This window comes from Clostridium budayi (genome assembly GCF_055396605.1).
On the sequence record NZ_AP042456.1, the window covers coordinates 57,672 to 235,000 of the forward strand.

152 protein-coding genes, 21 tRNA genes, 3 rRNA genes, 1 pseudogene and 1 other annotated feature (2 of these 178 cut by a window edge) are annotated in these 177,329 nt (G+C 29.3%); of the genes and pseudogenes, 86 read left to right on the forward strand and 91 right to left on the reverse strand.

What is annotated here, in order from left to right; translation table 11 throughout:
- The 7 genes from ACZ5TJ_RS00265 to murI all read right to left on the reverse strand — a co-directional run.
- Positions 1-449: the 5' portion of a helix-turn-helix domain-containing protein gene (locus ACZ5TJ_RS00265; RefSeq protein ID WP_464200616.1), read on the reverse strand. 229 nt of this gene lie to the left of the window's left edge; 449 of the gene's 678 nt are visible here — the first part of the coding sequence; it begins with the start codon at positions 447-449; its stop codon lies beyond the left edge, outside the window.
- 2 nt (positions 450-451) lie between these two features.
- Positions 452-820: a DUF3783 domain-containing protein gene (locus tag ACZ5TJ_RS00270; protein ID WP_039312462.1), complete on the reverse strand. Its 369-nt coding sequence runs from the start codon at positions 818-820 to the stop codon at positions 452-454.
- 23 nt (positions 821-843) lie between these two features.
- Positions 844-1,368, reverse strand: coding sequence for a peptidylprolyl isomerase (locus ACZ5TJ_RS00275; protein ID WP_464200617.1), 525 nt, complete (start codon positions 1,366-1,368; stop codon positions 844-846).
- Between the two features lie 141 nt (positions 1,369-1,509).
- Complete coding sequence (locus ACZ5TJ_RS00280) at positions 1,510-2,178, reverse strand: DedA family protein (RefSeq protein ID WP_464200619.1); 669 nt, start codon at positions 2,176-2,178, stop codon at positions 1,510-1,512.
- Positions 2,179-2,191: 13 nt separating this feature from the next.
- The gene (locus ACZ5TJ_RS00285) at positions 2,192-2,734 is read right to left on the reverse strand and encodes an undecaprenyl-diphosphatase (RefSeq protein WP_464200620.1); all 543 of its coding nucleotides are present in this window, start codon (positions 2,732-2,734) and stop codon (positions 2,192-2,194) included.
- A gap of 238 nt (positions 2,735-2,972) precedes the next feature.
- Positions 2,973-3,245 (reverse strand): STAS-like domain-containing protein, encoded by a 273-nt coding sequence (locus ACZ5TJ_RS00290; protein WP_464200621.1) that lies wholly within the window; start codon positions 3,243-3,245, stop codon positions 2,973-2,975.
- A 233-nt stretch (positions 3,246-3,478) separates the two neighbouring features.
- On the reverse strand, positions 3,479-4,258 hold the full coding sequence (gene murI, locus ACZ5TJ_RS00295) for a glutamate racemase (RefSeq protein ID WP_464200622.1): 780 nt from the start codon (positions 4,256-4,258) through the stop codon (positions 3,479-3,481).
- Positions 4,259-4,519: 261 nt separating this feature from the next.
- Between murI and ACZ5TJ_RS00300 the strand changes: the two genes are divergently transcribed.
- The gene (locus ACZ5TJ_RS00300; RefSeq protein ID WP_464200623.1) at positions 4,520-6,421 is read left to right on the forward strand and encodes a type I glutamate--ammonia ligase; all 1,902 of its coding nucleotides are present in this window, start codon (positions 4,520-4,522) and stop codon (positions 6,419-6,421) included.
- Positions 6,422-6,475: 54 nt separating this feature from the next.
- Here ACZ5TJ_RS00300 and wsfD (ACZ5TJ_RS00305) read toward each other — a convergent pair whose 3' ends face one another.
- Complete coding sequence (wsfD, locus tag ACZ5TJ_RS00305) at positions 6,476-7,645, reverse strand: glycan biosynthesis hexose transferase WsfD (protein ID WP_464202234.1); 1,170 nt, start codon at positions 7,643-7,645, stop codon at positions 6,476-6,478.
- Positions 7,646-8,021: 376 nt separating this feature from the next.
- Between wsfD (ACZ5TJ_RS00305) and ACZ5TJ_RS00310 the strand changes: the two genes are divergently transcribed.
- Positions 8,022-8,876: an HD-GYP domain-containing protein gene (locus tag ACZ5TJ_RS00310; protein WP_464200624.1), complete on the forward strand. Its 855-nt coding sequence runs from the start codon at positions 8,022-8,024 to the stop codon at positions 8,874-8,876.
- A gap of 58 nt (positions 8,877-8,934) precedes the next feature.
- Here ACZ5TJ_RS00310 and ACZ5TJ_RS00315 read toward each other — a convergent pair whose 3' ends face one another.
- The 3 genes from ACZ5TJ_RS00315 to carA form a co-directional block, all read right to left on the reverse strand.
- Complete coding sequence (locus ACZ5TJ_RS00315) at positions 8,935-9,183, reverse strand: hypothetical protein (protein WP_464200625.1); 249 nt, start codon at positions 9,181-9,183, stop codon at positions 8,935-8,937.
- Positions 9,184-9,465: 282 nt separating this feature from the next.
- A complete protein-coding gene (carB, locus tag ACZ5TJ_RS00320; RefSeq protein ID WP_464200626.1) occupies positions 9,466-12,681 on the reverse strand; it encodes a carbamoyl-phosphate synthase large subunit in 3,216 nt (1,071 codons plus the stop codon).
- Between the two features lie 20 nt (positions 12,682-12,701).
- Entirely contained in the window at positions 12,702-13,751 is a 1,050-nt protein-coding gene (gene carA, locus ACZ5TJ_RS00325) for a glutamine-hydrolyzing carbamoyl-phosphate synthase small subunit (protein ID WP_464200628.1), read from the reverse strand.
- Positions 13,752-14,250: 499 nt separating this feature from the next.
- Between carA and ACZ5TJ_RS00330 the strand changes: the two genes are divergently transcribed.
- From ACZ5TJ_RS00330 to ACZ5TJ_RS00345, 4 genes are all read left to right on the forward strand, one after another.
- A complete protein-coding gene (locus ACZ5TJ_RS00330) occupies positions 14,251-14,982 on the forward strand; it encodes an ABC transporter ATP-binding protein (protein WP_464200629.1) in 732 nt (243 codons plus the stop codon).
- Positions 14,975-16,153 carry an ABC transporter permease gene (locus ACZ5TJ_RS00335; protein WP_338586852.1) on the forward strand — a complete coding sequence of 393 codons (1,179 nt, stop codon included), beginning with the start codon at positions 14,975-14,977 and terminating at the stop codon, positions 16,151-16,153. The genes ACZ5TJ_RS00330 and ACZ5TJ_RS00335 overlap by 8 nt, the downstream gene beginning before the upstream one ends.
- Positions 16,154-16,368: 215 nt before the next feature.
- Positions 16,369-17,505 (forward strand): ABC transporter ATP-binding protein, encoded by a 1,137-nt coding sequence (locus tag ACZ5TJ_RS00340; protein ID WP_045725082.1) that lies wholly within the window; start codon positions 16,369-16,371, stop codon positions 17,503-17,505.
- Positions 17,498-19,045 (forward strand): ABC transporter permease/substrate-binding protein, encoded by a 1,548-nt coding sequence (locus tag ACZ5TJ_RS00345; RefSeq protein WP_054200593.1) that lies wholly within the window; start codon positions 17,498-17,500, stop codon positions 19,043-19,045. Before ACZ5TJ_RS00340 ends, ACZ5TJ_RS00345 begins: the two co-directional genes overlap by 8 nt.
- A gap of 32 nt (positions 19,046-19,077) precedes the next feature.
- On the opposite strand, the gene ACZ5TJ_RS00350 is transcribed toward ACZ5TJ_RS00345, so the two are convergent.
- The 7 genes from ACZ5TJ_RS00350 to ACZ5TJ_RS00380 all read right to left on the reverse strand — a co-directional run bounded on the left by ACZ5TJ_RS00350 (position 19,078) and on the right by ACZ5TJ_RS00380 (position 25,057).
- On the reverse strand, positions 19,078-19,884 hold the full coding sequence (locus ACZ5TJ_RS00350) for an HAD family hydrolase (protein WP_464200630.1): 807 nt from the start codon (positions 19,882-19,884) through the stop codon (positions 19,078-19,080).
- 13 nt (positions 19,885-19,897) lie between these two features.
- Complete coding sequence (locus tag ACZ5TJ_RS00355; protein ID WP_464200631.1) at positions 19,898-20,674, reverse strand: SDR family NAD(P)-dependent oxidoreductase; 777 nt, start codon at positions 20,672-20,674, stop codon at positions 19,898-19,900.
- Positions 20,675-20,836: 162 nt separating this feature from the next.
- Positions 20,837-21,757 carry a TraB/GumN family protein gene (locus ACZ5TJ_RS00360; RefSeq protein ID WP_464200632.1) on the reverse strand — a complete coding sequence of 307 codons (921 nt, stop codon included), beginning with the start codon at positions 21,755-21,757 and terminating at the stop codon, positions 20,837-20,839.
- A gap of 236 nt (positions 21,758-21,993) precedes the next feature.
- A complete protein-coding gene (locus ACZ5TJ_RS00365) occupies positions 21,994-22,446 on the reverse strand; it encodes a GNAT family N-acetyltransferase (protein WP_464200633.1) in 453 nt (150 codons plus the stop codon).
- A 43-nt stretch (positions 22,447-22,489) separates the two neighbouring features.
- Entirely contained in the window at positions 22,490-23,737 is a 1,248-nt protein-coding gene (locus ACZ5TJ_RS00370; protein ID WP_464200634.1) for a glutamate-5-semialdehyde dehydrogenase, read from the reverse strand.
- A 1-nt stretch (position 23,738) separates the two neighbouring features.
- Positions 23,739-24,557 (reverse strand): glutamate 5-kinase, encoded by an 819-nt coding sequence (gene proB / locus ACZ5TJ_RS00375; RefSeq protein WP_464200635.1) that lies wholly within the window; start codon positions 24,555-24,557, stop codon positions 23,739-23,741.
- 308 nt (positions 24,558-24,865) lie between these two features.
- The gene (locus ACZ5TJ_RS00380) at positions 24,866-25,057 is read right to left on the reverse strand and encodes a hypothetical protein (protein ID WP_039312424.1); all 192 of its coding nucleotides are present in this window, start codon (positions 25,055-25,057) and stop codon (positions 24,866-24,868) included.
- Between the two features lie 211 nt (positions 25,058-25,268).
- Between ACZ5TJ_RS00380 and ACZ5TJ_RS00385 the strand changes: the two genes are divergently transcribed.
- Positions 25,269-26,624, forward strand: a complete 1,356-nt coding sequence (locus tag ACZ5TJ_RS00385; protein ID WP_464200637.1) for a YjiH family protein — start codon at positions 25,269-25,271, stop codon at positions 26,622-26,624.
- A 68-nt stretch (positions 26,625-26,692) separates the two neighbouring features.
- Here the strand turns inward: ACZ5TJ_RS00385 and ACZ5TJ_RS00390 are convergent, their stop codons facing one another.
- The 5 genes from ACZ5TJ_RS00390 to ACZ5TJ_RS00410 form a co-directional block, all read right to left on the reverse strand.
- Entirely contained in the window at positions 26,693-27,715 is a 1,023-nt protein-coding gene (locus tag ACZ5TJ_RS00390) for a TDT family transporter (protein ID WP_464200638.1), read from the reverse strand.
- A 152-nt stretch (positions 27,716-27,867) separates the two neighbouring features.
- Positions 27,868-29,871 (reverse strand): molybdopterin-dependent oxidoreductase, encoded by a 2,004-nt coding sequence (locus ACZ5TJ_RS00395; RefSeq protein ID WP_464200639.1) that lies wholly within the window; start codon positions 29,869-29,871, stop codon positions 27,868-27,870.
- 25 nt (positions 29,872-29,896) lie between these two features.
- A complete protein-coding gene (locus tag ACZ5TJ_RS00400) occupies positions 29,897-30,850 on the reverse strand; it encodes an alpha/beta hydrolase (RefSeq protein WP_464200640.1) in 954 nt (317 codons plus the stop codon).
- Positions 30,851-30,887: 37 nt separating this feature from the next.
- The gene (locus tag ACZ5TJ_RS00405; RefSeq protein WP_464200641.1) at positions 30,888-32,591 is read right to left on the reverse strand and encodes an ABC-ATPase domain-containing protein; all 1,704 of its coding nucleotides are present in this window, start codon (positions 32,589-32,591) and stop codon (positions 30,888-30,890) included.
- A 4-nt stretch (positions 32,592-32,595) separates the two neighbouring features.
- The gene (locus ACZ5TJ_RS00410) at positions 32,596-33,183 is read right to left on the reverse strand and encodes a DUF1836 domain-containing protein (protein ID WP_464200643.1); all 588 of its coding nucleotides are present in this window, start codon (positions 33,181-33,183) and stop codon (positions 32,596-32,598) included.
- Between the two features lie 219 nt (positions 33,184-33,402).
- Between ACZ5TJ_RS00410 and trhA the strand changes: the two genes are divergently transcribed.
- A complete protein-coding gene (trhA, locus tag ACZ5TJ_RS00415; protein WP_464200644.1) occupies positions 33,403-34,053 on the forward strand; it encodes a PAQR family membrane homeostasis protein TrhA in 651 nt (216 codons plus the stop codon).
- A gap of 41 nt (positions 34,054-34,094) precedes the next feature.
- On the opposite strand, the gene ACZ5TJ_RS00420 is transcribed toward trhA, so the two are convergent.
- Together ACZ5TJ_RS00420 and ybaK are read right to left on the reverse strand one after the other, a co-directional pair.
- Positions 34,095-35,144, reverse strand: a complete 1,050-nt coding sequence (locus ACZ5TJ_RS00420) for an AI-2E family transporter (protein ID WP_464200645.1) — start codon at positions 35,142-35,144, stop codon at positions 34,095-34,097.
- A gap of 65 nt (positions 35,145-35,209) precedes the next feature.
- Entirely contained in the window at positions 35,210-35,683 is a 474-nt protein-coding gene (gene ybaK / locus ACZ5TJ_RS00425) for a Cys-tRNA(Pro) deacylase (RefSeq protein ID WP_464200646.1), read from the reverse strand.
- A gap of 145 nt (positions 35,684-35,828) precedes the next feature.
- Here ybaK and ACZ5TJ_RS00430 point away from each other — a divergent pair, with 145 nt between their 5' ends.
- The gene (locus ACZ5TJ_RS00430; RefSeq protein ID WP_464200647.1) at positions 35,829-36,359 is read left to right on the forward strand and encodes a hypothetical protein; all 531 of its coding nucleotides are present in this window, start codon (positions 35,829-35,831) and stop codon (positions 36,357-36,359) included.
- Positions 36,360-36,394: 35 nt separating this feature from the next.
- On the opposite strand, the gene ACZ5TJ_RS00435 is transcribed toward ACZ5TJ_RS00430, so the two are convergent.
- From ACZ5TJ_RS00435 to ACZ5TJ_RS00445, 3 genes are read right to left on the reverse strand one after another with little or no spacing between them, the layout of a single operon-like run.
- The gene (locus ACZ5TJ_RS00435; RefSeq protein ID WP_464200648.1) at positions 36,395-37,300 is read right to left on the reverse strand and encodes a CPBP family intramembrane glutamic endopeptidase; all 906 of its coding nucleotides are present in this window, start codon (positions 37,298-37,300) and stop codon (positions 36,395-36,397) included.
- 10 nt (positions 37,301-37,310) lie between these two features.
- A complete protein-coding gene (locus ACZ5TJ_RS00440; protein ID WP_464200650.1) occupies positions 37,311-37,625 on the reverse strand; it encodes a YbjQ family protein in 315 nt (104 codons plus the stop codon).
- A gap of 55 nt (positions 37,626-37,680) precedes the next feature.
- The gene (locus ACZ5TJ_RS00445) at positions 37,681-38,991 is read right to left on the reverse strand and encodes a sodium-dependent transporter (RefSeq protein ID WP_464200651.1); all 1,311 of its coding nucleotides are present in this window, start codon (positions 38,989-38,991) and stop codon (positions 37,681-37,683) included.
- Between the two features lie 503 nt (positions 38,992-39,494).
- Here ACZ5TJ_RS00445 and ACZ5TJ_RS00450 point away from each other — a divergent pair.
- Positions 39,495-41,084 carry an ABC-F family ATP-binding cassette domain-containing protein gene (locus ACZ5TJ_RS00450; RefSeq protein ID WP_464200653.1) on the forward strand — a complete coding sequence of 530 codons (1,590 nt, stop codon included), beginning with the start codon at positions 39,495-39,497 and terminating at the stop codon, positions 41,082-41,084.
- Between the two features lie 161 nt (positions 41,085-41,245).
- On the opposite strand, the pseudogene tnpA (ACZ5TJ_RS00455) reads toward ACZ5TJ_RS00450, so the two are convergent.
- The 7 genes and pseudogenes from tnpA (ACZ5TJ_RS00455) to ACZ5TJ_RS00485 form a co-directional block, all read right to left on the reverse strand.
- Positions 41,246-41,701: pseudogene (tnpA, locus tag ACZ5TJ_RS00455) on the reverse strand (IS200/IS605 family transposase).
- A gap of 189 nt (positions 41,702-41,890) precedes the next feature.
- Positions 41,891-44,098, reverse strand: coding sequence for a cellulose biosynthesis cyclic di-GMP-binding regulatory protein BcsB (locus ACZ5TJ_RS00460; protein WP_464200655.1), 2,208 nt, complete (start codon positions 44,096-44,098; stop codon positions 41,891-41,893).
- Positions 44,099-44,114: 16 nt separating this feature from the next.
- Positions 44,115-45,365 carry a glycosyltransferase family 2 protein gene (locus tag ACZ5TJ_RS00465; protein ID WP_464200656.1) on the reverse strand — a complete coding sequence of 417 codons (1,251 nt, stop codon included), beginning with the start codon at positions 45,363-45,365 and terminating at the stop codon, positions 44,115-44,117.
- Between the two features lie 11 nt (positions 45,366-45,376).
- Positions 45,377-46,735: a DUF2334 domain-containing protein gene (locus ACZ5TJ_RS00470; RefSeq protein WP_464200658.1), complete on the reverse strand. Its 1,359-nt coding sequence runs from the start codon at positions 46,733-46,735 to the stop codon at positions 45,377-45,379.
- Positions 46,725-47,576 (reverse strand): GGDEF domain-containing protein, encoded by an 852-nt coding sequence (locus tag ACZ5TJ_RS00475; RefSeq protein WP_464200660.1) that lies wholly within the window; start codon positions 47,574-47,576, stop codon positions 46,725-46,727. Before ACZ5TJ_RS00475 ends, ACZ5TJ_RS00470 begins: the two co-directional genes overlap by 11 nt.
- Complete coding sequence (gene wsfD, locus ACZ5TJ_RS00480; protein WP_464200661.1) at positions 47,564-49,066, reverse strand: glycan biosynthesis hexose transferase WsfD; 1,503 nt, start codon at positions 49,064-49,066, stop codon at positions 47,564-47,566. Before wsfD (ACZ5TJ_RS00480) ends, ACZ5TJ_RS00475 begins: the two co-directional genes overlap by 13 nt.
- A 155-nt stretch (positions 49,067-49,221) precedes the next feature.
- Positions 49,222-50,961, reverse strand: coding sequence for a ferredoxin hydrogenase (locus ACZ5TJ_RS00485; protein WP_464200662.1), 1,740 nt, complete (start codon positions 50,959-50,961; stop codon positions 49,222-49,224).
- Positions 50,962-51,204: 243 nt separating this feature from the next.
- Between ACZ5TJ_RS00485 and ACZ5TJ_RS00490 the strand changes: the two genes are divergently transcribed.
- Positions 51,205-52,113 carry a phosphatidylserine decarboxylase gene (locus ACZ5TJ_RS00490; protein WP_464200664.1) on the forward strand — a complete coding sequence of 303 codons (909 nt, stop codon included), beginning with the start codon at positions 51,205-51,207 and terminating at the stop codon, positions 52,111-52,113.
- A 38-nt stretch (positions 52,114-52,151) separates the two neighbouring features.
- Here ACZ5TJ_RS00490 and ACZ5TJ_RS00495 read toward each other — a convergent pair whose 3' ends face one another.
- The 12 genes from ACZ5TJ_RS00495 to ACZ5TJ_RS00550 all read right to left on the reverse strand — a co-directional run bounded on the left by ACZ5TJ_RS00495 (position 52,152) and on the right by ACZ5TJ_RS00550 (position 63,979).
- Positions 52,152-53,267 (reverse strand): Card1-like endonuclease domain-containing protein, encoded by a 1,116-nt coding sequence (locus ACZ5TJ_RS00495; RefSeq protein WP_464200666.1) that lies wholly within the window; start codon positions 53,265-53,267, stop codon positions 52,152-52,154.
- A gap of 108 nt (positions 53,268-53,375) precedes the next feature.
- The gene (gene pssE, locus ACZ5TJ_RS00500; protein ID WP_464200668.1) at positions 53,376-53,843 is read right to left on the reverse strand and encodes a PssE/Cps14G family polysaccharide biosynthesis glycosyltransferase; all 468 of its coding nucleotides are present in this window, start codon (positions 53,841-53,843) and stop codon (positions 53,376-53,378) included.
- Positions 53,843-54,313: a PssD/Cps14F family polysaccharide biosynthesis glycosyltransferase gene (pssD, locus tag ACZ5TJ_RS00505; protein WP_464200670.1), complete on the reverse strand. Its 471-nt coding sequence runs from the start codon at positions 54,311-54,313 to the stop codon at positions 53,843-53,845. The genes pssE and pssD overlap by 1 nt, the downstream gene beginning before the upstream one ends.
- Positions 54,314-54,322: 9 nt before the next feature.
- Complete coding sequence (locus tag ACZ5TJ_RS00510) at positions 54,323-55,474, reverse strand: CDP-glycerol glycerophosphotransferase family protein (protein WP_464200671.1); 1,152 nt, start codon at positions 55,472-55,474, stop codon at positions 54,323-54,325.
- A gap of 65 nt (positions 55,475-55,539) precedes the next feature.
- Positions 55,540-56,559 carry a zinc-binding dehydrogenase gene (locus tag ACZ5TJ_RS00515; protein WP_464200672.1) on the reverse strand — a complete coding sequence of 340 codons (1,020 nt, stop codon included), beginning with the start codon at positions 56,557-56,559 and terminating at the stop codon, positions 55,540-55,542.
- Entirely contained in the window at positions 56,549-57,271 is a 723-nt protein-coding gene (locus ACZ5TJ_RS00520; RefSeq protein WP_464200673.1) for an IspD/TarI family cytidylyltransferase, read from the reverse strand. Before ACZ5TJ_RS00520 ends, ACZ5TJ_RS00515 begins: the two co-directional genes overlap by 11 nt.
- 162 nt (positions 57,272-57,433) lie before the next feature.
- The gene (locus ACZ5TJ_RS00525) at positions 57,434-58,579 is read right to left on the reverse strand and encodes an ABC transporter ATP-binding protein (protein ID WP_464200674.1); all 1,146 of its coding nucleotides are present in this window, start codon (positions 58,577-58,579) and stop codon (positions 57,434-57,436) included.
- An 11-nt stretch (positions 58,580-58,590) separates the two neighbouring features.
- Positions 58,591-59,385, reverse strand: a complete 795-nt coding sequence (locus ACZ5TJ_RS00530) for an ABC transporter permease (protein ID WP_464200675.1) — start codon at positions 59,383-59,385, stop codon at positions 58,591-58,593.
- 8 nt (positions 59,386-59,393) lie between these two features.
- Positions 59,394-61,670, reverse strand: a complete 2,277-nt coding sequence (locus ACZ5TJ_RS00535) for a bifunctional glycosyltransferase/CDP-glycerol:glycerophosphate glycerophosphotransferase (protein WP_464200676.1) — start codon at positions 61,668-61,670, stop codon at positions 59,394-59,396.
- A gap of 28 nt (positions 61,671-61,698) precedes the next feature.
- Positions 61,699-62,775 (reverse strand): glycosyltransferase family 2 protein, encoded by a 1,077-nt coding sequence (locus ACZ5TJ_RS00540; RefSeq protein ID WP_464200678.1) that lies wholly within the window; start codon positions 62,773-62,775, stop codon positions 61,699-61,701.
- 160 nt (positions 62,776-62,935) lie between these two features.
- Positions 62,936-63,010 (reverse strand) — tRNA-Arg (locus ACZ5TJ_RS00545).
- A gap of 117 nt (positions 63,011-63,127) precedes the next feature.
- Positions 63,128-63,979 carry a sensor histidine kinase gene (locus ACZ5TJ_RS00550; protein WP_464200679.1) on the reverse strand — a complete coding sequence of 284 codons (852 nt, stop codon included), beginning with the start codon at positions 63,977-63,979 and terminating at the stop codon, positions 63,128-63,130.
- A 224-nt stretch (positions 63,980-64,203) separates the two neighbouring features.
- Between ACZ5TJ_RS00550 and ACZ5TJ_RS00555 the strand changes: the two genes are divergently transcribed.
- Both ACZ5TJ_RS00555 and rbr read left to right on the forward strand, forming a co-directional pair.
- Positions 64,204-65,076, forward strand: a complete 873-nt coding sequence (locus tag ACZ5TJ_RS00555) for a DegV family protein (protein WP_464202236.1) — start codon at positions 64,204-64,206, stop codon at positions 65,074-65,076.
- Positions 65,077-65,147: 71 nt separating this feature from the next.
- Positions 65,148-65,762, forward strand: coding sequence for a rubrerythrin (gene rbr / locus ACZ5TJ_RS00560; RefSeq protein ID WP_464200680.1), 615 nt, complete (start codon positions 65,148-65,150; stop codon positions 65,760-65,762).
- Between the two features lie 30 nt (positions 65,763-65,792).
- On the opposite strand, the gene ACZ5TJ_RS00565 is transcribed toward rbr, so the two are convergent.
- From ACZ5TJ_RS00565 to ACZ5TJ_RS00575, 3 genes are all read right to left on the reverse strand, one after another.
- Positions 65,793-68,915, reverse strand: coding sequence for an AAA family ATPase (locus ACZ5TJ_RS00565; RefSeq protein WP_464200681.1), 3,123 nt, complete (start codon positions 68,913-68,915; stop codon positions 65,793-65,795).
- A gap of 3 nt (positions 68,916-68,918) precedes the next feature.
- Positions 68,919-70,118, reverse strand: coding sequence for an exonuclease SbcCD subunit D (locus tag ACZ5TJ_RS00570; RefSeq protein WP_464200682.1), 1,200 nt, complete (start codon positions 70,116-70,118; stop codon positions 68,919-68,921).
- 84 nt (positions 70,119-70,202) lie between these two features.
- A complete protein-coding gene (locus ACZ5TJ_RS00575; protein WP_464200683.1) occupies positions 70,203-70,994 on the reverse strand; it encodes a DUF1189 family protein in 792 nt (263 codons plus the stop codon).
- 157 nt (positions 70,995-71,151) lie between these two features.
- Here ACZ5TJ_RS00575 and ACZ5TJ_RS00580 point away from each other — a divergent pair, with 157 nt between their 5' ends.
- Both ACZ5TJ_RS00580 and ACZ5TJ_RS00585 read left to right on the forward strand, forming a co-directional pair.
- Positions 71,152-72,381, forward strand: a complete 1,230-nt coding sequence (locus ACZ5TJ_RS00580) for a L,D-transpeptidase (RefSeq protein WP_464200684.1) — start codon at positions 71,152-71,154, stop codon at positions 72,379-72,381.
- Between the two features lie 75 nt (positions 72,382-72,456).
- Positions 72,457-73,797 carry a CCA tRNA nucleotidyltransferase gene (locus tag ACZ5TJ_RS00585; protein ID WP_464200685.1) on the forward strand — a complete coding sequence of 447 codons (1,341 nt, stop codon included), beginning with the start codon at positions 72,457-72,459 and terminating at the stop codon, positions 73,795-73,797.
- 30 nt (positions 73,798-73,827) lie between these two features.
- Here the strand turns inward: ACZ5TJ_RS00585 and ACZ5TJ_RS00590 are convergent, their stop codons facing one another.
- The 9 genes from ACZ5TJ_RS00590 to ACZ5TJ_RS00630 form a co-directional block, all read right to left on the reverse strand.
- A complete protein-coding gene (locus tag ACZ5TJ_RS00590) occupies positions 73,828-74,247 on the reverse strand; it encodes a GtrA family protein (protein ID WP_464200686.1) in 420 nt (139 codons plus the stop codon).
- Between the two features lie 125 nt (positions 74,248-74,372).
- Positions 74,373-78,086, reverse strand: a complete 3,714-nt coding sequence (addA, locus tag ACZ5TJ_RS00595) for a helicase-exonuclease AddAB subunit AddA (protein WP_464200688.1) — start codon at positions 78,084-78,086, stop codon at positions 74,373-74,375.
- The gene (addB, locus tag ACZ5TJ_RS00600) at positions 78,086-81,535 is read right to left on the reverse strand and encodes a helicase-exonuclease AddAB subunit AddB (protein WP_464200689.1); all 3,450 of its coding nucleotides are present in this window, start codon (positions 81,533-81,535) and stop codon (positions 78,086-78,088) included. The genes addA and addB overlap by 1 nt, the downstream gene beginning before the upstream one ends.
- A 171-nt stretch (positions 81,536-81,706) precedes the next feature.
- Positions 81,707-81,797: transfer RNA gene (locus ACZ5TJ_RS00605), tRNA-Ser, on the reverse strand.
- Positions 81,798-81,824: 27 nt separating this feature from the next.
- A tRNA-Ser gene (locus ACZ5TJ_RS00610) sits at positions 81,825-81,915 on the reverse strand.
- A gap of 121 nt (positions 81,916-82,036) precedes the next feature.
- The gene (locus ACZ5TJ_RS00615) at positions 82,037-84,592 is read right to left on the reverse strand and encodes a YfhO family protein (RefSeq protein WP_464200690.1); all 2,556 of its coding nucleotides are present in this window, start codon (positions 84,590-84,592) and stop codon (positions 82,037-82,039) included.
- A gap of 113 nt (positions 84,593-84,705) precedes the next feature.
- Positions 84,706-84,796: transfer RNA gene (locus tag ACZ5TJ_RS00620), tRNA-Ser, on the reverse strand.
- Between the two features lie 174 nt (positions 84,797-84,970).
- The gene (gene tnpA, locus ACZ5TJ_RS00625; RefSeq protein ID WP_464200147.1) at positions 84,971-85,426 is read right to left on the reverse strand and encodes an IS200/IS605 family transposase; all 456 of its coding nucleotides are present in this window, start codon (positions 85,424-85,426) and stop codon (positions 84,971-84,973) included.
- 216 nt (positions 85,427-85,642) lie between these two features.
- On the reverse strand, positions 85,643-88,213 hold the full coding sequence (locus ACZ5TJ_RS00630) for a YfhO family protein (protein WP_464200691.1): 2,571 nt from the start codon (positions 88,211-88,213) through the stop codon (positions 85,643-85,645).
- 149 nt (positions 88,214-88,362) lie between these two features.
- Between ACZ5TJ_RS00630 and ACZ5TJ_RS00635 the strand changes: the two genes are divergently transcribed.
- Entirely contained in the window at positions 88,363-89,187 is an 825-nt protein-coding gene (locus ACZ5TJ_RS00635) for an HAD family hydrolase (protein WP_464200692.1), read from the forward strand.
- A 28-nt stretch (positions 89,188-89,215) separates the two neighbouring features.
- On the opposite strand, the gene ACZ5TJ_RS00640 is transcribed toward ACZ5TJ_RS00635, so the two are convergent.
- The 18 genes from ACZ5TJ_RS00640 to dnaA all read right to left on the reverse strand — a co-directional run bounded on the left by ACZ5TJ_RS00640 (position 89,216) and on the right by dnaA (position 109,160).
- The gene (locus ACZ5TJ_RS00640; RefSeq protein ID WP_464200694.1) at positions 89,216-89,923 is read right to left on the reverse strand and encodes an MIP/aquaporin family protein; all 708 of its coding nucleotides are present in this window, start codon (positions 89,921-89,923) and stop codon (positions 89,216-89,218) included.
- Positions 89,924-90,147: 224 nt separating this feature from the next.
- The gene (serS, locus tag ACZ5TJ_RS00645) at positions 90,148-91,422 is read right to left on the reverse strand and encodes a serine--tRNA ligase (protein WP_464200695.1); all 1,275 of its coding nucleotides are present in this window, start codon (positions 91,420-91,422) and stop codon (positions 90,148-90,150) included.
- Between the two features lie 63 nt (positions 91,423-91,485).
- Positions 91,486-91,698, reverse strand: a binding site (T-box leader).
- 69 nt (positions 91,699-91,767) lie between these two features.
- Positions 91,768-92,001, reverse strand: a complete 234-nt coding sequence (locus ACZ5TJ_RS00650; protein WP_039312342.1) for a DUF1667 domain-containing protein — start codon at positions 91,999-92,001, stop codon at positions 91,768-91,770.
- Positions 92,002-92,013: 12 nt separating this feature from the next.
- Positions 92,014-93,432 carry an FAD-dependent oxidoreductase gene (locus ACZ5TJ_RS00655; protein WP_464200696.1) on the reverse strand — a complete coding sequence of 473 codons (1,419 nt, stop codon included), beginning with the start codon at positions 93,430-93,432 and terminating at the stop codon, positions 92,014-92,016.
- Between the two features lie 34 nt (positions 93,433-93,466).
- Positions 93,467-93,976: a 3H domain-containing protein gene (locus ACZ5TJ_RS00660; protein ID WP_464200697.1), complete on the reverse strand. Its 510-nt coding sequence runs from the start codon at positions 93,974-93,976 to the stop codon at positions 93,467-93,469.
- 22 nt (positions 93,977-93,998) lie between these two features.
- The gene (locus tag ACZ5TJ_RS00665) at positions 93,999-94,502 is read right to left on the reverse strand and encodes an HD domain-containing protein (RefSeq protein WP_464200698.1); all 504 of its coding nucleotides are present in this window, start codon (positions 94,500-94,502) and stop codon (positions 93,999-94,001) included.
- 120 nt (positions 94,503-94,622) lie between these two features.
- Positions 94,623-94,698: transfer RNA gene (locus ACZ5TJ_RS00670), tRNA-Ala, on the reverse strand.
- Between the two features lie 5 nt (positions 94,699-94,703).
- Positions 94,704-94,780, reverse strand: a tRNA-Ile gene (locus ACZ5TJ_RS00675).
- Positions 94,781-94,787: 7 nt separating this feature from the next.
- Positions 94,788-94,904 (reverse strand): 5S ribosomal RNA (rrf, locus tag ACZ5TJ_RS00680).
- A gap of 55 nt (positions 94,905-94,959) precedes the next feature.
- A 23S ribosomal RNA gene (locus ACZ5TJ_RS00685) occupies positions 94,960-97,868 on the reverse strand.
- A gap of 254 nt (positions 97,869-98,122) precedes the next feature.
- Positions 98,123-99,639 (reverse strand): 16S ribosomal RNA (locus tag ACZ5TJ_RS00690).
- Together the 16S, 23S and 5S rRNA genes with 2 tRNA genes alongside form the textbook arrangement of a ribosomal RNA operon.
- Positions 99,640-100,158: 519 nt before the next feature.
- Positions 100,159-102,708 carry a DNA gyrase subunit A gene (gene gyrA / locus ACZ5TJ_RS00695; protein WP_464200700.1) on the reverse strand — a complete coding sequence of 850 codons (2,550 nt, stop codon included), beginning with the start codon at positions 102,706-102,708 and terminating at the stop codon, positions 100,159-100,161.
- A 22-nt stretch (positions 102,709-102,730) separates the two neighbouring features.
- Complete coding sequence (gene gyrB, locus ACZ5TJ_RS00700; protein WP_196296496.1) at positions 102,731-104,641, reverse strand: DNA topoisomerase (ATP-hydrolyzing) subunit B; 1,911 nt, start codon at positions 104,639-104,641, stop codon at positions 102,731-102,733.
- A gap of 54 nt (positions 104,642-104,695) precedes the next feature.
- Positions 104,696-104,956, reverse strand: coding sequence for an extracellular matrix regulator RemB (remB, locus tag ACZ5TJ_RS00705; RefSeq protein WP_039312332.1), 261 nt, complete (start codon positions 104,954-104,956; stop codon positions 104,696-104,698).
- A gap of 15 nt (positions 104,957-104,971) precedes the next feature.
- Positions 104,972-106,057: a DNA replication/repair protein RecF gene (gene recF / locus ACZ5TJ_RS00710; RefSeq protein ID WP_464200703.1), complete on the reverse strand. Its 1,086-nt coding sequence runs from the start codon at positions 106,055-106,057 to the stop codon at positions 104,972-104,974.
- An 84-nt stretch (positions 106,058-106,141) separates the two neighbouring features.
- Positions 106,142-106,348: a S4 domain-containing protein YaaA gene (yaaA, locus tag ACZ5TJ_RS00715; RefSeq protein ID WP_045725273.1), complete on the reverse strand. Its 207-nt coding sequence runs from the start codon at positions 106,346-106,348 to the stop codon at positions 106,142-106,144.
- A gap of 64 nt (positions 106,349-106,412) precedes the next feature.
- Entirely contained in the window at positions 106,413-107,513 is a 1,101-nt protein-coding gene (dnaN, locus tag ACZ5TJ_RS00720; RefSeq protein ID WP_464200706.1) for a DNA polymerase III subunit beta, read from the reverse strand.
- Between the two features lie 282 nt (positions 107,514-107,795).
- On the reverse strand, positions 107,796-109,160 hold the full coding sequence (gene dnaA, locus ACZ5TJ_RS00725) for a chromosomal replication initiator protein DnaA (RefSeq protein ID WP_464200707.1): 1,365 nt from the start codon (positions 109,158-109,160) through the stop codon (positions 107,796-107,798).
- A gap of 556 nt (positions 109,161-109,716) precedes the next feature.
- Here dnaA and rpmH point away from each other — a divergent pair.
- The 12 genes from rpmH (at position 109,717) to ACZ5TJ_RS00785 (ending at position 119,463) form a co-directional block, all read left to right on the forward strand.
- Positions 109,717-109,851: a 50S ribosomal protein L34 gene (gene rpmH / locus ACZ5TJ_RS00730; protein WP_024614019.1), complete on the forward strand. Its 135-nt coding sequence runs from the start codon at positions 109,717-109,719 to the stop codon at positions 109,849-109,851.
- A gap of 60 nt (positions 109,852-109,911) precedes the next feature.
- The gene (gene rnpA / locus ACZ5TJ_RS00735; RefSeq protein WP_464200708.1) at positions 109,912-110,289 is read left to right on the forward strand and encodes a ribonuclease P protein component; all 378 of its coding nucleotides are present in this window, start codon (positions 109,912-109,914) and stop codon (positions 110,287-110,289) included.
- Positions 110,261-110,470 carry a membrane protein insertion efficiency factor YidD gene (gene yidD / locus ACZ5TJ_RS00740; protein WP_039312319.1) on the forward strand — a complete coding sequence of 70 codons (210 nt, stop codon included), beginning with the start codon at positions 110,261-110,263 and terminating at the stop codon, positions 110,468-110,470. Before rnpA ends, yidD begins: the two co-directional genes overlap by 29 nt.
- A gap of 30 nt (positions 110,471-110,500) precedes the next feature.
- Entirely contained in the window at positions 110,501-111,268 is a 768-nt protein-coding gene (gene yidC, locus ACZ5TJ_RS00745) for a membrane protein insertase YidC (protein ID WP_464202237.1), read from the forward strand.
- Positions 111,269-111,310: 42 nt separating this feature from the next.
- Positions 111,311-111,934 carry an RNA-binding cell elongation regulator Jag/EloR gene (jag, locus tag ACZ5TJ_RS00750; protein WP_464200710.1) on the forward strand — a complete coding sequence of 208 codons (624 nt, stop codon included), beginning with the start codon at positions 111,311-111,313 and terminating at the stop codon, positions 111,932-111,934.
- 159 nt (positions 111,935-112,093) lie between these two features.
- Positions 112,094-113,473, forward strand: a complete 1,380-nt coding sequence (mnmE, locus tag ACZ5TJ_RS00755) for a tRNA uridine-5-carboxymethylaminomethyl(34) synthesis GTPase MnmE (RefSeq protein WP_464200711.1) — start codon at positions 112,094-112,096, stop codon at positions 113,471-113,473.
- Positions 113,474-113,483: 10 nt separating this feature from the next.
- The gene (gene mnmG, locus ACZ5TJ_RS00760; protein ID WP_079285986.1) at positions 113,484-115,376 is read left to right on the forward strand and encodes a tRNA uridine-5-carboxymethylaminomethyl(34) synthesis enzyme MnmG; all 1,893 of its coding nucleotides are present in this window, start codon (positions 113,484-113,486) and stop codon (positions 115,374-115,376) included.
- Between the two features lie 19 nt (positions 115,377-115,395).
- Positions 115,396-116,115 (forward strand): 16S rRNA (guanine(527)-N(7))-methyltransferase RsmG, encoded by a 720-nt coding sequence (rsmG, locus tag ACZ5TJ_RS00765; RefSeq protein ID WP_464200714.1) that lies wholly within the window; start codon positions 115,396-115,398, stop codon positions 116,113-116,115.
- 149 nt (positions 116,116-116,264) lie between these two features.
- Positions 116,265-117,047: a nucleoid occlusion protein gene (noc, locus tag ACZ5TJ_RS00770; protein ID WP_464200716.1), complete on the forward strand. Its 783-nt coding sequence runs from the start codon at positions 116,265-116,267 to the stop codon at positions 117,045-117,047.
- A 206-nt stretch (positions 117,048-117,253) separates the two neighbouring features.
- Entirely contained in the window at positions 117,254-118,036 is a 783-nt protein-coding gene (locus ACZ5TJ_RS00775; protein ID WP_464200717.1) for a ParA family protein, read from the forward strand.
- Positions 118,033-118,917: a ParB/RepB/Spo0J family partition protein gene (locus ACZ5TJ_RS00780; RefSeq protein WP_464200719.1), complete on the forward strand. Its 885-nt coding sequence runs from the start codon at positions 118,033-118,035 to the stop codon at positions 118,915-118,917. Before ACZ5TJ_RS00775 ends, ACZ5TJ_RS00780 begins: the two co-directional genes overlap by 4 nt.
- A 45-nt stretch (positions 118,918-118,962) precedes the next feature.
- Positions 118,963-119,463, forward strand: coding sequence for a DUF4446 family protein (locus ACZ5TJ_RS00785; protein WP_464200720.1), 501 nt, complete (start codon positions 118,963-118,965; stop codon positions 119,461-119,463).
- 111 nt (positions 119,464-119,574) lie between these two features.
- Here ACZ5TJ_RS00785 and yyaC read toward each other — a convergent pair whose 3' ends face one another.
- Genes yyaC through ACZ5TJ_RS00800 form a run of 3 tightly spaced genes read right to left on the reverse strand, consistent with a single transcriptional unit; the run spans position 119,575 to position 122,006 of the window.
- On the reverse strand, positions 119,575-120,156 hold the full coding sequence (gene yyaC, locus ACZ5TJ_RS00790) for a spore protease YyaC (RefSeq protein ID WP_464200721.1): 582 nt from the start codon (positions 120,154-120,156) through the stop codon (positions 119,575-119,577).
- A 56-nt stretch (positions 120,157-120,212) separates the two neighbouring features.
- Positions 120,213-121,367 carry an aminotransferase class V-fold PLP-dependent enzyme gene (locus ACZ5TJ_RS00795; protein ID WP_464200722.1) on the reverse strand — a complete coding sequence of 385 codons (1,155 nt, stop codon included), beginning with the start codon at positions 121,365-121,367 and terminating at the stop codon, positions 120,213-120,215.
- A 12-nt stretch (positions 121,368-121,379) separates the two neighbouring features.
- Positions 121,380-122,006, reverse strand: coding sequence for a LysE family translocator (locus ACZ5TJ_RS00800; RefSeq protein WP_464200723.1), 627 nt, complete (start codon positions 122,004-122,006; stop codon positions 121,380-121,382).
- 163 nt (positions 122,007-122,169) lie between these two features.
- On the opposite strand from ACZ5TJ_RS00800, the gene ACZ5TJ_RS00805 reads away from it, so the two are divergent.
- From ACZ5TJ_RS00805 to ACZ5TJ_RS00880, 16 genes are all read left to right on the forward strand, one after another.
- Complete coding sequence (locus ACZ5TJ_RS00805) at positions 122,170-122,406, forward strand: putative Se/S carrier protein (protein ID WP_464200724.1); 237 nt, start codon at positions 122,170-122,172, stop codon at positions 122,404-122,406.
- A gap of 22 nt (positions 122,407-122,428) precedes the next feature.
- Positions 122,429-123,316, forward strand: a complete 888-nt coding sequence (locus tag ACZ5TJ_RS00810) for a mechanosensitive ion channel family protein (protein WP_464200725.1) — start codon at positions 122,429-122,431, stop codon at positions 123,314-123,316.
- Positions 123,317-123,329: 13 nt separating this feature from the next.
- Positions 123,330-123,524 (forward strand): DUF951 domain-containing protein, encoded by a 195-nt coding sequence (locus tag ACZ5TJ_RS00815; RefSeq protein WP_045725258.1) that lies wholly within the window; start codon positions 123,330-123,332, stop codon positions 123,522-123,524.
- Positions 123,525-123,625: 101 nt separating this feature from the next.
- A complete protein-coding gene (gene rpsF / locus ACZ5TJ_RS00820) occupies positions 123,626-123,913 on the forward strand; it encodes a 30S ribosomal protein S6 (RefSeq protein WP_039312291.1) in 288 nt (95 codons plus the stop codon).
- Between the two features lie 16 nt (positions 123,914-123,929).
- Complete coding sequence (locus tag ACZ5TJ_RS00825; RefSeq protein ID WP_039312289.1) at positions 123,930-124,364, forward strand: single-stranded DNA-binding protein; 435 nt, start codon at positions 123,930-123,932, stop codon at positions 124,362-124,364.
- A 25-nt stretch (positions 124,365-124,389) separates the two neighbouring features.
- Positions 124,390-124,641 carry a 30S ribosomal protein S18 gene (gene rpsR / locus ACZ5TJ_RS00830; RefSeq protein ID WP_039312287.1) on the forward strand — a complete coding sequence of 84 codons (252 nt, stop codon included), beginning with the start codon at positions 124,390-124,392 and terminating at the stop codon, positions 124,639-124,641.
- Between the two features lie 136 nt (positions 124,642-124,777).
- Positions 124,778-125,098 (forward strand): MazG-like family protein, encoded by a 321-nt coding sequence (locus ACZ5TJ_RS00835; protein ID WP_464200728.1) that lies wholly within the window; start codon positions 124,778-124,780, stop codon positions 125,096-125,098.
- Between the two features lie 21 nt (positions 125,099-125,119).
- A complete protein-coding gene (locus ACZ5TJ_RS00840; protein ID WP_464200729.1) occupies positions 125,120-127,060 on the forward strand; it encodes a DHH family phosphoesterase in 1,941 nt (646 codons plus the stop codon).
- Position 127,061: 1 nt separating this feature from the next.
- Positions 127,062-127,508 carry a 50S ribosomal protein L9 gene (gene rplI / locus ACZ5TJ_RS00845; RefSeq protein WP_039312282.1) on the forward strand — a complete coding sequence of 149 codons (447 nt, stop codon included), beginning with the start codon at positions 127,062-127,064 and terminating at the stop codon, positions 127,506-127,508.
- A gap of 12 nt (positions 127,509-127,520) precedes the next feature.
- Positions 127,521-129,413, forward strand: coding sequence for a Lon family ATP-dependent protease (gene lonC / locus ACZ5TJ_RS00850; protein ID WP_464200730.1), 1,893 nt, complete (start codon positions 127,521-127,523; stop codon positions 129,411-129,413).
- A 127-nt stretch (positions 129,414-129,540) separates the two neighbouring features.
- Positions 129,541-130,878: a replicative DNA helicase gene (locus tag ACZ5TJ_RS00855; protein ID WP_039312278.1), complete on the forward strand. Its 1,338-nt coding sequence runs from the start codon at positions 129,541-129,543 to the stop codon at positions 130,876-130,878.
- An 84-nt stretch (positions 130,879-130,962) separates the two neighbouring features.
- Entirely contained in the window at positions 130,963-131,763 is an 801-nt protein-coding gene (proC, locus tag ACZ5TJ_RS00860; protein ID WP_464200731.1) for a pyrroline-5-carboxylate reductase, read from the forward strand.
- A gap of 531 nt (positions 131,764-132,294) precedes the next feature.
- On the forward strand, positions 132,295-133,581 hold the full coding sequence (locus tag ACZ5TJ_RS00865) for an adenylosuccinate synthase (protein WP_077229988.1): 1,287 nt from the start codon (positions 132,295-132,297) through the stop codon (positions 133,579-133,581).
- A gap of 96 nt (positions 133,582-133,677) precedes the next feature.
- Positions 133,678-133,869 carry a DUF1858 domain-containing protein gene (locus tag ACZ5TJ_RS00870; protein WP_039312271.1) on the forward strand — a complete coding sequence of 64 codons (192 nt, stop codon included), beginning with the start codon at positions 133,678-133,680 and terminating at the stop codon, positions 133,867-133,869.
- A gap of 142 nt (positions 133,870-134,011) precedes the next feature.
- Positions 134,012-134,536, forward strand: a complete 525-nt coding sequence (locus ACZ5TJ_RS00875) for a hypothetical protein (RefSeq protein WP_464200732.1) — start codon at positions 134,012-134,014, stop codon at positions 134,534-134,536.
- A 97-nt stretch (positions 134,537-134,633) separates the two neighbouring features.
- Complete coding sequence (locus ACZ5TJ_RS00880) at positions 134,634-135,389, forward strand: acyl-[acyl-carrier-protein] thioesterase (RefSeq protein WP_464200733.1); 756 nt, start codon at positions 134,634-134,636, stop codon at positions 135,387-135,389.
- Between the two features lie 30 nt (positions 135,390-135,419).
- Here ACZ5TJ_RS00880 and ACZ5TJ_RS00885 read toward each other — a convergent pair whose 3' ends face one another.
- Positions 135,420-136,661: a BaiN/RdsA family NAD(P)/FAD-dependent oxidoreductase gene (locus ACZ5TJ_RS00885; RefSeq protein WP_464200734.1), complete on the reverse strand. Its 1,242-nt coding sequence runs from the start codon at positions 136,659-136,661 to the stop codon at positions 135,420-135,422.
- Between the two features lie 546 nt (positions 136,662-137,207).
- On the opposite strand from ACZ5TJ_RS00885, the gene ACZ5TJ_RS00890 reads away from it, so the two are divergent.
- The 17 genes from ACZ5TJ_RS00890 (at position 137,208) to feoB (ending at position 141,253) form a co-directional block, all read left to right on the forward strand.
- A tRNA-Glu gene (locus ACZ5TJ_RS00890) sits at positions 137,208-137,282 on the forward strand.
- A 9-nt stretch (positions 137,283-137,291) separates the two neighbouring features.
- Positions 137,292-137,367 (forward strand) — tRNA-Val (locus ACZ5TJ_RS00895).
- A 22-nt stretch (positions 137,368-137,389) separates the two neighbouring features.
- Positions 137,390-137,466 (forward strand) — tRNA-Asp (locus ACZ5TJ_RS00900).
- Between the two features lie 30 nt (positions 137,467-137,496).
- Positions 137,497-137,572 (forward strand) — tRNA-Thr (locus ACZ5TJ_RS00905).
- Positions 137,573-137,594: 22 nt separating this feature from the next.
- Positions 137,595-137,669: transfer RNA gene (locus tag ACZ5TJ_RS00910), tRNA-Glu, on the forward strand.
- Positions 137,670-137,678: 9 nt separating this feature from the next.
- A tRNA-Val gene (locus ACZ5TJ_RS00915) sits at positions 137,679-137,754 on the forward strand.
- 21 nt (positions 137,755-137,775) lie between these two features.
- Positions 137,776-137,852 (forward strand) — tRNA-Asp (locus ACZ5TJ_RS00920).
- Between the two features lie 29 nt (positions 137,853-137,881).
- Positions 137,882-137,957 (forward strand) — tRNA-Thr (locus tag ACZ5TJ_RS00925).
- 21 nt (positions 137,958-137,978) lie between these two features.
- Positions 137,979-138,053: transfer RNA gene (locus ACZ5TJ_RS00930), tRNA-Glu, on the forward strand.
- A 21-nt stretch (positions 138,054-138,074) separates the two neighbouring features.
- A tRNA-Val gene (locus tag ACZ5TJ_RS00935) sits at positions 138,075-138,150 on the forward strand.
- Positions 138,151-138,170: 20 nt separating this feature from the next.
- Positions 138,171-138,247: transfer RNA gene (locus tag ACZ5TJ_RS00940), tRNA-Asp, on the forward strand.
- A 30-nt stretch (positions 138,248-138,277) separates the two neighbouring features.
- A tRNA-Thr gene (locus ACZ5TJ_RS00945) sits at positions 138,278-138,353 on the forward strand.
- Positions 138,354-138,375: 22 nt separating this feature from the next.
- Positions 138,376-138,450, forward strand: a tRNA-Glu gene (locus ACZ5TJ_RS00950).
- An 8-nt stretch (positions 138,451-138,458) separates the two neighbouring features.
- A tRNA-Val gene (locus ACZ5TJ_RS00955) sits at positions 138,459-138,534 on the forward strand.
- Between the two features lie 21 nt (positions 138,535-138,555).
- A tRNA-Asp gene (locus ACZ5TJ_RS00960) sits at positions 138,556-138,632 on the forward strand.
- A gap of 262 nt (positions 138,633-138,894) precedes the next feature.
- Positions 138,895-139,119, forward strand: a complete 225-nt coding sequence (locus ACZ5TJ_RS00965; protein ID WP_464200735.1) for a FeoA family protein — start codon at positions 138,895-138,897, stop codon at positions 139,117-139,119.
- Positions 139,120-139,129: 10 nt separating this feature from the next.
- On the forward strand, positions 139,130-141,253 hold the full coding sequence (gene feoB, locus ACZ5TJ_RS00970) for a ferrous iron transport protein B (protein ID WP_464200736.1): 2,124 nt from the start codon (positions 139,130-139,132) through the stop codon (positions 141,251-141,253).
- A 47-nt stretch (positions 141,254-141,300) separates the two neighbouring features.
- Here feoB and ACZ5TJ_RS00975 read toward each other — a convergent pair whose 3' ends face one another.
- Positions 141,301-142,281 (reverse strand): ATP-binding protein, encoded by a 981-nt coding sequence (locus ACZ5TJ_RS00975; RefSeq protein WP_464200737.1) that lies wholly within the window; start codon positions 142,279-142,281, stop codon positions 141,301-141,303.
- Positions 142,274-143,275, reverse strand: coding sequence for a DnaD domain protein (locus tag ACZ5TJ_RS00980; RefSeq protein WP_464200738.1), 1,002 nt, complete (start codon positions 143,273-143,275; stop codon positions 142,274-142,276). Before ACZ5TJ_RS00980 ends, ACZ5TJ_RS00975 begins: the two co-directional genes overlap by 8 nt.
- A gap of 183 nt (positions 143,276-143,458) precedes the next feature.
- Here ACZ5TJ_RS00980 and ACZ5TJ_RS00985 point away from each other — a divergent pair, with 183 nt between their 5' ends.
- A complete protein-coding gene (locus ACZ5TJ_RS00985) occupies positions 143,459-144,649 on the forward strand; it encodes a peptidoglycan DD-metalloendopeptidase family protein (protein WP_464200739.1) in 1,191 nt (396 codons plus the stop codon).
- Here ACZ5TJ_RS00985 and ACZ5TJ_RS00990 read toward each other — a convergent pair whose 3' ends face one another.
- From ACZ5TJ_RS00990 to ACZ5TJ_RS01010, 5 genes are all read right to left on the reverse strand, one after another.
- Positions 144,650-145,846, reverse strand: a complete 1,197-nt coding sequence (locus ACZ5TJ_RS00990) for a S8 family serine peptidase (RefSeq protein WP_464200741.1) — start codon at positions 145,844-145,846, stop codon at positions 144,650-144,652.
- 67 nt (positions 145,847-145,913) lie between these two features.
- Positions 145,914-146,738, reverse strand: coding sequence for an MBL fold metallo-hydrolase (locus ACZ5TJ_RS00995; protein WP_464200742.1), 825 nt, complete (start codon positions 146,736-146,738; stop codon positions 145,914-145,916).
- A gap of 23 nt (positions 146,739-146,761) precedes the next feature.
- Entirely contained in the window at positions 146,762-147,193 is a 432-nt protein-coding gene (locus tag ACZ5TJ_RS01000; RefSeq protein WP_055208894.1) for a DMT family transporter, read from the reverse strand.
- Between the two features lie 84 nt (positions 147,194-147,277).
- Positions 147,278-147,739, reverse strand: coding sequence for a dUTP diphosphatase (locus tag ACZ5TJ_RS01005; protein ID WP_464200743.1), 462 nt, complete (start codon positions 147,737-147,739; stop codon positions 147,278-147,280).
- A 180-nt stretch (positions 147,740-147,919) separates the two neighbouring features.
- Entirely contained in the window at positions 147,920-148,459 is a 540-nt protein-coding gene (locus ACZ5TJ_RS01010; protein ID WP_464200745.1) for a hypothetical protein, read from the reverse strand.
- A 150-nt stretch (positions 148,460-148,609) separates the two neighbouring features.
- On the opposite strand from ACZ5TJ_RS01010, the gene ACZ5TJ_RS01015 reads away from it, so the two are divergent.
- The 9 genes from ACZ5TJ_RS01015 (at position 148,610) to ACZ5TJ_RS01055 (ending at position 158,174) form a co-directional block, all read left to right on the forward strand.
- On the forward strand, positions 148,610-148,771 hold the full coding sequence (locus ACZ5TJ_RS01015; RefSeq protein WP_077230002.1) for a DUF1540 domain-containing protein: 162 nt from the start codon (positions 148,610-148,612) through the stop codon (positions 148,769-148,771).
- 245 nt (positions 148,772-149,016) lie between these two features.
- The gene (locus tag ACZ5TJ_RS01020) at positions 149,017-150,276 is read left to right on the forward strand and encodes a UDP-N-acetylglucosamine 1-carboxyvinyltransferase (RefSeq protein ID WP_045725242.1); all 1,260 of its coding nucleotides are present in this window, start codon (positions 149,017-149,019) and stop codon (positions 150,274-150,276) included.
- Positions 150,277-150,300: 24 nt separating this feature from the next.
- Positions 150,301-151,092 (forward strand): MBL fold metallo-hydrolase, encoded by a 792-nt coding sequence (locus ACZ5TJ_RS01025; RefSeq protein WP_430831809.1) that lies wholly within the window; start codon positions 150,301-150,303, stop codon positions 151,090-151,092.
- Positions 151,093-151,120: 28 nt separating this feature from the next.
- Positions 151,121-151,618 (forward strand): SEC-C metal-binding domain-containing protein, encoded by a 498-nt coding sequence (locus ACZ5TJ_RS01030; protein WP_464200748.1) that lies wholly within the window; start codon positions 151,121-151,123, stop codon positions 151,616-151,618.
- A gap of 82 nt (positions 151,619-151,700) precedes the next feature.
- A complete protein-coding gene (locus tag ACZ5TJ_RS01035) occupies positions 151,701-152,342 on the forward strand; it encodes a lactate utilization protein (RefSeq protein WP_464200749.1) in 642 nt (213 codons plus the stop codon).
- A 212-nt stretch (positions 152,343-152,554) separates the two neighbouring features.
- Positions 152,555-153,034, forward strand: a complete 480-nt coding sequence (rlmH, locus tag ACZ5TJ_RS01040) for a 23S rRNA (pseudouridine(1915)-N(3))-methyltransferase RlmH (RefSeq protein WP_464200750.1) — start codon at positions 152,555-152,557, stop codon at positions 153,032-153,034.
- 912 nt (positions 153,035-153,946) lie between these two features.
- Positions 153,947-154,741 carry a BglG family transcription antiterminator LicT gene (licT, locus tag ACZ5TJ_RS01045; RefSeq protein WP_464202240.1) on the forward strand — a complete coding sequence of 265 codons (795 nt, stop codon included), beginning with the start codon at positions 153,947-153,949 and terminating at the stop codon, positions 154,739-154,741.
- Positions 154,742-154,879: 138 nt separating this feature from the next.
- Entirely contained in the window at positions 154,880-156,724 is a 1,845-nt protein-coding gene (locus ACZ5TJ_RS01050; protein WP_464200751.1) for a beta-glucoside-specific PTS transporter subunit IIABC, read from the forward strand.
- Between the two features lie 22 nt (positions 156,725-156,746).
- A complete protein-coding gene (locus ACZ5TJ_RS01055; protein ID WP_464200752.1) occupies positions 156,747-158,174 on the forward strand; it encodes a 6-phospho-beta-glucosidase in 1,428 nt (475 codons plus the stop codon).
- Between the two features lie 604 nt (positions 158,175-158,778).
- Here ACZ5TJ_RS01055 and ACZ5TJ_RS01060 read toward each other — a convergent pair.
- Positions 158,779-159,891 carry a metallophosphoesterase gene (locus ACZ5TJ_RS01060; RefSeq protein WP_464200753.1) on the reverse strand — a complete coding sequence of 371 codons (1,113 nt, stop codon included), beginning with the start codon at positions 159,889-159,891 and terminating at the stop codon, positions 158,779-158,781.
- Between the two features lie 364 nt (positions 159,892-160,255).
- On the opposite strand from ACZ5TJ_RS01060, the gene ACZ5TJ_RS01065 reads away from it, so the two are divergent.
- The 5 genes from ACZ5TJ_RS01065 (at position 160,256) to ACZ5TJ_RS01085 (ending at position 164,346) form a co-directional block, all read left to right on the forward strand.
- Positions 160,256-160,408, forward strand: a complete 153-nt coding sequence (locus tag ACZ5TJ_RS01065; RefSeq protein ID WP_039312227.1) for a zinc-ribbon domain-containing protein — start codon at positions 160,256-160,258, stop codon at positions 160,406-160,408.
- A gap of 628 nt (positions 160,409-161,036) precedes the next feature.
- Complete coding sequence (locus tag ACZ5TJ_RS01070; protein WP_464200755.1) at positions 161,037-162,014, forward strand: mannose/fructose/sorbose PTS transporter subunit IIA; 978 nt, start codon at positions 161,037-161,039, stop codon at positions 162,012-162,014.
- A 37-nt stretch (positions 162,015-162,051) separates the two neighbouring features.
- Positions 162,052-162,855, forward strand: coding sequence for a PTS mannose/fructose/sorbose transporter subunit IIC (locus ACZ5TJ_RS01075; protein WP_464200756.1), 804 nt, complete (start codon positions 162,052-162,054; stop codon positions 162,853-162,855).
- Positions 162,856-162,873: 18 nt separating this feature from the next.
- On the forward strand, positions 162,874-163,785 hold the full coding sequence (locus ACZ5TJ_RS01080; RefSeq protein ID WP_464200757.1) for a PTS system mannose/fructose/sorbose family transporter subunit IID: 912 nt from the start codon (positions 162,874-162,876) through the stop codon (positions 163,783-163,785).
- Positions 163,786-163,971: 186 nt separating this feature from the next.
- A complete protein-coding gene (locus tag ACZ5TJ_RS01085; protein ID WP_464200758.1) occupies positions 163,972-164,346 on the forward strand; it encodes a DUF956 family protein in 375 nt (124 codons plus the stop codon).
- A 390-nt stretch (positions 164,347-164,736) separates the two neighbouring features.
- On the opposite strand, the gene ACZ5TJ_RS01090 is transcribed toward ACZ5TJ_RS01085, so the two are convergent.
- Positions 164,737-165,396: a FusB/FusC family EF-G-binding protein gene (locus ACZ5TJ_RS01090; RefSeq protein WP_464200759.1), complete on the reverse strand. Its 660-nt coding sequence runs from the start codon at positions 165,394-165,396 to the stop codon at positions 164,737-164,739.
- Between the two features lie 285 nt (positions 165,397-165,681).
- Positions 165,682-165,960: a CD3324 family protein gene (locus ACZ5TJ_RS01095; RefSeq protein WP_464200760.1), complete on the reverse strand. Its 279-nt coding sequence runs from the start codon at positions 165,958-165,960 to the stop codon at positions 165,682-165,684.
- 621 nt (positions 165,961-166,581) lie between these two features.
- Between ACZ5TJ_RS01095 and ACZ5TJ_RS01100 the strand changes: the two genes are divergently transcribed.
- The 10 genes from ACZ5TJ_RS01100 to ACZ5TJ_RS01145 all read left to right on the forward strand — a co-directional run.
- The gene (locus ACZ5TJ_RS01100) at positions 166,582-167,244 is read left to right on the forward strand and encodes a hypothetical protein (RefSeq protein WP_464200761.1); all 663 of its coding nucleotides are present in this window, start codon (positions 166,582-166,584) and stop codon (positions 167,242-167,244) included.
- A gap of 13 nt (positions 167,245-167,257) precedes the next feature.
- On the forward strand, positions 167,258-167,560 hold the full coding sequence (locus ACZ5TJ_RS01105) for a hypothetical protein (protein ID WP_464200762.1): 303 nt from the start codon (positions 167,258-167,260) through the stop codon (positions 167,558-167,560).
- A 15-nt stretch (positions 167,561-167,575) separates the two neighbouring features.
- On the forward strand, positions 167,576-167,791 hold the full coding sequence (locus ACZ5TJ_RS01110) for a hypothetical protein (RefSeq protein ID WP_464200763.1): 216 nt from the start codon (positions 167,576-167,578) through the stop codon (positions 167,789-167,791).
- 28 nt (positions 167,792-167,819) lie between these two features.
- Entirely contained in the window at positions 167,820-169,865 is a 2,046-nt protein-coding gene (locus ACZ5TJ_RS01115) for a hypothetical protein (protein ID WP_464200764.1), read from the forward strand.
- A gap of 157 nt (positions 169,866-170,022) precedes the next feature.
- Complete coding sequence (locus ACZ5TJ_RS01120) at positions 170,023-170,478, forward strand: DUF2798 domain-containing protein (protein WP_464200765.1); 456 nt, start codon at positions 170,023-170,025, stop codon at positions 170,476-170,478.
- A gap of 92 nt (positions 170,479-170,570) precedes the next feature.
- A complete protein-coding gene (locus ACZ5TJ_RS01125; protein ID WP_252120225.1) occupies positions 170,571-170,696 on the forward strand; it encodes a CPC_1213 family protein in 126 nt (41 codons plus the stop codon).
- A 126-nt stretch (positions 170,697-170,822) separates the two neighbouring features.
- Complete coding sequence (locus ACZ5TJ_RS01130) at positions 170,823-173,576, forward strand: YfhO family protein (protein ID WP_464200766.1); 2,754 nt, start codon at positions 170,823-170,825, stop codon at positions 173,574-173,576.
- Between the two features lie 109 nt (positions 173,577-173,685).
- The gene (locus ACZ5TJ_RS01135) at positions 173,686-175,419 is read left to right on the forward strand and encodes an oleate hydratase (RefSeq protein WP_464200767.1); all 1,734 of its coding nucleotides are present in this window, start codon (positions 173,686-173,688) and stop codon (positions 175,417-175,419) included.
- 141 nt (positions 175,420-175,560) lie between these two features.
- The gene (locus tag ACZ5TJ_RS01140) at positions 175,561-176,094 is read left to right on the forward strand and encodes a 2'-5' RNA ligase family protein (protein ID WP_464200768.1); all 534 of its coding nucleotides are present in this window, start codon (positions 175,561-175,563) and stop codon (positions 176,092-176,094) included.
- A gap of 320 nt (positions 176,095-176,414) precedes the next feature.
- Positions 176,415-177,329 carry the 5' portion of a sodium-dependent transporter gene (locus ACZ5TJ_RS01145; RefSeq protein ID WP_464200770.1) on the forward strand. 633 nt of this gene lie beyond the right edge of the window, so the window shows 915 of its 1,548 coding nt (coding positions 1-915); it begins with the start codon at positions 176,415-176,417; the stop codon falls past the right edge of the window.

Genomic DNA, 177,329 nt, shown 5'->3' on the forward strand with positions numbered 1-177,329 from the left:
AATCCGCTCATTTCATCATCTGAAACCTCAATATATAATACTTTATCTTGAGGGTGTCCAAGAACCTTATTAGAATGAATAGGAAGTTCTTTATGTCCTTTTATATTTTTTAAATTATAATCATATATTGGAACATTTTTAAGTACAGAAGAGAATGCATTTTCCCAAACTTCATTTGCTTTATTATCCTTTTTAAAGTTTTTAGCTGATTCTCTTTGTGCCTTTTTTTCTTCCATTAAATCTTCATCAGTTACTACCATACTTATATCATTTAAATCAGTATTTAATATTTTTGAAGCTTTATTTATAAAAGATTCTTGCGCTATCTTTCTTCCAAGTTCAACTTCATTTATATACTTTTCTGAAACACCAAGCTTTTTAGCTAATACTTTTTGAGGGATATTAGCTTTAAGTCTTGCTTCTTTTATTCTTTCTCCAACTCTACTCAAGGTTACTTACTCTCCTTTTGGTTTTTAGCATACCATTCTCTTTCTTCAAGTAAATGTCCTAATAAATATCTAAATGACCAGTTACGTGAAATTGGTGTTACAACCGCAAGTACACCGCCTTTAACAGCGCTTCTTATCTTCTTGATTGATGCACTAACTTCTTTGTCTGAGAAGCCATTAAATAATATAGCTTTCTCATTCATTCCGTCAACTATTTCAATAACCTCTTCATTTAATTTCCCACTTGCTATTTCGTGAACTTTTAAATCCACCATTTCTGGTTTTATTTCTATAACCTTAGATATTAATCTTAATGAATTTATCTCATCTTTTGATAATCCATATACTAATAATGCTTTATTATTGTTCACTCAGCTCACCTCTTATTTCTATACTAATCTTCTTTTATATTTGGCTCTTTTGCAGAGTAATCTCCTAGATCAACAGATACTTTCTTAATTTTTTGATCTTCATATGGTCTATCATTGTAATCTCTCTTTTGGTTTACTATTTCATCACAAACATCTAAACCTTCAATAACTTTACCAAATGAAGCATATTGACCATCTAAGTGTGGTGCATCTGATGTCATTATGAAGAATTGGCTTCCAGCTGAATCTGGGTGCATAGCTCTAGCCATTGATAATACTCCTCTTGTATGTTTTAAATCATTTTTGAATCCATTTCTTGAGAATTCTCCTTTTATTGAGTATCCAGGACCGCCCATTCCTGTTCCTTCTGGACATCCACCTTGAATCATGAATCCAGGTATTACCCTATGGAATATTAAACCATCATAGAATCCCATGTTTATTAAATGTATAAAATTATTAACTGTATTTTCTGCTACTTCTGGGTATAATTCGGCTTTTATAACGCCTCCGTTTTCCATTTCAATTGTTACTATTGGATTTTTCATAACAAATTCTCCTTTCAAAGTTAAACCTAGTATTTATTATTGTCAAAAAAATCATATAAATTCATACATTTCTTTAACTATAATATTAATACATATACTGAAATTATATATTATTTGGGTTTATTAAACAATTATTATTAGCTACTCATTTTCTTCAAGCTGCACATTTTTATTGTTAGATAATTTAGCTTTTAATATACTAATCACACCAGGTAAAATAGATATAAATATGATTGCTATTATAACTACTGAGAAGTTTTTTGCTACAAACGGTATGTTACCAAAGAAAAAGCCTAAAGCTGCTACTATACATACCCAAAGTGCTCCCCCTATTGCATTAAATGTTATGAAATGCTTATAATTCATTTTTCCTATTCCTGCAACGAAAGGTGCAAATGTACGAACTATTGGTATAAACCTAGCTATAACTATTGTTTTACCACCATATTTATCATAATATGCATTCGTTTTTTCAATATACTCCTTTTTTATAAACCTAGAATTTTCTCTATTTATAAGTTTCTGTCCAATATGTCTTCCAATTTCATAATTACTAGTATCACCAAGTATTGCGGCTACCGCTAGTACAACTAAAAGTATTCCTATATTTAATGCTCCAGTTGCTGCAAAGGCTGCTGCTGCAAATATTAGTGAATCTCCTGGTAAAATTGGAGTTACTACAAGACCTGTCTCTAAAAATATTATTAAGAATAATATTAGATACGTTGCTAAACCATAGTTACTTATAAGAACGCCTAAATACTTGTCTAGGTGAAGTACTATATCAATGAATTGATTTATAAAACTCATTTTTTACACTTCCTTATTTAATTATATTAATTACTTTTCTTTCAACGCATTCATATATATTTGATACTATATTTTTTAAAAATCTATTATATATTAAGCTTGTAATAATAACTAATATGTATGCTCCAATTACATCTGTTGGGTAGTGATGTCCAACATAAATTCTTGAAAAACCAACTAAAACTGATAAGATTGCATATACCCATCCCATAGCCTTACTAAACATTCCAAAACCTAATGCTATACTCATTGTTGCAGTTGCATGATCACTTGGAAATGATGTATCTGCTGCATGATAATAAAGCACGTTAGCTCTATGACTTACAAATGGTCTTGGTGAATATACTAACTTACCTATAATAAAACTTAAAATTAAGTTTATTATTGTAAATACTACTGTGCTTACTGCCATCTTTCTATATTTTATCTCTCCCTTAATCATTCCAATTATAAATGTAACGACTATAGTAAGTGCAAATATATAAGGTAAATACTTAGAACAAAAAATCATTATATGATCTAAAGTAGCATTTTTATTTGCTAAATCGTTAATCATATGGAATACTCCCATGTTTAAACTCATATCATTATCCTTTCTTTATTTAATTTATTTCTATGGATATTATATACTTTTTTTATTAAATATAAATTAATTAAAAATTAATTAAAAATAATAACTTAAAAATTGGTTATTTTGGTTATTTTGCAAAATAAAAAAAGCCACCTCCTTAATCTTTAAGGATGGTGGCTTTTTAAATTGCTTTAAAAATTCACTCATATTTTACCTCATATTATTAATTTAAGAATGTTGTTCCCATTACAACTCTTGCAAAATCATTGTAGTTTGTTAAGTTCTTAACATTTATAGCATTAAAAATTTCATCTCTACCTTTTTCATTTATTAATTGATTGAAAAGACAAGTTAAGAATGTACTTGGTACTCTATTTAAACCTTCAAAGTCTAAAGTTACTTCTTTTCCTAAGTTGTTCTTTATTTGATCTCTTAGTATTATAGCGTCCTCAACAGCAAAGTTTTCTCCTAAAAATTCTTTTACATTTATCATCATAATAATCACCTCTAGTTATTTATTCATTCTCAGTTGCGTTTCTTTTTATAATTTTCTGAAAATTCTTTCTACACTTATAATATACCAAGTACCTATTTCTTTGTCAAGTATTTAACAAAGTTTTTTATAAAATTTCTTTTCATTTTTATTTCAGAGTAAATATCTTAGTTTGTTATATAAATAAAGATGTATTTTACAAAAATACATCTTTATTTATATATATTCTTTTATATTTATACTCTAATTAAATTTTTACTTAGATCTATAACTTCATCTTTGCCGCAAGAATTATAAAATTCTACTTTTCCTTTTTCATCCCTATCATTTATAAGATCTGCTTCTTTAAGTCTTCTTCTAAGTTCCCTTACAGTACCTTCTCCACCATCTATTATAGGAATATCTTTTCCTACAACTTCTCCTAACGTATCCTTTATAAAAGGATAATGAGTACATCCAAGTACTATTGCAGCTATATTCTTATCGTCGCTTTCATATTTCTTAAACTTATCTCTTAAATAATTTTTCACTCTATCACTATTTAGTTCTCCACTTTCGATAAACTCTACTAGTCCATCGCAAGGCATTTTTTCTATAGTTGCAACTTCACTATATTTATCCATAAGTCTTTCGAATTTATCATGTGATAATGTAAAAGGAGTTGCCATTATAACAATATCTCCTTCTCTATTTAATTCTACTGCTGGTTTAACTGCTGGTTCTATTCCCACTATAGGAATATCTTTATATACTCTTCTAAGTTCAGCCACAGCAGCACTAGTTGCAGTATTACAAGCAACTACAATAGCCTTAGCCCCTTTATCTAATAAAAATTTAACTGCATCAAAAGTTAAATCCCTAACCTCACTCATTTCCCTTGTACCGTATGGAGCATTTTTGGAATCTCCAAAATATATGTAATTTTCATTTGGCATAAGTTTTAGTGCTTCTCTCATTACACTTAATCCGCCTACTCCTGAATCAAAAAAACCTATTGGCAATTGTTTTCTATTCAAAGCATTCACTCCACTCTTTTTTATTTACTTCATATTTTATAACTTTATAAAAAATAAATCCATATTTACTTATTATTTTGTACATTTTAAAAACGTAATATTTTATTAAGTTTATTGACTGTACTGTAATATTGTAGTAAAATTTTTCTAAGATTTTATTTAACGAATATTTTCTAAATAGTTAATAATTTCATTCGACTTTATATTAGAAAGGATGTGAATTTATTCTAGATGTACAAGCCATATGTCTAGGGTGATTTTATGATTAATGATTTAATTTACACAATACCAAGCAACAATCACAACAAAAAGGATATAGTAGATATACTATCAGAAAATACTCAGATCAAATTTGTATCTTTAGTCGGAATAGACTTATCAGGAAATGACACTGATGAAAAAATCCCTACTAAACTATTTTTAGAAGATTTAGACTCATTTTTAGGCGGTGTTGCCGTTCAGACAGATGGTTCTTCTGTTGTACTACCAGGAATTGCAACTTTAAATAACGCTAAAGTAGATATGGTTGCAGACTTAGATTGTAACTGGTTCGTAGACTATAATTACGATAATATAGATGAAGAAACAAACAGACCTATAGGTACACTTAGAATACCTTGCTTCCTTTACCATGATGGTGTCGCAGTTGATTCAAGATTTTTATTAAAATCTTCAGTTCAAACCTTTAAAGATTCCCTATGGGATATCCTAGATAAAAACCCTAAATTATTAGAAGTTTTCAATATTAAAAAAGATGATATAGAAGATATAATTCTTACATCAGCTACTGAATTAGAATTTTGGGTTAAGACACCAAATGATACTGCTGAAATTGAAGAATTATCAACTTCTCAAGTATTACATGAACATTATTGGACTAGAACTAAAGGTAATGTTAGAACTGCCTTAGAACAAACTCTAGTACTTATGGACAAATATGGTTTTGAACCTGAAATGGGACACAAAGAAGTAGGTGGAATCAAAGCTAAACTTGAAAGCACAGGTAAGTTCAATCACATAACAGAGCAACTTGAAGTTGACTGGAAATTCTCTTCTGCACTACAAGCTGCTGATAATGAACTTTTCGTTAGAATACTTATACAAGAAGTATTTAGAAGAAATGGACTTGAAGTTACTTTCATGGCAAAACCAATTGATGGTGTTGCAGGATCAGGAATGCATATACACTTAGGTGTTAGCGTTAAATTAAAGAACGGAAAAAGAGTTAACCTATTCCACGTTCCTAAAGAACACTTCTTAAGTGAACTAGGGTATGGAGCTATTATGGGAATGCTTAATAATTATGAAGTTATGAATCCATTTATATCTTCAACAAATAATGCTCTTAAAAGATTAAAACCAGGATTTGAAGCACCAGTTTGTACTGTAACTTCATTAGGTTTAACTCCTGATAATCCTTCAAGAAATAGAACAGTTCTTATTGGATTAATAAGAGATTTTGAAAGCCCTATGGCAACTAGATTCGAACTTAGATCACCAAATCCACATACAAATACTTATATAGCAATCTCTGTATCATACTTAGCTATGTTAGACGGTATCTTATATGCTGGAAACTCAAAAAAATCAATGGATGATTTATTAAAAGAATTATCTAAGAAACCTGGTGAACATGCTGAATATCTTGAAGATAGTAGAGCTTATAGAAGTGAAGAAGATGTATTTGAGCACTTCACTGAAGAAGAAAGAAATGAATACTTCGGAAAAGCACCAGCTACTGTTTATGAAAATTTATCACAACTTGAAACTTTCAAGGATAAACTTTCAATACTACAAAGAAATCCATCATTTACAGATCAAATAATAGAAAGCTTTAAAATTGCTGCTATGGAAAGATGGGCAACAGAAATAGAACATAGAGTAATGAATAACTACTCTAACCAAATAAGAGGTTATAGAGTTCTTCACGCTCTTGATAAAGCACAAGATTTAGATATATCAAATTGGAACGAAATAAATAAATTAAGATATTATTTAATGAAAGATACATTTAATAGTAAGTGCTTATTTACTAGAACAAAAAATGCATTTAAAGATGGAGATTATAAGCTAGCTTCTAAACTTTATTTAGAAATTGAAGAAAAAATGACTATATTAAGAGAATTATATTCAACATACGAAAAAAACCTTTTAGACTTATAATATTTTCTTACTAAAAAAGCTGACTAGTATCATAGGATACTGGTCAGCTTATTTTTATTTTTTATATTTAAATGCTTGTGATATTTTACATCCTATAAATGCTATGGCTGTACCTATAAGTACATCATAATATAAGTTTAATCCAAATAAATGTTTACCAAAATCAGCTTCTCCTGAACCTATTACAGGTAATACAAGTTGTGAAGCTCCTGATGCTAAAATATATAATAAAAATACTGTTAAGAGCTTTGTTTCTCTTTTCTTGCTCTTAAAGAAGTAATATCCAAGAGTTATTAAATATATTAAAGAGAACATAAAGAATATATAAAAATTCTTATGAACTTCTGGATATTTAGAAATTAAATCTGTTCTAAGTGAATTGATTTTCTTCCCTTCCCATTTACAACCTTTTACGAAATCTGATTGTGAAACATCGTAAAATCTATAAGCATTTTCTGCTGATACTTTAAATTTCTCATAAGCTCTATCATAATGTTTTAAGTAAAACTTTAATACTTTAACAAATGATACATTAGGATAAAATTCATTAAGCATTTCATCACCTAATGGTTCATATTTTAAATCTGGATCATAAAAAGCAGATCCCGCATTAGCTGCAAACTTAGGATTTATTCCAAGTTCAATTAAATCTTCTTCTGGATTAGGTGAATCTTTAGTCACTCCAGTAAAGACAGCTTGATATATATTATTTTTATTTGTATGATCTCCTATTGAAAAATACTGTATCACTCCAATAGCAACTATACAAACACTTAAAGTTATGACTAACTTTCTGAACCCTTTATAATATACGTATAAAGCTATATAAACTAGTATAAGGAATAATAATAAAGGTAACATTTGAGTTTTTGATGTTATTAATCCAAATGATGATATAAGGAATATAATAAAATCTCTCTTTCTAGGAACTTCTTTCTCTATTAATCGTAAAAATGATCCTATTGTTAGGAAAGTAAATGAAATCATTGTTCCTTCCCCAAAGAATGAATTAAAGTATCCTATATAACACTGGTCTGTGAAAAATAATAGTACAAATATACCTATTAAAACACGTGTAAAACTATTGAATTTATTATAAGTCATAATCCAATAGAACCCTAATATAAATATTGCAATATATAATATCGAAACGAACCTTACATCAAATAATATATTTTTAGAAAAACCAGTTAGTACATATACTGAAACTATACTACTTAACATTACGTATAGTATGTATACTAAAGATTTTTTCTTAAACTTTTTCTTTATAAATTTTAAACCTAAAATAAAAAGCACTACTAATATAATAGCTTTTATACAATATACTACGCTATAATTAGCAGGATTTAAAAATAAATTTAATATATAAGAGATTTTTTATAATCCCTTTTTTCTAAACCATTAAAATAGTTTTTTATTTTTGTTTGCATACTTTTCCCCCTTTAAGTCAGATTATATTATACCATATTTATCCAACATCTCCCACTTTAATGTATATATTTCTAATTAGTAAAAATTTTAACATTAATTGTAGAATTATACATATAGATGTAGTATAATCTTATTAAATGATTAATTATTATTTGAGGTGTGGGTAATGGGGGTTATTCCAATAGATGTAACATTTTCTATAGTTCCGTATATACGAAATAGGCTTAATATAGTATTAAACGATATATTTGAAGATTATAAAATAATATCTATTCTTTCAGAAAATATATTGGACGAGTTAATAGATAATGATTTAATTTTATTTGCTCTATTAGAATTAAAGAATAAGGATGAATATACATATAAACATTCCGTAAGCGTTGCTACTTTTTCGTTAGCTCTTGGAATATCATTAAATTTAAATATTAAAGATTTAAAGGAATTATTTGTAGGTGCACTACTTCACGATATTGGTAAACTATTTGTTCCATCTTCTATTTTATCAAAGAATGGTCCATTAACTACAGAAGAATTTGAAATAATGAAAGGGCATACTCAGAAGGGTTATAATTATTTAATACTGAAAAATCTAGGAATTTCTAACAAGGCTTTAAGAATATGTCTTGAGCACCATGAACGTATAAATGGTACAGGATATCCTAATAGTTTAAAAAACAATGAAATCGGTATCCTCTCTAAAATAGTATCAATTGCAGATGTTTATGATGCCTTAACATCTAACAGGTCTTATAGGACTCCTTTAAGTGACGATGAGGCATTAAATTATATAAATTTGAATATCAATTCAACTTTTGATGAAGTTTTATCTAAAACATTCTCTAAAATGATTAGTTCAAATCTTAAAGATAAATCTTTGATTCCAATAAACCCAGACATTTTAAAAACTAATCCTAAAATTCATAATACCTCATTATTAAGACCTACTATAAAATTAATCAATAATTCTAACTATAAGTTTAAGTATGCAGCTAAATTTATAAAGAAATTTAATGTAAATTAATTTGTTTGTTATAAGGATACATTAATAAATTATTGTATCCTTTTTTGTTGCAAACGGCTTAATTAGTGTAAACACTAGCTGAATATCCTTTGTTATGTATAAAAGGATTATTATTTACTATATCTTGAGCTTCTTCAAAATTCTTTGCTCTAAATACTATAGTCCATCCATTTTTATCATACTTTCCTGCACACATTAAATATTTATCTGAATGTCTAAAATCTCCTGGTCTATCTATTATTAAACTTTTACTTTCACTAATACTCTTATAATTTAATTTAACAAAAACATTTGATTTTGATTGCATAAATAACACTCCTTTTATACGAACATCCGTTTGTCTAAACTCATTTTATCGAACATAGGTTCGTATGTCAACATATTTTTTTCTTATGTTAACAATATATGTCATGTGATTTTTTATATGCATCTTTTTTAAAATTATTTTTAATTCATCTTTATAAATACAAAATATAAATGTAATTTTTAACTTTTATTCATATTAATTACTAATGAGATTTTTACGAAATTTAATATGAATATTTAAAGTTAAATAAAAAATAGGTGCCTATAAGCACCTATTTTTTTATTAAATTTCTGCTATATTAAATATCTCTAAATCTTCGTTATTTTCAAAGTGTTCTTTCTTTACATCTATTATAGCCTTTAAAGTATCAAGTGCTGTTATAACACCTATATTTCTCTCTACAGCGGCTCTTCTTATTAAGAATCCATCTCTTTTTGAATCATTTCCCTTTGTTGGAGTATTAATTACAAGGTCAACCTCTTTATTTTTAACAACATCTAATATGTTTGGTTCTTCTTCATTTAATTTTCTTACTTCTTCAGCATCTACTCCATTTTCTCTTAAAAGCTTGCATGTACCTTCAGTTGATACAAACTTATATCCAAGTTTTGAAAGCTCTATTGCCATTGGTAAGAATTCTTTCTTGTCATGCTTTTTAACTGTAGCAAGTATTTTCCCCTTTTCCATTCCAGGGAACATACTAGCTGCTAAGAAACCTTTATATAAAGCTTCATGAACATTTCTTCCAACTCCTAAAACTTCTCCTGTTGATCTCATTTCTGGTCCTAAAGAAACTTCTACATTTGGAAGCTTTTGAGTTGAGAATACTGGTACTTTTACTGATACTAATTCTGGTTCTTTGTATACATCTACGCCGTATCCTAAATCTCTTAACTTATATCCAAGCATTGTCTTTGTAGCAATGTCTACTATTGGAACTCCTGATACTTTACTTATATATGGCACAGTTCTTGATGCTCTTGGATTAACTTCTATTACATAAAGCTTACCTTCAAACTCTATAAATTGTATGTTAATCATACCTTTTATTCCTATAGCTAATGCTAACTTCTTAGTATAATCTAATACTTTCTCTTTAATATTTTGTGAAATATTTTGACTTGGGTACATAGTTACACTATCTCCAGAGTGAACCCCTGCTCTTTCTAAGTGTTCCATTATACCTGGTATTAATATATCTTCTCCATCAGATATCGCATCAACTTCTATTTCTCTTCCCATTAAATACTTATCTATAAGTATTGGATTTTTTGTATCTTTTAAGAAAGCATTCTTTAAGTAGTATGTTAATTCCTCTTCATCATGAGTTATTTCCATACCTTGTCCTCCAAGTACATATGAAGGTCTAACTAGTACTGGGAATCCAAGTCTTCTAGCCTCTTCTAATCCTTCTTCAAGTGACCATACACCTTTTCCCTTAGGTCTTGAAACTCCAAGTCTTTCAAGTAGTTCATCAAACTTTTCTCTATCTTCAGCCATATCAATTTGATCTGCTGTTGTTCCTAAAGTATTTATTCCTTTTTCCTTTAAGAAGTTAGCAAGTTTGATTGCTGTTTGACCACCAAATTGAAGTATAACTCCATCTGGATTTTCTTTTTCAATTATATTTAGTACATCTTCTTCAGTTAATGGTTCAAAGTATAATTTATCTGATATATCAAAGTCTGTACTTACTGTCTCTGGGTTATTATTTATTATAATTGTTTCTATATCCATACCCTTTAATGCTTTTACACAATGAACTGAAGCATAGTCAAACTCAATTCCTTGTCCTATTCTAATTGGACCTGATCCTATAACTATAATCTTCTTTCTATCCTTAGTTATATTAACTTCATCATACTCATCATATGTTGAATAATAATATGGTGATAATGCTTCAAATTCACCTGCACATGTATCAACCATTTTATATACCGGCTTGATATTCCATATATCTCTTAATCTATTTACATCCTCAGGGCTTATATTTAAGAAGTCTGCTATAGCCTTATCTGAGAATCCTTTTTTCTTTAAATTTAGAAGCCATTCTTTATCTAAGTCTTCGACTTTGCTTAATTTTAGTCTTTGTTCTTCTTCAACAATCCACTTGATTTTCTCAACAAAGAATTCATCTATTCCAGTTATTTTTGATACTTTATCAACTCTATAATCTCTTCTAAGCATTTCTGCTAGAGCAAATATTCTTTCATCATCAGGAGTTACAACTCTTTCTTTTAGTTCTCTTATGCTTAAATCTCTAAATTTCTTAAAGTCTAATGAGTATCTTCCTATTTCTAAACTTCTTATTCCTTTTAGGAATGCTTGTTCAAAGTTAGAACCAATCGCCATAACTTCCCCTGTTGCCATCATCTTTGTTCCAAGTGCTCTATCTGCACCAAAGAATTTATCAAATGGCCACTTTGGAATTTTGCATACTACATAGTCTAAGCTAGGTTCAAAGCATGCATAAGTTTTTTGAGTTACTGCATTCTTTATTTCATCTAAGCCATATCCTAAAGATATTTTTGCTGCAAGTTTTGCTATTGGATATCCAGTTGCCTTTGATGCTAATGCAGATGATCTTGAAACTCTTGGGTTTATTTCTATTACTGCATATTCGAAACTTTCTGGATTAAGGGCAAACTGTACGTTACATCCTCCTTCAATTCCTACTGCATTTATGATATTTATTGATGCAGTTCTAAGCATTTGATATTCTTTATCTGATAATGTTTGAGATGGTGCAACAACTATACTGTCACCTGTATGTATTCCAACTGGATCTATGTTTTCCATATTACATACTGTTATACAGTTTCCATATGAATCTCTCATAACTTCATATTCTACTTCTTTCCATCCTTTAACTGATTTCTCAAGAAGCACTTGACCTATTGAGCTTAATTGAAGACCTGATTTTAAGATTTCGCTAAGTTCTTCTTTGTTCTCAGCTATTCCTCCACCAGTTCCCCCTAAAGTGTATGCTGGTCTAACTATAACAGGATAACCTATTTTCTCTGCGAACTTCATTCCAGCTTCAAAATCAGTTACAATTTCACTTTGTATAACTGGTTCATTTATTCTGTTCATCATGTCTCTAAATAATTCTCTATCTTCACCTTCTTTTATAGATTCGATAGATGTTCCTATTACTTTTACATTATATTTATCTAAAATTCCACTTTCGTATAGTTCTACTGCAAGATTTAATCCTGTTTGACCTCCCATTCCTGCAAGTAAACTATCTGGTCTTTCTTTTGCTATTACTTTTTCTACAAATTCTAATGTTAATGGTTCTAAGTAAACTTTATCTGCAACTTCCTTATCAGTCATTATTGTTGCTGGATTTGAATTTATTAATACAACTTCAAGCCCTTCTTCTTTTAGTGCTTCACAAGCTTGAGTTCCTGAATAATCGAATTCAGCTGCTTGTCCTATAACTATTGGTCCTGATCCTATAACTAAAACTTTTTTTATATCCTTATTTAATGGCATATATAAACCCTCCTAAAATCCTATAGTGCATAACTTAAAAATCTATCAAAAATGTATTCAGAATCCTTTGGCCCTGCTGACGCCTCTGGGTGGAATTGAACTGAGTATACTGGCATTGTCTTATGCTTTAACCCTTCAACTGTTCCATCATTTATATTTATATGAGTTATTTCAACATCTTCTGGAACTTCGTTTACTACATATCCATGATTTTGTGATGTTATATGAACTCTTCCTGTTTCTAAGTCTTTTACTGGATGATTACATCCTCTATGTCCGAATTTTAATTTAGTTGTGCTTCCACCTAAGCTTAATGCTAAAAGTTGATGTCCTAAACAAATTCCTACTATAGGTTTCTTTCCTATTATCTTTTTAATGTTTTCTATTTCTGTTTCTAAATCCTCTGGATCTCCTGGTCCATTTGATAAGAATACTAAGTCTGGATTTATATTAAGCACTTCTTCTGCTGTAACATTTGATGGGAATACAGTAATCTTGCAGCCTCTCTTTTTAAAGCAATTTAATATATTACTTTTTATTCCATAATCTATTATTGCCACATGTTTTCCTTCGCCATCTATTTCATATATTTTGTCTGTAGTTACATTGCTTACTGCATCTTTATTTGAAAATGCTTCTATCTCTTTTTTTACTTCTGAAAGCTCTGAATGATCTAATGTTATTATTCCTTTCATTGTTCCATTGTTTCTTAATATTTTTGTTAATGCTCTTGTATCTATGCCTTCTATTCCAACAACTTTATTTTGTTTTAAGTAATCATCTAAATTCATTTCACATCTGAAATTATTTGGTATATTACATTTTTCTCTAACTATGAAACCTTTAACCTGTGGTTTATTTGATTCCATATCATCAAGATTTATTCCATAATTCCCTATTAGAGGATATGTCATTGTTACTATTTGTCCATGATAAGATGGATCTGTTAAAACTTCTTGATATCCTGTCATTCCTGTTGTGAATACTACTTCTCCAACACTTTCTCCTAAGTAGCCGAAAGATTTTCCTTCAAAAATCATGCCATTTTCTAATATAAGCTTCGCTTTCATGCTGAGCCCTCCTTAAAATTTTTAACTTTTATATTTAAGCTAAAAATACACTTTATTAAAGATAAAAAGTTTATAAAAAAAGGATAATAAAGAGACCACAATACTTTAAATTGCTCTCTTAATCATCCTCGTATGTTTATTATTTAAAATTATCCTTAAAAACAAAGCTATGATTCTTCTATTACTTATAGATAACATAGTTGCATACTCCTTTCTGGCCTCACGGGACCAATTTAAAGTGTATATTAACCTTAAAATTTATTCTTTTTTAATATTGTAGTTTATTGGAATTTGTATGTCAAGAAATTTTCACTTTTAGATATTAATTACTTTTTTAAATTTATATGGTTACTACATAAAAAGTTTTTTATTACTATTTACAGATTTTATCTTTAATGTTATTATTTATTAAAAGATAGTTTTATGGTAATATATTACATGCTATATATGCTATAAATTTATTTAAATTCAAATAATGGAGAGGTATTTAGGGGGTATTATGTTAGAAATTAAAAATTTAACTAAAAAATTTAAAAAATCAACTGTAGTTAATGATGTTTCCTTTAAGGTTAATCCCGGAGAAATAGTTGGACTTCTTGGTGAAAATGGAGCAGGTAAGACAACAACACTTAGAATGATATCAACTATGTTAAAAATTACATCTGGAGAAGCAGTAGTAAATAATTTTTCTGCTGATAAAGAACCTATTAAAGTAAGAAATGAAATAGGAATTCTTTTCGGAGGGGATGTTGGACTATATGATAGACTAACAGCTAGAGAAAATATAAAATACTTTGCTAATCTGTATGGAATGTCAGATAAAGATGCTGATGTTAGAATTGATGAGCTAGCTAAAAAATTTAATATGGAAGAATATATAGATAAAAAGGTATCTAAATTCTCTAGGGGGATGAAGCAAAAGGTTTCAATAGCACGCTCTATTGTCCATAGTCCAAGTGTAATGTTATTTGATGAGCCTAGTACAGGTCTTGATGTAACAGCAGCAAGAACTATACAAGATTTTATTCTTGACTGTAAAAAAGAAAATAAAACAATTCTATTTTCAAGTCACTCTATGAGAGAAGTTGAAAAACTTTGTGATAGAGTTGTTATTATAAACAAAGGAAAACTTTTAGAAGATTGTTCAATAGATGATCTTAAAGAAAAATACAATAATGATGACCTCGAAGAAGTATTCGTATCTTTAATTGGAGGTGGAAACCATGAATAATTTTCTAATTGTTTTTAAGAAAGAACTTAAAGATATATTCCGTGATAGAAAAACTATAATCTTTTCAATTTTACTTCCTATTTTAGTTTTCCCACTAATATTTAATGTTATGTTTAAAGGTATGGAAGATACATCAAAGAAAGCTACAGAAAATATAAATATAGCTGTTAAAGGTGATAAAAATTCTAGTATAAACAATATTTTAAAATCACAAGAAAATATAACTATAAAAGATGTTGAAGATCCAAGTAAGGAATTAAAAGATGGTAATATCCAACTTATAATAGATATTCCAAAAGATTTTGATAAGCAAATAGCTGAAGGTAAAAAAGTTGATGTCCAAATGTTAGTTGATGAAAGTTCTAATAATTCATCTGTTGCTTCTAACTTTGTAGAACATTTATTTAATGGTCTTTCAGATAAAATTGTAGCTGATAAACTAACTGCTGCACATATTAATCCGGATATACTTAAACCATTTGAAGTTACAGTTAAATCTGGAGTAAGTGAAGGTGATATTAATCCTATGGCTGCTGGATTTATGAATATGATACCATCACTTATAATAATTCTTATGATTTCTCCAACTCTTGCAATCGCAGCTGACCTTGGTGCTGGAGAAAAAGAAAGAAATACTTTAGAACCATTACTATCAACTTCATGTAATAGAAATTCTCTTCTTTGGGGTAAAATAGTTGCTATGAGTATAGTATCTGCAATTGCTCTAATATTAAGTCTAGGATCAATGTATTTTGCAATGCAAAAGTTACCTGGTCTAGAAGATGGCTTCTCACTATCACTTACGCCAGCTAGTTTTTCATTTATACTTTTAATTTCATTACTTTTATTAGTTGCTATATGTTCACTTGAAACTTGTGTAAGTGTATATGCAAAATCAGTAAAAGAAGCAGGTACTTATTTATCAGGCTTAATTACTCCATTTATGATACTTTCATACGTTCCAGTATTTATGGATGCCAAAAATACATCAATGTTAATATTTAATATTCCTGTTGCAAATTCTGTTGCATTAATGAAAGAAGTTATGGCTGGTGTATTTAATCCAACTCATATAGGAATAGTATTTGCATGGCATGTGGCATATGTTATTTTAGCAGTATTATGTGCTAAATATATGTTCTCTAAAGAAGAAGTTGTATTTAGAGCTTAATTAGACTAAAAGAAGGCTATTTTTTTAATAGTCTTCTTTTTTTATTTAAATTATTAATTTTTATAATAAAACCTCGAATTTCTTAGATACTATATACTGTAAACTTCAATTTTTTATTAAATTAATTTGAAATTTATAAAATTTAATGATATACTACCTACTAACAACTTAAAATTAATTAATAGGTTGTCAGTTGTCGAAAAGGAGGAAATTTTGTGATAGAAATAAAAAACGTATCAAAGAAACTCGGTAATAGAACAATATTAGATAATATTTCACTTACTATTGAGAGTGGTAGTTTAGTTGTTTTAATAGGTTCTAGTGGATGCGGTAAAACAACTACACTTAAACTTATAAATAAGTTAATTACTCCAACATCAGGTGAAATATTTATTGATGATAAACCATTATCTAAAGAAAATACAATAAACTTAAGAAGAAAAATTGGTTATGTAATACAAAATACAGGGTTATTCCCTCACCTAACTATAAAAGAAAATATAGAACTTATTCCTAGACTTAAAAAGGAAAAGTCTATTAAAGATATTGAAAAAACAACTATTGATCTTTTAAATATGGTAGGACTTAATCCTGAGACGTATTTAAATAAATATCCATCAGAACTTAGTGGAGGTCAGCAACAAAGAGTTGGTGTTGCAAGAGCATTTGCAACTGATGCTGAAATAATATTAATGGATGAGCCTTTTAGTGCATTAGACCCGATTACTCGTACTTCACTTCAAGAAGAGTTATTTTCTCTTCAAGAAGAATTAAAAAAGACAATAATATTTGTTACTCACGATATGGACGAAGCATTAAAAATCGCTGATAAAATATGTATTATGAAAGACGGTAAGGTAGCTCAATACGATACCCCTGAAAATATCTTAAGAAATCCTGCAAATGATTTTGTTAGAGATTTTATTGGCTCTGATAGAGTTTGGAATAATCCAGAATTTATTAAGGCTAAAGATATTATGATTAAAGATCCGGTTGCTGTTAAAGGAAAAAGAAATATACTTCAAGGTATTGAAATAATGAGAAGTAGTAAGGTAGATAGTCTTTTAGTCGTTGATAAGGACAATTTATTAAAAGGAATTGTTACAGTAAAAGATATAAAATCTACTCATGATAAATCTACACCATTAGAAAAAGTTATGAGTATAGAACCTCTTTCTGTAAATGAAGATGATAACTTAGTAGATATACTTGCTGTTATGAATGAACATTCAGTAGGATATATTCCAGTTACTAATTCATCTAATAAACTAGTTGGTTTAATAACTAGAAGTAGTTTACTTTCAGTGTTAAGTGAACAATTCCTTGAGATGGAGGTGACTGTCCTTGGATAATTTCTTTAATTTTGTAGTTTCTCAGAAAAGTCAAATACTAGATCTTTTAATGCAACACATTTCATTGACACTCACTGCTATATTAATTGCTATATTAGTTGGTGTTCCGCTTGGAATAATTGTATCTAGGGTAAAATTCCTTAGAAAGCCTATAATTGGTTTCGTAAATTTAATACAAGCTGTACCTTCAATGGCATTACTTGGTTTACTTATCCCATTACTTGGTATAGGTAGTACACCTGCAATATTTATGGTTGTAATATATTCATTACTCCCTATTGTTAAAAATACTTATACAGGACTTACGAGTATAGATCCAGTAATTTTAGAATCAGCTAAAGGTATTGGACTTACTAGAAACCAAACACTATTTAGAATTCAGTTACCACTTGCGCTTCCAATAATTATGGCTGGTGTTAGAATTTCAGCTGTTACTGCTGTAGGTCTTATGACACTTGCTGCATTTATCGGTGCTGGCGGTCTTGGTTACTTAGTATTCTCAGGAGTTCAAACTGTTAATAACAGTATGATACTTGCAGGTGCTATCCCTGCTTGTATATTAGCTTTAATCGTAGATTTTATATTCGGTAAAATTGAAACTGCTGTTACTCCAAAAGGATTAAATCCTACTGCTCCAAGAAAAAATCTTATAGCACTTAAAGTTATCGGAGTTATAGCTGCTATATTAGTACTATTTACTACATTTAGTTCATTATTTTCAAATAAGAAAGATACAATAACTATAGGTTCAAAAAACTTTACAGAACAACTTATACTTGGAAATATGTACGCTGACTTAGTTGAAGCTAAAACTGACCTAAATGTTCAAAGAAAGCTTAATCTTGGAGGTACATCAGTTGCATTTGGAGCAGTTCAGTCTGGTGACTTAGATATGTATGCAGATTATACTGGTACTCTTTTACTAAGTGTTATGAAAGAGCAACCAATTAAAGATAAAGAAAAATCTTTTGAGCATATAAAAGATGTTATGAATACTAAATATGGATTAACTTTATTAGATCCAATTGGATTTAATAACACTTATACATTGGCTATGATGCCTGATGTTGCTAAAAAATATAATATAAATACATTATCTGATTTAGCTAAGCATAGTAAAGATTTCACTCTATCTCCAACTATAGAATTTGAGAACAGAGAAGATGGCTTAGTTGGATTATCTAAAACTTATAATATGAACTTTAAAAATGTTAAAGCTATGGACGGAAGTCTTAGATATTCAGCATTATCAAACAACGAATCTCAAGTTGTTGATGCATTCTCAACAGATGGTCTTTTAAAGAAATTTAATCTTAAGGTATTAGAAGATGATAAAGGATTCTTTTCACCTTATAACGCTGTACCTTTAGTTAATAATAAAACTTTAGAAAACCATCCTGAACTTAAAGATGTTCTTAATTCATTAGCTGGTAAGATAGATGAAAAGACTATGATAGACTTAAATTATCAAGTAGATGAGCTTGGTAAATCCCCTGAAGAAGTTGCACATCAGTTCTTAGTTGATAATGGTTTAATTTAATTAAAAACCTCTCTATTTCTAGAGAGGTTTTTTTATATAATATTATTTTCTATAAATTTTACTATATAGCTTATTGGATTGTCGTTATTACTTGGAGCTGTATATTTTGCTAATTTTAATAATCTTTTATTGCCATTTCTAACTACAAATCCATAATGAGCTTCTTCTATAAGCTCCTTATCATTCATATTATCTCCCACAGTCACTAACTTAAATTTATCTAATTTATATTCCTTTATAAGGTCTTTAAGTGCTTGACCTTTAGACGTATATTTAGGAACAACTTCTAAGTATTTGTCTCCACTTCTTATTGGTATTTCACTATCATATTTTTCTTTAAAATTTTCTTCTAAATAATCAATTGTATCCTTATCACCTACAATTAAAATCTTGGTCCATTTCTTATTCCACACATCTTCATCTATATTATAGATTACATCATAACCAAGCTTTGTGAATCTATCTGTATATTTGCAAGATTTAAATATGTATATAGTCTCCTCTGAATATACTTCAATCCCTATGTCGTCTCTATCTTGAAGTAATTTATTTATTACTTCTTTTCTTTCTTCCTCTAATGAATATTCTAAAACTACCTCATTCTTTGAATAATCATAAACTTTACTTCCGTTGTAAAGTATTATTGGAAGACTAAGATTTAAATCATTTGCAAATCTATTTGCTGAAGGAAGCATTCTTCCTGTAGCTATAGTAAATAAACCACCGTTTTGAGTAAAGTATTCTATAGCATCTCTATCATCTTTTGAAATCTTTCTCTCACTATTTATTAAAGTCCCATCCATATCTGAAACTAAAATGTACCCATTAAAAATTCCCAATATACTCATCCCCTTATTTATTTGTACTTAAAATTATTTTTCTTATTATACTTCTTGGAACTATCTTTGTGGCTATAATCATAAGCTTATTTTTAAATCCAGGTATTATTATTGCTTTGCCTTTTTTAAAACCTTCATACCCTTCCTTTGCAACATCTTTTGCATCCATTAAATATTTTTTAGCTTTCTCTGATTTAACTATCCCTGCACTTTCTTGAAAACCTGTTTTTACTGGTCCCGGACAAAGGCAACATACATTAACTCCAAACTCTTTTCCTTCCTCATATAATGCTTCTGATAATGTAAGTACATAGGCCTTTGAAGAATAATAAGTGCTCATCTTAGGACCTCCAACAAAAGCGGCTGTTGATGCTACATTTAAAATTCCACCATGTCTTTTTGATTTCATTTTAGGAAGAAAATATTTAATTAATTTCGTAAGAGCTACAATATTTATATCTATTAAATTTAAGTCTTTATTCTCATCTACTTCATCAAAATATCCAAAACTTCCAACCCCAGCATTGTTAATTAAGTTATCCACAATGAGTTTTTTTTCTTCCACAAATTCTATAAGTTTTCCTACAGATTTATCCACAGCAAGATCTAAACTTAAGATTTCCACATCTATTCCATACTCTTTTTCTAATTCTTCTTTTACCCTTTTAAGTTCTTCCTCTTTCCTTGCTACTATAATTAAATTATTTTTATCTTTTGCAAATAACCTTGCAAGTTCTAATCCTATTCCTTTAGTTCCTCCAGTTATTAGAGTATAAGATTTATTAATCATATTTTAAATTCACTCCATATATTTCATATATAAATTGCTAAACACATTTCTTTTCATAATTCTAACATTTAAGGCGTTTTATTTCTATTATATTATCTACTAGAAATTAAAAAATAAAATTTTACATAAAAAAGGTGATTCTTAAAAGAATCACCTTTTAACTTATTCCATTCTAGTAACTGTATAACCTTTGTTCTCCATCAATTTAACTATTCCATCATCACCAAAGAAATGTAATGCTCCAACAGCTATTGTATAAGTCTTATCTTCCTTAAAGTATCCTTCAATCTTTTTAACCATTTCATCATTTCTATCTTTTATCATAGCCTTATAACTTTCAGGATTTTCTTTTTGAAGTTTTATTGCATCTTCCATAACTTTAGAATCACCTTTAGCGTAACCTTCCATTAATCCTTTAGAATAGTCTATAACTTCTTTTCCACTTTCAATAAACTTTCCATCTTTATGCTGATCTAATAATTGTTTTAATGAATTTATACCATTTATCTTATCTAAAAGTTTCATTTGAAACTCCATACTTTCTAATTGAACTACTTTCTTTTTATCATTTTTAGTCTTTTCTATAAGCATATTATCAAAAGTATCCATTGATAATTCTGCTCTATTATATAAAACTGCTTGTAGATTATTAACTATCATATGAGGCTTTAAGACTTTTAATTTATCATACTCTATTCCAGATTCTTTACAAATTGATTTTAAGTTCTCTATTTGTTTATCGTTAAGCTCGTCCTCAATTGTTGCTGATCCAGTATAAACACCATCTGCATTCGCTTTTAATACTTCTTCTTGAGTTAAATCTACTTCTACTCCAAGCACATCTGTTTCTTCCATAATCTTATTTACATTTGATGAAAAATACTCATAGTCTGTATTTATTGGATGCATTGTTCCTATAAGATACATCTTTTTATCATCTTTTTTTACTTCCCATTGAAAACCTTTAGCTTCAGGCTTTGTTTCTACTTCTTTTTCCTTTCCACAGCCCACTAATAATGTTGTGAAAAATGAACCAACTACAAGCATTGAAGCTATTATTCTCTTTCCATTTTTACTTAACATACCCCTTACACTCTCCCTATTTTATTATAGTAAAACCCAAATTTATTATAACATATTTTGCCATATAGCATAGTATAATAATATATAATTTGATTTTATCTTTAATTTATAGTATAATTTATTTGAATATTCAGATAATTTATTTAGTAAAAGGCAGTTACTAGTATTAGAGCTGACCTATGCTTACTATTTTAATATTAAAAAAAGACTCGGGTTCATCGCTCCCGAGTCTTTTTCTATTCTATAGTATATGTCATCTCAACATGAGGAATCCCAGCTTCATCATAAATATCTGAAGATACTTTAAATCCAACTGATTCATAAAGACTCTTAACATACTCTTGTGATGAAAGCTTTATTATATTGCTATCAAAATTCTCTTTGATATATCTTATTGCAGCTCTTAACATGATTTTTCCTATACCCATTTTTCTGAATTCCTTAGTAATAAGGACTCTTCCAATTGCAGGAGCATCATCATATTCTAATCCTTTAGGTAATATTCTAAGATATCCTACGAATTTCTCACCTTCTTGGATATATATATGAATGCACTCTTCATCTCTATTATCAAATTCATTTTCACATGTTATTTTCTGCTCACATACAAATACTTCAAATCTTTCCCTAGAGATCATGTAAAGCTCTTTTAAAGTTAATTCATTGAACTTTTTTGTAGTTAATCTCATGAAAATTCCTCCTTGCTTGAGTTTAATACCTATATTTCATATACTATTCTCTTATTTGCCCATTTCCGAAAATTATATACTTAGTTGTTGTAAGTTCTTTAAGTCCCATAGGACCTCTTGCATGGAGCTTCTGAGTGCTTATTCCAATTTCCGCCCCAAATCCAAATTCTGCTCCATCAGTAAATCTAGTTGATGCATTTACATAAACAGCTGCTGCATCCACTCTTTGCATAAACTTTTGTGAACTATCATAATTCTTTGTTACTATAGCCTCTGAGTGTCCTGTGTTATGTTTATTGATATGATTTATAGCTTCATCAATATCTTTAACTATTTTTACACTCATAATATAATCTAAAAACTCAGTGTAGTAATCTTCTTCTGTAGCTTCTTCTATATAATCTACTATTTCAATAGACTTCTTATCTCCCTTTAATATAACGCCTTTTTCTTTTAATGCATTTGCTATTATAGGAAGTGCTTCATTTGCAATAGCTTCATGTATAACTAAGCTTTCTGCTGCATTACATACTGATGGTCTTGATGTTTTAGCATTAACTACAATGTCTTTTGCCATATCTATATCACATTCTGAATCTATATATATATGACAATTTCCTGTACCTGTCTCTATTACTGGAACTGTTGCATTTTGAACTACTGCTTTTATAAGACCTGCTCCACCTCTTGGAATTAATACATCTATATAATCATTTAATCTCATCATTTCAGTTGCTATTTCTCTTCTTGTGTCATATATAAGTTGAACTGCATCTTCTGGAACATTTGCCTCTTTAAGACCTTCTCTTAAAGTTTCTATTATTGCTATATTAGAATTTATAGCTTCTTTTCCACCTCTTAAAATAACTGCATTACCAGTCTTTAAGCAAAGTCCTGCCGCATCACATGTAACGTTTGGTCTTGCTTCATATATTATCCCTATAACTCCAAGTGGAACTCTTTTTTGACCTATTTGAAGTCCATTTGGTCTATTCCACATTCCTAAAACTTCTCCAACTGGATCATTAAGATTTATTACATCTCTTAATCCATCTGCCATACCTTTTATTCTATCTTCATTTAAAGATAGTCTATCAAGCATAGATTCACTCATACCTTTAAGTTTTGCTTCTTCTAAGTCTTTTTTATTTTCACCTATTATATAATCACTTTTTTCTAAAAGTTTTTTAGCCATACTTTCTAATGCTTCATTTTTTCTAGTAGTACTTAAATTTGATAAAATGTATGATGCTTCTTTAGCATTTTGACCTTTTGTTATTAATTCTCCCATTTTAATTCTCTCCTTTACCCTTTATAAATAAAGTTCCTATATTTTCACCATTTAATATATTCAATAAAATACTTGGATCTTCCCCATTTGCAAGAATCATATTTACTCCATTTTTATTGGCTGTTTTTGCTGCTGCAAGCTTTGTTATCATTCCACCTGTTCCAAAGTTTGTTCCTGCACCACCTGCTGCATTTTCTAATTCTTCTGTTATTTCACTAACTTCTGATAAAAGTTTTGCATCATTATATTCTCTTGGATTCTTATCATAAAATCCATCTATATCTGAAAGTATTATAAGAAGATCTGCACTACTAAGCCATGATACTATAGCTGATAAGTTATCATTATCTCCAAACTTAACTATATTCTCTATTTCATCAATTGATACTGTATCATTTTCATTTACTATTGGAACTACGCCCATTTCTAATAATGTATTGAATGTATTACATACATTATTTCTAATATGATCATCTTCTACAACATCTCTTGTAAGCAATACTTGTCCTACTGTATGACTATATTCTCCAAAGAACTTACTATATATATGCATAAGTTCACATTGTCCTATAGCTGCCACTGCTTGTTTTTCTCTAATACTTTGGGGTTTTTCTTTAAGCTTTAGCTTGCTACTTCCAACACCAATTGCTCCTGATGTTACAAGCACAACTTCTTTGCCTGAATTCATTAAATCTGAAATAACTCTAGCTAATTTTTCAATTCTAGTTAAATTAATATTTCCATTACTATAAGTTAAGGTAGATGTTCCAACCTTTATAACTATTCTTTTTGCATTTTTTATTTCATTTCTATTGTTCATTTTGTACAACCCCTTGTATTAAATAATTTTTAAACTGATTTAATTATATCTTTTTCCATAATTATTTGCCATATACTTTTAGCATTCACGTTCAATTTATGTAATAAGTTAATAAATATATTACTTTGTAAACATTTCATACATATTCCATTAATCTTAATTTAAAGTAGTTTTTTATATAAAATTTATTGATATAATATAAATATAGAAAAGATAACTAATTTTTATTAATCATAGATAAACAAGAATACCTACTAAGTAGACATATATTGCCTATTTAGTAGGTATTTTTGCTCTAAATATTATTTTTAGCTTTCTTTGTAATTATTTATTGTTGATTCTACTTCTTTTATTGTATTACATACAGAATCTAATGAGTTTTGTATTAAATTTTTGTTTTCTGGTTTTTCTACTGTTCCTATAGCAGCTTGTAATTTTGATTTAGCTTGATTTAATTCGTCTAGAGAACATTTTACATTTTCTATTGCGTTATTTTTCATTTACACTCACTCCTTTATCATGGTACAAATATAGTTTCTGCAAATTTCATTTATTGATACATGGTTATTTAAGTATATATGGTTTATATTTCATGAATATTTTTTGAATATTTTTCTCAAAAAGACTATCTTTTTTTAAATTTTTGTATTAATATAATAAATATAATGTATATTTATTTATTTTTTATGCATTTTTAAAAGGAGTGTTTTTATGAGTAAAAAAGATAAATCCTATAGTGTGAAATCATTACTAAAGTTTATAATTCCCTCTATAGTTGGTATAACGATATTTATGATTCCTATGAAATTAGGTGGGCAAATTACAATTCCAATAGCTTATTTAGCTAACTTTATTGAAGGAAATTTCACAGAATTATTAAAATTTATGGCACTTATATTAATTTCAATTTCTGTTATAGGAAGTGTAATAATAAAAACTATCAAACCTAAATTTATGATAGAAAATGAGTATTTAAATAATTTATTTAATGTTACACCTTTATGGTTTTTAGCTAGAATATTAGGTATGATTTTTATAATCTGTGCTTACTTTAAAATTGGGCCAGAATTTATTTGGTCAGCAGATACAGCAGGCCTTGTATTAAATGATTTATTACCAATATTAATTGCTGTTTTCTTATTTGCAGGATTTTTACTTCCTCTACTTTTAGATTTTGGTCTATTAGAATTTGTTGGTTCATTACTTACTAAATTTATGAGACCAATATTTAATCTTCCAGGAAGATCATCAATAGACTGTATAGCTTCATGGCTTGGTGATGGAAGTATCGGAATTTTACTTACTTCAAAGCAATATGAACAAGGATTTTATACAAAAAGAGAAGCTGCTGTAATAGGTACAACTTTCTCAGCTGTTTCAATTACATTTTGTTTAGTTATAATTTCACAAGTTGGACTAGCTCACATGTTCTTACCATTTTATTTAACAGTAACTCTTTCAGGAGTTGTTGCTGCAATTATCATTCCAAGAATACCACCTCTTTCAAGAAAAGAAGACAAGTATTTTGGTGATAAAGAATCAAAGAATTTAGAGATTATTCCAGAAGGATATACTCCATTTAGCTGGGGAGTTGAAAAAGCTGTAGAAAAAGCTTCAGAAAATACTCACCCAAAAGAATTTGTTATTTCAGGGATTAAAAATGTTTTAGATATGTGGATTGGAGTTCTTGCTATTGTTATGGCAATGGGCGGTATAGCTCTTATGATTGCAGAATATACTTCAATATTCCAAGTAATGGGTACACCATTTATTCCATTATTAAAATTACTTGGTGTTCCAGAAGCTGCAGCTGCATCTCAAACATTAGTTGTTGGATTTGCTGATATGTTTATACCATCAGTTCTTGCAACTTCAATCACTAGTGAAATGACAAGATTTATAGTAGCTTGTATATCTGTAACTCAACTTATATACATGTCTGAAGTTGGAGGACTTTTACTTGGATCAAAGATACCAGTTGGTATTAAAGACTTAGTAATTCTATTTATAGAAAGAACACTTATAACATTACCTGTTATAGTTTTAATGGCTAATTTATTCTTTTAATAAATAAAAAAACTACCTAGAAAATTCTAGGTAGTTTTTTCATATGGTTTTTTAAGTTTTGTTATAAGTTATTTATCTTTTGCATAAAGTGTGCCGCCTATAATCTCTTCTTCTTTTTCTATATAATTTCCTAATCTAGGATTTATAGCTTTAACAAAAAGAGTTAGGAAGTTTATCAATATAAATAACACTACATAAGTTGCTATAAATATTTCTATATTGCCTAAAAACTCAAATAAATTTCCTAGCTTTATATTCCCTAATTGAATGCAATAAGCTGATAGTTTGTAGGCTGCTAATGTAGCTATTGCAAGCGGGAATGTAAATGCTGCGTATGTTGGTTTAAATCCTTCTTTGAATAATTTTAATATATATCCATAAACAACTACAAGAAGAATTAAACCTGTTATAACAAGCCATGCAAGCATATATTTATTTGGATTTGGCTCAATAGTTAATATTCCAACTACTCCAAGTGGTGCTGGGGAACAAATTATACCCACTGTAGGTAGTTTGTGGTCGTCTAATTTTTCACTTCTAAATACAATATATAAAACTACTGGTAGAAGTGCTGTATAGAATATAAATCCAAACATAAGCATAAAGTGTGCGATTGCAGGAATTTGTGGAATAACCCCATCCATACCTTTGCTAGCTACACTACCTGTTATCATACCTGTATATACGATAAAGCAAGTTGGCATTATATTGCTAAATTTTCTTTCTTTTATTCTTATTATTGTATAGAAAACTACTATAGCATAATGATATATAGCTGCCCCTATCCAAAGATAGCTACATGTTCTTGGGAAGTATGGGTAGAAAAATGATGATACTAACCAAACTACCATACCTATAGTTGGATAGAATGTACCAGTAACAGGATTTTTTAATTCTTCAAGCATTACCTTTGGGAATCTAATAACTCTTATAAACATAAGTGTTAACATACATACTGCAAGTGTTATTGCTATTGGTTTAAAATATCCTATTCCTTTAATAAGCCAAGAGTTACTTAGTGTTATGAAAGCTAAGCAAGTCCCACTAATTCCTATAGGATAATGTTTAAGTTTATCTAAATACTTCTTCATATATCCTCCTTTATCCTCTGTTCGATTTGTTTTTCTATCTGTAATTAGTATAATTCAATCCTATTAATAAGTAAAATACATTATTTTTATAAATATAATAAGTAAATACTTATATATAAAAAACGGCGAACTTTTTATGTTCACCGTTTTTTCTAAATGCATTTTTCTATATCTATAAAAGTTTCATTGTATGTTATCTGTCCACCTATATCTGATATACCAGAGTTAGTTAACATGTTAGGATTACCATGTTTATCCCACCAACCTACGTACATCATCACAATATTATCTCCTATGGACTCATCTATAATAACCTTCACCTTTATAGACCCATTTTCTGATTTTAGATTTACTACTTCATTATTAACCAAACCTTTTTTAAAAGCTAATCTTTCATTTATATAAGCATTAGCTATACCTTCTACATCCATAAGGTGCTGACTTGATAAAGAATCTCTACCGTGATTAGTTAATAATCTAATTTTATCCTCATTATTATATGATAAGCTATCTTTGCATAATGAAATCTCAAACTTTCCCGAAGGTGTTAAGAACTTTTTATCTTCCCATGCAACACTTTTATGTATAGTTATGTATTCATCTTTTATTTTATCTAATGATATATCTTCATAATAATCTTTAAGTGGTTCTATTATTTTAGTCAAATACTCTCTTTTTGAAACATTCGGATACTCTTTTATTCCCATTCTCTTTGCAAGCTCCATAAAGAAATAATATTCATCCATATAAATATTTTTAGGTTCTAAAGCTTTCTCATTATATGTTATATAAGGATTAGTCATTGAACTATATATTAAGTCTTCACTTTCTAACGTACTCGTTGTTGGTATGAACATATCACAGGCCTTTGCAGTATCTGTCATAAACATATCGAAACAAACTTTAAATTCTATATTATCCATTGAAGACTTTAACTTATTTAAATTAGGTAATTGATTTAGTAAATTACTTTTTGTTATAATAGCCATTTTCACTGGAATATCTAGACTTTCTAAGTCTTCTTTATTACTTATATCTTTAGTAAATATTCCTTCTTTATAATAGGTTTCTCCCTCTATTGAATAGTCAATAAAATCACTTATATCACTTGTGTAGAACTTTCTATTATCTCCTAAGCTGTCGCTATTATAAGGATCTCCATTTAAAACACTTGGATAAACTTTATTAGCATAATTTACTCCGCCTCCACCAAAGCCTATTTGTCCTGTTATAGCTCCTAATGTGTTTATTGCTTTAATAGTGTTTCCACCTGACTTATATTTTTGCATTCCATAACCTAATAAAAGAGTTGAGTATTTTTCAGGATATAATGATACTAAATTTTCTAAATCCTCTATAGAAACTCCTGATATTTCTAAGAGATTATTTAAATCTAATGATTCAACATATCTTTTATAATCATCAAAACCTAATACATAAGAAGCTATATATTCTTTATCATATAAATTATTTTCTATTATTACTTTTCCAATGGCTAAAGCTAATGCTAAATCTCCACCTGGCTTAACTCTTATATATAAATCTGAAATCTCTGCAGTTTTTGTATATATAGGATCTATAACAATTATCTTGCTACCGTTTGCTTTAGCTTTTCTTATCATTTGCATAGTATGAATAGTAGTAAATGCAGGATTCTTGCCCCAAACAAATATATTTTTACTATTTAACATATCATCTAATGAATGACTTCTGACATCCCCAAAGTTCTCTTTCTGTGCAGCTATTCCAGCGCTCCAACAAGGACCACCTTTTGATACGCTTGCTCCTCCATACATATTAAGAAATATATTTCCTATGCTTTTTAGTATTGAGCCATTTCCGTACTGCTCATAATACATAATTGATTTTGAACCAAACTTTTCTTTATACTCTTTTAATTTTTCTGCCATTATATTTAATGCTTCATCAAAAGATATTTCTATCCATTTATTATCTCTTTTTATCATAGGATTATATATTCTATCTTTATGATTTAATCTATCTAAATGGGCTAGCCCCTTCTTACATATAAATCCCTTAGTATATGGGTGATTCTTATCACCCTCTATTTTAACTATACTATTATCTTTAACATAGACATTAAATTTACAACAATCAAAACAGTCAAGTGTACAAGCATGACTTAATTTTTTCATAAATTGCCCCCTCTTCTAGACGCTTCTAAATATTTTTACTCATAAAATTTTCTATTGTGCTCCAATAAAGTTTAGGGTCTACAGTTGCTGCCCTAGCGTGTCCAGCTCCCTTTATTATTAGCTTTTCTTTCTTACAATTTGCAGCATTATAAAGCTCGTCTAACATATAATAAGGAACAAAGCAATCATCATCACCATGTATAAATAACATAGGTACTTTAGATCTTTTAACTGAATCTATTGATGCACCATCTTTAAGATAGTAGCCTGCACGTAATTTACATATTAAACTTGAAACATTCATAATAGGGAATGGTGGTAGTTTAAATGATTCCTTAAGTTGGTAAGAGAACTCATCCCAAGTTGATGTATATCCACAATCTTCTATTATTGCTTTTATATTTTTAGGTAATTCTTTATCTGATGCTGTCATTACAGTTGCAGCCCCCATTGATATTCCAAAGAGAATTATTTTGGAGTTCTTATATTCCTTTGATATATAATTTGCCCAATTTACTACATCTAAGCTATCATAATACCCCATACCTATATAGTTACACTTACTTAATCCTTGCCCTCTTAAATCTGGAACAAGGACATTGTATCCCATGTCATAAAAGTGTTTTGCAAAATTCCCCATAAGCATCCCACAACTTGTATATCCATGGACTGCAATAACCCATTTATCTGTCTTTTTCTTATTTATTATCTTATATCCATGTAGCTTTAACCTATCAAAAGATGTTATATATTCATCTTCATAATTTGATTCATCTAAGAGCCATTTTCTATAATCTTCTCTATTTTCTCCACTAGTTTCATCTTGAGAAACCTTATCTTCATCTGATGAGAATTCGTTCTTAAATAAAGCATCTTTTGATGTACGAGAATCAATTGCTAAATTATAAAAATAGTTTCCTACATAAAGTAAAGCTAAAACTATAAGAATTAATACTATTATGATTATCCAAAATACCATAAATACAACTCCCATCATTTAAAACATATACTTAAATTTATTTTATTCTAAGTTTTCTATATCTATTAAATGCTGCCATTATCTCTTGTTTTCTTGGAAGTGCTAGGCTACCTGATCCACCTTTTATTCCACTCATTTGTATTAAACCTTTTTCTTTTGCTTCTTCTAAGATTCTATCGGCCACCTCTATTAAAGTAAGATTGTTGTTTATGATTTTGTCTTCAGCCCACTTCATCATATTCCCTATTGAAGTAACTTGCTCTCTATCTACAATTTGTTCTACACTTCTTAAATTAATATCTTCTTTATTTATACTAAGTCCATCAATACCTAAAGTTTTAATTTTAACTCCCTTAGGCCCTTTTTCAATTGAACCTTTAAGTAATTTTCTATCAAAATCTATATTTACTTTGATGTCCCTGTTCTTTATTCTATTTAATATTGCACCTGTAGATAATTCTTTAGCTTTTAAAGTTACATCTTTAGGTTCATAGTTATCCATTTGTATTACAGTGTCTGCAATATCAAAATATTCTCCTGAACTTCCAACTACTATAATAGTTGATATATCTTTTTCTTCATATATTGCTCTAACAAGCTCTATAAATGGAGTTATTGGTTCTTCTTCATTTGATACTAGGCTTTGCATAACGTCATCTCTTATCATGAAGTTTGTTGCTGAAGTATCTTCATCAATAAGTAAAAGATTTGTATTTGATTCTATAGCTTCTGCTATATTAGCTGCTTGTGATGTACTTCCACTTGCATTTTCACTTATAAACTTTTTAGTGTCTTTACCATTTGGAAGATTATTTATAAATAATGATATATCATCTTTCATAATTGATCTTCCATCTTCTGCTCTAACTTTCATTGAAGTGCTATCAGCTATTACATACTCTCTTCCATCACCTTCAATGTGGTTATAAACACCAACTTCTAGAGCATTTAAAAGAGTAGACTTACCATGATATCCTCCACCAACTATTAAAGTTATACCTTTTTTTATTCCTAATCCTTTAATTAACCCTTTATGAGGAAGATTCATCTCTATTTCTAATTCTTTTGGTGATATAAATTTCTTAGCTGATTTTAAAGGTTTTGTTGATACTCCACTTTCTCTTGGTAGTATTGAACCGTTTCCTATAAATGCAACTAATCCTCTTTCCTTTAGTTCTTTTCTTATAAATTCTTGATCGCAAACTAAATTTACTCTTCTTTGAAGTTTGTTTTTATCTATATTTTCATACTTTAAGCTATTATTAACTATCTTAGGTAAGAAATCATATAATATTTTTTGAAGTTCTCTTGAAAGTACACTTCTTCCTCTTGCTGGGAATCCTACTTCAAACCTTGCTTCTATTTTATTCTCATCAATTATAACTGATGTTCTATCTAATATTTCTTGTGGACATTTACTTATACTAATCATTCCACTTTTTCCTGAACCCATTACTCTATCCCCATACTTATTTATATTTTGATAGAAAAGTCTAGTTATAAAATCTTGAACAGCTATTCTCTTATGGTTTTCATTAAATAATTCTCTTGGTATTTTATTTATATTACTTTTCATCGTAACTCTTATTCTTGAAGGCGCTGCAAATGGATCACCTTGTACGTGATCTATATGTAGAATATAATCATTAAAATCATACTCACCTTCTAAAGACTTATATGCTTTATAGCCTTTACCATTAATAGAATCAATCTCTTTTCTTAAGTAGTTTAAATCTCTCATAATTTTATTTCTCCTTTTTATCTTTTATAAAAAATTCGTCTATAATCTCCTCTCCCATTCTTCTATACATATTGCTCATGTTAATCATAGAGCATAATAATAAAAATCTTTCTTCAAAAGCTTTTTCATCATCTTCTTTTGCTTTTTCATTTATTGCTGTAACTTTATTTATTACATCCTTTTTAAACACTTCTAAATCATCACTAGATTGCTCTAAATAATCCATATATATCTGTCTTAATGGATAATCCTTATTTTTCTCATATCCTTTTATTATAGTATCTAAAGAACTTTTTATATCACTTAATGATAATGAGCCTTTTAAGTTATAAATAAAACTCATAAGTATTAAATGCTCTTTTGAATATTTTTTGTTCTCTATAGGCATTAAAAGCTTCCCTTTTGCATAATTATTTATCATCGTTTTGGTTAATACTTTATCATCTTCATATCGCTTAGATTCATTATACTTATTTTCAAATAACTGAATTACTTGGTCCATATATAGATTTATCTCTGGTATTTCTTCTAGTTTGATATTTTTATCTAAAGCTAAATTTTCAACTAAAGATTCCATTTCCTTTTTTTCCATTGTAACACTCCTTAACATAGTTCTTAAAACTACATCTTAATATATATACATTTTAATAATAGTAGTAATTTAAAGATATTTCAATATTATTACATAAAATTAAGTATTTTCAGTGAATTTTGAGTCAATAATAACTTTGACCATTTATATATAATATTCATATAATAATATTATAATACGTAGTTATCGAAACTACATGGGATTTTTTGGAGGTTTATTATGGAAAAATATTTTAGGGAACCATTAAATGGATTAACACATCTTATTGGCGCAGTTTTATCACTAATAGGTTTAATTGCTCTTATTATTAAAGCTGTTTTAATCGAAAGCCCTCCTACTACTATAATTTCAGTTATAGTTTTTGGAGTTAGTATGATTTTGCTTTATACAGCTTCTACTACTTATCACTCAGTAATTTCAACTGATAAAGTTATTTATAGATTAAAAAAATTAGATCACTCAATGATATTTGTACTTATTACTGGCTCTTATGCCCCATTTTGCTTAATTGCTCTTAATAATAGAGTAGGATTTATTTTATTTGCTGCTGTAGCTATTTCAGCTGTTATTGGAATAACATTTAAGCTATTTTGGGTAACATGTCCTAAGTGGATATCAAGTGTTATGTATATTGCTATTGGTTGGTTTGCTATATTTGCAATATATCCTTTATCTAAAGTTCTTGCTCCTATGGCTCTATTCCTATTAGTCCTTGGTGGTGTTATGTACACTATTGGTGGTGTAATCTATGCTTTTAAGGATGATAAATTCAAAATAGGTGCTTTTGGAACACATGAAATATTCCATGTATTTATACTTCTTGGAACTCTATGTCATTTCATTGCAGTATTTTTTTATGTTTTACAATAAAAAATAGCTATATGTATCAAAGTACATATAGCTATTTTTATTTAATCATTTACTCTTTTTATTAAACCTTCATTTCTTAAATTCTTAAATAAAACTTTAAGTAATGAATAAATAGGAACTATACAAAATGCCACTATAGGTCCCCCAATAGCTGCACCTCCAACAACTAAGAATATATCTGTTATTGGATGTATTTTCATAGCTCTTCCCATAATAAATGGCACCACTACTCTTCCTTTTAATGTTTGCGCTATTATAAATAAAATAGTTAATTTTATTATCATATTAAAGCCCATTGCAATTGCTATTACATATGGAACTATCATAGATATAAAGAATCCAAGGAAAGGTATAAAAGCTAATATAAATGTTGTAAATGCTAAAAATAAAGCACTTGGCATTCCTATTATTAAATATCCTATAAAAATCATTAATGCTAGAGATAATGCAACAGTTGCTTGCCCTATAATATACGTTGATAAAACATTATCTCCTTCGCTTAATATTTTACTAGTTAGATCTTTATTTTCTTTTTTAGAAAACTTTAATACAAAGTCTTTAAATTTATATCCATCTTTTAATAAGAAAAATGTAATTAAAAAGACTAGTATTATATCTGAAAAAATCATCATACCTTTATTGAATATATTCTTTACATTGTAAAATAAACTTAGTACATAGCCCATTATTTTTTCAGAAAAACCACTTAAATATTTTTCTATATTTTGAGCATTCATTTGTTCTAATGTAATATGATTATTTTTTATTAGTAGATTTACGTACTCTTTAAGTTTCATAAGTTGAGATAAGAAATACCCTCCAAAGAAATACATTATAATCCCCATCACAACTATAAATATTAAAATCGTTAAAATAGCTGAAGTATTTTTCTTTATTCCTCTTTTATTAAAGACATTACTTAAAGGTCTTAATATATAGAATAAGAAAATACCAAATATAGTTGGGGCAAATATTACAAGAATAAATACACTTAAAAACTCATGAACTACTGTAAATTTATTTAATAAAAATAAGAAGATTAATGTTAGATTTCCTATAAGTAAATAGGAGATAACCTTTCTATTATTCATGGATAAACACCTCTTTCATTTAGAGTTAGTTTATCCTAAATAAAATCCATTTATCCTAATTATTACTATCTCTTAATTACATCTTCAAACTTAACTTTTATTACTTTTTCTAAATCCTTTGGATTCATTTCTATTTGAAGCCCTATTTTACCTCCACTAAATACTATTTTATCTAGCTTTAAGGCCTCTTCTTGAACAAAAGTATCATATTGCTTTTTCATTCCTAAAGGAGAACAACCTCCTCTTATATATCCAGTAAATTTATTTATATCTTTAACGTGAATCATTTCAAGCTTCTTTTCTCCTGAAACTTTTGCGCATTTTTTTAAATCAAGTTCTTCTAATACTGGAATAACAAAAACATAAAGATTTCTTGAATTTCCAATAGTAACTAATGTTTTATAAACTGTTTCAGGGTCTTGGCCTGTCTTTTTAGCTACTGCTGCTCCATCTATATGTCCGTCTGATGCATCATATGTTAATGCATTATACTCAATTTTGCTTTTATCTAATATTCTCATAGCATTTGTTTTTTGCATAAATTTACTCTCCTTTTCCTATTAATTATTTATATTATACACCGTTACTTATTTGTAATGATATTTCAGTAAATTTTTACCTTTGTCATCAGATTATTATGTACTATTAAATTATACTACTTTACATTTTAGGAGGGGTTTTTAAGTGAGAAAATTTATAATGGTATTATCATTAGTTTTATTATTTTCATTTACTGGTTGTTCTAGTGATAATGCTCCTATAGAAGAAAGAAATTTTATTGCTACTGATGATTTAATATCAACTAAAGATTTAAATAAGTTAATATCAGATTATTTAAAAAAATATGTTGGATCTATAGCTGGAGATAAGGCAATTGTATTTGAAAGCCATAAAATAATTGGAACTGAAATTGATGATGATACTATATTAGCTTACATAACTTCAGCTGTTGATTCTTATAAAGTTAAAAATAATAAAGCTTATAGTAGTACCGGAGGAGATTTTACAGGAATTGTTTATCTACAAAAGGACAATGAACAATATAAAGTTGTTAAATCAGATTTTCCTGCTGAATCTAGTGCCTGCAAGGCATTATTTCCCAGAAAATTATTAAAAGAACTTGAAAGTATATCTTATGATTGGATAAGGAAAGATGTAAATAATCAAGCTGAAGAATACTTTAGTAAAAATAATATTAATATGGTAGAAAATTAAAGGTTAGAGTTTATTTAAACTCTAACCTTATATTTTTAAGCTTTATTTTTTCTTTTTAATAAATATAATACTACTAATATAGCTAAAATTAATATTACGCTTGTAATCAATCCGCCTTCAGGACCGAAACTACCACCATTTATAATATTTCCTTCAGATATTTTTGTAGTTATTATTTGACCACCATTAGTCTTTATACCACTTACTAAGAATCCAAAAAGATTTCCTTGAGCAAAATTCCATGCACTATGAAGTGCGCAAACTCCCCAAAGACTTCTCTTATATATTGCAAAAATTGATGCAAATATTCCAAATAGAATTAGATTAACTATAGCAAGTACAGATATCCCATTATTTAATAAATGAAGTGCTCCAAAATATGAAGATGATATTAATATACCTGCCATAGGACCAAATCTATTACTAAGAACAGGCATCATATGCCCTCTCATCATTATTTCTTCTGAAGCACCTTGTATACACCATCCTATTATGATTAATATAAATGGTACTAAAAATGACAAATCTATATTCTTATTAAATTCAAAACTTCCGTTTCCTGTGATAACTATTAATATTGCTATTATTCCTATAAGTAATATACCAATTAAAAATCCACTTAAATACTCATATAATGTACTTTTATTAAGTTTAAATCCAATTGATGATATACTTCTTTTTTCTTTATATTTAACTATTAAAAAATAAAATATAATAATGGCTCCTGTATTTAATATAAGATTCAATTGAAATCCATATACATTATAAAATGATGGATTTATAAGTAAATACATTTGCATTATAAACATTGGTATTAATAAAATTAGTAAAACAGCTAAGTTAGATATTATAGGCATTAATAAAGTAAATATGGCTCCTGATGGCTTGCCTTCTCTTGCTTCTTTAAAAAGCCCTACATTCATGTCAAATAAATTTTTCATTATATACCTCTTATTCAATAACTACCGCTGTTCCGTAAGCTACCATTTCAGCAGCACCTTGAGCTACTGATGATGACATCATTCTAAAGCCAACTATAGCATTAGCTCCTAACTTCTCAGCTTCTTCAATCATTCTTTGCATAGCTACTTCTCTTGCTTCATCAAGCATTTCTTTATAGGACACCATTTCTCCACCAACTAAATTTTTAAATGCAGATCCAATATCCCTTCCAACATTTTTACATCTTATTGTACTTCCTTTTACTAATCCTTTAACTTCTGTAATCTCTTTACCTGGATAACTATCCGTTGTTAAAATAACCATATAATACTTCCCCCTCATTTTATATAATTCTATATAATTTTATATTCTATTAATTCTATCCAATTCCTCCATAGATAATTCCAAGTATTATTACTATTACTGTTGTTATAGTAAACACATATTTCCCCATAAATATAAATCCATTAGAAAGCTTTCTTTTTGCTCCAATATTAACTTCATTTAAAACTTTCTTTTCACCACATACGTAGTAGAATACAACTGCAACTATAAGTGCTCCTACAGGAGATATAATAACAGTTATAAAATTAGTGAAATTATCAAAAGTATTCATACTTAAATTAAGTGGTATTGAAAGTATAAATCCAATAAGAGCAAGTAAAATTGATGCTTTCTTTCTACTTAATTTAACTCTTTCCATTAAAGCTTCTACAGGCCCTTCAAGCATATTTATTGATGAACTTATCGCTGCAAATAATATGCTTAAGAAGAATATTATGCTTATTATATGACCGCCTGGCATAGCCTTAAATATTGTTGGCATTGTTATAAATAGTAATGGTGGTCCAGCTTGTGGATCAAGTCCAAATGAAAATACTGCTGGCATTATTACAAATGAAACTAAAAGTGCTGCTGATGTATCTAAGATAGCTGTACTTAAAGCTGATTTTGGTATATCAAATTCATTATCAATATAGCTACCATAAACAACCATGCCACATCCATTAAGTGATACTGTAAAGAATGCTTGCCCTAAAGCCATAACCCAAGTATCTACTTTAAGAAGGTAATTCCAATTTGGAGTTAATAAGTATTTTATTCCTTCGCTAGCTCCTGGAAGTGTAAGTGATCTTATTGCTAATAATATAAATATTACAAAAAGTCCTGGCATTATTATTTTATTTATATTTTCAATTCCTTTTGCCACTCCTAAATATACAATTCCAAGAGTAATTATGATTGCTATAAAATTAAAAACTACTGTACTACTACTTCCTGCAAAAGAATCAAAATATGTGCTTATATCAATCTCATTAATCTTTCCTGTAATACTCATATTAAAGTATTTAATAATCCACCCTACAACAACATTATAGAACATGAATACTCCCATTAATCCAATGGCGGGAATAATGGATATTAGTTTACTTCCCTTTATCTTTTTTTCTTCAAGTACTTTTCTTATTCCGGTTGATGAACCACCTCTAAACTTTCTTCCGAATGCAAATTCTGTCATAAGTCCTACTGTCCCAAGTAAAAATACAAATATGAAGTATGGTATTAAGAATGCTGCTCCACCATACTGTCCAAGTCTGTATGGAAACATCCATATGTTCCCGAGTCCTATTGCGGCTCCTATACACGATAGTACAAAGCCTGCCCTACTTTTAAACCTTTCCCTTTTCATCCTACATATCCTCCTGTACTAATAAATTAATATATAAAAAAACCACATAGGATTTTCATCCTATGTGGCATTATTATAAATTTTAAAAATACCACATAGTAATTTCGTCCTATGTGGCTAATATATGAATTCCGAACAAGTCATTAAACCATAACCATCATAGACACAAACTAACGTCTCCGCAAAGTTTGCATCTATAATTTTTATAAACGCAAACTTTATCTATAATAGTTATAGTAATATGTTGTATTAACTTTTTTTGTTAAACTTAAGTTAATGCAAATCTTCATGACTATTCTCCCAACCTACTTATTTATAAACTAATTTTACCATCATTTTAAAATCCTTGTCAATAAAAATTATTCTTTTAATTCCTTTATATTCCTCATAAATTCAATGGTTTTAGGACATATTACTTAATGTTTATTTTGTTATGGAATTTATTTTAAATTATATGTTATAATAGGCAAATAAATATATTTATGAAATGAGGTAGAATAAGATTGATAACTGTATCAAATGTTAGTTTAAGATATGGTGGACGTAAGCTTTTTGAAGATGTTAACTTAAAGTTCACTGCTGGAAACTGCTATGGCGTAATTGGAGCTAATGGTGCTGGAAAAAGTACTTTCTTAAAAATTCTTTCTGGAGAAGTTGAACCAAATACAGGAGAAGTTTCAATTGCTCCAAATACAAGAATGTCTGTTTTAAAACAAGACCACTTCCAATATGATGAGTTCGAAGTTTTAGAAACAGTAATAATGGGAAATGAAAGACTATATCAAATCATGAAAGAAAAGGATGCATTATATGCAAAGCCTGACTTTACTGATGAAGATGGAATTAAAGCATCAGAACTTGAAGGAGAATTTGCTGATCTTAATGGATGGGAAGCCGAATCAGAAGCTTCATCATTACTTCAAGGACTTGGTATCACAACTGATATGCACTATAAGAAAGTTTCAGAATTAACTGGTGCAGAAAAGGTTAAAGTTCTTTTAGCTCAAGCCTTATTCGGTAACCCTGGAATACTTATTCTAGATGAGCCTACAAACCATCTAGATATTAAATCAATAAACTGGCTTGAAGAGTTCTTAATAAACTTTGAAGGAACTGTTATCGTAGTATCCCACGATAGACACTTCTTAAATAAAGTTTGTACTAACATAGCTGACGTTGATTTTGGTAAGATTAAGATATTTACTGGTAACTATGATTTCTGGTATGAATCAAGCCAATTAGCTCTTCAAATGGCTAAGGATCAAAATAAGAAAAAGGAAGAAAAGATTAAAGAACTTCAAGACTTCATTGCTAGATTCAGTGCTAACGCATCAAAATCTAAGCAAGCAACTTCAAGAAAGAAGTTATTAGATAAAATTACTTTAGATGATATTCAACCTTCTACTAGAAGATATCCATTCGTTGGATTTAAACCTGAAAGAGAAGTTGGTAATGATATATTAGTTGTTGAAGGCTTAAGCAAGACTATAGATGGAGTTAAAGTTTTAGACAACATAAGCTTCAGAGTTAATAAAGATGATAAAATAGCTTTAATTGGATCTAATGAAATAGCTATTACTACATTATTTAAAATATTAAACGGGGAAATGGAGCCAGATAGCGGTTCATTCAAGTGGGGTATTACAATCTCAACTTCATACTTCCCTAAAGATAACTCAGAATTCTTCAACGATTGTCACCTTTCACTTGTTGATTGGCTTAGACAATTCTCTGATGAAAAATCTGAAAGTTATATAAGAGGATTCCTTGGAAGAATGTTATTCTCAGGAGAAGAAGCATTAAAAGAAGCTTCAGTTCTTTCAGGTGGAGAAAAGGTTAGATGTATGTTATCTAGAATGATGCTTTCAAATGCAAATGTATTAATGCTAGACCAACCTACTAACCACTTAGACCTTGAATCAATAACTGCAGTAAATAACGGACTTAAAGACTTTAAGAGTGTTATATTATTTGCATCACATGACCATGAGTTCGTTCAAACTATAGCAAACAGAATCTTTGATATTAAAGAAGATGGTAGCTTAGTTGATAGAACTATGACTTATGATGAATATTTAGAAACAATTAAATAATTATTTTAATAAATCATAACCACCCGTCCAACGGGTGGTTTGCTCTGGGGCTATAAGCCCAAGTGTTACCGGCTAGCGTCTAAAGGCGCTAGCTTTCATTTTGTTCAAGCTACTTGCCTTTGCCGCTTTTGCTACCCCTAAAGGGGTGACGTATTACTTTTTTAACCCTTAAAAGGGTCTTCATACTCTCTTACACTTAACTTATCTATCGCTATATCATGTTTTTCTTGCTCTTGAATATATTTCTTTATTGTTGCTTCATTTAATCCAACCGTACTTACATAGTATCCTTCTGCCCAGAAATGTCTATTTCCAAACTTATACTTTAAATTTGCATGCTTATCAAACAACATTAGTGCGCTTTTACCTTTTAAATATCCCATAAAACTTGAAACACTTATCTTTGGAGGGATGCTCACAAGTATATGTACATGTTCCGGCATTAAATGTCCTTCTATTATTTCTACTCCTTTGTATGCACACAGTTATTTTATTATATCTCTAATACTTGCCTTGTATTGATTATATATAACTTTTTTTCTATACTTTGGAGTGAACACAATGTGATATTTACACATCCATTTTGTGTGAGATAAACTATTAGTTTTATTAGCCATTAAAATCACCTTTCCTTTCATTATATCGTAGCCTGAACAACTACATTATATCGGAAAGGTGATTTTTTTGTATAACAAACCGCTTCCGCACCCGCATAGCAGGTGGTTTAATGTTTCGTACGCTATTGCGCACTCAACAGGCTTAAAGCCAATAATAAAGGCCCTAAAGCTTAGCTTTAGGGCTTTATCTTACTTCCTTTTAAATAAGTCTTTAAATCTACTTTCTATATCATTTTTATTCTTCTTTTTCTTTCCATCTAACTTTCTATATTTACGTACAAATAATAATACTGAAAGTATTAATAACATTGCTATTACTACAAGCAACATTAAAAGAAGCTTTTCTTTTCCTCCCATAGTATTTACTTGCTCAAATATAGTCTTATCTTTAGGAGCCTCCATAACAAAGCTCTTTATATTACCGAACTTATCTATTACTTCCGAATCTCCATTAAGTTCAAATACCTTATCTGATGTTAAGAAGTAATTTACAGATTGATTTAATAAACTATTATCTGGTGATGTTAAAACTAACATTCCAAATTGCTTATTAAATGGTGATTTACATAACTGATATGTTGTTATTTGTGAGTTAAATGGTGATGTCAAATAAAGTTTTTCATTAGATTCAAATCCTGTAAAATCATTATTATATTTAAACCATAAATCTTTGTTTAATTCTTTTATAAATGGATTATTTTCTGGTGTTCCATATACAACTAAGTTATGACTATCTTTATCATCTCCTAAGTTTTTAGAACCAGCTTTAACAAATAAATCTCCATTATTATACTTTAAGTCTTTTCCCCAATAAGCAATCATGTTACCAATTGTTGATATATCATCTGATGTCATACTAGTTGGGACAATTAATAAAGTATTATTAAACTGATTATTTTTTATAAATGGATTTGGATACTTATCAAAATAGTAATTAAGTTCTTCTGAGCTTGGAAGGTAAAGATATGAGTCTCCTGTAACTACTGCCCATGGAGTTTGTTCTTCTCTCTTTTGACACCACTGACCTTGCATTTCTAAATCAAATGCAATTTGTATATTAAGATAACTTGTATCCTTAACATCATTTGGTATTGTAAGTTCAACACTATCGCCATTTGCATTATCCATTGTAAGCTTTTTACTTCCTATTGGTATTCCATTTATATAAACACTAACTAACGATCTATTAAAATCTAGATTTTGTGAGTATCTCATATTTAATTTTATTTTTCCACCATTAGCTAAAACCTTATTTCTTGGAATATAGTAATTTAAATTTGCAGTTCTTCTAAATGGTCCTTTTAGTAAAATATCATCATATCCAAGACTCTTAAATGTAACTTCATTTGAAGGCTCATAAGCTTTATCAAGCTCCTCTGTATTTCCATTTACTATATATTGATCCTGAAATAATTGACTTACTAAATTATCATTCATCATAAATTTAACTGCTTTTTTCATCATTGCAGCATTATTTGAAACTATAGATAATACCTTAGTGTTTTCATTCTTTGAATATGGTGAATTTATAATCTTAATAAGAGAACCATCTTTGAAATTTCCATCATCAACCCCATTAAATTGTGATTTTAGTTCATTTGGTAAAGTATCTTTTTCACCTATATATATAAGATTATAATCTTTATATTTACTGATATCTGAATATTTTATTATAGGCTCATTATAATTGCTATCTGCAGAATTATTTTTATAAATACTACTTAAATACGCATTAAGCATGAATGCAGATTCTAAATCTGAATCACTATATTTATCTGGTATTACAATTGCTGTTCCTGTATCTTTGCTATCATTTTCTTTTATAAATGGATAAGGGAAATTAGCTATATCATTATTTGCAGCAACTTCATTGTACTTTACTACGATTTTAGAATCTTTAAATATATCTAACCAGTTTGCTGGATTAACATCATCTACACAAGGCATATCAGAAACTCTAGCATAAGCATTTACGGTAAATTTATTACTACCTTCTTTAAACAGTTTCTTTGGAATTGTAAATCTTAATGTTTGTCTTTCCTGTTTTGGATTATATGCTATCTTTTCAGATTTAAATGGAACATCATTTACTGAAAAAGTTAAATATGATTCTACTCCTTTTTGTACAACTTGATTTATACTAAATGTTATTTCCCCAGTAACCTCATTAGTACTCCACCACTTATCTACATCAAAGAACCAACTATGCGATGAAAATACACCTTTAAATACTACATCAGAATCTATATTAAAAGTTTTCTGATTCTCTTCCTTCGTAATACTATTACTAGGGGCTGCTTCTGCCTTTTTGCTATTTATATTAAATTGAAATAAAAATGCAAAACTAAATACTATTACTATTGTAGTAATGAATTTAAATATTTTTTTATTCCCCATTGGAAAATCCTCCCTCCTAAAATCTTTGTGTTTTATACCATATTACTTTTCTTTTAAACACTATATCCATTATATAGTTATATAATCCAAGGACAGCTACAAGAGCCCAAAGCTTACAATATATAAAATACATAAGAAATATTACGCATACATTTTTAAAAGTAAGCTCTCCTTTTTCTGTTGATATTGCAACCATTATAGACAATATAAACATAAGTATTGCAACTATCCATAGCATAGAACCATATCCTTGTATATCAAGATGAATTACTCCAGCCATTCCAAGTACGAATAAGCCATCTGATATTATGCTTGCTGATAAAAATAGAAAATATGTAGTTGCATAATATAAGATATCAAACCTAGTTACACCTGCATCTCTCTTAAATAGATACTTAAAATTTTTAATTACAACATAGGTATTCCCTTTTACCCACCTTGTTCTTTGTTTTATCCAAACATTAAGTGTTTGAGGTTCTTGCTCCCATGTAACTGCAAGTGGCATAAATTTTATTTTATATCCCATTCTGTACATTCTAAAGCTCATTTCAGTATCTTCTGTTATTGCTTTAGTATCCCATCCATTCATCTCTTCTATTATGCTTCTTCTTACTACATAATTAGTTCCTGGAATAGTACATAAATTTAAAAGTTGCCATCTTCCGGCTTGAGCCATCCATTGAAATGTTAATGTTTCTATATTTATAAATTTTGTAAGTAAATTTCTCGCTCTATTTCTACATCTGAATTTCCCTATTACTGCACCAAGACTATCATCTTTAATAAGAGTTTGAACTAAATACTTTAGTGCTTTCTTTTCTGGAGTGTTATCAGCATCATATATTGCTAAAATTTCACCTTTGCTTGCCTTAAATCCAATATTTAAAGAATTGGATTTTCCCTTACCCCCATTTGTACTATCTGTACTTATTACAATCAAGTTCCTATCTGGATTTTTCTTTTGCATGTTAGTTAATATTTCATGTGAATTATCACTTGAATTATCATTCACAACTATAATTTCATATCTATCATCTGGATAATCTAGATTAAGAAGTGATTGAACTGTCCTTTCTATAACTAAAGCTTCATTATGTGCTGGAATCATAATTGATACAAAAGGAAACTCTTTAAGGTCTTCTTCCATCTTAATTTTTTCAACCTTAGTATAATAAACATATCCTGCTACTACTAAAATTACATTAATAAAAATTATTATCCATATTACCGCTAATGAGTATAGGGCTAAATAATCAAATATATTCATTGTATCCCCCCTTATTTAAAGTATTTTTTCCTATCAATCTTTCTACTTAAAATAACTATTACAAGGAAAATGATACATGCTATTATTGATACTACTACTATGACCTTTCTTGGACTCGAAATATTTATATATTTATCCTCTTCCTTTGGGATTTCTATATTTTTATTGCCTTTTAAAATGGCTTCTTCAAACCCTTTTTCATCGATAAAAGTATTTTGAGTTACAGGCTTATTATTTAAATAGATTCCATTTCCTCCTGATACTAAAATATCATTACCTAAAGTCACTTTAGAATTTATATAACTAGGATTGTTAAAATAAATTCCATTATCTATAAGATTGCTTACTATTTTTTTAAAATCTTTATAAGAGTTTTTATTATCTATAGATATGGCAGTATTTTCAAAGTCTTTATAATTACTTTTATCTATATTTTCATAATTTATCTTCTGTATTACATTACTAAATTTATTATTTTGAAAACCCGCAAAATCTAATATACCTGTATCTTCAGCTTCTTGAAGAAATATTGTATTACTTTTACTTAAAAGTGGCTTCATATCATCTCTATATAAATATGACTTAGGCATATCTAAAGCCACTGGATATACCCAATAGTCTAAGTAATTTTTATATCCTATTATGCACTTACTTATAATATCTTTAGCCGGGGCATTTTCAACTTCTAAGTATGGATTATGCATTATTATAGTTCCACCTCTAGATTCAGCATATCTTAAGACTTCTGCATATCTTTTCATTGCATTGAAGTTTGTATTTTCAAATACAGGTATTGTACTTATTACAAATTGTATTCCATTTTGATATAAATAAGATATCTTATCAACTAAATCATTTAAATCTATAAAAGGAGTTACATTATCTATTAAAATATATCTATTTTTATTAAAGTCATTTCTATATCCAAATGCATTAAATAGCTTTTCTTCGGAAGAACTATTTAAATAATCCAAATCAATATGCAATATTTTCTTTTGATTTTTAAATTCATCATAGTTTTTCCCAACCCAAAATATATCTCCATTAAATTTTTTTATATTTTCTTTTAAACTCTCTTTAATACTTCCTTCTAAATTGCATAGAATAATAACTTTATTGTAGTTATAAATATCGCTATCTTTATAAGACTTAATATTTACTATATCTACTAGATTTCCTGTGGATATAGCCATATTATTTATGTAACCTAATTCGTTATTTTTTCCTGCATACTGTTTATAAGTATCATAAAGAATTAATATCTTATCATTGTTATCACTTGCATATACATTTATATTAATCATTGATGTAATTAAAATAGCTATAAATGATATGAAAATCATGCTTTTTCTAAAGCACTTATACATCATAGTCACCAGCGATCTCTGCTTTCTTTAAAAAGTCCGCAGCATCTATAATTTCATCATTTAAAGTTTCAAATCCGATTTGAACCTCTAAGTTTATTCCACCTAAAATACTATCTTCATCTAAAACTATTTTACTTATATCGTCCTTTAATCTTTTTCTTACTACTTCAGCGCCTTCTTTCGGAGCAAGTAATATATATGCAAAAGTTGCATCATTCAATATATATTTCCTATCTTCATCCCTTAATAGATTACCTACTCTAGATGAAAATAATAATATTATTTCCTCATACTTTTCATCCCCTATAAGTCTTCTAAGTCTATCACTATACTTTACTCTAGTAACCATTAGCGTTACAGGAAGCTCCTTATGTCTCCTTGACATACTCATATATATTGGCATTTCATTCATAAAGGCTCTTGAATTTCTCATTCCAGTTTTATGATCTATCATTACAAGCTTATTATTTCTATCTTTTACTTCAGTTAATTCTTTTTGAATATCATAAATTTGTCTAGATAAAATTGATGTAATAAGGACTGCTATTACAACCATAATGATCCAAAAATAAGTAGCTGATGTTATTGTTGTCTCTCCACCTAGACTTAAATATAACTTAATACTTATATATACAAAATCTACTACAAGAGTTATTATTAAAGCTAAAGTTGTTGTCATATAATATGAAACTAACATTGTAACTACTAATATTAAAAACATAGAATAGTTCTCAAAATTTTTCTGAAATTTAAGTACATTAAATATTACTCCCACAAAAAAGAAAAAAGTTATTAATATAGTTATAGTTATATCTATCTTTTTTCTTGTATCTAGTGATCCCATTTTTTTACCTCCTTTTTATCTCTTCTTTTGACTATATTCACGATAGAATATAGAAACATCATATCCCAAGACACATTATACATAAGTTCATGTTTTGAAAGGTCGGCATCCCCTGCACCGATTAATGATATTACTATCTGGGAAAAACCAACTAAAAAAACATATAAATATGCTTCTTCAAATAAGCAATCATTATCCATATCATAATTTCTAGCATTAATGTACCTCTTTATTGAATAGAAAAAGAATAGTCCTATATATGCTATTGAAGCAAGTAAGTTATGTGGCAGAACATCCGCTTTAAATAAACTCCATCCACTAAAGAAATATGATTTCTCTCCTGGCAGCTTACCGGCACTCTTTTCATAGTTTCCTTGCACCATAGGTCTTATATAATATGCATTATCAAAACCTATTTTAGTCATCTTAATCATATCTTTTGGATGAAAAGCATAATACTTCAATATATCAAGTATTGTAAAATGATCATAATATTTCTCTTTTAATGATTTATCATTTAAATCTATTTGGGATACATCTGAAAAATATATTGTATTTTCTAAAAGAGAATATTGATTATTTATTCCCATATCTTCTAATATCTTATCTGGATCTCCTTCATCTAATAGTATTCCTCTATTTAATGAATGGTATCTATTTATAAAATTAAAATCTCCTTCTATTGATTTATAGAAAAATACTGCACCAATAACAAATGTCAAAATCATCATTATAGATATTACTTTTATTGATTTTTTATTATTCTTATAACATATTATTCTCCATGTTAATATAGCTAGCAAAATCCCAGTTGGTGCAAGTTGCTGCTTTGCCCCAAAAAATATAAAGGATGTTACTAAAAATGCTAGTAAGTTATACCACTTAAACTTATTAAACTTTATCATATATAAAAGAATACCTACGCTTAATAAGAAAAATGGAATATTAACCCCTTCTCCATAAAAAGAATTAAAGTAAGCTATATATCCTGTATCCATAAATATAAAAATATATAATAATGTTATTAGTAATTTTAACGTTGGTCTTTTTACATCATTAGTAAATACCTTTACTAATAAATAAGCGGCTATTGCTTGAAAAACTAGTAATATTACTGCTAAAAATCTAATGTCAAATACCTTGTCATTTCCTGTTACTAATTTACTTAAAAATATAGCTGGCCTTATTAGTAAAGATTGAGTAGATATTAAAAGTCTTTGAGAATTATTATAAAATTGATTTATTCCATAATCCTTTTGAAAATAACTAAGGAATCGTTCACTTTCATCTTCCGGATTATTATTTAAATAGTGTAAATCGTTTTGACTTATTATTCTAAAGAAATCCCCGTTATCAGCAACTCCAATAATAGGCTTTATAAATAAAGTAATAGAACCTATTAAAATAACAAGTATAACTGCTAATATTGGAAAGTTAACCTTTAGCAATAATTTGTCTAATTTTTCCATTAAATTCCTAAACTTCTTCACTAATATAAACCACCTTCTCTCTTTATATAAATAATACATTATTCTCTATATATAAATTTTAAAAAAAGTTAATTTATAGAAAAAAAAATAAATCTCATACTAACCTTAGTATGAGATTTACTGTAAATATATATTATTATAGATTTAAAAAACTTCTATTTTTCGCTTTTTTTCTTATATTTAAGATGTAGTAATTCATGAGCTTTTCCATGTCCTGGTTCTCCCATGTAATTTTTGTACATATTTAATAAAGCTTCGTTTTTATGAGATTTTCTCTTAGCGAAGTTCTTGTCTTGATTATATAATACTGATGCTCTTACTGCTCTTACATCAATTTTTTCTCTATCTGATGCGCTTACATGAGGTTGTCCGCCACCGTCTACACATCCGCCTGGACAAGCCATTACTTCGATAAAGTGATAATCTTTTTCGTTCATTTTTCCACTTTCAATGAATTTGAAAAGATTTGCTGAACCATTTATTACAGCTACATTATAGTCATTTCCTCCTATATTTACAGTAGCTTCTTTGATTCCATCTAATCCTCTAACTTGTTCATATTCAATGTTTTCTATATCTTTATTTTCAACAAAATCTTTAGCTGTTCTTATAGCAGCTTCCATAACTCCACCAGTTGCTCCGAAAATTACACCTGCACCAGTGTATTCTCCCATAGCAGGATCTTGAACACCATCTTCAAGGTTAGCAAAGTCAATTTTTCTTGCTTTAATCATTCTTGCTAATTCTCTTGTTGTTATAACAGCATCTATATTTCTTAGTCCGTTATTTTCCATTTCAGGTCTATCTGCTTCGTACTTTTTAGCTGTACAAGGCATAACTGTTACTGTAAATACATTTTTAGGATCTATATCAGATATTTCTGGATAGTATGTTTTTGATGCAGCACCGAATATTTGTTGTGGTGACTTAGCTGATGATAAATTATCTATAAGTTCTGGATAATAATTTTCAACTTGTCTTACCCACGCTGGACAACATGAAGTAAACATAGGGAATGGACCACCTGCATTTATTCTTTGAATAAGCTCAGTAGCTTCTTCCATTATTGTCATGTCAGCACCAAAGTTTATATCAAATACTTTATCGAATCCTATTTCTCTTAATGCAGTATATAACTTACCTGTTACATCTGCCCCGTAACCCATTTTGAATAATTCACCCATTGAAGTTCTTACAGCTGGAGCCATTGCAACTATTACATGCTTATTTGGATCTTTTAAAGCTTCTTCAACTCTTTCAATATGTGACTTTTCTTCTAATGCAGCAACTGGACATGCAGATACACATTGTCCACATAGTAAACAGTTTGTATCATCGAAACATTTGTTATCTGTTGGTGCAACCATTCTAGTTCCATCAAAGTTAGCTATTTTAATAGCTTCTGTACCTGATTTAACTTTACAGCTTGATTGACATCTACCACATAACACACACTTTGTTCTATCTATAGTTATTGATGCACTTCTTTCATCAACAAATTCACTTTTATCTTTTGGTAGGAAAGGCGTTGTAGCTCTTCCTTTACTTTTAATAACTAATTTTAAGAATTCGCAAGTTTCTCTTCTTGAGCATGGACCACACTTAAATTCATGCTTATTAAGTAGTGTTGAAACTCTTGATTTAACTCTTTCTTGTACTTTTTCAGTATTAGTTCTAACAACCATACCGTCTTCTACTTTTGCAAGACATGCTAGTACAAGATTTGGTTTACCTTCTACTTCAACAGCACATACTCCACATTTTCCAACATTACCACATTCTTTTAAATAGCAAAGAGTTGCAATATCGTCTATTCCATTTGCTCTTGCTGCTTCAAGTATAGTAGTACCTTCAGCAACTTGGATTTCTTTTTCATTAATAATTATTTTTTTCATCCTAAAAGACGTACCTCCATCAATATAAATTTAAAGCCTTTTAACAAAACTTCGTTATATTTTTAACTAATATTACCATATGGTTTCAAATTTAAACAACCTACTTATTTAACTCACAAATTAAATTTTACCTTATTATAAGAACAATATCAATTGGAATTTCCTATAACTTGCATTTAGGATTGCTTTCTACTATACTTTTATTATGAAAATTCCTAAAATATTAACAAAAAGGAGTCAATAATGATACTTGTATATAATAGAACTACAAAATCATATGAAGAAGAAAAGGTTGCTGGTAAGAAATACTTAGATTGGTGCTATGAATCCCCTGCCGGTAAAAGATTAACTGAACTAGTATTTAAAAAGAAATTATGTTCTAAAGTTTACGGTTTTTTCTGTGATACTAAATCAAGTAAAAAGAAAATACCACAGTTTATTAATGATTTTAATATAGATATGAACATGTATTCAAAATCAGCATCAGAATTCACTACATTTAATGATTTCTTTGCAAGAACTGTAAATCCAAGTGCAAGACCTATAAATAAGTCAAAAGATACTTTAATATCTCCAGTTGACGGTAGAGTTTTAGCATATGAACATATAGATATGAATAATCTTGTTCAAGTAAAAGGTATAACTTATAGTTTAAGTGAATTATTAGGAGACGAGAAAGTCTCTAATGAGTATGAAGGGGGAACCTGCTTAATCTTTAGATTATGTCCTACTGATTACCATAGATATCACTTTATCGATTCTGGTGTTTCAGGAAAAAATCATTACATAAAAGGAAATTATTATTCAGTAAATCCAGTTGCTGTAGATAAAATACCAAAACTATTTTGTCAAAATAAACGTGAATGGTCTGTATTTAAATCTGATAATTTTGATAATGTTTTATATGTGGAAGTTGGAGCAACTTGTGTTGGTAGTATAATTCAAAGTTGCCCTGCTGGAAAAAGAGTTTCTAAAGGTGATGAAAAAGGATACTTTAAATTTGGTGGTTCAACTGTAATTTTATTCTTCAAGAAAAATATTGTAGAAATTGATGAAGATATTATAGAACAAACTAAACTAGGATATGAAACTAAAGTTCTTATGGGTGAAAAAATCGGTACTAAAGTATTAAATAAAACTTTTAAATTATAACATAAATAAAAGCTCAGGAGTGTTTAAATCCTGAGCTTTTACTTGTTTATTATTTTTTCTAAAGTCTTTTTAAATATATTTATATCACTATCCACTATAACTAAATGTATATCCATTTCTCTTGCCCTATCTCTAACTGATGATTTTAACGGTTGTCTTGTTGCTACTAATATTTTTCTAGCATTAATTCCCCCAATTTTATTACTATATACTTCTAATTCATTTAGAGCATTTTCATCATACTTAGCACTGTCTTTGCAAGATATACAGACCATAGTGGAATCCTTAACAGCAACTACATCTAATTCATTTTTTATATTATTACGCTTACTATCCCAAAGAAAGACTACTCCACTTTTAACTTCATCTACAGAACTTATCTCTTCTACTATACTTTCGGTTAAAACTTCAAGCCATGTTCCACTTTTAAATATAAATCCTTTAAGATATTCATTTAAAAATCTTACATGTATCTTCATGTCTTCTTTAATTTCTATTAACTTAAATTCTTTTAGCTTTTTTAATATCTTGTCTAAAATATACTTTTCTTCAGTATTTAAACTATCTTTATTTATATGTATAACCGTACTATCTTCAATATCATGTTCAAATAATTTATTATCATAAAGTCTTTGCTTGTATTTATGCCAAAGCTCTAAATTATTATATATTGTCTTTGCAAATTCTAATATGTATTTATCTTTTTTGTACTTACATTCATGTGCTATTATATTATTCCCTGAGGCTTCAAACATATCATCAATATCTAAATCAATCGGTTCTTCCTTTAATACTTTCATATCATTATTAAACCAATATTCTTTCTTCCCTATTATATCAACATATACTCCATAATTATTTGTTATATTACATAAATTAAGTAATTTTAATGCTTTTAAAGTATCATCTAATGTTAAATTTATTGTGAGTTTATTATTATCATTGTTAGATATATAGTGCTCAAAATCTTTAAATACTATATCAACTTTAAGTTTATTGTTTTTATTTAAATAGCTTTCTTTAAGCTTTAATGATTTACTTTCATTTTCTTTATCTGAAATTATTATTACTTCTTTAAAGTTATACTTATTTGCTAATATTATTCCACTTTCATTATGTTCTCCTAAAATCGTAATTAGTGTACTTTCTTTCATAAGATAATCTCCTTACCTTCTATACTAATATTAATTTACCCTTTTAGGAGTTATTTAATCTATAAAATATATACGAAAAATGGGATGTTTTAGAACATCCCATTACTTTTATATATTTTTTATTGTTTCATCTATAAAGTTTACTAATTCATCATTATTAAAGACATAAGGTTTAAGTTCTATATCTCTATAATTATAAATAGCTTCTTTTAATGATTCAAAATCTGTACAGTTAATTGTATATCCTTCTTTTGAAAGCTTATTACATATTTCTAGTTGATGATCATCATTATGCTCATTATATTTTGAAAGTCTAGCCATTGTTATAACCTTTTTATTATGTTTAAGTCCTGTAAGTATTGAACCTACACCTCCATGAGTTATTATAAGCTCACTTTCATCTATATATTTATCAAAATCACCTTGAGATAAAAACGGTATTATTTCATATTTTTCTGAAGAAAATTGTGTATTTCCTGACTGTATTACAACTTTTTCTTTTATATCCATATCTTCTAAATATTTAAGTAATCTCTTAAATTCTAATTCATGCGTTCCTAAAATAACGAATATCATTAATATAAATCTCCTTTATAATTTGAATTCTCATATACATCTAGTAACTCTTTATGTTGTACTAAAAATACATCAGCAATCTTATTAATCATCTTTCCTGACATACTTTTAGAATTAACTCTAGCAAAAGATTCAACGAATATAATCTTCTTTTTAAAGAATTTTGCTATATAACAAATTGGAACTGCAGTATGAGCCCCTGTTGTTACAATAACATCAGGTCTTATTTTTAAATATAAGAAAAATGATTTTATTACATTATAAGAAAATTTAAAAATATAACTAAATAAATAATTTCTAGCACCATATACTAAATAATCTATTCTTTTACCATACTGATTTTTTAACTTTATAGTTGTATCAGTCTTTTCCGTTATTATATGGTAATCATAGTTATCAAATATTCTTTTTAGCTGCATTAATTCAGATAGGTGTCCTCCAGTTGATGATATAAATATAACCTTTTTCATATGTATCACCTAGTTATCTTTCTTTAAAATAATTCTATCTACGAATCTTTTTGACGCAAGTCCATCAACATCATCAAAGAATTTATTTTTAAATTCTTTAATTTTTTCATAATCACAACTACTATTATTTAAAACTTCAACAAGTTCTTCTGTATTTGTTGCTATAGGTCCTGGCACAAAGCTTTCATATGGATAATAGAAATCTCTTTCATGTTCATATGAATTTAAATCATCTGCATAGAAAATCATTGGTCTTTCAAGTAATGAATACTCAAATACAATTGATGAGTAATCTGTTATAAGTAAATCTGTCATAACTAAAATATCATTTATTGCAGGATAATCTGATAAATCCACAACTCTCTTATTATCAGTTTTAATTCCATCCTTTACAAATGGGTGCATCTTAAGCGCTAATATATAATCTTCTGGTAGTGTATCTACTACTTTGTCTATATCAAAGCTTAAAGCAGCTTTTGCATCTGATTGACTATTTCCCCTAAATGTTGGAGCATATAAAACTATTTTCTTTCCTCTTATTTCTGGATACTTATTATAAACCTTTTCTTTTGCAGCATCTTGCATTTCTTCATTAAAGAATATATCAGTTCTTGGTATTCCAATTGGATCTATATTATCTTCACTCATATTAAATGCTTCTGCATAATATTTAGCTACTTCTTTTGAACTTACTAAAACATGTGAATAATTGCTGTGTATTGGAATATATTTTACATAATTATTATCTGCACCAAAGTTTTTATCTAGTATACTAAATCCAAATTTCTTAAATGCACCACATGCATGCCATACTTGAACCACTTCAGTTCCTTTTCTAAGTTTATTTACTGTGTAAACAGGGAAGTAAAAATCATCTATAAGAAAATATTCTGATGTAGCCATATAAAAAGTTGCTTTCATCATATGTAAAAAATATTTTATAGTTCCACTCAATCCACCACTATATTTTTCATATAGGAATTTACATTCATATCCTGTATCTCTTCTCATTATTTCATCATGTATATATTTAAAATTACCATTCATAGTATCATTTCTATAAGTTGCAAATACTATTCTCTTTTTAACAGGAAATATACATGAAAATACATATATGATTCTTAATACGTATTTAAGTATTACTCTTTCTAATGTTTTCATTTATTAATATCCTCACCTTAAGATATATTTAAAGGCCCTTTAATTAAAGGGCCCTCATTTTAATATTAAACTCTCCAATTTAAAACAGTCTTAAACGGAGTTGTTAAATCATGCTCAAATCCCTTTATTATATCTGAAATTTCTCTTACATCAATTACTGCTGAAATTAGCTTTTGTAATTGATTTTGAGCATCTTCATGTTCTTCTAAGAAATCTACTGCTTCTTGGAAGTCACTTCTTCCACTTCTACTGCTTCCTATAATAGATAAACCTTTTTCTAGAACCATTCTAGTATTTATTGGGACTCTATTTTCTGAAACACCAAGTATTGCAATAGTTCCTTCTGGATTAATATAATCAATTATTTGGTCAATAGCATATTCACTTCCTTTTCCTCCGACAGCTTCAAATGCATGGTCAACCATTAAACCTTCTGGAATGTTATCAATTGAATATGTTTCATCAACAAATGAGAAGAAATTAAGCTTCTCTTCATTTTTACCAAATACAACTATCTTTGATTCTGGGAATTTCTTTTTAAGTATTAATGCAGTAATAAATCCTACACTTCCATCTCCCCAGACTCCTATTACATCTCTTCTATCGTGAGCTTTTTTATCAAATCTATGGATTGCATGAGCTGATACACTTATAAGTTCTAAGAATGATGCAACATCATGGTTTATATTATCATATTTTATAATACGATCTCTTCCCATAAATACGTATTGTTGCATGAATCCATCGTATCCACTTGCTCTAAATTTACTTGTTCTTAAATAGTTTTCTGCTATTATATTGTCTGTTTGAGTTGGAGTATTTGGGATCATAACTACTGTATCACCTGGTTTAAACTCTCCCTTTGGATCGTAAATAACTTCTCCAACACCTTCATGAATAAGAGCCATAGGAAGTTTCTTTTTCATAGCTTCCTTTCCTCTAGATCCAGTATAATATCTTTGGTCTGCTGCACATACTGATAATCTTGTAGGTCTTACGATGATACCTTCACCATCTAGGCTTCTTTCCTCAAATTCTACAGTTATTTGTTTAGGAGCAATTAATCTGTATACTTTATTTATCATTTAAATCATCCCTCACTAAAGCATTTGCTAATTTTAAGTCATATGGAGTTGTTATCTTCATATTAAATACTTCTCCTTGAACTAACTTAACATTCTTGCCTTTAACAACAAATATTTTTGCAGCATCTGTTAATACTTCTTTTTCTTCACTAGTTAATGAATTATAAAGTGAAACTAATTCCTTTATGTTGAAACTTTGAGGTGTTTGACCTTGATACATAAAGTCACGTCTTGGGATATCACTTATTATATCTCCATCTACTGATTTTACTATTGTATCAAAAGCTGGAACTACCGTATCGCATGCTCCAAATTCTAAAGCAGAATCTATATTATCATTTATTATTCTATGAGTTAAAAATGGTCTAACTGCATCATGAGTAACTATAACGTCATCATCATTTAGTCCAAATTCTTTTTCTATATATCTAATACCACTCATTATTGATTCATTTCTATCTGTACCACCTGCACACACTACTATGTTTTCTTTTAAATTGCTTGGTATATATTTATTTATTAAATCGTTTGTATGTTGTATCCATTGCTTTGGTGTTGTTATTATTATTTTATTAAATCTAGTATTTAGTAAAAAAGTCTCTAATGTATGTATTATTATTGGCTTTTCTCCAATCTTTAAAAATTGCTTAGGCATTTCAGTATTTCCCATACGAGTGCCTTTTCCACCTGCTAATATCTCTGCGTAAATCACAATATCACTCCTTTGTGCTTATGTTCATAATTTTATTTCCATATTATTATAATTGTATCATAATTCTTAAGTATTTTATTACATTAATTTTAATATTTAATACTTAAAAACCACTAAAGAAAGTAGCCTTTACTTATCCTTAGCGGTTTTTTCTATTTATATCTAATCTTTTTTTATCTTTAGTCTATTATTTTTAATGATTAATGATATATTGTGTTCTTTAGCCATAAATTGTCCGACCTTGTTCGTACACCATGCCTGCCTAATATATGGCTCTCCTTGTACATCAATATCTAATTCTACATTATAGTATCCCTTTTGGATATCTTTAAATTTTATAGTAGCTGCATAATATAATTTATTTGCATCTTTCTTATACTCTGTTTTAACATTTCCGAATTTAATTATATTATCATCTTGATGTAACATAATATTTAAAAGGTCATACTTTTTATTATTAGGCTCTACTTGAATATATCCTTTAAATTCTACATAATCATCATACATATCGATATCTGTAAGGCTTTGCTTTATTTCTACTAAGTCCTTGTACTTATCTATATCTTCTAATATCTTTTCAACAGATACTCCGTTTAAATAATGCTTATACATATTAGCTATTTCATCGATTTCTCCTTCAGCTATCATTTTTCCTTGATGTAGCCAAACACCTTTTGTACAGAAATCTCTCATTTGAGGTAATGAGTGTGATACGAATAATATAGTCTTTCCTTCATCTCTGAATTTATCCATTCTATTCATACACTTTTCTCTAAATATTTCATCACCAACTGCTAATGCTTCATCGACAACTAATATATCGGGATCAATATTAACTGCTACAGCAAAACCTAAACGAGCCTTCATACCACTTGAATACATTCTTACTGGTTGCTCTATATAATCTCCAAGTTCTGAGAATTCAATTATATCATCAATCTTTTCATTTATTTCACTTCTAATCATTCCCATAGAGTAACCTTTAAGGTATATATTTTCTCTACCTGTAAGTTCAAGGTCAAATCCAGCTGTTAATTCTAATAGAGCTGATACTTTACCATTTACAACTATTTCTCCCTCTGTTGGATAAACAACTCCAGTTACCATCTTAAGGATTGTTGATTTACCTGAACCATTCTTGCCAAGTATACCAATAACTTCACCTTTTGGTAGTTTTAAATCAAGCTTATCTATAGCTCTATATGGAGTGTATCTCTTTCCCCAAAATAGATCTTTAAATCTATCTTTATCATCTTTATATAGTTTATATTCTTTAACTACATTATTAAACTCAACTGCATATTCCATAACTCTTCTCCTTATAAAACGTCCGCAAAATCTTTGTATAGTTTCTTATAAATATGACTTCCAATTAGCGCTACAATTATAATTACAATCCATATGTATATTGAATATGTGCTTTCGAAAAACCATTGTTTATAAAGTAGTGTATTTCTATATCCTTCAACAAAGTAGTTAACTGGATTTAGTTTAAGTATAAACTTTAATACAGGGGAATGTACACTTTTTATATTCCAAAGTATTGGTGTTAACCATAATACTGCTTGAATTGCTGCTTTAACTAAATTTTCAAAGTCTCTACTAATTACTGATAGTGATGATAACGTCCATGAAAGTACTAAGAAGAATATATACATTACAGGAATATAATATAAGAACTGTAAATAGTATATATCAGGGTAGTATCCAAAAAACGCAAATATAACCATAGCTAATAAAAGTAACATAACTTGAACATATAGTTTTGATAGTATTACAAATGTTGGTATAGTTGATATTGGAAACTTCATCTTAGTTACAAAATGTCTGTACTGTCTAATAGACATAGCTCCTCCAACTATTGCATCATTAACAAAAAACCATGGACATAAACCTGCAATTAACCATATAAAGTATTCAAATCCATCAACTTTTGAACTTGTTCTTATAAATGTAAATGCAAAAAGGTAAACAAGTATTGTTACCATAGGTCTTATAACGGCCCAAGAATATCCTAAAGCAGCACCTTTATAAAATTTAACTAAGTCAGCCTTAGATATAAGTATCGTTTGTTTAATGTTTTCAACATTTTCTTTTATTATATTTTTTAACATAAAATCACCTATTTATTTTCATTAGTTATATAATCAACTAATCTTTTACTTGCCTTTCCATCATTATGGTCAAAAAATCTATTTTTAAAACTTCTGACCTTATTAATATCAAATTTATCCTCCTTTATTATTTCTATTATATCTTCATTATCATAAGCTATAGGACCTGGAACAAATTCATCATAATCATAGTAGAAATCTCTTTCTCCAAGATATTCTTCCTTATCATAAGCATATAATAATATTTTCTTATCTAATAATGCTGCTTCAAATAAAACAGATGAATAGTCTGTTATTAATATATCTGTTATTATTAATAACTCATTTACATCAACACTACTATCTAAATTAAGTATTCTATTAGATAGGTGCCCTGGTATATTTAGTGATCCACTAAGTCCATTTTTTACACTTGGGTGTAGTTTAAACACTATTACATAGTCATCATCTATTGAATTTAGTAATTCAACTGGATCTAATTCTAGCTTAAAGTCTTGTCTTTCTTTAGCTCCACCCCTAAATGTAGGTGCATATGTTATTATCTTCTTACCTACTAATTCTGGGTATTCTTTTAATAATTTATTTTCTATATCTTTTTTATAATTTTCATCAAATAATATATCTGTTCTTGGCACTCCAAGCGGAAGAACCTTTTCTTCTTTTATATGGAATGCTTCTGCATAGTGTTTATTTATTTCTTTAGCACTTGTTATTACTTTAGTGTAATGTAAATGTGCATTTTCTTCGAATTTTTGTGAATTTCCGTCTCTTTTTCCTATTGCACTAAATCCAAATTTCTTAAATGCACCACATGCATGCCATACTTGAATTACTTCTGTTCCACTTCTAAATTTTAATCCATAAAGCTGTCTATAATAATCGTCTAATAATATTGTTTTTGCTGTTGCAAAATTATAGTACATACTTAGTCTTTCTGATTTACTTCTATTTTTATCTAAATAAGTAACAATCTCTACATTACCTCTTTTTAATAATTCGTCATAGATTGCTTTTAAGTTTCCAGTTAGATTTTCTGATTTATTACTAGCTAAAATAACCTTATTCTTTTTAAGCGGAAGTAAACTACATAAATAGAAGAATGCTTTATCAGTTCTTCTAGAAAACGTATTTTTCATTCTTATTAATCTTCTTTTAGTAAGATACTTGTATATATATTTTTTATTATTAGTTCTTACTGCTTTTTCCATATAATCAACCATATAATCATAGTGTCTTCTTAATTCTTCTATGCTTTCGTTATTTAACTTATCAAATGTTTTTGCTAAAAGGCTTATGTATTCTACTTTTGCACTCTTACCTAAGAATAAATATCTTTCTATTACTCCTCTTGTTAACATCCATTTTAATTTTTCAAAATCATTAAGTATTTCAGAATCAATAGTATCTAATAATTGTTCCATACTCTTAAACGCCTTAGTTTGAACCTCATCATTCTTACTTATTATAGCCTGTTTAAATGGTGGCCAAATATTTATATCAACTAATCTAATTAAGTAAGCTTTTTCTAATTTTATTGCAACATTTCTATCTTTTATGTGTGAGTTTATTTCATCTAATGCTAGAATCCATGACTTTCTAACATCCTCTATTACTTTATGCGGATTTACAAATACTTGTTGCGTTAGAGATTCTCCTGGATTATTTCTTATTCTATAATAATATGCAACATACTGAGTACTAAATATTTTCTTTGCTCTTATATATGCTCTTGTAACAAATACTTGGTCTTCCCCATAGTTTATTTCTGACGGGAATTCTAAATCCTTTATAAGCTCTGTACTATATAACTTATTGCAAGGTCCCATCATCCAAAATAGTTCGAAATTTTTTCTTATATCTTTTGGACCTTCTTCAAAAAAGTGAGTTTTTACTGGCCATATTTCCTCTCCGTTATACATGCATGTTGCACATACAACCATATCAGCATTATTTTCTTCTGCAAGATTGTATCTAACTTCTAATGAATCTTTTGGCAGAAGATCATCAGAGTCAACAAAAGCTATGTATTTTCCCGTTGCTGCTTTTATTCCTCTATTTCTTGCTTGACCCGGACCTGCATTATCTTGATATATACTAACTATATTTTTAAACTTTTCACTATATTCATCTATTATCCTTTGACTACCATCTGTAGAACCATCATTTACTAATATTATTTCTACATCTTTTAACGTCTGACTCATTATCGAATCAAGTGTTTCTCTAAGATAAGACTCTACATTATATACAGGTATTATTACACTAACTTTATATTGATTATCCAACTCAGTTTCCTCCTATAATAAAACACAATTATCCCCTACCTAAGTTACGCTTTAGTTTGTTAATATCTTTTCTTAACTCTGCCGCCTTATAGCTTATATAAATAAGAGATGTTATTTTTATAATTGCTATTTTATTTACTGATGAATTCTTATTATCATACATCATATTAAATACAATCTTTTTTATTTTACCTAATTTCTCAAATTGCTCTCTATCTACTATGTTTATTAGTTTAAGCATACTTTTATAAACTTTATCTTTATCTGAAGTTTTATCTCCTATAAATGCTTCTTTAAATGGTGGCCATATATTAACATTAACCAATCTATAGAAATAAGCATTTTTAAGATTTTTTCTTATGTTTTCATCATCTATTTCATAATTTATATCATTAGAAACAAGTTCCCATAATACTGTTACATTATCAATTACTTTAGATGGATTAACAAAAACTTGTTGAGTTAATGATCCTCCGTTTTCTTTTCTCATTCTGTAATAATATCCAACATATTGTGAACTATATATTTTGTTTGCTTTAAGGTAAGCTTTTAAAACAAAAACTTGATCTTCTCCGTAATTTATATTCTCTGGAAACCTTATATCTTGTAGAAGCTCTCTTTTATATATTTTATTACACGGTCCCATCATCCATAATAACTCTAAGTCACTTCTTATATCTTTAGGCCCTTCTTCTAAAAAATGACTTTTTATTGGCCAATCTTTTTCTCCATCATATAGATAAGTAGCGCATACAGCTATATCAGCATTATTATCTACGGCATGATTATACCTTTTTAAAAGGGCATCCTTTGGTATTATGTCATCAGAATCAACAAATATTATGTATTCTCCCCTAGAAACCTCTACCCCCTTATTTCTAGCCTTACCAGGACCAGAATTTTCTTGATATATACTTATTATGTTCTCATACCTTTTTGCATAATCATCTATAATAGATTGACTATTATCTGTTGATCCATCATTTACTAATATTATTTCGTAATTATCCATAGTTTGATTGACAACAGAATCTAGCGTTTCCACTAAATATTCTTCTACATTATACACAGGTATTATTACGCTTAATTTGTATTCTCTACTCAATGTATACCTCCTCTAGGCACATATATAACATTCCCAAATTATTCAATAAATTAATATATATAATTATAATATATATTATAAACTATGTACAGTTGGGCTATTTTGTAATCAAATTTTATGAAAAAACAAAAAAACTCTAAAAGATTTTCTTTTAGAGTTTTGGTAGGGCGTATAGGAATCGAACCCATAATGTACCGTCCGTAGCGGTATGTTATATCCATTTAACTAACGCCCCGTATATTTACTTTTACTAACAGACCTATATTATCATAAAATCCATCATAGTGCAAATAAATTTATTAAGCCTAATAATGAAATATAACTATCTAATTATTACTTCTTATGACCCTTGCTATAAATATATATCTGAGAATTCTATTTCTAGTAATTGAACATTATTACTACTGTGTTCTACTTTATCTTCTTCTTGATCTAATTTAATATTTGGAATAATAACTGTAAAATCCGATCCTTTTAATGGCTCACTTTTTAATGTTATTGTACCATCATGTAAATTAACAAGAGATTTAACTAAATCAAGACCTATTCCACTTCCTTTATATTCTGTTTTTGCTTTTTTTGTTTGAGTAAATCTATTAAATATATTTTCTTGGTCTTCTTTAGCAATTCCTATCCCATTATCTACAACACTAATTTTTATATTATTATCATCTACCATTAGAGTTATATAAATACATTCTCCACTATTTGAAAATTTTATTGCATTAGATAACAAATTAATAAATATTCTATCAAATGCCTCTGGATCTACTGCAATTATACACTCCTCTTTATTTGTATCAAACACAAGTGTTATATCTTTTTGTTTCGCATATTTATCAATCGATGCTATAGTATTTTCTAAAAAACTTACTAGTTCTATGTTTCTCTTATTTATGCTAAAGTAATTTCTATCTAATTTTGATACATCTATTAAATTATCAATTAGCTTGAGCATTTTATAACTATTTCTCTTTATCATATTTAAATATTCTTTTTCTTTTGCATCCATATTTTCTGCTTTCATAGCTTCTAATATTTGATAAACACTCATTATAACATTTAATGGTGATCTTAAATCATGAGAAATATTAGAAAGAAGTCTTTCTAACTTTTCTTCTCTATCTTTTAAGTCACAAATAAGATCAAGCATTTCATCTTTTGATAAATTTTCATAATCACTCTTATTTGTAAAATTACACATATTTCCCTTCCTACCTTAGCCCCTAATCACTACACATAGATTTTAACATTTTTTACATTAAGTTACAACCGTTTTTGTTCAAAAATTTTAAATTATATTTTATTTTAGATTTAATTTTATATGAGCTATTTGTAATATTTTTATTATTATTTGAAATAATATATATACTTATGACTATAATTATAATATTATTACATTAAATATTCTTAAAGGAGGTTTTTGTTATAAATAATTTTATTATAATAACAGACTCAAGCTCTGATTTACCAAAAGACATAATTGATAAGTTTTCTATTCATTCACTAGGTCTTATATGTAATTTTAATAATAAAGAATATATAGATGAGTATGGTAAATCAATTGATTATAAAACTTTTTACGATGGATTAAGAAATGGTGCTATGCCAATGACATCCCAAATAAATAGTTTTAGGTTTTTTGAAGCATTTGAAAAATATGCAAAAGAAAATATTCCAATAATTTATATAGCCTTTTCTTCAGCACTTAGTGGAACTTATAATAGTTCTTTAATTGCAAAAGAAGAAATTTTAGAAAAATATCCGAATGCGGATATTTCAATAATAGATACTAGGTCAGCTTCTTTAGGTGTTGGACTTCTTGTTTATGAAGCTTGTAAATTAAGAGAAAATGGTGCTTCAAAAGAGGATATAGTAAATCATATAGAAAATATCAAGTTTAAAGTAAATCATATATTCACAGTAGATGATTTAAATCATCTAAAGCGTGGTGGTAGAATTTCACCTGCTGTCGCAACAATAGGATCATTACTTCAAATTAAACCTATTCTTTATATGCCAGAAGACGGTACGCTTCAAAATTTAAATAAGGTTAAAGGCAGAAAAAAAGCGATAAAGACTTTATATAGTTATTTTGAAGAAAGGTTTGATTATTCAAAAAATGATACTATATTTATATCACATGGTGATTGTATAGAAGAAGCTGAAAAATTAGCTTCTATGATAAAAGAAAAATATGATGTAAATATAGTAATAAATTATATTGGACCTGTAATTGGAAGTCATTCTGGTCCTAATACACTCTCTATTTTCTTTAAAGGCTTAGACCGTAACTTATAAAACATTAAGCATAATCTCCTTTTAAATAGTTAATACTAAGTATAACTTATTTGAAAGGGGATTTTTTATTTATGAAAAGTTTAAAAGGAAGTAAAACCGCTGATAATTTAGCTAAAGCTTTTGCAGGAGAGTCTCAAGCAAGAAATAGATATACATTTTATTCAAGAGTTGCTGCAAAGGAAGGCCACAAACAAATTGAAGCTGTTTTTCTAGAAACTGCTGATAATGAAAGAGCTCATGCTAAAGTGTTCTATGATTTATTAGTTGAAGGCCTAGGTCATACTGATATAACTGTAAATGCAGATTATCCAATAGGACTTGGTACTACGTTAGATAATTTAAAATATGCAGCTGAAGGAGAAAGAGATGAATGGGGTACTGCATATCCTGAGTTTGCTAAAATTGCTAAAGAAGAAGGGTATCCTGAAGTCTATAATGCTTTCTCTCAAATATTAACAGTAGAAAAGCATCATGAACAAAGATACTTAGATCTTTACGCAAACCTTAAAGATAACCTTCTTTATGTTAGTGAAACTCCTCAATATTGGAAATGCAGAAATTGTGGATATATATTTGAAGGAACCGAAGCTCCTAAAAAATGTCCTGCTTGCTATCATCCTCAAGGATTCTTTGAAATTGCTTATGATACTAAAGCATATGGACCTAGTAAAGAACATGCTAAATAAAAGGAGCGAGATATTAATCTCGCTCCTTTTTTATAGGATATTAAAATTAGCAGTACTACCTTCTTTTGTTGATACTACTTCAATCTTTGCATCTACTCTTTCTTTAAGCTCTTGAACATGAGATATTATCCCAACTAAACGTCCACCCTTTTGTAATTCTAATAAACTATCAATAGCATTATCTAATGATTGTGGATCTAGAGTCCCAAATCCTTCATCAACAAACATAGTTTCTAATGAAACTCCTCCAGAACTTGCTTGAACTACATCTGATAAACCAAGTGCTAAAGATAACGAAGCTTTAAAGCTTTCTCCTCCTGATAATGAGCTTACATCTCTTGAACTTGCAGTATAATTATCGTATATTTCAAGTTCTAATCCTTTTTGACCTGCACCTTTGCTTTTACTAGTCTTTCTCTTTAATGAGAACCTCTCTCCAGTCATCTTCTCAAGTCTTAAATTAGCAGCATCAATTATATCTTGGAAATATGATGCTAATACATATCTTTCAAAAGATATATAAGGACTCTTCTTTCCATTTGCTAAATCAGCAAGTTCTCCTATTACCTTATATTCTTCTTCTTTTTTATTAAATTCTTTATTAAGTTCTATTACCTTTTTAAGTACATTTTTATTATTTTGAAGTATTGAATGTTCATTCTTAACTTCTTCTGTTTTTAATTCTTCTTCTTTTCTTATTTCCTTAATTTCTTCATCTATAACATCAATATTTATTAAAATTAAATCCTTACATTTTTCATTAAGAGTTTTATTTTTTTCTTTCATAAGTGAAAGTTCACTCTTATAACTCTCTATTTCTTTATCTAAATCATTTATTCTTTCAATATACTCTTTAGATTCTATATAGTCTTCCTTACTCTCAAATCCATTACTTTTAATTGAATCTATAAATAATTTATTTTTTTCATTAAGCTCTGTAGAAGCTTCTTTTATATTCTTTATTATTTCTTTTACCTTAGCTTTTTCTCCTTCAAGTATATTTAAACTTTCATCTCTATTTTTAATTACTAGTTTTAATTTATTCTTACTATTTTCAAGTTCTAATACCTTATTATTTATTGTTTTATTTAAATAATCTACTGATATTATATCTTTAGGTATATCTTTTTCTAATTCCTCTAATGAAGCTTTATTTGCTTGTAATTTTGCATATATGTCTTTATCACTTTCTTTTAAAGAATTAATTAATTCCTCATTTTTGTTTAAAGCTTCATCTATTTTTAATAATTCACTCTCTATAACTTCCTTTTTATTTATTTTATTTTCTATTTCTTTTATCTCTTTATTTAGAACTTCAATATTACTTTTTAAGTTAATACCTATATTTTTAACTTCTTCTTTTGAAGAAGAATCATAATTAGGGTTAATACTTATATCATTAGAAAGTTTACTTAATGATTTATTACAGTTTTCTAATATATTATTAGCCTCTGAATTAATTTTAGTTAATTCAAGCATTATATTATTATTTTCTAGTTGACGTTTTTCAAATTCAGCCTTCTTACTCTTTAATTCTTCTTCTGTTGGAATATTATCATTACTTTTAACTGCTTTATTTGGATGATTTAATGAACCACAAACAGGACATGCTTCTCCATCATTTAAACTATCAGCTAATATACCCGCCTGCTCTTTTCTATAGACATCTTCCATATGCTCATATTCATGTTTTATCTTTTTAAATATATCCTCTTGTTTTAAATATTTATCTTTTATTTTACTATGCTCTACTTTAAGTTTTTCATATAAATCTATAGTCTTAAAAGCATCTCTTGCCTCTTTTATAAGCTTTGTTTTATTTTCTATTTCGTTATCTAAATTAACTTTTCTTAATTGGAGCTCACTTATATCTTTTAGTTCCTGCTCTCTCTTATCTTTGTTAGTCTTAAGAAGTTTTGTTTCTTCATCTTTTTTATTGATTAATTCTTTAACTTCTATGCTCTTTTTTTCTAATTCTAATATTAGTTTTTTAATATTGTCATAATCTCTTATCTTTGGTTCTAAAGTCTTAAGCTGTCCAATTTCTTCTGAAAGTTTATCTCTATAACTCCCCTTATTTTCTTCATTTTTAACTGCTTCTTCTAATTCTAATAGCTTTTCTTTAAGAGTTTCTACATTTTTATTACATTCATTTTCCTCTATCTCTTTTCTTGATAAATAATTTGATTTTTCTATATATTCTTTTTCTATATAACTTACTTCTTTAGCTTTCTTTGCTCTATCACTTAAAATTTTGCTCTTTTCAATTGATTCCTTTTTAAGTAATAATTCATCTAATGCTTTTAATGATTGTTCTTTTTCAATTAGCATTTCATTATTTTGAACCGCTATAAGCTTTTCTTTATTTTTCTCTTCTAATTTAGCTTTAATTCTTTTTATATTAGATTCATTCTCTCTGTATACTTCCTCTTCCTTAGCAATTAATTCATTAAGCTCATTAATAACTCCTAAAAAATCAATATACTCACCAATTTGAATATTATGTTCACCTTGTATGTTATTAAGGTGTGTTTTCATTCTATCTTTGCAAAGATTCCTATCCTTACTAAGGTTTAAAGCTTTTTCTTTCAATGATTTTTGTATACTTTCAAAATTATAAGTATTAAATATTTTTCTAAATACATCTTCACGTTCAACTGAATTAGCTAATAATAACTTTTTAAATTCTCCTTGTGGAAGCATAACAATTTGCTTAAACTGAGCCTTATTAATTCCAAGTATCTCATTTATCTTTTCATTTACATTATTTACTCCACTTATAACTTTTCCATTTGGCATTTCAAGAACTGCTTCAGCATCTTTTTCTGTAAAGCCCTCTCCTCTAACCTTTTTCTTAGGTTGCTTTGGACTTCTACGAATCTTATAGACCTCTCCCCTAAGTTCAAAGTCTAGTTCTACAAATGTTTCAACATCACTTTCTGCAAAATGGCTTCTTAAAGAATCATTTTCTCTACTTTCACCACTTGCTTCTCCATATAAGGCGTAGCTTATAGCATCAAATATAGTTGTTTTACCAGCCCCTGTCGTACCTGTAATTACAAATATATTTCTTCCATTTAACTTTTGAAAATCTAACTCCTGCTTTTTAGCATAAGGTCCAAATGCTGATATAATTAAATTTACTGGTCTCATATGTTACACCTCCTTCTTTAGAATTTCATTTATTGTGCTATCTATAACATTCTCTTTTTCTAAAGTGTATTCTCCGTTTCCTAACGCCTCATAAAATTCTTTAAATAATTCTTTTTCTGACTTACTCTTATAGCCTTTTTTAGCTGATGTATTACTTTCATCATATTGCTTTTTATTTTCTCTAGTTATAAGCATAACGTTAGGATATACAGCTCTTAATTTTTCTATTGGATTTATTATTTCTCCTTCATCTGTAAGAACTGCTTGTATATAATCTTCTTTTCCTTCTGGGCACTCTCTTCCTTCACTTATTAAATCTTCTATTTCACCTTTTATTATTCTTAAATCTCTAAGGGGCTTAAATTCTTTTAATTCTATTTCAACATTTTTATTGTTATCAATATTTAAAAGAGTAACGCCTTTTTTTTGATTAACTTCTGAAAATGAATATTTAAGTAAAGATCCTGAATACCTAACTTCATCTCTCCCTATTTTCTGTCTTCCATGAAGATGCCCTAACGCAACATAATCAAAATCATTAAATAAATTACAATCTATAAGCTCTGTACCACCAATAGATAGAGGTCTTTCAGATTCCGATACTTCAAGGTGAGCTAACTCATATTCATCTTCAAAAGAATCCTTAGCTTCTTCTCTATACATAGTTACATAACCATGGGCAATTAATATATTTCTTTCATCATAATTCATATTTTCTTTTATAATCTCTATAATAGCTTCCATCGAATCATTATGATTCTTTATATCTTTATTTTCTGTAAGCTTTCTTATTACTGCTGGGTCCTTATATGGAACTAAGTAAAAATTAACGATACCATCTTCTCCATTTATAGTAACCTTTTTAAATAATTCATTGTCACGACCACATATATATAGACCTTGCTTTTCTAGAAGTTCTGCCCCAAAACTAATTCTTTCACCACTATCATGATTTCCTGATATAGATATTACTTTAACCTTATTATCTACTACTATTTTACTTAATGTATCGTTTAAAAGCTCAACAGCATCAACAGGTGGAATCGATCTATCATACATATCCCCTGCTATTATTAATACTTCTGGCTTTTCATTCTCTATAAATTTAACTAGTTTATCTAACATATACTTTTGATCTTCTATCATAGAAAAATCATTTACTATCTTTCCAATATGCCAATCACTTGTATGAATTATTTTCATATAACTACCCCCATAATTTTAAATATATATTTTAATTATAACAAAAAAGATGATTTCTAAATCATAGAAATCATCTTTAAAATATTATAGTTTAATATTATTTATTATCTCATTTTTTATATATTTTAATATGAAAATCATATATATTGTTGTTCCAATGACAAATGGTACATCAAACATTATATAAGGTCTTACTATACTTAATGGTAATAATATAAGACTTGGAAGAGTTGATGAATATATAGCTAAAGAATATATGGCAGATATCTTCATTCTCAGTCCCATAAATGTTCCAATTATTATAGCTATTGCTGTTGCTATTAAACAATTTAATAGCATGTCAACTAAATGCTGTACCATATTAGCTAAAGTCATTATAGGAACTATAATAACTCCCATACTATTTAACTGATCTGCAAGTTCTTCATTACTTAAATTATCAATCATTAAATTTTTATAAGTAAAGTCTCTGCTCATTTCTCCAGAACCAATTCTAAGCCCATCTTTAAGAACTAATATATATGAATCTCCATGGATATATATATTTCTAAGCTCTTCTGAATGTTTTAAATCTATATTGCTATCTACATAAATTATAGTATTTCCTACATCTATATTAGTAGGATTTCTCTTAATGTTTAATTCACCATTTTTTATGCTAAATTCATTACTTGGATCTCTAATTTCTTGAACACTTTCCGAAATTTGATTTCTTGTTTGTACACCAACATAAAAACCTTTTATTCCACCTAGTATTAGACTCAGTATTAATGCATATAAAATTGCACTTAAGAATCCATCTTTAACATACTTTTGGAATGTACTCATATTATATATGTTATTTTTTAATTTAATAAAAAAATTGTCTTTCTTCACTATCTATACTCCTTCTAGCTTATCTCTGTATATTATTATATCCTAAATCCTCTTTAACTATAGTAACATACTAATTTATATTATTAAATATTTTATGTTTAATATTACAGAATATGGTTAATAATTAAATATAAATTATTATTAGGAGGAGTTATAATTGTCACATAATATTAAAAATATAAAAAATGAAAACTTTAAAGAACTTAATCTAGTTCCTAGAAAATTAAATATTAAGAAAAAAAGAAAATTTAATATACCTATAATTCCAATTACAGCTTTTATAATAGTTTTAGTTTGTGTATTAGGCTTCCAGGCCTTTAGTTATAAGAAATTAGTCTCTAACTTTAAAGGATATTTTGACTCAAGTGATTATTCTGAAGCAAATAATTACTTAGTTACCGAAGGTAATTTTAATGTATTTAAGGCATTATTTCTTAAAAATGACTTAGAGGGGTATTTTAGAACTAAAGCTAATTCAGTTAAGGAACATGTAAACTTAAATGAATTAACCCCAGATGAAGCATTATTAGTTATGAACGAGATAAATAGATATAACATAATAACAAGTTCTACAGATAAAAGCATATCTGTAACATCCGATAATATAACAGATAATACTCCTTTATCTAAAGGTATTATGGAATTTAACAAGAATAATTTTGAGGAAGCATTATCAATTTTTAATGCAATTGAAAGTACTGATAAAAATTCTAGCATAGCTTTAGATTACGTAGTTAAATGTAAAGCAAAAATTAAAGAAGACTTACTTACTACAGTTAAAGAAAAACAATCTATAGAGCACTTTACAGAGGCAATTAATTTAATAGAAAGTAAACTATCATTGCTTGATAATGATAAAGATTTAATTTCTAAAATTGATGAACTAAAGAAACTTAGAGAAGATTATAATAAATCTAATCCAAGTAACTCTTCAGCACTTGAATCATCAGCTAAGATTGTATCTGCTATAAATACAGAAAATATTAATACTTTAGGTCTACAAAGTAGTAGCAATTATTTATTATATGTAGATACTAGTTCCCAATTAACTCATATATACAAAGGCTCTAGTAACAATTGGAAACTTTTTAAATCACTAAAGTGTTCTACAGGTAAAGAAGGATCAGAGACACCATCTGGAGTTTATACTATAAAAAATAGAGATACTTGGTTCTTCTCTAAGAAATTTAATCAAGGAGGTAAGTATTGGGTTCAATTTGATGGAGATTATCTATTCCACTCAATACCTTTTGCTGAAGATCAAAAAACTATAGTTGATTATACTTTAGGTGAACCTGTTTCTCATGGTTGTATTCGCCTTTCTTTAGAGGATTCTAAGTGGTTATACGATAACATACCAACAGATACAAAGCTAATAATAAAATAGTTAAACTTATATTTTAATACCTTATCTATTTCCCCTATAATATAGATAAGGTATTTTTTATTATAGGAGGAAATAATGAATATAACTATTCCAAGTAACGTTAAATATATAATAGATGAATTTTATAAAAATAATTATGAGGCCTTTATGGTAGGGGGATGCATAAGGGATGCCCTACTTTGTAAAGTGCCTAAAGATTACGATATTGCAACATCTGCTAAACCTGAAATTACAGAAAAACTATTTAAAAAAACTATTCCAACAGGAATCAACCATGGTACTGTAACTGTACTTATAGATAATGAACCATATGAAGTTACAACATATAGAACTGAAGGCGAATATAAAGATAATAGAAGACCTAATGAAGTCTACTTTGTAAGTGATATAAAAGAAGATTTATCTAGACGTGATTTTACTATAAATGCTTTCGCTTATAACTCTAAAGAAGGTCTTAAAGACTTCTTTGAAGGATTAGATGATTTAAACAATGGACTAATAAGATCAGTTGGTGATGCTAATAAAAGATTTAATGAAGATGCTCTTAGAATGCTTCGTGCTATACGTTTTTCTACTCAATTAAATTTTGATATCGAAGAAAACACTTTAAATGCTATAAAGGATAATAAAGATCTTATTAAAAATATAAGTGCTGAAAGAATACGTGATGAACTATGTAAAATACTTATTTCTAACAATGTTAGAAAGGGACTTAATTTACTTAAAGAATGTAATCTTCTTCAAATAGTAATTCCTGAAATAGTTCCTTCAATAGGATTTGATCAGAAAAATATGCACCACTTTGAAGATGTTTTTAATCATACCCTTTCAGTTATTGAAAAATGTCCTGAAGATTTAACTATAAGATTAGCAGCATTATTACATGATATAGGTAAGCCTAATGTATTCTTTCTAGATGACAATGGGAATGGTCGTTTCTTTGGTCATAATACTAAAAGTGAGAAAATTGCTAGAGATATTTTAAATAGACTAAGATTCGATAATAAAACTATAAAAGCTGTGTGCATTCTTGTTAGAGAGCATATGAATGTTTTAGATAATGCATCTAACCTTGCAATAAAAAGACTTATAAATAGAGTTTCTAAAGAAAATGTATATTCTTTATTAGCACTTCAAAAAGCAGATATATTATCATTAAAAGATCCTAATGTGGCATTATATAAAGTTTCTGATATGAGAAATAAAATAGATAATATAATTAATTCTAATACACCTCTTACAGTTAAAGATTTAGCTATAGATGGTGGAAAACTAATAAAGGAACTTCAAATAAAACCTAGTAAATTAGTTGGTGATATTCTTAATCACCTCTTAGAATTAATTTTAAAAAATCCAGAACTTAATAATTACGATTCTTTATTAATCGAAGCAAAAAAATATAAGGAAAATAGCTGATACTATTTTCCTTATTATTTATTTAAAAATCTATTTTTTATCTTTAAATACATATACCTTACTTAATATGTAGTTTAATATTATAACTATTATATTTATTACAATTTTACTTATCATATCTTCTATTCCAATTACTGAAACAAAAAGATACATTAGCCCTAAATCTAAAAGTCCAGTAGCACCTCTAGATACAGTAAAATCAATAAGCTCTCTTAAAACTACAGGTACAGTATAGTTTCTACTATCAAAAACATATATTTTATTTGTTACAAATGCAAATAAAACTGATAATATCCAAGCTATTATATTACTTGAGATTAATCCTAATCCTATTACCCTTGTACAAGCAAAAAAACTAACAATATTTATAGCAGTAGTTAACACACCAAATACTATATATAATATTTGTTCTTTAAACTGTTTATATATATCAAATATCTTTTCTATCATAAATTCCTCCTAGAATTAATTAAATTTTCATACTTAAATATAATATCACAAATTTTTATAACTTGTATTAATAAAAAAATAATAATACGGTGCATAGACTTAATCTAAGCACCTATTAGTTAAAATTACAGTTCTATTGCCTTATCTATATAAAATAAGTATAAATATCTCTTATTTACCACCTTACCTGTTATTTTTTTTATTGCATCACTATAATAATCAAGTTGAATTTTATATCTTCTATTCATCTCTTCTTCAATATTATCTTCTACGTAATCAGTTTTATAATCTACAAGTATAATTTCCCCATCTAATTCAAAGAAAAGGTCAATTACACCTTGAAGTCTTACCTCTTCATTATAAGATTCTTTAGATATATTTTCTTTCACTTTAGATGCACTTATTCTTGTAAAGAAAGGTAATTCTCTATGAATAATACCTCCCTCATTATATACTTTAAGAATATTTTTCCCTAATTCGCTCTTAAAGAAGTTGTATATTTTATATGGATTTACAGCTTTAAATTCATCTTTAGTAAGTAATTCATTTTGAAGCATTTCTTCAAGCTGCATTTTTATATTTTTTAAAGAGTCTACCCTATCATAATCAATCTTTTGCATAACAAAATGCATTGCAGTACCTCTTTCTGCACTGGATATCCCTTTTTTCTCTTGAAGAAATCTAGGTTTTAAAACAGTTTTTTCTTTAAATAAACTTTCTCCTCTATATTCATCAGAAGGTTCATATCCAGCTTTCTTTAAATCTGATACTGAAATATTACTCTTTATTGTTGTACTATCTAAGTACTTATATTCATATCCTAATCTTCTTGCAATTTCTTTATCCACAGTTTCAGCTCTAGAATTTATAAACAGTTCCTCATCAATCGAAAATTCATCCACAGCCTCTAAATTTTTTTCCACAAATAGATTATTACTATCCCACAAATTTACCTTCCATGTGGATAAGTCATCTTTAGCAACTCCACTTGAAACCCCTATTCTTTCTCTAAGTGGCTCTCCATCTTTATGTTGACACAGAGCCATTCCAATCCAATCTAAATAGCTTTTTCCCTTTAAAACTTCTGCTGGAGAAATTTTAGATTTTTCCACACTTGCAGCTTGAACCCACTTTTCCACAGTTTTATCAATATCTCTAGTGGCTCCAGTTATTATTAATTTTTCTTTTGCTCTAGTAAATGCCACATAAAGTATTCTCATTTCTTCTGAAAGAGTTTCTAATCTTATCTTTTTCTTTATAGCTTCCTTAGGAAGAGTGCTATAACTTATTCTTTTCTCTAAATCTATATAATCTGGTCCGAATCCTAAATCATCATGATGAAGTATTCTATTATTTAAATCCATTAAATTAAATTGCTTTCCAGCTCCAGCTAAGAATACTACCGGGAATTCTAATCCCTTACTTTTATGGATACTCATAATTCTAACTACATCTTCATTTTCTCCAAGGATCTTTGCACTCCCCATATCCCCTGATGATTTTCTAAGTTTGTTTATGAAGTTTATAAAATTAAATAATCCTTTAAAGCTAGTTTCTTCATATTGCTTTGCCCTTTGGAATAATATTTTTAAATTCGCCTGCCTTAAAACTCCATTTGGCATTGCTCCTACATAGCCATAGTAAGAGGTATCCATGTATAAATACCATATAAACTCATCAATAGGAGTATATACAGATTTATCTCTCCACTTATTTAAATTTTCAATAAAGATACTGCATTTTTTCTTTAATTCATCTGAAACTTCAATATCTCCATTTACTATTTCAAGTATATTTTCATAGAAATATTTACTCTTATCAATCATTCTTATATCTGCAAGTTCCTCTGCATTAAATCTAGCAAAGGGTGCTTTTAAAACTGCAATCATTGGAACGTCTTGAAGTGGATTATCTATTATTTTTAAAAGAGACATTATTGTTCTAATTTCTATTGATTCAAAGTAACCTGATCCTGTATCTGCATAAACCGGTATTCCAGAAAGACCTAGTTCATCTAAAAATATTTCTGACCAATTTTTAGTGGCTCTTAATAAAATAACTATATCTTTATACTTTAATGGTCTATATTCACCAGTTTCTTTATCTAAAACCCTAAATTTTTCTTCATTAGCCTGTGACATAAGCTCATTAATTCTTCTTGCTACAACTCTAGCCTCAAGATTTATTGAATCAATATCCTCTTCATCCTCATCTTCATTTTCACTTGCAATATTTTTATCTAATATATGAAGCTCTACTTCTCCACCTTTACAAGCTCCTTCTTCATTTAACTCCTTAAAGTTAGCTCCTAAGTTTAGGGCCTCATCTTCTGTATACTCAAGTTCTCCAACATTTAAAGACATAACTTCTTTAAAAATATAGTTAACTGCATTTATAACTTCTTCCCTACTTCTGAAGTTTTTATATAACTGAATTACTTTATTTTTTCCCTCATCATTTCTTGAATAAGTATTGTATTTTTCTAAGAAAAGTTCTGGTTTTGCTTGTCTAAATCTATAAATACTTTGCTTTACATCTCCAACCATAAATACATTTGGATTATCTGTATTTTTCCTAGATACAAGGTCTATAATAGCTTCTTGAACATTATTTGAATCTTGATATTCATCTACTAAAACTTCATCAAATAACTCTCTAAAGTTTTCAGATACCTTTGATGGTACTATATCTCCCTCTTCTGTTTTATCAATTAATATCTTTAAACAAAGATGCTCTAAGTCATTAAAATCTAGCATGTTTTTCTCTTTTTTTCTTTCACTAAATCTTTTAGAGAACTCTAAAGTTATTTCAGATAATTTTTTCATAAAGGGATATGTTAAATTAATTCCTTCTAGCATCTCAGCAGGACTTAACATAAATATATCATCTTGAAGTTTACAAATTTTCTTCTTAACTTCATCTCTTATAGACTTAACTAGATTTTGAGCATCTATATCACTTACTTTATTCTTTCTTATTGATTTAAGTCTTCCAAAAGATATTTTAAAAAGTTTATCATATATCTCTGAAAGTCCTAAGTCTAATGATTCTTTAAGATTTATAATTCTTGATAGTTCATCATTAAATGTATCTAAATATTCCTCTATACCTTCTGTGTCATTAATCATTTCAATAGCTTTATAATATAAATTTATAAAGCTATCAACTTCCATATTAATGTCATTCTTTAAAACTTCTACCCACACTGTTTTATCTAATTCTTCTAATGAAGATATATTAAATTCTTCTGCTTTATCTGTTAACCATTTTTCTGGCCAAGGTCCACTCATAGAGAATCTATAAAGGTCTAAGACCACTTCTTTTAACTTCTCATCATCCTTACTTCCAGAATAAGCTTCTACTAAATTGAAAAATTCCATATCATCTTTTTCATAATAATCTTCAAACATTTCATCTAGTATTTCATTTTTAAGAAGTGTTCCTTCAGTTTCATCACCAATTCTAAAGGCTGGGTCTAAATCTATAGTATGAAAGTTATTTTTTATTACATCTAAACAAAATGAATGCATAGTTATTATATTTGCTCTACTTAAAAGAGTTAATTGTCTTTGTAAGCTTTTTGAACTAGGATTTCTTTCTAATGCTTTTGTTATTGCAGCTGCGATTCTTTCTCTCATTTCAGCAGCTGCTGCACTTGTAAATGTAACAACTAAAAGTTTATCTATATCAACAGGATTTTTTTCATCCGTAACTATTTTTATTATTCTCTCAACTAAAACAGCCGTTTTCCCTGAACCTGCTGCAGCTGCAACTAAAAGATTACATCTTCTAGTATCTATAGCTTTAAGTTGCTCTTCGGTCCACTTAGTTTCTCCCATTATAAATCCTCCTCTCCTTTTACTTCATCAGTTATTCTCTTCCACATTTCATCATCGCTCTTTTTCAGAACTATTCTATATTTATTATCTTTTATACTTGTATCAAATTGACAAACAGCTGAATAATCACAGTACTCACAATAAGCTTTTTTATTATTTTTAGTTGGGAATATTTTTATTTTTCCACTAAGCATATCAGTACAAAGTTCAATCATTTTCTTATTTACATATTCTCTTAAAATATCAAACTGCTCTTCTGTTGCAACTGAACTAGTCTTGGAGAAATCTCCATCCTTTTTAAATGATGCTGGTATTATAAGTGAGTATGTCTCCATAGTTTCATCCATTGATCTTATAAGCTTAGCATCTTTAAGTAATAGCCCATTCATTTTTAGTTTCTTTAATACCTCATTTTGTACTTCTTCATCATCAAGGTCGCTATTACCTTTTATAATTGGGTCATCTATTTTAAAGTAAAGTATTGCACCAGGTATTGCACCTGTATTTAAGATGTGTTCAGAGCTTCTTAAAAGTGCATCTAAATATACTAAAAGCTGCATTTGTATTCCATAATAAAGTTCTGTTAAGCTAAATTCTTTTGAACCTGATTTATAATCTATTATTCTTAAATAAGTGTTTCCATCTAGTTCAATCTTATCTATTCTATCAATTCTTCCTGTAAGATATACTCTCTCACCTGATGGTAAGTCAATTTTTATTGGCTCTCCACCATCCATAGAACCAAATTCAAATTCATTTCTAAATACTTCGAATTTTCCTCTTTTCATTTGCTCTGCTATAACTGAAACGGACTTAGTTATTACTCTTTTAAATCTATCAGTGAAATACTTATATCTCTTTGTACTGTTTAAAATTGAATTATTATCTTCCTTAAGTTTAATATCTATAAGTTCTGATACTATCTCTTTACATTTATCCTTATTTAATTCTGACCATAGAATTTTTTCATTCTTAACTTTATTAGTAAACTTATCTAATATCTCATGCATGAATGAACCTAAATCTGGCGCTGAGAACTCATATATTTTTCTATCTTTAGCTTTTAATCCATATTGAACAAAATATGAGAATGGACATTCTGCATACTTTTCCAATCTTGAAACACTAACTCTTAAATTACCATTATCATTTTCATATAATTTACGTAGTTTATCTCTAGGGATCTCTTCACCTATATTTGAATAAGTTATTCCTTTAAAGATTGTTCTTGTTCTTTCTTCAAACCCTTCATGACTGCTATACCAGCTAAATACTTCTTTCCAATAGTCATTTACTTCTTCTTTATCAAATTGTTTTCTAAGTGCTAATATTAATTCATTAAATGTTGGAACCTTTGTTGTAACTTTGCTGAATTTATCATACTTATCAGCATAATTAAACATATCACTTTCTTCTTTTACATTACTTAAGACTCTCTTTAACCTAGGTATTATAATAGATGGTCTTAAAGATTTTCCCTCAAAGTCAGCCATAGGATAAGTTATCATTAAATATCTACTTGGTATTGTAAGTGCAGTATAAACCATAAACTGCTCTTCAAAAGCTCTAGTCCTAGTTGTTGACGCTAATTCAATTCCTTTTTCCTTAAGAATATCTCTATCCCTATCTGATAATATTCCTTCTTCCTTACTTGCTGATGGAAGTACACCATCATTTACTCCAACAACATATAAAGCTTTAACTTCTCTACCTTTTATTCTTGCAATATCTCCTATATTTACTTGGTCTAATGCAACAGGTATTACCCCTATTTCTTTATTTTCAAAACCTGCATTTAATACTTTATAAAATTCCCTAGGTGATAGTTTATCATCTCCAATTACATCAACCGCTTGATCTAATATCTCTATAACCATTGCAGGAACTTGCTCATATTCACGTACCTTCGCTTCTAATCCAATATCTTTAAAGCCTTCAATCCATTCATCTATTTTATTAAATACATCTAATTCTATAAGAAGCTCATATATGGCACTACAAATTTCTCTAACGGATTTCTCTCCCTTAATCTTGCTATGGAAATTCATAAGTGGTTCTCTTACTTCTTCCATTATTTCTTTTATAAATAATTCATCTGGATTTTCATTTACATCGTCGCTTTCAAAAAATCCATCATTTACTTCTTCAGTAGTCCATCTATACCCCTTTAATCCATGAGCTAATATATAATTTTCTAGCCTATCCACATATTCTCTTTCAATATTTATAAGACCACTTTTTAGGTATTTAAATACAGCTTCATAAGACCAATTATTTAGTAGAACTTCAAAAGAAGACATTACTAATATAACTAAAGGGTTGCTCAATACTTCTATTTTTTTATCTAAGAAATATGGTATTTCATATTGATTAAATATGACTGTCATTACCTTTTCATATAGATTAATATCTCTACACACAACAGAAATATCTTTATATCTATATCCATTATCTCTAACAAGTCTTATTATATCTTTGGCTATCATATCTACTTCATCATAAGTATTATTACCCTTATATATTCTTATATCTTTATTTTTTCCACTATATATTTTAAATGGATAAGTAAAAAAATGCTTTTCTAAATGCTTTAATTCTTCACTATCCTTAAATCTATATGGATATTCTTTATTTAAGTTTATAGGTTCTAAATATCCTATATGGTTTTCTTCCATAAGCTTAATAATTCTATTTTCAGTATTCTTTATAACATTAAATATATCTGTTTCTTCGTTTGCTTTTGTATTATTGTTGCCATCCATACATAATGTAATATTTACTGTTTTTGCTTTAGAAGCTAATTCGCTTATTATATCAAGTTGCTGTGGAGTAAATGTTGTAAACTCATCTATCCATATTTCTGCACCTTCATATATGTTGCAATCTTTAAGCTTATTCTTAAGTATAGTTAATTCATCATCTCCATCAACTACATTATTTTCTATTCTGCTATTATATTCATTATAAAGATCTGCTAGATCAATTAATTTATCTTTTAATTCATCATCTTCTAAACTATCTAATTCTTCTACTAATATTTCCGGAGAAATATTATATTTTTTAAATTCAGTTAAAGTTTTTGAGACTATTTCTATAAAACCTTGCTTTCTTGATATTCTATTAAAATATTTAAGGTCATCACTTTTTTCTTGAAGTAGCTTATATATAAGCATACTCTTTCCTTCATCTTTCATTATTTGATGAGTTCTACCGCCACATTCCTCAAATACCCTACTACACATAGTCTTAAAACTTAAAATTTCAGTTCTAAGTAAGGCTTTTTCCCCTATTATATCAAGTAATTTGTTTTCTGTTTGGAATGTATATTGTTCTGGAACTATAAGTACTAATTTATTATTTTTATTATTTTCTATTTTTTTTCTTATTTGATCTAGGCAAAATCTACTTTTGCCGCTTCCCGCTCTCCCATAAATAAATCTAATTCCCATAATAAAACTCCTAATTTTCTATTCTTTTATTTTACATATTATAATTATATCCTAATTAATCTATTTATCTAATAATTATTAAAATTAAAGGGATTAATCTAAAAGACTAATCCCTCATCTAAATCATATTAAACTAAAATAAAAAAACATCTAACATAAGTTAGATGTTTTTGGCGGAGAATCCGGGATTTGAACCCGGGCGCCGGTTGCCCGACCTACGCCCTTAGCAGGGGCGCCTCTTCAGCCACTTGAGTAATTCTCCATGTGCCCTCTATATAAAATATATATGTGGCGGAGAGAGTGGGATTCGAACCCACGGTACGCTCTCACGTACGCCGGTTTTCAAGACCGGTGCCTTAAACCAACTCGACCATCTCTCCGTATCAAAGACATTTATTATTATAGCAACAAGGTATATAGCTGTCAACACTTTTTGAAAACTTTTTTATTATTAAGTAAATAAAAGCATCAAATATTTATTTGATGCTTTTATAAAATCTATTATTTTCTTCTTTTCTTATTTATTATACAAATAAGTATTAATAATAATAATGATGCGCCTGAAATTATAGCTCCTATTTTTAACCCCTGAGGCATATATTTAAATTCAACTTTGTGAGTTCCTTTAGGAATTTCTACTCCTATAAAGGCATTTAATAGCTCAACTTTATCAGCCTTCTTACCATCGATAGTTACGCTCCATCCATCGTCATATGGTATTGAAGTATAAAGCATTTGCTTATCTTCAGTAGAGGTTACATCTCCAACAATATTAGTATCATTATACTTTGATATTTCATATTCGTTTTCTGAAAGATTATTATATAAATTATTGAATTGTCTTAAATTTAATGAATATATTCTATTCATTAACCAATAACCTTCTACATTTTTAAAGTTAATTCTTATAGTTATTTCTTTCTCTCTATTATATTTTCCTAAATTAATTACTTCTACAGTACCTTTAGTTTCGTATTTTCTAACTACTTCACCATCTGATATTACTTCTATATTTTTTAATCCCCTAGTTTGTAGTTGCATATATATTGGCTCATATTTTCTAGTTCTTATCTTTACATCAACATAAGCTCTATCATCTTTATTTATTATTGAGTACTTATGATTTTCTCTGCCTAAGTTATATGTTGTTATATCAGTCATCCTAATTTTATTAAAGTATTTAGCTTTTTCACCTGATGACATGCTATTTAATATTTCATTTTGTATTTCAAATGTTACAGCATCATTATTTATTACATCAACATTTCTTATTTTATCATTTACCATAAATCCTAATGGTAACCAATAAGGATTATTGTATACTGTCATATCTTTGTAGCTATATCCCTTTTCATATGAACTATTAAAATTATATTTTGATATAACATTTCTTACTGAAAGAATTGAGTCTACAGGTATAGTAGAGCCAACTCCATAAAAGTCATAGAACTTAGTTTCAGAAAGACCTAACTTTCCTAAAACCTTTCTTAAATCAACTTTATAAATTGAACTAAAATGAGATAAACTATTATAATCTAAAAGCATTGCATCATTATAATTAAACTCAAATGTTTTTTCTGTTCTATAAAATCCAGCATTATTTTCTTTTATATTATTTATTACTTTGCCTACATCTTGTTTAAAGTTTATAAATTTACTTCTATCTTCATAAGAAATACTTTGTAACGTTGCTTTTCCGTTATAAGCTATTTCGATTACAAATAACAGAGAACAAAATAATATAAGAATATTTCTGTATGATATTTTATATTTATATATAACTAATGCTATACTATATAAAACAGTTAATATAATTGCAAATAGAACTTCATGCATTGAAAGATTAATATAATTTGCTTTAATAACAAATATTGAAGTACCAATTACTATTATATTTACTATAATAAAAGATATATTTTTTATTCCTTCTAAGTTTAAGTATGACTTATAAGCCAGCATTATTAAGAATAAGCATAATGTAAATGCATATCTATATGGGAATCCAATTGGTTTATTAAATCCATGCCATATTAAATTAAATGTACTTATATACATACTTAAAACAAATATTAATATAACTATAGCAGAAAAAATCTTTTCTTTTATTTTTATTCTTCTATTAAAGAAGTATAGCATTACTAATAATATAACGAAAACACTGCAATAGATATTAGGTAATCCACTAAGCATATCTTTATCGCCTTTAAATGCTCCTGGATAAAGTTTTGATATTAAATCAAATAGATTAAAATTTATTTTAGGAATTAAATTTTCTAATGAAAGAGTTGCCTTTCCTCCTTGTAATGAATACAATACAGGTATTGCTACAACAGCACTTAGAGCTCCCGCCATTAATGATGATCCTATAAAATTTAAAACCTTTTTTAGTATTTCGCCTTTATTAAGCTTTAATATTCCCCTATAAGCAAAGTATATACATGAGAAAATACATATTATAAATCCAATATAAAAGTTTGTTGTTATAGCTAAGAATAAAGTAATTATGTATAGTAAACTTTTATTTTTTTCTATTATTCTGTCTATACCTATTAAGATTAAAGGTAATAAAATTACTCCATCTAACCACATTATATTCTGCTGATATGCTATGTTGTATGCTGATAATGCATATGCAGTTGAAAATATAACTGATGCATATTTAGTCTTAAAAGTCTTATTTATAAATATAGATGCTGTAAGGCCACAAGTTCCAACCTTTAATAATGTCATAATAAATATTGCTTCTGTTATCATATTACTTGGGAAGAGTAATAATATTAAATTAAACGGACTTATTAAATAATAATATGCTAGCCCTAGCATATTACCTCCCATTTCTTTTGTGAATGAATATAATATACTATCTTTTCCAAGTAATATATCTCTAAATTCACTGAAGTAGCTTACATATTGACCTTTTAAATCTCTAGTTAAGATAGATCCATTTCCAAAAGGATAAATTTTTATCATAGCATATATTCCAACCATTATTATTATAGGAACTATAAACGCTAATAAATAAATAATTCTCTTTTTATTTTTTGTTACGCTATTCATATATTTCTCCTTAAATTAGATATAATATAATTTTTTCCATATTTGATTGTTTTCTTACAATAAAAATTAAAATTAAACAAAAAAAAACCTGTTTGAAAACAAACAGGTTTCTTTGGCGGAGAGAGTGGGATTCGAACCCACGGTACGCTCTCACGTACGCCGGTTTTCAAGACCGGTGCCTTAAACCAACTCGACCATCTCTCCATGCGAAATACAAGTAAGATTATAGCAACATATTTTTTTAATGTCAATAATTTTTTTATAAAAAAATAAAAATCCACCAGCTTAGCTGGTGGTATTTCCTAAGCCCTATAAGGGCACCTTACTTGCAATTGCGTCTTAAGACGCTAAAAAGGTCCGCCAGCCGCATGTTTTCTGTTACTTGCTACCCTTGAAAGGGTCAATATATTCTTTTATACTTATCTGATCTGCTATCATATCTTCTCTTTCTTGGTTTCTTATATATTCTTCAATCGCTTTTTTATTTCTTCCTACTGTATCAACATAAAAACCTCTACACCAAAAATGCCTGCTTCCATATTTATATTTTAAATTAGAAAATCTCTCAAAAATCATCAAGCTACTTTTACCTTTTAAAAAACCCACAAAACTTGATACACTAATTTTAGGTGGAATCTCAACCAACATATGTATGTGATCAACGCAAGCATGCGCTTCGATTATCTCAACACCCTTCCATTCACAAAGTTGTCTTAATATCTTTCCAATCTCAACTTTCTTTTCTCCATATATCTCTTTTCTCCTGTATTTTGGCGCAAAAACTATGTGATATTTACAATTCCATTTTGTATGTGATAAACTATTACTATCCATTATGGATGCCTCCTTTTGTTATTGAATTTGGCTGCGAACCTAATTCTATTTTAACAAATGGAGGTTTTTTTGCGTAATACATCGCTAAAGCTTATCTGAACACACTTGCATAGCAAGTGGTTTTCCAAATACAAACAAAAAATTTTTATATTCCTATATAAAAATATGGATAAACCTATTAATACAAATGGTTTATCCATATTCTGTAGATACTATTTAGTCTTTTTTTCTTCTATTTAAAGCCCACACTATAAATATTACAGCTAGTGTAATAATAGAAATTGAGCTTCCAATTAAAAGGCCTTTTGGCATAAAAGTAAAGTCTATATTATGTTTACCTTCTGGGACTTTAACTCCAATAAGTGAATTCATAATCTTTATTTTATCTGCTTTTTTTCCATCAATAGTTACTTTCCAACCATCATCCCATGGAATTGAAGTATATAAAATATCATTGCTACCATTTGAAACTACTTCACCTTTAATATCACTATTATCATAGTAACTTATTTTATAAGCATTTTTTGATAACTCTTCGTATGTTTTATTAAATTTAGAATTATTTAAGCTATATAAATATAAGTTATCTATATTAAATTTATTTTCTTTAAGATCTATTCTTATATCTAAGTTTTCCCCAGACTTAAATGAACCAAGTGGCATTATTTTATGATTATTTTTTGAGAAATAGCTTATCTTTTTATTATTTAAATATATTTCTGCTTGTTTTAAATCATCTACCCCTATATATAAATACATAGGATCTTCATTTTTAGCCTTTAAATTTATATCTATGCTTGATTTTTTATTACTATCAACTTTATTATAAGTATTTCCATCTCTAGTAACGTTATTAAGTTTTAATTTATAGTTTTCTATTCTTTCAAAATAATTTTCTTTTCTTCCAGTCATTGAATTAAGAATATCATCTTGAACATTAAATAAGTTTTCTTCATCGTTTATATCAAGATTTGATATATCATTGTTGACCATAAATCCTAATGGTAACACCCTTGTATTCTCATATACATTCATATCTTTCTCTTTAGCTATAAGTTTATATGAATTATTGTATAATGGTGCTTCTTTATCTTTTGTTATTATATATTTTATGTTTAATAATGAATTTGCAGGTACAGTTGAACCCATGTCATAAAGGAACCAAACATCAGTTGATATAAAACCTAGTTTTCTTATAAAATCTCTAGTTTCTGTCTTATATACTGAACTAAAGTGAGTTATTCCATTATAATTTAATAACATTGGATCATTTAAATTATAATTAAATGTTTTATCCATTCTATAGAAGCTGTTATCCTCTGCCTTAACACTATCAATTACACTTTGTGTATTATTTATATAATCTACAAATCCACTTCTTGAATTATATTTTAAAGTATTGAATACTTGATATCCATTAACTCCAAGTTCAAAAAATAATATTAATGCTAATAATACATTTATTATATTTTTAAATTTAAAATCTAACTTTTTAATAAATAGTAATACACAATATACTATCATAAATATAACTGAAATTTTTATTTGTCTATGTGTTAAGTATATATACTTGCCTCTATATACAAGAGCTGATACACATAATATTCCTATTAAAGTTATAATAATAGACTTTTTAGATAAATGTTTTAAGTTTATAAATGATTTATAAGCTAAAAGTATAATAAAAAAACTAAATACAAATGAATACCTATACGGGAATCCCACTGGTTTATTAAAACCATGCCATATAAGGTCTATCTTATTTATATAGAAGCTTATAATTAAAATAAAAATCATTACACCTGAACTTATTTTTTCAAATAATTTTATATTTCTATTACAGAAATATAAAATACCTAATATTGCAATTAGTATTCCGCAATATATATTTGGTAATCCAACTAATATATCTTTCTCGCCTAGTCCATTAATATAGAATTTTGTAACTATATCAAAGAATTTATAATTAGCTTCAATACTAGATGTGAAGAATTCAAATTTTGCCTTACCACCAGATAATGCAAAAACAGTTGGAAGTGTCACAAATGCACTTAATAGTCCACCACATAAAGAGCCTATTATAAAGTACTTTATTCTTTCAATTATCTCTTTTCTTGCCATTACCTCTTCTTTAATAGTTAATACTAATTTGTATATGAAGTATAATGTTATGAATATACATATTATAAATCCTATGTAAAAATTAGTTATAAGTGATAATGCCAAAGTAACTACATAAAGCTTAATTTTTTTCTCTCTTATTAAGTTATTCATTCCTAAAACAACTAACGGTAATAATATAACACCATCAAGCCACATTATATTAGATTGATATATTATGTTATATCCAATAAGAGCATATGCAGTTGAGAATATTAATGAGAAATATCCAAATTTCTTAAAGTTATTCTTAAAGAATATTGATGAAGTAAGTCCACATAATCCTGTCTTAATTAAAATTAAAACTAAAACAGCTTCATTTAACATATTTTTTGGAAATAATGCAAAAATAAGATTTAATGGACTCATAGTGTAATATGCTGATAATCCAAACATATTACCTCCCATCTCTTTTGTAAATGAATATAATAAACTTCCATCTCCGACTAATGCATTTCTAAAATCACTAAAATAACTAATATATTGACCTCTTAAATCTCTAAATAATATACTTTTGTCGCCAAATGGATATATTTTAGAGACATAATATGCAAAGAGTAATATTATTATTGGAATTATAAATGCTAATAAATATGTAAATTTATTACTTAAATTTTTCTTATTCAATTCTAATTCCTCTCCTTATCCTTGAATTTGTATTAAACACATAATTAATTATATAATTCCCTAAATTTAATAGCTATTAATATTTATTGAATTATATCTTATGTCATTATATAATTATTTAAATATTATAATCTATAGGGGGAAAATACATGAATATATACATATCTGACTTAGATAGAACTCTTTTAAATAATAATGAAGAACTTTCTGAATATACTATCTCTGTTTTAAATAAATTAAATAAGCATAATATTAACTTTTCAGTTGCTACAGCTAGAACTCCAGCTACAGTTGTTCCAATACTATCAAAAGTTAATATAAACTTACCAATCATCGTAATGAATGGTGCAGCTATATATGACTTAAAATCAAATAAATATATAACATATAATTCAATTCCTAAAACTACTACATCCAAAATATTAGATATATTAGAAAGTAACAATATCTCTGGCTTTTGTTATACTATAGATGATAATCACATCTTTGCTTATTATGATAAAATTTCTAATATTTGTCAAGCAAATTTCCTTAATAGTAGATTAGGTAGTCCATTAAAAACATTTATAAATGGACCTGTCCCTGAAGATAGTAATATAATACATTTTTTCTTAATGGATAATAAAGAAACTATTATGAATGTATATGAAAAAATTAAAGATATTGATGGATTATATTTAATAGCATATGAGGACGTTTATAATAAAGAAGTATATACTTTAGAAATATATAGTGAAAAATCATCAAAAGCTAAAGCTATTAAGTATCTAATGGAGCAATTTAACTTTAATAATCTTACATCCTTTGGTGATAACTTAAATGATATACCAATGTTTGAATTATCAGATGAATGTTTTGCAGTTAGTAATGCAACAGATGAATTAAAAAATATATCAACATCTATTATAGAATCTAATACAAATGACGGCGTTGCTAAATACTTAGAATCATTATATAAAAAAGAATCCTTATAAAAGGATTCTTTTTTTATTATATTTATATCTATACAAATAAAACCGCATATGCTAATGCACCAAGTATACCACCTATAATAGGTCCAACTACAGGTATCCATGCATAATCAAATTGGCTACCACCTTTATTTTTGATAGGTAATACAGCATGTGCTATTCTTGGTCCTAAGTCTCTTGCTGGGTTTATAGCATAACCTGTTGGTCCTCCAAGTGATAAACCAATAGCCCAAACTATAATACCAACTACAAATGGTGTAAGACCTGCAGTTATTTCGCTAGCTTGTGCGCCCATAATAGCAAATACTAATACAAATGTTCCTATTATTTCTGTAATTAAATTTGATATATTATCTCTTTTTGCTGGTATTGTTGCAAATGACCCTAAAATTGCATCTTTATCAGCAGTTTCTTCATATTGTAGTCTATATGTAATCCATACTAATACGGCTCCAACGAAAGCACCTAAAAATTGTGCTGATAAGTATATTGGAACTTCACCCCAAGGGAAAAGCCCTGCTACAGCTAGTCCTACTGTTACTGCTGGATTAAAATGTGCACCACTTGTTGCGGCAAATATATATACTGGTACAGCAACTGCGAAAGCCCATCCAGTTGTTATAACCATCCAACCAGCGTTTTCTCCTTTAGATTTTTTTAAAACAACATTGGCAACTACACCATCTCCTAAAAGTATAAGAATTAAAGTACCTAAAAATTCTGCTATAAAATGTGTCATTTATAATACCTCCTTAGTTGATTATATATATACATCTATATTCTATATATATAAATATATATAGCAATTTTTATGCAAACTTTTACATCGGCTGTATAACTCATATTAACTAGCATTGTAATCAAAATATAAATTGATAAAAATAGTACTTATTGATATTTTTTATCAATATTAACAAAAAATATCAAGATACCTTATTAGATATCTTGATATTTAAATTAAAATTATTTAATTATATCTACACCCATGTATCTCTTTAATGCATCTGGAACTCTTACAGTACCATCTTCATTTTGATAGTTTTCAAGTATAGCAGCTACTGTTCTACCAACTGCAAGACCTGAACCATTTAATGTATGAACGAATTGAGGTTTTTCCTTACCTTCTCTATATTTGATGTTAGCTCTTCTAGCTTGGAAATCTTCAAAGTTTGAACAACTTGATATTTCAACATATCTATTGTAACTTGGCATCCAAACTTCTAAGTCATATTTTAATGCAGCTGTGAATCCTAAGTCACCCTTGCATATTCTAACTTTTCTATATGGTAATCCTAATTCTTCTAATACTTCTTCAGCATCTCTAACTAATTTTTCTAATTCATTGTATGATTCTTCTGGCTTAACGAATTTAACTAATTCAACTTTATTAAATTGATGTTGTCTTATAAGTCCTCTAGTATCTCTACCAGCTGATCCAGCTTCTGCTCTAAAACAAGCTGAGTATGCAACATGCTTTACTGGAAGTTCTTCTGCATTTAAAACTTCATCTCTATACATATTAGTTACTGGAACTTCTGCTGTTGGTATTAAGAAGAATCCGTTATTTTCTACTTTAAATGCATCTTCTTCAAACTTAGGTAATTGTCCTGTACCTGTCATACTTGCTCTATTAACCATGTATGGAGGTAGTATTTCTGTATATCCATGTTCATCTGAATGTTTATCCATGAAGTAGTTAAGAACAGCTCTTTCAAGTCTTGCTCCTAATCCTTTATAGAAAGTAAATCTTGAACCTGCAACCTTTCCGCCTCTTTCAGCATCTAATATTCCAAGGTCTATACCTAAATCCCAGTGAGCTTTTGGTTCACCATTAAACTTTGGAGTTTCTCCCCATCTTTTAATTTCAACATTATCAGCATCTGATTCACCTTCAGGTACTTGTGGGTTTGGTATGTTAGGAATTCTAAGCATTATATATTCTATTTTTTCATTAACTGAAGCAAGGTTACTATCATGTTCTTTTATTTCATTTCCTAATTCCTTCATTTCAGCCATTATAGGAGCTACATCTTCTCCTGCTTTTTTTAATTTTGGAATTTCTGCTGAAACTTGATTTCTTTTACTCTTTAAAACTTCAACTTCACTTAATATATTTCTTCTTTCTTCATCTAACTTAACTAATTCATCTATTACAGATACATCAAAATCTTCTCCTCTATTAGTTAAAGCTAATTTTATTTCTTCTGGATTATTTCTGATTCTTTTTAAATCTAACATTTATTTTCCTCCTGTTATTTTATTATTTTTTACATATAAAAAGAGCCTATACTATCCCTTATAAAAAGGGACGAATAGACTCCGCGTTGCCACCCTAATTGATAAAACCTTAAAGGTTAATATCCTCTCTTTACAGATTTAACGATTCTTCACCGTACTGCTTATGTTCACAGTCCCTCCAAGGTGGATTCATTATAATTAAAATATTAGTTTACACCAAACCACTAACTCTCTTAAATATTAATTAAAACTACTTATCCTCTTCAACGGTTTATTATTCTAAATATGATTAACTCTAATATATTACATTTAAAGCTTCTTTGTCAATATTTAACTAAGCATTTTCTAGCCATTATCTACTCTTTTTGCACATACAATATCAATTCCTGTATTTAATATATTTTTACATATAATTTCTCCAGTATTAATTGGAGTGCTTATATATATTCTACCAATAACCTTAGAGAATTCCTTCCATAAAGATATATCTACTTTATCACTACTTTTTACAGGAACAACTTTATGTTTAATGTCGCCTTTTACTCTAACTATGCTTGTAAAAATATCTTTTCTACTCAAAGTTACTCACCTCTATACTTCATCAAATTCCTTTATTCTTCCTGATACAATTTTAGAGTTTTTAGAATTTCTAACTATTTCAATTGGACTCTTATCCATTTCTCTAGCTAATATTTTCATTATTTTTCTTATACAATAAGATCCATGACAATCTCCATATCCAGCCCCAGTTCTTTTTTTAACTCCTTCAACAGTTCTTGCACCAAGTGGTCTTCTAATACAATCTACAATCTCACCTTCACTAACGTTATTACAATTGCAAATTATATTACCATATCTCTTATCTAATTTTATAATTTCATTTATCTCTTCTCTATCTAAATCTCTGAATCTATAAAATTCTCTTCTTTTATCAATAAAGTTTTTCTTAGATGATGAGTTCATAAGGTCAACAATTGCTTCTCTTATACTTTGCGCTATTGCCGGGGCAATAGTCATCTTGCCGTAATGCTTTCCTGTAACTCTTATATATCCATTTTCTATATCACTATTATCTATTACCATTTCATCTCTTTTGTATGATTCTCTAATCATTTCACTAATCTTTTCTTTGTATATATTAGGTGTTATATGTTTACTGAACTTTACACCCTCATCTATACTTAAAACATTAGTATTCTTAACTCCTAGCATAGTTCCACCATTAATCATTGGAGAATTCATTACAAATGTTTGCTCATCTATAACATTAACAACAACTCTTTTTAGCTTACACTTAAGTTTCCCTTCCATTAGAAAATAATTCATCTTTTTAGGAATTGTATATTCAGCTTCTATAGATTCTAGTGTATTGTCACAAGTTTTATTATTTTCTACATAGAATTCATCTGGAATAGTATTTATTACTACTCTACATTTAAATCTATTTTTATTTGTAACAACATCAAAACCCTTATTTATTTTCTTTATGCTTATAACTTCTTCTTCTAATCTAAAGTTAACGCCATTATCCGCCGCAACTTCTGCATATGCTATTGATAAGTCATAAGGTGCTATTATTGCAGTATTTTTAGAGTATAGTGCTCTTTTAATATCAACTTCTAAATTAGGTTCTATATCTTTTATTCCTTCATTGTCTACTAATTTAACACCTTTTATTCCTCTTTTTTGAGCTGCTAAATACATTTCTTCAAGTTTTAGACTTTGCTCTTCAGTTGTAGCAATTCTAACATAACCTATCTTTTTATATGGGACATTAAACTTTTCACATGCTTCTTTTATAAGTATACTACCTATATTTTCCAAATCAGCCATTACAGCATTTGAAGTTTCGGATCCATCATAAACAATTGCAGTGTTAACAACAGCTATATCATCAGCCACATCATATCCTTTTTCAATTAATGCTATATTAAGGTTATATTTAGATAGCTCATATGCTACAGCACATCCAACTATACCTCCACCTAATATCAATACATCATAATCCATAATTACTTTATATACCTCCACATTTGTAACCACTTTAAGAAATAATAAATCTGCGTTCTTTTAGTTCCTTCTTAATTAACTCCATATTTTCTTCATTATCAGCTGATATTGTATGTATGTGTACTCCATTAGTTAATACTGATAATGGCTTAGCCTTATTATTTTCATATCTTTGAATAAAATTATTTAAGTCATTAAGATTTTTTATCATAAGTATTCCCTTTATCTCTCCATATAAAGGATGCTCTACTATTACATCTTCTATTATTCCACCATATTTAATTATAATTTCAAGTTCTTCTTCAATACGATTACTCTCATGACATACAGCCAATATAGTTCTAACTCTATTATCTTCACTTGTTATTATATAACCATCTGGTGTTGCTATTATTTTATTTCCCTTTGCTCTTAAAATAGCTATATCTTTAACTATTATCTGTCTTGTTACATTATATAGTTTTGCAAAATCAGTCCCTTTTATAGGAGTTAAACTTTCTATAAGTCTAACTAGTATATCTTCTCTTCTACTCTTTGAATCCATACTTCCCCCTCAATATTTATATTTAATTCATGTTATCACACTTTTTTATTATCTCAAGGTATTTATTATTTTCTGTATAACTTTTCTCATGATGTCTTGCTATAGCTTCTAGAAACTCATTATCATAAGAACTTATTTTTTTTAAAATTTTTGCACTTTTTAATGGATGATTATAATAAGTGTCTACCTTTTTTATATAAGCATAATTTTTTAGTTTTCCTTTAGTAAATCGATCTAATAAAACCATTATAGATTTTTCAAATACATTTAAAGGATTTCCGCACTTACCAACATCGTGAAGTAATGCAATTTTAGCTAACTTTTTTTCATTTATATTATTATTACCTTCTCTTGCCATATTAATAGCATCATTACATACTCTTACGCAATGATGTTTCTCAGAAGTTTTCAATTTATTGAAAGCTTCTTTTTCTTCTTTATTTAAATATTTTGAAATTATATTACTATCAACTTCTTTTAAATTTGAAGTAATTGCCCAATAAAATTGTTTAATTCTATATCTCATACTTATTCCTCAATAATTTAAAATTTAACTTCATCTTATTTTATAATACCATTTACTTTATACATTATCAATTTTAGAACAACAAAAAAAGCTATGAACATTAGTTCATAGCTTTAAATATGGTGGAGATAAAGAGATTCGAACTCTTGACCCCCTGCGTGCAAGGCAGGTGCTCTCCCAACTGAGCTATACCCCCAGAAATGGTGGACCTTCAGGGACTCGAACCCCGGACCTACCGGTTATGAGCCGGTTGCTCTAACCAACTGAGCTAAAGATCCTCATTGGACCTGGCAACGTCTTACTCTCCCGCACAGTCACCCGTGAAGTACCATCAGCGCTATAGAGCTTAACTTTCCTGTTCGGAATGGGAAGGAGTGTTTCCTCTATGCCATCATCACCAGATATCAGAGTGTTCTCTGAAAATTGCATATGAATTTTTGTTGATCATCTGTTTTTATTGGTCAAGCCCTCGACCTATTAGTATCAGTCAGCTGAACATGTTACCATGCTTACACCTCTGACCTATCAACCTTGTGTTCTTCAAGGGGTCTTACTAGCTTATGCTATGGGAAATCTCATCTTGAGGTGGGCTTCACGCTTAGATGCTTTCAGCGTTTATCCCTTCCCGACTTAGCTACCCAGCTATGCTCTTGGCAGAACAACTGGTACACCAGAGGTCAGTCCATCCCGGTCCTCTCGTACTAAGGACAGCTCCTCTCAAATTTCCTACGCCCGCGACGGATAGGGACCGAACTGTCTCACGACGTTCTGAACCCAGCTCGCGTGCCGCTTTAATGGGCGAACAGCCCAACCCTTGGGACCTACTTCAGCCCCAGGATGCGACGAGCCGACATCGAGGTGCCAAACCTCCCCGTCGATGTGAACTCTTGGGGGAGATCAGCCTGTTATCCCCGAGGTAGCTTTTATCCGTTGAGCGATGGCCCTCCCACGAGGTACCACCGGATCACTAAGCCCGACTTTCGTCCCTGCTCCACTTGTAGGTGTCGCAGTCAGGCTCCCTTCTGCCTTTGCACTCTACGAACGATTTCCGACCGTTCTGAGGGAACCTTTGGGCGCCTCCGTTACTTTTTAGGAGGCGACCGCCCCAGTCAAACTGCCCACCTAACAATGTCCTGTCACCAGATTCATGGCGTCCAGTTAGAATTCCAGTAATATCAGGGTGGTATCCCAAGGACGACTCCATCAGGACTGACGTCCTGATTTCCCAGTCTCCCACCTATCCTGTACAGATAATACCGAAATTCAATGCTAAGCTACAGTAAAGCTCTACGGGGTCTTTCCGTCCAATCGCGGGTAGCGAGCATCTTCACTCGCACTACAACTTCGCCGGATTTGCAGTTGAGACAGTGCCCAAGTCATTACGCCATTCGTGCGGGTCAGAACTTACCTGACAAGGAATTTCGCTACCTTAGGACCGTTATAGTTACGGCCGCCGTTTACTGGGGCTTAAGTTCACACCTTCGCTTACGCTAAGTGTTCCCCTTAACCTTCCAGCACCGGGCAGGCGTCAGCCCCTATACATCAGCTTTCGCTTTAGCAGAGACCTGTGTTTTTGCTAAACAGTTGCTTGGGCCTATTCTCTGCGACCTACTCTCGTAGGCACCCCTTCTCCCGAAGTTACGGGGTCAATTTGCCTAGTTCCTTAACTGCAATTCTTCCGCCGGCCTTAGGATTCTCTCCTCATCTACCTGTGTCGGTTTGCGGTACGGGCACTACTTCTCTCTCTAGATGCTTTTCTTGGAAGCATGGAATCAGATACTTCGGTTCCGTGGAACCTTCCCCATCACGCCTCAGGATTGTTAAAGCGGATTTGCCTACTCTAACTCCCTAAACGCTTAGACTAACATCCAATAGTTAGCACATCCTATCCTTCTCCGTCACACCATCGATAATAACGATTATAGTGGTATCGGAATATCAACCGATTGTCCATCACCTACGCCTTTCGGCCTCGGCTTAGGTCCCGACTAACCCTCAGCGGACGAACCTTCCTGAGGAAACCTTAGATATTCGGCCTGTAGGATTCTCACCTACATCTCGCTACTGATGCCAACATTCTCACTTGTAATCAGTCCACCGCTCCTTACGGTACGACTTCAGCCCGATTACAACGCTCCTCTACCGCTCACACTAAGTGTGAACCCGTAGCTTCGGTGGTAAGTTTAGCCCCGTTACATTTTCGGCGCAGGATCTCTCGACTAGTGAGCTATTACGCACTCTTTCAATGAGTGGCTGCTTCTAAGCCAACATCCTAGTTGTCTTAGAAATCCCACATCCTTTCCCACTTAACTTACACTTTGGGACCTTAGCTGACGATCTGGGCTGTTTCCCTTTTGACCATGGATCTTATCACTCACAGTCTGACTGCCGGATTAAAAGTATGTGGCATTCGGAGTTTGATAAGGTTCGGTAAGCGCTATGCCCCCTAGCCCATTCAGTGCTCTACCTCCACTACTCACATGTCCGACGCTAGCCCTAAAGCTATTTCGAGGAGAACCAGCTATCTCCGAGTTCGATTGGAATTTCTCCGCTATCCACAGCTCATCCCATGCTTTTTCAACAGCAACGTGGTTCGGTCCTCCACGAGGTTTTACCCTCGCTTCAACCTGGCCATGGATAGGTCACCCGGTTTCGGGTCTACGGCATGCAACTAGTCGCCCTATTAAGACTTGGTTTCCCTTCGGCTCCGTACCTTAAGTACTTAACCTTGCTACATACCGTAACTCGTTGGCTCGTTCTACAAAAAGCACATCATCACCCTCATAAGGGGCTTTGATCGGTTGTAGGCACACGGTTTCAGGTTCTATTTCACTCCCCTCCCGGGGTTCTTTTCACCTTTCCCTCACGGTACTGCTTCACTATCGGTCATCAGGTAGTATTTAGCCTTGGGAGGTGGTCCTCCCTGCTTCCCACAAGGTTTCACGTGTCTCGTGGTACTCTGGATCAGAACTTTAGGCTTTCTCGTTTCACCTACGTGACTATTACACTCTACGGTTTAACTTTCCAGTTATCTTCGGTTACAATAGCTTCCTAAGTTAATGTTCTGTCCGCAACCCCAAAGATAAATCTTTGGTTTGGGCTCTTTCCTTTTCGCTCGCCGCTACTAAGAAAATCGATTTTTCTTTCTCTTCCTCTAGGTACTTAGATGTTTCAGTTCCCTAGGTTACCCTCATATAGCTATGTATTCACTATATGATACATGGGGTTAACCCATGTGAGTTCCCTCATTCGGAAATCTCCGGATCTCTGGCTATGTGCGCCTACCCGAAGCTTATCGCAGCTTATCACGTCCTTCATCGGCTCCTGATGCCAAGGCATTCACCATGCGCCCTTTGTAGCTTGACCTATTTAGTCATTTATATCAAAATTATTACAATTCAGATCTAACAAAGAATAGTATTTGTAAAAATACATTTTTTCTTGGCTTGTTGTATCAACAATTTATATTCATATGCAATTTTCAAAGAACATTTTATTTTGAGAAACTTGGTTTCTCAAAATTGAACAGAATTTTCATTAAACCTTCTTTTAAAGAAGAAATCCGAATTTCGAATTTTTTATTTACCAGTTAATCATCTTGTTAACTGAATTCTCCATAGAAAGGAGGTGATCCAGCCGCAGGTTCTCCTACGGCTACCTTGTTACGACTTCACCCCAATCGCTGACCCTACCTTAGGTCGCTGCCTCGCTTACGCGTTAGCTCACGAACTTTGGGTATTGCCAACTCTCATGGTGTGACGGGCGGTGTGTACAAGGCCCGGGAACGTATTCACCGCGACATGCTGATTCGCGATTACTAGTAACTCCAGCTTCATGTAGGCGAGTTTCAGCCTACAATCCGAACTGAGACAAGTTTTGAAGTTTAGCTCCACCTCGCGGTATTGCATCTCTCTGTACTTGCCATTGTAGCACGTGTGTAGCCCTAGACATAAGGGGCATGATGATTTGACGTCATCCCCACCTTCCTCCTGGTTAACCCAGGCAGTCTCGCTAGAGTGCTCAACTTAATGGTAGCAACTAACAATAGGGGTTGCGCTCGTTGCGGGACTTAACCCAACATCTCACGACACGAGCTGACGACAACCATGCACCACCTGTCACTCTGTTCCCGAAGGAACTTCCCCGATTAAGGGTAATGCAGAGGATGTCAAGTCTAGGTAAGGTTCTTCGCGTTGCTTCGAATTAAACCACATGCTCCGCTACTTGTGCGGGCCCCCGTCAATTCCTTTGAGTTTTAATCTTGCGACCGTACTCCCCAGGCGGGATACTTAATGCGTTAGCGGCGGCACGGAAGGAGTTGATACCTCCCACACCTAGTATCCATCGTTTACGGCGTGGACTACCAGGGTATCTAATCCTGTTCGCTCCCCACGCTTTCGAGCCTCAGCGTCAGTTACAGTCCAGAGAGTCGCCTTCGCCACTGGTGTTCTTCCTAATCTCTACGCATTTCACCGCTACACTAGGAATTCCACTCTCCCCTCCTGCACTCTAGATTCCCAGTTTGGAATGCAGCACCCAGGTTGAGCCCGGGTATTTCACATCCCACTTAAAAATCCGCCTACGCTCCCTTTACGCCCAGTAAATCCGGACAACGCTCGCCACCTACGTATTACCGCGGCTGCTGGCACGTAGTTAGCCGTGGCTTCCTCCTTGGGTACCGTCATTATCGTCCCCAAAGACAGAGCTTTACAATCCGAAGACCGTCATCACTCACGCGGCGTTGCTGCATCAGGGTTTCCCCCATTGTGCAATATTCCCCACTGCTGCCTCCCGTAGGAGTCTGGGCCGTGTCTCAGTCCCAATGTGGCCGATCACCCTCTCAGGTCGGCTACGCATCGTCGCCTTGGTAAGCCATTACCTTACCAACTAGCTAATGCGCCGCGGGTCCATCTCATAGCGGATTGCTCCTTTAATTGCTGTTTCATGCGAAACTGCAATGTTATGCGGTATTAATCTCCCTTTCGGGAGGCTATTCCCCTCTATGAGGCAGGTTACCCACGTGTTACTCACCCGTCCGCCGCTAATCCGTTTCCCGAAGGAAACTTCATCGCTCGACTTGCATGTGTTAGGCACGCCGCCAGCGTTCGTCCTGAGCCAGGATCAAACTCTCAATAAAAAGTTTAATCTGTTAACTCATAAAACTTACTTTAATAAAAGAATTGCTGGTTTAAATGTATTCTATATATTCTGTTCAATTTTCAAAGACCAAATTTACTTCGTCGCCCTCAAGCGACTATTAAATCTTATCACCGTTTCAACATCTTGTCAACAACTTTTTAAAAACTTTTTTCAAGTTTGTTTCGTTGTTTCCGTGTCGTCATCAGCGACGAGATTTATATTATCATATATATCATTCTGTATAATCTATATTATCTTTATTTTTATAATTTATATCTATATTTCTCTATATTTCTTTTAAATACTTATTATTTCTAATAATGATACGCCTGGCAAAGAGTATATTATTTTTTTATGTACTTACTATATAAATTAATAAAAATCACTCTTTTAAACTATAATTACACTATAAAAACTTTGTATTCTATACTATAAAAATATAGTTATTTAATATATTTTCTAAAAAATAATAGGCCCATAGCACAAAAATTTGTACTACGAACCTATTTATTAAATATTATTCATCATCTTCACTTGCTCTATCTAAAAGCTTATCTAATGAATTATCATTAGCCTCTTCTGAATTAACTTCTGATTTTTCATCTACAACTAATTCAGTTTGAACTAATTCCTCTTTATCATCATTTCCATCGCTAGTTATTTTAGTGATTGTAACTACTTGTTCTTCTTCAAGAGTTCTCATTAGCTTAACTCCCATAGTAGCTCTTCCTGTTACTGAAACATCTTCTATGTTTATTCTTATAGCAACACCACTATTATTTATAAGCATAAGTTCATCTTCAGCCTTACACATAGTAGCTCCAATTAACTTACCTGTTTTATCATTTATCTTGTAAGTTAATAATCCTTTACCGCCTCTATTTTGGACTTTATATTCACTTATTGGAGTTCTCTTACCAAATCCATTTTCACTAACTACTAATAAATCTTCATCATCAACAGCTATATCCATACATACAGCTATATCATCATCACTTAAGCTTATCGCCTTAACACCTGATGCTGTTCTACCCATTGGTCTAACATCTTGTTCATTGAACTTAATAGCTAAACCATTTTGAGTAACCATTATGATATTAGCATCTCCTCTTGTCATCTTAACTTTTAGAAGTTCATCTCCTTCTCTTAAGTTAATTGCAATAAGACCATTCTTTCTTAAGTTCTTGAATTCGTTAAGATTAGTCTTCTTAACTATACCATTCTTAGTTCCCATAAATAGATATCCATTTTCATAAACATCATTTACAGTTAGAACTGTTTCTATTCTTTCATCTGGTTCTATTGCTATAAGATTTATTAAATTAGTTCCCTTAGCTGCTCTTCCAGCTTCAGGTATTTGATATCCTCTTAATTTGTATACTCTACCTCTATTTGTGAAGAATAGTATATCTGAGTGAGTTGATGTTACCATAACATGTTCTACGAAGTCATCTTCCTTAGTAGACATTGCTTGTATTCCCTTACCCCCTCTTTTTTGAGCTGAGTATACATCTGATGAAATTCTCTTAATATAACCTGAATGAGTTAATGTAATTACGATTTCCTTCTCTTGAATTAAATCTTCTACATCAATTTCATTTACATTAGTTTCTATCTTAGTTCTTCTTTCATCATTATATTTATTTTTAATTTCTATTAATTCTTCTTTTATTACTGAAAGAAGCTTTTCTTCACTTGCAAGAATTGATTTTAAATATTCAATTTCTTTCATAAGTTCAGCATATTCTTCTTCAATTTTATCTCTTTCTAATCCTGTAAGTCTTCTAAGTCTCATTTCAAGAATAGATTGAGCTTGTTTTTCTGAAAGATTAAATCTTTCCATAAGAGTATTTTTAGCTATTTCTGAAGTCTTTGATCCTCTTATAATATTTATGACTTCATCAATATTATCTAAAGCTATTCTTAATCCTTCTAAGATATGTGCTCTAGCCTCTGCCTTATTTAATTCAAATATAGTCCTTCTAGTAATAACATCTTTTTGGAAGTTAATATAATGACCTAGTATTTGTTTTAAGTTAAGTATTTGTGGTTCATTATCAACTAATGCAAGCATAGTTACACCGAATGTATCTTGCATCTTTGTGTGCTTGTATAGAAGGTTTAGAACTACATTAGGATTTGCATCTCTCTTAAGTTCTATAACGATTCTCATACCTTCTCTATCAGATTCATCTCTTAAGTCTGATATTCCATTTATCTTTTTATCTTTAACTAAATCCGCAATATTTTCTATAAGTCTAGCTTTATTAACTTGATAAGGTAATTCTGTAACAACTATTCTATGTCTGTTGTTTTCCTCTTCTATCTCAGCTTCTGCTCTAACGATAACTTTACCCTTACCTGTTTCGTAAGCTGATCTAATTCCTGACTTACCCATTATAGTTGATCCTGTTGGGAAATCTGGTCCTTTTATTGCAGTCATTAAATCTAAAACTTCAGCTTCTGGATTATCTATAAGCATTATTGTTCCATCTATAACTTCACCTAAGTTATGTGGAGGTATGTTTGTTGCCATACCAACTGCTATACCTGATGATCCATTTACTAAAAGATTAGGGAATCTTGAAGGTAGTACTGATGGTTCTTTTTCTTCACCATCAAAGTTTGGAATAAAATCAACTGTATTTTTTGTTATATCTCTTAACATTTGACTTGCGATTTTATTCATCTTTGCTTCTGTATATCTCATTGCCGCAGCGCTATCACCATCAACTGATCCAAAGTTACCGTGACCATCTACTAGCATATATCTCATTGAGAAATCTTGAGCCATTCTAACTAAAGCATCATATACTGAAGAATCACCGTGTGGGTGATATTTACCAAGTACTTCCCCAACTATTCTGGCACATTTTCTATAACCTTTCTCAGGCGCTAATCCTAATTCTTGCATTGAATAAAGAATTCTTCTGTGAACAGGTTTTAATCCATCTCTAACGTCTGGAAGCGCACGACCAACTATAACACTCATGGCATAGTCAATATAACACTTCTTCATTTCGTTCTTTATATCTACGGGTATTACTCTTCCCTCATTAAAACTCATGTACTTCACCTCATATTTAGTACTAAATGTCTAAGTTACTTACTTGCTTAGCATTATCTTGAATAAATTCTCTTCTTGGTTCAACTTTTTCTCCCATAAGTATAGTGAATATTTCATCTGCAGCCATAGCATCTTCTACAGTTGCTTTTAGTAATATTCTTTGTTCTGGATCCATTGTTGTTTCCCATAATTGAGTTGCATTCATTTCTCCAAGACCTTTATATCTTTGAATATTAGTTGAATTATCTTTTCCACCAATCTCGGTTAATATGTTATCAAGTTCTTGATCTGAGTAAGCATAGTATTCTTTCTTAGATTTTGCAACTTTATATAATGGTGGTTGTGCTATATAAACATGACCGCCATCTATTAATTCTCTCATGTATCTGTAGAAGAAAGTTAATAATAATGTTCTTATGTGTGCTCCATCTACGTCGGCATCTGTCATTATTATTATTCTGTTATATCTTATCTTTGATATATCAAAATCCTTTCCTATACCTGCACCAAAGGCTGTTACCATTGATCTTATAGTATCTGAATTTAAGATCTTATCTAGTCTTTGTTTTTCAACGTTCATAATCTTACCTCTTAGTGGTAATATAGCTTGGAATTTTCTATCTCTTCCTTGCTTTGCTGATCCTCCCGCTGAGTCCCCTTCGACTATGTAGATTTCACATTCCATAGGATCTTTTGATGAACAATCTGCAAGTTTACCTGGAAGTGCTGATCTTTCTAAAACAGTCTTTCTTGTAAGTTCTCTTGCCTTTCTTGCTGCATCTCTTGCTCTAGCTGCCATTAATGCTTTATCTATTATAATCTTGGCTATTGCTGGATTTTCTTCTAAGAATGTTCCAACACCTTCACCAACAACTGAATCAACTATTCCTCTAACTTCACTATTACCTAGTTTAGTTTTTGTTTGTCCTTCGAATTGTGGTTCACCTATCTTAACTGATATTACACATGTTAAGCCTTCTCTTATATCTTCACCTGAAAGATTTTTATCATTTTCTTTTAAATGCCCAAATCTCTTTGCATAATCATTAAATACTCTAGTTAATGCAGTTTTAAAACCAACTAAGTGTGTACCACCTTCTATAGTATCTATATTATTTGCAAAGGTAAAAATATTTTCAGTATAGCCATCATTGTATTGAAGTGCTACTTCAACCATTATGTCATCTTTTAAACCTTCTACGTATATTGGTTCTTCATGTAATGGTTGCTTATTTCTATTTAAGTAAGTTACGAAAGATTTTATACCACCTTCATAATGATATGATTCTTCTTTATCGTATCTTTTATCTACTAACGTTATATTAATTCCTTTGTTTAAGAAAGCAAGTTCTCTTAATCTTTGTGAAAGAATTTCAAAATCATATATTAATTCATCAAAGATTTCTTTATCAGGTTTAAAGTAAACTGTTGTACCAGTACTATCACTTACTCCGATTTCTTCTAGATCAGTAACAACATTTCCTCTTTTATATTCTTGTCTCCAAACCTTACCTTCTCTTTTAACTGTTACTCTACATTCTTCTGAAAGAGCATTAACAACAGATGCACCAACCCCGTGTAGACCACCTGATACTTTGTATCCGCCTCCACCGAATTTACCACCTGCATGAAGAACAGTCATAATGACTTCTACTGTTGGTTTACCCATCTTAGGGTGCATACCAACTGGCATACCTCTACCGTCATCTTCTACTGTTACTGAGTTATCTTCGTTTATTGTAACTCTAATATTTTTACAGTATCCAGCAAGTGCTTCGTCTATACTATTATCAACTATTTCGTAAACTAAATGGTGTAATCCTCTTGAACTAGTACTACCTATGTACATACCAGGTCTTTTTCTTACAGCCTCTAGTCCTTCAAGAACTTGTATCTGATTTTCATCATAACTTTGTTTTTTTTGTTCCAACATAGATTCCTCCTAAATATTTATTTTTTCCTGTCTTATTGAAGGTTAATATTGGACTTACGGATTATACTCCAAATCTGTTCTTTTAGTTAATGTTGATGAAGAAATAGGTGATAAATATATCTTACTTTTCTTATCAACTTCAGCTATAACAAATGATTTTGGTTTATCATCTGTTATTCTTTCCACAAATCCATCTTCTTCTGCCATTCTTAAAAATTGAATTGTATCAGAGCTATACATTGTTGTCTGTAAATCAAATATTCCAATAACATCTTTTATTGGAACTACAACATTTTCTCCTAAGTGTAAAAACATTTAGAATTCCTCCTTTTATTTAGAGACTTTTCCCTCTTTTACTTTAAATAGCTTTGAATCTTTATCTAAATAATCATTCAAATCTTCAATTCCAGTACAAGTTATTATTGTCTGTATATCCCCAATTGAACTTAAAACGTATCTTTTTCTATTAAAATCTAATTCCGATAATACATCATCTAATAATAAGACTGGATATTCTCCTGTTATTTCTTTTATAATCCTCAAAGATGCAAACTTCATAGTAAGTACAGCAGTTCTCTGTTGACCCTGTGAACCAAAGCTTTTCGTATCAACATTGTTTATATAAACAGAGAAATCATCTCTATGAGGTCCGTGACTTGTTATACCTTTTTCTAAATCACGTTTTCTGTTTTTTCTTAATGTTTCATAGAATTCATCTTGGATATTATCAAGATTCCTTATGGTAGAATTGTATTTAAACTCTATATTTTCCTTACCTGAAGTAATTTCCTTATGTATATCTTCAGAATACTGGTTTAGAGATTTTAGATAGGACAATCTTCGTTCAATTATGTATGATCCAAAGTTAGCTAACTGAAGATCATATATATCTAGCATTTCTAAATCTAGATTTCTATTTTTAAGTACACTATTTCTCTCATTCATCACTTTATTGTATTGAACTAAATTGTAGTAGTACTTAGAATCTAATTGGCATAGTTCCATATCTATAAATTTTCTTCTAATCCCTGGTGAATCTTTAATTATCTTTAAATCTTCTGGTGAAAACATAACAACATTAAAAGTACCAAAGAGCTCTCCAATTTTACTTATCTTTATGGAATTTACCTTAATAATTTTTTTACCGTCCTTTAGGATGTTCATATCAATTTTCTTATCTAATCTATTCTTACCAACACTAATACTTACAAACGAGACATCTCCATTCCAATTTATAAGTTCTCTATCTCTTGATGTTCTATGAGATTTAGCAAAAGCACAATAATATATTGCTTCTAAAATGTTAGTTTTACCTTGAGCATTATCACCCATAAAAACATTGACATGCTTTCCTAAATTTATTTCTAGGTTTTCGTAATTTCTATAATTAATTAATTTAAGCTTTTTTACATACATCTATAAACACCCATTTAATTATATCATATTAACAGAATAAAAGCTTATATTTAAATTACTTCATCAATTAGAGTGTTTTTGAATTTATACTATTTTATATATTTCGCCTTCAAATTCAACTGTATCGTTAACTCTTAATTTTTTTCCTCTTTGAGTGCAAACTTCACCATTTACTTTTACCATCTCTTCTAAAATGTAAATTTTTGCCTCAGATCCTAATGAAGCAATACCTGCCCATTTTAAAAATGCATCTAATTTTATAAATTCTGTATTAATATTAATTTCTTTCATATTGTAGTTAAGAGGAAACTTGCATAATTCCTTGTATATTTATACAAGTTTCCTTCCTCCTTTTCTATCTTATTAATCTAACTGGTAATACTAAGTATTTATAATTATCGGCTTCTTTTGCTTTAATTATACAAGGACTTACACTTGAAGTCATTTCTAGTATAACCTCTTCTTCTTCAAAATTCTTTAATACATCAATTAAATATCTTGAGTTAAATGCAATTTGAATCTTGTCACCTTGCAGATTTATTAAAACTTCTTCTCTAACCTTTCCCAATTGAGAATTAGAAGTTATAATTACAGCTTCATCTTGGATGTCTAATTTTATTAAATTGTTATTTCCATCCTTAGCCATAAGTGAAGCTCTTTCTATTCCATTTTGTAGATCTTGTTTTTTAACTGTAACTGTTAATTTATGTTCTTGAGGAAGTAATGATTTATAATTTACATACTTTCCTTCTAATAATCTTGAAATAATTCTAGTTTTATTTAAGTTAAATAAAATATGATTGTTAGTAAAGTTTATTTCTACTATATCGTTAGTATCTTCTAATATTTTTGATACTTCATTTAAAGTCTTCCCAGGAATTACTTTTTCTATATCAATTTCGCTATCTAAATATTCACTTCTAATTGCAAGTCTGTATCCATCTAATGCAACAAGATTCAATGTTTTATCTTTAACTTCAAATAAAACACCTTGTAATATTGGTCTAGTTTCATCTTGAGCTATAGCAAATGATGTTCCTTTTATCATATTTTTTAATATGTTTTGTGGAACTTCAACTTTCATATCTTGATTTATTTGAGGTAATTCAGGGAATTCATCAGCATTCATATAAACAACGTTAAATACTGATTTTTCACATGTTATTTGAACTGTATCATTTTCTAAAGTTTCTATTTTTATATCTGAATTAGGTAACTTCCGTATAATTTCACCAAATATTTTAGCATCTATTACAATGCTTCCTTCAGTCATAACATCAGCTTCAACTTTACTTTCTATACTAACGTCCATATCAGATCCAATTAGTGTTAAGCCTTCTTTATTTGCATTTATGTAAATACCTTCTAAAACTGACATTGTTGATTTACCAGTTATAGCTTTTTGAACTATTGAAATACCTTCTTGTAATTTTTGTTTTTCACATATAAAAATCATTTATGATCCTCCTTACTTATTCACAGATAAGATTGGTTTAGTTTAGTTAGATAAATATAAAATTTATAGTAATAATAGTAGTAGGGCCTGTGGATATGTTGATAAGTACTTAAAACCCTCTAAATACGCGAACATTTTATAAAAAAATAGTGTGGATAAGTAAGTAACTTTTAGTATAACTTATCCACAGTAATTCACAGGAACTTTATTTATAGCATTTATCCACAGGTTATTCTAGAGTTATTATCTACAATTGTTGATAACTAAATTTTTAGAAAAAAATTAACCTTGAGTTAGCTTTTTAGTTAAATCATCAATAGTGTGTTGTAGACTTTCATCTCTATTTAAATTATCAGATATCTTTTCGTAAGCATGTATTACAGTAGTGTGGTCTCTACCCCCAAACTCTTCGCCTATCTTTGGAAGAGACATATCCGTAAGTTTTCTACTTAAATACATAGCAATTTGTCTAGGATAAGATACGTTACGCGTTCTTCTTTGGGATTTTAAGTCTTCTACTCTAAGATTGAAATAATTTGCGACTACATCTTGTATTATTTCTATAGTAATATGCTTTCCTTGCTTTTTAGATATGATGTCTTTTAAAGCTTCAGATGCTAAGTCTACAGTTATTTCTCTATTAGTAAGAGATGAATAGGCCACTATTCTAATTAATGCCCCTTCTAATTCTCTAATATTCGATTTTATTTTAGTAGCTATATATACCATAACTTCATTAGCTACATTTAACTTCTCTACATCTGCCTTCTTTTTTAAGATTGCCATCCTAGTTTCAAAGTCTGGAACTTGGATATCAGCAATTAGACCCCATTCGAATCTAGATCTTAATCTGTCTTCTAATGTAGGGATTTCTTTTGGCGGTCTATCAGATGATAGAATTATTTGTTTATTGGCATCGTGCAAAGCATTAAATGTATGGAAGAATTCTTCTTGAGTTCTTTCTTTTCCAGCTATAAATTGGATATCGTCTATAAGAAGAACATCTACATTTCTGTATTTTGTTCTAAATTCTTCATTTTTATCGTCTTTTATAGCATTGATAAGCTCATTAGTGAATTTTTCTGAAGATACGTAAACTACTTTAGCACTAGGATTATTTTGTAATACATAATGTCCAATGGCATGCATTAAGTGGGTTTTTCCAAGCCCAACTCCTCCATATATAAATAGAGGATTGTAAGCCTTAGCTGGTGATTCAGCTACCGCAAGTGAGGCTGCATGAGCAAATCTATTACTATTACCAATTACGAAAGAATCAAAAGTATACTTAGGATTTAGGTTAGTATTCATTTCATCATTTACTATAACCTTAGTATCTTCTTTGATCTTTTTATTAGATTGTTTTTCTGATTTTTCTTCTTCAGTATTTTGAATTTCAGAAGCTATTAAAAATTCAATATTATAAAGCTTAGAACATATAGCTCTTATTGAATTTGCCACTAAATCTTTATATCTTTTTTCAAGTATTTCTTGGGTGAATGCATTAGGAACGCTTATTCTTATAGTATCAGAAAACATAGAAATTGGTTCGCAGCTTTTAATCCATGTATTAAAGCTTACCTCGCTCAATTCACCTTTAATAATATTTAGTGTTTTTTCCCATAATTCTTTCAGCTCTGCATTCATTTCTAATCCTCCAGTCGAAAATTTTTTTAAATTTTATTATTTAAAAATTATGTTAATAACAGGGTAATAACAGAATATCAACAAATTATTAACAAAGCCGATTTTTTTAAAAAATATGTATATAAATTTATCCACATGTTAATAATTATGTGGAATTAAAAAAGGATATAAACTTATCCACAAGTGAATATAAAGTCTTTTTCAACAACTAAAATTATACAAATAGTGCCTGTTTCAGGGAAAAGGCAACATAAATACATAGTTTATCAAGAAAAAGGGAACAAGTTATCAACAAATATATCCACAGGTGTGGATAACTTCTATTAAATAACAAGTTATTCACAATACATTATCTATGATACCATAAGTAAATGAAGGGATTCAACAAGTTATCCACAATTTTTATAATATAAGAGAAAGATTTATCAACAGATACCTATATTCTTGACATAAGAAGTGTATATATATATAATGATAAGGTAAATCTAAAATATAAAGAGAAGTATAGTCATTTGACTGTATTGACTTAAAAAAACTTAAAGGGGGTGTAGTGTAAATGTTCATGACATACCAACCTAAAAAAAGACAAAGAAAAAAAGAACATGGCTTCAGAAAGAGAATGAAGACTGCTTCAGGAAGAAACATTCTTAGAAAAAGAAGACAAAAAGGTAGAAAAAAATTAACAGCATAAGGGCCGCACTTTAGTGGCCTTTTTTCTACAATGTAGGAAAAAAGGAGTATTAAAATACCCATGATATATAGATTAAAGAAGAACAATGAATTTAGAACAGTATATAGAAGAGGAAAATCATTAGCTAATAATCTTTTGGTATTATATACTTATAATAATAGAAAAAATAGCGATCCAAAGAATGGATCTTATAATAAAATAGGAGTTTCTGTTAGTAAGAAAGTTGGAAATAGTGTAGTAAGAAGTAGAAGCAAGAGATTGATTATGGAAAGTTATAGATTAAATGAAACTTCTATCAAAAAGGGTTTTGACTTTATATTTATTGCAAGAACAAATATGAAAGATAAAAATTTTCATGATGTTGAAAAAGCTATGCTAAGTTTATTTAAGAAAGCAGGCCTATATTATAATGAAGAAAGTGATAATAAATCTAATTAGATTTTATAGGAAAAATATATCACCCTTAAAAACTCCATGTTGTAGATATGTTCCTACTTGTTCACAATATGCAATTGAAGCTATTGAAAAACATGGGGCATTCAGGGGGAGTCTTATGGCTATTTGGAGAATTTTAAGGTGTAATCCTTTAAGTAAAGGTGGATATGATCCTGTTAAATAGAGTATGGGAGGATAAAAGAATATGATGACACTGTTCAAACCAATAATTGATTTTTTTACTATCATATTTGATAAGCTTCATACGCTAATTACATCTGTAGGTATAACAGATCCAGGATTAGCATATGTACTATCAGTTGTTGTTTTAACAATAATAATTAAAACAGCTGTGTTACCGTTTAGTATAAAATCAATAAAATCAACTAGAAAAATGCAGGAATTCCAGCCTGTAATAAAGAAGGTTCAAGAAAAGTATAAAAATGACCCTCAAAAAGCTAATATGGAAATGATGAAAATCTACAAAGAAAATAACATAAGCATGACAGGTGGATGTTTACCTATGTTAATTCCACTTCCAATATTAATGGCTCTTTACTATACATTTAGTAATCCAGATGTTGTTGCACAAATTAAAAATGTTAGTTTCTTATGGTTACCTGATTTAAGTGGAAGAGACCCAATGGTTATATTACCAGTATTAGCAGCGCTTAGTACTTTCATACCATCATATATGATGACAAAGGCTAATCCGGCAGCAGAATCTTCAGGAATGAACATGATGCCAATGAATATTGGTATGTCATTAATGATGGGGGTAATGTCATTTAATTTCCCTTCATTACTTGTTATTTACTGGGTAACTAGTGGAGTATATCAGTTAATACAAACATACTTCTTAAATGTTAGACCTGTAATGGCTAAAAAGAAAGAACAAGAGCAAGAAGAGATGGAAAAGGTAGAACAAAAGAATAAGTTTGCGATGCCTGAAGAATATAACAAGAAAAAGAAAAAGAAATAATTATATAAATTAATATTCTGTGAGAGTTGGTGAATAGGGTATATGAAGTTTATTGAAGTAACTGGTAAGAATGTTGATGATGCAATAAAAAATGCACTTAATGAATTAAATGTTACTAAAGATAATGTTATAATCGATGTAATTGATGAAGGCTCAAAAGGATTTTTAAGTCTTATAGGAACAAAACCTGCAAAGGTTAAAGTAACTGTTAAGAGAAATTATATTGATGATGCTAAAGAATTTATTAGAAGTATATTAGATTCTATGGGTGTTTTAGCAGAAATTAAAATAACCGAAGAAAATAATACAGTAAAGATTAATCTTACTGGTCCTAAAATGGGTTTAATAATAGGATACAGAGGAGAAACTTTAGATTCACTTCAATATTTGACATCTTTAGTTATAAATAAAGGTCATGATATTCCTTATAAAAAGGTTGTATTAGATACTGAAAATTATAGAGCTAAAAGAGAAGAAACTTTAAAGAAAGTTGCACTTAAAACTGCTAGCAAAGTAAAAAGAAGTAAGAGACCTTTTAGATTAGAACCAATGAATCCATATGAACGAAGAATAATACATGCTGCTCTTCAAAATGATGAAGCAATAAGCACTCATAGCGAAGGTGAAGAACCTTTCAGAAGAGTAGTTGTAACAATAAAGAAGTAAAAGAAAGCCAAGTAATTGGCTTTCTTTTTTTCAATTAGAATATTTATTAAAAAGAAGTAATATATAGCTTTGACTTATTAAATATAATTCTGTAAAATTGATATTAGTTTTAGTTGGATTATACTATGTGAAAGTAGAAAATTCCAAGGAGGATATTATATGAAAGAATTCGATACTATATGTGGTATTGCCACTGCTCAAGGTGAGGGTGGAATAGCAATAATAAGAGTTTCAGGAAATAAAGCGTTAGAAATAGTTGGACGTATATTTGTAGGAAAAAATAACTTTGATATAAATACAATGAAAACTTACACTATGAAGTACGGTAATATTATAGATAGTGAAAGTGGAGAAATAATAGATGAAGTAATAATAAGTTACATGAAAGGTCCAAGAAGTTTCACAGCTGAAGATGTTGTTGAAATTAACTGTCATGGTGGAGTTGTATCAACTAATAGAGTACTTGAAGAAGTTATTAAAAGTGGTGCAAGAATCGCAGAACCAGGTGAATTTACAAAGAGAGCATTCTTAAATGGAAGAATAGATTTAAGTCAGGCTGAAGCTGTAATGGACATTATTAGAGCAAAAACTGACTTAGCTATGAAATCAGCAGTTATGCAAAGTGGAGGTTCTCTTTCCCAGGCAATAAACAAACTTAGAGAATACCTTTTAGATGTTTTAGCTCTTATTGAATATGATGTAGATTTCACAGAAGATGATGAAGAACCAGATGAAACTGTTCCTATAAGAGTTAATGAAAGCCTTGAAAAGGCAATAGCTGATATGAAGAAGTTATTAAAAGGAGCAAATGAGGGTAAGATTATAAGAGATGGATTAAAAATGACAATAATAGGAAAACCTAACGTTGGTAAATCATCTCTTATGAATGCACTTCTGCAAGAAAAAAGAGCTATAGTAACTGATATACCAGGTACAACTAGAGACATAATAGAAGAATTTATAAATCTTGATGGAATACCAGTAAAAATAACAGATACAGCAGGTATTAGAGAGACTGAAGATGTTGTTGAAAAGATTGGTGTTGAAAGATCAAGAGAAAAGATTGAAGAGGCTGATTTAGTTGTATTAATGCTAGATACATCAAGAGATCTAGAAGAAGAAGATAGAGAAATAATAAAGGCTATAGAAAATAAGAAAACTATAGTACTTTTAAACAAAGTAGACTTAGAACGTAAGCTTGATATAGATGATATTGAAGGATTAGATAACTTTATAGAGATATCAGCTATGACTGGATTTGGAATAAATGATTTAAAAGCTAAGATTAAAGAGCTATTCTTCAATGGAGAAGTAGACAATGAAAGCTTAATCATAACAAATAGTAGACATAAGCAAGCTTTATATAGAGCATTAGAGAATTGTGAAAATGCACAGAATAGATTAAAAATGAATGAGTTCTTAGACCTAATTTCAATATATGTTACTTCAGGGCTTAGAGCACTTGGAGAAATTACAGGAGCAGAACTTGAAGAAGATTTAGTTAATAAGATATTTACTGAATTCTGTGTAGGAAAATAGGAGGAATCAGATGAGATACAATGCTGAAGAATATGATGTAGTTGTTGTTGGAGCAGGTCATGCTGGATGTGAAGCTGCCCTAGCTTCAGCAAGAATGGGATTAAAGACATTAATATGTACAATTAACTTAGAATCAATTGGAATGATGCCTTGTAATCCTAATATAGGGGGAACAGCTAAAGGGCATTTAGTTAGAGAAGTAGATGCATTAGGTGGAGAAATGGGTGTTAATATAGATGCTACATTCATACAATCAAGAATGCTTAATACTTCAAAAGGACCAGCAGTTCACTCATTAAGAGCACAAGCAGATAAATTAAAATACCAACAAAGAATGAAAAGAGTTCTTGAAGCACAAGATAACCTTTATGTAAGACAGGTTGAAATAGTTGATTTAGTAGTTGAGGACGGAAAAGTAACAGGTGCTGTATCTAAAAATGGAGCCATATTTGGATGTAAGGCAGTAATACTTGCAACAGGAACATACTTAAAGGCTAAAATAATAATAGGTGAGGTAAGTTATAACAGTGGTCCAAATGGATTATTACCTGCAAATGACCTATCACAAACATTATTAGATCTTGGAATAGAACTTAGAAGATTTAAGACTGGTACACCACCAAGAGTTAACAGAAGATCAGTTAACTTTACAAATATGATAGAACAAAAAGGTGACGAAAAAATAGTTCCATTCTCATTTATGAATGACAATATAGATAGAGAACAAATATCATGTTATTTAACATACACTAACGAAGGAACTCACGAAGTTATACAAAATAACATAGACAGATCACCAATATATAATGGTTCAATAAAGGGAATAGGACCAAGATACTGTCCATCAGTAGAAGATAAGGTTATGAGATTCCCAGACAAGACAAGACACCAAATATTCGTAGAGCCAGAAGGTGAAGATACACTTGAAATGTACATTGGAGGATTCTCATCATCACTTCCAGAAGATGTACAATTAAAAATGCTTAGAACTATTGAAGGTCTTGAAAATGCAGAAGTTATGAGATCAGCTTATGCAATTGAGTATGATTCAATAAATCCAACTCAATTAAAACCAACACTTGAATTTAAGCATATAGAAGGGCTTTATGGAGCAGGACAATTAAATGGTAGTTCAGGATATGAAGAGGCAGCATCACAAGGTATAGTAGCTGGTATAAACGCTGCATTAAAGGTACAAGGTAAAGAACCTATGATACTTACTCGTTCAGATGCTTATATTGGAGTTTTAGTTGATGATTTAGTTACTAAAGGTACAAATGAACCATATAGAATGATGACATCAAGAGCTGAATACAGACTTCTTTTAAGACAAGATAATGCTGATTTTAGATTAACTGAAATTGGACATAATGTAGGTCTTGTAACTGAAGAAAGATACAATAGATTTTTAACTAGAAAAAATAATATAGATACAGAACTTGAAAGATTAAAAAATCTTCAAATAACAAATAAGAAAGAAAATAATGAGATATTAGTTAAGCTTGGTTCAACAGAACTTAAGAAGCCTATAAGCTTCTACGAGCTAATAAAGAGACCAGAGGTTGATTACTTCTCATTAATAGAACTTGACCCTGAAAGACCAGAATACCCAGATAACGTAGGAGAGCAAATAAACATAATGGCTAAATACGAAGGGTATATAGTTAATCAGCTTGAACAAGTTGACCAATTTAAAAAGTTTGAAAAGAAACTTTTACCTGGTGATATAGATTATAATGATGTTAAGGGATTAAGAACTGAAGCAATGCAAAAACTAAATGCGGTAAGACCTATAAGTGTAGGGCAAGCATCAAGAATTTCAGGGGTATCACCTGCTGATATATCTGTTTTATTAGTTTACTTAGAATATCATTATGGAAAGAAAGCAAATAGTGATAATTAGAGCCATAAAGGAGGATAATATGGACTTTTACAATATAATGAAAACAGCCGCAGATGAGGTTAATATAGAATTTAATGAAGATATGTATAATAAATTCATTAAATATATGAGATTAGTTCAAGAATGGAACCAAAAGATTAACTTAACTGCAATTACTGAAGATGAAGATTTTATAAAGAAACACTTTATAGATTGTATTAAAGCTTTTAAGAGCCCAGAATTAAAGAATGCTAAGACTGTAATTGATGTTGGGACTGGAGCAGGTTTTCCAGGCATGCCAATAGCTATATTAAGAGAAGATATAGAAGTTACATTATTAGACTCTTTAAACAAAAGAATAAACTTCTTAGATTTAGTTGTTAGGGAATTAGGATTAAAGAATGTAACAACTATACATTCAAGAGCAGAAGATGGTGCAAGAAATAAAAATCTTAGAGAAAGTTTCGATATAGCAACTTCAAGAGCTGTTGCCAATATGGCAGTATTATCAGAGTTCTGTCTTCCTTATGTTAAGATATCAGGATACTTCGTTGCTTTAAAGGGACCTGCAATTGAAGAAGAATTAGAAAGTAGCAAAAAGGCATTAAACGTACTTGGGGGAAAACTATTAAGAGTTGATGAAACTATAATAGAAGATACTGATTTAAATCATAATATAGTAGTTGTTGAAAAGATAAAGGAATGTCCTAAGACATATCCAAGAAAAGCAGGAACAGTTACAAAAAAACCGATAAAATAGTATATAATATTATATGAAAAATATACCATTTTGAATCGATAAATGACGGAATTTATGTATAACAAAAAGAAGGAAAAAAATGGTATGCATCGAATTTTAATATATAGAGATAAAAGATTGGAAATTTATAAGGGATGGGTTGTGTCAATATGAATAACGAAATACTAAAAATTGATATTAAAGATATAATACCAAATACATATCAGCCAAGAAAATATTTTAATGATGAGGCTTTAATTGAGTTATCTGAATCTATAAAAACACATGGTATAATTCAACCAATAACAGTAAGAAAAAGGGGAGAATTTTATGAATTAGTTGCTGGGGAAAGAAGATGGAGAGCTGCAAAGCTTGCAGAACTTAAAGAAGTACCTTGCAATATAATAGATATAACAGATGCTCAATCAGCGGAAATAGCATTATTAGAAAACTTGCAAAGAGAAGACTTAAACTTTATAGAAGAGGCTGAAGCGTATTATAATTTAATTCATGATCATAGATTTACTCAAGAACAATTAGCAACTAGGATGGGTAAAAAACAATCAACAATAGCGAATAAATTAAGAATTTTAAAGCTAAGTGAAAAAGTAAGAGAATTATGTGTAACTAACAATTTAACAGAAAGACATGCAAGAGCATTACTTTCTGTTCAAGATGAAAAGTTACAGCTAAGCATAATAAAAAAAGTTATAAAAGGTAACTTAAATGTAAGACAGACTGAGGAGCTAATTAATAAAGAGTTATTAAAACTTGCAGGCAAAGAGTTAAACGGAAAAGGCAAAAAGAAAATAACAACAGTATTCCCTGCAAAATTATATGTAAATACAATAAAGCAAGTATTTGATAAGTTTAATATACCTGCAAAATATAAGATGGAAGATCACGAGGAATATATACAAGTAACTGTTAATATCCCTAAAAATAAAAAATAATTCACTTAAAAATCCACTAAAAAACTTTGTTTTTTAGTGGATTTTTTTTATGTATTATTAATAGTAAAATATTCATCAAAAAAACCTGAAAAAATTATTAAGAATGTATTGTTTTGTCAGTTTTATCTTTAATTATTTTTTTAAAAAATATATAATATAGTATAGGAGAGGGGGTGTAAGGCTCTAGGAATAAAATAGAGCTAAATATGAAGAAAATTTGTATATTTAATCAAAAGGGTGGAGTTGGTAAGACAACCACAAATATTAATTTAGCTTCTTATCTTGCAATGGCAGGTTATAAGGTTTTAACAATAGATATTGATCCTCAGGGAAACACTACAAGTGGGTTAGGAATAGATAAAAGAAATTTAGAATTTTCAATGTATGATGTAATAACATCAGATGTTAGTTTAAGAGATGTTATAATACATAGCGATCTTATTTCTAATCTATATATAGCACCATCTACAATGGAGCTTGCTGGAGCTGAAGTTGAAGTTATAACAAAAGATAATAGAGAGAAAATACTTAAAGAAAAAATAGATGAAGTAAAAGATGAATTTGATTTTGTTTTTATAGACTGTCCACCATCATTAGGGGTTTTAACCATTAATGCATTGACAGCCTGCGATTCAGTATTAATTCCTATTCAATGTGAGTTTTACGCTTTAGAAGGGGTCGGACAATTAATTAACACAATTAAGTTAATTAAAAAATCTTTAAATAAAAAGATAAAAATCGAGGGTGTAATCATGACCATGTATGATTATAGAACTAACCTTAGTAACGAAGTTTATAACGAAGTTAAAAAGTTCTTTGAGAATAAAGTTTATGAAAATACAATACCAAGAAATATTAGATTAGCAGAATCCCCAAGTTTTGGACTACCAATAATGCTTTATGATGAAAAATGTAAGGGCGCAGATGCTTATTCAAAATTAACTAAAGAATTTTTAAAAAGGCAGAAGGTGAAAGGTGAGAAGAAATGAGTAAAAAATTTGGATTAGGTAAGGGTTTAGGTGCATTAATTCCAGATGAAGTAAAGATAGATACAATTGAATCAAAAGAGAGTGAAAAGGGTAATAAATCAGAAGAAAGAACATTAATACCTTTAAATAAAATTAAAAATAATTCTGATCAGCCAAGAAGATTCTTTGACAGTGAAAATATAGCAGAACTTGCAGAATCAATTAAAAATCATGGTATAATTCAGCCACTAATATTAAGACAAGAAGGTAAAAAATACGTTATTGTTGCTGGTGAAAGAAGATGGAGAGCAGCCAAGATGCTTAGTCTTAAAGAAGTACCTGCAATAGTAATGGATTTAACAGATAAAGAAGTTTTAGAAATATCTTTAATTGAAAATATTCAAAGACAAGATTTAAATCCAATTGAAGAGGCTTTAGCTTATAGAAAATTAATAGATGATTTTAATTTAACTCAACAAGAGTTAAGTAATAGAATAGGTAAATCTAGAGTTGCAATTACTAATACAATGAGATTAATTAATTTAGATGAAAGAGTTCAACAATATTTAATTGAAAGTGTAATCTCAGAAGGTCACGGAAGGGCATTACTTTCTATAGATGATAAAGACCTACAATATGAAATTGCTCAAAAAATAATTGATGAAAAATTATCAGTTAGAGAACTTGAAAGATTAATAAAATCATTAGCAAACAAAAAAGAAGACAAGCTTAAAAAAGAAAAAGAAGAAATTAATCCTTACTTTAAGGATGTTCAAAATAGACTACAAGATTATTTTGGGACAAAAGTAAATATTAATTCGAAAAACAAAAAGGGTAAAATTGAAATAGAATACTACTCAGATGATGACTTAAATAGAATTTTAGATCTAATTAATATGTAATGTTTCACGTGAAACATTTTTTAAAGAAGGAAGGACGGAAAAGAAGTGGAAAATTTAATAGCGAATTTAGAAAATTATTTACCTTTTATATTAATAGGAGCAGGAATAATAATTCTATTGCTTTTAACTTTTGTCATAGTCTTATGGAGATCAGTTAACAGACTAGAAAAGAAATACAGAAAGCTTATGAGAGGTACTAGCAATAAAAATTTAGAAGAGCTTATAAATGCTAAATTAGATGAAGTTGAAAATGCAGCAAATGCAGCAACAGAAGCAGCTAAGTTATGTGAAGATTTAAGAGTTGAAGTTAAAGGTTGTGTTCAAAAGGTAGGAATAATGAGATATAAAGCTTTCGAAGATGTAGGAAGCGATTTAAGTTTCTCAATAGCAATGCTTGATGGACATAATGATGGAATAGTATTAACAGGATTATATGGAAGACATGATAGTACAACTTATGCTAAACCGGTTGATAAGGGAATATCAAGATATGGTTTATCAGAAGAAGAAGCTCATGTATTAAAAGAAGCAATAAATAGTAAATAAAACAAAAAGTCATTTATCAAAAAAGATAAATGACTTTTTCTATTATAGGAGATATAGTCTTTTTGCCCATAATGCAATTATATAAATGTGGAATAATCCACTCGATTTAAACTAAGATTTGAAATTTTGAATTACATCAATATCATTGTTTGATAATTTATCAATTGAATAAGATATTCCTTTAGCTATTGTTTCTGCTAAGGCATTAACTGTATAAAGTCTAGTATTTTGTAATACCATAAATTCAAACTTACCTGAAACATTAACTATTCCTGTGATGCTTAAATCACCAACGGAAGGTAAATCTTTATCTAAGGCGAGACCTGGGTAAAGAGGTTTATTTTCTATAAATATCTTTCCTATGTTATTGAATGAACCAAGAGATGCATCAATTGCAATTATATATGGGTCATTAAAATTATTATATATTTTATTTATTGTATCTTTTAAGTTTTGAGAATGAACTGGATATTCTAAAGAACCATATACATAAATATTCTTTTTCTTTATATTTTTTAAGTGATATCCAACAAGTGGACCTAAGGAATCTCCTGTACATCTATCTGATCCAACACATAAAAAAATTACAGTCCTATTAACATCGACAATTGGTTTTAAAATTTTATAAATATAGTTACCTATATCATTAAATGAATCATATTCTATACCATCTATTGAAAAAGATTTTTGCATAAAAACAACCTCCTTATATAGAAATTATTTCCATACAAGAAGGTTTTTATTCAAGTTTAAATTAATTCTTTTGCTGCATTCTTTAATACTGACAATGTATAATCTATTTCCTTTTCGGTGTTAAAATAAGAAATACTTAATCTAACAGAGCCAGTAGGGAACGTGCCAATTGTTTCGTGACACTTAGGTGCACAATGCAATCCAGAACGATTACTTATACCGTGATCATCTAGGTAGAAAGAAAGCTCAGATGTATCAACACCTTTTAGATTTAATGATAAAGATGTTGTTGATTTCTCTCCTGTTTTATCTCCATAAACTTCATAGCCGTCGATAGATAATATACCATTTAATAATTTCTTGTATAAATAACTATTCTTTTTTTTTATATTTAAAATACCTACTTCATTTATGAAATTGATGGAATTTGATAATCCAACTATTCCAGGAATGTTTAATGTACCACATTCAAATTTATCAGGCATAAAGCTAGGCTGGTGTATATCGTGAGATAGGCTACCAGTACCTCCCTCAATTATAGTAGAGCAATGTTTATTAAGCTCATCATCAATTATAAATCCGCCAATTCCTTGTGGACCTAATAAACTTTTATGTCCAGTAAAGGCTAATGCATTTGCACCTATTTCTTTAAAATCAATAGGAATAGCTCCAGCAGACTGTGCTGTATCTACTATAAAAAATATCCCATGTCTTTTACATATTTCTCCGACTTCTTTAATTGGTTGAATACATCCAGTTACATTAGATGCATGAGTTAAAACAATAAGTTTTGTATTTTCTTTTATACATTTTTCAAAGTCATTTGGATTAATAAAACCTGTAGAGTTACCTTTTACAAAATCAACTTCAACACCTAAATTTTCTTTACATGAAATTATAGGTCTTATAACAGAGTTATGTTCTAATGATGAAGTTATAACATGATCTCCAGACTTTAAAGTTCCCTTAATTAACATATTTAAAGAAGATGTAATGTTATTTGTAAATACTACATTTTCAATTTTATCGTAATTAAAAAAATTAGCTATTCTTTCTCTTGCTATAAAAATTTCTCTATTACTCTCTAAAGTATTTGAATTATTAGAGCGATTTGCATTTCCTCCAATATTAACTAAGTAATTGTAAATGGAATCTACAACAACTTTTGGTTTAGGAAATGTTGTACTTGCATTATCTAAATATACTTTCATATTCGACATCCTTTAACAAATTAATACATAAAAACCATAAATTATGAAACAAATTCCAATAATATATAAAACATATGTTAAAAGCTTAGATGCCATACCACCAACATCTTTTTTCATTAACTTTAGGCCTTTTGATGCTAATAAATTTAATATGGAAAACCAGATTACACTACCTAATAACATAAATAAAAATGCCACATAAAAAAATAAAGTACCATTAGTTCTCCAAAAATTAATTACGGTTTCGCTAAATGCTAACCAAAATGAAAAAGTAACTGGATTTATAAATGTAATTAAAAATCCAGATAATACTCCTCCGAGCTTTGAATTTTGTAAAAGTCTAGTTATACTTGATTCGTCTTTCGAGTGTTTAGCAAATAATATAAGCACTGAACCAGATATAACCCAGAATATTCCCTTATATAAATAATTTTCATCTAATATTGAGAATAATCCTAAATTTATTATTGTTAAATATAAATAATCAGCAAATATGGCTCCTATAGATACTTTAAATCCCTGACGAAATCCTTTGCTTATGGACCTATTTACAGATTCTAGTCCAGCAGGGCCTAATGGAACTGAGGCGAATATACCGGTCACAAGGCCTACACAAGCTGCTTTTATAATATGTATCATAGTATTCTCCTTTTAATATTAAAATTCACCTAATCTAATTATAAAACAAATAATAATATAATTCACTAAATAAGGTTAAAAAGCATATTATATTTTCTTTATAAAATATGAAAATTATTATAATATTATTTATGAATATAAATTTTATGAGAAGGAGAATGAGATGAAATATTATATTGTAGTATTTAAAAACACACATGATGCAATGGCTGGTGAAAAATTTTTAAAAGAAAAAGAATATAATTTTAGAATTATGCCAACACCAACTTCAATAACTCAAAGTTGTGGAATTTGCATAAGAGTAGAAAGTGAAGATGACATTAAAAAGATAAAAGACGAGAATTTCGAATATAAAAATATATATTGCAGAGATGGGGCAAGCTATATAGAATTCAATTAATATGTGGAGGTTTAAAGCATAAATGAATTACTTGTTATCGATTGAGGGGAATAATTTTGATTTAATAAAATCTAAAGTATTTAGCTTTTTAGAAAATAATTTAGATTTCATAGCGAGAAAAGGTATTAAAGCTTTAATTGTCATATTTTTAATGTTTATAACAATTAAAATAGGAAATAGAGCAATAAAAAAGTTTGTTGAAAGACAAATAAAAAATCCAAATTCCAAATTAACTATGAATCCACAGAAAGCTAAAACTGTTGGTGCTGTAATGCATAGTATATTAAAATATACAGTTTATTTTGTTGGTATAGCAATTTTACTTGCTGACCTATTTAGTGGTATATCATTAACCTTTGCAGGTATTGGTGGATTTGCCGTAGGTTTTGGGGCTCAAGCGTTAGTTAAGGACCTTATAAATGGATTCTTTATATTATTTGAAGATCAATATGGGGTTGGGGATTATGTTACTATAGGAAACTTTAGTGGAATAATAGAAAACATAGGTATAAGAACTACAGTACTTAAAGATTTTAATGGTGATTTACACCTAATTCCTAATGGTTCAGTAAATATAGTTACAAATCATTCAAGAACTAATATGAGATTTATGGTAGATGTATCAATAGCATATGAAGAAGATATAGATAATGCAATAAAAGTAATTGAAGAAGTAAGTAAGGAATTTGAAAATACTCATGAAGAAGTTGTTACTCCAATTGATGTATGGGGAGTTACAGAACTTGGTGCTTCAGGTATTAATATAAGAACAGTTGGATTTAGTACTCCAATGTCACAATGGTCAATGGAAAGAAAGCTTAGAAAAGCAATAAAAGAAGCTTTAGATGATGCTAATATAGAAATACCTTATAACAAATTGGATATAATTATGAATAAAGAAGCTAATTAAGGGAGGAATAGACTTGGTAGAAAATTTTGATTTAGGCGATATAGTTGAAATGAAAAAACAACATCCTTGTGGAGAAAAGAATTTCGAGGTAACAAGAGTTGGGGCAGATGTTAAGATAAAATGTGTCGGATGTGGAAGAATAATCATGTTACCAAGAAATAAGTTCCAAAAAGGGGCAAAAAAAATAGTGCAAAAAGCAAAAAATTAATAAAAATCCTTGAAAAAGTAAATATGTAATGTTAAAATTAGAAATTGAAATCCCTGCTGTGCAAAGCACAGCCGTTAGTCCGAGGGGAGGAGGTGAAAATGATGAGAAAGTACGAAGCTATATTCATACAACACCCATCACTTGACGAAGAAGTTACTAAAGCTAACATCGAAAAGTTTAAAGGTGTAATAGAAAATGGTGGAGGAACTGTAGAAAACGTTGATGTTTGGGGTAAGAGAAAACTTGCTTACGAAATAGAAAAAGTTAACGAAGGATTCTATACTTTAGTAGAATTCACTGCAGACCCAGAATTACCAAGAGAATTAGAAAGAATATTCAGAATCACTGACGGTGTTATGAGACACATCGTAGTAAGAAAAGAAGCGTAAGAGAGGTGATATTGTAATGAACAAAGTTATACTTTTAGGTAGACTTACAAGAGATCCTGAATTAAGATTTGCAGCTGGAAGTGGTAACGCAGTTACTAGATTCTCAATTGCAGTTACAAGACAATTCAAGAGAGATGAAGCTGATTTCATCAATTGCGTAGCTTTTGGTAAAACAGCTGAGACAATAGCACAATATCTTACAAAAGGTGGTCAAATTGCACTTACTGGTAACATCAGAACTGGTAGTTATGATGCACAAGATGGTTCAAAGAGATATACTACTGATGTAGTTGTAGAAAGCTTTGAATTCGTAGGTGGAGGCAAAGGCCAAAACGCTGGTTCAGATAATGGATTTGGCGGAAATTCTGATTATTCAAAGCCATCAAATGACTCATTTGGTGGATTTGATGATGACATGACTCCTGTAGATGATGGAGATATGCCGTTTTAATTTATCGAGGTAAGGAGGGAAAATCATGAGAGAAAACAACAACAGAAGATCTGGCGGAAGAATGAGAAGATCTAAGAGAAAAGTATGTGCTTTCTGTGTTGACAAAGCTGATTCAATAGATTACAAAGATGTAGCTAAGTTAAGAAAGTATGTTACTGAAAGAGGAAAGATACTTCCAAGAAGAATTTCAGGAACATGTGCTAAGCACCAAAGACAATTAACAGAAGCAATAAAGAGAGCTAGAAACGTAGCTTTATTACCATTCACAACTGAATAGTAATAGTTAAATGAAGCATAATAGAAATTATATTTCTATTATGCTTCTTATTTTTTTGGAAAAAACTCTCATCGCCTTGCATTAATAATAGAAAAAAATTAAAATATACATACAAGGGTATTTAAGAGGTGAGGGTATGAAGAAACAAGATTTAAATATTATGGGAAATGTAAAGATTATAGAAAGTTTAAAAGCTCAATTAATAAGAGTTATAGGAGATTTTTATACATTATTAACAAGAGGCAGCAATGTTGCAGAAGAAGCCATCGTTGAATGTATATCAGGAGCCATAATAATCTTATACGTACTAGGAGATAAGCTAGGATATTCATTACCTGAAATAGATCATGAGATGAAAAAGAAACTTGATAGAGGAATAAGAGCTGAAGATGAAGTAGAAAAAGAAGGTAGAAGTTTAAGTAAGCTTAAGGAGTATATTTCAAATAGAAGAGACTAATAATTAAATAGGAGGCGTTTTATGGAGGTAGGATTATTAATAAAAAAACTCATAAGGCCAATTGGATTAATATTAGCCTCTGTAATATTTTTTTCCTTAGGATATAGCCAAGTTGGATTACTATTTGCAATAATGTATTTTATAGATAACTTTTATCAGCTAAATAATTATTGGAAAAAAGAAGAGAATATAAATCAATTTACTAAAGATATAAATAAGGCTATAGAAAGTAATGTAGCAAGCACCATATTACCAATAGCATTAATAGAAGAAAGTGGTAATATAATGTGGCACAATGATATATTTGATGAATTAAAATCGGGAAAGAATTTTGCTGGGGAAAATATTTTAAGTATCGCTAGAGGTCTTAATCTTAAAAAGATACTAGAATCAGATAAAGATTTACATCAAAGGTTAAAGCTAAATGGTAGGTTATATGATGTATATAGTAAAGAGATATTTAGAAATAACAAAAGATTATTTTTAGTATACTTTAATGATATTAGTGAATTTATAGGATTAGATACGACAAAAGAGAGCATAATGCTTATAGAAGTAGATAATTTTAATGAGGCATTAGATACGACTGATGATGCTGATAAACCTTTAGTAATAGCAGAAATAGATAGAGAAATAAATTCTTATGCACATAGATTAGAAGCTATGGTGAAAAAATATGAAAACAATATGTATGTACTATCAATACAAGATAAATACATAGATGAAGAGATAAATGATGAGTTTTCAATACTAGATAAAATTTCTAATATTAATAAAGGAAATAAGCTAGAAATAACACTTAGTATTGGTGTTGGTAGAGGTGGTATGTCCCCTGAAGAAAACCATAATTTTGCTGTTGTTGCAAAAGAACTTTCTTTAGGTAGAGGTGGAGACCAAGCGGTTATAAAAAGTGGCGAAGGAATAAAAATATTTGGTGGTAACACTAAAGAAATTGAAAAAAGAACTAGAGTAAGAGCAAGAGTTATATCTCATGCATTAAAAGAGCTTATTTATGAAAGTAGCAAAGTATACATTATGGGCCATAAAAATCCTGATATGGATTGTTTCGGATCATCTGTTGGTATGGCAAGTGTTATTAAACAACTTGGTAAACCTTGCAGCATAGTGTTAGATGATGATACTAGTGCAATAGAATATTATCTAAATGAATTGAAAAGAGATTCAAAATATGCTAATCTAGTTGAAACATCAGAAACCGTAAAAAAAGAAATGGATGATGAAGCTTTATTTATTATAGTTGATGTACACAATAGGAATTATGTTAATAATTTAAAGCTTGTTGAACAAGCAAAGAGAAAAGTTATAATAGATCATCATAGAAGAAGTGCAGATATAATAGAGGATACTCTTTTAAACTATATAGAAGTTTACGCATCATCTACTTCGGAGATGGTAACAGAAATAATTCAATATATGGTTGAAAGACCAAACCTTACTGAATTAGAGGCAGAAGGATTACTTGCTGGTATTTACATGGATACTAAAGGCTTCTCATTTAAAACAGGAGTAAGAACTTTTGAAGCTGCTTCATTTTTAAGAAAATCAGGTGCAGAAACAACTGAAGTTAAAAAAATGTTTACTGATAACCTTACTGATTTTATACAAATTTCGGATATAATAAAATCTGCTGAAATAGAAAATCAAATTGCTATAGCAGTTTGTCCAGATACAGTCAAAGATACTGTTATAATTGCAAAATCAGCAGATGAATTACTTAATATATCAGGTATTTTAGCTAGCTTTGTTTTAGCCGACATTGATGGTAGTATATACATAAGTGCAAGATCAATTGGTGAGATCAATGTTCAAATTGTATTAGAAGCACTTGGTGGTGGAGGTCATATGAATATGGCAGGTGCTAAAATATCTAATGAACCTATTGAAAAGGTCGTAGAAGACCTAAAAGACGCAATGAAAAAATACTTAAGGGTGGGTGAATAAAATGAAAGTTATTTTATTAAAGGATGTTAAAAAATTAGGAAAAGCAGGAGATGTAATAAATGCATCAGATGGATATGCAAGAAACTTCTTATTCCCAAAGGGATTAGCAAAAGAAGCTACAGACAACAATATGCATATATTAAATAACCAAAAGGAAAACGAAAGAAAGAAAAAACTTGCTGAATTAGAAGCAGCTCAAAAGTTAGCTTCAGAATTAAAAGGAAAAGAAATAAAAATCACTGGAAAAACTGGAGACAACGGAAAGTTATTTGGAGCAATAACAAGTAAAGATGTTGCAAAGAAGATAAAAGAATTATACAAAGTAGAAATAGATAAGAAGAAAATTGTTATGGAAACAATAAAGGTAGCTGGAGGATATGAAATAGAAGTTAAATTATATCCAGAAGTTTCAACAAAAATGAAGGTTATTATTGTTCCACAAGCGTAGGGAGGAAAAGACTTGAAGTTACGTGAGGAAATAAGCTTCTTACAGGACATAATAAAAGGTGACTTACCTCAAGAATCTCAAATTAATGTTTTATTTGATATACTAAAAAATGTATTAGATGAAGGGGCTATAAGAGCTAGAACTGTAAGATTTAAATTAAAAAATTATGTTAGTTCAAAGAAAGTTACAGAAAGAGCATATGCATTAAATATGATAGCTTCTGATGGTGCTGGAATAGAAGTAGTTCCACCTGAGGATAAAGTTGATGAAGTTATAGAAGATGCTGTTATGTGGATTTCAGAAGAAATAGCAAAAAGATATGTTCAAAATCAAATAGAATCAAAAGTTGAAAAAGCTATAATGGAAAAGCAAGAAAAGTACATTGATGAAATGAGATTATCCATTATAAAGAAAGAAAAAGGCAGCGAAAATCAAAAAACTAAGAAGAAGTATGAAGAGCTTAAGGAATTAGATGAAAGAGTAACTAGCAAAAATATTATGAGCTTTTTAAGACCAGAAACTTTAGATGAAATAGTTGGTCAAGAAAGAGCTATAAAATCATTAATATCAAAGTTATCATCACCATATCCTCAACATATAATTCTTTATGGACCACCTGGGGTTGGTAAAACAACAGCAGCTAGAATTGCATTAAATGCAGCTAAAAATTTAGAATTTACACCATTTGATGATAAATCTAAATTTGTTGAAGTTGATGGAACAACATTAAGATGGGATCCAAGAGAAATTACAAATCCTTTATTAGGTTCAGTTCATGATCCTATATATCAAGGTAGTAAGAGAGATTTAGCTGATATTGGAGTACCAGAACCAAAGCCAGGTTTAGTTACTGAAGCTCATGGTGGTGTACTATTTATAGACGAAATTGGAGAACTTGATAATATACTTCAAAATAAATTACTTAAAGTATTAGAAGATAAGAGAGTTGAATTCTCATCATCATACTACGATCCAGATGATGAAAAAACTCCAGCTTATATTAAGTATTTATTTGAAAAAGGAGCTCCAGCAGACTTTGTTTTAATAGGTGCAACAACAAGAGAGCCAGGAGAAATTAATCCAGCTCTTAGATCAAGATGTACTGAAGTTTACTTTGAACCATTAGGAGCAAAGGATATAGAAAACATAGTTAAGAACGCTGCAAAGAAGCTTGAAGTATCATTAGAGAAAGAAGTTCCTGAATATATAAGTAGATTCACTATAGAAGGTAGAAAGGCTGTAAACATACTTACAGATGCATATGGATATGCTCTATATAAGAGAAAGTCTAAACCAAAGAAGCTTAAAATAACATTAAAAGATGTTGAAGAAGTAGTTTCAGTTGGTAGATATGTACCTTTTGAAAGAAACGTAAATAATTCAGAATATGAAGTAGGTCATATTCATGGATTAGGAGTTAGTGGATTTATAGGATCAACTATAGAAATTGAAGCTGCAGTATTCCCTGCAAAGAAAAAAGGTGCAGGTACAGTTAGATTCAATGAAACAGCTGGAAGTATGGCAAAAGATTCAGTTTATAATGCTGCATCTGTAATAAGAAAAATTACGGATAAAGATATAAGAGATTATGATATACATGTAAATGTAATTGGTGGTGGAAAGATAGACGGACCATCAGCAGGTACAGCTATAACTGTATGTATCATAAGTGCATTATTAGATAAGCCATTAAGACAAGATGTTGCTATTACCGGGGAAATATCATTAAGAGGTGAAGTTAAACCGGTTGGAGGAATATTCGAAAAAATTTATGGTGCAAGAAGAAAAGGAATTAAACTTGCAATTGTACCAGAAGATAATAGAAATGATGTTCCACAAGGGTTAACAGATATAGAAGTTAAGCCAGTTAAAAAAATTGAAGAGGTAATGGACTTAGTTTTTTAATATAAAGAAGAGAAGGTGTATATACATCTTCTCTTCTTTTAGTAACAATATACTAAATTATGTATTCCCATTTATATTTTTTTGATATAATATGATAAGGTAACTTCTTTAGAAGGAGGTAAAAACTTTGGAGACAACGGTAAATAGAACATTACCACAGAGTATTGAGGCAGAACAATCAGTAATAGGATCTATGATTATAGATAGAAGTGCTATAGCACAGGCTGCTGAAGGTTTAGAAGAAGAGGATTTTTATAGAGATAGTCATAAAGTTTTATATAGAAGTATTATTGAAATGTTTAAAAGGGATATGGCTGTTGACTTAGTTACTGTACTAGAATATTTAAAAGCTACAGATACCCTTGAAAGAGCAGGGGGAGTAACATACGTATCAGAGATAACATCATCTGTACCAACAACAGCAAACTTAGCATCTTATATACAAATAGTTCAAGAAAAATCAACTCTTAGAAAGCTTATAAAAGCTTCAACTTCAATAATAGAAGAAAGTTATAATAAGCAAGGTGAAGTTGAAGATGTATTAGATTCAGCAGAAAAAAGAATATTTGATATAGCTGAAAAGAGAACAACAAGTGATTTTGAACCTTTAAATCAGGTCCTTGAAAGAGGATTTATTGAAATAGAAAGATTATTTAACAATAAGGGTGAAATAACAGGAGTAAGTTCTGGATTTATTGATTTAGATTCAAAGACATCAGGTTTCCAGAAAGGTGATATGGTACTTATTGCAGCTAGACCTTCAATGGGTAAAACAACATTTGCACTAAATATAGCAGAAAATGCAGCTCTTAGAGGTGGAAAAAGTGTTGTTATATTCTCACTGGAAATGTCTAAGGAACAGTTAGCGTATAAGCTATTATGTTCAGAAGCTAATGTTGATATGTTAAAGCTTAGAACAGGTAACTTAGACGATAAGGACTGGGAAAACATCGCTAGAGCTACAGGACCTTTATCAAAGGCTAAAATATATATAGATGATACTGCTGGGGTTTCTGTTATGGAAATGAGATCAAAGTGCAGAAGACTTAAAATGGAATACGGAATAGATTTAATAATGATAGATTACCTTCAACTTATGTCAGGATCATCAGGATCAGAAAGTAGACAACAAGAGGTATCAGAAATATCAAGATCAATAAAAGCACTTGCAAAAGAAATGGAATGCCCAGTAATTGCATTATCACAGTTATCTCGTGCTCCAGAACAAAGAGCAGACCATAGACCGATGTTATCTGACCTTAGAGAGTCAGGGTCAATAGAGCAGGATGCCGATCTTGTTATGTTCTTATATAGAGATGAGTATTATAACAAGGAAACTGAAGATAAAAATGTAGGTGAATGCATTATAGCTAAACAAAGAAACGGTCCAGTTGGAACTGTTAAATTAGCATGGCTTGGTCAATTCAGTAAATTTGGTAATCTTGATACAATACATCAAGAGTAATTAGGATAAAGCTTAGAAACTCACCTTAATTGGTGAGTTTCTTTCTATAGAGAAAATAATTATATATAAAGAGGAGGATTTTAAATGAGTAAAAAAATAGGTTTTGTTGGATGCGGAAATATGGGAAGTTCTATGCTTGGAGGATTAATAAATAAGGGTTTTCAAGATAAAGAAAATTTCATAGTATCAACAAGAAGTGAAGGTTCTAGAAAAAAATTAGAAGATAAATATGGAGTAAAAGCAGTTTTAAGTAATATTGAAGTTGCAAAAGAAAGTGATGTTTTAGTATTAGCTGTAAAGCCATACATGTACAAAGATGTAATAAATGAAATAAAAAGTACATTAAGAAAAGATCAAATTATAATAAGTATAGCAGCTGGAATAGATATTAAAGATCTTACTGAAATGATAGGAGAAGGATTTAAAATAGTAAAAACTATGCCAAATACACCTGCCTTAGTTGGCGAAGGGATGTCTGCTATATGTCCTAATGATAATGTATCTAAAGAAGAATTAGACTATGTATGTAGTATGTTTGAGTCTTTTGGAAGATATGAAATATTAAACGAAGAAGATTTTCATGGATTTATAGCATTATGTGGGTCATCACCAGCTTATGTATTTATGTTTATAGAAGCAATGGCAGATAGTGCAGTAAAGCTTGGAATACCAAGAAATAAAGCTTATAAAATGGCAGCACAAAGTGTATTAGGTTCAGCAAAGATGGTATTAGATACAGGTAAACATCCAGGAGAATTAAAAGATATGGTATGTTCACCTAGGGGAACTACAATAGAAGCTGTATGCGAACTTGAAAATACAGGCTTTAGAAATTCAGTAATAAAAGCAATGGATAAATGCGCTGAAAAATCAAAAAACATGTAATAAAAAAGTAAAAATAATTAATGAATATATGTTGACAAAGTTAAATTAGTTTTATATACTAATGTTAGTGATAATCAATATCAATTAATGAATGCGTGATAAATCTTGATATGGTTATCTAACTGGACACACACATAAAAACACACATAAATCAAAATTACACTAAAGACTCCTCTTAATTATTTGAGAATTAAGAAGAAACACCCCTAGATATCCACAGATCTAGGGGTGTTTTGTTTTGAATTTATAATATACAGATATTTAGAGATAAATAGAATATATAGGTAAAATAACGGGCAAAATAAGAGTGATATGTAAAAAATGACGAACTATTTATTAATAAACTAGGAAAACATTCGATAAAATGTTGACCTAGCACTAGCATTTTGCTACTATAATTAATGGAGATTATAAAAATCCAAATAAATTTATATTAATGAATAAGTTAATATAAATGATATAATTAAAAAAATAACTCCATTAAATTTAAGGGAAGACTAAAAGTTAAATAGTCTAAAGGAGGAAAATAATATGTCAGCATTTATAGTAATAGGAGCTCAATGGGGAGACGAAGGAAAAGGAAAAATGACAGATTATCTAGCAGAAGAGGCAGATGTTGTTGTTAGATTCCAAGGAGGAAACAATGCAGGTCATACTGTAGTAGTTGGAGATAAGGAATATAAGCTTAGATTAATACCTTCAGGAATACTATATGATGATAAGACAAATGTTATTGGAAACGGAGTAGTTGTTGATCCAAAAGCATTATTTGAAGAAATAGAATATTTAGAAGGTGTTGGAGTTAAAATAACACCAGAAAAATTAATAATAAGTGATAGAGCGCATTTAATAATGCCATATCATAAGGTATTAGATAAGTTAAAAGAAAAAGCAAGAGGTAAAAATGACATAGGTACAACTGGAAGAGGAATTGGACCTTGTTATACAGATAAATTTGAAAGATGTGGTATAAGAGTTTGTGACCTTATGCACGAAAATGTATTTAAAGAAAAATTAGAACAAAATATAGAAGCTAAAAATGCTTATATAACAAAAGTATTAGGTGGAGAACCTTTAAATTACGAAGAAATCTTAAAAGAATATCTTGAATTAGCTAAGAAATTAAGACCATTTGTTGCTGATACTTCAGTTAAGGTTTATGACTCAATATTAGCAGATAAAACTGTATTATTTGAAGGTGCACAAGGTATGCTTCTTGATATAGACTACGGAACATACCCATATGTAACATCATCAAATACAACAGCAGGTGGAGTAGCATCAGGTTCAGGTATAGGACCTAGAATGATAACAAATGCTGTTGGTATAGCAAAAGCTTATACAACAAGAGTTGGTAAGGGACCTTTCCCAACAGAATTAGATAATGAAGTTGGTGAATGGATAAGAGAAAAAGGACATGAATATGGAGTTAATACTGGAAGATCAAGAAGATGTGGATGGCTTGACCTTGTAATCTTAAAGACTTCAGTAAGAGTTAGTGGATTAACTTCACTTGCAGTAACTAAGATAGATACATTAGCTGGATTAGATAAGATTAAAGTTTGTGTTGGATACAAATTCAACGGAGAAATTATTGATTACTTCCCAGCAAGCTTAGAAGATTTAGCATTATGTGAACCAGTTTATGAAGAATTTGATGGATGGGATGATAGCGTAGCAAATGCTAGAAGCTATGATGAACTTCCAGAAAACGCAAAGAAATATATCGAAAGAATAGAAGAATTCACAGGTACAAGAGTATCAATAGTTTCAGTTGGTCCAAAGAGAGATCAAACTATGAGAGTTAAAGAACTTTAATTCCGACTATTTGACTTGACTTTAATAATTGTATAAAATATAATCTTTTTATATAACATAATCATGCAAATACTATTTATTAAAGAGGTGAATCAAATGATAACTAAAGATATGACAATCGGAGAAATAATACGTAAGCAGCCATCAGCTGCAGAAACATTAATGGCTTTCGGAATGGGTTGTGTTGGATGTCCATCAGCTCAAGCAGAAACATTAGAAGAAGCTGCAAGCGTACATGGAATAAATTTAGATGCTTTAGTAGAAGCTTTAAATAACAGAGAAATGTAATTAGATTTAATAAGGTGTAGAGTTAGTAAGTTAACTCTGCACCTTATTTTTTATTATTAATTATATAAAAATATTTACATATATTGTAAATAAACTCAAAAGATTGTACAATATAATTGTATTAATTTTTAGGGGGAAAATAATGCTTTACGAACATTATGGGGAAAAGTTAAAAATAAAAGAAAAAGGAAATAGGTTATTAAATTTTATATTAGATCCAATAGAAAACAATATAGAATCAAAGAGAAAATTAGCTATTTTAAGCATTATAGTTATAAGTATATTGACAATATTAGGTTCAATAATAGATTTTAAGTATAAGATAAGGGAGTCATTTATGACCATAATGATGTGGGAGTTAGTATTTAATTTATTTAAGATATCAATTTCTACATTAATTATATATATATTATTTGATGATGATATAAGGGATAAAAAGGGTATTAAAGGGGCATTAAATTTGATTTTAATACCTTCTATAGCAAGATTGATTATATTATTTCTAGGGATACTCCTTTCACCAATAAGTCTACAGATTATGAATATTTCAAGCACATTAGCATTAGCCATATTTATAATAATTTTATATATAAATTTAGATAAAATGGAAGCATTATCAAGGAATAAGGGAATATTTGCATCAATTATAATAGCTATTTTTATATAAAAAATTAAGATTAAGATTTTGTAAAAAAAGATAAGTCTATAGGCAAACATAATATATTTGGTATACAATTAAGGTATTAAAATTTTGAGGTGAGCAAATGGATAATGGATATACCAAACAATATGAAGTTATGTATCGTGATTCAAATTACAAATTAAGATGTAAATTGGCATCAATTGTAGACTTTTTCTGTGATGTTGGAAGTGTTCAAGCAGAATCTATAGGAGATAATATAGATTTTCAATTATCACATGGATGTACTTGGGTATTTTATAAATATGATATAAAAATTCATAAATATCCAAAATACAGAGAAAAGATTAATGTTACTACAATTCCAGTAGGATTTAAGAAGTTTTATGCATTTAGAAAATACCTTATAACTAATGAAGAAGGAGAACTTCTTGCAGAAGCTATGGCATTATTCTTCTTAATAAATATAGAAAAGAGAAGACCAGCTAGAATCTTAAAAGAGCAATACAAAATGTATGGTGCAGACGGAGATATGGATAAAGCACTAGATATGGATAAAGTTCAAAAAATGGAACGTGAAGATTATTATAAAGAATTCCAAATAAGATATAGTGATATAGATTCAAACACTCATGTAAATAATGTAAAGTATATAGAATGGGCTATAGAATCAGTACCAATTGAAGTTGTTAAAGATTATGAAATAAAGAGAATAAAAATAGTCTTTGAAAAAGAAACTAAATATGGAGACGCTATACATGTATCAGCAGAAGTCAATGAACAAGAAGATGGAAGTTTACTTACTCTACATAGAATAACTAATAGAGATGGAGATGAGCTAACTGTTTTAGAAGCTCATTGGGGAAAAGAAGAAAAATAGAAAATGCTACGGCTTTAGCCGTAGCATTTTCTATTTATTAATTGAATTTACTGCAAGATATGCAGAGCTCCATGCCCATTGAAGATTAAATCCACCACAATCTCCATCAACATCTAGCATTTCTCCTGCAAAATATAAGTCTTTAACTATTTTAGATTCTAAAGTCTTTTCATTAACTTCACGAGTATCAACTCCACCTACTGTTACTTGAGCATTAGAAAATTCTTTAGTACCAATACATTTAAATTTCCAATTCTTCATACGATTTATTAAATCATTTTGATATTTCCAATCAATATCGTAGCAAGGGGTATGTATATCGTTAAGTCCGATATCTTTTAGTAAAATAGGAATTAATTTTTTATTTATTATACCAATTAAAGAATTAGATATACTTCTATGAGAGAACATTGCTAAATGACCATAGAAAAAGTTACTAACATCATCTAAAGTTCTATCTTCCATCATATCTAATTTTATCCACAGGTCACAATTGTTTTTTAGGCATCTAGAAACTGTGGATGAAATTTGTAATATTGGTGGTCCTGAAATTCCGTAATCTGTGAATAAAATTTCTCCACTTTCTTCTCTAATAATTTTATTATTAGAAATTAATGATACTCTGCCATCAAACTTTACTCCTGAAAGAGCTTTTAATCTAGGATAATCAAGCTTAAGCTGAACTATACCAGGCATTGTAGGGGTGATTGAATGACCTAAATTTTCAGCTAATTTAAATCCAGAACCATCAGATCCAGTTTTAACAGCAGACTTTCCACCACAGCAAAGTAGAAGTTTGTTTGAAGAAAAATCTTTAAATTCATCATTATCTGTGGATAAAATAAATTTTTTCTTCTTGTGGATAGTTTTCACTTTGCAATTTGTGTATACTGGAATATTTTTATCCTCTAGGGCTAATCTAAAAATATCCACAACTGAAGAAGCTTGTAATGACTGTGGATAAAGTTTACTATTTTCTAGTTCTATAATAGGAAGCCCTATTGATAAGAAAAAGTTTCTTGTATCTTCTATAGAGAAACTTTCTAGTGCATCTATAAAAAAGTTTTTATTTGAACTATGATAATTTACAAATGGATATTTAATTGAAGCATTTGAAATATTACATCTACCATTACCAGTAGTTAATATTTTTTTACCAACTCTATCTGTTCCTTCAACAATAGCAACATCTATTCCAAGATCTTTAGCTAAAATTGCAGACATAAGTCCGGAAGCTCCACCTCCAACTATTATTAAATCATGATGTATCATATTTAAAATCTTCTCCTTAAAATATACTTTAAATAAATTCTACCATAGTAATAATTATCATTAAAGAAAGGAACAATAAATAAAGAGAGGTAACTTAAGAAAAATATTGCTAAAGTGGATATAATATAAGTCAATTAAAAAAATAAAAGCTACATATAAATAGTATTTTATTTTATCCAATAAAAAATTTTTGTTAAAAATAATATTAATAGGAAATTTAGAGAAATAAATAAGATTATTTAAATATAAAAAAGATATATGTGAAATTTATAAATGCAAAATTGCACGAATAAAAAAGAATTTTAAAATAAAAAGATATTTTTATCGAAATATAGAAATTATTGTTCAAGCATTGACGTGCCTAGCTTAGAGGGTGGTGTACTTATTAAAAAATAACTACAAATATAAAGTAAGACGAATAAAAAAAGAAAAAAAATAAAATTTATTTAAAAAAAGTGTTGACACTTAAATTGATTTTATGTAATATAGTCTATGTGATTAGCGCACTTATGTGAAGAGCGGGTCACAGGAAAAGATTCTTAACATGGCTCCTTGGTCAAGCGGTTAAGACACCACCCTTTCACGGTGGTAACAGGGGTTCGATTCCCCTAGGAGTCACCATTTTATTTTGGGCGCATAGCTCAGCTGGGAGAGCATCTGCCTTACAAGCAGGGGGTCACAGGTTCGATCCCTGTTGTGCCCACCAAAATAAATTTAAATTGTAATATGGCTCAGTAGCTCAGTTGGTTAGAGTGCCGGCCTGTCACGCCGGAGGTCGAGGGTTCGAGCCCCTTCTGAGTCGCCAATTTAAATTTATTAAAAGCTATAATGATAAGCTGGCGTGGCTCAATTGGCAGAGCAGCTGACTTGTAATCAGCAGGTTATCGGTTCAAGTCCGATCGCCAGCTCCATTTAAACTTTTTAACTTAATATGGCTCCTTGGTCAAGCGGTTAAGACACCACCCTTTCACGGTGGTAACAGGGGTTCGATTCCCCTAGGAGTCACCATTTTATTTTGGGCGCATAGCTCAGCTGGGAGAGCACCTGCCTTACAAGCAGGGGGTCACAGGTTCGATCCCTGTTGTGCCCACCAAAATAAATTTAAATTAAATATGGCTCAGTAGCTCAGTTGGTTAGAGTGCCGGCCTGTCACGCCGGAGGTCGAGGGTTCGAGCCCCTTCTGAGTCGCCAATTTAAATTTAAAAAACTATAGATGATAAGCTGGCGTGGCTCAATTGGCAGAGCAGCTGACTTGTAATCAGCAGGTTATCGGTTCAAGTCCGATCGCCAGCTCCATTTAAACTTTTAACTTAATATGGCTCCTTGGTCAAGCGGTTAAGACACCACCCTTTCACGGTGGTAACAGGGGTTCGATTCCCCTAGGAGTCACCATTTTTTTTTTGCTTATATTTTGGGCGCATAGCTCAGCTGGGAGAGCACCTGCCTTACAAGCAGGGGGTCACAGGTTCGATCCCTGTTGTGCCCACCAAAATAATTTAAATTAAATATGGCTCAGTAGCTCAGTTGGTTAGAGTGCCGGCCTGTCACGCCGGAGGTCGAGGGTTCGAGCCCCTTCTGAGTCGCCAATTTAAATTTTAAAAAACTATAGATGATAAGCTGGCGTGGCTCAATTGGCAGAGCAGCTGACTTGTAATCAGCAGGTTATCGGTTCAAGTCCGATCGCCAGCTCCATTTAAACTTTTTAACTTAATATGGCTCCTTGGTCAAGCGGTTAAGACACCACCCTTTCACGGTGGTAACAGGGGTTCGATTCCCCTAGGAGTCACCATTTATTTTGGGCGCATAGCTCAGCTGGGAGAGCACCTGCCTTACAAGCAGGGGGTCACAGGTTCGATCCCTGTTGTGCCCACCAAAATAAACTTAAATTAAATATGGCTCAGTAGCTCAGTTGGTTAGAGTGCCGGCCTGTCACGCCGGAGGTCGAGGGTTCGAGCCCCTTCTGAGTCGCCAAAAAGAAGTAAGGTTTACCTTACTTCTTTTTTATATAAATTTCTATAAAATACTAACTCCTAATATAATATTACTTATTATATTAGGAGTTAGTATTTCTTTTTTTGTGTAAAAATAGAATAGTATTAATCACATTAGCAATTTTTTTGTCATATATTAATAATAACTAGAAATACGTATTAAAAAAATCAAAAACACTTCTTTAGAAAAGTTCTAAGATATACATACATTTTTTTATATCTTAGAAAGGAGATTTACAAAGATGAAATTAAAAGAAGCAAATTTAAACTCTTTAGTAAGAGTTATAAATATAAATGCAAGAGGTGAACTTAGAAGAAGGTTTTTTGATTTGGGAATAATAGAGGGAACAAATATAGAAGTTTTGTTTAAAGGTCCATTTGGAGATCCTGTAGCCTACTTAGTAAGAGGTACTGTAATAGCTTTAAGAGAAGAGGATGGTGAAAAGATAGAAGTAATAGATTGCTAAAGGAGACTGTATGGGTTTAACAAAAAATTCCACAGGAATAAAAATATTATCATCTAAGAAAAATAGAGAAAAAAGCGAAGACTTAGTAATTGCATTAGCAGGAAATCCTAATGTAGGAAAAAGTACAGTATTTAATGCATTAACAGGAATGAATCAGCATACTGGAAATTGGCCAGGTAAAACAGTAGCAAATGCTGAAGGTTTCTTTGAGCATAAAGGTTATACTATAAAGGTAGTAGACCTTCCTGGAACGTATTCATTATTATCTAATTCAGAAGAAGAAGAAATAGCTAGGGATTATATATGCTTTAATAATCCTGACATTGTAGTAGTTATATGTGATGCTACTTCACTAGAAAGAAACTTAAATCTATTTTTTCAAATATCTGAAATAACTAAAGATGTTATCTTATGTGTAAATTTAATGGATGAAGCAGAAAAGAAAGGAATAAACATAGACCTTGATGAATTATCAAAACAAGTTCATGCGAAGGTTATAAGTTCTTCTGCAAGAGATGGAAAAGGTATTGATGAACTAAAGAATGCAATATTAGAAAAACAGAGTATAGGTGATCATATTCTAATAAAATATGATTCTGAAATAGAAGAAAATGTAGAGAGAATAGAAAATGATTTAATTAATCTAATAGATAAGGAAGATATGACTAAGAGAAGACTTAGATGGATATCTCTTAGGTTATTAGAAGGAAACGAAAAGATAAGACAATCAATAATTAATAATTATAATATAGATGAGGAATCAATTAAAAAAATATTAGATAGAGTTGAAATATTAAAATCTAAAGAAAAAACAAAATTAATAGAAGATAAAATAGTTAAAAAGCTAGTTATTGAATCAGAAAGAATAAAAGATAAGGTAGTAAAAGCAACTTCAGGATATGATAGGTTTCAAAGAAAATTTGATAAAATATTAGTTTCTAAGAGAACAGGAATTCCAATAATGATACTAACATTGTTAGTAGTATTATGGATTACTATAACTCTTGCAAACTATCCATCGGAGCTATTATCGAACATGTTTGGTAAAGGAGAAGACTTTCTTAGAGAATTTTTTATGAATATACAAGCACCTGCATTTGTAAGTGGAATATTAATTGACGGTATATATGTAACTTTAGCTTGGGTTGTATCAGTAATGTTACCACCAATGGCAATATTCTTTCCAATGTTTACTTTACTAGAGGACTTAGGTTATCTTCCAAGAATAGCATTTAATTTAGATAAATGTTTTAAAAAATGTTGTTCTTGTGGTAAACAGGCTCTTACTATGTGTATGGGACTTGGATGTAATGCGGCAGGAATAATTGGTTGTAGGATAATCAATTCTCCTAGAGAAAGACTTATAGCTATAATAACTAACGTATTTATGCCTTGTAATGGAAGGTTCCCTATGCTTATAACTATATCTTCAATATTTATTGGTGGAATGGTTGGCGGTATAAGGGGTGGATTTATTTCTGCACTAACAGTAACATGTGTAATTATATTAGGTGTATTTATGACATTAATGGTATCTAAGATATTATCTAAAACTGTTTTAAAAGGTGTGCCATCTAGCTTTATACTTGAACTTCCAAGCTACAGAAAACCTCAGATAGGAAAGGTTATTGTAAGATCAATATTTGATAGGACTTTATACGTTTTAGGAAGAGCTATAGCTGTTGCTGCTCCTGCTGGAATAGTTATATGGGTATTTTCTAATATATCAATTGGAGATGGAACACTTTTATCAGTATGTGCTGATTTCTTAAATCCATTTGCAAATATGATAGGGGTAGACGGCTATATATTAATGGCTCTTATCTTAGGATTCCCTGCAAATGAAATAGTAATGCCAATTATTATAATGAGCTATTTAAGAGCGAATAAAATGCTTGAATTAGAAAGCCTAGTAGAACTTAAACAATTATTAGTTGCTAATGGATGGACATTATTAACCGCTATAAATACAATGATACTTTGTCTTATGCATTATCCATGTGGTACTACTGTATGGACCATTAAGAAAGAGACAAAGAGTATTAAGTGGACAGCTTTATCTGTAATATTACCAACGGTACTAGGAATTTTAGTTTGTTTTGTAGTAACTCAAATCTGGAGACTTGTAGTATGATTTTTAAAATAAAAATTTCTCCTCCACTAAAGTGGAGGAGAAATTAATTATCTTTTTGATAGATTTAACTTAATTCTTATATCATCAGAATAAAACTTTTGTAATTTAAAATTACCTAATAATCTAGATGATATTCTTTCACTATAATGCTTAGCAAGATCCGCTAATGTAAAATTAGTTGATATAAGCATTTTCTTTTTCTTTAATAATTTTCTATTGATTAAATTAAATAATTCAGTAGCAACAAAATCATTTAATTGCTCTGAACCTAAATCATCAATTATAAGTAAATCGCAATCTATTAATAACTTTTCTAAGTATTCATTATTATTAAATTTAATATCCCTAAGTGCTCTTATTAATTCATCAGATGTTTTGTATACAACTAAATATCCTCTATCTAAAAGTTCTTTAGCAATGCAGTAAGAAAGAAAAGTCTTTCCACTTCCAGCAGTTCCGTAAAATAATAGATTATCTGAACTCTTGCTGAAGTTTGGAATAAAATCTTTCATAATATAGTTTAAGTTATTTTTCATATTAGTCTTAGCTGAATATTTTTCTCTTGAATCTTCTCTTGAAGAAGAGAATAAATCTATATTAAATTTACTAAAGTTATTATCCTTTAGTATTTCTTGAAGTTCTGAATCTTTATAATATAGTTTAACTAATTTATCTTTATAGCAATCACATTTTTCTACGCCAATGTATCCTGTATCTTGACACTTATTACATCTATAATGCATATTAAGATATTCAGGAGAATATCCACGTTCAACTAATGCTTCGCATTTTTTTGCTCTTAGGTCAGTTATTTCATCTTTAATTTTTTTAATATCCTCTTCAGTAGTATTAGATTTTAAAATAGTCATAGTAAGTTTTAATGAAAGTTTATGAATCTCATTATCTAATTCTAATATTTGAGGATATAGAGCTTTTATTTCAGCACGTCTTTCTCTAAGTTGTTTCTCTTCATTAGCTCTTATTTTTTGATAAACATCCATTAGTTCAGATTGATATCCTTTAATCATCGTTATCCCATCCTAACAATTTCTTTTCAAGAGAATCATAATCATATTCTCTTTGTTTAAAGTCATTAAATCTTAATGCTTTACCGTTATTATTGTTATTGTAGTTATTCTTGTATTGTTTATTATTTTTATTAGTATTTTTATCTTTAAGTGCAATGTCTTCTAATGTTCTAATATTATTTTGATTCCATTTGGATAAAATACCGTCTATATATTTAAAGTCAGCTCTATTTAATCTTTCAAAACAAATATCACAAGCTTTTTGTATTATATCCATATTGAATTTATAAATAAATAGCCATTTTTCAAGCATTTCTTCTTGAGGCTTCATAACTTCAGAAGTGTTCATTCCAAGGTAAGAAAGAATTCTTCTTATTTTAGACCACTTATCTTCATTTTGTTTTATATGATGTTGTGCTTCTTCAACAGTCTTTATATTCATATCATGCCAAGACTCTGCAACTTTTTCGATATATCTAAAATTATTTTTACCCTTAGATGAGCAATACTCAATTAGAATAAGAATAAGTTCAGATGGGAATGCAAAATCACGTTGCCATCCTAAATATATCTCCATTTCCTTGCTAGATAAAGGTCTTGCAAGAATCTTTTCTATATCTTTAAGCATATCAGTTGTTTCACTGTTATTTAAAGCTTCTAATATATTTATATTTTCTCTTGAATTTTCGATACTTTCTTCATCAAGAGATAAAAATTCTATACTAAAATTATTCATTTTATCTATAGGAACGAGTTTAATAACACCTTCATCATTCCAATAGTTTAGTGCATTCATAATGTCTGATTCTAGTAAGTTTAATGTTGATGCTAATACAGAAGAATTAACCCCTGGTTCACTAGAAATATTATATTTTAACATTAACAGATAAACCTTAACAAATTCACCACGAGCTTTTGGCATGTATTTTTCTAAAAATACATTACTTACAGGTGTGAAGTTTAAGGCATTGTTTTTAAGCATAAAAGTGCTCATGGCGCATATCTCTACCTTTCAAATTATATTTAAAACAATAATATCTTTATTATTGCATATATGTAAACTAATTATAACAAAGTGATGTAAGGATAACAACTTAGCGAAAAATAGAAATGTATAAAATTTATTTTATTGGATAAGTTAAGAGATGTGTTACAAATTTTAAAGAAGGAGACATTTATGAGTTCGAGTAAGAAAAAGAAAATAATTTTAACCATAACATCATTTTTAATGATTAGTACTTGGCTTTATGCATATTTAGAATCAAGTACGAAATCTTTTGCAGCATATTTAGGGGATGTGTTTATAGGATATTCTTTAAATAAAGAAAGTATGGAGGAGAATTATAAGAATGTAATAGATAATTTAAATAGCAATTTAGATGAGAATGAAAAGATTGAGGCTTCAAGATTATCGTTTAAGAGATTAAATGAGGAGGCAAGTCAAAGTACATATAATGAAATTAAACAAAATATAGTAAGCTCAATAGAAAAAGATGTAACATTAAAAGCATTAAAGATAGACGGTAAAAATATAGGATATGTAACAAATAAAGATGAATTTAATAATGCAATTAAAAAAGTAGCAAGTATGTATTCAAATAAATTAAATATAGATGAAAATAAAATAACATCTATTAATGTTAAAGGAAATATATCTTTTAAAGATGAGAAGGTAAATATATCTAAGCTTAGCAGCGAAGAAGATATTGCAAATAATATTATTAAAAATAAATCATTAATTGATGTTGATATTGTAGTAAATGATACTAGATTAGTCGATATTGAACCATCAGTAAAAATAGAAAGATCAGAAGATTTACTAGTTGGAGAAAGTAAAGTTACAGAAGGTAAGAAGGGTAAAAAAGAGCAGAATATAAATATAACTTATAGAAATGGTGAGAAGAAATCTGTAAGCGTATTATCGGAGAATATAATAGAAAAAAGTAGTAGTAAAGTTATTACTAAAGGCACAAAAAGCATATTAAATGGAACAAATGCTGTATTTACAAGCCCAACTAGGGGAGGGACTATAACATCTACATTTGGAGAAAGATGGGGTAAAAATCATAATGGGTTAGATATAGCAGGAAATACAGGAGATCCAGTTATGGCTGCTTTAGATGGTAAAGTAAAGAGTACATTTTATGAGAGAGATGGTTATGGAAATGTAGTAATTCTAGAGCATGAAGGTGGTATTGAGACTAGGTATGCTCATATGAGTAAGATAGGTGTAAAGACAGGTGATACTGTTAAAAAGGGCGATATAGTAGGCGAAGTAGGAAGTACAGGAAGAAGTACAGGGCCACATCTACACTTTGAAGTAAGAGTAAATGGAAGCCCTGTAGATCCAGAAAAATATATAGATTAATTATTGAAGAAGCTTATTAAAATCAAAAATACCGACTCCTACATTTGTTTTAGGAAGCTCTTTAGGATCGCAAGCTAACTCTAATACGGATAAAACATCACTAAAGCTAAATGATTCTTTAAATTCAAAAATTAGCGCACATACAGCGGATATAAAAGCGACGGATAATGACGTACCGCTAAATGTTTTATAGTTGGCATCAAGTTTTTTAGGATATAATTTGATGCCATCTTTTTCTGAAATAAAGTTTTTATCAGAGTTTAATGTTGTTATATTAATGCAAGCTGAAACTAAATTTGGTTTATGAGTCTTTCCATAAGGTCCTTTTGAAGAATAAAGGTATGGTGATGAAGTTTTTTGATTGATTCCACCAACCGTTATGCAATTTTTTAAAGTGGCAATCCCCATAATATTATTATAATTAGAATTTGTACTTCCACTTGGGACAATAGGTACAACTTTATGCCTAACAGCAAAGTCAAATACTTTATCAAAAGCATCAATTATATAAGTATTATGGTTTAAAAGTTCAAAGGGTAGGCATAAAACCTTAATATTTTTCTCTTTTGATAGTTTCACAAGACTTTCTATGCTGTAAATTATATCAGAGGCATACCCTTTACCTAAGGCATCAAAGGCTTTAAAACAAACCAAACTACTAGAGGGTGCTATACCCCTATACATCCCATCAGAAGATATACCGCTTCCGCATATAATACCAGCCATTGCAGTACCATGTCCATTATCATCATATGGATGTTCTAGTCCATTAATGACATCATAGAAACTATCTATTGAATTATGAGGGCTTAGTAGATCAGTGTGAGGATAAACTCCACTGTCTACTAGGCCTATTTTTATGTTAGTCCCTGAGTATTTATTATTAAACTTACTCAAAGAGTAGCAATTATTTGCGGAAGATACGCTCATTCCACATAAAAATAAGTAGTCATCAAAAAAGATCTTTTCAACTTCAGGATATTCTAAAATTGATTTAATTTCATATTTATTTAAATTGGCTACAATCATATTGCAAGATTCTAATGGATAAATCAAAGCATTCTTGTAATGAGATACCTTTTTTACCATAGAAGAGAAGAGATTTTTACATTTAATAAAAACCCTATATCTTTGATAAGCATTCTGCTTTAAAGCAATATTTAGATTGTAATCAAGTTTGCTTCTAAGATTAAACATAAAGTACTCCTATAATAGTTATTACAATACCATATTATAGTTTTACCCTAATATTTGTTAACACTTTTTAAAGCTTATATGTTTGACCGACGTTTAATATTTTTACAGAGTCATCTTTAAAATTAATTAATGTTTCATGAGTCTCATTAAAATCCTCTAAAGATATTTTAAAAGTCTTATAATGAATAGGAATCATAATCTTAGAATTCATCATCTTAAACATCTTATAGCCTTCTTCAGGAGAACAATGCATATGTTGGAATCTTGCAGGTTTATAACATCCTACAGGCATTAATGCAACGTCACATTTTATATCCTTAAAGTTTTCAGTATAAGCAGTATCACCACCAAAGAAAATTACTTTATCTTTTCTTTCGATTAAGTATGAGTGGCTTTCATTATCTATGCCAACATAAAATCTACGTCCATCATGATTAGCCTCAACAGAAGTAATCTTAATATCTTCATCTGCATAACATTCACCTGTTCTTATAAGATGAACATTAGTAAAACCAAGTAATGAAAGTATTTTTTTATAACCTCTAGGCACTATGATTTTAGTATCTTTATTTAATTTCTTTAACTTTCTAAGTGATGGAAAGTGCATATGGTCCATATGGCCATGTGAAAGAAGTATATAGTCAAATTTAATTTTTGTTATATCATAAGGTTTATCAATAACTCTTTTAAAGTATCCTAAAGTATTAGAGACTACAGGATCTGTTACGATTAACTTACCAGATAAATTCATAATTGTTGTGGCATGACCGTACCAATTAATAGAATCCTCATAGATTTCATCTTTATCAGATACTTCTCTATCTTTAAAATATTCTCTTAAATTATTGTAAGTTAACCTACTTAAAAACTGGATGTTTTTAAAAAAATTCATAGTATTATCTCCTTAGTAAATAGTTATCTTTTCCATTTAAATACTATAATACCTATGATCATAATTGCAACACCTATATATTCTTTTAAGGTAAATTTAACACACTCACATCCAAATAAACCAAAACAATCAATTACGGCAGCAGCTATAAGTTGTGATACAAGTATTATCGAAATAGCATATGTAGGACCTAAGGAACCAATCCCCATCATTACCGTAAAAATTATAATAACTCCTAAAACACCACCTAATAGATAAATTTTACTAGTGTGTTGAAGTTCTTTAAAATCACCTTTACCAAAGAAGGCAGTAATTATAAGAGTAAGTATAAGACCTGTAAGTTGAACTAAAGTATTAGTTTCCCATACGCCTATCTTATCACCAAGTTTTGTGTTAAATACTCCTTGAAGGCTCATTGCAACGCCTGATATTATAGAAAGAATTATTCCTAACAATTAAATCACCTCAAGGTTAGTATTACCATTGAAGCATTAATTATAATAAAAAAGCTATAAGAAATTACTTCTTATAGCAAAAAATTAATTAAATGTCTTTTCTAATCCGCCTTTTATTTTGTCTTCAGAAAAACCTAAAGTATTTCCAAGAGTCAATAAATCTTCAAATAAAGTTTTAAAATGATCCTCAGAACGAGAAATAATTAAGTCGTTTATATCTATGTACAAATTAAGAAATTGATCACTTAAACAATCTTCTGTAGGTTGAGTGAAAATCTCATCTAAGTTGTCGTAATGATTAGTTATACCTATAGAAAGTACTTGTTTTAAACAATCCAAGTATTTTGAAAAAATAGTAGTATCATTGATACTAGGTAATACATCTTCAGTATAAGCAAAGCATTGAGTTGCATTTGCAAGGGCACTTAATTTAACGTGAAGTTCTAAATTCTTTCTAGCTTTAATCTTGTATTCAGTTAATTCTGGGTTTATACGTAACTTTTCATCAAATTCTTTTTGTTCTTTAAATAAATCATTAACAAACATAAAAAAATCCCCCTGTTCTTAAGGCAATTATCTTTATATATTTTACAAAATCTTTTAAATATTGAAAAGGGTAGTAAACGAATACAAATGAAATTTGTTTGAAAATTTTAAAAAATTAAAAAAAGTGTACCAAAAAAGAACCACATTCTCTAAAAATGGGTTCTTTTAGTAAAATATATATTAAAAAGTTTTAAGTTCAAAATCTTTAAGTTTAAGTTCTCTCTTATTATTTGGAACTTTCCAAAGTTGAAATTTGTCAACTTTTAGTGTTTTGTTTTCTAACTTGTAATTAGGAAAACTTGGTCCCTCGTTAGTTTTTTTTCTGTCTTTAGGAATATAGTTTAAATTAGCTAAAGATATTGAAATATTATCTAAACTATTTTCTCTAATGTTAAAACCATAAAGCTTTAATGTATCTTTAAGAGAACGTTCTATCTTTTTAATATAACCACGCTCATTTATCTTTAGGTTTATAGTTTTTGTTTCTTCACATAATGAGAAATCATCAGAAAGTTCTATTTTAAACTTTTTATACGGTTTAAGAATCTTTTCTACAACAACGCTTAATTTTTCTATATTTGGATTATCTAAAATTTCTAAAGCTATATATGGTGCTGGTGAATTTCTATTTCCTTTAAATCTTTTTGAAACGTTTTTTTGAATTGGGTTAATGATCTCATAGGATGAATTATCAAATAATGCAACAATGTAATATTTCATATCTTACCTCTCTAAAGTATATTCTGTAAGGATTTATTATCCAAACTTTTCTATAAATTATAACATAATACTTTATAGAAAAAAACAGATAGAATAAATAAAGAGGAGAAAGACATAATAATATTGAAATAAATTTAAGGAGGGATTGTCATGAATCACAACCCAAGCATAGGATGTACAGTTAACGAATGTAAATATCACTGTAAGGATGATAATTACTGCACATTACAATCAATCGAAGTAGGTAAACACGAAGCTCACGCTAAAGATGTTAAATGCACAGATTGTAATTCATTTGAATTAGAAAAATAGTATCATATTGATGTAATATGATAAAAATAATAAGATAGATGAAATTTAGAAAAAATTTCATCTATCTTATTTTTTAATAAAGTTAAAAAAATTATTTCAATAATACGAGTTTGTGATATAATGATAATCGAAATAAAAAAATGATAATAGGATTATAATGTCTATACGATATTATTTTGGATAATTTAGAATAGATTTGGGAATTTTATTTATATAGAAACTAATAAAAAACAAGGGTGAATTGGATGGAAAGATTAGTTATAAGTGGAGGCAATCCGCTAAAAGGATCAGTTGATATAAATGGCGCTAAAAATGCTGCAGTTGCAATTTTACCAGCAGCAGTTGTAGCTAGTGAAGGAAAGTGTGTTATAGACAACATACCAGATATAGAAGATGTACATTGCTTAGAAAGAATACTTTTAAGCTTAGGATGTAAAGTAAATAAGATTAATAATAATACATTAGAAATAGATAGTACAGAAGTACATACATACGATGCTTGCACTGAAGATGTAAGAAGAATGAGAGCTTCATATTATTTTATAGGAGCACTTCTTGCAAGATTTAAAGAAGCTAGAGTAGAACTTCCAGGGGGTTGTCCTATAGGAGTAAGACCTATAGACCAACACATAAAAGGATTCGAAGCTTTAGGTGCAGACGTAATAATAGAACATGGAGCAGTAAAAGTTAAAGCAGATAGATTAATAGGAACAAATATCTTCTTTGACGTTGTTTCAGTTGGAGCAACAATTAATGTTATGATAGCAGCTACTTTAGCTGAAGGAATAACAACTTTAGAAAATGTTGCAAAAGAACCTCACGTTGTTGATGTTGCTAACTTCTTAAACTCAATGGGAGCAAATATTAAAGGTGCAGGTACTGATATTATAAGAATACAAGGTGTAGAAAAATTACAAGGATGCGCATATAGCGTAATACCAGATCAAATAGAAGCAGGAACATTTATGATAGCTGCAGCAGCTACAAAAGGTGATGTAACAATCACAAATGTAATTCCAAAGCATTTAGAATCAATTACTGCAAAGCTTAATGAAATGGGAGCAATTGTTGAAGAAGGAGACGACTCAGTAAGAGTTTACTATGATGGAAAACTTAAAGGAGTAAATGTAAAAACAGCTCCATATCCAGGTTTCCCAACAGATATTCAACAACCAATGTCAACTTTATTAAGTATAGTACCAGGAAGAAGCTTAATTACAGAGTCAATATGGGAAAGCAGACATAAGCATATTGATGAACTTAAGAAAATGGGTGCTAATATAAAGGTTGAAGGAAGAGTTGCTATAATTGATGGTGTTTCAAACCTTACAGGAGCAGTTGTAAAAGCTACAGACTTAAGAGCTGGAGCTGCTATGGTTATAGCTGGACTTATAGCTGATGGAATTACAGAAATAACTAGTATAGAACACATAGACAGAGGATACCCACACATTGAAGATAAGTTCAAGAGACTAGGTGCTGACGTAAGAAGAGTTAATGATTAAGAATAGAATTTGGGGGAACAACAAATGATATTTTGTTCACTTTATAGCGGGAGTAGTGGGAATAGTATACTTGTTGGAAATGATTCAACAAAAGTATTAATAGATGCTGGAATGCCAGGAAAAAAGATAGATGAGGCATTAGCAAAGATAGATCAAAATCCTAAAGATATTGATGGGATTTTTGTTACTCACGAACATTCAGATCATGTAAAAGGTGTAGGGGTTTTATCAAGAAAATATGATATACCTGTATACGCAAATAGTGATACTTGGGAAGCCATGTCAAAGACAGTTGGAAAAATAAAAGAAAAAAATATAAAGATAATGGATAAACGTAGTACAGTTGAGATTAATGATTTATCCATTAAATCTTTTATTATACCTCATGATGCATCAGGACCAGTTGGATATACAATAAAGTCTAAAGATAAGACTGCAAGTATAGCAACTGATTTTGGTACCTTTACAGAAGAAATAAAAGATAACATTAAAGAGTCAGACATAATACTCCTAGAGAGTAATCATGATGTTAGTATGCTGAAATTCGGACCATACCCATATAACCTTAAGAGAAGAATCTTAAGTGAAATAGGTCATCTTTCAAATGATGATTGTGCAAAAGCTATTTTAGAGCTTGTTAAGTATGGTAGAGAAAAGCATGTAATATTAGGCCACTTAAGTGGAACAAATAATCATCCAGATTTAGCTTATCAGACAGTTATTAACATACTAGAAGAAAAAGGGCTAAAACTAGGTGAAGATATTAATATAAAAATGGCGAGTAGACATGAGCCTAGCTCATTAATTAATTTATAATTTTTTTAGAAAGAAAGAGGAGAATGATATGAGTTTATACAAAGATTGGACAGATATGGTTGTTGAATATGTTAAAACTAAAGGAGAAAAAGCATTCTGGCAAGAATACGGGGATATAGAAACAAAAGTATACAAAGACCTGTTATCAGCTCATACAGAAGTTAAGACAGGTACTATAAAAGAATTAGCTAAGAAATATGATACAACAAATGAATTCATCATGGGATTTGTTGATGGAATAAACGATAGTTTAAAAACTTCATATGACTTAGAAAGTATCGATGAAAATACTGAATTAACTTTTGATATAGATCTAGAAAAATTATATTTCAATATGCTTGATGCTAAAGCTGAATATCTATATACATTACCACAATGGGATGGAATATTCTCAGAAGAAAAGAGAAAAGAAATCCAAAAGCAATACAGAGAATCAGGTATAGTTAGAAACGAAGAAAAGATCGGTAGAAATGATCCATGTCCATGCGGAAGTGGAAAGAAATATAAGAAGTGCTGTGGAAGATAATTAACCTAAAATAGAATATAAAAAAGCTCATAATATATTATGAGCTTTTTGTTATACATAATTTTTAGGAGGTATATGCAAAATGAATGATTATGAAATTTGGTCAAATGAATTAAAGATTGAAAGAACTATAAAAGCTCTTGAAGAAAATAATATGAATGGATATTATGCTAGAACAAGGGAAGACCTTATAGATAAGATAAAAGAACTTGTAGATGAAGGAGCTATGGTAACTTGTGGAGGTTCAGAAACTTTATTTAAGACAGGTGTTATAGATCATTTAAGAAGTGGCAGATACGATTTCTTAGATAGATATAAAGAAGGTATAACTAGAGAAGAAGTAACTGAAATATTTAGACAAGCCTTCTTTGCAGATGCATACTTTGTAAGTAGTAATGCAATTACTGAAGGCGGAGAAATATATAATGTTGATGGTAACGGAAACAGAGTAGCAGCAATGCTTTTTGGTCCTGATAAGGTAATTATAGTTTGCGGTGTTAATAAGATAGTTAAAGATTTAGATGCTGCAATTAAAAGAAATAGAGAGTTAGCAGCCCCTATGAACACAAAGAGATTAAATAAAAAGACACCATGTGCAAAGGTTGGACACTGTATGGATTGTAAAAGTCCTGAAAGAATCTGCAATGAGTATACATTAATTAAGAAACAACGTGATAAAGATAGAATACATGTAATCTTCTTAAATGAAAATCTAGGATTCTAAAAATCAATTGCACTAGTTATAAAAAGTATAACTATACTTAAGAGAAATAAGGAGACCATTTCGATTTTTTTTCAATAACTAGTGCACATCTTATAATATATTTATGCATATACATAGTAGATTTATTACATAATAAACATAAGTAAGCGGAATTTATTAGCCAATAGTTATTTTATACTATTGGCTAATTGTCGTAATATTGGAGGAGACAAATGAACATAACTTTAGTAACTGTAGGAAAATTAAAAGAAAAATATTTAAAACAAGCAATTGATGAGTATTCAAAAAGACTTAGTAGATACTGTAAGCTTGACATAATAGAACTTCCAGATGAGAAGACTCCAGATAATGCATCAGAGAAGGAAGAAGCTCAAATTAAGGAAAAGGAAGGTAGAGCAATACTTTCTAAAATAAAGGATAATTCATATGTTGTTGCAATGGATTTAAAGGGCAAGCAATTAACATCTGAGGAGCTTTCTTCTTTCGTTGAAAGATGTGGAGTTACAGGTAATTCTAATATTGTATTTGTTATTGGAGGAAGTCTTGGACTTTCCGATGAAGTAATCAAGAGAGCTGATTATAAATTATGTTTCTCTAATATGACTTTCCCGCATCAATTATTTAGAGTTATGCTTTTAGAACAAGTTTATAGAGCATTTAGAATAATGAAGAATGAACCTTATCATAAGTAAGCCTCCAAATCTTTGATTTGGTTAGACGAACTTACACCTACGAACGTATGTGAGTAGCGTGTTTCTTTTGAGTAAATGAGGTTTATAGCTTTAGGCGTTGAAATAACTTGCCTAAGGCTATTTTTACAGGTGAAAATGGTGTATCATAGGAAATATATTAACAACAAAATATGGATTAATTTTGTTGATATATAAGTAATACTCATGTTTCAATAACAAATTATTAAAAGAACTTTCATATGAGGATCTAAAAATAAAAATGATTGAACAAGATAAGAAGTCAATTAAGTTATTGGGCGTAGTTACTAATGATTATAATGCTAAGTGGCTAATTTAAAATATGGGAGGTAAATAATATGGATATAGAATTAATATGGAAGAGAATTGTTGAAAATGAAGGAAAAGATTTTAAGCAAAAAGGAGGTAAGGTATTTGCATATAATTTAATAGGCAAAAATACTATCAAATAAATACAACTAATAGAAGTATTTCTAAATCACAATTTGAGAAAGCTTTAAATTTTGTTCCCTTAGATAAGACGACACCTATTCAGAATTTACAAGCTCCCTCATATATTTATGGCATATTAATGGATGGTAGAATTAGAAAAGAAAATTGGTAAAAATTATAATTAGAGCCTTTTACTATATGAAAATAATTTGTAATAACAGAAAAAAGTTGAATTTAAAAAAAATATTGTCAATATATATTTTCTATGATAATATGTAAACATAAACATAGTTTGAATATTGTTGGATTGTTACTGATTAAGCAGGCAAGACTTTAACTTTTAGTATATAGACTTTGGATATATATACTATTATTAGTTATTGTTTTGGTTGCTTGTTTTTGTATAAGGAGGTTATTTAAATTAGAATAGAAAAAATCTTAAATAATAATGTTGTTACATCTATAAATGATAATAATGAAGAAATTATTGTTATGGGAAGAGGGATTGCTTTCAAAAAGAGAGTAAAAGACATAATTGTTGAAAAAAATATTGAAAAAATATTTACTTTATCTAATCCTAATATAAATAATAAGTTTATTGAATTAATAAGTAGTATACCTTTAGAGTATACTGTAATTTCTGAAAAGATAATAGGACATGCAAAAGAGAAAACAGGAAAAAAATTCAATGAGAGTATATACATATCTTTAACTGATCATATATACAATGCTATCGAAAGACATAGACAAGGTATTGTGGTTACTAATGGATTAAGCTGGGAAACTAAAAGATTATATTCAGAAGAGTATGAAGTAGGATTAGATGCTTTAGAAATTATAAGAAAAGAATTTGATGTTAATTTAGCTGAAGATGAAGCAGCTTTTATAGCATTACATTTTGTAAATGCTAATCTTAATGAAGAAATGCCGATTTTGATTAATATGACTAAATTGATACAGGAAATATTAGATGTTGTCAAATATAATTTTAATATAGAATTTGATTTAGAATCTTTAAGCTACTATAGATTTATTACACACTTAAAGTTTTTTGCTCAAAGACTTTTTAATAATAAAATTAATGAAAAAGATGAAGACAATGATTTATTTTATATCATTAAAGAAAAGTATGATGAATCATATAAATGTGTAATGAAGATTCAAAAACTTATATTAGAAAGATATAAGTATAATTTATCTAAAGAAGAAATGTTATATTTAATAATCCATATTCAAAAATTAATAGGTAAGAATTAGGATTGTTACTAAAATATAAAGACTATTTTAAGGCGGTGATATTAAAGTATCAGATAGTTATCTGATACAAAAATGCAGGATTGTTACTGGTAATGCAGGCAAAACCTTCGATATAAAAAGATATTGGAGGAATTAAAAATGAAATTTAAAGAAATAGCAATTCAAGTTTTAGAACACATTGGGGGAGAAGAAAATGTGTCACATGTTACACATTGTGTAACAAGATTAAGATTCAATTTAAAGGATGATTCAAAAGTATCTATTGAAAAATTAAAAAAAGTTAAGGGAGTAATGGGATGTGTAGATAAGGGTGGTCAGTTCCAGGTTATAATTGGGAATGATGTATCCGATGTTTATAAAGAACTTATTTCATTAGGAAATTTTAATTCATCAAATGGAGAAGTTAAAGGAGAAAAGAAAGGTATTTTAACTACTGTATTTGATACAATAGCAGGTGTATTTACTCCTCTTATTCCAGCTATAGCTGGATGTGGTATGTTAAAAGGTTTCCTAGGATTATTTGCAGCATTAGGTTGGATATCTAAAGAAACTCAAGCATATTACATCTTGAATTTTATAAGTGATGCAGCATTTTACTTTTTACCAATTTTATTAGCGTACACATCAGCTATAAAGTTTAAAACATCACCATATTTAGCAATGGTACTTGGAGGAGTGTTATTACATCCAAGCTTATCAGCTTTAGTTAGTGCAGGAGAACCAGTGAAATTTTTTGGACTACCAGTTACATTGGTTAAATATGGTTCATCTGTAATACCTATAATTTTAATTGTTTGGTTAATGTCTTACGTTGAAAAATTAGTTAACAAGATAGTACCAAAAGCGCTTAAATTAATATTTGTACCTCTTTTAATTATAGTTATAACAGCACCTATAGGATTAATAGTAATTGGACCATTAGGTGATTTCTTTGGTGGAGCATTAGCAGATGTTATAATGGCTATTGATAGTAAAGCAACATGGGCATTACCACTAATTATGGGAGGATTAAGCCCACTAATGGTTATGACTGGTATGCACTATAGCATTTTCCCACCGGTATTTACACAATTAGCTACTTTTGGATATCAAACAATATTACCAGGTATGTTAGTATCAAATGTTTGCCAAGGAGCAGCAGCTTTAGCTGTAAGTTTCAAAACAAAGAATTCAGACTTAAAACAATTATCATCTTCAACAGGGATAACAGCACTTTTAGGAATTACAGAACCAGCGATGTATGGGGTAAACCTTAAGCTTAAAAAACCTCTTTATGCAGTGCTTGCTGGTGGAGCAATGGGTGGATTATATGCAGGAATAACAGCAGTTAAGGGCTTTACACCATCTGGAACTGGACTTGTAGGAATTGCTGCTTACATAGGACCTGAAATATCAAATGTAATTAATATATTAATTGCTTGTGTAATAGGTTTTGTAGCAACATTTGTTATTACTTGGATAATAGGTTTTGAAGATGAAGTTGAAGAAACAACAGAGCTAAATGAAACTAAAGAAATAAAGCCTTTAAATAACAAAATATCTATAAAAAGTCCAATAAAAGGTGAAGCAATACCATTATCAAAGGTTGATGATATTACATTTGCAGATGAAATAATGGGTAAAGGTATAGCTATAATTCCAACAAGCAATGAAGTTGTATCTCCTATAAATGGAACAGTTTCTATGGTATTTAATACTAAACATGCAATAGGTTTAAAATCTGATGATGGAGTAGAAATACTAATTCATATAGGTTTAGACACAGTAAAGCTTGAAGGAGAACATTTTAATGTCTTTGTTAAAAATGGAGATAGAGTTAATGTAGGAGACAAGTTAGCAGAATTTGATAAGGATGCTATAAAGGATAAAGGTTATGATATTGTAACACCAATAATTATTACAAACACTATGGATTACTTAGAAGTAATGGCTAGCGATGTAGATTCAGTAAGCCAAGGTGATGAAATAGTAACAATATTATAATTGCAAGTTGGAGGATTGAGTTATGAATATTAATATAGATAAATTTCCAGATAACTTTTTATGGGGAGGAGCTGTTGCTGCTAACCAATGTGAGGGTGCATGGAATTTAGATGGAAAAGGTGTTAGTACAGCAGATGTGGCTACAGCAGGTGCCTTTGGAGTAAAGAGGGAATACACATGTGGAGTGGAAGAAGGAAAGCATTATCCATCTCATGAGGCAATAGATTTTTATCATAGATATAAAGAAGATATAAAAATGCTTGCAGAAATGGGATTTAAGTGTTTTCGTTTATCTATAGCATGGACAAGAATATTTCCAAATGGTGATGATGCAGAGCCAAATGAAAAAGGTTTAGAGCATTATGATAATGTGTTTGATGAGTGTTTAAAATATGGAATTGAGCCAGTTGTAACTATATCTCACTATGAAATGCCATATGCATTAGTTGAAAAGTATGGTTCATGGAGAGATAGAAGATTAGTTGATTTTTATGTGAATTACTGTAATGTTATATTTAATAGATATAAGGACAAGGTAAAGTATTGGATGACTTTTAATGAAATAAATGTAATTACTATGCATCCTTTTATACCAGCAGGCCTTAGAATAAATGAAGATGAAAATAGAGAACAAGTAATATATCAATCAGCTCATCATCAATTAATAGCAAGTGCAAAAGCAGTTAAGTTAGGACATGAGATAAATCCTGACTTTAAGATTGGATGTATGGTATTATATCCACTTGCATATGCTGAAACTTGTAACCCAGAGGATGTTTTAGCTGCAAATAACTTTATGAATAAGCATTATTTCTTTAGTGATGTACAAGCTAAGGGAGCTTATCCTAATTTTATGGAAACATATTTTAAGAGACAAAATATTGAAGTTAAATTTGAGGATGGGGACGAAGAAATTTTAAAGAATGGAAAAGTTGATTTCATTGGATTTAGCTATTATATGACATTCGTTGTAAGTGGAGATAATAATGGCAAAAAACTTACTGGCGGTAATATGATGAAGGGTATAAAAAATCATTATCTTAAGGCTTCAGATTGGGGATGGCAAATAGATCCAGTAGGATTTAGAATATCATTAAATAATTTATATAATAGATATAACATTCCTCTATTCTGTGTAGAAAATGGACTTGGAGCAGTGGATACTATAGAAGAAGATGGATCAATTAATGATGATTATAGAATAGATTATTTAAGACAACATATAGTTGAAATGAAAAAAGCTATTACAATTGATGGAGTTGAAATGATTGGATATACTCCTTGGGGATGCATAGATTTAATTAGTGCAAGTACAGGTGAAATGAAAAAACGTTATGGTTTTATCTATGTAGATAAAGATAATGAAGGTAATGGAACTCTTGATAGAAAGAGAAAGAAATCATTCTATTGGTATAAAACAGTTATTGAATCTAATGGTGAAATATTATAATAAAAATAAAATATAAGATTAAAAAAGGTCGGTAGATAGATTTGATTTTACACAAATCTATCTACTGACCATTAAAAATATATAAAGTATTTTTAATGTAGATAACAAATAGATTTACTTTATAAAAACTAAAGAAAGAGACAATAAAATATTTACTTAGAACAAAAGATTAAAGCTGTAGTTAAATTTTTATTTACATATTAGTAATATGGGAATTTTTAAATACAATGACTATTTGGGGCCTTCTCTAAATATTATGTATAACATATACACAAGAATAAAATTTAAGAATCTCATTTAGAGTAGTTACGGAGAATCTTATCATAAATAAGAACATTTTTTACTAGAGATGAGTTAGATATATTTAATTTAGTTTTAATAATATAATGCGATTTAGCAAATAAGATCAAAGAGTGATGATATGAGTAGCGGTTATGCAATGTTTAGGTAAACAAATTAATTTCACACTGCTTACCCATAAATCCTTTCTATTATTTTGATAATAAGATAACTTTAAAGAAGATGTTTCGTTTAATAGCTTAAAATTTTCTAAAAAACTCCTTTCACATAATTTGAAAGGAGTTTTTTGTTTGCTTTAATTTACCTAATAATTAAAATTTATTTCTACAATTTCACTCTTTGTTCCTATTCTTATAGGTGGTCCCCATGTACCTAGCCCTGAAGTTACAATTACATGTGTACCTTCTTCAAAAATATCATAGCCATAATCTAGTCTAAAAATTCTTTGAGTTATAAAATTCAATGGATATACTTGCCCTTTATGAGTATGACCGGATAACATTAAATCATATTTGCCTATGTATTCATCTATATTAGAAGGTTGATGATCTAAAACTATCATTGGCTTCTCCTTATTAAACTTATCAATCTGTAAAGAAGTTGCACGAGTTTTTTCACCTTGATATCCTATTGGTGATGAATCTAATCTTCCAGCTAATAAAACTTTGTTATCTATATCTATTACTTCATCTTCTAAAACCTTTATATTAGATTTCATAATAAATTCTTTCATTTGTGCAAAATTACTACCTGCATCATGGTTTCCCCAACATAAGTAAGTTCCGTAAGTTGATTTTATACTATTTAATATTTCTAAAGTTTCCTCATTATTCTGAACAGCTAAGAAATTACTATCAAATAAATCTCCTAAAATAACTACTAAATCCGGATTAATATCATTTATTCTATTAACTGATTCTTGTAGCTTTTTATTATTGTTTATATATCCTAAATGTAAATCACTGATAGCTATTATTTTAATACTTTCTCCCTTATTATACTTACCTATATTTACATCATAAGAAGTAAGAGCTACCTTACTGCTATTATAAGATCCATACACTGTAATAACTGTAACTAAAAATAAAGCTATAATTGTTACATTGTTTTTTGATATATTAGCCATATTTAAACGGTTTAATATTCCACCTAAAGCCCCAATACCTGCAAATGATATTGCTAGCATTAATGAAATTCCCATCCAATAGGATCCTAACGTTCCCACTATACTTCCAACATTATATGGCATACTATATGTTACTAAAGTTGAAAGTGTTAATAACCCAATAATAATGCTAATAAAAATAGTAATAGTAGAACTTGTATTACTTACAATACAATTAGATATTCTTCTTCCTACATATAAATTCATTAATCCATATAATAGTAATACAACTATTATTCCCACATATTTCATTTGTCCCCTATAACCCCATTTCTTACAAGTTAATAAAAAGTTTATCCACTACTTTTTATTTAACTAATCTAATAAAAAGTATAATTTATTGTATTTACTTCTTCAATAGGAACTTTGCTATGCTTATAAAATATTTTTAATATAGATATCAAATAGATTTAATTAGATATTATTTGGAAAATTTTTTATCAAATTTTTATTATTTACAAAAATAATAAAAAAAGGTTGCTATTAAATTAATAGTATGTTATTATAAAAAGGTAGCAAAGTTGCTAACAAAAAAAGTTTCATTTAGGTAAATAGTTTCTCGAAAATTAGAGATTATTATATCGATTTAGAATCTTTAATTTTAGGAGGAATGTTTATGACAGATAAAACATTAGAATGTAGAGATTGTGGAAGTGAATTCGTATTTTCAGTAGGAGAGCAAGAATTCTATAAAGAAAAAGGATTCACAAATGAGCCAACAAGATGTATATCTTGTAGAAGAGCTAAAAAAGAACAAAATAGAAGATAATTTTAGATTGTTAAAGGTTGTAGTTTAAACTACAACCTTTTTTGTATTTATAAAATATTTATTTACATATTAGATTTAAAAGAGATTATAGATAAGATTAATTAGTGTATTAATTAAAGTATAAGTGTATCATGATAAGAATTAAATACGAAATTTAATAATATTATAACTATTAAATTAAAGATTTATATATGCCAAGCTATTGAAAAAGCTATTGTTAGGACAGTTTAATATATAAAATTATAGAAGTATATTAAATAAAGCTACAATAAAAGTTATTAATAAAGCAAATAATATATCGAACATCATACTAAATGATAATGAAATTTATTATAATGATCAAATGTTTAAATAAGTATATCAAAATAACTTAAAACTAAAAAGAATAGTATCAAAAAATGATCAAAGTGTATTAAAGAAAAAGATTTCAATGGCTGTAAGTAAAGCAAAATCATTGAATTACATAGCTTTAAGCAACTTAAAGGTTCTTAATACATTTTATTGGCACAATATTTGCTAATTATATAGGTATACATAATTAAAAGTGATTTTTGAAATTAATTTTAATTATGAGTTTTTAGAACTTATTTATAATTTATCGTAGCAAATGAAAATAGGAGGTATATATATGGTAGGAATTATTCTTGCTAGTCACGGAGAATTTGCTAAAGGCATTTTACAATCTGGTTCAATGATTTTTGGAGAACAAGAAAATGTACAAGCTGTTACGTTAATGCCTAGTGAAGGACCTGATGATATTAAAGCAAAAATGAAAGATGCAATTGCATCTTTTGACAACCAAGATGAAGTTTTATTCTTAGTTGACCTTTGGGGTGGTACACCATTTAACCAAGCTAATAGTCTATTTGAAGAACACAAAGATAAATGGGCAATCGTAGCTGGTATGAATCTACCAATGGTAATTGAAGCTTATGGTGCACGTTTTTCAATGGACTCTGCACAAGAAATTGCTTCTAGCATCATAAAATCAGCTAGAGAAGGAGTTAAAATTAAACCAGAAGCATTAGAGCCAGTAACTGAGGATAAGTCTTCAGAAGGTTCTGCTAAGCAGTCTAATGCAGGTGCGCCAGGATCATTTGAATATGTTTTAGCTCGTATCGATTCTCGTTTACTTCATGGACAAGTAGCAACTGCTTGGACAAAAACTGTACAACCAACAAGAATTATTGTTGTATCAGACGATGTAGCTAGAGATGAACTTCGTAAGAAATTAATTCAACAAGCTGCTCCTCCAGGAGTTAAAGCTCATGTTGTTCCTATTGAGCAAATGATTAAACTTGCAAAAGATGACCAACATTTTGGTGGACAACGTGCATTACTTCTTTTTGAAAATCCAGAAGATGTACTTAGAGCAGTAGAAGGAGGAGTTCCTCTAAAGACAATTAATGTTGGTTCTATGGCTCATTCTCCAGGAAAAGTTCAACCAAATAAAGTACTTGCTTTCAGCCAAGAAGATATTGATACTTTCGATAAACTTAAAAAAGCTGGATTGAATTTTGATGTTCGTAAAGTTCCAAGTGATTCAAAAGGAAATATGGACGAAATTCTTAAAAAGGCACAAGAAGAATTAAATAAATTAAAATAATCTAAATTATTTTAATAGAAAAAGGAGGATTAACATAGTGGATCTAAATATAATTCAAATAATATTAGTTATTATTATTGCATTTTTAGCTGGGATGGGAGGTATCCTAGATGAATTCCAATTTCACCAACCTCTAGTTGCTTGTACTTTAATCGGATTAGTTACAGGTAACTTAATGCCATGTCTAATCTTAGGTGGTACGCTTCAAATGATTGCCTTAGGTTGGGCAAATATAGGTGCTGCCGTAGCACCAGATGCAGCGTTAGCATCTGTTGCATCTGCAATTATTCTAGTTCTTGGTGGTCAAGGTAGAGCAGGAGTTGATTCAGCTATTGCTATAGCAATTCCATTAGCAGTTGCAGGATTATTATTAACAATTATTTGTCGTACAATTGCTACAGCATTCGTACACTTCATGGATGCTGCTGCAAAAGAAGGAAATATTAGAAAAGTTGAAATGTGGCAAATTATTGCTATTTGTATGCAAGGTATACGTATAGCACTTCCAGCTGCACTAATCTTATTAATTGGTTCTGGCCCTATTAGTGCAATGCTTGCTGCTATGCCAGCTTGGTTAACAGATGGATTAGCAGTAGGTGGTGGAATGGTTGTAGCTGTTGGTTATGCAATGGTAATCAACATGATGGCAACAAAAGAAGTATGGCCATTCTTTGCAATTGGTTTTGTACTAGCAACTATTCCTCAACTTACACTTATGGGATTAGGTGCAATCGGTGTATCTATAGCTCTTGTTTACCTAGCACTTAGCAAAAAAGGTGGTTCAGGTAATGGTGGATCAAATACAGGAGATCCAATAGGCGATATTATCGATAACTATTAAGAAGGGAGAGAAGACGAAATGGAGAATAAATTAAAGTTAACAAAAAAAGATCGTCTTTCTATTTGGTGGCGTTCAACTTTCATTCAAGGATCTTGGAACTATGAAAGAATGCAAAACGGTGGTTGGGCATTTTCATTAATTCCTGCAATCAAGAAATTATATAAAACTAAAGAAGATAGAGCAGCGGCATTAACACGTCACTTAGAATTCTTTAATACTCACCCATATGTAGCTTCACCTATTATTGGGGTAACATTAGCATTAGAAGAAGATCGTGCAAATGGATCACCTGTGGATGATGTAACTATTCAAGGTGTTAAAGTTGGTATGATGGGACCTTTAGCAGGTATTGGAGATCCAGTTTTCTGGTTTACTGTTAGACCTATATTAGGAGCATTAGGGGCTTCACTTGCTATGGCTGGTAATATACTAGGACCAATTATATTCTTCTTAGGTTGGAATATTATACGTATGGCATTTACTTGGTATACACAAGAGCTTGGTTACAAAGCAGGTTCTCGTATTACAGAAGATTTATCAGGTAATTTACTACAAGATATTACAAAGGGAGCATCTATACTTGGTATGTTCATCTTAGGGTCATTAGTTAATAGATGGGTATCTATTAAGTTTATACCAGTAATATCATCTGTTCAGTTAAGTAAAGGTGCTTACATTGATTGGGGTAGCCTTCCAGCTGGAGCAGAAGGTATTAAACAAGCTTTATTACAACAAGCATCTGGCTTATCATTAACTACTGATAAGGTTACAACATTACAAGGTAACTTAGATTCATTAATTCCTGGACTTGCAGGATTATTACTAACACTTCTTTGTATGTGGCTACTTAAGAAGAAGATATCTCCAATTATCATTATTCTTGCTTTATTCGTAATCGGAATTATATTCCACGTAATAGGTTTAATGTAATATTTTTTACTCAGCCTAGGTTAATGTAATATTTTTACTTAGCCTAGGCTATTTTTAAATATAAATAAGTTAAAGTAAATTTAAGAAAATGATTTTATGATATTATAAAAATGAAAGAATGGATACTTAATTTAGAAGTTTGAATTAAATTTAATAAGTATACTAAATAGAAAAGAGGTAGAATGTATGGTTAAATCACTTAATACAAAGGTAGATTTAGTAGTTGATGCAACTGCTTTTACAGGTCTTACGGATTATGGGAAAATAATGATTGGTGATAAAGGTTTTGAATTTTACAATTCTAATAATGTTCAAAAATTCATTCAAATTCCTTGGGAAGAGGTTGACTATGTAATTGTATCTGTAATACTAAATGGTAAGTGGATTCCAAGATACGCAATCCAAACAAAGAAAAATGGTACATATTCTTTTGCATCTAAAGAAACAAAGAAAGTACTTCGTACTGTTAGAAATTATGTTGACCCAAATCATATAGTTAAGTCATTAGGCTTTTTTGATGTTGTTAAAAGAGGGATAAAATCTATATTTAAGAAGAAATAATATTAAAGGATTTTTACTTGGTATAATAACTGGACAGAAAGATAATAGAAAGCGAGGAACCAGGTTATGTCAAGATATTCATTTGATAAAGAATTTAATATTCATACAGATATCTTGTATCGCTTGTTTCAAGGATATGTAAAGTATGGAGGTAGAGCGTTTCCGTGTAAAAGGAAGCGCTCTTTTTGATGTTCAATATGTAAACATTAGGGATAAAATAGTATGGAAAAATATACAGAAAAGCGATGAATATAGCAAAGTCATTAATAACAAATGAGATCAGCAAAATAGTTTAAATCAGTTCAGTGAGTAATATTATATTATTAAATTAATAAAAATAGCCTAAAGTATTAATTAAAATACTTTAGGCTTATAATTTATTAAGAGTATTTATTTTATGTTATTTACATTCTTTAAAATATCCTCAAGCTTTTCAGTAGATACAATTCTTTCATTACATTTTTCACTATCTAAACATACATGAAATCCTATTGATCTATAAGCATCTTGCCCAGCATTAGAAGTTTTGCATATAGGTGAAACAAATGCAACTTCATCTTCACTACCTATATGATTACAAAGAACACATATATTAGTATTATTAGAATTAAAATTTTGAATTCTACAAGACATTCCAATAAACTTACCATCCATATTATAAACTACAAGTAGTTTTCTTATAGATTGATCAATCCAACCTAAATATACATTCTTTGAATCTTCTTTATTTAAATCAGGTAATTTTAACTTTTTTTCTTTCCTAAATAACTTACTAATCTGTGAAGCTGTAATGTTTGGCATTCCATATGTGTATTCATCTAATTTAGTTAAATACGGACTAATATGCAATGAATCAGTTATTTTACTAATATCAAGTAAATCTCTTTCTTCATAAGATAAATTATCAAAAATATTAAATATTTTATCTTGTATATATGCTTTAGTCGTTTCTACAGTATCAATATCTATGCAGTTTCTAAAGGCATTATTTAAATCATATAAACATTTCTTTATATAATTATATTCATGTTTTTTTATAAAATCTTTCATAAAATCTAGCACCTCTTTCCTAACATATTTCATTTTTATTATTTATATAAATCAATAAGACAATAGTTTAAATTTCACATGTTTATAAGCAAAAAAAAAGATGATTATTATCACTTCAAATGAAAGTAATAATAATCATCTAATTAAAATATATAAAATACTCATAATTATTCTATCCTTAAATAGTATCTTAAATTAGAAATGATAACTTTCACTGGATTAATACAATGAAAGAATAACATGACTCTAAATAAGTATTCAATCTAATAAATAGTTCTGTAACGATTATGAGCATAGTCGTTTTTCTTGACCTATTATTCTTCTAATACTTTTTTCTGACAGATAATATTCTTTGGATAGTTCATCAACAGAATTACCATTAAGATATTTTTTATAAATTTCATTATTTCTTATCTTAAGGCTATCCTTTATACCGCTATTTTCTCCCCAGGATTTATGATTTTCACTTTTCCTAGGTATATAAATATATTCTCCGTCTATATATTCTTGTATTATTTTAAGTATTTCCTCTGGTAACACATCTTGCGCCTTTTTATAACTCATTTCCTTACTCCTTCACTTTAAATTACGGCATTAAAGCAAAGAATACTAAGAAAGCTATGTGCTACAGAGCCTAAAACATGTACGCACTCCAGCTAACTAACAAATTAGGCTCCAGACAAAGCATAGCTGACTTTGTTGTAGTCTTTGCAAGGAGCAAGCTGATTTAGAGCTGAATGTATCATAAACCTTCATAAAATCACCTCCAATATGTTATGCATATTATATCATAGTTAAAATAAAGAGCATGAAATTATAATATAGAGTACGAAAATTCTAATGGTGTAAACCTATAATATTTTTTTATACTTTCGATATTAACTATAAAAATGATGTAAGTCAGTATGTAAAATATAAGTATAAGACTAATAAATCATAATAAATCATTAACAACCTAATTTTAAGGGCTAGCTGTCTTAGCTAGTCCTCAAAAATTAGATAGGGGGAATTTTAAAAATAAAAGATGGTTAGATTTAAATAGGGGTAGATTTATTAGAAAAGCCGTATCTTAAATAGATGCGGCTTTTAAATTTAACTTTTATATATCTTTGTAACATAATTCAACTACCTAAATATTATGAAGTATAGGGAAAATATAATTATAAGCAAAGGAGGAAAAACTTAATGCTAACTGAAAAAACAAATGAGACAAAAAAGGAAAACACAGAAATTAATGAAATTAAGCACGAGATAGAAGAAGAACCATCTATTAATGAAGATCTATTAGATTTTTGGAAAAGGTTTTGTGAAAGTGGAGATAAATGCAATGATACTTGCTGTGGATTTAACGGCGTATTTGCTCCAGTATGTACAAATGGAGTATGTATAATTCCAAGACCTGATAATAGTATAGAACTTGTAAAAGGTTATGGATTAATTAAAGTGAAATCTCGTAAACACTGCGGAGACGATGAATATTTAGTATTTAGACTATATATAAAAAAAGAATACGGTACGTGTAGTGGAGAATTAACAATAATTAATTATGATAGTCGAGAAGTTATTTTTTCTAATGATTTAGTATTTTATCATACTGATGATAACCAAAAGTTTATTGCTGTATTTCATATAAAATCTATGGGTGGTAAGTTAAGAGAATTAGCTGTATTTGGAAGCGTAAAGCATCCAGCAGATTGTCATAAACCTAATTCAGTAAAATATTCTTCCCTTTATTTTTATTCTGCACCATATCTTAATGAGCAAGAAATTGCAATGGGTGGAAAAATTATAAAAGGTAACTTAGAGATAATGAGCCATTCTGAAGAACATGATGGCATGGATATGTAAGGAGGGATATTTTATGGAATTTTTAAATGAATTATTATCAAGGCCTGCTTTGGCTAAAGAAATAGATGAGCATAGAAATGAAAATTTAGTATTTATATTAAAACCAACTCAGCTAAATATATTAGGGCAAGTATTTAGACCAATACTAACTGGGAAAATTACAGAGATTAGTAATCAATATGTACGACTAGAGAATGTTAATATAAAGATGACTAATGCACCAGAATATATTTTCTCAAGGCCTTTAACCATACCACTAAATGAAATAGTGAACTTTTTCAGCTTCCCAGCTGGCGAAAGATTCCCATTGGTATAAAGGAGGGGAAAGATTATGATAGTTGAAAAAACTTTATCAGAAGCACTAAGTGAATTAATTGGTCAAAAAGATAGAATAATTATGCTAGAACAATTCCCATTTTTCATTGTTGGTGAAGTTTTAGAAGTTTATGATGAATGCCTTATTATGCGAGCTGACTTCGGTGTTCCAGTAGAATTGCAAGGAAAAGAATTTTTTGTAAGCATTGATAAAATAGTAACTTTCTATTAGGGTGTATTTAACAAAGGAGGAATAGTATATGTTAAGAAAATATTATATTTCTGCTATACACATTCCAATAGTTTATAATAAATTTGGTGATGTAGACCCTAATGGTCTTATGTATGTGCTTGCAGAAAATGAAGACACAGTAAAAAAATTAGTATGTAATAATCATGATACCTTTGTAAATTTAGTTCAACCTCTTGTTATTAGAGCTAATCTAGGAGATGTTGTAGAAATTAAATTTACAAATAAACTTTGTTTCCCAGCGTCAATAAATGTTAAGACTTTATCTTATGATGTTATGACTTCAGATGGAGCTATTGCAGGTGATAACGAAAATACCGTTGCAAATCCAAATGAAAGTATAACCTATAGATGGTATGCAGATGTAGAAGGTGCTTTTCATTTTGGTGATCTTGGGAATTCTTTAAGTTCTGAAGTTGGAAGTAATATTCATGGATTGTTTGGTGCGATTGTTGTTGAAGCACCTGGCAGTACTTGGACTGATCCTCAAACTGGTTATGAATTAAAATCTGGTGTTTTTGCAGATATTCATAATCCGTATATGCCTGACTTTAGAGAATATGTAACTATATTTCATGATGAAGCCCCAGTTAAAGATAAACTTGGGAACCCTCCAAGGGATCCTATGACGGGTGCAATAGAGATGACTCACTCTATTAATTATAGGGCTGAACCTATGAGAAATAGAATGAAGTTAATTATGGAAGGAAAAGCTTGTAGTGACTGTGTTGGTGAAGAGGTTCACCATGATTCATGGGCTTTTGGTGATCCACCAGACACAATAATTCCAAGAGCTTATGTTGGTGATCCTGTAAGATGGCACGCAATTCATGGTGGCGTTAAAGAGACTCATATGTTCCATTTACACCTTCATCAATGGCTTCATGAAAGACAGGATTTAGATTCAGAACAAAACGATTCAAGAGGTCTTAGCCCTCAACAAACAATAACCTTTGATATTCTTTATGGAGCAGGTAGCTTACAAAAAGCTTATGGAGATGTTATTTATCATTGTCACTTATATCCTCACTTTGGTGAAGGTATGTGGGGAATTTTTAGAATTCATGATGTACTAGAAGATGGTACAAGAAAATATCCAGATAATGCTCCTATAACTAAGCTTATGCCTCTTCCAGATAGAGAAGCTCCACCAAAACCAACAAAAGATAAACCAGGATTCCCATTCTTTATACCTGGAAAATTTGGTGAAAGAGCTCCAGTCCCACCTATTGGATGGGATAGGGATTTTCCTATAACAAAGCTTGAAAAAAATGCACTAGCTCCTAACTATACAGAAGGAGCATTATTCGTAGATTCATGCCCACCTAATGCACCTATAAGAAAAATAGATGTAGTAGCAATCCAAATGCCTTTAATTTATAATACGGCCGGTTGGCACGATCCACAAGGAAGACTATATGTACTAGCAGAAGATGAAAAGGATGTATTATCAGGTAAAAAGAAACCAGAACCTTTATTTATAAGAGCTAATGCTGGTGAATGTATAGAAATTCACTTTACTAATAAACTTCCTAATGAAATAGGCGGAAATGCATTCCAAGAGTTAACTAAAACTATATTTGCATCAGCTCATGTTCACTTTGTAAAATTTGATGTATTATCTTCGGATGGTGCAAATACTGGTTGGAACTACTTGACTGGTGCTAGAAAAGATCAAACAGTTGTGTTTAGATGGTATGCAGATGTTCAATTAAAGGTTACTTTCTTCCATGACCATCTTTTTGCTAATACGCATCAACTTCATGGTTTATATGGAGGAATAATGATCGAGGCATCTGGTTCAGAATTCTTTGATAGTTTTACTGGAAAACCTACAATTGCAGGAAGTCAAGTAATGGTTACTAATCCATATATACCTGCATTTAGAGAATATTGCCTTGCTGTTCAAGACTGGACACCTATGTTTGATAGGAATGGTACTCCTTTAGAACCACCACCAGCACCTAGTGTTATGGATGATATGGGGGTAATGGCATTTAACTATACTAATGAGCCATTCCATTTCATTAGTATTTACTCCTTTTATAAAAGTTAGTTTCTATTAGGTTTGGCTATAAGGATAAGGTTTATTCATAAGAAGGTGTGTATTTATATTTAACATAGCAAATAAAAATGTTAACAAAATAGAAACTTACATGAGGTCAAAAAAAGTTGATATAATTCTTCATATTGAGTACAAAGGGGAAGAAATTATGCCAACAACAAAAAAAGAAAGTTTAATTTTTACTATTATGATGTGTGCATTTATGGTATTTTGCATGAGTATTTATAATGTGTCATTACATACTGGAGGGTTTTCAAAACAGGTTATTATAGATTCGTTAATTGGATTCCCATTTGCATTTGTAGTTGCTATGATATGCGATTGGTTTATTGTATCAGGACCTGCGAAAGCACTAGCATTTAAATTTATAAAAAAAGGGGACAAGCAAATAAAAATAGCAATTTTAATATCAGTCTTTATGGTTTGTGGTATGGTATTATGTATGTCAATGTTTGGAGTATTACATAATGTTGGATTAACATCAGATTTACCATCAGCTTACATAACAGCACTGGGAATGAATTTTATTGTAGCACTTCCACTACAATTATTAATTGCTGGACCTATTATAAGATTTATATTTGGTAAAGTATTTAATAAATAAAAAGAACATAAAATTAGACATACATTTGAATAGAAGAATTACCACTAATAATTATTAATGCTATTGTACAAACTACTCTTGAGGTGATATTTATGGGCAAAAAGAAAGGAAAAAAGAAGCATATAAATCATAATCCGCAAGTAGAAAGTGCAAAAGCAGCCTTTGGAGAACCAAAAGCAAAGGATCATGATGCAAGAGATTTTAATATGTTTTATTAAATCAATTAAAGGTATGTATAACTTAGTTATACATACCTTTTTGCTTGCTTTATACAATATTGAATTAAATATATGTAAATGGATATAATTTGAAATAATTGGCATATAAAAATTGGGGGGATTATAATGGGAAAAATAAATAAATCTAAGAGTCCGATTTTAATTTATACAATATTATTTATTATTATATTTTTAGCATACTATAGTATTTTCATATTAAATAATAAGTCACTTATCTGGAATGCTGATGGTATTAATCAGCATTTTTCTATTCTTTATGATTTTAATGAAATGATTAGAGAGTTTATAAAGAACCCATCAAATGGACTAGCTGAGTGGTCCTGGAATATAGGATATGGTAGCGATATTATAGGAGCTTATTCATATTATGTAATTGGAGATCCGTTTGCATATCTATCATTGTTATTTCCATTAGATAAACTAGAACTAGTTTATGATTTATTAATAGCGCTTAGACTTTACTTTGCTGGTCTTGCATTTTTAATGTATGGAAGAAGAATGAAATTTTCTAATTATGCAATCATTTTAGGAAGTATTCCTTATGCATTTTCTGGATTTGCCTTAATGACAGCACTTAGACATCCATACTTCATAAACCCATTAATATTATTACCAATAGCCTTTATAGGAATAGAAAATATTTTAGATAATAGAAAAAAATATGTGTTTTCTATTATAGTTGCAATATCAATGATATCTAATTTTTATTTTTGTTATATGATTGCAATTATAAGTGTACTATATGCAATGCTTAGGTACTTTGAAGTTAGAAAATCAAAAAATATAGCATTTATAAAATATTTATCAAGGTTATTTTTATACTTTTTAATTGGTATTATGATATCTTGCATTATATTATTGCCTACATTATATTCAATAACTACATCATCTAGAATTACCTCTGACGATACGCAAAAAAGTATACTCCTTTACCCAATTAGTTATTATGCAAATTTACTATATACATCAATTTCATCAGGAAGTTATCCATTCTGGACTGTACTTACTTTTCCTATAATTACAACTGTGTTATTTCCTCTATTTATAAAAGTTAGAAAGAAGTATTTCTCATATTTTAGTATGTTTATTATATTTTCAATAATGGTTTTATTACCTTGCTTTGGATCTATGATGAATGGATTTTCATCTATTAGTAATAGATGGACATTTGCATTTGCTTTTGTATCTAGCATTATTATTGCAGTTTGTTTTGATAACTTAAAATTTATAGGGAAAAAGGATATATATTTAGGTGGATTAATACTATTTTGTTATGGCATTTTAGGCGTTATAAGAATTATGTTTCCCAAAATAAAAAGTCAAGTTTTCCCAAGTGTATTTATAGGGATAATAATAATTTTAATACTATACAGATATTTAAAAGTAGAAAGAAAGACTGATTTAGATGATAAAAAGGTTTTTAGAGCTATGTTAGTTTTAGTGTTGATAAATGTGATTTTCAATAATTTTTATAGATACAGTTCAGTTGGTAATGATTATGTAAAAGAATTTTTAGAGAGAGGCACTGCATTTTCATATTATGAAGATTCTTTTGGTGGGGCTGAACAATATATTAAAGAAAATGATAAAGGCTTTTATAGAATTGCTAAAGCTGACAATATATCTAGAGATAGAACTAGAAATAATTCATTCTTCCTAAATTATAATGGAATAGATTCCTTTTTATCTATTAATAATGGATATTTAGCAGAATTCTCAAGAACACTTAATAATAGAGCATTTACTCCTAATAGTCCTATAATAAATTTTGATAATAGACCTATAGTAAGTGATGTAATGGGAGTTAAATATTATATAAGTAGATCTGATAAAAATTCGCGTATAAATTCAGCGGCAGTAAAAGTAAAAGATGTAGGAAAATATTCTGTTTATGAAAATGAAGATGTATTACCATTTGGATATGTGTATTCAAATATATTAGATAAAAATGTTTTTGATAAATTAAACGGAGTAGAAAAAGAGGAATCATTAATTTATGCAGCAAGTGTTGATTCAAAATATACAGAAAGCAATATTAATAGTATTAAGTCTAAAATAAATAAAATATCTTTCGAAATAGAAAAAAGTGAACCTATTATTAAAGAAGATAGGATTAAAGTTAATAAGCCTAATGAAAAAATAATATTTAAAATTAAAGATAATGAGATAAATGAAGGAAATATATATCTTAATATAAGTAATTTAAAATATAAGCCATTAGTAAAAGAAACTAATGAAGATAGTCTTTATAGAAAAGTAAAAAATAAAATTAAAAATTTTGCTGGATGGAGTAGTGGAGATAAGTTTACAGTTAGTGCTTCATATAAAGGTATTACTAAGAATTTTCATAAGACAGATTCATTAAATGCATCAGAATATTTTGAGATGGATAGTGTTCTATATAATTTAGGATATTTTGCTCAAAGAAAAAATTTAAATGATACTATAGAGCTAACATTTAAAAATGCTGGTGAATATACTTTCGATGATATACAAATATTTAATATGCCAACTTATAAAGGTGAAATAAAAAAGCTTAAAGAGAATTCATTCAATATAGATAAAGTAAATAATGATGAAGTTTTAGGTAATATAATATCTTCTACAGATGGAATATTAATGTTTCAAATTCCATATTCAAGAGGATGGAAGCTTAATATAGATGGAGAAGAGGTAAAAACATTCCCTGTAAATGGGACATTTATAGGATGTAATATAGACCGTGGAAAACATGAAGTACAATTAGTATACAAAACTCCGTTTTTAAGAAGTGGGCTAATTATAACGATTGCTGGAATAGGTATACTTATATTTTTAGAAAACTCACAAAGAAGAAATAAATATAAATCCTACAAGTAGAATATTTTTAGACAAAGTGGTGATTTTGTCTAAATACAATTAAATCCTATTAAACTATAATAGATGTATGGTAATAAATAATTCTAAACGGAAAGTTGAGGGGATTTATATGAGAAAAAAGGTCAATAAGAAAAAATATAATAAAAAAGCATTATTAACAGCAGGTGCAATAGCAGGAATTGCTACAATAGCTGCAGTTAAAGCTAAGAAAATGAAAGATAAATCAAAACAACCTCAAATTGCTAGACCAATGATAGACAGTGAAGAAAATCAAGTTTATTTAGTTGGTGGTGGATTAGCATCATTAGCAGCAGCAGCTTATCTTATAAGAGATTGTAATTTTAAAGGAGAAAATATTCATATATATGAAGGATTAAAAGTGCTAGGCGGTAGTAACGATGGTGCAGGAAGTGCAACTGAAGGATTTGTATGTCGTGGTGGTAGGATGTTAAATGAAGAAACATATGAAAACTTCTGGGAACTATTCTCTAGCATTCCATCATTAGATTTCCCGGGAAAGAGTGTAACAGAAGAAATACTTAATTTCGACCACTTACACCCAACACACGCACAAGCACGTTTAATTGATAAATATGGTTCAATTTTAAATGCTCATACTATGGGATTTGATAATACTGATCGTATGTTATTAAGTAAATTATGGTTTACACCTGAAGATAAATTAGATAATTTAACTATTGAAGATTGGTTCGGAAAGAGTAAAAACTTCTTCCAAACAAACTTCTGGCATATGTGGCAAACAACATTTGCATTCCAAAAATGGTCTAGTTTATTTGAATTTAAGCGTTACATTGGTCGTATGATATTAGAATACTCACGTATAGATACATTAGCAGGGGTTACACGTACACCATATAATCAATATGATTCTGTAATACTTCCAATAAAATCATACTTAAGTGGATTTGGTGTTGATTTTAATACTAGCGCTATAGTAACTGATATAGATTTTAATAAAGGAGAAGGAATTACAGCTACTGCAATTCATATAGAAGAAGATGGAGAAGAAAAAGTAATAACATTAGAAGATGGTGATGTTTGTATTGCTACATTAGGATGTATGACAGATTCTTCAACTTTAGGAGATATGAATACAGCACCAGAATATAAACCAAACAACCCAATATCAGGAGAACTTTGGTCTAAAATTGCAGGAAAGAAACCTGGCCTTGGTAATCCTGAACCTTTCTTTGGTAATCCAGAAAGAACAAATTGGGAAAGCTTTAATGTAACATTTAAAGGAGATAAGATGTTAAAGCTTATAGAACAATTCTCTGGCAATATTCCAGGAAGTGGTGCTTTAATGACATTTAAAGATTCCAGCTGGCTTATGAGCATAGTTATTGCAGCACAACCATACTTTAGAAGTCAACCAATGGATACAACAATGCTATGGGCATATGGATTATATACAGATAGAATTGGAGATTATGTAAAGAAACCTATGCGTGAATGTACAGGTGAAGAATTGTTGACAGAACTTATATGTCAATTGCATATGGAAGAACATTTAGATGAAATTATGAAATCAGTAGTAAATGTTATTCCGTGTATGATGCCATATATAGACTCTCAATTTGAACCTCGTAAGATGAGTGACCGTCCAAAGGTAGTACCAGATGGATCAACAAACTTTGCTATGATAGGTCAATATGTTGAAATTCCAGAAGATATGGTATTCACAGAAGAATACTCAGTTCGTGGTGCAAGAATTGCAGTGTATGAACTATTTGGAGTAAAGAATAAAAAGATTTGTCCAGTAACTGAATATAAGAAAGATCCAAAAATATTAATGAAAGCTGTTAAAACTTCATTTAGGTAAAATAAATTAAGATTTAAAGAACATTCTAATCTAAGATTAGAATGTTCTTTTTGTTTTTCATACATATGATAGAATATATAATAGGAGATTTATAGGTTAATTAGTAACAGAATAGGATAAAAGGACTTGGGAGGTAAAATTATGTATATAGTAGATGTATTTTTAGATAAAAGATCTTCAAGATATATAAAATCTATTTGGTCTCAGTTAAGTGAAAAAGGGATTGATTCAAGTTTAATAAATACAGATGGATTATTTCCTCATATAACTCTTGCCATTTATGAAGAAATAGATGAAGAAAAGTTTATAGCGAAGATGAAAGAATTTAAATCTAAAATGCAAATTATAGATACTAGATTTGATGTGTTAGGAGTGTTTCCCGATACAGGTGCATGTTTCGTAACGCCTGTGGTTACGGAAGAGTTACTTAGTCTTCATAGAGATTACTATGAATATTTTAAAGAATTTGAAGATACAGCAAGAAAATATTATCGTCCTGGAATGTGGAATCCACATTGTAGTTTGGCTATGGGACTTAATAAAGAAAAGATGAAGGAAGCGTTTAATTTTATATTAGATATATTTGAGCCTTTCGAAGGAAGTTTAGATGGAATTGCATTATATAAGGTCGAAATGGAAGATGGAAAGTTTACTGATAGTATAAGATTATTTTAGTATTTAACGATTGTATAAAAACACTAATCATTTTAGATTGGTGTTTTTTATTTATTCAAAAATTGTATATTAAAATTTATAAAATGATAATAAATGGATTATTTTATTGACAAATAATACTGTAGTTATATAATTAATATATGTAATAATTAATAAATTGGATTAAATATTATCAAAATGAAAATATTGGGGTAAATAGTTTCATAGTATTTAAGCGAAATTATAAAAATTGAATTTATAGCTTCATATATGATATGAGGCTTTTTGTTTAACTATAACATGTAAAATTTTAACAATAAATTATATTAGGGGGTATTATAATGGAGGAAAATAGAGAGCAATGGGGCAGTAAAATTGGATTTATTCTTGCAGCTGTAGGTTCTGCAGTCGGACTAGGAAACATATGGAGATTTCCGTATGTAGTTTATTCAAGTGGAGGAGGAGCTTTTTTAATTCCATACTTTGTAGCTATATTTACAGCTGGAATACCACTATTAATATTAGAATATAGTATGGGACATAAATATAGAGGTTCAACACCACTTGCACTAGCAAGGGCAAACAAAAAGTTTGAATGGTTTGGATGGTGGCCAGTAATTAGTTCGGGAGTTATACTATGCTACTATTCTATGATTTTAAGTTGGGCTATCAAATACTTAACTATGAGTTTTAATAAGTCTTGGGGAAATGATACAAATGCTTATTTTTATAATGATTTTCTAAAACTATCAGATTCACCATTACATTTTGGTGGAATTGTTTGGCCAATACTAATAGGAATTGCTTTAATATGGGCTGTTAATTGGTTTGTATGTTATAAAGGGGTTAAGGCTGGAATTGAAAAGATAAGTAAGATATTATTACCTGCTTTATTAATAATAATGATAATAATAGTTATAAGAGGAGTTACATTAGATGGAGCTTCTATTGGACTTAATAAGTTATTTACACCAGATTGGGAAAAGGTTAGAGATCCTCAAGTTTGGATTTCAGCATATGGACAAGTATTTTTCTCATTAAGTTTAGCAACAGGTATTATGATGACATATTCAAGTTATCTTCCAAAGAAAACAGATATTAATAACAGTGCATTTATGACTGCATTTGCAAATTGCGGATTTGAATTTTTATCAGCTATAGGTGTATTTGCTATACTTGGAGTTATGGCATCAGCTCAAGGAGTTGCAATTGAAGAGGTTGTATCAAGTGGAATAGGATTAGCTTTCATTGCATTC

What these genes read in the sequence shown, in the direction of transcription:
- ACZ5TJ_RS00490 (WP_464200664.1), top strand. Translation starts at nt 51,205, where the DNA reads ATGATACTTGTATATAATAGAACTACAAAATCATATGAAGAAGAAAAG.
- yaaA (WP_045725273.1), bottom strand. Translation starts at nt 106,348, where the DNA reads ATGAAAGAAATTAATATTAATACAGAATTTATAAAATTAGATGCATTT.
- ACZ5TJ_RS00530 (WP_464200675.1), bottom strand. Translation starts at nt 59,385, where the DNA reads ATGTTAAAAAATATAATAAAAGAAAATGTTGAAAACATTAAACAAACG.
- rnpA (WP_464200708.1), top strand. Translation starts at nt 109,912, where the DNA reads ATGATATATAGATTAAAGAAGAACAATGAATTTAGAACAGTATATAGA.
- wsfD (WP_464202234.1), bottom strand. Translation starts at nt 7,645, where the DNA reads ATGTTAAGTAGTATAGTTTCAGTATATGTACTAACTGGTTTTTCTAAA.
- ACZ5TJ_RS00875 (WP_464200732.1), top strand. Translation starts at nt 134,012, where the DNA reads ATGCTTTACGAACATTATGGGGAAAAGTTAAAAATAAAAGAAAAAGGA.
- ACZ5TJ_RS00385 (WP_464200637.1), top strand. Translation starts at nt 25,269, where the DNA reads ATGAGTAAAAAAGATAAATCCTATAGTGTGAAATCATTACTAAAGTTT.
- ACZ5TJ_RS01025 (WP_430831809.1), top strand. Translation starts at nt 150,301, where the DNA reads ATGATATTTTGTTCACTTTATAGCGGGAGTAGTGGGAATAGTATACTT.
- dnaA (WP_464200707.1), bottom strand. Translation starts at nt 109,160, where the DNA reads ATGAATGCAGAGCTGAAAGAATTATGGGAAAAAACACTAAATATTATT.
- ACZ5TJ_RS01055 (WP_464200752.1), top strand. Translation starts at nt 156,747, where the DNA reads ATGAATATTAATATAGATAAATTTCCAGATAACTTTTTATGGGGAGGA.
- ACZ5TJ_RS00275 (WP_464200617.1), bottom strand. Translation starts at nt 1,368, where the DNA reads ATGAAAAATCCAATAGTAACAATTGAAATGGAAAACGGAGGCGTTATA.
- ACZ5TJ_RS00410 (WP_464200643.1), bottom strand. Translation starts at nt 33,183, where the DNA reads ATGGAAAAAAAGGAAATGGAATCTTTAGTTGAAAATTTAGCTTTAGAT.
- ACZ5TJ_RS00515 (WP_464200672.1), bottom strand. Translation starts at nt 56,559, where the DNA reads ATGATAAATAAAGTATACAGATTAATTGCTCCTAAACAAATAACTGTA.
- ACZ5TJ_RS00440 (WP_464200650.1), bottom strand. Translation starts at nt 37,625, where the DNA reads ATGGTTATTTTAACAACGGATAGTTATCCAGGTAAAGAGATTACAGAA.
- ACZ5TJ_RS00485 (WP_464200662.1), bottom strand. Translation starts at nt 50,961, where the DNA reads ATGAAAAAAATAATTATTAATGAAAAAGAAATCCAAGTTGCTGAAGGT.
- tnpA (WP_464200147.1), bottom strand. Translation starts at nt 85,426, where the DNA reads ATGGATAGTAATAGTTTATCACATACAAAATGGAATTGTAAATATCAC.
- ACZ5TJ_RS00825 (WP_039312289.1), top strand. Translation starts at nt 123,930, where the DNA reads ATGAACAAAGTTATACTTTTAGGTAGACTTACAAGAGATCCTGAATTA.
- ACZ5TJ_RS00640 (WP_464200694.1), bottom strand. Translation starts at nt 89,923, where the DNA reads ATGACACATTTTATAGCAGAATTTTTAGGTACTTTAATTCTTATACTT.
- ACZ5TJ_RS00985 (WP_464200739.1), top strand. Translation starts at nt 143,459, where the DNA reads ATGAGTTCGAGTAAGAAAAAGAAAATAATTTTAACCATAACATCATTT.
- jag (WP_464200710.1), top strand. Translation starts at nt 111,311, where the DNA reads ATGAAGTTTATTGAAGTAACTGGTAAGAATGTTGATGATGCAATAAAA.
- ACZ5TJ_RS00800 (WP_464200723.1), bottom strand. Translation starts at nt 122,006, where the DNA reads ATGATACATATTATAAAAGCAGCTTGTGTAGGCCTTGTGACCGGTATA.
- ACZ5TJ_RS00335 (WP_338586852.1), top strand. Translation starts at nt 14,975, where the DNA reads ATGAATAATTTTCTAATTGTTTTTAAGAAAGAACTTAAAGATATATTC.
- ACZ5TJ_RS01035 (WP_464200749.1), top strand. Translation starts at nt 151,701, where the DNA reads ATGAATGATTATGAAATTTGGTCAAATGAATTAAAGATTGAAAGAACT.
- ACZ5TJ_RS00975 (WP_464200737.1), bottom strand. Translation starts at nt 142,281, where the DNA reads ATGATTAAAGGATATCAATCTGAACTAATGGATGTTTATCAAAAAATA.
- dnaN (WP_464200706.1), bottom strand. Translation starts at nt 107,513, where the DNA reads ATGATTTTTATATGTGAAAAACAAAAATTACAAGAAGGTATTTCAATA.
- ACZ5TJ_RS01125 (WP_252120225.1), top strand. Translation starts at nt 170,571, where the DNA reads ATGGGCAAAAAGAAAGGAAAAAAGAAGCATATAAATCATAATCCGCAA.
- ACZ5TJ_RS00840 (WP_464200729.1), top strand. Translation starts at nt 125,120, where the DNA reads ATGGAGGTAGGATTATTAATAAAAAAACTCATAAGGCCAATTGGATTA.
- ACZ5TJ_RS00865 (WP_077229988.1), top strand. Translation starts at nt 132,295, where the DNA reads ATGTCAGCATTTATAGTAATAGGAGCTCAATGGGGAGACGAAGGAAAA.
- ACZ5TJ_RS00980 (WP_464200738.1), bottom strand. Translation starts at nt 143,275, where the DNA reads ATGAGCACTTTTATGCTTAAAAACAATGCCTTAAACTTCACACCTGTA.
- ACZ5TJ_RS00370 (WP_464200634.1), bottom strand. Translation starts at nt 23,737, where the DNA reads ATGGGAGAATTAATAACAAAAGGTCAAAATGCTAAAGAAGCATCATAC.
- ACZ5TJ_RS00965 (WP_464200735.1), top strand. Translation starts at nt 138,895, where the DNA reads ATGAAATTAAAAGAAGCAAATTTAAACTCTTTAGTAAGAGTTATAAAT.
- pssD (WP_464200670.1), bottom strand. Translation starts at nt 54,313, where the DNA reads ATGAAAAAGGTTATATTTATATCATCAACTGGAGGACACCTATCTGAA.
- ACZ5TJ_RS00365 (WP_464200633.1), bottom strand. Translation starts at nt 22,446, where the DNA reads ATGAGATTAACTACAAAAAAGTTCAATGAATTAACTTTAAAAGAGCTT.
- ACZ5TJ_RS01085 (WP_464200758.1), top strand. Translation starts at nt 163,972, where the DNA reads ATGGTTAAATCACTTAATACAAAGGTAGATTTAGTAGTTGATGCAACT.
- ACZ5TJ_RS01115 (WP_464200764.1), top strand. Translation starts at nt 167,820, where the DNA reads ATGTTAAGAAAATATTATATTTCTGCTATACACATTCCAATAGTTTAT.
- ACZ5TJ_RS01050 (WP_464200751.1), top strand. Translation starts at nt 154,880, where the DNA reads ATGAAATTTAAAGAAATAGCAATTCAAGTTTTAGAACACATTGGGGGA.
- mnmE (WP_464200711.1), top strand. Translation starts at nt 112,094, where the DNA reads ATGAAAGAATTCGATACTATATGTGGTATTGCCACTGCTCAAGGTGAG.
- ACZ5TJ_RS01100 (WP_464200761.1), top strand. Translation starts at nt 166,582, where the DNA reads ATGCTAACTGAAAAAACAAATGAGACAAAAAAGGAAAACACAGAAATT.
- ACZ5TJ_RS00780 (WP_464200719.1), top strand. Translation starts at nt 118,033, where the DNA reads ATGAGTAAAAAATTTGGATTAGGTAAGGGTTTAGGTGCATTAATTCCA.
- ACZ5TJ_RS00420 (WP_464200645.1), bottom strand. Translation starts at nt 35,144, where the DNA reads ATGAATAATAGAAAGGTTATCTCCTATTTACTTATAGGAAATCTAACA.
- ACZ5TJ_RS00565 (WP_464200681.1), bottom strand. Translation starts at nt 68,915, where the DNA reads ATGAGACCAGTAAATTTAATTATATCAGCATTTGGACCTTATGCTAAA.
- ACZ5TJ_RS01110 (WP_464200763.1), top strand. Translation starts at nt 167,576, where the DNA reads ATGATAGTTGAAAAAACTTTATCAGAAGCACTAAGTGAATTAATTGGT.
- ACZ5TJ_RS01120 (WP_464200765.1), top strand. Translation starts at nt 170,023, where the DNA reads ATGCCAACAACAAAAAAAGAAAGTTTAATTTTTACTATTATGATGTGT.
- ACZ5TJ_RS00460 (WP_464200655.1), bottom strand. Translation starts at nt 44,098, where the DNA reads ATGGGGAATAAAAAAATATTTAAATTCATTACTACAATAGTAATAGTA.
- ACZ5TJ_RS00590 (WP_464200686.1), bottom strand. Translation starts at nt 74,247, where the DNA reads ATGATAGAAAAGATATTTGATATATATAAACAGTTTAAAGAACAAATA.
- ACZ5TJ_RS00805 (WP_464200724.1), top strand. Translation starts at nt 122,170, where the DNA reads ATGAAATATTATATTGTAGTATTTAAAAACACACATGATGCAATGGCT.
- ACZ5TJ_RS00330 (WP_464200629.1), top strand. Translation starts at nt 14,251, where the DNA reads ATGTTAGAAATTAAAAATTTAACTAAAAAATTTAAAAAATCAACTGTA.
- ACZ5TJ_RS00570 (WP_464200682.1), bottom strand. Translation starts at nt 70,118, where the DNA reads ATGAAAATAATTCATACAAGTGATTGGCATATTGGAAAGATAGTAAAT.
- ACZ5TJ_RS00400 (WP_464200640.1), bottom strand. Translation starts at nt 30,850, where the DNA reads ATGGTATTTTGGATAATCATAATAGTATTAATTCTTATAGTTTTAGCT.
- ACZ5TJ_RS00290 (WP_464200621.1), bottom strand. Translation starts at nt 3,245, where the DNA reads ATGATGATAAATGTAAAAGAATTTTTAGGAGAAAACTTTGCTGTTGAG.
- ACZ5TJ_RS00655 (WP_464200696.1), bottom strand. Translation starts at nt 93,432, where the DNA reads ATGGATTATGATGTATTGATATTAGGTGGAGGTATAGTTGGATGTGCT.
- yyaC (WP_464200721.1), bottom strand. Translation starts at nt 120,156, where the DNA reads ATGCAAAAATCTTTTTCAATAGATGGTATAGAATATGATTCATTTAAT.
- ACZ5TJ_RS00880 (WP_464200733.1), top strand. Translation starts at nt 134,634, where the DNA reads ATGGATAATGGATATACCAAACAATATGAAGTTATGTATCGTGATTCA.
- ACZ5TJ_RS01060 (WP_464200753.1), bottom strand. Translation starts at nt 159,891, where the DNA reads ATGAAATATGTGGGAATAATAGTTGTATTACTATTATATGGATTAATG.
- ACZ5TJ_RS00835 (WP_464200728.1), top strand. Translation starts at nt 124,778, where the DNA reads ATGAAGAAACAAGATTTAAATATTATGGGAAATGTAAAGATTATAGAA.
- ACZ5TJ_RS01010 (WP_464200745.1), bottom strand. Translation starts at nt 148,459, where the DNA reads ATGAAATATTACATTGTTGCATTATTTGATAATTCATCCTATGAGATC.
- ACZ5TJ_RS00465 (WP_464200656.1), bottom strand. Translation starts at nt 45,365, where the DNA reads ATGAATATATTTGATTATTTAGCCCTATACTCATTAGCGGTAATATGG.
- ACZ5TJ_RS00885 (WP_464200734.1), bottom strand. Translation starts at nt 136,661, where the DNA reads ATGATACATCATGATTTAATAATAGTTGGAGGTGGAGCTTCCGGACTT.
- addA (WP_464200688.1), bottom strand. Translation starts at nt 78,086, where the DNA reads ATGGGAGAAACTAAGTGGACCGAAGAGCAACTTAAAGCTATAGATACT.
- rpsR (WP_039312287.1), top strand. Translation starts at nt 124,390, where the DNA reads ATGAGAGAAAACAACAACAGAAGATCTGGCGGAAGAATGAGAAGATCT.
- ACZ5TJ_RS01135 (WP_464200767.1), top strand. Translation starts at nt 173,686, where the DNA reads ATGAGAAAAAAGGTCAATAAGAAAAAATATAATAAAAAAGCATTATTA.
- ACZ5TJ_RS00315 (WP_464200625.1), bottom strand. Translation starts at nt 9,183, where the DNA reads ATGCAATCAAAATCAAATGTTTTTGTTAAATTAAATTATAAGAGTATT.
- ACZ5TJ_RS00300 (WP_464200623.1), top strand. Translation starts at nt 4,520, where the DNA reads ATGATTAATGATTTAATTTACACAATACCAAGCAACAATCACAACAAA.
- addB (WP_464200689.1), bottom strand. Translation starts at nt 81,535, where the DNA reads ATGGGAATTAGATTTATTTATGGGAGAGCGGGAAGCGGCAAAAGTAGA.
- carA (WP_464200628.1), bottom strand. Translation starts at nt 13,751, where the DNA reads ATGAAAGCGAAGCTTATATTAGAAAATGGCATGATTTTTGAAGGAAAA.
- ACZ5TJ_RS01005 (WP_464200743.1), bottom strand. Translation starts at nt 147,739, where the DNA reads ATGTTTGTTAATGATTTATTTAAAGAACAAAAAGAATTTGATGAAAAG.
- ACZ5TJ_RS00660 (WP_464200697.1), bottom strand. Translation starts at nt 93,976, where the DNA reads ATGGATTCAAAGAGTAGAAGAGAAGATATACTAGTTAGACTTATAGAA.
- ACZ5TJ_RS00435 (WP_464200648.1), bottom strand. Translation starts at nt 37,300, where the DNA reads ATGAAAAATTTATTTGACATGAATGTAGGGCTTTTTAAAGAAGCAAGA.
- rlmH (WP_464200750.1), top strand. Translation starts at nt 152,555, where the DNA reads ATGAACATAACTTTAGTAACTGTAGGAAAATTAAAAGAAAAATATTTA.
- ACZ5TJ_RS00870 (WP_039312271.1), top strand. Translation starts at nt 133,678, where the DNA reads ATGATAACTAAAGATATGACAATCGGAGAAATAATACGTAAGCAGCCA.
- rpsF (WP_039312291.1), top strand. Translation starts at nt 123,626, where the DNA reads ATGAGAAAGTACGAAGCTATATTCATACAACACCCATCACTTGACGAA.
- proB (WP_464200635.1), bottom strand. Translation starts at nt 24,557, where the DNA reads ATGAACAATAGAAATGAAATAAAAAATGCAAAAAGAATAGTTATAAAG.
- carB (WP_464200626.1), bottom strand. Translation starts at nt 12,681, where the DNA reads ATGCCATTAAATAAGGATATAAAAAAAGTTTTAGTTATAGGATCAGGA.
- rsmG (WP_464200714.1), top strand. Translation starts at nt 115,396, where the DNA reads ATGGACTTTTACAATATAATGAAAACAGCCGCAGATGAGGTTAATATA.
- yidD (WP_039312319.1), top strand. Translation starts at nt 110,261, where the DNA reads ATGAAGAAAGTGATAATAAATCTAATTAGATTTTATAGGAAAAATATA.
- ACZ5TJ_RS00495 (WP_464200666.1), bottom strand. Translation starts at nt 53,267, where the DNA reads ATGAAAGAAAGTACACTAATTACGATTTTAGGAGAACATAATGAAAGT.
- ACZ5TJ_RS00390 (WP_464200638.1), bottom strand. Translation starts at nt 27,715, where the DNA reads ATGAAGAAGTATTTAGATAAACTTAAACATTATCCTATAGGAATTAGT.
- ACZ5TJ_RS01140 (WP_464200768.1), top strand. Translation starts at nt 175,561, where the DNA reads ATGTATATAGTAGATGTATTTTTAGATAAAAGATCTTCAAGATATATA.
- ACZ5TJ_RS01105 (WP_464200762.1), top strand. Translation starts at nt 167,258, where the DNA reads ATGGAATTTTTAAATGAATTATTATCAAGGCCTGCTTTGGCTAAAGAA.
- ACZ5TJ_RS00775 (WP_464200717.1), top strand. Translation starts at nt 117,254, where the DNA reads ATGAAGAAAATTTGTATATTTAATCAAAAGGGTGGAGTTGGTAAGACA.
- ACZ5TJ_RS00665 (WP_464200698.1), bottom strand. Translation starts at nt 94,502, where the DNA reads ATGAGATATAGAATTAAACAATTTTATTGGGCAATTACTTCAAATTTA.
- gyrB (WP_196296496.1), bottom strand. Translation starts at nt 104,641, where the DNA reads ATGTTGGAACAAAAAAAACAAAGTTATGATGAAAATCAGATACAAGTT.
- ACZ5TJ_RS00470 (WP_464200658.1), bottom strand. Translation starts at nt 46,735, where the DNA reads ATGATGTATAAGTGCTTTAGAAAAAGCATGATTTTCATATCATTTATA.
- ACZ5TJ_RS00280 (WP_464200619.1), bottom strand. Translation starts at nt 2,178, where the DNA reads ATGAGTTTTATAAATCAATTCATTGATATAGTACTTCACCTAGACAAG.
- ACZ5TJ_RS01030 (WP_464200748.1), top strand. Translation starts at nt 151,121, where the DNA reads ATGAGTTTATACAAAGATTGGACAGATATGGTTGTTGAATATGTTAAA.
- ACZ5TJ_RS01080 (WP_464200757.1), top strand. Translation starts at nt 162,874, where the DNA reads ATGGAGAATAAATTAAAGTTAACAAAAAAAGATCGTCTTTCTATTTGG.
- gyrA (WP_464200700.1), bottom strand. Translation starts at nt 102,708, where the DNA reads ATGAGTTTTAATGAGGGAAGAGTAATACCCGTAGATATAAAGAACGAA.
- recF (WP_464200703.1), bottom strand. Translation starts at nt 106,057, where the DNA reads ATGTATGTAAAAAAGCTTAAATTAATTAATTATAGAAATTACGAAAAC.
- ACZ5TJ_RS00360 (WP_464200632.1), bottom strand. Translation starts at nt 21,757, where the DNA reads ATGTTAAGTAAAAATGGAAAGAGAATAATAGCTTCAATGCTTGTAGTT.
- ACZ5TJ_RS00355 (WP_464200631.1), bottom strand. Translation starts at nt 20,674, where the DNA reads ATGATTAATAAATCTTATACTCTAATAACTGGAGGAACTAAAGGAATA.
- noc (WP_464200716.1), top strand. Translation starts at nt 116,265, where the DNA reads ATGAATAACGAAATACTAAAAATTGATATTAAAGATATAATACCAAAT.
- ACZ5TJ_RS01130 (WP_464200766.1), top strand. Translation starts at nt 170,823, where the DNA reads ATGGGAAAAATAAATAAATCTAAGAGTCCGATTTTAATTTATACAATA.
- ACZ5TJ_RS00525 (WP_464200674.1), bottom strand. Translation starts at nt 58,579, where the DNA reads ATGGAATATGCAGTTGAGTTTAATAATGTAGTTAAAGAATATAAACTA.
- ACZ5TJ_RS00550 (WP_464200679.1), bottom strand. Translation starts at nt 63,979, where the DNA reads ATGTGTAATTTTACAAATAAGAGTGATTATGAAAATTTATCAAAAGAT.
- ACZ5TJ_RS00615 (WP_464200690.1), bottom strand. Translation starts at nt 84,592, where the DNA reads ATGAATAGCGTAACAAAAAATAAAAAGAGAATTATTTATTTATTAGCG.
- ACZ5TJ_RS00510 (WP_464200671.1), bottom strand. Translation starts at nt 55,474, where the DNA reads ATGAAAACATTAGAAAGAGTAATACTTAAATACGTATTAAGAATCATA.
- ACZ5TJ_RS00795 (WP_464200722.1), bottom strand. Translation starts at nt 121,367, where the DNA reads ATGAAAGTATATTTAGATAATGCAAGTACAACATTTCCTAAACCAAAA.
- ACZ5TJ_RS00585 (WP_464200685.1), top strand. Translation starts at nt 72,457, where the DNA reads ATGAATATAACTATTCCAAGTAACGTTAAATATATAATAGATGAATTT.
- rplI (WP_039312282.1), top strand. Translation starts at nt 127,062, where the DNA reads ATGAAAGTTATTTTATTAAAGGATGTTAAAAAATTAGGAAAAGCAGGA.
- ACZ5TJ_RS00990 (WP_464200741.1), bottom strand. Translation starts at nt 145,846, where the DNA reads ATGTTTAATCTTAGAAGCAAACTTGATTACAATCTAAATATTGCTTTA.
- ACZ5TJ_RS01070 (WP_464200755.1), top strand. Translation starts at nt 161,037, where the DNA reads ATGGTAGGAATTATTCTTGCTAGTCACGGAGAATTTGCTAAAGGCATT.
- remB (WP_039312332.1), bottom strand. Translation starts at nt 104,956, where the DNA reads ATGTTTTTACACTTAGGAGAAAATGTTGTAGTTCCAATAAAAGATGTT.
- serS (WP_464200695.1), bottom strand. Translation starts at nt 91,422, where the DNA reads ATGTTAGATTTAAAAAGAATCAGAAATAATCCAGAAGAAATAAAATTA.
- ACZ5TJ_RS00395 (WP_464200639.1), bottom strand. Translation starts at nt 29,871, where the DNA reads ATGAAAAAATTAAGTCATGCTTGTACACTTGACTGTTTTGATTGTTGT.
- ACZ5TJ_RS00475 (WP_464200660.1), bottom strand. Translation starts at nt 47,576, where the DNA reads ATGGGATCACTAGATACAAGAAAAAAGATAGATATAACTATAACTATA.
- ACZ5TJ_RS01015 (WP_077230002.1), top strand. Translation starts at nt 148,610, where the DNA reads ATGAATCACAACCCAAGCATAGGATGTACAGTTAACGAATGTAAATAT.
- feoB (WP_464200736.1), top strand. Translation starts at nt 139,130, where the DNA reads ATGGGTTTAACAAAAAATTCCACAGGAATAAAAATATTATCATCTAAG.
- pssE (WP_464200668.1), bottom strand. Translation starts at nt 53,843, where the DNA reads ATGATATTCGTTATTTTAGGAACGCATGAATTAGAATTTAAGAGATTA.
- proC (WP_464200731.1), top strand. Translation starts at nt 130,963, where the DNA reads ATGAGTAAAAAAATAGGTTTTGTTGGATGCGGAAATATGGGAAGTTCT.
- ACZ5TJ_RS01095 (WP_464200760.1), bottom strand. Translation starts at nt 165,960, where the DNA reads ATGAGTTATAAAAAGGCGCAAGATGTGTTACCAGAGGAAATACTTAAA.
- ACZ5TJ_RS00995 (WP_464200742.1), bottom strand. Translation starts at nt 146,738, where the DNA reads ATGAATTTTTTTAAAAACATCCAGTTTTTAAGTAGGTTAACTTACAAT.
- ACZ5TJ_RS01090 (WP_464200759.1), bottom strand. Translation starts at nt 165,396, where the DNA reads ATGAAAGATTTTATAAAAAAACATGAATATAATTATATAAAGAAATGT.
- ACZ5TJ_RS00405 (WP_464200641.1), bottom strand. Translation starts at nt 32,591, where the DNA reads ATGAGAGATTTAAACTACTTAAGAAAAGAGATTGATTCTATTAATGGT.
- ACZ5TJ_RS00380 (WP_039312424.1), bottom strand. Translation starts at nt 25,057, where the DNA reads ATGAAAAATAACGCAATAGAAAATGTAAAATGTTCTCTAGACGAATTA.
- ACZ5TJ_RS01065 (WP_039312227.1), top strand. Translation starts at nt 160,256, where the DNA reads ATGACAGATAAAACATTAGAATGTAGAGATTGTGGAAGTGAATTCGTA.
- ACZ5TJ_RS00445 (WP_464200651.1), bottom strand. Translation starts at nt 38,991, where the DNA reads ATGAAAAGGGAAAGGTTTAAAAGTAGGGCAGGCTTTGTACTATCGTGT.
- rpmH (WP_024614019.1), top strand. Translation starts at nt 109,717, where the DNA reads ATGTTCATGACATACCAACCTAAAAAAAGACAAAGAAAAAAAGAACAT.
- ACZ5TJ_RS00635 (WP_464200692.1), top strand. Translation starts at nt 88,363, where the DNA reads ATGAATATATACATATCTGACTTAGATAGAACTCTTTTAAATAATAAT.
- trhA (WP_464200644.1), top strand. Translation starts at nt 33,403, where the DNA reads ATGGAAAAATATTTTAGGGAACCATTAAATGGATTAACACATCTTATT.
- ybaK (WP_464200646.1), bottom strand. Translation starts at nt 35,683, where the DNA reads ATGCAAAAAACAAATGCTATGAGAATATTAGATAAAAGCAAAATTGAG.
- ACZ5TJ_RS00285 (WP_464200620.1), bottom strand. Translation starts at nt 2,734, where the DNA reads ATGATTAACGATTTAGCAAATAAAAATGCTACTTTAGATCATATAATG.
- ACZ5TJ_RS00810 (WP_464200725.1), top strand. Translation starts at nt 122,429, where the DNA reads ATGAATTACTTGTTATCGATTGAGGGGAATAATTTTGATTTAATAAAA.
- rbr (WP_464200680.1), top strand. Translation starts at nt 65,148, where the DNA reads ATGAAAAGTTTAAAAGGAAGTAAAACCGCTGATAATTTAGCTAAAGCT.
- mnmG (WP_079285986.1), top strand. Translation starts at nt 113,484, where the DNA reads ATGAGATACAATGCTGAAGAATATGATGTAGTTGTTGTTGGAGCAGGT.
- ACZ5TJ_RS00310 (WP_464200624.1), top strand. Translation starts at nt 8,022, where the DNA reads ATGGGGGTTATTCCAATAGATGTAACATTTTCTATAGTTCCGTATATA.
- ACZ5TJ_RS01020 (WP_045725242.1), top strand. Translation starts at nt 149,017, where the DNA reads ATGGAAAGATTAGTTATAAGTGGAGGCAATCCGCTAAAAGGATCAGTT.